The organism is Providencia sp. PROV272, from assembly GCF_049901975.1.
GTDB lineage: Bacteria > Pseudomonadota > Gammaproteobacteria > Enterobacterales > Enterobacteriaceae > Providencia > Providencia stuartii.
The window spans coordinates 403,700-634,385 of record NZ_CP096291.1 but is presented as its reverse complement, the minus strand read 5'-3'; the positions used below and the strand labels follow the sequence as shown (position 1 = coordinate 634,385).

Sequence of the window (230,686 nt, the reverse complement as noted above, 5' to 3'; positions counted from 1 at the left end):
TTCGGTAATTTTGCGACAAAGCGGCCTTTATTCGTCAAAGAAAAGCTCTCAGCCGCTTCAACAGTGACACAATCCCCTAACAGCGTTCCATCTGCTGGCGATACCGCCGCGCCTAATACATCAAACCCGACACTAACATTACCAATTGAAGCGGGCGCATAAACTTTAATCACTTATTAGACTCCCAATTTCCATGATAGAGTACGCAACATATCTGCAAATACGCCGGCTGCGGTAACATCATTACCTGCTCCATAGCCCCTGAGTACTAAAGGAATTGGCTGGTAATAGCGCGTATAGAAAGCCAATGCGTTTTCGCCATTTTTGACCTTGAAGAGCGGATCATTGCCATCAACCGCAACGATTTTCACTTGGCAGCGTCCTTCTTCTATCAATCCGACATAGCGTAACACTTTTTCTTCTGCTTCTGCTGCTTTTATACGCTCTGCAAACGGTTGATCAAGTTGCGGTAAGCGAGCCATAAATTCAGTCACATCGCCACTGCTATCAAACTCCGCAGGTAATACGGGTTCGATTTCAATATCTTCTAGCTCTAATTCATAACCGGCTTCACGCGCGAGGATCAACAGCTTACGTGCGACATCCATGCCTGACAAATCATCGCGAGGATCTGGCTCGGTAAACCCTTTCTCTTTAGCTAGAGCCGTCGCTTCAGATAAAGACATCCCTTCGTCGAGTTTGCCAAAAATAAAGGAGAGTGATCCAGAAAGAATACCGCTAAAGTGAACTAGCTCATCACCCGCATTCAGGAGATTCTGTAAGTTTTCAATCACAGGCAAACCCGCACCAACGTTAGTGTCATAAAGGAACTTACGTTTTGATACTTCACACGCGGAGCGTAATTGGCGGTAATACTCCATTGATAAGGTGTTAGCTTTTTTGTTAGGTGTCACAACGTTAAAGCCGTCTTTTAAGAAACTGACATACTGCTGGGCAATTTCTTGGTTAGAAGTACAATCGATGATCACTGGATTGAGGAAGTGATATTCACGCTCCAATCTGATCAAGCGGCTCAGGCTAAACGGCTCGGTCGCTTGCGCCAACTCTTCTTTCCAATTATCAAGAGAGATGCCTTGCATATTCGTCAACATTGCTCGTGAGTTGGCGATCCCACAAACGCGTAAATCGATATGCTTTTGTTTCAGCCATTGCTGTTGACGATGGATTTGCTCAATCAGTGCGTTTCCTACCCCACCCACACCGATAATGAAGGCTTCAATGACTTGCTCTGCATTGAATAGCATTTGATGGCATAAACGAACCGCCGTGGTTGCTGCTTCATTGGCAATGACTGCCGAAATTGAACGTTCAGACGAACCTTGGGCAATCGCCACGATATTGATATTACCGCGTGTTAATGCCGAGAAGAAACGCGCTGAAATCCCTTTTAGAGTACGCATGCCGTCGCCAACGACCGAAATAATGGCTAACTGCTCCATGACATCAAGAGGGTCTAAGACGCCATCTTTTAATTCTAAATAGAATTCTTCTTCCAAGGCAGCACGTGCACGTACTAATTCCCCTTGAGGCACACAGAAGCTAATGCTGTATTCCGATGATGACTGCGTAATAAGTACAACCGAGATCCCCTTACGTGACATCACAGAGAAGATACGTGCGGCCATACCAACCATTCCTTTCATGCCGGGGCCTGAAACGTTGATCATCGCCATGTTATTCAGGTTGGTGATCCCTTTAACAGGGGTGCTGTCATCTGTTTGTCCATCCCCGATCAATGTACCCGGAGCACTGAGGTTAGTGGTGTTTTTGATAAGGCAAGGAATTTGGAATTGTGCGATTGGTGCTATGGTGCGCGGGTGCAGTACTTTTGCACCAAAGTAGGATAACTCCATCGCCTCTTGATAGGACATCCCTTTTAATAGGCGTGCATCAGGCACTAAACGTGGGTCACAAGTATATACCCCATCCACATCGGTCCAAATTTCGCAGCATTCAGCACGTAAACAAGCCGCTAATACTGCCGCGGAATAATCGGAGCCGTTACGCCCTAATACGACCAATTCGCCTTTATCATTCCCCGCAGTAAAACCCGCCATTAATACAAAGTGGTCTTTAGGGATGTTTAATTCCTTAATACGTTTAGTTGACTCATTAATATCAACAGTGGACTCAAGATAATGACCGACGGCTAATAAATTTTCGACAGGATTAATCACCGTGACTTTGTGCCCGCGTGCTGTTAGCACAGACTCCATAATGGCAATAGAGAGTTTTTCACCACGGCAAATAATTGAGGCGTTAATGCTATCAGGGCATTGGCCTAGAAGAGTAATACCATGCAGTACTTGTTTGATCTGTGCGAATTCTTGTTCAGTGAGTTTTTTCAGTCTATCGTAATCAAAACCGGGTTGTTTTTCTTTTAATCCTTTTAATAAGTTCGCAAAAATCATTTCTGCATCATTCACATGCGTGATGACATCCTGACCTGCAACCGTTTTATCAATCATTGCGACCAAATGGTTAGTGATTTTTGCTGGTGCAGATAGCACCAACGCCACTTGCCCATCGGCCAATTTACTTTCAGCGATGTCAGCAACATTCAGTACTCGTTCGTCATTTGCAACCGAAGTACCGCCAAATTTAAGCACACGCATGGTATTTCTCTCCTGATTTAACACCAAAAAAAAGCCCACATCTGATTGGATGCGGGCTTTTTCGTTTTTTATTTTTTGGATGCGTCAGCCCGCCCCGTTTCCTGTGGTTACGGTGGTGGTAATAATAATCGTAGTCAGGCTGATGTTACGCATAGATTTCTGTCTGTCTCTTGATTCGTTACTTGCTCCCTATACGGTTAAAGCAATTGCCCAAAAATGTCAAATTTATTTGCAAAAAAAGCCCGTTATTCAAAGCGTGACCTATCAAAAATTATCCTATTTTCTCAACAAAATTTAATCACAAATGAATAGGCCTCACAATTTGCTAATTTAAAAAACCAAAAAATTAACAATTGTCAGATTAAAATATCCATAAACTTTTTTTTAGCGTTAGCTTGAATAGTTGGCCATTTTTCACCCAAACGCATCGTTTGAGTAAACAAAGAATAAAAAACTTTTACTCTTTATCTGATAGTTAAACAGCCATTGAATCGGTAAGATTTTCTTCCTAACAAATTTTGTTAACGTGCTACAATTGATTTTGATATGTATCAACAAAAGTTATTTTTTTAGGTGGTAAATGCAGTATTAGCTGTTATATTGCTGTTAACAGCCCAACGTTGGGAAGGTGCCTAAATTTTGATTCAATTTAGAATCTGATGACGATAGAGGCGACAAAATAACCTTGACTCGAAAACATATTTATAACCCATAGACGCGTCGTTCCAGTAAAATAAAATCAAAACCACCTAATTTGGAAGCGGCTTATGAGTTCACAATTTTATTTTAAAACTTTAGGTAGCAAATATGCAGACCCCACACATTTTAATTGTTGAAGATGAGATTGTCACACGCAATACGCTGAAAAGTATCTTTGAGGCTGAAGGCTATGTAGTTCACGAAGCCACTGATGGCGAAGAGATGCACAATGTTCTGTCCGAGCATGACATCAACCTCGTTATCATGGATATTAACCTACCCGGTAAAAACGGCCTTCTCCTTGCGCGTGAATTACGTGAGCAAGAAAGTATTGCACTGATGTTCCTAACAGGCCGTGATAATGAGGTGGATAAGATCCTTGGCCTAGAAATTGGTGCGGATGATTATATCACCAAGCCATTTAACCCTCGCGAGCTGACTATCCGTGCACGCAACCTACTATCTCGTACTATGAATTTAGCTGGTGGCACTGAAGAGCGCCGTTTAGTCGAAAGCTATAAATTTAATGGTTGGGAACTCGACATCAACAGTCGCTCACTGATCAGCCCTGCTGGCGAACACTACAAATTACCTCGTAGCGAATTCCGCGCTATGCTACATTTTTGTGAGAACCCGGGGAAAATCCAAACTCGCGCCGATTTGTTGAAGAAAATGACAGGCCGTGAGCTTAAGCCTCATGATAGAACGGTCGACGTCACTATCCGTCGTATTCGTAAACATTTCGAATCAACGCCTGATACCCCAGAAATCATCGCAACAATCCACGGTGAGGGTTATCGCTTTTGTGGTGATCTCGACGAATAATCCCGCCATCGTTCGATAAAGACCGATGAATAAATAACCCCCAATAATTCCATTATTGGGGGTTATTTTATGCGGGAAGAGCACCTGTAGACCCACTTAAAGACTTACCATGGCATAATAGGTACAGCGCTTAATGCATTCTTCGGTGAGCCATCAATCATCTTGTCTGAATAAGTCAAATAAACAAGCGCATTGCGTTTGGGATCATAAAAACGTACTACCTGCAACTTTTTGAATACTAATGAAGTCCGTTTTTGGAAAACAACGTGCGGTTTTTTCGGTGAACGTTTGATCCGTTCATTCAGTTCAATCGGACCAACTTGTTGGCAAGATATCGCCGCATCAGAAGTATCTTCTGCTAAACCAAGCCCACCTTTAATCCCCCCCGTCTTCGAACGGCTTAAGTAGCAGGTCACATTTTCAACATCGGGATCATCAAAAGCTTCAACAACAATTTTATGGTCAGGGCCAAATACTTTAAAAACGGTATCTACCGAGCCAATTTCTTCCGCAAACGTCGCAAAGGGTAATGCAGACAACAGTGATGCCAATACGATCTTTTTCAACTTGCAAAAATGCATACAAATTTCCTTTTCAACCAGAAGACTTAGCCTCTTTGTTATATACTTTTTAAACAATTCGAGTGACATTTCAGCCATTATTAACCATAAGGCAGCCTGAAATATGACAAGTATAAAAGAAGTTAATCATTTTCTTTACAACTAAATGGTAAATACAACTCTTTTACTATAAACGAAAAAGGTAACTTGATATAGAATAGGCGTTCCTTGATAACCTATATCTGTTTTTTAAGTCTTATTGACTAGGGATATACATGGATCAAACAAATATTATTCGTGACCTTCTTCGCTGGATCGATGATAACCTAGATAAACCTCTATCACTCGATAATGTTGCGGCAAAAGCTGGCTACTCCAAATGGCATTTACAACGGATGTTCAAAGAGGTGACTGACCAAGCAATTGGCGCCTATATTCGTGCTCGACGGCTATCTCGCGCTGCTGTAGCTTTACGACTGACCAGCCGCCCGATTCTTGATATCGCGTTACAATATCGCTTTGACTCACAGCAAACTTTTACCCGCGCGTTTAAGAAACAATTTAACATCACCCCTGCTTACTATCGTCGTAGCGATGAGTGGTGTGCCACGGGTATTTGTCCACCTATTATTTTAGATGAACATAAACATTTAGATTATGAGTTCGTCGAGATGCAGGAGCAGCCTTTAGTGGGGCTTGAGCAAAGCTGTTCTTATGCGCTAGAAGAGTGGTCAACCGCCTGTTCACAGATGCGCCAAACTTTCTGGCACTACTATTTAGAACATACAACCTCGATTGCCTCTGAGGTCTTCGGCTTACACCACGCGATTCATAACGCCGATAAAGAAGATGAGCAGACGGTGTTCTATACCACCGCAGTAAAACCTGAAGATGCAAGTTTTAACAATGCAGAATATAGCCATCTCACTATTCCCGCTGGAGAATATGTGAAGTTTAGCTTTAGCGGTGAAGCAACGCGCGCAGCAATGCAAGAGTTCTTATATCAGATTTATGGCGTCTATCTGCCTAAGCTCAATATCACGCGCCGACCTGGCTATGATATCGAACACTATAAACTCAAAAATGTTGAGTTACGTCATATAGACCATAAAAATGATGACCCGAAATCGCATGTTGCGGCCTTTGATTACTATGTGCCGATAAAACGTTAATAATTTGGAGTTTCAATGGCTCGTTATCTTTCCAAGCTGTGGCATCATGGACTGTCCTAGCTAGCCGAGTCACATATTATTTATGTTCCCGACTATCTCCGTTAGTCTCCTAGCTGCAACTCGAATAAGTTAGAATCTATCATTGTTGGAACTCCAAATTTACACGGTCTCAACTACGCTTGCTGTTCATCTAACGCAGGCTGAGTAAGGTGGGTAACCTCACCAGTACTTTCAACGATCCAACCATTTGCGAGCCAAGGGCTGTTTTGGTAATCCACGCGTGAAATTGAGCAATTACGTAAGCGCAAGCGGCGTTCTGAATAAGCAGGAACCCCTAAAATACGGCTAACTAGCGTACTCAATGCGATCCCGTGGCTGACTAAAAGTGGTCGACTCCCTTTTGGTAGATCGAGGCAACTGTTGAGAGCGGCATACATACGCTGATACAGCTCTTCCATCGATTCACCGTTTGGAATACGCCCGCCTTCTGTGCCATCAATAAGGCTTTTACGCCACTGCTCTTCTTGCTCTGTCAGGCTTTCTATTTCGCGCTGTTCCAGAACCCCCATATTTAATTCACGAAGACGAGGTTCTATGATAATTTCACAACGGCAAACATCCGCAATTATTTGTGCAGTTTCGCGTGTGCGTCCCATATCACTAGTGATAATATGAGTAATGCCTTCTGATTTCATCCTTTCGGCAACTTGCCTTGCTTGCAGACGTCCAGTGGCCGTGAGTGGGCTATCAGATTGGCCCTGTATACGACGTGCCACGTTCCATTCGGTTTCACCGTGGCGAACAAGATAAACCTGTAACATAGATGTGTTCCGTTATTACTTTGCGAAATATGTGTTCAAAGGAAAATAATTAATGTACCAAGTTATAGCTGCAACGACTAATCCTGCCAAAATTAAAGCGATTCATCTTGCTTTCGATGCTGTTTTTGGGCCAGGCACTTATCAAGTAGAAGATATTAACGTTGATAGCAGCGTTCCACAGCAACCTATCGGTAATAATGAAACCCGCACAGGCGCAAGGCAACGTGTAATGGCATCAAGGCAAGTTCGCCCAGAGGCCGATTTTTGGGTCGGGATTGAAGCTGGCATTGATGAAGATATGACCTTTGCATGGATTGTTATTGAACATAAACAGATCCGTGGTGAATCACGTTCAGCGAGTATCATGATCCCAGAAAAAATCCTTGCGGGTATCCGTGAAGGGCGTGAGCTTGGTGACGAAATGGCAGATTTAACTGGCATCGATAACATCAAACAACAAGGCGGTGCCATCGGCTTTTTTACTAACGGGGTACTAACACGCACCAGTGTCTACCAACAAGCACTGATACTGGCGCTGGTTCCCATTAAGCATGAAATTTATAAAGAGCTAAACCAGATAGAAGATTAATTATAACGAAAAAATAACAATAGGGGCAGTCTTTGCCCCTATTTGTCTATATTAATGACACAAATCACACAATTAACACTGACAACTCATCATCTTGAGTCAGTATGGACTGATGCTCAACTCGGCTCCCTGTCATGGAGTAACGTGTATAGAGTGCTCTGTGTTCAATGAATATGCAGTGGCTATTTTAGCAATTGCGCTTCTAACCACTCTTTTACAGGCTGAGGTGCCGATTTTAAACTATTTGAGCCGCGTGTGATGGTAGCGATACCCACCCCAAGTTCATTTTTTAATTCCCTTTGGCTCATTTCACCACGCATCAACTCTTGCACAATTCTGACTCGAGTCGCAAGCGCCGTTCGTTCATCGGGTGTCAGCAACAATTGTAATATGGGATGTTGTAAGTCTTGCTCAAACGCAAGCTGTAGCAATTTAACAAAGCGTTGCCAATCATCGTTCTCATCGGTAGTGAGTGCTGGGTCATTCAGGTGATTTGCAGTCATGTTATCCAACCATACTATTTAACTAGTACAAATGATAACACACTATTTGGCAAATCACCTGTAAAACCTACTAATACTTCATTAACCACTCGTTATCGGTCAATACAGGCCCATGTTGTCCCATAAAGTAACGGTAGAATACGTCATAAGAGAGCACATTTTTCACATAGCCTCGTGTTTCTGAAAAAGGAATACTCTCGACAAAGGCAACAGCATCAAGACGACCGCTACTATTACCTAACCAACGCGTGACCCTTGATGGCCCAGCGTTATAAGCCGCACTTGATAGGATACGGTTATTAGAGAACTGCTGATAAACATCATCTAAGTAAGCCGTACCGATTTCAATATTCTTAACTGGGTTCACCAATTGGCTGGTATTGACATAACCATCAATTCCTTGCTTCTGTACCGTATGCTTCGCCGTCGCTGGCATGAGCTGCATTAGCCCCGTCGCCCCAACAGGGGATTTGGCTTGTGGGTTCCATGCACTCTCTTGACGAGCAATCGCCATGGCATAACTTTTAGAAATCGTTTTACCTTTTGTGTAGTGTTCAAACTCTTTTTCCCACGCTAATGGAAAACGTTCTTCTAAATGATTCCACAACTTCGCTTGGATAGTTGCTTGCACACTTAAATCCGCCCAATTGTTATCAAACGCATAACGGGCAAGCTGCTCTTGCTGATTTGGTGGTAGTGAAGCGACTAAACTTACCCATTCGGTACGAGCAAGATTGTCCATTTCCCAATACATTAATTCACGTACACGCTGGATTTCTGCTAACTTATCTAGCTGTTGGCTATCCGGTTTTTCAGCCGTTTTAATATACAGAGGGTATTCCGTGTTTAATTTTTGTGCTGCCACCATTGGGTAGAAGCCTCTGCCCTCGATGAGTTTGCGTAGAATGGCTTCACCTTCTGCTTTTTTGCCTTCATTCATTAAGGTGATGGCCTGCCAATATTGCCACTCATCTTTATGCCGTGCATCAGCGGGAAGCTGTTTCAGCCATTTTGCTACTCCTGCTTTATCCCCAGCACCAAGTGCTAAGCGAATACGGCGCTCTTTTAGGGCTGTTGAATCCGTTTCACTGATCACCTCATCGCGCCAGTTTTCTTGCTCAGGTGTGACCGCCCCCATATATTGCCAAGCAACACTATCTTTTAATTTTTGAGTTTCGGCAAAATTCATTTTTTGCGCGTTACTGATCCCCTTTAACGCGGCTCGTGCCTGATCTGGCGATTGGCGCGCATAACGGCTAAATGCAGCTATCGTGGCTTGACGTGAAAAATCGGTCGGTGTCATCGTCTTAGCAAAAGTGGTAACCGATGCAGGATCATTTTGCAGCTTCACTAATGCATCACCAATCGTCCTATAACTTGGTGGCAGACGCTTCGCTAAATAGGTAGCCATTGAAGTATTACCTGCATCAATGGCAAGGTGGATCCGTTCAAGGATCATTTCCGGTGTTAAATGGCCGGCTTTTTCCCACTCATTAAACAATTTATCGCAAGCGGCAGGCATTGAACGCCCATTAAGCCAAGATTTCTCCGCCCCTTGCCAAGCGAGCGTTTTATTGCCTGTAGCCCAATTAGCATAGAAATAGTTACATTTCGCCTCCGCAGGCATAGGCTCTTTAGGGCTGAATGCCAGCAAAGATTGCCACTCTTGGCGACGAGCAAGTTCATTCACAAAGCGATTTTTTAACGTTTTTGCGACTGGTAATGTCGGGTGAGCGTCAATAAATGCTTGTACTTGACTCGGCGAAATAATATCGAGGTCTTGCGTTAACTCTCGATATTCTAAATAAGGGTACAATGGATACGTTTGTAATGTCGGCAATAAACGTTCAACTTCATCCATTTGCTTGGCATCCCAAGCTTGTTTGATGGCTTGATAACGCTCTCGTTGAGCCTGTAAAGAGTCTGCCCATACCGTCGTCGATACCAACATCATGGCAATCGGCACTGCCATCAAGAATTTTTTCATACTGACTATTTCCCTATTCCCGCGCTGCTCTAAATTTTTCGCTTCTATAACTATACTCGAAATTATTCGAGTTGCATGTAGGTGTTCAGTGAAGTTTTCCCAAAAGACCCCATCAACTCATCGGTTTGAGTCACTAAACACAACTTGTATTGATATGGCCTGAAATATAATGCGTATCAGGTGGATACAACTTTGTTAAACGATTTTTATCAATATAAAATCTTTAGGTTGAAAGCAACAGGAGTGTTCTTGAAATTAACGCCTTGATAGAGAGTAGCCTCTTTCTATACGTCAAAACACCTAGTAAAATAGTGGTTAATCCACCGAATAGACTACGCTGAATCACGTAAAATGATGGATTTGATAATCGTCGGCTTTATGGCACATCGTTGAATAACATGATGAGTTATCTATAAAAATGGTTGTTAAATAGATAAAAATCAGTGAGCCATGTTTATTAATAGGTATGAATGCTTAAATTACTCAATATTGATGTATTATTTTCAGTAAAAATAGACAAATCTTGATCTTTACTGTTAAATAATATCAGTGGATGTAAAAACTATTTAATTTTGTCAATATGATGAAGCTCATTTGGAATAATCTAAACTCCCTTTAAAATGAGATATGATATGGATTTCAAAAATTTATTTTTTTCTATTCTTGGGTGCGGATGGGCATATCTTTTAATATACACATTAACAGATATTCACTCTTCTCTTGTATCTCTGCCTTTCCTAATCATATTCTTCATTGTTTTTTATATACTCTCTACAAGGAATAAAAGGATGTTTGCGAAAAAAAGTAAAGATAAAGATAACGTTATCGAAGCGGCAAAAACGCATGAGTTAACGCCCGAAAAAGAAACGGTTGAAATTAAAGAAGAAAAAGTGCTTTCAACACCTTCAGCACGCAAGAGCACTTCTATTTCAAGTAGTTGCAACATTTCCGGTGACCTTGTTTTAGATGAAGACATCCAAATATTCGGTCATATAAAAGGGAGTGTTCGTAGCAATGACGGTATTGTCACAATCCAAAAAGAAGGGGTTGTTGAAGGCGAGATTTATGCTCAAACCATTTCAATCAACGGCATTATGAGAGGCTTATGTGTCTCTGAAAACTTGGATATTCTAGAAAATGGTCAGCTCGATGGGATCTGCCAAACTAAAAACCTAACCATTAAGAAAGGTGGGGTATTCACCGGAACCTCTGAAAGAACAGATAAAAAAATACAGGCCAGTGATGTACAAAGAGAGCTTAAACAGAAAAAACCTGATATCGTTAAGTTAGAATCAGCGCCTATTTCTAATCAATAAAATCTATTTATTTTCAGATTTTAATGATATTAAAAATTAATTCTATAGTGGTCATCGCTCTGCTATAGAATTAATATCATCTATAACATATTTAGATGTCGATTTATTATGCTAATAATTTACTAATAATCTATTTTAATCGCTATGTGATTTTTAATATTAATCGCTATTTAAATATTAATATCAAATAATAAGCTCTCAGTAATCTTCAAAACATAAAAACAGGAAAACCTATTTTATTGAACAGTCGCCGTTTGCTGCATCTTGCAAATGGTTAAGCGTCTGCTTTACACGCTGATTTTTGGGCTTTGATAGACATCTTTAGCTTATCGTCAAAATCATCTTCACAAAATTTAGATAACTCGGAAGAAAAAGTAATAGAGGTAAAAGTATTAACCCTAAATAATCTTTTTTATATCAGATTTATTAATGAAATATTAAATGGCATGTCACTCTACCATGATCCAATAAATACCTTCATCAAAGCTAAATGAAAATAAATTTCCATTAAGCCTTAAACTAAATTCACCCTAACAAGACTAATCGATATGTTTATCTATAAAACAAAACAGCCCCCGTATTAAAAAATAGCCAACACCCCCCGTTCCCCCCTGTTAATGATTATTTTTTGTTTACAATGTAAAAGGTCATTTACCCCATGATGAAACATGCGCGTTTTTACTTAATTTTGATCCCGTCTTAAGTGGGGGTTAATTCACAAGAAAGTATCGGAAACACACGCAACTATTGACTTAGAGTGAGGAACAATTAGAGTGAAGCTCAGAAAAATTTTAAGATAGAAAGTAACGTTTACAGCAGCAAAAGTCGCCTAAGGTATAATCGCGTGATAAGACGGTCATATGTCTGCTAAAAACACTATCAAATATTGAACTTTCGTTTATAAAACAATAGGTAAAAAAATTGGCTCAATATGTTTATTCTATGCTCCGAGTCGGAAAAATTGTTCCACCGAAGCGTCATATTTTGAAAAATATCTCTCTGAGCTTCTTTCCTGGGGCGAAGATTGGTGTTTTAGGTCTTAACGGTGCGGGTAAATCAACCTTATTACGCATCATGGCGGGTATCGATACGGAAATTGAGGGGGAAGCACGCCCTCAACCCGGTATCAAAATTGGCTATCTACCACAGGAGCCTAAGCTCAACCCTGAACACACTGTTCGTGAAGCGGTTGAAGAGGCAGTCTTTGAAGTTAAAAACGCATTAACGCGTTTAGATGAAGTTTATGCCGCTTATGCCGATCCTGATGCGGATTTCGATAAGTTAGCTAAAGAGCAAGGCGAGTTAGAAGCCATTATTGCTGCGCAAGATGGTCATAACTTGGATAACCAGCTAGAGCGTGCTGCCGATGCACTGCGTTTGCCACCTTGGGATGCTAAAATCGAAAACCTATCCGGTGGTGAGCGTCGCCGTGTTGCTATCTGCCGTCTTCTGTTAGAAAAACCGGACATGCTGCTCCTTGATGAGCCAACTAACCACTTGGATGCGGAATCCGTTGCTTGGTTAGAACGTTTCTTACATGACTATGAAGGCACTGTTGTGGCGATCACCCACGACCGTTACTTCCTTGATAACGTTGCAGGTTGGATCCTCGAACTTGACCGTGGTGAAGGTATTCCATGGGAAGGTAACTACTCTTCTTGGCTAGAACAAAAAGATGAGCGTTTAGCGCAAGAGGCTTCAACGGAAGCGGCAAGACGTAAATCGATTGAGAAAGAGTTAGAGTGGATCCGCCAAAATCCAAAAGGCCGTCAGGCGAAAGGTAAAGCACGTCTGGCTCGCTTTGAAGAACTTAACAGCGTTGAATACCAAAAACGTAATGAGACCAGTGAATTATTTATTCCACCAGGTCCACGTTTGGGTGATAAGGTTATTGAAGTTGAAAACCTCAGCAAATCTTACGGTGACCGTGTTCTTATCGACAACCTAAGTTTCTCCATTCCAAAAGGAGCCATTGTCGGTATCATCGGCCCTAACGGTGCGGGTAAATCAACCCTATTCCGTATGATCTCAGGCCAAGAGCAGCCAGATTCAGGCACCATCACCTTAGGTGATACGGTCAAGATTGCCTCTGTAGATCAGTTCCGTGACTCCATGGACGACAGCAAAACGGTTTGGGAAGAGATCTCGAACGGACAAGATATCATGCGTATTGGTAACTTTGAGATCCCAAGCCGCGCTTATGTGGGTCGCTTTAACTTTAAAGGCGTTGACCAAGGTAAACGTGTTGGCGAGTTGTCCGGTGGTGAGCGTGGACGTCTGCATTTAGCTAAGCTGCTACAAGTTGGCGGTAACGTACTGTTACTCGACGAACCCACGAACGACCTCGACGTTGAAACATTGCGTGCCTTAGAAAACGCCTTGTTAGAGTTCCCGGGCTGTGCAATGGTTATCTCGCATGACCGCTGGTTCCTTGACCGTATTGCAACTCATATTATTGATTATCAAGATGAAGGTAATATCACCTTCTTTGAAGGTAACTTCTCTGAGTATGAAGATTACAAAAAACGGACTATGGGTGCCGAAGCTCTACAACCTCATCGCATGAAATATAAGCGCATGAGCAAATAAGCCAAGCCTCCTACAAACACAAATACCTCATGATGAGGTATTTGTGTTATTCCAATCTCTCACTTTCAATAACCCATTATATTATTCGTCTAACATCAGCAATTGCTGTACTAACGAAATACAGGTGAGAAAACGGGTATCATAGTCAGGAGAATCAACATGAACAAATTCCACGTTGTTTTTCTTTAGCATTTCAATTAACAAAGATTGAAACTCTTGCCGGTCTTTTTCACTCCCCAAGCTACGTAAACCATCGGCTACCCATGGGGTATTATTTTCTAATAAGATCACCAGATCAAAACGATACTCATCAATCAAGGCCTGTACGAAAGGATGCTCTTTGCCCTCATAGCGCTTACAAAAAGCCTGAGTGGTAATAAAATCGGTATCAATAAAAGCGACCTTATTGGCATATTTAACCGCGAAATCAATATATTGAGCATGGCCTAATGCAATTTTATCGTAGTCAGAATATTGCAATGCCATTTCATCACCACCAAGATGAGAAAACACATAATCACGCCCAAACTCCCACGCACTGGTGGTATTAAAAATATTGGCCAGTTTGTTGACGAGTGTCGATTTTCCACTCGATTCACCACCGAGTATTGCCACTTTACGTACAAAGAAGGGCTTCACTTCTGTCGGAATATAATCCCAATATCGGAAAGGGGCCTGACGAATTTGATTACCACTGATATTCATGAAGGTCCGTTCAGGATCGATTAAGATAGTTTCTATCCCTAAGTACTTTTTATAGCGCGGTGCATCATTGGCTTCACCCGAATAGATAAAACTTGGGTGAATATTGTGCTTTTTCAAAAAGCCCTTCATTCCCTCACTCCACACTTCCCAACCGTGTGGATAAGGTTCGATACCTTGCTCATCGAATGAATGAATATGAATATTTTTTTGATATTTGAATGTTTGTAATAACCAACGTAGACGGTCACTGACTGTCGGCTGTTGTGACATGGAGCTATTCACGAATAGGTCTTTATCACGCGGCTCATCATGGCAAAGAATGACATGTAACTCATCAACTTGACTACAAGCACGCTGGATCAAGTAGATTTGACCTGTATGTAAGGGATAGAATTTCCCGAAAACGACCCCAATGCTTTTTTGTTTATTTGGGTATTCCAGCCCTAAAAAGCGATGAAGTGCCGCGATCTTTTGTGCGCTCGGGCTTTTAATTTTGTTGTTGATAAGCTGGCTGAGATACCCTTTGGTCATATCAGAGGCATCAGCAACTTGCTGTAATGTATAGCCAGCTTGCTTAATTGCATTCTTAAGATAGTCAAATTCAGCCATTTAGTTCCCTTATTTGCTCTCAATAATTCGAAATGTAGCGCTATCGAACGCCACGAAAGTGCGAAATATGACGAGACGATTAATCAAATTCATCCATTACGCTTAAAGCATCTGACAACTTTTTCACACCATACACTTTCATATCGGGAGGTGATTTTTTGGGCATGTTCGCATGGGGAACAATCGCCCGTTTAAAGCCATGTTTTGCCGCTTCTGAAATACGCTCTTGCCCACTCGGCACAGGGCGAATTTCACCAGCTAAGCCAACTTCACCAAATACCACAAGGTCTCGTGGTAAAGGACGATCCCGAAAACTGGAGACTAAAGAAAGCAATAACGCCAAGTCCGCACTCGTTTCAGTGACCTTAACGCCGCCAACCACATTCACAAAAACGTCTTGGTCTGACATTTGTAAGCCACCATGGCGATGCAAAACAGCCAATAAAATCGCAAGACGGTTTTGCTCAAGCCCTACCGCAACTCGACGAGGATTTGACATCATTGAATGGTCGACCAATGCCTGTATCTCCACCAGCAGTGGGCGTGTGCCTTCCCATACCACCATGACGGAACTACCCGATGTGATTTCATCACCACGACTTAAGAAAATAGCCGAAGGATTATTTACCTCTTTCAAACCCTGTTCCGTCATCGCAAACACACCTAGCTCATTAACCGCACCAAAACGGTTTTTATGGCTACGCAAAGTACGAAAACGGTTATCGGCATCCCCATCCAACATAATCGAACAGTCGATACAGTGCTCTAACACCTTAGGACCAGCTAAAGAGCCATCTTTCGTCACATGACCGACCATAATGATAGCGACACCGCGCGTCTTGGCGAAACGCGTCAAGTAAGCGGCGGTTTCACGCACCTGAGCCACACTGCCGGGGGAAGATTGGATATCAGCCATATGCATGACTTGGATTGAGTCGATCACCATTAATTTAGGTTGCTCTTGCTCTGCCGTTAAACAAATTTGCTCAATGCTGGTTTCAGATAGCATATTTAGCGAATCCGTCGGCAAACCAAGGCGATGTGCACGCATAGCAACCTGTTGCAGCGACTCTTCCCCTGTGACATACAGTGTTTTCATTTCGCGTGAAAGTAAGCACATGGTCTGTAGTAGTAATGTACTTTTCCCAGCCCCTGGGTTCCCGCCAATCAAAATCGCGCTCCCCGGTACGACGCCACCACCAAGTACGCGGTCAAACTCTTTAAATCCTGTGGTAAAACGCGGCAGCTCTTCAAGGCTAATTTCTGATAGCTTTTGCACACGGCTTACGCCAGCAGCATTTCCGGCATACCCCGTTAAGCGATCATGACGTGGCGATGATTGACTTGAGGCGAGGCGCACTTCTGTAATGGTATTCCATGCATGACAGGCACTGCATTGCCCTTGCCAGCGCGGATAATCCGCACCGCACTCATTACAGACAAACGCTCTTTTTGCACCTTTCGCCACAATATTGCTCCTATTAACCCTTTTTTAACTAACTGCCTTTAATTCAAAGTATATGCTATTCAATAATCCGCATAGTTGCTGCCCGTAATACTTAAAATACCCCGTCGCTTTACGGCTGCCCTGTATGATGAATATTACCGCTCTTCGTGCTTAAGCCCCCCGCTCAACACGCACATAACCCCCATTAAATCAGCATGACGGATAGCCACTTTGGCACGTGCGTAGACTTTTGGCTTCGCGTGATAAGCTATTCCTAACCCCGCCTTACGCAACATTTTCAAGTCATTTGCGCCATCGCCGATTGCCACGGTTTGTTCAATCGGTATTTCTAAACGCTCTGCTAACTTAACCAGCGTTTGTGCTTTAAATTTGGCATCAACAATTGGCCCTTTGACTTTACCGGTGAGCTTGCCGTCTTTGATTTCTAGCTGATTCGCAACAGCGGCGACCAATTTTAATTGTTGACGTAAGTTATCGGCAAAGAATGTAAATCCTCCTGATGCAATCGCCACATGCCAATCCATCGCTTGTAATTTACGAACAAGGCTGGTTAAGCCAGGCATCAATGGCAGCGTATCCATGACTTGCTGCAAAATCATCACATCGGCCCCTTTAAGTAACGCCACACGCGCTCTTAAGCTTTCCGTGAAATCTAACTCACCTTGCATGGCTCGTTCAGTCACTTCCGATACTTGCTCGCCCACGCCATACAAACGTGCAATTTCATCGATACATTCAATTTGAATTGCCGTAGAGTCCATATCCATTAACAGCAGGCCCGGTGAACGTAAACGGGGAATTTGCCCTAATGGAACAACATCTAATAAACTTTCATCGGCTAATTTTTTGATGCGAGGAGTAATGCTTCCCGCAATTCTGACCACTTGATAGTCATCGATTCGCCATGATGAAACGATCACTATCGCTATCCCCAAACGCTGCTGAAAATCGCTGATCCGTGCCTTATCTAACCCTCGTCCATATAATAACCAACCACTGTCGCCAGCGCGATAATCTAAAGGCATGACCTCTTCACCGCTCAATGACAGCGGTAACCCAGGCCACTTTTGAATTTCATCGGGTAAATAGCAATAGGTCAAACTCGTTGACATGAAAATTAGCTCCTGTAATCGACTCAACGTTTTATAATAAAAATATGCCCCAAAACTACCTTATCTGTACAAGCTCTGGCAACATGATGCCAGAGAATGGATAAAGAGCACTTAGTGATTTCTATGAAACTGACCTTTAAGCTTCACAAAACAGTGATAATTATTATCTGTGTCGCATTAATCGCCCTATTAATGCATGGCATAACCTATTTAGGTAACAGCCAAAACCAAAACAGAGTCGAACAATTTAAACAGCTAACTCGAGTTTTGGCCGAACAAGTGGCTTTCAGCTTATCCGATTATATCGTTTCCGGCAGCAAAGATTTTAATCGAGAACGCATTATCGCCAATTTAAACAATGTCACCAAAGACAAATACATTTTGGATGCCAGTATTTATTCGGCGGGAGGAACCTTAATTGCGAGTGCGGGAGAGTCAGTTCCGGTACGTGAACGCCTTGCCATTGATAGCAAACAATCAACACAACCTTTTCAATATCAACTGGTTGTACCTATTCCCGGAAAAGAAGAGCCAAAAGGTTATTTACGGCTTACCATTGATACTGAGCTACTAACCACAGAAATTCAGCAAGCTGATAACAGTACCAATGTATTACGTTTCTTTATTTTATTAGCGCTCTGTATTGGGATTGTGCTGGCAAATACCTTATTCCGCACCAAGAAAAAGAAAGGCAAAAATGTACCGCCTCAGCTCGTTGTTGATGAAGACAGCGGCAATGAAGATGATGAAAATATGGCACCAAACATTGCCAAAAAACCTCATTTTGACCGGAAAAGAAGCGAACATCGGCCTTATCGCCCTAAAAGACGTCGTGCTAAAAGCAAGCCGAATAAGCCCAAACCCCCTGAAAATTAAGCCACGAACTCACACTGCTGAGGATCTCCCCTCAGCAGTTCAATTACATGGAATAAGTATCAAAAACAATCGGTGCAACGAATTCGACTTTGCCATCCACTAATAGCGTTTCAGGAGGGGCTGGGAATGGCGCTGCGCGGTTTATGGTCGCAATCGCCTCTTTATCTAACAGTTTGGTTCCAGATGAATTAATCAAACTGGCACTAATCACCTCACCGTGACTGTCCACCATCACTTTGACCTGAGAGACACCGGTTGAACGAAAACGTAGCGCCGCCCTTGGATAACGTTTCGCTTTTGCTAAACGCTGATGAACCTCACTGTGCCAACCTTGATGACCACTCACCGCCACCGAGGCATTACTGGAGAAGTTCGCACTGCTACTTGCTTCACTCCCCGCTGCTGGTGCCGAAGTCACTGCTGACTCTTGCGTACTGAGAGGCGCCTCTTCAACGACTTTTTTGACTTGTGTAGGTTTCTTTTTAGGTGGGTGTTTCTTTTCGCTGACCTTGGTTAAGGTTCCATTATTAACTAACGGTGTTTCGGGTAGTTTTTCTGTTTTTTCAACTAATTCAGGTAAAACTTCCTCATGTGTCGCCATCTGCTGTTTCGCAGCATGATTCACTTCAGGCTCTGAATGCTGCTCAAGCTGATAAACGCCTAGTTGTAATGATATTGCGGGTGGCAATACCCCTGTTGTCGGTATTGACGCCGTAAACCAGCCAATAAATATCACTGCGAGTGTTCCGTGGAAAAGAAGACTTAAAAATAAACCGCCCAGTGGACGGAAAATCGGGCGCTCTAACTTACCCGCGATACTGCTCATATTCTGCCTCACGACTTTATTTTTTGCAGATTATAGGCATAATACAAACAAAAATGATATTCATTATTATTAATAACATTCTAAAGTTAAAATAACTATTTGAAATAAAACAATAAAGCGATTTGAGCAAATCTTTATCACGCCTAAGCGTGTAATTTAACTTTTAACACCAGCGAAAAATGACTATTGATAAATCCCTTGCCCGTAAAATTAGCGGCGCATATCAGTCAACGTATAGCCAACTTGTCCGCTTTTTCCGCAATCGGCTAGGTAATAGTAACGATGCTGATGATTTATCTCAGGATGTGTTTACACTATGGCTTAATCGAAAAGAGCAATCTCCGATTAAAGAGAGCCGTGCTTATTTGTTCAAAATCGCCAATCATGTGTTAATTGACCATTGGCGACGTCATCAACGCCAATCCACGTCTGAAACAAACATTGATGATGCTTTACTTGAACAGCAGCTCGAAGAGACACAAGCTGATCCCAGTGAAATACTGGAGCATCAACAACGTATCCAGTGGCTTAGTGAGGCGATCGAGTCGCTCCCTCCACGGCGTCGCGAAGCTTTTTTGCTCTACCGATTTGATGGTTTGTCACAAAGTGAGATTGCTGAACGAATGGAAATTTCCATTAGTATGGTCGAAAAGCATATAGCAGCAGCTTTGGTACATTGTAAAAAACACCTTGATAATCAGAGCAATAATAATTAATGACACGTACAACACACTCTGAGCCGGATACATTAGATTCTATTGATGAGCAAGCAGCGCTGTGGTTCACCCGCAAGCACAGTCAGCAGATGAGCGCTGAACAAGCAAAGCAATTTGATATCTGGTTACACGCATCTCCTGAGCATGCGAAAGCCTATGAAGCGATTGCAGGGGTTTGGCGCGAGTTCGATTCAATGCCACGGCCAGCGTCTATTGAACTCCCCCCGAAAAAACAGCTCTTTTTCCGGTTATGGCGCCCATTGGGAAATACCTTAGCAGCGCTATTTATTGCCGCTATTTTATTCTTACCCTATAGTCAGCTACCCTCAATGTTGTTCAACAATATGACTCTCGTCGCAACTAATATGCCAAAAGAGGTCACTCTATCAGATGGCTCTGCATTATTTCTCAATCGCCAGACACGCGTGCGGGTAGCCTATGAAACAGAGGTTCGGCGGATATATCTAGATGAAGGTAACGCTTATTTCAAAGTCAAATCCAATCCTTATCGGCCTTTTGTGATTTTAGCCGATGAAAGGCGCATTCAAGTCATTGGCACTGAGTTTGAAGTCGATAGACATCAGCAACAAGTCGCTGTCCGTGTTAGCAAAGGGATAGTGAGTCTGAAAACAGGGCAAGAGCAAGCAACGACTTACCTGTTTGCTGGGGATAGCGCGACTAGCTCTGCCATCAATAGCCCTGTCAAAATGAATAAAATTGCGCCTCTTGATGTGGCAAGGTGGCGTTTTGGTGAGTTGAGCTTTACTGATAAACCATTGGCTGAGGTGCTCTCTGAACTTAACGCTTACTCACCCGTCAACATTGAATTATCACCGCCTTCTTTAGCGCAAAGTAAAATCTCTGGTCGGATCAATTTACGTCAACCTGAGTCATTTTTCCAAGCACTTCCAATGCTTTTACCTGTACAAGTCGTTTATCAAGACAAAAATAACATATTGATTATTCAAAATAAAAAAAATAAATGAAAATTATTTCGATTTACGGGTGAGGATAATTCTCATTTCCCCCTCTACTTAAGCAGTTGTTATTTATTTTGCCATTTTTAGCACACTTTTTGTGCCGCTTAAGAATAAGGGATACTCATGTCTATTCGATTCACCCACAAACGGTTTAAGCCGCTTGCACTGTTCGTTGCCGTTAGTAGCGCAATAGTTTGCCAATCTGCTGCTGCGCAAGAAGTCGCTTTCTCACTTCCAGAACAAGCACTAGCCACTTCTGTGGCACAGATAACCCAGCAAGGAAATATCCAATTACTGTATGACAAGAGCCAACTCAATGGCCTACGCGCGCCTGCATTATCAGGTCACTACACCGCACAAACCGCATTACAAAAAATACTTATCGGTAGCGGATTAGAGTTAGTCAGTGATAATGGCATCTTCGTGATCCGTTCACAGAACCTTAATCAAGGCACATTAGTCCTCCCCGAAACACAGGTTTCTGGGGTCGTACAACAAAATCACCCAGCGACAGATGTTATGTCTGCGCCACAGTATGTGACATCGGAAGAGATCAGCCAACGTAACACGGGCGATGGCAATATTACGGATCTGATGAAAACCAACCCTGCCGTTCAATTTGCTAATAATGACAGCAACTCAATGAACCAAGGGGAAATAAAGCCTTCGCGTATTTCAATTCACGGCTCCAGCAGTTATCAAAATGCTTATCGTCTTGATGGCGTTAGCTTCAACAATGACTTTGACCCCGCAGATAATGGCCTTGGTGAAACAGCAACCCGCTTAAGCAGTAGCGATCAGGGGATCTATATCGATAGTCGTCTTATCGATAGTATGGCGGTCTATGACAATAATATTCCTGTCGAATTTGGTGGCTTTACGGGGGGAACCGTTGAGGTTAATAGCCGCCGTTGGCAAGGTGAAAACAGCGCACATGCCTATTATCGGTTAACCCGCTCCGGTTGGAACAATTTATTTCATGATTCCTCGCTTGGGATCGATACGACCAAGAATGACACCGCTAACCCTGCTCGTTTCCAAAATCGCTACGATAAAGATGATTTTGGTGGTTGGTTCGAATTAGGTGTCAGTGAAAATTCAGGTATCGTATTTTCAGCATCACGCCGCAGTTCCACGATACCAATGACGGTAACTGGCGGCGATTCCGTTATCTTTGATGAAAATAATCAAGTGGAAATGGTTAATTTCGCTTCAGGTGAAAAGAAGCAGCACCGTACATCGGATAACTACTTCCTGAAATATTCGCTCGACCTATCAGATAAAAGCACATTAGATCTCTCAGCTAACTATGCCTCTTACGATAGTCGTCTATTTTCTGCTTCAGTCATGAATTCAGGTTATGATTCAACCCATGATGGACTGGGTTTTACCGCGGTTTTTAAACATCAATTTGATATTGGCCAATTCGAGTTAACCGCTAACACCCAAACACTCAAAGATGATCGTACTGATGACCAAAAATATTCACTCACAGTCCGTGCTATTGACTATTCCACCTATCAAACCACGGAAAGTAGCAGCGGCGGTTTAGGCGATCTCACCTCAAAACAGAAAAATCATGGGTTAAAGGGGGTGATGCGTTTTAATACCATGGAAGATGGCATAGGCCTCACTCATAAACCCACTTTAGGCGCAGAGCTCAATTACACCAAAGGCACTTATCGACGAGATAAAGACTACTTCCGTTATACATACACAGGTAGCATAGATGACAGTGGCATGTATAACGGTTACCTCAGTAATGTCACTCGATTCCAAGCAGGAAGCCACGCTGCGGACTACACTAATTATGCTGTATTCCTTGATGACAATATTCAATACGGCAAGTTAACCATTCGTCCGGGGATCCGTTTAGATCGCGACGACTTCGTTAATCGTACCAATATAGCACCGCGTTTATCCGGTAACTACGACGTCTTTGGCGATGGCAAAACACAGATTATTGCAGGTGCGAACCGTTATTACGGTCGCTCAATGCTCACCTATGCCTTATATGGCGCACAAAATGATGGGATGCAATTATGCAATAGTTATGATGGCTGCTCCCTAGATCCTAATAAAAACGATTGGGATAACAAAAAAGATTATGAAGGACTTGATTCACTTAAAACCCCTTATAACGATGAGCTAACCCTTGCACTGCAACAGGAGATCTTATCAACCACATGGCGCCTACAATATGTCCACCGTGAAGGTTATGATGAGGTAAGAACGCGTACCAAATACGACACTCGTGATGCAAGTAAACGTAGCATTCGCACCTTTGATAATGGCGGTCGTAGTTCACATGACACCGTGACACTTTCCGTTAATAACAGCCAACCTTGGGAGTGGGCAGAAGCTTCTCATGTGATGACCGCTTCACTGACATGGCAGCAAAGTGAAAGTAATACGCCAAAAGATGCAGGCTATAACTCGTTTGATCCTGCCAATAAAGTGAACCTCAACAAGGTATGGTATGACGGTAAAGTCATTGATGCCTCGAAACTGCCATCCACCAGTTTCAACTCGCCATTCAAATTAAACTTAGAACTGACCAGTGTTTGGGATGATTACGACCTAACTTGGTATAACCGCCTGCAATGGTGGGGCGCACGCGACCAAGCTGTTCGCTATGACAATGCCTACGCATTTGATCCCGAGTATGGGCAAGTTCGTAAATACACCAAACAGCACTTCTCCAGTAAATACACATGGGATACCCGCCTTGGCTGGAAACCTGATTTTGCCTATGGCTTTGGTTTCTCTGTTGAAGTGAACAATATCTTGAATAACAAAAATATCGCAGACCGCTTTGTGTTCGAAGATAGGGTGCTGAAATCTTACGATCCAGTTCGCCAATTCTGGCTACAGGTCAATTACGACCTTTAAATCTTGTTAGCAATGTGAGCAATCTACAACAATACGAAGAACGTCATGAAGACACTGAAACAATTTTTCTATTTAGTTAAACCTTTTTGGGGGCAGCGCGCTGCCCTTTTCTGCTGGCTACTGCTTGCCGCCTCACTGGGGCTAACCCTGTCATCGGTCTGGTTCAATGTCAAAATGAACATGTGGAACGGTGATTTCTATAATGCGTTACAGAAACTGGATGGTCAGGCACTCTATGGCCTCTTGCAATATTTTGTGGTGTTAGTAAGCGGATTAATTTTCGTGGTCGTTATGGGGAACTATCTCAAGCAAATGCTGATCATTCGTTGGCGTAAAGGCATGACAGAGTTAGTGCTCAATCGCTGGCTTTCTCCAAACAGTAAACACTACATGCTACGATTAACCTCACAAGAGCCAGATAACCCTGATCAACGTATTGCAGAAGATATTCGATTACTGATTGAATCGACACTGAATCTGCTGGTCACCTTCCTGCACTCAATGTTAACACTGGTCTCCTTTGCCACTATTCTTTGGACACTGTCAGGTAGCCTCTCATTCAACTTGGTGGGTACTGATTGGTCTATCCCCGGTTATATGTTTTGGGCCTGTATTATTTACACCCTTATTGGTATCGCCTTAACGCAATGGATAGGTTTCCCTCTACGTCGCTTAAATATGGATAAGCAGCGCCGTGAAGCCGATTACCGTAGCGCCTTGATCAATTGCCGTCAGCATGGCGATGCAATAGCAGGGCAACGTGGTGAGACGCAAGATAGAAAAGAGCTCATGCAGCGCTTCGGTGAAATTATTCGTAATTGGAACCGCTTAATTCGTTGCGAACGGAACCTCTCTTTTTACACCGTTGGCTACCAACAAGTGACCGCTCTCGCCCCTGTATTATTGGCGCTGCCCAAATTCCTCGCCGGCGAAATTATGTTAGGCGGTTTGATGCAGTTACGCCAAGCCTTTAGCAGTGTTGCCACTTCATTAGGCTGGTTTATTTTCGCCTATAAAGAAATAGCGGCATGGCAGGCTACCGTCTCACGTCTATATAATTTTGTGATTTTATTGGAAAATGATAAAGCGGCTGAGGTAGAAATCACCGAAGAACCACATTTACTTGATGCCGCTGTTAAAGTGACTACCTCAGATAATCGCACTTTAATTGAGCATGTGCATGTCGTGGCTAAACAAGGGGAAGTCACTTTAATTTCTGGACGCTCCGGCATTGGTAAATCAACCCTATTACGTACTTTAAGTGGCCATTGGCCATTCTTTGAAGGTGCGATTAAACGTACAAACCACCTAATGTGGATCCCACAACGCCTTTATCTTCCTATCAGCCGTTTAGACAGCTTACTGGCATACCCTCAAGATGCTAAGCAATTTACAGAGGCTGATTTTAAACTCGCACTTAGCAAAGTGGGTCTAGAGAAACTGCACTATCAATTAAGTTTAGAGACAGACTGGCATAACCGATTATCAGGTGGTGAGCAACAACGCATTATGTTTGCTCGACTTCTTCTGAATCGCCCTAAATTATTACTTTTGGATGAAACCACTTCAGCACTTGATGAAAATAGCGCCCTTGAGTTAATTCAACTCATTAAACATGAACTACACGATAGCGCTATTGTGTTGGTTACCCATCAACGTTTCCTATCACAAGTTGCCGAACACACTCTTCCGCTTCAAGAAGCGCAAACTCGCGCCAATATAACCACAGGATTGCCTGAATATGCTTCGTAAAATATTACTCGCCGCTTTTATTGGCCTCAGCCTCACAGGCTGCGGGGTGTCTGCTTCATCCAGTACGATGGGGCAGAATTTATTGCCTATCCGTACTGATTTGCAACATTATCAATTAGATAATGGCCTAAACGTTTACCTATTACCGCGTTCTCAACCAGGTGTTGAGCTACGCTTATTAGTGAAAAGTGGCTCGTTGCAAGAAAACGAACAACAGCTAGGATTGGCCCATTTTACTGAACATATGGCCTTTAAAGGTACAAAACATTTTCCAGGCACAACAGGCTTTAAACAGTTAGAACAGCAAGGATTGAAGCTTGGCAGTCATGTCAACGCGATCACTAGCCTCAATTCAACCTTATATAAGCTATCACTCCCGAACGCCACACCAGCACAAGTCTCAACAGCCCTACAAGTGATGGCGGATTGGGCATCCAATATCTCATTTGATCAACAAGCGTTTGAAAAAGAGCGCCCAGTGATTATTGAAGAGTGGCGTTTGCGCCAAGGGATGGGCTATCGTGTTAATGATAGCCTTGAGCATTTACGCTACCACGGTAGCCGCTATGCAGAGCGTAACCCAATAGGGGAACTCGATATCGTTCGCCAAGCACCGATTGAACTGGCAAAAGAGTATTATGCGACATGGTATCAGCCACAACGTATGACCCTGCTGGTGATTGGGGATTTCAATCAATCTACAGTACGTGACGAAATCAATACGCTTTTCGCTATACCAAAGCCAGAAACCTTGTCTCAAGACAATCCAGAATGGAAGCAGTTTGCTCACTCTAATTTGCTGTTAGTTCAACCAGTGTTTGATAAAGAGCAAGGCGCTCGTTATGTTCAATTTGCTTTGCAAAAAGACATTATCGCCCCTCTCAACACACGAGAAGGGCAATACGAAGATTTAATGGATAGCTTATGGCTCGCCATTCTAAATCAACGTTTCTCTGTCTTAGTGGATAATGGCGTATTACCCGCCATTAGTATTAATGAGCAAGGCTCGATGTTAGATAACCAGCGCTTACAACAATTAATGATTATCCACCCTAAAGGAGATGATTATATTGGCGCCACTCAGGTTTTATTTACTGAGCTACAGCGATTAGCGACTGAGCCGGTAACACAAGAAGAGCTTGATAGCGCTCGTCAAAATCTATTGAAAAAACTCAGCCAGCAGGCCGCCGCTGAACAGCGCTATGGCAATGATTATTTGGCAGGTCAATTAACCACCGCGCTTGAATATGAGATGCCAATGTGGAATAAACGCCAACAATTGGATAAGAGCTACCAACTGATTGGAAAAGTTAAACCGCACGATTTACAGCAGCACGTTGCTAACTTTTTAAATGAAGCTTCACCACGCTTAGCCCTAATTGGTCCTGATACTGACGCAAATAAAGTCAATCATGCGGACTTTAGTGAGCAGTGGCAAAATACCCGCCTAAGTTCACCGGGGCCATTCACCTTACGCTCTCAAGCGATCACTCTGCAATTGCCTAAAGTGGCTAAAGGCACAATCACTGAGCAGACTGCACTTCCTGTCGCAAAAACCGAACGTTGGCTACTTAGCAATGGTATTCAGGTCATCGTCAAAGCTGATAAAAATCTTAAAGAAGATATTCAGTTTAATTTACAGCTACCCGGCGGCCGTTCACTTGAAACCATGCAAACTGCGGGGCTAACAGATTGGGCATTAAAGCTACCAGAAAGTAGCGGTTATGGTGAATATAGCGCACGTGATTTGGCATTATTAGCGAAACAAAATCAGATTTCGCTTCGCCCTTATAGTGAATTGCTCACTCATGGTTTCCGCGGTAAGGCCCCTGTTGATAACCTCGAAACCGCCCTGCAATTACTGCACTTAAAATTGACAGTTCCGCAATTTAGCGGTGAAAAATTAGAGCAGCAGAAACAGTCATTTGCGTTGAACCTTGCCAAAACACCTGTTGAGCGCACCTTCCTTGATAATATTAATAAGGAAAGCTACCAGCACGGTGAACTGTTAGTCATTAACCCACAAGGTGGCTGGAAAAATTTCACCGCTGGCCAATTACAGCAAGCTAACCGCCAGTTACTCACTTCGACGGCGAATATGACACTGGTAATTAGCGGAGCAGTGAATACCCGTGACTTAAAACCATTATTAGAACAGTGGGTTGCTTCTATCCCTGCCAGTCATCATCAGCTGGCATGGCGTGATCAGGGGATCATGCCTAAAATGGCGAGCTTCAATAAAAATTACCCGATCAGCAGTAGTGATAAAAGTATGGTCAGCATCCAATTTGCTGCCCCTGCACAATGGACACAGCAAGATCAGTTAGCAATGCAACTGCTAGATACCATTGTGAGCCAACGTCTACGCGGCGAACTCCGCGAAAAAGCCAGCGGTATCTATGCACTTGGTTTTTCACAAATGCTGGCGAAAAAACCGCAGCCTTACTATTTTGCACGCCTCAACTTTACCACCTCACCAGAACGTACTGAGGAGATGTCACAGATCGCCCAAAAGACAATTAATCAACTACGTCACTCAGGGGTAAATAGTAAAGAATTAACTGAAGCAAAAAATATTTGGCTTACGGAAAATGCACAAATAACCGACAGTTCAGGTTATTGGACCGAGGCGTTAGCTCAGGTCGCTGCCGATGACCAACAATATCAGCGTCTAAACCAAGAGCGTGCCATTATCCAGCAACTTACGGTCAATGATCTCAACCGTATCGCCAATCAATATCTGGGGCAAAACCCGAAAGTATTTACGATGACACCATAACCGTAGCTATTGAAGGGGGTTAATCCCCCCTTTTTATTCGCTTAAAATACGGGCTGATAAAACGCTGCCTCACGAAAATACGATCATTTAATTATTTGACGTTCACTAGGCTTATATGATTAATGATCGTGTTTTCAAATAAAAAAGAGAAATAGCATGATGAACGACATCGTTATCCGTAGAGCAACCTTAGACGATATTCCCGCCGTCACTCAAATGCATATTGATTATTCGGCATACGCTAATACATTACAGCTACCCTACCCATCGACAGAAACTTGGGAGGCACGTCTAGCTACCAATGATCCTCTCGTCACGCATTTTGTTGCTACTCTTGATAATACTGTCGTTGGGATCCTCACTCTCCATCAACCAAGTCAACAACGGCGTAAACATGCCGCGAGTTTTGGCATTACGGTCAGTCAAATGCACCAAGGAAAAGGTATTGGTTCGAAGCTTATGCAAGTGATGGTCGACTACTGTGATAACTGGTTAAACATCCGCCGTATTGAATTAGAAGTGTATGCCACTAATGACAATGGCTTGGGGCTCTATAAAAAGTTTGGTTTTGAACAAGAAGGTGTGATGCGTGATTACGCTTTCCGCGATGGCCAATATGTCGATGCGATTATGATGAGTAGGATTAATAAAAATCGAGGGTAATCAAACCCACTTGGGTGCCATGAGCTTCATTTTTCCCCAAATAAAAATGCCACGTGATGTACGTGGCATTACTCAATTAAAAATCATTTAATGATTATTTATCGCCTAATAGCACTGAATCCAATGCGATTTCAATCATTTCGTTGAACGTTGTTTGGCGCTCCGCTGAGGTTGTTTGCTCACCTGTTTTAATATGGTCAGAAACAGTACAAATGGTCAGCGCACGAGCACCGAACTCCGCAGCCACACCATAAATACCCGCAGCTTCCATCTCAACACCCAGAATGCCGTATTTTTCCATGACTTTGAACATGTCTGGATCAGGAGAATAGAACAGGTCAGCAGAGAATAAGTTACCGACACGAACATTAACATTTTTTGCCTTCGCAGCTTCTACCGCATTATGAACAAGTTCATAGTCAGCAATTGCCGCGAAATCGTGATCTTTAAAACGTTGACGGTTTACTTTCGAATCAGTACATGCCCCCATGCCGATCACAACATCGCGCAGTTTCACATCATCCATTACCGCACCGCATGAACCCACACGAATAATCACTTTTACACCAAAATCAGTGATCAACTCTTTTGCATAGATAGAGCAAGAAGGGATACCCATACCGTGACCCATCACGGAGATCTTACGACCTTTATAAGTACCAGTGAAACCTAGCATACCGCGAACATTATTCACCTGACGCACGTCTTCGAGGAAAGTTTCAGCGATATATTTTGCACGCAGCGGGTCACCTGGCATCAATACGACGTCAGCAAAATCACCCATTTCTGCATTAATATGAGGAGTTGCCATTATTATTATTCCTTATAAATCATTAAATTAAAGGGTTTAACATCATTACCTGATAATAGTAGCGACTGATAATACTCGCTGTCTACGGCAAATGACCCAATACTATCAACAATAAATAAGGCAGTTTCCTGCCTTATTTAGTTTTTATGTTAACCAATTACAGCATTGGCTTGCCGTATTCCATCGGTGATAGATCGAAATATTTAGCGACTGTCTGACCGATATCCGCGAATGTTTCGCGATGACCTAAAAAGCCTGGTTTGACTTTCGGACCATAAATCAGAACAGGAATGTGCTCACGGGTATGGTCAGTACCATGCCAAGTTGGGTCACAACCATGGTCTGCGGTTAAGATCAAAATATCATCTTCTTTGACCAGTTCCATCAGTTCCGGTAAACGGCGGTCAAAGAGTTCTAACGCTGCTGCATAGCCCGGTACGTCACGGCGGTGACCATAAGCGGAGTCGAAATCAACAAAGTTAGTAAATACAATAGTCTTATCACCAGCCAGTTTCATTTCTTTCACGGTTGCGTCGAACAGCGCATCAATCCCTGTTGCTTTGACTTTCTTAGTGATACCTACATGTGCGTAGATATCCGCAATTTTACCGATAGAAACCACTTCACCTTGTTTTTCTTCAACTAATTTTTGCAGCATCGTTGGTGATGGTGGCTCAACGGCTAAGTCATGACGGTTACCGGTACGCTCAAAGCTACCAGCTTTATCGCCAATAAATGGACGTGCGATAACACGACCAATGTTATAGCCGCCGTTTGTCAACTCTTCACGAGCGATTTCACATAGCTCATACAGTTTGTCTAAGCCATAAGTCTCTTCATGGCAGGCGATTTGGAATACGGAGTCAGCGGAGGTGTAGAAAATCGGTTTACCCGTTTTCATGTGTTCTTCACCCAGTTTATCCAAAATAACCGTACCTGAAGAGTGGCAGTTACCTAAGTAACCCGGCAAATTAGCACGTTTAACAATGATATCTAACAGCTCTTGTGGGAAGCTATTTTCTTCATCCGCGAAATACCCCCAATCAAAGAGCACAGGTACACCCGCAATTTCCCAGTGGCCTGATGGTGTATCTTTACCAGACGAGATTTCGCTCGCGTAAGCATAAGCACCGATAATTTCTGAATTGGGATCAAGGCCAGCAGGGAATTTACCGCAAGATGCTTCAGCCGCTTTACCTAAACCCAATTTGGTTAAGTTAGGTAAATGCAGTGGTCCTTGACGACCTTTGTCTGCATCACCACGTGCACAGGCCTCTGCAATATGACCTAATGTGTTTGAACCTTCATCATTAAATTTGTGCGCATCACCGGCTGCACCAATCCCAAAAGAATCCAACACCATAATAAATGTACGTTTCATAACTTCTCTCCTGCGTCATCTTTCCTAATTAGGAAGTGCCACTGATAAAACTGTTTGTCAATTATTCACTAATTTGGCGATAAACCATTGGCGTCGTTTCTGGTTTTTGATCACCAATAACCATGGCTGCACGCACCTCTTTTGCCGCTTCTTCCCACGATTTCTCGCTATTAGCATGAATAATTGCTAGTGGAGTTTGATTATCAACCGAAGTACCTAACGCGGCGATATCGCTCAAACCAACACTATAATCAATCGGATCCGTTGCCTTACGACGGCCACCACCTAATGTCACAACAGACATGCCGAGCGCACGTGTATCCATCGCGGTAATTATACCCGCTTTCTCTGCATACACCGCTTTGCTCAGTACAGCAGTAGGCAAATATTTGTTGTAGTTTTCAACAAAGTCACTTGGGCCTTTTTGAGCCGCAACCATACGACCAAAGACTTCCGCTGCCTTACCGTTATCTAAGACTGCTTGTAATTTTTGGCGAGCTTCTTCTCTATTTGCCGCCAATGAACCAGACACCAGCATTTCAACACACAGCGCCATCGTCACTTCATACAAACGAGGGTTACGGTATTCGCCCGTTAAGAACTGAACGGCTTCGCGTACTTCAACCGCATTACCGGCACTAGAAGCGAGTACTTCATTCATGTCGGTTAACAGTGCGGTTGTTTTACACCCCGCACCATTAGCGACTTTAACAATGGACTCGGCCAGTTGCTCTGATTTTTCGTAGGTTGGCATAAATGCACCTGAACCCACCTTAACATCCATGACTAGTGCATCAAGGCCCTCTGCCAATTTTTTACCTAAAATAGAGGCGGTAATCAGTGGAATAGAGTCAACCGTTGCAGTGATATCACGTGTTGCGTAAAAGCGTTTATCCGCAGGTGCGAGTGAACTCGTCTGCCCAATAATTGCAACACCAACGTCACGAATAATGTCACGAAAACGCTCATCATTAGGGAAAATATCGAAATTAGGGATCGCTTCAAGCTTATCCAGTGTGCCACCGGTATGGCCTAAACCACGCCCCGAAATCATCGGAACATAGCCGCCACATGCCGCTACCATTGGACCTAACATCAATGAGGTGACATCACCAACGCCACCCGTAGAGTGTTTATCGACGAGTGGGCCATTTAAGTTTAATGATTTCCAATTTAAAACAGTGCCTGAATCACGCATTGCTAACGTCAGGGCAACACGCTCAGCCATGGTCATATCATTAAAATAGATGGTCATTGCCAAAGCGGCTATTTGACCTTCAGAAACTGAATTATCGCGTACACCATTAATGAAGAAACGAATTTCTTCTTCGCTCAGTGGTTTACCATCACGTTTTTTACGGATAATTTCTTGTGCCAGAAACACGGTATGCTCCTTAATTCAAACAGAATCTAGGTAATCGCTTAAGCGCGGTCTAATTAATAACTACTGCTTGATTTTTTAGTTTCAAAACCAAGCGTATTCAGCAAATTAGCTAACAGGCTTGATGCACCAAAACGGAAATGGCGAGCATCAACCCAATCTTTACCTAAAATTCTATCTGCTAATGCTAAGTATTGAGCAGCTTCTTCAGCGGTACGCACACCACCAGCCGGTTTAAAACCCACTGTTTTTGCTACGCCCATATCATGGATCACTTGCATCATGATCTCAGCACTTTCAAGGGTGGCGTTAACAGGTACTTTACCTGTTGATGTTTTAATGAAATCTGCTCCTGCTTTAATTGAAATTTCAGAAGCCTTACGGATCAGAGCCGGATCTTTTAGCTCACCCGTTTCAATAATGACTTTCAAAAGTACATTTGCAGCAGCGCAAGCCTCTTTACAGGCTTTCACTAAATCAAAACCAATTTTTTCGTTCCCAGCCATTAATGCACGATACGGGAAAACCACGTCAACCTCATCTGCACCATAAGCGATTGCCGCACGCGTTTCAGCCAGTGCAATATCAATATCGTCATTACCGTGAGGGAAGTTAGTCACTGTTGCAATACGCACTTCTGGCGTACCTTGCTCACGTAGTGCTTTACGGGCAACAGGGATGAAACGAGGGTAGATACAGATGGCAGCCGTTTGCCCTGCAGGACTTTTCGCTTGATGACACAGTGCAATCACTTTCTCATCAGTATCGTCATCATTCAGGGTGGTTAAATCCATTAGATTTAGTGCGCGTTGCGCAGCTACAGTTAAATCAGTCATAAAAACTCTCCAACTTTGTGAATTCTGTCAGAACAACACGTTCTTTGTTGGCGAGCGGGCTTGGTTCCTTAAAGATGCTACTCGAAAACCCGAATGTAGCAGCTGAATTCCTTCTCACCGCACAATGCCCTAGAGTGTATGCACTCTGAGAACTAGCAGTCCATAGCAGCTAATTTATACCTATTTGACCATGGAACTCGGCTATTTTATGTGCCACAAATCACATTAATTGCCTGAAAGTTACATTGTTAAATACATATTTGTGAACAATGTCTCAATTATACGCTAATTAGTCTCAATTTTATTCTCTCAAATGGCTTTTTATGACTTTTTTTGTCACTTCACGCCATAAATACACTTGATTAAGCGTAGTTCAAAAATAGAAGGATGAAATAAAAAGTAAGAAAGAATATAGCTGAAAATAATGAAATAATAATGAAAGAGAAAGGGCATTTGCCCTTTCTCAAAGATTTGAGGTTATATAATTGCGAGTGTTAGGAAGAAACCAGCAATTGTTGCACTCATTAAGTTAGAGAGTGTACCCGCGAGAACCGCTTTCATACCTAAGCGTGCCACATCACCACGACGGTTTGGCGCCATGCCCCCAAGCCCCCCAAGTAAGATAGCCACAGAAGATAGGTTAGCGAACCCACACAGTGCAAATGAAATAATGGCTTTAGTGTGATCAGACAGAACTTGCTTACCGGCTGCAAGTACATCCGCATCGGCTTTCATGTATTCACCAAAGTTCATAAAGGCCACGAATTCGTTGACAACAATTTTCTGTCCAATAAATGAACCTGCAATTGTTGCTTCACTCCATGGCACACCGATCAAATAAGCAATCGGAGCAAACAACCAACCTAGAATTAATTCAAGAGACAGTTCAGGGTAATCGAACCAGCCACCAATACCACCTAAGATACCGTTAATTAGGGCGATTAAAGCGATAAATGCCAGTAACATCGCACCTACGTTCAAGGCCAATTGCATACCGGAAGCAGCACCTGAAGCGGCTGCATCGATAATATTTGCAGGGCGCTCATCTTCAGCAATCAGCTCTGTCGCATTGACATTATCATACGCTTTTTCCGTTTCTGGCACTAAGAGTTTAGCAAACAGTAATCCACCTGGCGCCGCCATGAATGATGCTGCAATCAAGTATTCCATTGGAACACCCATTTGAGCATAGCCTGCCAGTACAGACCCAGCAACAGAGGCCAAACCACCACACATTACCGCGAATAACTCAGAGTTGGTCATGGTAGAGATATAAGGACGTACAACTAATGGTGCTTCCGTTTGCCCAACAAAGATATTCGCTGTTGCAGATAGAGACTCCGTCCTTGATGTGCCAAGTACTTTTTGCAGGCCACCACCAAGAATCTTGATAACCAGCTGCATAATGCCAAGGTAGTAAAGAACGGCAATTAAAGAAGAGAAGAAGACAATAATTGGCAGTACACGTAGTGCGAAAATAAACCCGCCGCCGCCGAATAGTTCAAACATTTTGTCAGAAACAAGGCCGCCAAAAATAAAGTTCATCCCATCTTGGCCATAACTGATGACTTTAGAAACGCCATCAGACATCCCTTGTAATACGCTACGACCTGCTGGTACATAAAGCACGAATGCACCGATAACGATTTGGATAAGGAAAGCCCCGCCAACGGTACGGAGTTTAATCGCTCGACGATTGCTGGAAAATAGTACGGCAATACCAATCAGTACTGCCATCCCAACCAGACTCATAATGAGTTGCATGGAAGTATCCCTGTTCACTTAATGCTAGATTGATGTAGAAAGAGAACCCATAAGTTCCCTTGACTCTTTGTGCGATGATTATACCTAGTCCCTTCCAAGAACCCGCAACCTACGTCACAAATACGCAGTGTAAAAAGTAACAAAAATTCAGTTCTTGTGACCAAAATCACATTTAATTATCAGTTTAGTCTGGAAAGCATCGTAGAACACAAAAAATAGGTGAAAAATCGAACGAGATATGCCGATGGAGGAATATAAACCAACTGTTCACTTAAGTGAATTTTGATGGCCTTTATTTGAGCAGATTAAATAATGATAGGCTATTTATGTAAAGTTGCTGCGCAATTTCATCTGGACTTTCGTGGCGTAGTTCACATAACGACTGAAAAATCCATTGAATGCGCTCAGGGCGATTGGGTTCGCCTTGAAAACCAGAGACAGGCATATCTGGTGCATCCGTTTCAAACACCAGTGAAGTAAGAGGTAACTGAGCTATCGCTTGGCGAGTTTTATTAGCTCGTTCGTAGGTGATGGTGCCCCCTACTCCAATCGAATAACCCAATTTAATAAAGGCTTGAGCCTGAGATAAGCTCCCCGCAAACCCGTGAATAACCCCACATGCAGGAACAGGATAACGGCGCAATATTGCCGCTAATTGGTCATGGCTTTTTCGCGAATGTAAAATAACAGGTCGATCATATTGCTTCGCCAATTTTAGCTGTGCAATCAAGACACGTTGTTGTAAATCAAACAAGGGCTCTTGCATATAGAGATCAAGACCGATTTCCCCTACTGCAACACATTTTGGGCTATGTTGATGGAGATATTCAGCCAATGTTTCCAAGTGGTGTTCTTGAAAAACATTTAAATACAAAGGGTGCAAGCCGATAGCGGCATGCAGTTGTTGATGATCATGTGCTAACCCCCAAACACGCTCAAAATTATCGGCACTGACAGCAGGAATAATAATATCAGTGACCCCTGCCGCTTGAGCAGCCTCTAGGCTTTTATTGATATCACCAATAAAAGGTGGGAAATCAAAATGGCAATGTGTATCAATAAATCGGTTAGTCATTTTTCTCGTTGATCTGTTGCGCCGGCTCCTCATTGGCTGCCACAATTGCGCCCGTCATAATGGCTTGTGCTGTATCGGTCGCTTTTTTCGCTTTACGTTGAGCGACTAATTCACCATCATTCTGCGCATCAGATATCGCCTCTTCATAATCTTGGAGGATCTGCATCTCTTCATGGGCTGCACTTTCAAAACTAAAGCGATTGACGGCATCATTATTCATTGTAAAGCAGTGACCCAATGCGGCAATAAAATAGCGCCCACAACGACGACCGACATGATAATCCTGATTAAGTGCTGATAAGCGGCTTCCTAATGCACTACTTTTTAACGGTGTCGGTGGATAAATTTCAAAAATCTGTAAATCACCCGGTGGATTTTCAATAAACTCTTGAGTACGACGATAACTTTTCAGATGAACTTTTAGCATGGTTGCCATTCGTTGTAGACCATACTTTTCACCTTCTAGCCAGCGAGTCATTCTCTTGACCCATTCAGGGGTAAAGTACATTTGTGAAGGCACCGTACGGATGACGACAATCGTGTCAGCGCCCTGACGATATGCCTCTTCAACTGGTATCGCCGCACTGATCCCACCATCGTGATACAAAGTCCCTTCAAACTCAACCCCCATGCGGTAAAAACCGGGGATCGCACTGGATGCCCGAATGATATCGAGCCATGTATCCGCATTAGGCTTTAAAAATTCGGCTTCAAAATCATCGCTACGGCTTGCCCCCATATAAAACTCACGCCCCGCCTCCATTAACTCAATGCCAGAGGAGATATGCAGAGGAAACTCTTTCGAGGTGCTTTCCACTAACCAATCTAAATCGATTAAATGCCCCCCTCGAATAAAACGCAGTGGGTTGAAAAAGAGTGGGCTTGTCGTATAACGCGTGATCACTCGCCTAGCATAGCCATATTGACCACAGATATAAGCAGAGAGATTTTGTGCTCCCGCCGATGTGCCAATCATGATATCAAAGGGGTTAAAGCCTGTTTTTAAAAACTCATCCAAAACACCGGCCGTAAAAATACCGCGTTGCCCTCCACCTTCACAGATAAGCGCTGTTTTTCCTTTATTTAGCTCATCATAAAAAGCCAAAGGCTCAATACTGCCAAGTGTTACTGATACATGTTTTCCCATCTTCGTCCCCTGACAACCTTCTACACATAGCGATAGGATGCCTATGTATAAACACAGCCCCATAAAGTAAATTGTCACGAATCAACAATGTAAAAACTGAACCTCTCAGTGAGGTTCAGTTTTTAACTTTGAGCAAATTATTTTAGTCGCTCAACTCACCCAATATGTGCTGACTTGAGCTATTGTGCTGGCCGTTATCGATTAATTCGCCACAACTAAACCATTTTGTACTGATTTTACACCTTCAACCATCGAGACAACCTGAACAATTTTATCGACTTGGTTATTCGATTTCACAAACCCAGAGAGGTAAACAACGCCGTTGACTGTCTTCACCGAAATCGAATTACTGTCGATACCACTGGTTGTTAGCAGCTTACTTTTGACCTTAGCAGTGATGGAGGAATCATCCATATAGTTATCGACACTTTTCGCGCCACTGGATATCGCTTCGCTGGTATCTTTCCCTGCAATATCTGCTGTTTTAACTGCGCTATCCCAAGTTTCAGCAGCTTGCTCTTTCAATGGGGAGTTTGCCGATGAGCTACACGCAAATAAGGTCCCACTTAACCCAATAACAATTAAAGAACGTAAAAGTGCTGAATGTTTCATCGGTACCTTCCTTATCAACTACTGTTTTAAGTATTGAAATACCCACTGTATCGCCATAATCGACGTCATACGCCATATGCCTAAGCGCTGTCGCTATTTCAATTGATAACTATAGACTATGGGAAAAGCCCCTTGAAATAAAGTATTCAAACGCAAAAGACAGAGTAATCTGCAATATTTAGATAAAAAAACAGGAGAGTATTCGAAAATGGATGGTTAATTTGGGAAAACCCACTACAAAAAAGGCCTTTCTGTAGTGGGCTTAGCCTGAAAATAAAATTAGTGTTCGCGGGTTTTACGGAATTTGACTTCCGGATAACGCTCACTGGTCAAGTTTAGGTTAACCATGGTTGGAGCGATATAAGAAAGATTATCGCCGCCATCAAGTGCTAGGTTCTGCTCGTTCTTACGCTTAAATTCTTCGAATTTCTTCGCGTCATCACACTCAACCCAACGTGCCGTTGATACGTTAACCGCTTCATAAATGGCTTCAACGTTATATTCACTCTTCAAACGAGATACAACGACATCAAACTGCAACACCCCCACAGCACCAACAATCAAATCATTATTGGTCAGTGGACGGAAAACCTGTACAGCCCCTTCTTCTGACAACTGAACCAACCCTTTAAGCAATTGTTTTTGCTTTAATGGGTCGCGCAAACGAATACGACGGAACAGCTCAGGTGCAAAGTTAGGGATCCCCGTAAATTTCAGATCTTCCCCTTGTGTGAAGGTATCACCAATTTGGATCGTACCGTGGTTATGTAAACCAATAATGTCACCCGCATACGCATTTTCGACATGAGAGCGATCACCTGCCATAAAGGTCAGCGCATCAGAGATGACGACATCTTTTTTCGTACGCACCTGACGCAGCTTCATACCTTTTTCATAAGTTCCTGAAACAATACGCATGAAAGCAACACGGTCACGGTGTTTTGGATCCATATTCGCCTGAATTTTGAAGACGAAACCGGTAAATTTCTCTTCTGTAGCTTCAACTTCACGCACATCAGTTTGACGTGGCTGAGGCGATGGCGCCCACTGGACTAAACCATCTAACATATGATCCACACCAAAGTTACCAAGTGCAGTACCAAAGAAAACCGGAGTCAATTCGCCTTCAAGGAAAGCATCATGATCGAACTCATGAGAGGCCCCTTTTACCAACTCCAACTCATCACGTAGCTGAGCCGCTAATTCGTCACCGACTTCTTTATCTAAATCAGGGTTATCTAACCCTTTAATAATACGGACTTCTTGGATTGTATGACCTTGGCCTGTTTGATAAAGGATCGTTTCATCACGTAATAAGTGATAAACCCCTTTGAACAACTTACCGCAACCAATGGGCCACGTAATTGGGCAACATGCGATATTCAGCTCATTTTCAACTTCGTCCATTAACTCCATTGGGTCACGAATATCACGGTCAAGTTTATTCATAAAAGTCAAAATCGGCGTATCACGCAAGCGAGTGACTTCCATCAATTTGCGAGTTCTATCCTCAACCCCTTTACCGGAGTCGATGACCATCAAGCAGCAGTCAACCGCCGTTAAAGTACGATAAGTATCTTCAGAGAAGTCTTCGTGCCCCGGGGTATCCAACAAATTAACTAAACAATCATGATAAGGGAATTGCATCACCGATGTGGTAATTGAGATACCACGTTGCTTTTCCATCTCCATCCAGTCTGATTTTGCGTGTTGATTTGAACCGCGGCCTTTTACCGTTCCCGCACGCTGAATCGCTTGCCCAAATAGCAATACTTTTTCAGTAATGGTGGTTTTACCTGCGTCAGGGTGAGAGATGATCGCAAACGTCCTGCGCGCGTTGACTTCATGTAGAAAATTCTGATCTGCCATTTAACCGTTCTTTTTTGTTTGAATACAGATTTGTACATGCATTAGGAGAGGCAATAGGTGGCTCTTAGCTCAGCAAATCCGTCTTGTTAATCGAAATTGGCGGCTATTTTCTCAGATCTTAGGGTCATAAACAATCAAAGGTCACTTAATTGATAGCGATTGTTACCGAGAAAGAGACTCTTTTGTTACTGCCATTAAACTAATTAAAACAGAACGGACGACACGCCAAAGCCATCAAGGAGCCTCAGTAGGCTCCCCAAAAAGAGTGACTATTTGGCTAAAATCAGATCAGCAATGGCTTGCCCAAGTTGCTGTGTACTTGCATTTCCGCCCATATCGCGAGTCAAGTGATGGCGCTCTTTGATCACCGTTTCAACCGCATCCATAATGGTATCATGCATTGCTGGGCAGCCGAGATGCTGCATCATCATTGCGGCCGCCCAAATAGTGCCGATTGGGTTAGCAATATTTTGCCCCGCAATATCAGGCGCTGAACCATGTACTGGCTCAAACATAGATGGGAACTGTTTTTCAGGATTAATATTCGCAGAAGGTGCAATGGCAATGGTTCCGGTACAGGCAGGGCCTAAATCCGACAAAATATCACCAAACAAATTGGAGCCTACAATCACATCATAAAATTCAGGCATTCTGACCAAGTTAGCGGCGAAAATATCAATATGGAATTGATCCACTTTCACATCAGGGTAGTGTTTTGCCATTGCCGCAAAACGGCTATCCCAATAAGGCATTGAGTGAAAAAGGCCATTTGATTTCGTTGCCGAACTTAAATGTTTTTTCTCCCGTGATTGTGCCAATTCGAACGCATATTTTAATATTCGATCCGTACCTTTACGGGTAAAAATACTTTGCTGAGACACCACTTCATCTTCAGTACCTTCATACTGAATGCCGCCAATAGCCGAATACTCCCCTTCTACGTTTTCACGTACCACATAGAAATCAATATCACCGGGTTTTTTATCGGCTAAAGGGGATTTGATCCCTTCAAATAGGCGTACCGGACGCAAATTAACATATTGGTTGAAAGCACGGCGGATGGGTAACAACAGCCCCCAAAGTGAAATATGGTCAGGCACACCAGGGAACCCGACTGCGCCAAGGAAAATAGCATCAAATTTTTTTAACTGTTCTAAACCATCTTCAGGCATCATTCGCCCTGTACGATGGTAAGTTTCACAGGACCAATCAAAATGGGTAAAGTTAAGCTTTACCTGATGTTGACTTGCTGCGGCCTCTAAGACTTTTAATCCCTCAGGTATAACTTCTGTTCCTATACCATCACCTGGAATGACTGCGATATTAAATTGTGACATGTCACGGCACTCCCACAACAATAAATTTTATGAGTAAGTAAGATCTCCAGTTTATGGGTTGCTGTGATAAAGTATAGCGTCGAAGTGTAATCTTTGGGTTTACAAACTATGAACAAGCTACCCGCATTGGAAGACATTAGAGTATTTGTCACTGTTGCTCGCTTAATGAGTTTTTCACGAGCCGCGGAGCAACTGCTTGTTTCACCCGCCTATGTCTCCAAACGCATAAAATTACTTGAAGAAAATCTCGGACAGACGCTATTTCTGCGAGCATCCCGCTCAATTAATTTAACTCATGAAGGACGCATTGTTCTGAGCAGTGGTGAGCGGCTATTACACGAACTCGACAATATGCACAATGCGTTAAACGCCTGTCGAGAGGAGATCCGTGGTGAGTTAAGGGTCAGTTGCAGCACAGGCTTTGGTAGCGCCTATCTCAACCCCTTTATCCTAGCATTACGTGCTAACTATCCACTCTTAGGGATCGACCTTACTTTAACCGATCGTTCCATTGATATTATCAGCGAAAACATTGATCTCGATATTTATATTGGTGGCACAATCCCCGATCATTACATTGCGAAGCAAATCGCCAAAAATAAACGCATTCTCTGCGCTTCCCCTGCTTATTTAGAGCAGCATGGCAGCCCTAATCATCCTCAAGAGCTAGAAAAACAACATTTTTGCATTACGATTAAAGAGCGCAACCAAGCACCTGCACAATGGAAACTACAACATCAAACAGAAAGTATGACGGTGGCACCAAATAGTAAGCTCATGGTGAACAATGGTGATGTCGCTAAACAGTGGTGTATCGGCGGTGAAGGTATTTTGTTGCGTTCATTATGGAGTGTACTACCGGAGTTAGAGAGCGGGAAATTAATTCGCGTACTTCCACAATGGAGCCAACCTGCTGATGTGTATGCCGTTTATTCACGCACCGCCCGCAATAATGCAAACTTGCGCGTTTTTATTGAAAATTTAACAGAATACTTATCAAAACATTTACCGCATCAATTTCAGGATGAATAAACAAAAGGTGGACATGAGCCGATGAAAGACACGCAAACATTTGGACAACGTTTGCTGGCCTTATTGAAACAACAAAAAATGAGCCAGTTAAAAGCCGCTGAAGCACTTGGTGTTTCTCGGACTGCCGTCAACAAGTGGACAAAAGGCGGTATGATTGATGAAAACAACCTTGAGAAATTAGCACAATTACTGAATGTTGATAAAATATGGCTCAAATATGGTGAATACACCAATCACGCCTCTACCGCTTCACACCCAGCCATTGTTCGTAATATCAATGAAGTGCATCTTCAAGAGTCCACTGAGATCGTTACTTGGGAATGGGATTTACTCACGGGCGAACTGAACTATTCGGATAATGTTGAAGATGTTTACGGCATCAAAATCACCACTAATGATGATTTTTGGGCTTTAATGAACCAAGAATCGAAAGATAAATTAGTGAATGGTTACTCAAAGATCATTCGTGAAGGTGGCGCCCATGAAATGGATTTTAAAATTGCGTGGGATGATGGCTACCGATGGATCACCTCACGAGCAACCGGTGTTAAAGGCCCAAATGGTAAAGTGACTAAATTGGTGGGGATCAGCCTAGATAACACCGAACGTAAAAATACAGAACTACGGCTACGTAAAATTAAGTGCTACTTTGATGTCTTACTCGCTCACTTTAACCATTTAGTTGTGTTTACCGATAAAGCGGGGGAAATACTTGCCAGTAATCTCGAAAGCCAAACTGCGGATATCGATTATTTGGAATTACAGCGCTTACTCTATCAACTCGCTATCAATCATAAGCCGTGGTTAGAAGGGGTGTATAGTAAAGGTCACGGCCACATTCACTTCCAAGACCGTGAAATTAGTGCCTCTTATCATCTCAATGATGAGCAGCAGCCATTCCTCATGTTTCAGCTTAAATAACACAAAAGCCCCATTATCGGGGCTATCATACATTACAAATCTAACACTAACCGTTTAGTCTTAGCACGCGAAACACACAACATCATGGTCTTCTGCTCCGCACGCTCATCATCATCAAGGTAGTGATCGCGATGATCTGCCTCGCCTTCTAAAATTGCCGTTTCACAAGTGCCACACACGCCATTGCGGCACAAACATTCAACCTGAATACGTTTATCTGCTTCGATCGCCTGCAAAATGGAGACATCTTCGCTGATATTTAAGCTAAACCCTGAACGTTGGAAATAAACCTCAAAAGCCTCGCCTTCATTTGCTACTTCACCAAAGTTTTCAAAATGAACTTGAGATTCACCTAAATGTGCATTGCCATGTTCGATAACCGCATTAATTAATGATTCAGGGCCACACACATAAACATGGCTATTTTTGGGTTGCGCTTTAACCAACTGCTCGACAGATAGGCGCTGCGCTTTCGCATTATCATAAAGATATAATCGTTCCCCCAATCGCTCTTGAAGCTGTTCAACAAAAGCAGCCGTATTTTGATCGCGAAAACAGTAATGAAGCTCGAATTCCATACCCGTTTGCTCTAATTCATAAAGGTATGAGAGGAACGGGGTAATACCAATCCCTCCCGCAATCAAAATATGCTTACAAGAACTGTCATGTTTCAATGAAAAATAGTTTTGAGCAGGCGATAAATAAACTAAATCCCCTTCCGCTAACTGTTCATGCATATAAGCAGAGCCGCCTTTCGAGTTCTCATCGCGTAGCACAGAAATACGGTAACAATGGCAATCTTTAGGATCGCTAATTAACGAATAAGCCCGCTGTAATCCCAGCTCTTCGTTCATATGTACCGTAATATGGCTCCCCGCACTAAACGGTTCAAGCAAGGTCTCTTTTGCAACGAACTCGAACATTTTAATGGTTGGGCTAAGTTGCTCTATGCGGCTAACATTTACGGCTATTTTTTGTTGGCTCATCACAATTCCCTCTTTTACTGATTACTGGCTAAGCGATGTCAATACACAGATATTTCACGGTCAGGTAGTCCTCTATGCCATATCGGGAACCTTCTTTGCCTAGGCCCGATTGCTTAACACCACCAAATGGAGCAACTTCATTGGAGATCAGGCCTGTATTAATCCCAACCATGCCGCTTTGCAGTTTCTCTGCCACGCGATAAACACGACCAATATCTTTTGAAAAGAAATAGGCGGCTAAACCATAAATCGTATTATTCGCTCGCTTAATAACCTCATCTTCATCACGAAAACGAATAAGTACCGCAATAGGGCCAAAAATCTCTTCGTGTACGATATCCATTGAATCATCCACATCCACTAACACTTTTGGATTGATAAAATTACCTTGCTCAGTGATTTCACTCCCCAACGTTAGCTGCTTGGCACCTTTAGCAAGTGCATCTTTAACTAATAGATTCATATTATCGATGGCTCGAGATGTAATCATAGGCCCAATATCAGTATCCTCATCCAACCCATTTCCAACACGTAACTGGCTTACTTTCGCAGTGAATTTCTCGATAAATGGCGCATAGATGGACTCATGAATATAAAAACGATTCACACAAACACAGGTTTGCCCACCATTACGAAATTTTGCCTGTATTGCGCTGTTTACCGCTTTATCAATATCCGCATCATCAAACACAATAAAAGGGGCATTTCCCCCAAGCTCTAAAGCGCTTTTTTTGATCGTTGAGGCACACTGCTCATACAGTTGACGTCCAACTTGCGTAGAGCCAGTAAAAGAAAATTTACTGATCAATTCATGGCGTGTGAGTAATTCCCCTAAAACACGAGATTCCCCTGTCACAATGTTCAGCACCCCAGCAGGCACGCCAGCTTGTTGCGCCAACTCAGCAAGTGCGAGAGCCGTAAACGGTGTTTCACTGGCGGGTTTGATGATCATGCTACAGCCCGCTGCTAATGCGGGAGCGGCTTTGCGCGTGATCATTGCGGCGGGGAAGTTCCATGGCGTAATGGCACTACACACACCAATCGGTTGCTTGATGGTTAAAAGACGGTTGCTAGCTACGGTTTGCGGGATCGTCTCACCATAAACTCGCTTGCCTTCCTCTGCAAACCATTCGATAAACGAGGCGGCATAACGAATTTCCCCTTTAGCCTCATTCAACGGTTTGCCCTGCTCTAATGTCATCAGCAAACCTAAGTCATCCATATTGGCTTCAATCAATGTAAACCAGCGATGTAAAATCGTAGCACGTTGTTTTGCCGTGAACTGACGCCAAGCCTCCATCGCATGATGTGCCTTCACAATCGCATCATTCACCTGCTCTGGTGAAAGGCTGGGTACAGTACCCAGCACCGATTGATCCACAGGGTTCAATACTGAAATAGTCTTCGAACTATCCACCCATTGACCATTGATATAGCAAGACTGGCGGAATAGCGCTGGGTTATTTAACCTATTCATGTGCTATTTCTCCCGTCACTCAGTGTGTGCCGTTGCAATCAGCTTATGGAAGTGTGCGACGCCATGCTCACTGATCCCACTACGTTGCCTATCAGCCATGATCCGCCCTTGCCCTCGATAGCCACGGGAACGTAACCCTTTTTGAACACTCTCAACGAGGCGCAGATCTTCTGGGCGAAATACCGTCCGATACCACTCCACTAAATTCTTTTGGTACTCCGTCAATTCTTCGTTTAAGAAATAGATATCGTAATGCTGCAACGTTTCTCCCGCACTAACCGGAAACTCATAAATGACGGTCATAAAATCACCACCTGGCGGCATATTAAACATGGTGCTAGGCCAAATCCAAAAGCCGAAGAAACGTGGATTGACTACTGATTCATCAAATTGATATGACGACTCTGAAGGTTTGGCTTGACCAATCTGTACCGTCCAGTTTTCATTCAACTGGTGCTCATACACATTGACATCGACCGAGCTAGCAAAACTGACATGGTTTGTTGGACAGTGATAACATTCGATATAGTTATCAACAATCGTCTTCCAGTTAGCTGGCGTATGGCTGACAAAGCGTGCCGCTAATTTCAGATCACGGATCACTGAGCAAGCTTCTTCCATTTTTGCCGCTAATCCAGGCAGTTGCTCCTCGATAGGTTGAGGCTCCCCTTCTGTCAAATTAATATAAATAAACCCTGCGTGCTCAATCACATGAAAACTGCTCAATGACATGGCATCGGCTTCAAAGTTATTCACGTTTTCGCAGTTTGTCGCATGTGCCAATTGACCATCCAATTTGAATGCCCAAGCATGATAAGGGCAAGTGATGACATTTTTCATTTTACCGCTTTCACCACTGATCAACTGATGGCCTCGATGCGGGCAGACATTATAAAAGCCCCGCAAAACATCATCTCGCCCCCTAACGATAACAAGGCTTTCGCCAATCAACTGGCGAGTGATATAGGCATTTTTCTCTTTCACCTCACTACTGTGAGCAACACAAACCCAAGAGTTAGCAAAGATATTTTCTTTTTCGAACTCAAATACGTCATCTGACGTGTAATAGCGTGCAGGAATGGTCCACGCATTATCAATATCAAGGTGATCATTAATCGAAATGACTTTTTTTGCATTGCTCATCATTATTGCCTCACTTATGTAAACTTATAGTTAACATGTTTTTTGGGAATGTTAATCTAGATCTCAATAATGATCAAACGAAATATTAAACATTATTATAACAATAATAATTTACCTATTTAAAACATATAGATAATGACATATCGTGAAATACATTTGTTAATTGCAGGTTAATTAATTGTTGACCACGCAATATTTTCATGGATATTCTCTGTAAACCAAAAGTAGCATTCCCTGCAAACCAACTCTCATTAAAAGACATAAAAATAAGTGAGCAACTGGAGAAGAGGTATGATGAATAATAAGAAATCTGTATTTTACGTATCACTCGCCTTTAGTCTGGTATTAATCAGCTTAGGCGCCTTTATACCTGACAAACTCGAAGCATTTTCAAATTACTCTCTGGGTTTTATCTATAACAATTTAGGTTGGTTTATACTCGGAGCCGTTTTTATCTTTTTTAGTTTTTGTATGTATCTCGGTTTTTCAAAGTTTGGTCATATTCGGCTTGGAGAGGACAGTGATCGCCCCGAATATCGTACCGCAACATGGGTTGGAATGTTATTTAGTGCATCGATTGGGATTAGCCTCGTGTTTTGGGGAGTTGCCGAGCCTGTTTCTTACTATATCAGCCCTCCAGTTGGTACAGGCTATACCGAACAAGCAGCAAAAACCGCCATGCAATATGTCTATTTACATTGGGGGGTCTCAGCTTGGGCCTGCTATGCCTTAGTCGGTGTATCATTAGCCTTTTTCCAATTTAGAAAGAAATTACCTTCATCGCTGAGCTCTGTGTTTTACCCACTGATCGGTGAATGTATCAAAGGCTCGATAGGGAAATGGGTCGATGTATTAGTGGTATTGTCGATCGTTATTGGTATTGCGACCTCGCTAGGCTTTGGCACACTGCAAGTTAACAGTGGCATGAATTACTTATGGGGGATCCCTGTAAGTATCTGGATCCAAATTGCGATTATTGCAGTGGTCACCATCATTTATATCATGTCGACCATCTCTGGTTTACAAGGTGCGATTAAGCATTTATCTAACTTAAATATGCTATTAGCATTCGCCTTGATGGGTTTTATTCTCTTTGCTGGCCCGACACAAACGATCCTTAAAGTTCTTTTTCAAGGTATTGGTGACTATGTACAAAACTTTGTCAGTATGTCATTCCGTACTGAACCCTATAATGATGGTGCTTGGATTGCGAACTGGACTCTCTTTTACTTCGGCTGGTGGATTGCATGGGCGCCTTTAGTAGGGAGTTTCGTGGCGCGTATTTCCAAAGGGCGTACCATTAAAGAGTTTATGATTGGCGCTGTCTTTATTCCTGTGTTCGGCTCATTCGCTTGGTTTGCCGTGATGGGAGGCTCAGCCATCCATCTTATCCAAAACATGGGACAAAAAGCACTTGCAGAAGCGGTGAAATCAGATGTGACTTCTGCTTTCTTTAAATTCTTAGACTATTTCCCTGCAAGCACCTTCTTATGCGTATTGGCTATGGTTTTAGTGATGGTTTTCTTTATTACTTCAGCAAACTCAGCCGTATTCGTATTGGGAATGGTCAGTGAAAATGGTAACCCAAATCCAACCCATACGACGAAGACCATTTGGGGAGTGGTTATCGCGGCTATTGCTATCGTATTGATCATCACAGGTGGATTATCCGGTTTACAATCTGCTTTAGTTGCCACTGCTATCCCGCTTTCCATATTAATGCTATTGATGTGTTATTCGACATACAAAGGCCTTAATGAAGAGGTCCGCACAGAAAAAGCAGAAAAGAAGTACCGCAAAAAAAGCCAAGTTGTGATCAATCCCCCTATTCTACCTGCATCTGAAAAGCTATCTAAATAACCCTCTAAAAGCCTATTAGAATAAAACCACAGTTTGGATACTGTGGTTTTTCATGCCGTCAAATAAAAAGCATCCGATTATAAGATCAAACACTAATAGATTAAGAAATCGAAAAAAAATAATATTTGGCGGATTCAAGTCCGAAGTGCAACGCTAAGCCGCCTTTCTTAGCTCCGCAAACACCACCGAAGGTTGTCTGAACCCCAGACACTTGCGTGGCCTGCTGTTCAACGCTCCCTGATAGCGTTGTAAGTCTTCTTCTGTCACTGTCCGCAGGTCTGTTCCTTTCGGGATAAACTGTCTTAACAACCCATTCGTATTCTCGTTCAGCCCACGCTCATGCGAGGCATACGGATGGGCAAAGTACGTATCTGCGTTCAGTGCTTCTGCTATCGCCTTGTGCTCACTAAACTCTAGACCGTTATCGAACGTTATTGTGTGACATACATCCTGATACTCACTCAGCAGTGAGATAATGGCCTTACTGACTTCCACCGCATCCTTTGAAAACACCTTTTTTGTCAGGTAAATACGGCTTTTGCGTTCTGCCAGTGTCACGATAGCACCAGTGCCCTGTTTACCCTGCACCAAATCGGCCTCCCAGTCCCCCAGACGGCTACGGTCATCGACGACTGACGGCCGTAGCTCAATGGATACCGCATCAGGGATGCGCCCTCGTTTCTGCCCGTAGCCCTTACGATATCGCCGTTTGCCCTGCCTAAGATGCCTGTACAACTCGCCACCGCTACGCTTATCCGCATAGATATACTGGTAAATCCATTCATGGCTGACGCTAAGACCAATAATGCTGCCAATTGCACTTATTTGCTCAGGACTCCACTTCCACTCCAGAGCAAATATCACGAAATCTATGGTCTGCTGAGGAATTGTCCTTTTGGCAGATGACAGCCGCCTATCACAGCACTTCTGGTGTGCCTGTTGTGGGTTATAACCAGTATCTGAAGTGTTACGCCTCAGTTCACGGGAGACCGTGGACTTGCTTACACCGATACGGATACCTATCTCATGGCAGGATAAATTATCCTCACGCAGTATCGATATCTGGTATCGTTGTCCTTCGGTTAGTTGCTGATACTTCATACTTACTCGCTCATCTTTGGTCGGAAGAGCAGGATAGCTTATCAGTAGCTAACCGTCCTTCCATCTAACATGACCGAGCGTTGCACTTATTATCTGAATTCGCGTTTTTTTATTATTCCTTAATTAATGAATTAGTTTTTATTCATTAAAAATCGTTATCTAACAAATTGAATTATAGGAATAATAAAATTATGCCAGACAATAAAACCATTAATCACATTTTCCTCAGCAGTGAGATCGCCACGCTTTTACAGGAAAAGTCCTATCAATTCGCTTTAAATGGTGGGCCTCAAATATCAGGAAGTCAAAAATTAGCAGAGCAGGTTGCAACTCAGTTATACAACTTATTCAATGATGAAGATAAGAAACTACTGGATGACTATAGGAATGAAAAAATTCCTTATTTAGTTTTTGAAGGGTTTGTGGATACGGACGTTAATGGTGAACCGATTAACCTTCCGAATAAAAGCGCCTTACCGACCCTCCAAGAATTAGAAAGTGATATCGAAATTTTAAAATTGGCCTCACAAGAGCAAATTATTTTAGCATTATTAAATGAAACCACATTTGCTTATGATACTGAAAACCTAGGAAATATTATTAGAATTGTAGCTAACTTTAATGGCGGTGGTGCTGAAAAACGCCAAAATGAAGCCCCTGATGCCAGTTCCCATTCGGGCAAAGCGGTCGTACCATACACTGAAGACCCTTATTACTCCGCAATTAACATTATCGATGGGCACTCCCCTTCACCGTCATCGCTGATACTCACTGCAAGGTGGAACCCTTTATCAGAAACAACAAAAGTAGCCCCCATTAAGCGCATCATTGACCAATTATCACCTGAAGAAATCGTTGCTTTAACCACAGCCAGCTTTGATTTCCGTAAAGCGAAAACAGCCAGTGAAGGAAAAAGTATCGGTGGAAAATGTATTTCTATCCTTGAACTTGATAAGCATGGAAAATTGAATATGAATTATAATTCAGAGCGTTTTTCACTCAATCCCGCGGCTTCAGAATTCGTCCAAAAAACGTATAATAAATTTAATTCTATTGCCGAAAATATGGAATTTGATGCCGTCGATTTGCAGCCATATAGGATGATAGTGATTAATAATAAATTAAGCTTACATAGTCGGGATATTGTAAAAGATAACCGTCGCACACTGGTTCGGCTTTTTGGTTACCGAAAAGATGCTGAATATAATATGGTTAGCCAAGACCCACTCATTGTAAAAGGCTAATATGGCTTAAGTATTCGTATTAAATAATCGGCAGGCAAATTTACCACGACCCATATTCGGCCGTGGTTTAATAATCACATTATGCGTCATTAAACAGGGTTAATGCCAAAATAAGCGCATCTTCTCGCCCCTGCTTTGCAGGGTAATAATCTTTACGTACCGTCACTTGATGAAACCCTAATTTATCATACAGGTGCAGCGCCGGTGCATTCGATTCACGAACTTCAAGCCATAATGTCAAAATCCCTTTATCAACCAGATCCTTAATCAGTTGCTCCATTAACATACGCCCATACCCTTTTCCTTGATAATCGGGGTGCACGGCAATATTAAAGAGTGTTGCCTCATCAAGAACACACTGTGTTATAGCAAAACCAACGATCTGATTATTAAGAGTAATTTTGATGTTATGATACTTTTCCCCTTGGTTTCCATAAAAAACACGCTCAGTCCAAGGAAAATCATGACTTAACTTTTCGATTAAGAAAGCTGTCGCAAGATCAGACTGCTTTAGTGCTGAAATTTTCGTCATATTGATAAATCTGCTCCCAAAGTGCCCGTTTAGCGCTATTGCTGGCTGCCAGCTCATCTAATACAGGAGAAATAAAGGTTGTATTTAACCCTTCTGGATGAGATTGGCCGCCTAAGACCCAACAATTTATTGTTATTGGTGTTGGAAGCATTGCCAATTGCTCTGAATTAATACAAACCACATCCGTTGGATAAATTTTCATCGCCAGAAAAATATCTTTTAACAGACGGTTGTTTAAATCAAGGTTCTCATCAGTAATAATAATAAGCTTAGTCGAATCTGGAATTCTTACACCACGTTCACCACGTAATACAGCAGGGTTTCTCACTACCCATTGAGTGATACCCATTTGATTTAAAAGTCTGTCACGTCGTGCCATTCATTTCATTCCAGTCGCTATGTTAACAACGACATCTTATCAAAGCGGATCAATAGCGCCAACAGAGCAATGCTATTTCCCCATTTTCTGATAAAGTGTGCACAAAATAATTAGGCTTACATACATACCATAAACAATTTGCATTGTAGCTAGACGCTAAAACGCGATGGCTCGAAAGATTGAGGGTATTTTAGGAGATCAACAAAGTATGTCACTACTGACACCGGCTAGCGAAGTTATCCAACGCCACCTTGAGCATTTTACCGATCGCCATGTCATTTTAGCGGGTGACATCCAAGATGAATTAGCAGCAACCTTAGAAGCTGCGAGCGTACGTGTTCTCACTAATCAATACCATCGTTGGCAAAATTTGCACTCCTTAATGGGCGACAGTGTGAAATTTGCTGCGGTAGCAGATGCTGATTTTGTACGTCCTTGCAATACCCTGATCTATTTCTGGCCTAAAAATAAACAAGAAGCCTGCTTTCAACTGGATGATTTATGCACTCACCTGACCACAGGTAGCCAAATTTTTATTGTTGGCGAAAACCGTAGCGGTGTAAAAAGTGCCGAATCTATCATGGAAGGCATCGCGACATTGCAAAAAATTGACTCTGCAAGACGCTGTGGGCTGTATTATGGTGAGTTAGAACAACCTACGGATTTTGATATAACTCGTTGGTGGCGCCGCTATGAAGTAGAGAACGTACAGATCCAAGCCTTACCTGGCGTGTTTAGTCACAATGAATTAGATATTGGTAGTGAACTCCTACTTTCTACACTGAATGAGCCTATTACAGGTAATCTACTTGATATTGCTTGCGGTAATGGCGTTTTAGCTGCCGTCGTCGGAAGCCACAACCCTAATGTAACATTGACACTGAGTGATGTGAGCGCGGCTGCTATTGCCTCCTCTATCGCCACATTACAAGCCAATCAGTTAACTGGCAAAGTACTTGCAAGCGATGCCTACTCAGATATCAATGACACCTTTGATTGGATTATCTCTAACCCCCCTTTCCATGATGGGTTAAATACCAGCTACAGTGCGGCTGAAAATATGATTTTCCAAGCCCCGAAATACCTGAAAAAAGGTGGGCGACTCCGTATTGTGGCCAATGCTTTTTTACCTTATCCAGACATGCTTGATAAGGCATTTGGCAGCCATGAAGTATTAGCAAAAACAGGTAAATTTAAGGTTTATCAAGCAATTAAACGCTAATCCATAAACCTCCATGATTTCTATCGCGGCTAACCTAGAAATGGTTGGCCGTTTTTACATCAAATAATAAAAGCATAATAAAAAAATTATTGACGCGCGGCTAAATTAGCCTAAAATCCGCTGCGTACTATCGACACAAAATAGAGTCTGATATTGCGAGGGTGGCGGAATTGGTAGACGCGCTAGCTTCAGGTGTTAGTGTCCTTCGGACGTGGGGGTTCAAGTCCCCCCTTTCGCACCATACAGACTACAATTTTTAATCACCAAGTTAAAAATTAAATCGATAGCTTTCAATGAATTGACAGTACCTGCGAGGGTGGCGGAATTGGTAGACGCGCTAGCTTCAGGTGTTAGTGCCCTTCGGGCGTGGGGGTTCAAGTCCCCCCTTTCGCACCACTGTTAACTTCCTATCTCGATCAACGAACCCTTTCCCTATAACCCGAAGATTCGCTGTAGGCGTGTAAACTACGGTTATCTTATACGCTATGTTGTGAGACTAAAGCCATTAGACTGCATAACAGTGCTATCACGGCGGGGATAATCAATAAGCGCCGAGAGCCGCGGTTGAATAACATTGCGGCGGTGGTTAGCATAGTCACTATCGTGACAGCTTTAAGGCTATTTAGCCCCATATTGCTGAGTAGATAAATCACGCTCAACAAAATAACCGCGAAAACACCCCATAACCCTGCTGTAGAGCGACGTAGATAAGTGCTTTTTGTTACGCTAGTTGGCATAGCGACCTCAACAATCTAAATGATAATGATTATCAATCATATCTTGTTTTTGGCAAAATACAATATTTTTTATTGAGGAAACCATGCCGATTTAAGAAAAAATAAAAGCTATTTATTCATTAAATAAATAAACAAAATGAATATCTTCAGGCTCTAAGGCAAATAGCTCTGGGTCTGGCTTATCCAGCAGTTCACACCCCATATACTGATAAAAATGGACTGTATTTTCAGAAGGCGTTGCTGATACATATAAGCCAGCTGCCCCTTTCTCTTTGGCTAATTCACAGCACTGATTAAATAACATGCCCCCTAAGCCCTCACCCCGATAGCGGTGGCTAACATGTAAGAATGACAATTGAAGTAAATTACGCTCTTCACCACGCCATACATTATCTAAACTTGCAGCGGCGATTAGTGTGTCATGATCAAACACGCCAATAAATACCGCTCCGTTATCATAGCTTTCGAGTAAATGTGGCGTATATGCCTCAGGTTCACCTTCCGGCCAACCTTTCATATCAAAGCGTTGCGCGGATAACACTAATTTCCCATTTTGGTGAAGATATAAATTTTCGATTAATTCTGTTCTATCAATTGACCAAACCGAAGGAACTTCATCCCTTGTTAATTCACGTATTTTTCTCATTTTCTAAACTCAATTGTTCTTTACGGCTTTCTGCTACGCCTTCTAGCGCATGATAAGCAACGGCACAAAATAATGAATTCAACCGTTTCATATCGCCTAGCAGGCTAACATGTAAGTTACTAGTATCTAGACTTTGCATATTTTGTTTGTGTAACCTTTCAACGTGCGCATAAGCAAAGCGTTGGTTAATAAGACGAAAACGGTGTTTTGCACGCCGTAGACGTTTCGCATTATCAATATCGGCCGAAACAAAAACAGACATCCCTAGATTCAAATTCGTCTGTAATCGCTCAAGTAAAGAATGTAGCTCTTTATAACCTTCATTAGAGAAGGAACGGCGATTATCAATCGATTTTTTGACTAACTCAGAAGTCATTCGGTGGATGATAGTCGATGATTGCTGCAAATTAAAAGCAGTATCAATAATTTCAGCCCAACGCCTTGAATCTTCCTCACTGAGTTCGCTTTGATGTAACTGCGCTAAATAGAGTTTAATGCTGCTATGCAGCATATCGACCTCTTCATCCAAGCGGTTAATTTCCCTTTTCTGCTCTTTATTACCGTTAAGAACATCTGTAAAACGTTGAAGCATTAATTCAAGTAGATCCCCCATACGTAATGTTTCTCGTACGGCGTTAGCGATTGCCAGTGATGGCGTCTCTAATGCACTTTTATCCAAATAACGCGGGGCAACCTCTTGCTCCATCGAAGGAACAATAGGGATTAATTTATTACATAACCTCGCCATTGGCCCAACAAAAGGCAACATGACAAGACAACGAGCTAGGTTATAAAACACGTGAAAATAGATCACGATTTCGGCTTCATTAAAGCCGTAGCCCCCAATCCATTCTGCCAGTGGTTTCACCCAAGGTAATACGACAACACAGCCGATTAGTTTAAATAGCAAACTCCCCAGAACGACTTGTCGTGAAATTTCATTTTGCCCGCGGCTACTCATCATGGCGAGTAAGCCACTACCAATGTTAGAGCCAATAACGATACTCAAGCTAATATAAAGAGGCACCAAGCCTGTTGCGCTTAATGTGGCAGTCAATAACACCGCTGCTAAGCTTGAATAACTCACCATGGCAAACAGAGCACCCACCAGCAGTGCCAAGACAACATCCCCACTTAACGAGGTAAAAATTGCCTTCACCGCATCAGCATGGGTAATCGGCTCTGCCGATGCCACAATTAACTGTAACGCTAATAAAATAAGCCCAAGCCCGATACCGACACGACCAATTTGCCCTGTGCGATTTTTCTTTTGGCTTAAAAAGGTTGAAACACCCACAAGGATCAGCAGCGGTGATAACCAAGAGAGATCAAACGTTAACACCCTCGCCATCAACGCTGTCCCGACATCGGCACCAAGCATGATAACCATGGCAGGCGTTAATGAAATCAGCCCCTGAGAAACAAAAGAGATAACCAGTAATGCCGTTGCATTACTACTTTGCACGAGCGCAGTTACCCCTACGCCGGAAAGAAATGCGCTTGTTCTCTTATTAACACTCTTTCCTAAAATACGGCGTAGATCTGCACCAAAAACCCGCATAATACCAGTACGGACAATATGTGTGCCCCAAACTAGCAATGCGACAGATGATAAAAGATGTAAAAGTGCCAGCATTGAAACCCTATGACGTTATATTTGTTATATTTAAGACAATGGTGATAAAACTGTACGAGTGATTTCAAACGGAAGGAGACCGCCTTTTTCACTCTAGCTTGATGGATGAATTAATTAGATAACTTAAAACGTTGCCGAATTAAGTGAAATCATACAATCATACATTATTTTTATTATTATTCAAAAAGTTAACAATAAACCTTAATGCGGATGGTATGAATAAGCGATTAAACTCTCCCCACTATGCCACAATACGCATCAAGCAGGCTCAATCGTCTAATCATTTTTTATACCTGAATCGCTGAGTTAACGCAAAAAAGTTAATGTAAGAGAGCGTAAATAGCGGGAGGTTAAAAAGAGGGGGCAATAAAAAATCCTCCGCAATCTCCTATCGCAGAGGATTCCACTTACAGGTTGGTTTATTGTTTCAATCCCATGGCATCGCGCATGGTAAAGAACAAATCGGTTTGGTCAGTTAACCCCATGACGTTAGCGGCATGTGGGCCATACGCTGCAACGCGTAACTGTGCGCCGGTGTGCTCTTGTGAATCTTCTTCTTCAGAGTTACCGTAGTTAACCACCATGACGGAACCATCTTTTGTGATCAATGCTTGTGTTAACCCAGTAGACTTGGTTCCTTCAGGGATAATTTGGCTGGAGTGCGCGTGGTCAGCAGTGACAATCACCAATGTATCACCGTGTTTTTTCGCAAACTCTAAGCCAACTTGTACGGCCTCATCCAAAGCTACCGTCTCACCAATTTGGCCACATGGATTAGCCATATGATCTTGTTTATCAATCGAAGCACTTTCAACTTGCAAGAAGAAACCATTCGGGTTGACTTGCAACAGATCGATTGCTTTTTGTGTCATTTGAGCCAATGTCGGTGCATTTGGATCTAGCTTAGCGTTCGGTTTGCACTCAAGCGGTGGATTATTGATATTGCCATAATGCGTTGCTTTAGGACCTTCCCAAGCAACCGCCATATTGCCATCATGGAATAGGCCTAAAACAGGTTTATCTTGGTTTGCAACAGTAACCGCATCTAAGGATTTCGCATCACGCACGATATTGAAACCACGCTCCTTTGCTTGCTCCTCTAGCGTTTTACCTTTGTACTCACCGGCTTTCGCCACTTGTTTAAAGCTTTTCGCACCGCCACCTAATGTAACATCAGCACGGGTAACCAGCAGTTGCTCAGAGATTGAACCACGACCGCCATTCTCTAAGGCATTGCTCGCACATTTTGCGGAGGTTTCTTCTGGCCCATAACATTTACGCGCTGTGACATGGGAAAATTGCGCGGCTGGGGTCGCATCTTGAATTTCAGAGGTCGTCACGTTACCTGTCGCTTTACCATGGCGCTTAGCGATTTCAAGTAAGGTTTCATGGTCTTTATCAAACACATCAACACCTAAAGCACCGTTATAGGTTTTCACGCCAGAAGACCAAGCTGTCGCTGAAGCGGCTGAATCTGTTACGTAATCAGGTTTTTTCGTTTTTTTATCTAATGCGTAGTGAGTATATTGACCAGTAATAGGTAATGCGTCGATACCTTTAAAGAAACCGCCTGCCCCTTCTGCATAATTACGTGCTACCGTAATTTCAGAGTCGCCCATACCATCACCAATAAACAGAATGACGTTTTTCGCCTGCCCATTATGGAGCGCCGCTTTCATAATATCGGTTTGCTCTTGTGCTAGTCGACGAGCACCGCCAAATTTAGTGATATCACCTTGTGCTGCGCGATTTTGTGAAACCGCATCTGTCGGCGTTGCCGCATATACAGGGATAGCACTACCAAAAATCATTGTACTTACAGCAACAGCTAAAATCGATTTCATGCAATGACCTGTCATAACCATTTCCTTGCCAATAATAAAAAGAAATTAAATATGTAATTGCTTCAAATAATGACAGGCATGCTAATTGAGTCAGATGACAGTTGCATGACGCTTTTATGTCGAAAAAAAGATCATTGTCATTAAGAATAAAAAAAGCAGCCTAACAACACGGTGGCTGCTTCCATTATTGTTTTTCTTTGGGTCAATTAAATGACACTATTGTTTCGGTGGTTCCGCCATTAAGTAACGAGTTCCTGTATAGAGCGTTTCACACCAAGAGACATAATCATGTCCACTTGGTAGCTCAGTCGCTTCCACCTGATAACCTTTATGCTTCAATACATCCAATAATCGATAATGATTTTGAATGATACCGCCCCAACTACCACGTTGCTCAAATAGCCCCGCTTCAAGGTAAAAACGCAATGGTTTTTTCGACATCTGCTCTATTTCGCGGATCAGCCACTCAGGCTCTTTTCCTTTAGGCGCCCACCAATAAGAGCCTGACATACTAAGTACATTGCCGAATAATTCAGGATGTGAGAGGGCGTTCCAAGTCGCACCTAATCCTCCATAACTCGATCCGGCAATAATGGTTGACTGTGCAGGTGCTTGGATACCTTTTGTTGTTAAGACAGGCATCAGCTCTTTTGACAGCATCTTCGGAAAATCAGGATTTGGTGGTAACTCGACGTTGCGGCGCTCGGAGCTAATGCTATCAAGGAACACCACATACATTGGTGGTATTGCGCCCTCCGACATCCACTTATCAAAAAAGTCAGCCATTTTGTAAGTATGCAAGTAGGTTTGCCCATCTAATAATACCAACACCGATGGCTTACTCATTGCGACCGCAGGGCGATACAGATAAATCTGCCTATCATTATTTAACAGGTTACTGTGAAAATTAAATGATTCTAAGCGGCCTTTACGTTGGTGCCCCTCAATCTTGGCAAAGTCGCATTGACGTTTTTCTGGCGCTAATGACAATAATGAAAAGCGATTATAGCGATCCGTCGCAAATGACGGGATCCCATGCGCATTGAATGGATCGGCTTGTGCCGTCGCCAAAATCGCTTTGCGTTGTGCGAACCCACCTTCTGTCACTTTCGGCACATCAGGGGCGATTTTATATTGTGACAAAGTGTCTTTCGGAACGATAAAAGTGCGATACCAGATATCCGTATTCGGGATATGGGCCATGGTTTCATGATTCCCTGAAGGCGCACCTAAAATATAAGCATTAGCGGTTGCACCACGCCATAAAAAAGTGACCTTCTTTTGTCCTTTTTTATACTCTTCAACTAAGGGGGTTCCCTGTGCTTTTACCTCTCGCCAAAAAGCGTCTGTCGTTTTCTCTTGTTTATGTGCATCAAGTAAAGCTTGTAATTTAGGGCTATCAATTTTATGTTCCGCTTCAATCGCTAATGGTTGATAGTCAGTTAAATTAAATTTGAGATGCCAAGGCTGCTCCGGTGCACCTTGTAAATTGAGGTAATATTGCCCCTGCTTGGGCACAATATAAGAGACAGAATGCGGCTCTGTTTGTGGTAAATGTTGTACTAACACGCGAATGGGTTGCTTATCATTCCCTGAAAGCACAGCTTCTGAAATACCATCCCCCTCTTGGCGAATGTACTGTTTATTTGAGATTTCAACCAGCAAACAGCTATGACCTTCGCTATTATGAATCCCCTCAATAGAAAGAGATAATTCATCCAAGCGAATACAATCTGGAACGGCTGCCATAGCTGCCGATGAAAGTAAGATACAGCCTAATAACGGTAACGATTTCACATCCATTTCCATTGAGAAAGAGTTTCAATAGCAAACATTACTATCAAATTAACATTTCAAACTCAATGATTATCATAATGTTTTTCCATAAATTGCTGGAATAATTGCAATGCACTTAATAGGCGGTGCCTTTGTTCTGGAGTTAAACGTAAATAACGGCGGATTGCTGGCATTCGACACACCATCTCGGAAGCGGTAAAAGGCTCTATTTCACAATGCCAAACCCCATCTTTGATCACTAAGTGAAAATAATTAAAGTCTAACTCTTCAAGTGTTTGAGCAATAATGGGGTACTCTTTCAATAAATTAACGACGGCTTGCCCTTCTTCATCCTTCGAGATGAAATGAACATGTTTTTGCTTTAAGCTCCCGCGGGTTTTCACCGTAATTTTTGCATTGATAGCTGAACCACAGCGCCCTGTCACAGAAAAACGGCTAAATACAATAAACGCCATAAATAAGGTTTTAACACGTTCAGTCACTCGAATAGTCAATGACGCCTGCGGGTGTATTAGGAGCTCCCCTGGAGCTCCCCATTCACATTGATACGGTAAAATATCACGCTCTACCCTATTCAAGGTTAACCCTTGTTGATAACCTGCTGGCAACCGTTTTTTATTTAAACGCTGCCAAATGTTGCCCTTAGGCGAGGTTGCGTAGTGGCTCAATTTTCACCCCCTTCAACTCTTCCTCAGTAAAGGTGCTTGATAGCACTTGCTCAACTGGAACAGGTTTAAATGGATTTACTTTCTGCACAAAGACAGTCCAAATTAAAGCGTAACTTGCTGTCAGACTTAACATAATAATAAAAGGAATGTAGACATCAGACTTATTCATTCCCGGCGGCGTAATATAAATAATCGCCAAGATAATGCCGACACTAGAAATAATTTGTGGAAGCGGGAAAAACGGTGAACGATAAGCGCGATGTAAATCAGGACGACGAATACGTAATAGAATAACCGAGATAGTCACCAACAAATACGCCGTTCCCCAAGAACATACTGCCGCTAAAACTAATGGAATGATCCGGTCTAAATCACCTTGGATCGCGAAAGTATGTAGGCAAGGGATCATCACCGCCACAAAAATACCAAATACTGGTGTTTTAAAACGTGGATGCAGGTAAGCAAAGATGCGAGGTAATGCGCCATCAAGAGCCATACCATAAAGGATCCGTGGCACCGCCGCCATCAATGTGTTAATCGTTGCACCACCCGCTAATAACAGCGCAATACCAATCCAATATTTACCAATATCCCCAAACAATTGCCCCGCGAAAGCAGGGATCGCCATTGGTGTTTCTAACAAGCTAACATTGTTCGCAGGATCAACAATGATGTTTTCAACTTGGTGTGTCATTGAAGCACCAAATAAGAACATACAAAAAGCAACACCACACAACCCCGTTGCCATGGCGCGAGGAATAACTTTTGCTGAATTTTTAATTTCAGGGGCCATCGGTGTGACCAATTCACAACCGACAAACATAAACATCGCCATCCCCACAAAGCTTAACACGAGTGTTGGGTCTGAAATATTTAATCCAAGACCAAACCAGCCTTCAGCTGATGCATGGAATGGCATTAATAATCCGGCAATACCAAATATGACTAAAGTACTCCACATCGCAAACGTGAGCACCACTTCCACTTTACTGAAAGCTTCGATACCAAAGGCATTGAGTAGGCCGAATGTGATCACTAAGCCAACCCCAACCATCCAAGAAGTATTACTGGTTTCCATCACGGTATTGAGACTTTCAAAGTTTACCAATGCCATGATACCCGACAGAATTGTCTCCGCCGTTCCTGCAAACACATGCACAATCAAATAGGCTGATAATGCCCCCGTAATTGCCCAAAAACGCCCCATACCACATGAAATATAATCATAGACAGAACCTGATGTTGGCAAAATCGCCGCTGCTTCAGAGAATGTCGTCAACTGAGCTTGCATCATGATAAAACTCAGCAGTACGGCTAACGCAAAAGTATCACCGCCGATCCCGAAACCGCTTGTCACCGTCAAGATGACAGGGCTTGCCATAATTACACCCACAGAGCTAGCTAGGGTCGTTGGAAACCCTACTTTCCCCTTTTCAATATGTGAGGTTAATTTTGAGGATATATTCATTTTGCTTCCCTCTCTTTCTCAGAACACAGTCATGATTGTGAATTTTTTGTAAAAATAGAGTGACTGCATTGCCACTATAGAAATAAGCATAATCTTGCCGCTATCGTCCTAAAGGACGATACCCATAGGGGGAGGGAATAAAGGGGATAGCCGCGAAAAGTACCGGATAAATTGCAAAAAAAACAAATAATACATTAAAAATCAACAAATAACAGACAACCAGATTATTAATATGTTAATAAAGTAGTAACGAAAGATACAGATTGGCGAATTGAGTGAGTTGGCTTATCACCGATGAAGTTTAAATATTGTAATCAAGCTCACGTTATTAACATGTTTATTTTATGTTAACAGGAATTAGTTGCATGATAATGATTGGACCCACTACGGAAGGTAATATGATGAAGACACCCCCTTTGTGCTACCACCAGCGAACATTAATCAACTGTTGCTTGAACACAATTGCTCATATTATTCCTGTTTCGGCATCCGTTTATTACTTGGTGGATGATTTTTGGCAGCCTGATAACCATGTGCTCTATGGTATTAGCTCACGTATGCATCAAGATTATTTAAAGCATTTTTATCAGTTAGATCCGTTACACCCCGATAAATTCCGAGGTGATGATTTACGATTAGTCAGAATGGCACCTGACATGAAACAACAAAGCCAAGAGTTTTATAACGACTTTATGAGGCCAAATAATATTACAGATATGGCAGAGATTTTTATCCGTCGTAAAAACAAGATCATCGCAGGGATCTCCGTATTGCGGGATGCTCCCTTTCAACAACAAGAAGTTATGCGGCTTAACGCGATTTTACCTATTGCTGAATTAATGACTTTTGACATTTTGCCTGATTCTCTGGTTTCTTATACCCCGAAGGAGCAAGAGATCATTCACTTAGTCCGAGAAGGCGCAAGCAATAAACGTATCGCTTTGCAACTTGGGGTCTCACTGTCTACGGTGAAAACCCATTTACGCAATATTTTTACTAAGGCGAATGTCAGCAACCGCACAGAACTGGTTTCATCCGGTTTTATTATTCGCCAAGAAAAGATGCTGTGAGTGCTTAGACACAGCCCTTAATAAATTCATGGAAAAACCAATATATTTGATTCATTAACCATATAATTATTTGTTTATTTAATAATACAACTGGGAGTAAATGCATTGGCAACGCCCCTATTACATTGCTCTCCAAATAGGATTGAACACCAATGCATTTCATTCTTAAATAAATACGTTCACTATCACACTCAATGAAGTATTAGGCAAAGTCCTATTATTCAACTAACGCAATTACATTAAGGGAAGTACTTTTCAACTAAGGCATAAATGATCGCAACCGTCTCAACATCCGCAATACCATCATAGTTTTCTGGTCTAAAGTGAAGCTGAAAAGCTCGAATTAACATTTTATAGCCATTATCTGTATTCGCTTTTGAAACGTCATACCCATAGCGTTTTAACTTCTCTAAAATTTCTGCTTTTTCTGGTAATCCCCCGTTATATTTCTGCATATAACAAGATTTAGTCGCCTCATCATACCAAGCCCCAATTCCTGCATCATAAAGTTGTTTCCAAGGAAACGCTGCACCGGGATCACTTTTACGCCCATCAGGTGCAATATCCGCATGTCCGACAATATTGGTAGGAATAATATCAGGGTAACGTTCGATAATATTTAATGCTAATTGTTTGATTGCTTCAATTTGCACTTCATTATATGGCGGAAAAAGAAAATTCCCGTTGTTATCTTGAGCTTCATTGACAAGGCGGATTCAAGTCCGAAGTGCAACGCTAAGCCGCCTTTCTTAGCTCCGCAAACACCACCGAAGGTTGTCTGAACCCCAGACACTTGCGTGGCCTGCTGTTCAACGCTCCCTGATAGCGTTGTAAGTCTTCTTCTGTCACTGTCCGCAGGTCTGTTCCTTTCGGGATAAACTGTCTTAACAACCCATTCGTATTCTCGTTCAGCCCACGCTCATGCGAGGCATACGGATGGGCAAAGTACGTATCTGCGTTCAGTGCTTCTGCTATCGCCTTGTGCTCACTAAACTCTAGACCGTTATCGAACGTTATTGTGTGACATACATCCTGATACTCACTCAGCAGTGAGATAATGGCCTTACTGACTTCCACCGCATCCTTTGAAAACACCTTTTTTGTCAGGTAAATACGGCTTTTGCGTTCTGCCAGTGTCACGATAGCACCAGTGCCCTGTTTACCCTGCACCAAATCGGCCTCCCAGTCCCCCAGACGGCTACGGTCATCGACGACTGACGGCCGTAGCTCAATGGATACCGCATCAGGGATGCGCCCTCGTTTCTGCCCGTAGCCCTTACGATATCGCCGTTTGCCCTGCCTAAGATGCCTGTACAACTCGCCACCGCTACGCTTATCCGCATAGATATACTGGTAAATCCATTCATGGCTGACGCTAAGACCAATAATGCTGCCAATTGCACTTATTTGCTCAGGACTCCACTTCCACTCCAGAGCAAATATCACGAAATCTATGGTCTGCTGAGGAATTGTCCTTTTGGCAGATGACAGCCGCCTATCACAGCACTTCTGGTGTGCCTGTTGTGGGTTATAACCAGTATCTGAAGTGTTACGCCTCAGTTCACGGGAGACCGTGGACTTGCTTACACCGATACGGATACCTATCTCATGGCAGGATAAATTATCCTCACGCAGTATCGATATCTGGTATCGTTGTCCTTCGGTTAGTTGCTGATACTTCATACTTACTCGCTCATCTTTGGTCGGAAGAGCAGGATAGCTTATCAGTAGCTAACCGTCCTTCCATCTAACATGACCGAGCGTTGCACTTATTATCTGAATTCGCGCAATTTCAATACCTATCGAAGTATCGTTCAAGTTAGTTCTACCAGCCCATGCACTCACGCCTGCATGCCAAGCTCTTTCATTTTCATCAACTAAATTAAAGACTCTCATCCCCTTAAACCCAGCATCTGTATACATTTTATCTGTTGGATCGAGAACTAAATAATGAGCACTTACAGCGGCATTTCCTGATAATGCATTAACTGAACCTTGAAAATTCAAAGCAGTGTAATGCATGACTAAAAACCTTACTCTACGATTAAAACCTTTTATTGAACGGTACGCATTGTAATCGACTTTTAACATTATCATGCCCTCATTGATACTGAATTAGCCTAACAAGGATAAAATTAAAACTGATTATCATCCCCTATTGTCGTTGGGATAAAACCAATATTAATTTCGCTGGAAAAAATAGTTCAATCTATCAGTGATATTCAGATGATTCATCTCAATTTATCAAATAGCTTTTTGACCATCTCTGCATTATTTAATGTAAAAAAATGCAATCGCTTGTTTTCTTTTATATACTCTCCGATGAGAAATTGAGTAAGCTGAATACCAAATGCCCTATGGTTATTAATATTACTCGGTCTTATGTGTTTCTTTATCCATAATGGATAATCGATCGCATTATTTTTAAAAAACGATTCGATAAAACTAAAGTTAAGCATAGGCATCATTGATATTGTGATAGGAATATCATTCCCCAATTGCTTTTTCATATAAGAAAATGCATTTTTATTCAAACATAATTGACTAATAAGCTCTGTAACGCCTAATTGCAATTTTTTTCTTAGCCAATCAATTTCTATTTCAGGTGTGATACTCTCTTTGTGATAATCAGGATAAATACTGGATTTTATCATCACTTCAGGGTATCTCCTCCGAATAAAATCAATAAGTTCTATGCCATAATTAAATGGGAGTTCCTCATCAAAACGGTGTCTATCCCCCCTAATGACAAACAATTCTGTTATATCATTCTTCAAATACTCTTCAATAATAAAACATAACTCACATTCATCTTTATTATTAATCGCAATATGAGGAACCACATTTACATGAGTAAGGTTCTTTAATTCACAACACGTATTATAGGTATCTCGCCATTCAGTTTTACCTATCTCAGTATTCACTGTATAGAATAAGGGCGTTAGCTCTTCAGTATTTTTTAGCAAATGTTCTAATGTATTATCTATTTTAGACATAGCACTGATTTCAAAGCTCAAGGCTGTTTCCATATACATACCCTCGCTCTCTAACATTTCGCCACTAAAGCTTCACTCATTCATTAATCATAAGTAACAGCATCCCAAAAAACAAAACAATCGAACATTTAAAATAGAGGACATCTTATACCTTTAATCATTTTATTAAACGTTTATAGATGACTTGAAACACGGTTCCTCAACTCACTATTCTATAGAGAAAACACTGAATTATTTTAATTTTATATTCAATAACTTTATCCTTTTATTTAAATTATAGTTCATCATAGGAGAACAACTAAAATACTTCAACAAACAAAATACGCATAAAACGAGTGGTATTTTTCTATCAACTCAGTCATGGCGCATATTCACGAACTCATCGAACAGACAGAATCAATCAATATTTAATTGATTACGAGGTTGATATAGGAAATCAAACGATTAATTTCATTATTATTGATGCTTATTATTTTGAGAATTAAAAATGGTGATAGTGAACTCAGAAGATGAAGAGAATCATAAAACAAAGCATATATTAACACGTATAATGACTCATTATGCGTGTTAATATCAATAAAAAATGGTAAAAATCAATCCATTGATTTTCACCATCACCAAACGTAATTCAAATTAAATATACTCAAAAATTAATACACCACCACCACTCATATTACCTACCGATGCATTAGCCCTATTTTTTCCTAATGTCATACCAATATCTAATGTTTTATTTGTAATGCCTTGTAAAGTGGTAATTAACTGTTTTTTATTATCCACGGATAGCTCACCATACCAACCCGATGACGTGTTACCTAAATCTAAACTAGTACGAGTTGGATTAGCACTATCAATTGGTTTTGATGGTCGGTAAGTCACTTTAATATTGCCTGGATGAGTGCAACTAACCGTTATTGTTTTAGTCAAATTTTTACCTTCTGCTAATGACTGAGGTAATGTACCAAAATTAAAATCTAATTGAGTTTTATCGACTCGACACGTATTCACCACCGTGACATAAAAGTTTAACCTTGCTGAGTTTTTAGGCTGGATTAGCGCAACAGAACTTAACCATTTACTAGGTACCTCCGGATTCCTTACCCCAAACAAAGTTGTATCCACTTGAATAATATGCGGTGTACTTCTAATCGGTAAATTTGTATTACTAATTAAAGTTACTGCCGTTTGCCCACTAAAAGCCATCGGTGTATAAGGTACTGAATTGCACGTTGCACGCCCGACATTACCTGCACTTTGACCTATTTTTGCGTATTGAGCATTAGGATATCCCGAAATTGATCCCAAAGATTGAGGTAAAACAATTCTAAAATCAAATGCCTTCCGCGTTACAGGATCAACATATCTCACTGTATTTGGTACGATAACATACTGCACGTTAATTGAATTAGGAGAACCACCATAAGGAGCACAGGCACGAGTCCCCCAAGCATATTCTGTCATTCTCCCGCCAGAGCTACTTAAAATGGCATTCAACGTTAAGTTTACACCATTAAAATTAGCCCCTGTCCAAGTTGTATTTGCGGTAAACTGAGTGCCATTATATCCCATGACAGTCCAATCATCAGGGTCTCCAGCGGAGCTAATATTTGAAAAAGCAAATAATACGACCGGTAGTAAAGAAAAAAATTTTTTCATCATAAGACCTAATTCAGATTATAAATAACTCATCAAAATAGCCACCGTACTGTCAAAGCTACCTTCAGTTAATAGTGATTTATCAGGTGTAATTAAAGATGCACGAAGAATAAATGAGCCTTCTAGCTCATTACTCCCAAAAGGGATCCACTTATTTAAATCAAGATTAGTATTTTCTTTTGTCAACGAAATTCCTAATCCCTCCTTTGATGTGCGTAATACATTATTACCTACCTGTGTATAAATGCCATATTTTGTCGGATATAAATATAAGCTCATCACTTTGTTAGCGGGTACTGAACTACCAGCGCAGTTATATTTAAGTTGAATATCTTGATAAGCAGTTCCACTCTCTACGTCAGAAAAATCAATGTTATCAAAGTTCACAAACAAGGGTGATTGATTATTATTGCCTAAAACGGTACAGACCGGAGCAACAATCGTTGCACTAATATTTATTCTGACATCTGCACGACCGCTATTAAAATCAGCGGCAAGACTCCAATTGGATAGAAACAATAATAATAAGAGTAACTGTCTTGTCTTTATCATATTATTTCCTCTTATTAATTATAATTAACCATAACACTTGCTGTGCCATGAATAGTGCCAGGTTTAGCGAAATCACCTTTAGTTAAAAATGCATTTAAAACTAATTCTGCTTTACTATCATTAGTAACCTGTACTTCTAAAGGTTGATTAAATGATATAGGCTCCCCACTCATGCTTTCTAGGCCGACAATGAGACCGGTTCCACCTTGCGTTTTCAAATAATCAACGCCATTTCGCCTATATACATTAGTAGAGTCTAATGAAATTTTTATAATCTTATTCATCAGTGTTGGCGTACAATTTTGAAATTCAATTGCAAATGATTTTTTATCCGAGATATTGCCACCGATTTCAATATAGCCTAATGAATAAGGTATGAATTGAACTGTTATATCTGATTGTTTAATTTCACACTTTTTATCAACTAAATTACCATTAAAATTAATAACCAATTCACTGGCAAAAGCGGGAGATACCATCAAGCTAAGTAATATGACCAGTATTTTTTTAATCATAATCTAGCTCCATAATCACTGCTCTACCCTTAATGTTTTTAGTCTGTAGATAAACATTATTTCTACCTGAGAATAGCTTCTGAGATGCCATCACTTGCTGATTACCTTCAAACACTTTCGCTTTTGCCTGTAATGGAATTTTTATATTATTATCATTAAACAAGCATTTATCTAACTCAATAAAAAAGAAACTTCCAACATATTCATTAGCTAAAATGACACACGGAGAGTACATTAAACTTATTTTAAAATTCAGTTTTCCACTTAATTCATTCATCTTCATTGCAGATGTCACATCATTCGAAGGAAAATAATTATTTTCCTCATACTGAGTGGCCATGCTACTAAATGAAATAAATAAAGTGTAAAACACTAAATAAAAATACTTCATTGCACTCTCACTTTGTTAGCTCTGAAATTTATTGTTTATCTGCTTTACAGACGGATGCATCACAGTTAAATGAAACTGTTGGCCTTCCGCCATAGTCGTTAATATAAGTAAGATAAGGCTTTTGAAAATGAGCAGTCTTGACTTGATAAGAACCAAAAGGTTCGATCATAAACGAATCAAAGGCACCATTTTCTGACTTATTTCTATCACCGGCTAAGCCTATCACGGTCAAATAAAAAGGTGATGTATTTTTAACCACATAACCATTACTGACAGATTGTAATTCTAAATCTAAAGCCCAATTGGTTTTTGCCTTATCTAAAATCGCCTCTGGGCGATAGAATAATTTAATTCTTGACTGTAATGCGACCTGCATAACATTCGGTTTATCACTTTTAGGCGGGATCTCTCTTAAATTAAAGTAATAAACAGACTCTCTATCTTTCGGTAACTGAGATACATCCGTCGTCGAGATTCGAATCATACTTTTTACGTTTGGTTCCAAACGTTGAACCAATGGTGTTGCAATTAACGGCCCTGTTGTTAATTTATTACCATCTTTATCATCAATCCAAGCCTGAGCTAAATAGGGCAAAGTATCACTTTGATTCTCAATATTAATAATAACTGGATTAGAGCTCCCTTCTACTATCGCTCTTGTTCTATCAAGAGAAACCGCGGCCATGCTGTTATGTGCTATAAATAATAGTGGAATTAACAATAACTTATATTTCATAAAAACTCTCTATTTCTCACAAATTAAAATAATTTGATTTACATTATCTAAGGTTGGTAAGGTCGTACTGCATTGTATTTTATTAGACCAGTTGATATTTAACTTTTCTTCTGATTGAACCGCTGTTAACCAAACTAATCCATTATCGCTTACAATCCCGACCTCTCTCCCTTTTTCATTTAATACCTGAGAACCAAATGGTGGTGACCCTGAGTTATCAGACATTTTAATCGTTGCAAATAATTTAAAACCTTTATCTGCACTTATTTTTCTATATCCAATAGCGCCTTCTGTTAAGGCGATATCATAAATTGTATTTGATGATTCAATATTATCTGGTAATTTACTCATATCCACATTGTAACTATTTTTATAATAGTTAGTCATGTTAGGAATAACGCCAATACCTAATCCATTCGTCACGGTTGTACCATTATTTAAAGGAACATCCGCGATATTATTTGTGTCTATCATTAACCTTGAGGCAGAAGAATATGATGAACTGTGTAAAGCTACACCATGTTGCGTCAATGTCACCCCACCATTGAGTCCTAAGCCTAAACTACTATCCCCTTTATCCGAGATAGACATATTACTATTGATAGATGCATAGCGTGTCGGTAAATCATACATTCCAGCAAGTGTACTTTGTTTTTTGGCATCTTTACCGTAGCTTGTCGATGCACTTATATTATAGTAGTCATTATCATCTGTTAAATTAGACACTGAAACACGCGAATTATAAGTATCGTTATATTTCATTGTATCAAAAGTATAAAACTGCTTACCAAATGGCACAGAAAGCATTAAGCTAATTTGGTCATCATATTTATTTTGATAATAACTTCTATTTGCTGATAATGTAATGCTTCCTCCCTGTAGTTTTAAGTAAGGAAGATTGATACTTTTACCTATATTAAGACCATATTGATGAGTTTGACCTCTATCCCAATATTGTTGCAATTGATAATTTAAGTTTATATTAAACTCACCTAAGCGCTTAGAAAGCGTTATTTGATAACGTTCTTTTTCGCTATCAACAACCCTATCATCTCTTAAATCTAAATATTGGGATAATGTATAGTATTTTCTATCAGTAAATCGATACCCTGCAAAAGTTAAGTCCATATCGTAGTCATCGAATGTTTTCGAGTAATTAACACTGTATGAGTTACCTGAAGGACTATCATGATCTAATTGTGCGAACGAACGCGTAATGTTCACAGAAAGTGCACCAAACCGATTCATAAAACGACCAACACCTAATGAAACCTGTTGATAGCCTTGGCTAATATCTGTTGCACCGTTTAACGACCAATTGTTATTTAAACCGTGAGAAGCCTCTGCTCTAAAAAAGAACACACCACGATATACCGAATGATCCACTTTTGTCGGTTGCCCCGCAGATACGTTATATCGCGTGGTGCCCGGACGCGTTAAATACGGAACATTCGAACTACTCACTGTAAATTGTTGTTCAGTACCATCCTGCTCAATAATTTTTACGTTAAGCTCACCACGAGTTCCACTGTTTAATGATTGAATCTTAAATGGTCCAGCAGGTACATTTCCATCGTGCAATACACGTCCGAGTTGTGTAATGACAACTCGCGCATTCGTTTTAGCTATACCTGTTATCTCTGGTGCATATCCACGTAACCTTGGTGGTAACATGGAATCATTAGTGAATAATGATAATCCTGTAAATTTAATTGGCTCTAAAATTTGTGAGGGGGTTGTACTCTCACCAATCACTAATTTAGAATCTAGCGCTTTTATATTTCTATATAAATAAATGGCATTAAATAAAAAATTACGTATTGTCGATGTTTTACCATTGGAATTTTGTCTTTGATAATTACCATAGTATTCACTACGTAGGCGCCATGCTCCCATATTGGCGCCAAGATATCCACTAATGGAAGCAATCTGATTCTTTAAGCTATCCCGATCACTATATTGATAGTTTGCATTATAGTCTAATAACAACCCACTGATACCTTCATCCCACAATGATTTCGGTAACCAGTTATTATCCATATATTCGAGATATAATTGTGGTATATTTAGCGTCACAGTGCCTTCGGATAAATTAGGGACAACACTGACCCCTTTTAATGCCGAAAAATCAATACACGCCCCATCATTCCAATAGGTTAATTGGTCAATACGCGAATTCAGATAATAAGTGCAACGCTCGGTCATGTTAGATGGAAGGACGGTTAGCTACTGATAAGCTATCCTGCTCTTCCGACCAAAGATGAGCGAGTAAGTATGAAGTATCAGCAACTAACCGAAGGACAACGATACCAGATATCGATACTGCGTGAGGATAATTTATCCTGCCATGAGATAGGTATCCGTATCGGTGTAAGCAAGTCCACGGTCTCCCGTGAACTGAGGCGTAACACTTCAGATACTGGTTATAACCCACAACAGGCACACCAGAAGTGCTGTGATAGGCGGCTGTCATCTGCCAAAAGGACAATTCCTCAGCAGACCATAGATTTCGTGATATTTGCTCTGGAGTGGAAGTGGAGTCCTGAGCAAATAAGTGCAATTGGCAGCATTATTGGTCTTAGCGTCAGCCATGAATGGATTTACCAGTATATCTATGCGGATAAGCGTAGCGGTGGCGAGTTGTACAGGCATCTTAGGCAGGGCAAACGGCGATATCGTAAGGGCTACGGGCAGAAACGAGGGCGCATCCCTGATGCGGTATCCATTGAGCTACGGCCGTCAGTCGTCGATGACCGTAGCCGTCTGGGGGACTGGGAGGCCGATTTGGTGCAGGGTAAACAGGGCACTGGTGCTATCGTGACACTGGCAGAACGCAAAAGCCGTATTTACCTGACAAAAAAGGTGTTTTCAAAGGATGCGGTGGAAGTCAGTAAGGCCATTATCTCACTGCTGAGTGAGTATCAGGATGTATGTCACACAATAACGTTCGATAACGGTCTAGAGTTTAGTGAGCACAAGGCGATAGCAGAAGCACTGAACGCAGATACGTACTTTGCCCATCCGTATGCCTCGCATGAGCGTGGGCTGAACGAGAATACGAATGGGTTGTTAAGACAGTTTATCCCGAAAGGAACAGACCTGCGGACAGTGACAGAAGAAGACTTACAACGCTATCAGGGAGCGTTGAACAGCAGGCCACGCAAGTGTCTGGGGTTCAGACAACCTTCGGTGGTGTTTGCGGAGCTAAGAAAGGCGGCTTAGCGTTGCACTTCGGACTTGAATCCGCCATATACTTTTCTTTAATACCTAAGCTATTAATGTATGACTTATCAATGCACACATCACTGACAGAGGCATCTGTACTATCACCAATAATTTGAATAGGAACTGTAGACTGCGTCAATTGAGTACTATTTATAATGATGTTAAAGAAATAAGTTCCCGGTAGAATGAAATTAGGATTTTTAAATCTTGAGACGTCAATGTTAGCTTTATCTTCGCTATCAAGTATATCGGTATTAAACTCTACAGCGTAAGACACTTTAGTCAAACAAAGCATCGATACCATGAATATCGTTATTTTTTCTTTTGTTGATAACATCATAAATACTCATTAGATTAATAGTAATCGATATCAAATGTAATGATACTTGAGAATTCTCCTAATTGAGGCTTTAGCTTATCAACAACAATAACCTCAGATAAAAAGTCTAATTGCTGTTCATTAATCGATTTTGTTTTCCCAGATATTCTTTTTAATTTATAAATTGGGTAGTATTGATTAGGTTTAACAACATCGTTTCCACTTAATATATAAATAGCTAAACCATCGGCATCATTAAATTTAAAGCCATTAAAATTATTTGTTGCTGGACCTGTAAACTTTATTCGTACAGGCGATTTTTCATCATTGAAGTAAGAATTTGATAATTGGCAATTATTTAAAATTATTTTAAATGGTTTCTTTATCTTATTTTCTTCTAACTTGCTTAAGGCATAGGCACCAAAATCAATAATTTGGTCTTTACTCGTCAATTGAATTGAGCAACCAGAAGCGAGTACCTCTCCTTTTACTGTTGCCTGTCCCCAATTCATTGCAGCAAAGACTGGCATACTGAAAATAGGTGAGAATAACAGAGTAATAATCAGCAAGCTTTTCATAGTATTAATTTTTCAAATTATAGGCTCCTTCGCCTAATAGTGAAGGAGCCTGTATAACTTACTGGTATGCGATTTCGAAAGTAGAGATCGTTGAGAAATCACCTGCTGTTACAGCATTAGCACCCACCTTCTTAACGAAAGCAGAATAAGTCAATGTATTATCACCATCACGTAGGTTCAGTGCCGCAGGGGTTCCAAAAGTAATATCTTGGATACCAACTGCAACGTTTGCTGCGCTACCTGATGTTGCTAAAAGATTTTGACCTGCAATTTTGCTAACACCATCAAAAGTAATCGTTGCGGTCTTAGTAACTGTGACTGGGTTTTGTGGATCTGTATCGTCAATAGAAGTCAAAGAACAATTTTTCAGGTTCAATTCAAAATTTTTGTATTTTGAATCGCCCGCATTTAATTGGCTTAGAGATAGCTGACCAAAATCAACAACCGTTGCCGTACCGCCTTGACCCGCATCTAGGTTACAAGGAGTATCACGAACTTCACCTTTGAAAGTCACGGTGCCTGAGTTAACGTCTGCAAGTGAAGCGAAAGATGTGGTTAACATAGCCGCTGCTAATACAGCCATAGCTTTATTTAATTTCATACTATTTCCTATCAATGTTTTAAGTTTAATTATAAATTGAATAATAAAATTAAGACTATTTAATTACTCAACACAGATAAATATATCTGTATTAGAAAGCATTTTAGATAAAACACTTTCTAATACATAAAAATTCACGAAGTCCATCCCCATTAGCTATAAAGCTAAAAGGTTAATTTAATATATTAGAAAGACAATACAGCTAAAACTAGTTTAACTTTTATCTATACTATAAAGATTCTTTAAACAGAAATAGGTTATCATTTCATAACATGTAGTCTTTTGGCGTTATATGGCAATCATCAGACTTAAAGAATGACGAATATGAAACGCGAATTCAGATAATAAGTGCAACGCTCGGTCATGTTAGATGGAAGGACGGTTAGCTACTGATAAGCTATCCTGCTCTTCCGACCAAAGATGAGCGAGTAAGTATGAAGTATCAGCAACTAACCGAAGGACAACGATACCAGATATCGATACTGCGTGAGGATAATTTATCCTGCCATGAGATAGGTATCCGTATCGGTGTAAGCAAGTCCACGGTCTCCCGTGAACTGAGGCGTAACACTTCAGATACTGGTTATAACCCACAACAGGCACACCAGAAGTGCTGTGATAGGCGGCTGTCATCTGCCAAAAGGACAATTCCTCAGCAGACCATAGATTTCGTGATATTTGCTCTGGAGTGGAAGTGGAGTCCTGAGCAAATAAGTGCAATTGGCAGCATTATTGGTCTTAGCGTCAGCCATGAATGGATTTACCAGTATATCTATGCGGATAAGCGTAGCGGTGGCGAGTTGTACAGGCATCTTAGGCAGGGCAAACGGCGATATCGTAAGGGCTACGGGCAGAAACGAGGGCGCATCCCTGATGCGGTATCCATTGAGCTACGGCCGTCAGTCGTCGATGACCGTAGCCGTCTGGGGGACTGGGAGGCCGATTTGGTGCAGGGTAAACAGGGCACTGGTGCTATCGTGACACTGGCAGAACGCAAAAGCCGTATTTACCTGACAAAAAAGGTGTTTTCAAAGGATGCGGTGGAAGTCAGTAAGGCCATTATCTCACTGCTGAGTGAGTATCAGGATGTATGTCACACAATAACGTTCGATAACGGTCTAGAGTTTAGTGAGCACAAGGCGATAGCAGAAGCACTGAACGCAGATACGTACTTTGCCCATCCGTATGCCTCGCATGAGCGTGGGCTGAACGAGAATACGAATGGGTTGTTAAGACAGTTTATCCCGAAAGGAACAGACCTGCGGACAGTGACAGAAGAAGACTTACAACGCTATCAGGGAGCGTTGAACAGCAGGCCACGCAAGTGTCTGGGGTTCAGACAACCTTCGGTGGTGTTTGCGGAGCTAAGAAAGGCGGCTTAGCGTTGCACTTCGGACTTGAATCCGCCGTTTAAATTAATTATTAATAAATATCCATTACTGCAATTTAAGTAATTTATATTTAATTATATATAAATTTTATTTCTAATGAGTAATAAATTTATCTGTTATCAATCCCCCTCAGTTTATTTTTTATTAGCATTAATAAATTCTATAATAAAGAACTGAGGCTGATAACGTTTATTTAATTGGCTTACTGATTTTAATCTTAGCTCTATCTTTTAAAGGGCATAGAGTAATAAAAATGAATACAGATATAATATTTCCCTCATCATCTATCCGTACGTAACTGGGATTGATTGCCGCTAGCGTCAGGCTGAGTGGATATTGCATACCGCTGGGAATAGTCTAAGTGAGTAGTGATAAGGCATTTTTTAATATTCTCAGTACCTACAGAGCCGTCTAAGTAACAGGAGGGTTACTTTAATATCTTCAATAACCATAGAAACAGCCTAAGTAACAATAGGTTTGCTTTAGAACCTATCCCAAAAGGAATTGTCAGATAATACATAATGATAATTTATGAGGGCAACGTATGGTAGGTAATAAGTGGCAAATCAGTGATGAACTCTGGGAGAAAATGGCTCCTCTCATCCCGGAGCATAGAACTCAACACCCGCTGGGTACGCACCGCAAGCGGGTTGATAATCGCGCTGCAATGAACGCCATTTTCTTCGTACTCAGGACGGGTTGCCAGTGGAATGCGCTAAATGCCACCGGTATATGCTCGTCAAGCTCTGCTCATCGCCGATTTCAGGAGTGGCGGGATGCTGGCGTATTTGAACGCTTCTGGCAAAACGGGTTGCTTGCTTGCGAACAGTTGGACGCTATTGACTGGTCGTGGCTGTCGATGGATGGTTGTATGACCAAATCACCGCTGGCAGGCTCAAAAAAACAGGCAAGAACCCAACAGACCGAGGGAAACGGGGCGTAAAGCGCAGTCTGATGACTGACGGGAACGGGCTTCCGCTTGCACTGGTTGTCGCTGGAGCAAATACGCACGACATAAAGCTGGTTGCGGATACGCTCGATGCCCTCCAGACGGGCAGACCGGGCAAGAGGCTCCGGTTGTGCATGGACAAAGGGTATGAAGCGGAATGGTTGGGAGCGTATCTGAAAAGTCGTCGCTATGAACCTCATATCCAGTCACGGAAGGATGAATCAGAAGCCATCAAAAACACGGATTTTAAGGCCCACCGCTGGGTTGTAGAGAGAACACACAGTTGGATGAATCGCTACCGTCGTGTCCTGACTCGTTGGGAGAAGAAGGTCGAGAATTATGAGGCAATGCTGCATCTTGCCTGTGCCATCATTGTCTGGAATAAAATCCTATTGGGATAGGTTCTTAATATCCTCAATAACCATAGAAACAGCCTAAGTAACAAGAAGTTACTTTAATACATCAATAACCACAGAAACAGCCTAAGTAACAATGGGTTACTTTAATACCATCAATAACCACAGAAACAGCCTAAGTAACAAGGGAGTGCTTTAATATCCTCAATAACCATAGAAACAGCCTAAGTAACAAGAAGTTACTTTAATACATCAATAACCACAGAAACAGCTTAAGTAACAATGGGTTACTTTAACATCCTCAATAACCATAGAAACAGCTTAAGTAACAACGGGTTACTTTAACATCCTCAATAACACAAAAATAATCTAAATTATAAGATATGTATTACAGATCTTAGATACATTCAAAAGAATAAAAGCAGAACGTTACTCAAGCGCCTCGCTCATTAGTATAATTAAAGCTTAGTAATAAGGTTGATACTCTCAATACCGGACCACACAAACCTGTGAGCTGTTACTCACTACTTTATATCCACTCAAACTATTCACCTCATCAATATCCATCAAAAAAACAGTGAGTGATACTTTTTCATTAACACCATCTAATCCATTGAAATAGCTAATAATTAATAATAAATTTGACACTCTCAATACTGGAACACACAAACCTGTGAGCTGTTACTCACTACTTTATATCCACTCAATCTATTCACCTTATCAATACCCAGCAAAGAGATTAGTGAGTTATAAATCCCTTGCTAATAATTCATTAACTCATTGAAATAAATAGTTTAGCAACTAACTTGATATCCTGATTAATACCGGAACACACAAACCTGTGAGCTGTTACTTACTACTTTATATTTACCAAACCCATTCACCTTATCAATACCCAGCAAAGAGAGTAGTGAGTTATAAATCCCTTGCTAATAATTCATTAACTCATTGAAATAAATAGTTTAGCAACTAACTTGATATCCTGATTAATACCAAAACACACAAATCTGTGAGCTGTTACTTACTACTTTATATTTGCCAAACCTATTCACCTTATCAATGTCCATCAAAAGAAGCGGTAAGTGATAAGTTTTTTACTCATCTGCCCTAATCCATTGGGATAGATAATAATTAACAACATATTTGATACCCTCAATACCTGAACACACAAACCTGTGAGCTGTTACTCACTACTTTATATCCACTAAACCTATTCGCCCTATCAATACCCAGCAAAAAACAGTGAATGATACCTTTTTTATTAACCCCCTCTAACACATTGAAATAGCTAATAATTAGTAATAAATTTGACACTCTCAATACTGGAACACACAAACCTGTGAGCTGTTACTCACTACTTTATATTTACTCAATCTATTCAATGACCAAATAATTTTGTTTAAAGCAGGGCATTATCACTGAAGCTTTAATTCCCCCCTTTAATTAACGCATCAATCATCCTATCAATAACGGTTCATGTAGTGTGCCAAACTCGGTATAGCTGTGCTGTAGAGGGAGAATAACAACCATAATTATGGTTATAGCTAATCAGGGGGAGATATGCGCTGAGATAAAAAGTGGTTAATAAAGTATGAAATGGGGTTTGGGGTTTGGGGTTTGGGGTTTGGGGTTTGGGGTTTGGGGTTTGGGGTTTGGGGTTTGGGGTTTGGGGTTTGGGGTTTGGGGTTTGGGGTTTAATTTTATGATATCGATAATAACGACCATCAAAACAATGTATCAGCCACCATACCGTGTTTTATGGGATGCGGTGATTTAAATCGTGTGTGGCTACCTATTCTTGCTAGGCTAAACTTCCCCCCACTATACAAACAAAACTAAAAGTACAGGCGACTGAATTTGCCAAAATCAGTAAAACTGAAGGTGGGTCGTGGTGTTCGCAACGGCCTCTCACCGTGAGGCCACTACCACAAAAATAAGGGATTAAACTTTATCTCTCCCAAACGCAAAAAAGCCACCTATCGGGTGGCTTTCTCACTGATTTGATGTCTGGCAGTTCCCTACTCTCACATGGGGAGACCCCACACTACCATCGGCGCTACGGCGTTTCACTGCTGAGTTCGGCATGGGGTCAGGTGGGACCACCGCGCTATTGCCGCCAGACAAATTCGGTTTCGTTCTCGTTCGCGTCGACACCGCAAACCAGAACTGCAATCTTGAACAAGCTGATTTTTTCGCACCACTCTCTCGTGCGCTTCAACAATCGTCTCTCTAAAACACCTTCGGTGTTGTCAGGTTAAGCCTCACGGTTCATTAGTACTGGTTAGCTCAACGTATCGCTACGCTTACACACTCAGCCTATCAACGTCTTCGTCTTAAACGTTCCTTTAGGACCCTTAAAGAGTCAGGGAAGACTCATCTCAAGGCAAGTTTCCCGCTTAGATGCTTTCAGCGGTTATCTCTTCCGCACTTAGCTACCGGGCAGTGCCATTGGCATGACAACCCGAACACCAGCGGTGCGTCCACTCCGGTCCTCTCGTACTAGGAGCAGCCCCTTTCAATCTTCCAACGCCCACGGCAGATAGGGACCGAACTGTCTCACGACGTTCTAAACCCAGCTCGCGTACCACTTTAAATGGCGAACAGCCATACCCTTGGGACCTACTTCAGCCCCAGGATGTGATGAGCCGACATCGAGGTGCCAAACACCGCCGTCGATATGAACTCTTGGGCGGTATCAGCCTGTTATCCCCGGAGTACCTTTTATCCGTTGAGCGATGGCCCTTCCATTCAGAACCACCGGATCACTAAGACCTACTTTCGTACCTGCTCGAGCCGTCACTCTCGCAGTCAAGCTGGCTTATGCCTTTGCACTAACCGCATGATGTCCGACCATGCTTAGCCAACCTTCGTGCTCCTCCGTTACGCTTTGGGAGGAGACCGCCCCAGTCAAACTACCCACCAGACACTGTCCGCACCCCAGATTATGGGGCTACGTTAGAACATCAAACATTAAAGGGTGGTATTTCAAGGTTGGCTCCATGCAGACTGGCGTCCACACTTCAAAGCCTCCCACCTATCCTACACATCAAGGCTCAATGTTCAGTGTCAAGCTATAGTAAAGGTTCACGGGGTCTTTCCGTCTTGCCGCGGGTACACTGCATCTTCACAGCGAGTTCAATTTCACTGAGTCTCGGGTGGAGACAGCCTGGCCATCATTACGCCATTCGTGCAGGTCGGAACTTACCCGACAAGGAATTTCGCTACCTTAGGACCGTTATAGTTACGGCCGCCGTTTACTGGGGCTTCGATCAAGAGCTTCTCCTTACGGATAACCCCATCAATTAACCTTCCAGCACCGGGCAGGCGTCACACCGTATACGTCCACTTTCGTGTTTGCACAGTGCTGTGTTTTTAATAAACAGTTGCAGCCAGCTGGTATCTGCGACTGGCTTCAGCTCCATGGGTAAACCACTTCACCTAATGCCAGCGTGCCTTCTCCCGAAGTTACGGCACCATTTTGCCTAGTTCCTTCACCCGAGTTCTCTCAAGCGCCTGAGTATTCTCTACCTGACCACCTGTGTCGGTTTGGGGTACGATTAATGATAATCTAGAGCTTAGAGGCTTTTCCTGGAAGCGGGGCATGAGCTACTTCGCCACCGTAGTGACTCGTCATCAGACCTCAGTGTATAGCGAACCGGATTTGCCTAATTCGCCCACCTACATCCTTAAACCGGGACAACCGTCGCCCGGCCAGCCTAGCCTTCTCCGTCCCCCCATCGCAATTATCACCAGTACAGGAATATTAACCTGTTTCCCATCGACTACGCATTTCTGCCTCGCCTTAGGGGTCGACTCACCCTGCCCCGATTAACGTTGGACAGGAACCCTTGGTCTTCCGGCGTGCGGGTTTTTCACCCGCATTATCGTTACTTATGTCAGCATTCGCACTTCTGATACCTCCAGCATGCCTCGCAGCACACCTTCACAGGCTTACAGAACGCTCCCCTACCCAACAACATTTACATGTCGCTGCCGCAGCTTCGGTGCATGGTTTAGCCCCGTTACATCTTCCGCGCAGGCCGACTCGACCAGTGAGCTATTACGCTTTCTTTAAATGATGGCTGCTTCTAAGCCAACATCCTGGCTGTCTGAGCCTTCCCACTTCGTTTCCCACTTAACCATGACTTTGGGACCTTAGCTGGCGGTCTGGGTTGTTTCCCTCTTCACGACGAACGTTAGCACCCGCCGTGTGTCTCCCGTGATAACATTCTTCGGTATTCGTAGTTTGCATCGGGTTGGTAAGTCGGGATGACCCCCTAGCCGAAACAGTGCTCTACCCCCGAAGATGAGTTCACGAGGCGCTACCTAAATAGCTTTCGGGGAGAACCAGCTATCTCCCGGTTTGATTGGCCTTTCACCCCCAGCCACAAGTCATCCGCTAATTTTTCAACATTAGTCGGTTCGGTCCTCCAGTTAGTGTTACCCAACCTTCAACCTGCCCATGGCTAGATCACCGGGTTTCGGGTCTATACCCTGCAACTCATTCGCCCAGTTAAGACTCGGTTTCCCTACGGCTCCCCTATTCGGTTAACCTTGCTACAGAATATAAGTCGCTGACCCATTATACAAAAGGTACGCAGTCACCCTGATAAATCAAGGCTCCCACTGCTTGTACGTACACGGTTTCAGGTTCTATTTCACTCCCCTCGCCGGGGTTCTTTTCGCCTTTCCCTCACGGTACTGGTTCACTATCGGTCAATCAGGAGTATTTAGCCTTGGAGGATGGTCCCCCCATATTCAGACAGGATAACACGTGTCCCGCCCTACTCGTCGAGTTCACAACACCAACACCTTCGGATACGGGGCTATCACCCTTTATTGCCGGCCTTTCCAGACCGTTCTCCTGATGCTGATGCTGATTAAGACTCTGGGCTGCTCCCCGTTCGCTCGCCGCTACTAGGGGAATCTCGGTTGATTTCTTTTCCTCGGGGTACTGAGATGTTTCAGTTCCCCCGGTTCGCCTCGTTTGACTATGGATTCATCAAACGATAGTGCAACGAATTGCACTGGGTTTCCCCATTCGGACATCGTCGGTTAAACGGTTCATATCACCTTACCGACGCTTTTCGCAGATTAGCACGTCCTTCATCGCCTCTGATTGCCTAGGCATCCACCGTGTACGCTTAGTCGCTTAACCTCACAACCCGAAATTGTTTCAACGATCACCTGACTGTCATGGCTGTGCGTGGTGAACTTCTGCGTTGGGCAGTGCTCGCAATGCTCACGTACTCCTGTACGCTGCGCTTGCTGCGCGCTGTCCGCCTTGAATTTCACCTGCTCGCTCATGCCACTCGTTTGAATGACCGAAAATTTCAGGTTTGAAATTTTGAGAGACTCTCACATTGTTTAAGCGATAAACAATGTGCGTTGTTTCAATTTTCAGCTTGTTCCAGATTGTTAAAGAGCATAATTGTTAAGCTAACTCACTGAATTAGCTTAATCATTATTGAGGACATCGTCTTTCACTCGATATCGGCGCAATTGGCGTCCCCTAGGGGATTCGAACCCCTGTTACCGCCGTGAAAGGGCGGTGTCCTAGGCCTCTAGACGAAGGGGACATAAAATATTGCACAACACCGTTGTGGCCCATTTCATGTAAGCCCTATTCTTTTGAATAAGTCTCCCACGTATAGCCTATTGCTCTACTTTTCATCAGACAATCTGTGTGAACACTTCACAAAACACTTCAACGGTAAGGAGGTGATCCAACCGCAGGTTCCCCTACGGTTACCTTGTTACGACTTCACCCCAGTCATGGATCACAAAGTGGTAAGCGCCCTCCCGAAGGTTAAGCTACCTACTTCTTTTGCAACCCACTCCCATGGTGTGACGGGCGGTGTGTACAAGGCCCGGGAACGTATTCACCGTAGCATTCTGATCTACGATTACTAGCGATTCCGACTTCATGGAGTCGAGTTGCAGACTCCAATCCGGACTACGACGTACTTTATGAGTTCCGCTTGCTCTCGCGAGGTCGCTTCTCTTTGTATACGCCATTGTAGCACGTGTGTAGCCCTACTCGTAAGGGCCATGATGACTTGACGTCATCCCCACCTTCCTCCGGTTTATCACCGGCAGTCTCCTTTGAGTTCCCGACCGAATCGCTGGCAACAAAGGATAAGGGTTGCGCTCGTTGCGGGACTTAACCCAACATTTCACAACACGAGCTGACGACAGCCATGCAGCACCTGTCTCAGAGTTCCCGAAGGCACTTAAGCATCTCTGCTAAATTCTCTGGATGTCAAGAGTAGGTAAGGTTCTTCGCGTTGCATCGAATTAAACCACATGCTCCACCGCTTGTGCGGGCCCCCGTCAATTCATTTGAGTTTTAACCTTGCGGCCGTACTCCCCAGGCGGTCGATTTAACGCGTTAGCTCCGGAAGCCACTCCTCTAGGGAACAACCTCCAAATCGACATCGTTTACAGCGTGGACTACCAGGGTATCTAATCCTGTTTGCTCCCCACGCTTTCGCACCTGAGCGTCAGTCTTTGTCCAGGGGCCGCCTTCGCCACCGGTATTCCTCCACATCTCTACGCATTTCACCGCTACACATGGAATTCTACCCCCTCTACAAGACTCTAGCTAACCAGTCTTAGATGCCATTCCCAGGTTAAGCCCGGGGATTTCACATCTAACTTAATTAACCGCCTGCGTGCGCTTTACGCCCAGTAATTCCGATTAACGCTTGCACCCTCCGTATTACCGCGGCTGCTGGCACGGAGTTAGCCGGTGCTTCTTCTGTCGGTAACGTCAATCGTTGATGGTATTAACATCAACGCCTTCCTCCCGACTGAAAGTACTTTACAACCCTAGGGCCTTCTTCATACACGCGGCATGGCTGCATCAGGCTTGCGCCCATTGTGCAATATTCCCCACTGCTGCCTCCCGTAGGAGTCTGGGCCGTGTCTCAGTCCCAGTGTGGCTGATCATCCTCTCAGACCAGCTAGGGATCGTCGCCTAGGTAAGCCATTACCTTACCTACTAGCTAATCCCATATGGGTTCATCCGACAGCGCAAGGCCCGAAGGTCCCCTGCTTTGCTCCTAAGAGATTATGCGGTATTAGCCACCGTTTCCAGTAGTTATCCCCCTCTATCGGGCAGATCCCCATACATTACTCACCCGTCCGCCGCTCGTCAGCGAGAAGCAAGCTTCCCCTGTTACCGCTCGACTTGCATGTGTTAGGCCTGCCGCCAGCGTTCAATCTGAGCCATGATCAAACTCTTCAATTAAAAGCGTTTGATGCTCAAAGAATTAAACTGACTACATTCTTTCATATATGAATTAACGTGTTAGTCACTCTTCAAGACTTTAAAATCAAATATTTTTTTGATAGTGTCCTGTGAGTGCCCACACAGATTGTCTGATAAATTGTTAAAGAGCGTTGCGACTTTATCTTTCGATATTAACCAGTTAGGTCGTTGTCGCGAGGTGATGTATACTACGTTTTTTCGTGAGAAAGTCAAGCGATTATTTTCAACTTTTCTTTCTTTTTTCACCTCTCATTGCCACCGGTTCCTTTTCTAACCTGACCACCGAAGCGGTTTGTCGTGACAACGGATGCGCATTATAGGGAGTCAGAAAATTCTAGCAAGTGTTTTTTAAACTTTTTAACTCAACCGATGAAACATTAAACAAATCGTTTAAAAACACCACTTATAGTTAAAGATATGAGCTATAAACAGTCAAATTCCTGTGTAAACTTGCTCACTTTTTCCCAGTCCGTATATTCTATCTCTGTATTTGGGTCGGTTGGCCCATCTGTCATTTTCATAATAAGTCGAATCATCGTCTTATCGAACCAACCATAACGTGGATAGAACAATGCGCCAGCAAATACTGAGCTTAGTGTTGGTTGCCAAGGGCTTTTCTCCAGAAACTTGCGCGTATAGGCATTCGTTTCAGGAGTATCTTTGCCTTCTTTGCGCGCAGTTAAGTTCACACCAAAGAAAGCGGTTTTCATTGTATTTAATTGGCTTTGATGAATCGTTGCGAACCGCATCAGCGCTTTATTGAAGTGACCATAACGAATAGACGCTCCAACTAACACCTTTTCATACGATGTAATATTGATATTTTTTTCGCTATTTAAATCTCGAATATCACATTGGCGCCCTACACTTCGTAGTTGCTCCGCCATTTTCAAAACAATTTTTTTAGTTTGTCCATCTGTGCTCGAATGCAAAAGTAAGTAACTCATTCTTGATCCTATCTTATTAATCGCGCCAGAAGGTTGGCGTGAATAACACTAATAATGTAAAGACTTCAAGACGACCGAACAGCATAGTCACTACCAGTATCCATTTCCCTGCTGGGTTCATCGATGTAAAGTTATCAGCGACAGTGCCAAGGCCTGGCCCTAGGTTATTTAACGTTGTTGCGATAGCTGAAAAAGCAGAAAATTCATCGACACCCGTTGCAATTAATAGAAGTAAACTGACGATAAAAACGAGCGCATATGCTGAAAAGAAGCCCCATACCGCTTCGATGATCCTTTCAGGTAAAGCTCTTTGCCCTAACTTTATGGTGTAAACGGCATTTGGGTGAACAAGCCTTTTTAATTCCCGAGATCCTTGCAAAAACAATAGCAAGATACGGATAACTTTTAATCCGCCTCCTGTTGAACCAGCACAACCGCCAACAAATGCGGCACATAGAAGAAGCATCGGCAGGAACAAAGGCCATCCGGCAAAACTATCTGTTGTAAAACCTGCAGTTGTTGCCATTGAGACAACTTGGAAAAATGCCTGATCTAATGTTTGCCCAAAAGAGCCATACACTGAGTGATAAAGTAAAACCAGTGTACAGATAATGACGAGGGCTAACTGGAAGCTAATGAATGTTTTAAATTCAGGATCGCGCCAATAGATACCTAAGCTACGCCCAGTAAGCACGGCAAAGTGCAGACCAAAATTACAACCTGAGATAATTAAGAAAACCGCAATAATGGTATTTATCGCTGGGCTATTGAAATACCCCACACTCGCGTCATGCGTTGAAAAACCACCAATCGCTATTGTAGAAAAACTATGAGAGATGGCATCAAACACATCCATACCTGCTATCCACAGCGCAATCGCACATACAATCGTCAGCAATACATAGATGAGCCAAAGGGTTTTTGCCGTTTCTGCAATACGCGGTCGCATTTTATTATCTTTAAGCGGCCCAGGCATTTCAGCACGATAAAGCTGCATTCCCCCAACACCGAGTAATGGCAGGATCGCCACAGCAAGTACGATGATCCCCATCCCACCTAACCACTGTAGCATTTGCCTATAAAATAAGATGGCTTTCGGAAGCGTATCGAGCCCAGTTAACGTTGTCGCTCCTGTTGTGGTTAACCCAGAAAAGGATTCAAAAAAAGCATCGGTTATGGAAAGGTTTGGCTTTTCAGAAAAGATAAAAGGTAATGCCCCCACACTTCCTAACACGGTCCAAAACAAGACGACAATAAGAAACCCTTCTTTTGCTTTAAGCTCATGCTTGCTGTTGCGCGTTGGGATCCATAACAGTAATCCGAGCACTAAAGCCGTAACAAACGTTTGACTAAATGCTCGACCTGCTCCATCACGATAAATAAGCGCAACAATACCCGGCACAACCATGGTAAAAGAGAAGATAATAACGAGCAGCCCGACAATACGGGTTATTGCACGAAAATGCATTCGGCAGGTTCCTTGCTAACCAATTGACTATTCAGATTCAGGTATGAGTTCTAAAGCCCCGCGACTCATATCGCGTAATTTATCATTGACTTCTTGCTCTAAGGTAGCAGGAATTGCAATTCGTAGGGAAACAGATTCGTTATATTCACTGTGTAAAATCATCCCGTTGACCTGCGTAACTAGCTGCTCAACCGTATTAATAAATGCATAATCACAAACTAGCTGGAAAAATTTTTGCGGTACTTTTGTTTGTGTTGGTAATAACTTAAGTGCTTGCTGAGCACCATTACCATAAGCTTTAACTAAACCGCCTGTCCCTAGTTTGATACCACCAAAATAACGTACAACAACACAGGTGATCTCCCCAAGATTGCTGCCGAGCAATTGTGCCATTATTGGCTTTCCGGCCGTTCCTGTTGGCTCACCATCGTCGGAAAAACCTAACTGCTGAGAATCATCCGGGCGTCCTGCAACAAATGCCCAGCAATGGTGCCGAGCATCTGGGTATTGAGCTTTAATGGATTGAATATACTCCTTTGCGGCATCAATACCTTCTGTATGTGCAAGATAGGTAATAAAACGGCTTTTTTTAATTTCTTCTGTATAACAGATAGATTCAGCCGGTATTAAATAAGGTTTCATTACGGTAGTTGCAAATCTCGCGTCATATTTTCAATCCGATTATGATGAATGATGATGTTATCTTCAATACGAATACCCCCATAAGGTTTGAACTGCTCAATTTTTTCCCAATTAAAGTGTTGAGCAAATTCGCCTGAGCGCCAAGATGACAGTAACGATTCGATAAAATAAAGGCCGGGTTCAATAGTCAGCACCATTCTTGGTTCCAGTACGCGAGTGCAGCGAAGGAAAGGATACATTTTCGGTGCAGCAAGCAGTGTGCCATCTTCATCCTGCATAAAACCAGCAGCATCATGAACTTGTAAACCTAGAGGATGGCCTAACCCATGGGGTAGGAATGGCGTGGTTAGCCCTTGCTCCACCATAGTTTCTTCGCTAATTCCCTTAATGATTGAGTGTTTTTTCAATAGCTTAGCAATTCGATGGTGCATATCGACATGGTAATCGGTATAGCGTACACCTGCTTTGATGGTATCAATCAAGGCCAACTGTTCTTTATTCATATCGGCAACAAGAGCAGCAAACTCACTTTTGCCTTTTGCGGCATAAGTACGAGTTATATCAGCAGCATAGCCGTTATACTCAGCCCCTGCATCAATCAGAAAGCTTCTTATTTCATTCGGTGCTTGTTGCTGTAATTTAGTGTAATGCAATACGGCTGCATTTTCATTGAGTGCAACAATATTCCCATAAGGCACATCTGTATCGCGATGCCCTGTCGCTTGTAAGTAACTGATGTTGATATCAAACTCACTCATGCCTGCTTGGAAAGCCTCGAATGCCGATAAATGACCATTTACCGCCATTTTTTGCGCTTCACGCATGCAATACATTTCATAATCTGTTTTATAAGAACGATGGAAATGATAGAAATCAACGACAGGTTTTGGGTTAATATTTTGTAGGCGAATACCCAGTGATTCCGCTCTAGCTTTAGCTGAACCAATATAGGCAATATTTTCTTTAGGTATATTCGCTAAAAACTCACTAATATCATCTGCATTTTTTAAATGAATAAGCTCAACTTCTTTGGTCCAAAAGCTATTTGGTAATGGCTCAACGCTGTGCCAATAATCAACGGGAGAATAGAACCAAAGTTTAGGTTTATTCACACCATCCACTAATAACCAAGAATGTGGAACATCGGTGACAGGCACCCATGCTTTAAAGTGAGGATTCACTTTGAAAGGATAGTCGCTGTCATCAAGAAAAATACGTTGAGGTTCACCCGAATGAATCAGTATGGCGTCTAGCTTGCTGCGTTGTAAGACCTGCTGAGTTGTTGTTTGCAAAGTTTTAATATGGTCAGCGTAGAGTGCAGTCAGTTTTTCCATTTCATTCAACCTTTCAGTTTTATTAGAAAATCCAAGCTTAGCACGTTCTTGAATTGACTGGTATGCAATCTGAGGGGAAATCCACTTAATCAACTGATTATTAAATAGAATACTATTTTCCCTCTCCTATATTTCACTTATTTGCTGTGATCAACGTTCCAGTTTTGTTATCAATTATTTGCATTCCTTTAACATTCTAGTCACACTCAACTCTATCTGGTCGTACCAGATGATAAAATCATCATAAGGAGAACGGCATGCTTTATCAAAGTGAAACAATCTATGTTCAATGGTTGAAAACAGGTATTGCAGAACTCGTTTTTAACTCGCCTGGGCCAATAAATAAATTGGATACTCATACCGTTGCTTCACTTGATGAAGCAGTTGCTGTACTTGAACAGCAATCAGGCCTATTAGGCGTTATTCTAAGATCTGACAAGCCTGCATTTATTGTTGGGGCAGATATCAAAGAGTTTCTTTCACTTTTTGAAGCACCAGCAGAGACCCTAAGCGAGTGGTTAGGCTACGCAAATGGTATTTTTAATCGTATCGAAGACTTACCTGTTCCTACTCTTAGCGCCATTAATGGGTATGCGCTAGGTGGAGGCTGTGAATGTATTCTTTCTACTGACTTACGTATTGCGACTCCAGATGCGCGTATTGGGTTACCTGAAACGAAACTCGGTATTATGCCGGGCTTTGGCGGCTCTGTTCGTTTACCTCGATTAATCGGTTTAGATAGCGCCCTAGAAATTATTACCGCAGGCAAAGACATTAGTGCCGCAGAATCACTCAAATTCGGCTTGGTTGATGCCGTTGTTGAGACGGACAAACTTGTAGAATCAGCCCTTGCCCTCATTGAATCAGCAATCGCAGGAGCGATTAATTGGCAGCAAAGACGTCAACCTAAGTTACAACCATTACAACTTAGCCCTATTGAACAGAGCATGAGCTTTAATGTTGCAAAAGGTATGGTGTATAAGGTTGCAGGAAAACACTATCCCGCCCCTATGACGGCAGTCAATACCATTGAAAAAGCAGCCAACTGTGCTCGTACTGAAGCCCTAAAACATGAAACAGCAGCTTTTGTTCCACTTGCTCATAGCGATGTTGCTCGCTCATTAGTTAGTATTTTCTTAAATGATCAGCAAGTTAAATCAACAAGCAAACAGCTTTCTCGTCACGTTGAAGCGCCTCAACATGCCGCAGTACTAGGAGCAGGAATTATGGGAGGTGGAATAGCCTACCAGTCCGCAAGTAAAGGCGTTCCTGTGCTCATGAAGGATATTAATGAAAAATCTTTAGATTTAGGCATCGAAGAGGCTCATAAACTATTAAATGGTCAATTTGAGCGCGGGAAAATCAATGCCTCAAAAATGGCGAAAACACTCGCATCGATTCATCCTTCGCTTTCTTACGCGGGTATCGAAAATTCACAAGTGATCGTGGAAGCGGTCGTTGAAAACCCCAAAATTAAAGCCGCTGTGCTGACGGAAGTTGAAGCATTAGTTAGCCCAGAAACAATTTTAGCGTCTAATACGTCGACCATACCGATTACTGAGCTAGCGAAGTCGTTAAAACGTCCCGAAAATTTTTGTGGTATGCACTTCTTCAACCCTGTGCATCGCATGCCGCTTGTTGAGGTTATTCGTGGTCAAAAAACCTCAGAGGATACCATCGCCAAAGTCGTCGCTTACGCCAACAAAATGGGTAAAACCCCCATTGTCGTTAATGACTGCCCTGGTTTCTTCGTCAATAGGGTTCTTTTCCCTTACTTTGCAGGTTTTAACTTACTGCTACAAGATGGTGCAGATTTCAGAGAAATCGATAAAGTCATGGAAAAAGAATTTGGCTGGCCGATGGGACCTGCATATCTTCTTGATGTAGTTGGTATTGATACCGCATCCCATGCAGAGCATGTAATGGCATTAGGGTTCCCTGAGCGCATGAGTAAAACAGGCAAAAATGCTATTGATGTTATGTTTGAAGAAAAACGGTTTGGGCAAAAAAATGGTAAAGGCTTTTATCAATATGAAAAAGATAAAAAAGGAAAGCCAAAGAAAGTTGATGACCCCGCCACAGATGCATTACTCGCCTCAATCAGTCAAGGCAAGCGCTCATTTACAAAAGAAGAGATCATTGCACGTATGATGATCCCGATGATCAATGAGGTCGTTCGTTGTTTAGAAGAGGGCATCATTCAAAGCCCTGCCGATGCAGACATCGCTTTAGTTTACGGCCTTGGGTTCCCTCCTTTCCGAGGAGGCGTCTTCCGCTACTTAGATACCGTTGGCACACAATCTTATGCTAAGACAGCGGAGACCTATGCTCAGTTAAGCCCTCTGTATCAAATTCCTGCGGGTCTCAAAGAAAAATCTCAGGCCAATTCCAGTTATTATGCGAAGCCACCTGTAGTGGCAATTGATATTAAAAAAGTTGCGAGAGGCTAATAGTATGGAAAATGTCGTTATTATCGATGGAATACGTACACCAATGGGGCGTTCAAAGGGCGGTGTATTTCGCCATGTCCGAGCGGAAGACCTCTCAGCACACCTGATGAATGTGATTTTTGAACGCAACCCTAACGCAAGCAAAAAAGAACTCAATGATATTATTTGGGGCTGTGTGCAACAGACCCTTGAACAAGGGTTTAATATCGCTAAAAACGCTGCGTTACTGACTGATATCCCACATACAGTTCCTGCGGTCACAGTTAACCGTTTGTGTGGCTCTTCAATGCAAGCTCTGCATGATGCTAGCCGACTTATTATGACAGGCGATGCAAACTCAGTCTTAATTGGTGGTGTGGAGCACATGGGTCATGTTCCCATGACACATGGTATTGATTTCAACCCTAAATTAACGTTACGTGTCGCAAAAGCGGCTGGTGCAATGGGCCTAACCGCAGAAATGCTGGCTAAAATGTACAAAATTAGCCGTGAGGAGCAAGATGCGTTTGCCCTTAGATCGCACCAACGTGCTGCCCAAGCCACTAAAAATGGTCAATTTAAACATGAAATAGCGCCCGTAGCTGGGCATGACAGCCAAGGCAATCTCTTTGCCGTGGATTATGATGAAGTTATCCGTTTTGATGCAAGCCTCGAAAGCCTAGCATCATTGCGCCCCGCCTTTGACCCCGTAAGTGGTACCGTCACGGCAGGTAACTCTTCTGCCCTTTCAGATGGGGCGTCAGCAATGCTCATCACAGGCGAAAGCTACGCTAAAGAACGAGGGCTCAAGCCACGTGCCAAAGTTCGCTCAATGGCCGTTGTTGGCTGTGATCCTTCAATCATGGGCTTTGGGCCAGTTCCTGCTACAGAGCTAGCGCTAAAACGCGCGGGGTTATCATTAGCGGATATCGATATTATTGAATTAAATGAAGCATTTGCCGCTCAATCCATTGCCTGCTTAAAAGGGCTGAAACTGCCAGAAAGCCTTATTGATGAAAAAGTCAACCTTAATGGCGGTGCTATTGCATTGGGCCACCCTCTGGGTTGTTCTGGAGCAAGGATTACAACGGCATTGCTCAATCAGTTAGAGCTGAAGGATAAACAATTTGGCCTAGCAACAATGTGTATCGGATTTGGGCAAGGCATTGCCACGATCATTGAGCGTGTATAGTGTGTCTATACCCTAAGTCGTTCAAGCGCATGTTTGCCAAAAGGATAAGCTCAAAAACGGTATTATCTGAGCAATGCCAAACAGCTAAACCTGCGCCAATTGAAATATAAAGGGTATAGCCGCGAGTTGCCGTAGTGTTGTTGTATGTTGTCAACATTCCCGCCTAGTCAGGGGCGGGCTTTTTCTTTTTTGCCACTTGGTTTATCCATTTGGGCAAAGTTTAACTGACAAGTTACTGTCTAAAACAACAAATCAATGTCATCTCCAACGAGGAAAGTGGCACATATATGCTCAATCATGCCACAGGCCATCGATTCAAATATTCAGTAAATTATCATTTAAATAAACTCGTAGGCATCACCAAATAATTGTTCAGGCTTTGCATTACGCTCTGCACAAAAACGTTCTCTGGCGATTTTTGCCATTTCAAAACGCCCTGCTATGTAAATATCATAGGAGGACAAATCACCAAAATCTTCCAATACCCCACTTAAAACCGTTCCTGAGCGCCCTCTCCATTGTTCATCCGGTTGTTCAACGATAGGTATCACTTTTAGATTAGGATAACGTTCACTAAGCGCTTGCAGCTCTCCTAAGTCGTAAAGGTGCTCTAGCTGACGCCCCCCCCAGTAGAAGGTAATATCCCTAGAAGGGTTTTCCATGAGAGCCGCGAGTAGGATAGAATGCGTGTAAGAAAACCCCGTGCCCCCTGCAACTAAGATCATTGGGTTTTGGCTATTTTCTCTAAACCATGCCTTGCCATGTGGGATATCAATATCGATACGGCGTTGATCTAAAATTCGATCCATCACCGCCATGGCATAAAGATTGATTTCTGAAGCGCCAATATGTAATTCAATTGTTTCGTTATTAGCAGGTGTAGATGCCATTGAGAATGGGCGCTTATCACGCTCATCCATGATCACCATAAGGTACTGACCTGCTTTAAAATGAAAAGGACCATCCGGCAACAAAATAACCCGATATACTGTGTCAGTTATGGACTCAACAGATGTGACTTTACAGCTCAAAGTTGCCATGGCTCCCCTCTTATTTTTCAAAAATATTCAATTGATCCCAAATATCATCAATTCGCGACTTCACTTGTTCATCCATAACAATTGGCCTACCCCATTCCCTGTTTGTCTCACCGGGCCATTTATTTGTTGCATCTAGCCCCATTTTTGACCCTAGACCAGAGACTGGTGATGCAAAATCAAGATAATCGATAGGTGTATTTTCCATCATAACAGTATCGCGAGCAGGATCCATACGAGTGGTTATCGCCCAGATCACATCTTTCCAGTCACGCGCATTGATATCATCGTCACACACAATAACAAATTTTGTGTACATAAATTGACGGAGGTAAGACCAAACACCCATCATGACGCGTTTTGCATGGCCTGCGTATTGTTTTTTCATCGTAACAACAGCAAGACGATATGAGCACCCTTCTGGAGGAAGGTAAAAATCGACGATTTCTGGAAACTGCTTTTGTAAAATAGGTACTAGGACTTCATTTAGGGCTTCACCCAGTACGGCAGGCTCATCGGGTGGCCGGCCTGTATAGGTAGAATGGTAAATCGCATCACGGCGTTGAGTAACATGGGTTACCGTAAAGACAGGGAAACTATCTATCTCATTATAATAACCAGTATGATCACCATAAGGCCCTTCCGGCGCGAGCTCACCAGGTTCAATGTAGCCTTCTAAGATAATCTCAGCGCCCGCAGGTACTTCAAGATCATTCGAGATACATTTAACGACTTCCGTTTTATTACCACGTAATAAACCGGCGAACGCATATTCAGACAGCGTATCAGGAACTGGAGTCACCGCACCTAGGATAGTTGCAGGATCCGCACCAAGCGCTACTGCGACAGGGAATTTTTCCCCCGGATGCTGTTGGCACCACTCTTGAAAATCCAGCGCACCACCGCGGTGAGAGAGCCAACGCATGATCACTTTATTTTTCCCCAACACCTGTTGGCGGTAAATACCCAAGTTTTGACGCTCTTTATTAGGGCCTCTTGTTACCGTTAATCCCCATGTAATCAGCGGCGCAGCATCTTCAGGCCAGCAGTGCATAACAGGGATTTTGGTTAAATCGACGTCATCCCCCGCCCAAATTTGCTCTTGGCAAGGGGCTGAGCTTAGCCGTTTTGCTGGCATGTTGAGTACCTGTTTGAACTTAGGTAATTTATCAAACAGGTCACGAAAACCTTTCGGTGGATCCGGCTCTTTTAGAAAAGCAAGCAGCTTACCAACATCGTGTAGTGCCTTGATATCTTCCTGCCCCATTCCCATCGCAACACGTTTGGTTGTGCCAAATAGGTTGCACAAAACGGGCATATCATAGCCTTTAGGGTTTTCAAATAATAAGGCAGGGCCCCCTGCTCTAAGCGTGCGATCAGCTATTTCCGTCATTTCGAGGTAAGGGTCGACTTCCATCGTAATACGTTTTAGTTCGCCTTGCTTTTCAAGCTGGGCAATGAAGTCTCTTAGGTCACGGTATTTCATTGTCATCTTTTACTATTACAGAGGGAGTCTCATTATAAGACGTCCGGCCAAGGTTACAAGTTACCCACAAAAACTATTCATAATCAATATGGTTATAGTCAAAAACATCTTATTTTACTGGCAATCGAATGGAACCAATGCTTTTAATGATAAAGTATCAAACTGTTCAGGGAATGATTGGTTGTGCTGAAAGAGTTTAAAACCTTCATTTTTACCACTGAAATAAGTCAATGTGTTGCCTTTAATCTGTAATCCACTACCTTCTCTCAGTGCAACCACGACTTCATGAGGGTTGATGACACAAAACTCTTGTAATCGCTCATCTCGCGTTTCCCCCATATGACCTGAGATATGAGAATCGATATAGTGGGGATTTATCTGTACGGGAAACAACCCCAAAGACGGCATAATCACCGCATTACTCACAGGCATATCATTGGTCGTACGAATACTTGGTGTAGCCACATTACAACCCGCACTCCAACCAATATAGGGAACATCACGCTCTTTAACCGCGCGCTGGATCGCAACAATCAACCCATTTTCATGCAGGCATTTATTTAACCACCATGTATTGCCCCCACTTACAAGGATACATTCTGCTTGTTCAATCGCTTCGACAGGGCTGGAAAAATGTTCAATTGACGTAACTTTAATACCTAAAGCTTCGCTTAATTGCTCTGCTCGCTCATCATGAGGATCCCGTAATATCGCATAAGGCACCAATACCGCTGATGTAATGTTCCTACGCGCGATCATTTCATGGATACGAGGTAAGGCATAACTTAGCCATACTGGATTGTTTGGAAGCTTACCGTTACTCAATAAAAAAATTTCCATGCTGTCTCCTAGATAACCTGTTATTACATTATCACTAACTATAATTTATTGATTTTTAGTTAGTATATATTTCTGATTCTAAATGCTATTCTTACTTTGTCGATTAGTCACATTTTTATACTTTAATTTGTTATGATGAGCATAATTTTGTTGTATTGGGTTTAAGAAATGGAAAAATGGCATCTGCTATATTGTAAACGTGGCCAAATTGATAGGGCCATAGAGCACCTAAATAGGCAAAATGTGATCTGCATGACTCCCATGACAGAAATAGAAAAAGTGGTTAGAGGAAAGCGAACAAAAGTACAAGAGCCGCTATTCCCTAATTATCTGTTCGTGAAGTTCGATCATAACGAAATCCATACCACTACAATACAATCCACTCGCGGTGTCAGCCATTTTGTCCGTTTTGGCCTACACCCCGCCATTGTACCAGACGAAATTATCGAACTTTTGCAACAAGCGCCCCTTGGGCATCTCGTCGATCCCGAAACACCAACTCATGGTGATAATGTCTTGATTACCGAAGGCATTTTTGCAGGTATTCAGGCAATTTATGATGAGCCTAATGGTGAATCACGCTCAATCTTATTACTGAATATTTTAAATAAAAATGTGTCTAAAGTACTCGATAATACTCAGTTTAAAAAGCTATCTTAACCCACATAAAAAAACTGCACCTTAATTGGGTTGGCTACCAACCTGTTGAGTGCAGTTATAAATCGAGTTTTTATAGACTGAATAACGATAAATTAAGACTCTTCTTTCTCTTCATCGTCTTCTTCATTATTTTCCCGATCTCGCCGACCTTTACTCACATAAAAGTTAGATAAAAGCACACCGAGCTCAAACAACAGATACATTGGCACGGCAAGTAACGTTTGAGAAAGTACATCTGGTGGCGTTAAAAACATCCCCACAATAAATGCACCGACTAAAATATAAGGCCGTTTGCGTTTTAGTGATTCAGGGGTTGTGACGCCGGTCCAACACAACAGAATAATAGCAATCGGTACTTCAAAGGCCGCACCAAATGCCATAAATAACGTCATTACAAAACTGAGATATTTACTAATATCAGGAATGAAATTGACGCTATCCGGTGTTGTTTTGACAAAGAAACCAAAGGCTAATGGGAAGACAACAAAGTAAGCAAAAGCCATCCCTAAATAGAAAAGGAAGCTACTAGAGACCAATAAAGGCAGCATCAGCCGACGTTCGTGCTTATATAACGCTGGCGCAATAAAGGCCCAAATTTGGTATAGGATCACCGGTATCGAAATAAATACCGATACCATCATGGTCAGTTTAATTGGAGTGAAAAAGGTTGATGCCACATCTGTCGCACTCATTTGAGAACCAACAGGAAGCTTATCAATCAAAGGTGCGGCGACTAGCCGATATATATCATTTGAAAAGTAAGCTAAGGCAGCGAACACAATCAAAACCGTAATCAAACAGTTTAACAGCCGCTTCCTGAGTTCAATGAGGTGGCTAATAAGTGGTTGTGTATCATTTACAGCCATGTTCTATTTTTCGCTTTCTGTCTGATTAGGATTTTTTTTCTCTGTAACGCCATTTTGCTGGTCGCTGTCATTGTTTAGCGATGGCTTTGTCGGCTCATCGACGACAGCTGCCATTTTTGCTGCATATTCAGGATCAGGATCCGATTCAGACTCTGGTGGTTGCGAAGCTTTATTTTGAGCATCTTTAACTGCATTGTCGTAGTTATCAGTTAACTCTTTTGCTTTTTGTAGCTCACTTGCAACGCTCTCTGTTGTCGAGTGATATCCTGTTTTTAATGATTGTGCAGCTTGGCGAAGCTCATCCATAGATTGTTTCAGTTCAGGGGAAAGCGTTTCCATACCCGCTTTTTCCTGAACTTTTTTCAACGTGTCTTGTAACTCTTGCAATTTGAGTTCTTGTGACAATTCATTTTGCACATTGGAGGCTAATGAACGCATCGCACGGATCCAACCAGCAACAGTTCTCACTGCTACTGGTAGGCGCTCAGGGCCTAAGACGACAAGACCAATAACTGCAACAAGCAGCAGTTCACTGAAACCTATGTCAAACACGGTTTAACCCTGCTCTTTATTTTTGCTCTCAACTGGGCTGTCTTTCTTGTCAGCAGCCTGTTGCTGTTCTGTAATATTTTTAGGTGCAAAGTCAGCATCTTGTTTTTCTTGCTCTTCTTTTGCAGCCTTAGCAGCTTCATCATCGTTCATCGCTTTTTTAAAGCCTTTCAATGATTCACCTAAATCCGACCCCAGAGAACGTAATTTTTTGGTGCCGAAAATTAAAATAATAAGTAGAGCAATAATAATAAGTTGCCAAGGGCTACCAAAAGCGGCCGTTGCAATAGTTGATTCCATTGTTTATACCTCTGTAAAAGTGGGATCAATAGTTATTTATCCCATTATATACAACCTGCTCACAATACGGAAATATTCACAGGCTTATAAACTTGTCGCAAAACAAGGTTTACTTAACTTTTCCCCGATTTATACCAGCCTATAATCCATGATAACGCGCCAGCAGACATAAATGCTATAGCCATTCTATTTGAAGCGGAAATAAAGAATAAACTCCCGCAAAGAATCAGTGTTGCACCAATTCCTAATAGGTATTGAGACTTACGCTGTTTATTACGTTGCTGTTTTAATTGTTCTGACAATTGTTCGATATTGGACTGTAAGAACTTATGTTGACGCAAAGCACCATAAATTAAGTCTGGAATTTCAGGCATTTTCTCGGCCCAGTAAGGGGCTTTCTCTTTTAACGCTTGGGTAATTGCAGGAATACCGACTTGACTGTGTACCCAATCTTCTAAAAATGGTTTCGCCGTTTTCCATAGATCCAATTGAGGATAAAGCTGACGGCCTAAGCCTTCAATATAGAGTAAGGTTTTCTGTAGCAGTACAAGTTGGGGCTGCACTTCCATATTGAAACGGCGCGCAGTATTAAATAAGTTTAATAGCACATGCCCAAATGAAATTTCAGCTAACGGTTTTTCGAAAATAGGTTCACAAACGGTTCTGATAGCAAACTCAAAATCTTCAACGTTAGTATCTGCTGGCACCCAACCTGAGTCGACATGCAGTTCAGCGACCTTACGGTAATCACGATTAAAGAAAGCAATAAAGTTCTCTGCAAGATAGCGCTTATCTTCTTTATTCAGTGAACCAACAATACCACAATCGATGCCGATATATAGCGGATCTTCAGGGTGCTCATAGCTGACAAAAATATTGCCGGGGTGCATATCTGCATGGAAAAAGCTGTCACGAAAAACTTGAGTAAAGAAGACTTTCACGCCCCTTTCCGCCAAGATTTTCATGTTTGTTCCTTGCGCTTTTAAAGCCGCAATATCGGAAACAGGAATACCATAGATACGCTCCATGACCATAACGTTTTCGCGACAATAATCGGCATAAACCTCTGGTACATATAGCATTGAGCTATTCTCAAAATTACGACGAAGCTGGATAGCATTAGCCGATTCACGTAAGAGATTTAGCTCATCGATCAAGGTTTTTTCATATTCACGAACCACTTCTTTAGGGCGTAGACGGCGACCATCAGGCAGTAAAGGCACCCAATTAGCGATACGATACATGAGTTTTACATCCGCTTTGATAACCGGCAGGATATCAGGACGGATAACTTTTAAAACGACTTCCTTACCATTCTCTTTGAGTTTTGCGGTATGTACTTGAGCAATCGAAGCTGACGCTAGTGCCTTTTCATCGAAATCATCAAACCACTGTTCGAGTGGGCCGCCTAATGATTCTTCAATGTAACGACGAGCCAGTTTGCCGTCAAAGCTAGCGACCTTATCTTGCAGCAAAGAGAGTTGGTCAGCGATAGCGGGTGGAAACAGATCGCGTCGGGTAGATAGCATCTGCCCAAACTTGATCCAGACAGGCCCCAATTCTTGTAAAGCTAAACGTAAACGCTCACCAAGCTCTTTGCCCTTATGCTGGTTTTTAATCCAAAAGAAACCAAAACGACCAATACGCAGCGGTAACGTCAGCTTTACTTTTGGGATGAGCTCATCCAAACCATACGAAAGGAATACCCGAATAATAAAGTAGAGACGTTTTATTTCACCGGGCGTCATTATACTCCTCCAACTGGCTCAATCGTTTTTCTAGCTCACTTAGTGAATCAGAAACTTGTTCTACTTCATCACTAAAATAAGCCAGTTCGAGTGGGTTTGGAGCCATTTTCCACTCTTCAAGCAGTGTGTCTTTGATATAGTTTTTTTGCCTGCATGCTAAATGTGAAGCTAAACTCGCGCCCTTGCGTAGTACTTGGCTAATACCTTGTGCCGCGACATCGCCTAAGTAAGGGGATAGATAGTGTGCAGGATCCCAAATTGCCATATCTAATAATGACGACCAATGCTGTACAACCTGCATATCACCTTCAATAACAATTTCACCACTATTGATTAGCTGTGATAACTGTTGTTTGTCTTTTAGCTTAATTAGCGTAAAGAGGGATGTTTTGATTGTACAATCAGCAGGCTCATGCCATTGGCTTAAAACATCGACATGGTTATCACTGAAAATCAACGTCAATGTTTTATTCAGCTCTTTCAAATCGATAGACATGACTTTACCCGCTAAGCGCGCTCTAGCGGGTTTTAAGACCGATTCTTTAAATAACATATGATTCAAACATGTTTCCATGAATGCCGTCATTAAAGAATATAACACTGTATTTTGGCTTTCAGCCTGTGCTGATGTGGCTTCCATCTTAGAATTTAAACCCTTTATGCAATGCGACAATACCACCTGTCATATTGGTATAGGAGACTTGTTCAAAGCCTGCATTTTCCATCATTGATTTCAGTGTTTCTTGGTCTGGGTGCATACGGATAGATTCTGCAAGATAACGATAGCTATCAGGATCCCCAACCACAGCTTGACCAATACGAGGTAGAACATGGAATGAATACGCGTCATAAGCCTTATTAAGCGGCTCAATAACAGGCTTAGAGAATTCAAGTACTAGCAGACGACCACCTGGCTTTAACACTCTGAACATTGAGCGTAAAGCTTTGTCTTTATCGGTCACATTACGTAGCCCAAAAGAGATGGTGATACAATCAAAATAGTTATCAGGGAATGGCAGTTCTTCTGCGTTGGCTTGAACATAGCTAACATTACCAACAATACCAAGATCACGTAATTTTTCACGTCCCATTTTTAACATAGAGTCGTTAATATCAGCGAGGATCACCTCACCTTTTTCACCGACAAGACGAGAAAACTTCGCGGTTAAATCACCAGTACCACCAGCAAGATCTAAAACACGTTGGTTACGACGTACACCACTGGCTTCTATCGTAAAACGTTTCCAGACACGATGAATGCCGAAAGACATTAAATCATTCATCAAGTCATATTTTGATGCTACAGAGTGAAAAACATTAGCCACAAGGCCAACTTTATCTTCTTTGCCTACGGTACGGAAACCAAAATCAATAGTTTCTTTTGATGGTTCTGTCATTTCTATTATGCCTGTTTATAATTCAAACTTTTGTAGGAAGTGTAACAGTCTTTGAGGTAAAACCCTATCAAGAAGTCTAAGATTCCGCACAATATGGCTTATCTGACTTTTCAACGAGCTGTGGTGAAATAGGCTGTTTTACCTCAACCCCCATTTCTTTAAAGCTTTCTGCCTGACTAATTAAATTACCACGCCCCTCAGCCAACCTTTTCATTGCGGATTGGTAAGCATTATCCGCTTTATCAAGGCTTGCCCCTAAAAGTTGCATGTCATCAACAAAAAGGCGTAATTTGTCGTACATTTTTGCGGCTTTTGCGGCAATTTCTTGCGCATTTTGCCCTTGGCGTTCATAGCGCCACAAATTGTTAATTGTTCGCACCGCCACTAATAATGTGGAAGGGCAAACTAACATGATATTCTGTTTTATACCTTCATCAAGTAGCTCAGGCGATTCTTTTAAAGCCAATAAGTAAGCCGGTTCAATTGGAATAAACATCAATACATAATCTAAAGAGCGTATCCCCGGTAGTTGATGATAGTCCTTATGACTTAGCATACGCATGTGATTACGAATTGAAGCTACATGGTTTTTGATAGCCTGAGTTTGTTCGTCAGGGTCTTCACTATTGAAATATCTTTCATAAGCGACCAGTGACATTTTTGCATCAACAATCACGTCTTTACCTTCAGGCAAGCGGATAATCACATCAGGCTGATAACGGCTGTTATAGCTGGTATTAATACTGACTTGTGTTTCAAACTCACTCCCTTTGCGTAAACCAGAAGCTTCCAAGATCCGCGTCAGAATGGTTTCTCCCCAGTTTCCTTGGATCTTGTTATCCCCTTTAAGGGCTCGAGTCAGGTTAACCGTTTCTTTGGTCATTTGAGTATTTAGCTGCTGTAACTGACGGATTTCATACGCCAGTGTATGCCGCTCTTTGGCTTCTTCACCAAAGCTTTGCTGTACCTGTTGGCGGAACCCTTCAAGCTGTTCACGAAATGGGGATAACATGGCAATCAAGCTTTTTTGCTGCTGCTCTGATGCCCTACGCTCATTCTGCTCAAAAATCCGGTTGGCTAAATTTTCAAATTGAATCGTTAACCGCTGCTCACTGTTTTGCAGCAGGCGCTGTTTCTCTTCATTGGCTAGCTGGCTTTGCTCAAAACGCGTTGTGATTTCTCGTAATTCAGCTTCTTGCTCACGATTAATATCTCTGAGTGTTCGCAACTCTTGATCGAGACGTTCATATTCCATTTTCCACTCAGAAAGATGGATGTTTTTTTCATCACTGGCCGCAAGTTGACGATTAATGTGTTGGAGTTCTTGCTCTTTTTGATTAAGTTTTTGCGCAATAAACAGCCAAACGGCTAAGCCGCCAATTAATATACCGCCAAGGGCGCCAATAACCCCATATAAAAGAGAGGTATCCACTGTTAAATCCTTACATGACGAGATCTAGGGTAAGGTAATCGGATACTGTATATCAGTCCAGAAGTAATTTAAAACAAGCCCTAAATTGCGAGACGATTCGCAGCTTAGCCCATCCACTGAGCTAGCCAACGTAATCCAAATGCGCCTGGCGCTAATATACCAAATGCCCAAATCATCGCAGACACTAAGTTTGCCGCCTGAAAATAGCGTTTAGGCATTTTACAAATCCCAGCCACTAAAGGTACGACGGCTCTGAATGGGCCGAAGAAACGCCCTAAAAAGACACTCCATATGCCCCAACGATTGAAAAAGTGCTGCCCTCTATCAATCATTTGAGGTTTGCGAGAAATCGGCCACATTTTACGGACGTTATCTTTATAGTGAAAACCAAACCAATAAGAGAGCCAATCACCAAAAAATGCCCCTAACGTTGCCGCAAGCCATACAGGCCAGAATGTAATACCACTTTCGCCGATGAGGGCACCTAAACCTAACAGGATGACAGTTGCAGGCAACAGCAAAGATAAAAAGGCTAAAGATTCACCAAATGCTAGAAAGAAGATGATTGGCAGCGCCCATATTTCATGTTCACGGGTAAATTCGGTCACTGTATGGACGATTTCATTCAACGTCACAGCCTTTCTCCCTTATAATGGATTGGTTTAATACATTAACTAATATGTAATAAACCAATCTTAAACTAATTATTCGAGGAAATAACTTTGAAGTAAGCTTCTGCCAGCATTATCCAGTCCAAAATCACTCTCCAGCCATTTATCAATACTACCATAATGTGTTTTTATGCTATTTATGGCTGTCATAAGAAATTCTTCACGCACAGAATAGACATACTCAAACTTTTTCACCACACTGTCACTCATCCTTTGTGCATGCTCTTCCAATAAATGCTTACGGAATGGCGCGAGGGTTTCATTTGTCAGTAGGTAATCTTCCATGACGGTATCTAAGTCTGCACCCAGCGCAAATAGTACCAAAGCGGCGCCAACACCAGTACGATCTTTACCGACCGCACAATGCTGAACGATCCCCCCTTTTTCAGGCTGCTTTAACATACTCACAAGTTGATGGTAAGCAGGATTATTTAAAGGCAATAGCTCGTAAAGGCGCCCCATAAATATTTTAGGGTCAAACTGTTCAAGTGACTCTGGTGTCAGTTGACCTAAGTCGGCACTGACCTCCTTTGCCATAGGGTTCGCTGGGGCATTAACATAATGAGCACCATCCCAAATCATATCTGGTTTTGCTTTTGTTTCCGCCACATCACGGTAATCCAATATTTGATAAAGGTTTTGTGATTGTAAAACGGCCAAATCCTCTGTCGTTAAATGGTTCAAAGCTCCTGAACGAAATAGCACGCCTGATTTTATTTTGTTGCCATTGGCTAATTTTTTTCCGCCGAGGTCACGGAAGTTAATTCCACCTTTTAACGGTAATACTGAAGGGTGTAAATAAGGTGTTTTTGTCATAATTATCGCTACCTATGATATTGATTATGACTAAAACCATAACAGATTATGACCGGAAAAAAATCAGAAAAAATACCCGCCGTTAAGCAGGTATTCATAAAAGAGTGCATTGAAATGTAATCAATATCGAAAAAGAGAAAGAAAACTGGGCTCGTCTACGGTTTATTCACAACCGAGCGAACATCAAAGTAAACGAGCCAGTAATAGGAGAAATTAAAGTAGACGACGCGCAGCTTCAACAACAATGCTTAATACATTGCTTTCTGTTTTCTTCAACAGTGCTTCGTCTGGAATTTCTTGTTGAGTACGGTTAACAATCACACCTGCAACCATACCCGCACGTAGGCCTTGGCTTGAGCACATGGTCAGCAACGTCGCTGATTCCATCTCATAGTTCATCACGCCCATATCTTGCCATTCTTTCATTGAACCTCTGAAATGGCGCATCACACGACCAGTATAGGTGTCATAACGCTCTTGGCCTGGATAGAAGGTATCCGATGAAGCAGTCACACCCACATGGACTGTTGCACCCGCTTCTTTCGCTGCATCATAGAGTGCATTCGTACAAGTAAAGTTAGCAACGGCTGGGTATTCCAATGGCGCAAAATGTTGGCTCGCACCGTCTAATCTTACGGCTGCGGTTGTCACTAACACATCACCAACATTAATATTTTCTTGAATAGCCCCTGTAGTACCAATACGCAAGAAAGTACGAATACCTAGCTGCGCAAGTTCTTCTACAGCAATAGAGGTTGAAGGACCACCAATTCCCGTTGAACAAATAATGACTGCTTTACCATCAAGCTCACCACGCCAAGAGGTGAACTCACGTAAAGAAGCGAGATGTACCGGATTATCCATCAGGCGTGCGATTTTCTCGACACGATTTGGATCACCGGGAACAATTGCAACGGTTGCACCCTGTAAGTCACTCTTTTTTAGCCCTAAGTGGAATACGTCAGACATATCAAACTCCTTTACACAATGGCATCATTGAATTTATACGTTGTGATTAATATAGCGGTAAACCCATGTCAATTTAGTGACCATAGTCACTTTTAATGGAAATGATTTTATCTAGATTTCATTAAATGGTGATTTAGATCACAAATTAATTGTTTTAAATACAAATATGCAATCAGTATAGACGATATGAAAGAAAGTCACGAAAAAGCGCCCGAAGGCGCTTTGAATTATTGGCAGAAATAAAAGATAGTTTATCTATCAGAGAACTACATCAAGGATCAGAACGCCTACTAGACCAATGGCCCAAGCTATCGTTGTTGGGATAGACCAAACCATCATCTGTTGTCTAACGTCCTTAATACCCATCATTCGGTTAACAACCCAGTAGAGGCTGTCGTTGAAATAACCAAAGAACAGTGACCCCATTGTCGCAGCTTGAGCCGCAACAAGCAGATTGATATCAGGGATCTGGCTAATAATGGGAGCAGAAATCGATGCCGCTGTGATCATCGCGACGGTGCCCGAACCCTGAATTAAACGTACCAATGTGGCGATAATAAATGGGATCAACACTGGAGTGATTGGTAAACTCGCCACATGCTCCGCTAAAATATTCCCCGTACCACTGTCACGTAAAACCGCACCTAACGCACCACCCGCACCTGTTACCAGTAAGATGATCCCGGCTGACTGTAAGCCTTCTTCCATGCGGTCGATGACTTCTTCTTTCGTCGCTTTTGGCATCAGCGTATAAACGGCAATCAACACACTGATAGACAGAGCGATTATTGGCGCACCAAGGAATTCAAAGGTCTGGAAATACCAATTATTCTCCATCCCTTGAAAGGCGTCGGTTTTTAGCAATAACCCGTTGACCGCATTGATAAAGATCAACAAGATCGGTGTTACGATAGGTAATACAGATAAGAAGAGGCTTGGTAACGGCTTGTTCGCCTTTTCTTCCATATAGCGGTCGTGAATTTCTTTCAGATCTGCGTTGTTGCTTTCATCGGGCATAAACTCAGGGTATTTAACAGCTAACCACTTCGCGTAAAATACGATCCCAATAACGCAAGGGATAGCAAGGGTCATCCCCGTTAAGATCATGGCACCAATATCCACACCGAAGATCCCAGCAACCCCTAAAGGACCCGGAGTCGGCGGCACTGTGTGGTGAGTAACCACTAAGCCACCAGCTAATGCGACACCAAGTGTCAGCAGACTACGCTTACCATTTTTCGCTAATGCCTTCGCTAATGGGTAGAGGATCACGAATGCGGAGTCAACGAAAATTGGAATACTGACGATATAACCTGTGATAGCCAGCGCCCATTCTTCGCGTTTTTTCCCTAACCAACGAATAAAGCTATACGCTATTTGTTCAGCGGCACCAGAAACTTCTAGTACCCTTCCCATCATTACCCCGAGACCGATAACAATACCGATACCACCGAGTGTGCTACCAAAACCTTTTGTAATTACAGAGACGGTTTCTGCGGCGGTTAACCCACCTGAGATACCTGCAATAGCTGCTGCAATCAACATGGCAAGTAACGCATGAATACGCGTTCGCAATACCAAGAAGATCAGGACAAATATGGCCACCGCGAGGCCAATAATAGGAATATAGGACATAGCTTATCCCCTATTGCTGTGAGCCGTGGTGAGTGATGAATGAACGAATTGCATCAGCAAACGAACCATCTGCACGGAAACCAAGGCCTAAAGCACGGCTAATATCGAATTTACCCGGCCAACTTGCGACAATACGGTTAATGGCTTCATCCGGCTCAAAACGGATCAGATCAACCGTTTTTTGGCCTGCGACATCACGTAGAGCATCAATCATCCCTTGAACTGTCACAGTGATCCCCGGTAAGTTAACCGTACGAGACAAGCCAAATTGCTCTGCTGAAATGGTTGCAGCATGAATGAAATTACTGACAACCGTTTCTGGACTCGAGAGCCACAACGCAAGTTCAGGTGAAACAGGGCAAACACTCTCAACCCCATTTAATGGCTCACGAATGATGCCACTGGCAAATGAAGAAGCGGCTTTGTTCGGAACGCCAGGGCGCACACTGATTGTTGGTAGGCGTAACACACGTCCATCAACATAGCCTTTACGTGAATAGTCATTAACCATCAATTCGCACATCGCTTTTTGTGCACCATACGATGATTGCGGGTTAACCACACAAAGGTCGGTGATAACGTCAGGTAGTTCACCGCCAAATACTGCTAATGAACTGGTAAAGATAAACTTCATTGCAGGGTTTTTAGCACGAGCCACTTCCAATAATTGGCGAGTCGCTTCGAAATTTACTTTCATGCCTAAATCAAAATCGCTTTCAGCATGACTACTCACAATAGCAGCGAGGTGATAAACGATGTCGGTTTGCGCATCAATCAGCTTATCAGCGGCACCCAGCTGAGTTAAATCTGTTGCAACACAACTCACTCTAGCGTCTTCAATTGGCGATGTAGGGCACTGAATATCCGCTAAAACGAGTTGGTCAAATTTAAAACCCTGGCTGTTTTTAAGTAAAGCAGCGGCTAGCTGCTGACCCAAAAAGCCAGCGCCGCCTGTAATGATAACTTTCATTGTTATTCTCCTTGAATAGCCCTAATTTGAGCTATTCATCATTAGGTAAGATTATTTATGTCTTTATTAAATGAAGTTTTATATTTTGTTCTGTTATCCGCTGCACAGCATCGTTTGGTAGCTGATCATCACAAATAATGTCGTGCAATTGATTTAGTGGGCAAACACGGAACATGCCATATTTACCAAATTTGCTACTGTCAGAAACCAGCACACAGCGCCGAGCAACATCCAGTAATGTTTGTTTTATTTGTACTTTTTCTTCATGAGGCGTGGAAACCCCATGCAGTAAATCCCAAGAGCTAGTGCTAATAAATGCCACATCAACATTTAGGGTTTTCAGCATCATTGCGGCGGTATTGCCAACACACGAATGGTTACGTTTATCCACTTGCCCCCCCGTGTGATACAGATTGAGTTGTGATTTGTTCATCAAATACTGCATGATAGAAAAATCATTAGTCACAATCGTCAAATTAAACCGTTCACCCAGCACACGGGCTATCTCAAATGTCGTTGTTCCCGCATCGAGATAAACCACTTGCCCATCTTCAACGAGCGATGAGGCAAATTTACCTATTTCACGTTTGCTTCGGTGATGTAAACGCGCTTTCTCACTCCAAGGAAGCTCTTGGCGTAACGCATCGTTTAACCGAACACCACCGCTTATTGCAACGACTTTCCCTTCCTCTTCTAGCATGCGGATATCACGTCTTACCGTCATATGCGACACATTCATTAGCTCCACCAAGTCGTTAATCGACACGGTTTGGTACTCATGGACGTAACGGTAAATAAAATCACGACGCTCTGAAGGGATCATAGGCTCTCCTGTTTAAGACTGTGCTTGCTTCAGCCAACCTAAACCGTCTTCGGTACGACCTGCGGGGTGATATTCACATCCAAGCCAACCTTGATATCCCATTTCATCTAATTGTTTGAAAATCCATGGGTAATTGACTTCACCGCTATCAGGCTCATGACGATAAGGAACTGAAGCTATCTGAATATGACTAAATTTACCCCATAAACGCTCAATTGTTTTCAATAAATCACCTTCCATGATTTGGCAGTGATAGAGATCCAATTGAATAAACACATTTTCACGTGCGATCTTTGGTAGCAATGCCTCAGCTTGCTTTTGCGTAGTCAAAAAGTAACCCGGCATATCACGCGTATTGATAGGCTCAATTAATACACGAATGCCATGCTCAGCCATAATATCTGCGGCATATTGAATATTTTTAATAAAACACGCTTGCTGCTGTTCAGGGGTAAATCGGGCATCCAATTTACCTGCCATCGCATGCACCTGCTTACAACCCAACGCCTTGGCATATTTCAGTGCCGTCTGTACGCCTTGTGCGAACTCATCTTCACGACCCGGAATAGATGCCATGCCGCGTTCACCCGCCGCCCAATCGCCCGCTGGCATGTTGAACAGCGCTTGAGTTAAACCATATTTTTCCAACTGTTCAGCTATCGCTTCAGGTTGTTCTTCATAGGGGAAAAGATATTCAACGCCAGTAAAGCCCGCTTGTGCAGCGCGTTCAAAGCGCTGAATAAAAGGAACTTCGTTAAACATCATACTGAGGTTTGCTGCAAATTTAGCCATATCAGGTGCCTCATTTCTTTGGATAACGGCTTTCTAGCTCGTTAACTTGCTCTTCAGTGAGTGTTGTAAAACCTTGCTGGCGTAATGTGATATATAAACGCGCCGTATCTTCCAACTCTTCAGCATTGAAGAAAGCTTGCCTTAAGGTTTTACCGCCAACTACGGGTCCATGATTCGATAGCAGTACTGCGTTATGGTTAGGAGCCAATTTTTCAATTTCTTCACCAATACGGTCATCCCCCGGTGGCAAGTATTGAATTAATGGCAATTTGCCGACTCGCATCACGTAATAAGGCGTGATTGGCGGCAAGCAATTGCTGCTATCAAGCCCTGATAAACACGACAGTGCGGTTAGCCAAGGGGAGTGTAAGTGAACCACCGCTCGGCAATCAGGACGCTGTCGATACATCGCCATATGCATAGAGACTTCTTTAGTGGGCTTATCGCCATCGATCCAGTTCCCTTCTGCATCCAACTTACTTAGTCTTTCAGGATCTAAATCCCCAAAGCTGGAGTTAGTTGGCGTGACGATAATGTTCCCATCCGGAAGTTTGGCACTGATGTTTCCAGCTCCGCCGCTACTATAGCCACGGTTAAACATCGATTTAGCCCAATCAGCCAGCTCTTGGCGTAGTGCCTTTTCTTCACTCATTAAACATCTCCTGTGCGTACTGGAAGAAATTCTCTTGGCCGAAATTACCCGATTTGAGTGCCAACCAGTGACCGCTTGTTAAATCTTGAACCCATGGAACGCCCGGTGCGATTGGCGCACCAATGCTTAATTGCTCGGTTCCTAGGCTTTGAACGACTTTGCCGGATGTTTCGCCACCCGCAATAATAAAGGTGTTATAACCTTGTGCTTGTAAAAGTTTTACCACTTCCCCAAACACATTTTCCACTGCGCTACTCGCTATATCTGCCCCATACGTCTCTTGAATTTTTCTCAGAATTTCAGGTGGTTGGGTCGCATATAATAGTGGTGCGAGTCCTGTTAATTTTTGCTCTTGAACCCACGTTGCTAATTGTTGGGCATAGAGAGGGTTATCAATACACTCCCCGACATCCACGACTTTAGCTGGTGCAATTTGTTGGTAGTTTTGCACTTGTTTGTTGGTCATTGCTGAGCAACTGCCAGATAAAATCACGGTCTGACGGCCTTGGCGGCTAGGCGTTTCACCACGGCTACCACCTGCCCCCCATTCACATCCGGTATCCACATTGGCTAATGCCGCCCCAAGCCCAGAGCCGCCTGTCAGTAAAGGCATCTCTTTTACCGCTTTGGCGATCGGTAACAAATCATTCATTGTTAATGAATCAACAACGATGTAACTCGCACCTTGCTCGGCTAAGGTTGCTAAACGCTGTTTAATTAGCGTGCTGCCTTGCTGAATATCAGATAATGGGATCAGTCCAGCTTTACCTTCTGATTGCTTTTCCATCACCCTCATCAAGTTAGCATCCTTCATTGGCGTCACGGGGTGATGCTGCATACCACTTTCATTGAGCAGCTGACCATTGACAAATAAATGCCCGTGAACCACGGTTCTGCCATTAATGGGCAGTGCAGGACAAATCAGTGCAACTTGAGTATCAAGCTGCTTCATCAACGCGTCAGTCACTGGGCCAATATTGCCTTTGTCAGTGGAATCAAATGTGGAGCAATATTTAAAGAAAATTTGTTGGCAGTGTGCTTGTTGCTTTAACCAACGACATGCGTTTAACGATGCGTTAATTGCTTCATCTACAGGACAAGAACGGCTTTTTAGGCTGATAACAATCGCATCAACATCGTGTGGTACGACTGTATTGTCATCTGGTTCATTCAGTAATTGAACGACTCGCCAGCCGTTCTGGACCATAAATCCTGCGATGTCGGTTGCACCAGTAAAATCATCGGCAATCACACCTAATTTCACAGTCATACTTTTTTCTCCGGTAAAGCAATGCCTTTGAAAGTTTTGATCACTGCACTGTCATCTTGAAGGCCAAAACCTTCGTTACTTGCAGAGATAAACATTTGATGAGCAGTGGCCGCGATAGGTAATGGGAAGTTCAAGGCTTTCCCTGTTTCCATGACCAACCCTAAGTCTTTCACAAAAATATCAACGGACGATTTGGGCGTATAATCACCATCAAGAACATGCTGCATACGGTTCTCAAACATCCACGAGTTACCCGCTGCATGTGTCACGATGTCATACATCATATTCAGGTCGATACCCGCTTTAGCGGCTAATGCCATGCTTTCGGCAGCAACCGCAATATGAACCCCAGCAAGTAGTTGATGGATGGTTTTTACTGTCGACCCCAACCCCACCTCATCACCGACACGATATAAACGCTCAGCTATCGCCTCAAAAACTTCGTTAAGCTGTTCAAACAAGATCGGAGCGCCAGATGCCATCACCGTTAGTTTGCCTTCTGCCGCTTTCAGCGCGCCGCCTGAAATAGGTGCATCCATCAGTGGTAACTGATATTGCGCCAAACGCTGAGCAATCTGTTTTGTTTGCTCAGCAGATAGCGTACTATGCAACATAATAATAGTGCCTGGCTGCAACTGCTCTACCAGAGGCTTATCGCCACCAAATAGGATTGCCTCGACTTGGCGACCATTGACGACAACTAACAGTAAAGCTTGCAGATGTTGAGCGTACTCCGCCGCATTTTGGCCTACTGCGACAGCACCGGCTTGCTTTAAGGTTTGGCAGGCATCTTGGTTTAGGTCAAAGCCATAGGTAGGAATATTATTTTTTATTAGGGATTTAGCGATCCCCATACCCATTGAGCCTAAGCCAATAACACCGACGTTCTTAACGAAATTTCCCATAACAACCCCTGATGTTGTTAATCTTTGTTATTGATGTGAATTCTCACATAACAAAATTCACAAACACATGATGGATATCACATTATGAATAATATAAAAAATCACCAATATTATTTTAATTTATTGTTTTTAATGCATTTTTAATTTTTGGTAATTCACAAAACAATTCACATCGCAATGTGATAAAAAATGTGATGAGAGCGTGGTTTATACCTATCAAGTGTAAAAAATAAAACTTTTCCGCTTTTCCGTTCAGTTAAATCGCAATAGCATCATTTTTGATTGACGCCTCGCTGAAATTGACCAAAATAGCCGATTACTTAATTTTTAGGGATCCTTTAACGCACTGAACACGCTGTTGAAGCCCACAGTTTGAGAAATAATGAGGAGTATTAAATGGGTTTGTTCGATCAACTGATCACCATGGTTGCCGGTGATAAAATGAGCCAGTTTCAATCCGTAATTGAATGGATTGATAAACAAGGTGGGTTAGCAGGGGTTGTTGATAAATTTAACCAACAAGGCTTAGGTGACATTATTCAATCATGGATCAGTAACTCTGAGAACCTACCTGTGAGCGTTAACCAATTAATTCAAGTTTTTGGTAACTTAGATATCCAACAATTAGCTCAAAAAGTGGGTATTGACCCGCAAGAAACGACAGAATTGATCGCCAAATATCTCCCAAAACTCGTTAATCAAGCTACACCAGAAGGTGTTCTGCCAGAACACGTTGATTTGTCTGCAGTTGGCATGAATATGCTGAAAGAAAAGTTGTTTGGTTAATACTGCCTCATCAAAGCAAAAGTGGTAGGTTAACCAACATGCTAACCTACCACTCACCAATATTTAGCTTAGTATTCGCTTCTTAACCTTTTAGCAGCTTCCACCATGTTAGCCAATGATTGACGTGTCTCTGTCCAACCACGGGTTTTCAAGCCACAGTCAGGGTTCACCCACAGACGTTCAACCGGAACACGTTTAGCAGCTTTTCTCAGTAGCGCCACAATCCACTCAACATTTGGCACGTTTGGTGAGTGAATATCATATACACCTGGGCCAATTTCATTGGGATAATGGAAGTCTTCGAAAGCATCCAACAATTCCATGTCAGAGCGCGAAGTCTCAATCGTGATCACATCAGCATCCAGCGCAGCAATCGAATCCATGATGTCATTGAACTCGCAATAACACATATGGGTGTGGATCTGAGTGTCATCATCGGCAATTGCCGCACTGAGTTTAAATGCTTCTACTGCCCAATTTAAATATTCAGCCCACTCATCCTTACGTAATGGCAAGCCTTCGCGAAGTGCAGGCTCATCGATTTGAATAATGCCAATCCCCGCTTTTTGTAGATCATCCACTTCATCGCGTAGCGCCAAAGCAATTTGTTTGGCAATTGTTTCACGACTAATGTCTTCACGCGGGAATGACCAACATAGGATAGTCACAGGCCCCGTTAACATCCCTTTGACTGGCTTTTCAGTCAGCGATTGTGCGTATTTCGCCCACTCTACCGTGATAGCTTCTGGTCGGCTAATATCTCCAATAATGACGGGAGGTTTCACACAGCGCGAACCATAGCTTTGTACCCAGCCATTTTGTGTAAAGACATAACCGTCAAAATGCTCACCAAAGTATTCAACCATGTCGTTACGTTCGGCTTCACCATGCACTAACACATCAATATCAAGCAGTTCTTGCTCTTTAATCGCCTGCTTAATGTGTTCACTGATACTGGTACGATAGTGCATTTTATCTAAGTTACCTTTTTTGAAATCAAGGCGCAGTGTTCTAATTTCACTCGTTTGTGGAAACGAACCAATTGTTGTGGTTGGCCATAATGGCAAATTAAAGCGTTCACGTTGACGTTGAGCGCGTATTTCATATGGGCTATTACGTTCAGCATCCCCTTTACGGATCCCTTGCAAACGCTGATTGACCGCCGCATTATTGACACGAGTTGATGTCTTACGAGCACGAACCGGAGCGCTGTATTGTTCTAATCCAGCAAGATGCTCTGCCGTTGGCTCATTTAACGCTTGGCTTAGTAATGCTAATTCCGCACATTTTTGTAGCGCAAAAGCAAACCAACTTTTAACTTCTTCATCTAAGCGAGTCTCATCGTTGAGATCGATAGGGCTATGGAGTAGTGAACACGATGAGCCGACCCACAAATTACGTTGGCCTAACAACGGCTTAATACGTGCAAACTTTTCACCTAAGTCAGCTTTCCATACGTTACGACCATTGATAATGCCTAATGAGAGCACCCAATCTTGTGGTAGCGCTTGGTGTAATTTTTCGATGTCATCTTGCCCAGCGACAACATCAACATGCAATCCCTGTACTGGTAGCTGTTTAATCAGATCCAGATGGTGACTGATGCCATCAAAATAGGTTGTCAGCAACAGTTTGGTTTTCCCAGCTAACGCTTGATAAGCCGTTTGATACGCCTGCTGCCACTCTGTTGGTAAATCTAACACCAGTGCTGGCTCATCAATTTGTACCCACTCAATTCCTTTTTGCGCTAAACGTGCAAGAATTTCTTGATAGACAGGTAGCAGATCATTCAATAATGATAAACGATCGAATGATTCACCTTTTACTTTGCCTAACCATAGGTAAGTCAACGGACCAATTACAACAGGTTTGATAGTATGGCCTAGTGCTAACGCTTCATCGACTTCCTCAAACAGTTGTGTCCATGATAAGCTGAATTTCTGCCCTTTTTGGAACTCAGGTACGATGTAGTGGTAATTGGTATTAAACCACTTAGTCATCTCGCCTGCCGCTGCTGGCTTTCCTGTTGGCGCGCGGCCACGAGCCACTCTAAATAGTGTATCTAAATCAATTGAGCCATCTTCGTTTTGATGACGTGGAGGTACATTCCCCAGCAATAAGCTCGTCGTTAATACTTGGTCATACCAAGCAAAATCACCGACTGGTAATAGTTGCACACCGGCATCTTTTTGTTGTTGCCAGTGACGAGCACGTAATTCACGACCCGTTGCTAAAAGCGCTGCTTGGTCAATTTTTCCAGCCCAATAATCTTCTTGTGCGCGTTTTAGCTCCCTTTTCAGACCGACACGAGGAAATCCAAGTGTATGATTTATAACAGACATATTGACCCCTTAAAATTTTTAGCCGTCTAGATGTTTACACATCTATAATCAACAGGTACTGTATAAAGCACAAGCGCAAATTATTCATTGTCATCTTGAAGGTTTCTCATGATCGAATTAAAACATCTAAAAACATTGCATGCGCTCAGCCAACATGGCTCATTGGCAGCGGCTGCAACTTACCTGCACCAGACTCAGTCAGCATTGTCACATCAATTTAGTGACTTAGAACATCGTTTGGGCTTTAAGCTATTTATTCGTAAAAGCCAGCCATTACGATTTACACCGCAAGGGGAAGTGCTATTGCAACTGGCACACCAAGTATTACCAATGGTGAAAGATGCTATTCGTATTTGTAATGAACCGGGCGTGTCGACGCTACGTATCGCTATCGAATGCCATAGCTGCATTCAATGGCTAACACCTGCATTACAGCAATTTAGGCAAACATGGCCGCAAGTTTCAGTGGATTTTAAATCGGGAGTGACTTTTGACCCGCAGCCCGAATTACTTTCACGAGAGCTGGATATTGTACTGACTTCAGATATCTTGGCTGATAAAGAGATCCACTACACGCCGCTGTTTGATTATGAAGTAAAATTAATTGTGGCTAATGATCACCCTTTAGCAAAAAAACCGATTATCGAGCCTCATGATCTCGCCGATGAGACCTTACTAATTTACCCAGTACAACGTCATCGCTTTGATGTTTGGCGCCATTTCTTACAGCCAGCCGGGGTTTCACCAAAGGTGAAAGCCGTTGATAATACATTGATTTTAATACAGATGGTGGCAGCTAAAATGGGGATCGCCGCATTACCACATTGGGCGGTGGATTCGTTTGAAAAACAGGGGTTAATTAGTATAAAAACATTAGGGAGTGGTTTGTGGAGCCGGTTGTACGCTGCATGCCGTGAAGGAGAGCAACGCCAACCCGCTATTGAAGCTTTTACCAAAACGGCCACTAATCATGCCGTTGAGAATCTGTCTTACGTGAAACCGGTGAAAGTATCCAACGCCTATGTACCCACAGAGACGCGACAATCAGGCTCGCTCCAATGGTAAAACTCAACCAATCTGGATGCTGTTGCCAGATGGCAAAATTAACCAGTAGCCCCGCTGGAACCATCATATTATTCATGATAGCAAGGGTTCCGGCGTCTACTTTTGTGGCGCCATAATTCCACATAAAGTAACCGATGCCAGAAGCCACAACACCTAACCACAGTAAAACCCACCATTGAACATGTGTGGTTGGCACTAGCGATTTATCCCCAAATAGCCCCCATCCGAACAGTGCGACCAGCGTTGCACCGATATAAAACCATGAAAAAGCTTGATGCTGAGGGATAGGATATATTTCCATCAAACGCTTATATCCCACCTGACCGACAGCAAAGAAGATATTAGCTAATTGCACAAATATCAGACCTACCCAGAAAGATTCACTAAGATGGTCATAACGAATGATGGCTGCACCAATAACGGCAAGTAGCGAGCTAAACAAATAGCCCATCCGTAAACGTTGGCGCTCCAATAGATCATAAATGAGCGTCACATACAGAGGGGTGAGTACCGTAAATAACAAAAATTCCGCGACGGTGAGATGGCGATACGCTTGGAACACAAAGAAATACATAATACCGAGTTGGCATGCACCAACAATCATGTACAGCACAATCACTTTGAATCCCAGCCCTCGCCAGCGTAAAAATGGCAAGAAGACCAATGCCGCTAAAGAAACACGTATTAGGACGGATAGCCAGCTATCCACTTGCCCAGCGAGATATTCACCAATAAGACTAAAAGACGCTGCCCAAAGCAGCGTCGTAATCACAAGTAACCACATTATTGTATTGTTCTCAATTAATGCTCTTTTTCAATCAATACAGCTTCCAACAAATCGAGATCCGTCAGTAAGGATTGCAGCGTTTCATTGCTAATTTTACGCGTTGCACGCAGGTGATATAACTCACCACGTTCAGCACGTAATGCGGTTAGCCTAAAGCGCCGCTCTAAATCTTCAATCTGTAAGTTATGTTCGATTTCATCTTGGCTAGCGGTACGTCGGCGCAAATGCCCCGTAACCCTTGAGGCCACTTCACTAATATCCTCAGGGTCTAATTTTTCATCAACATCCGCCGATAAACGCTCTTCCATCTTGTTTAAACTCACAATGGCGACTTCAGCCATTGCGGCTTTCGCCATACGAATTTCGTTAATATCCGCTTCTTTATCACCGACTTTAAAGTTGCGCAGCAACAGCGGTAACGCGATGACGCCCGCGAATATTGAGAATAAAATCACCCCTGCCGCAATAAAGACTAATTGATAACGCGCTGGGAAAGGTGAACCATCACTTAAAAAGAGGGGTACTGAAAGCACACCGGCTAAGGTAATCGCCCCACGAACTCCCGCAAAAGAAGCTAGCCACAGCTCACGTACCGTATAGTTAGCAAATTGCAGTGGCCTTTTTTTCAGGAACAGGCGGCTAAACCTTTTCATGAGCCATAACCAACAAAAACGCAAAATTAGCAAGGCAAAGTAGATAATGGCGACTGCCGCAAACAACATCCACGTTTCTACGCTAGGATCCAGTTCCGCTTGCAGTACTGATGTTTCCCAAATCCCCGGCAATTGTAAGCCAAGCATGATAAACACCAAACCGTTAAATACGAATTCTAACATTGACCATACGCTGTCAGCACGCAGTCTCATCGCTAATGGCGCATTACGGATCACCCCAGATTTGGTGATTGTCATCCCCGCAGCCACCGCAGCCAAAATGCCTGAGAAACCAATATGCTCCGCAATCATATAAGAGGCAAAAGGCAGCAATAACATAAAGACAATTTGGGTTGCAGGATCATCGCCACTCCAGCGACTCATTAAGCGCAATGACTTGCTGTAAACCCAAGTCACAATGATACCGGATAGCAAACCACCTATCGCCACTTTAAAAAATTCAATCGTGACGCCAGACACTGAGAACATCATGGTTTCCATTGCAATCGCAACCGCAAATTTTAATGCAACCAGACCTGAAGCGTCATTCATCAATGCTTCGCCTTCCAACACGCTCATCATACGCTTAGGTATACGACCTTTACCGACAATCGAAGAGAGCGCTACCGCATCCGTTGGCGAAAGGACAGCAGCAAGTGCAAATGCAGCAATCAAAGGAATACCCGGCATTAACCAGTAAATGAGATAACCGATACCCACAACGGTTACCAATACCAGTACTAATACTAGGATGAAAATCTCACGACCATTTTGGAAAAATTCACGTGTTGGCGTTTTCCAGCCATCAACGAATAGCAATGGCGGGATCAATAGAACCATAAAGAGTTCAGGGTCAAACGTGACATGTAATCCAAACTGAGGCCATGCAAGCAATGCACCAATCGCGATTTGAATTAAGGGTAATGGAACGCGAACAGGGATGACTTTTGTCACCACACCTGAAACAGAAACTGCCAAAATTAAGATGAGAATAGTAAAGAAAATTTCCATGTTGCCCTTACTGATTAACGAAATGAACCAAACCCAAATATGACCCGTCGCAGCAGAATATTAGGTAGCTCGTCAGGCCATGAAATTTTTCAGTAAAGCCAGCAACTCGTGAAAACCCGCGGATTTCACATGTTTCACCGCCTTTTGTCTATTCTATCCTTAACTAACTACTAGGCGGGAAAATAATTCAAACTTTAAGATTAATCGCGATAATACATTAGGGGGCAGCCGATGCGCCAGCCCCCACAGAACAACGAATCTTAAATCGCTAAATCAGCAGCATAAAATGCCACTAATAGAACAGCAATAACCACGGTTCCAATATTCAGCTTACGCCACTCACCTGCAAAGATACGTCCAATCACCAATGCGGCGAAACCTAACATAATGCCAGTAACAATGTTACAGGTCAGAACAATAAACACAGCACATAATAAACCGGACATCGAATCGACAAAGTCATCAAAGTTCAGTTTAGAAACATTACTCAACATCAACAGACCGACATACATCAAAGCTGGTGCCGTCGCATACGCAGGTACTAAATAAGACAGAGGTGATAAAAATAGAATCAATAAGAACAACAGGCCAACGACCACCGCAGTAAGCCCCGTACGACCACCAGCAGCAGTACCAGCAGCAGATTCGATATAAACCGCAGCAGGAGAAGCCCCAATCGCTCCAGCAAAGATACTGCTTACCGAGTCCGCAGTTAATGCTTTACCACCATTAATAATTTGCCCATCTTTATCCAGCAAGTTAGCTTGACCAGCAACCGCACGGATGGTTCCTGTCGCATCAAAGACTGCGGTCATGACCAATGCTAATAAGCTTGGTAACACGATAGGTTGCAAGGCTCCCATAATGTCCATGCTCATGATCAGTGATAAACCATCTTCACCTAATGAAGGAAGCTTAAAGAAACCTTGGTACTTAACGGCAGGGTCAAAAATTAACCCTATGATTGAAATAGCAATAATCACCAACAGAACACCACCGGGCACGCGACGCTTCTCTAAGCCAAAAATAACCGCTAAACCCGCTAATGCCATTAATACAGGGAAAGAGGTAAAATCGCCAAGTGCAACAGGTAGCCCTTCATTTGGGTTTTTAACGACCAACCCGACACCATTTGCGGCTATCAGTAATAAAAATAACCCAATACCAATCCCAGTACCGTGCGCAATCCCCATAGGCATATTACGCAGGATCCAGCTACGAATTCCTGTCACCGAAATAATAGTAAACAGGCACCCCATAAGAAACACGGCCCCTAAAGCAACAGGGATACTGATTTTCTGGCCTAACACCAAGCTAAAAGCCGTAAATGCGGTAAGTGAAATCGCACAACCAATCGCCATTGGCAGGTTAGCCCACAGCCCCATCAATAGTGAGCCAAAACCCGCCACTAAACAGGTCGCAATAAAGACAGCTGTAGGAGGGAACCCTGCCTGCCCTAACATTCCCGGAACGACAATGACGGAATACACCATCGCCAAAAATGTCGTTAACCCTGCAATAATTTCACGGCGAACCGAAGAGCCACGCGCAGAAATTTTAAAATATTTATCCAATTTGCAATTGGTTGAAGCCTGTTGGCCAGACATGGAAATACCCCTGCTAAATATGACAAAAAGCGCCTAATCTCACTGACGAAAACGATTACGTTTTTAGAAAAAACTGATTGAGCGAGTGATTTACTCACCCCCCACTCTCACGCAATCGTTTGGCTTTAACAATAGAGATGGCAGACTATGAAGCGGGCAATTATCAATCGAAATCGACGTATTGATCAAGTGTTTTCAAGTTACATGGGGCAATCGCACACAACAAAGCAAACTTAACATAAATTTTTAGATTTTATCCCTAGCACAGTGAGGAGGTTTTACCGAATTTGGCATCCTTACTATCCGACTTATTAACCCTCTCTATTGTGAATGGATTTTCTTTTCGTTTAGCTACAGTTAATACGCGAATTCAGATAATAAGTGCAACGCTCGGTCATGTTAGATGGAAGGACGGTTAGCTACTGATAAGCTATCCTGCTCTTCCGACCAAAGATGAGCGAGTAAGTATGAAGTATCAGCAACTAACCGAAGGACAACGATACCAGATATCGATACTGCGTGAGGATAATTTATCCTGCCATGAGATAGGTATCCGTATCGGTGTAAGCAAGTCCACGGTCTCCCGTGAACTGAGGCGTAACACTTCAGATACTGGTTATAACCCACAACAGGCACACCAGAAGTGCTGTGATAGGCGGCTGTCATCTGCCAAAAGGACAATTCCTCAGCAGACCATAGATTTCGTGATATTTGCTCTGGAGTGGAAGTGGAGTCCTGAGCAAATAAGTGCAATTGGCAGCATTATTGGTCTTAGCGTCAGCCATGAATGGATTTACCAGTATATCTATGCGGATAAGCGTAGCGGTGGCGAGTTGTACAGGCATCTTAGGCAGGGCAAACGGCGATATCGTAAGGGCTACGGGCAGAAACGAGGGCGCATCCCTGATGCGGTATCCATTGAGCTACGGCCGTCAGTCGTCGATGACCGTAGCCGTCTGGGGGACTGGGAGGCCGATTTGGTGCAGGGTAAACAGGGCACTGGTGCTATCGTGACACTGGCAGAACGCAAAAGCCGTATTTACCTGACAAAAAAGGTGTTTTCAAAGGATGCGGTGGAAGTCAGTAAGGCCATTATCTCACTGCTGAGTGAGTATCAGGATGTATGTCACACAATAACGTTCGATAACGGTCTAGAGTTTAGTGAGCACAAGGCGATAGCAGAAGCACTGAACGCAGATACGTACTTTGCCCATCCGTATGCCTCGCATGAGCGTGGGCTGAACGAGAATACGAATGGGTTGTTAAGACAGTTTATCCCGAAAGGAACAGACCTGCGGACAGTGACAGAAGAAGACTTACAACGCTATCAGGGAGCGTTGAACAGCAGGCCACGCAAGTGTCTGGGGTTCAGACAACCTTCGGTGGTGTTTGCGGAGCTAAGAAAGGCGGCTTAGCGTTGCACTTCGGACTTGAATCCGCCATAAATATTTTGTTAGAGTTAAGTGTTGCTTCGCTAAATAATAGTGAGGGGTATTAGCGAGAGGATGACAAATAACTTATTTTTTAAATCGCATTTATTACATAGAATATAATGCTGCAAAAATATAATCTGACAACGAGAATTTAAATAAAAATCAACTTTAATTTCATCATGTTAACAATTTTTATGTGTAAACATTAATTATATTTGATCTCGTTAAAATTAAATATCACATAAAATTATTAATTACTGACATATATTCACTGCAAGAACAATGCAAAAAAAATTAACACCTAATCAAAAGTCATTAATTTTATTTATTGGCTTTCTCGCCATCTATCTTTTACCTGGTATTTACGGGCACACTCCGTGGAAGCAAGATGAAAACTATAGCTTTGGTATTATCCAAACTATGTTCGAAACAGGTAATTGGCTCGTACCAACGAATGCTGGCGAACCGTTTATGGAGAAGCCACCACTGTACTATTGGGTCGCCACCATCAGTGCCCATTTGCTATCTGGCTTTATGCCGCTTTATGATGCGGCGCGCAGTGCGACATTGTTATTTTCAGTGATTAACTTTTCATTTTTTATTCTACTTGCTCGCCGTGCCTTCAATACAGACCATATTAGTGATAAACGCATTTGGATTGCATTCGCACTCTACCTTTGCGCCCCCGGCATTTTAAGGCATAGCCATGATATGTTTACGGATGTTGCACTCATTACAGGTGCTACTATCGGTTTGTACGGCATTCTTGGGCTAATACGCCAGGAAAAGGTTGCGATGTCCGCATTATGGCTAATGTTTGGCACAGTGATCACCATGCTATCAAAAGGGGTGTTTATTCCGGGTGTGTTATGGTTAAGCTTACTGCTAGCCCCGATTTTTCTACCACACTGCCGCCAAAAGCTTTTTTGGCTACCTGCAATCATCGCCGGTCTCACTGCTCTTATCTTGATTTTACCTTGGCCTATTTTACTCTATCGCCAACATCCCGATCTGTTTATGACTTGGTTTTGGGAAAATAATATCGGTCGTTTTCTAGGCTTCTCTGTTGAAAAATTAGGTGCCAAAGCGAACTTAACACGTGTTCCAGCATCCGTGCTGCTATTTGCACTGCCAGCAGGCATACTGGCTACCCTCTATTTTATTAGAAATCCGTTAAAACGATTACGTAGCCGTAACGAGTACTTAGTCACCATTTTCCCGCTACTTGGGATTGTATTTTTACAAATTTCAGCAACAGGTAGAGCGCTCTATTTGCTCCCTTTCATCGCCCCACTTGCAATCTTAGGGACCCAAACCGTGCTTGCGCTTCCTGAAAAAGTGCTACGCGGTTTCTCATGCTTTGCGGCTACGCTATGGTCACTACTTATTATTTTCCTGTGGGTTTGCTATTTTATCGCCCTTTCGGGTCAGACGCAGGTGTGGCTTACACCTTTTAGTAAATGGCTACCGATGAGTTACCAAATGCCATTTTCGATAGTTGCTTTGCTAGTCGCGACAATCCTCACCGCCATCTGGTTTTTACGCGGAGCGTTATTGAGCCGACAGATTACCTTACGTGCCATGCAAAACTGGACGCTAGGCATGTGTATCGTATGGGGGATCACATTCAGCTTATTTTTAGGCTGGATAGACTATACCAAAGGGTTTAAAGATGTCTTTGTCGATTTAGAACAACATCTAAAAGGCCATTATCATACCAATGACTGTATGGCATCCGATAATATCGGTGAATCCGAAGCCCCTATGCTGTACTACTACACAAAGATCTTACATCAACGGCAAGATCGCTTTGAAAAACCAGAGCAGTGCCGCTGGTTAATTGTGTTATCAAAACAGATCAAGCCAGCTCCCGCAGGTATGACGCTATTTTGGAGCAACCACCGCCCCGATGAATTCACCGAAAACTTAGTTGTTTATAAAAGCATTGAGTAGAGAAATGAAAAATCTGTGCCAGTTTATCACCACTGGCACACTATTTTTTAGTTAAGCTTGTTGCGTGCTTTGGGCGCTATATTTTTCACGCGTAAACCACAAAAATGCTGTAGCAATAAAAATGAGTAATACGGGTAACCCCGCCAGCGAAAGAGATGTCGCGACGCCAGCTAATAACGGCCCGGACAAATTACCAATTCCCCATAACATAGCCGCAGCGGCATTCGCAATAATTAGGTCATTGCCTTTAAAATATTGACCAATTTGCACAAGCGCAATGGTGTAAATAGCACCGGCTGTTGCCCCCAAAACAAATAACAAGACCCAAATTAAATAATGGTGAGTTATCAAGAAAGGTAATAAACAACTCGCTCCTAATGTGACAACGCCGCAAATCCGATACAGTTTTTCACGGTTCATATGGTCCGCTAACCATCCAAATGGCATTTGCATCACCGCATCCCCCGCTAAAATTGCACTGATCATCATCGCGGCAATCGCCTCAGTATGCCCCATTCCCATACCATAAATAGGGAACATCGATAAAATCGTGCCATCAAAAAAGGCGAAAAATAGAATACCAGCACAAATGCCCGGAGCGACTTTAACAAACTGAATAATTGAAAAACGTGATTCACTGGCTGTCGCGGAAATACGGTCACCCACCTTTTGTTCCATAATTAAAAATAGTGCTATAGATATCAGGTGAAGTAAGGTGCAAATCAATAATGGAGATTTATCTTCTACGCCATAGTAAGCAATAAAAGAGGGGCCGAGTAGTTGGCTCACGGTAAAAACGGTGGTGTAGATGGCGAGGATACGGCCTCGCTTGCTTTCCGGGCTAAGTTCATTAATCCATGTTTCCCCTAAACAAATCAGTACACCGCTGGCTAACCCTGTAATCAAACGTAATGGAAAGAGCAGCCACAATGGTAACGAACTCAGTAACGGTAGCAAACTTATTGCAGAAATAATGGTTGCGATAAGCATTGCTTGTCGTTTCCCACACCAACGAACAATCCGTTGCACCATAGGGGCAATTAAAAACATCCCTAAAGCAGGTGCAGCTGAAATAATGCCAATATAGAGTTCGCTAACACCATAGTTATTTAATCGCAAAGCGACCATTGGGATACTTAAACCAATAACGATACCAATGACAGCAATACTGGTTGTAATGGTAAAAATAGCGAACGAAGGGGTACGACGAAAATGCTGTAAACGCTGATTATCAGAGCTCATTTTGATATTAATCTGCTTTCATTAATGAAAGCTTCCATTTTAAATTCTATTTATTAACGTTAAACACAATATAAAAACCCTTCATCATCTGGAATTACCGAAGATGACGAAAGGTAATTGTATCATGCTTTATATTTTATACTGATAAATCTTTAACAGTGACGTGAGTTACAAAATAAAAAAATAACGATATAGCAAGGCAATACCTGAAATTAAAATAATAATATTGATAATTTTCAGGAAAGATTCTCGCGATATTTTCAAGGTAATATGGCGCCCAGCCCAAATACCAATCAACATTGCGGGTGAGAACGCTAATGCCATCAGCAGAATATCGACATTCACATAGACACCCATCACTAAAAAGATTGTGACACGCGTTAACGTGCTAAAGCCTATTAATGTCATTTGGGTGATGCGAAAGCGCTGTTTATCGGCTATGCGGCTTGATAAGTACATAGCATAAATAAAGCCACCGCTACCAAATAACGCACTAAAAATACCGCCGATCAAGCTGAAAGGAACAACTAATATCTTAGAAAAATGCGATTGGCCTTTCTTTGAAAAAAAGGCGTTCATAACATAAAAAATCACAAATATACCAAGTAATAAAATCAGAATATCTGGGCGTGTTTTTAGTAAGATAGCCGCACCAATTAAACTCCCCACAACCATGAGTGGAATAATCCATTTTATTTCTTGATAATCCGCGTTTTTACCATCTTTTACTAGATTGATCAGCGCCGCCGTTAAATCAATCAGTGCTAATATAGGCACGATCATATTTAAAGGAAGATACATTGCTAATACAGGCGTGGCTATCAAAGCGGATCCAAACCCAGCCATCCCAAAAACTAAATAAGCGCACAGTAGTGTAAAAAAACAGATCGCCATTTCTAGCGAGAAAAAATCAAACGGCATAATTAGCCCTTACAGGGAGTATTTTTGTTCACTATAATTTTTTCTGAATAAATAAAAAAGCCCTGTTTTTATTACCTAAGTGAACGGATTGATTATTAAATCAGGTTGCCATCTTCATTTTCTTCCATTGTCGAAATATTATGCCTTTATCAGTACGTTTCTGACATAACGTTGTTATGATGGTAGAATTAGCAGCATAATTTAACTTTCAAGGAAGACACAGGGTGGATAAAAAAATCAACATTAAAATTGGTCAAAAAGTACGCTTACTCCGGCAAGCAAGGAACCTCTCCTTGAATGAACTAGCACGTTTATCAGGGATCTCAAAAGCGGCTCTTTCTAAACTGGAGTCTGGCGATTCAAACCCAAGAGTTGATACCTTAGAAGCCATCGCCATCGCATTACGCTTCCCATTGAGTGATCTATTTACATTACAGCATGAAGCCTACCCCTACTTTGTGAAGTCAGCTCCTCAGCAAGGGGATTATTCACAACAATTTAAATTTCGTATCAATATGGGCAATATTTCTGAAATATGGCAGTTGAATATGAAACGAGGCGCCATCATTAATAGCCCCGCACATATGAGCGGAACTCATGAACATATCATGCTGCATACTGGTTCATTGATGTTACGCTTAAAAGATGAACAAACCGTGTTATTAGAAGAAGGGGATTTTTATGCCTTTAGTTGTGATTTTCCCCACTCCTATCTCTGCATGGAGGGGGAATTAAATGCAACAGTCGTGATGACGTACTCGCATCTTAGTGACAGTATCTAAACTTCGACATGCTTCGCATCATAACTGATCCGCAAGATCCCTTTTTTATATTTCATCGACTTAATCACAAACTGGCAAATTTTACCGAGTGAATCAACATGAGTGCCGCCACAAGGCACCTCATCACCTTCAGAAACGCGACAAAGGCGTAACTCTCCTCGTTGTTCAACAGATACAGGATAGTCACTGTGCAAGCGTTGATTGACTAAAGCTTCTATTTCCCTTTCATCTAGTTGTTCAATGGGGGTGGGGTTATCACTAATTGCACTAAACTCTACTCGTGACTCATTCGGAAAATGGTGCCCTTTTTGCCCCTTCCATCCAAAACAAGCCATTTCCCAACTTAATAAGTGCCCCGTCGTATGCAAAGCCGCATGATATTGGCGCTGTGCCTTATCAATTTTCGCACTGACAGCATCACCAACATTCAAATTCTGATCCGGCGCTAAATAAGCAATTATCCAGCCATTTGGGTGTTTCTTAATACGAACAGGCTGATCATTGATCCACCCGGCATCGGCTGGTTGACCTCCGCCTTGTGGATGAAAAATATTATCCCTTAGCGCAACCCATTGCCCCTCATCATCTTGGCCTTTTTCAAGTACAGTTGTTTGAATTTCATAGCGATAAGTATCAGTCAGATAAATATTATTCTGCATAAAATGCCCCACTTATTTGTTGATGCTTTACAGCGTAATGCTGAGTTTGTTATACCACCATTGTTCACTTTAAGAAACAATAGAACATTAAAACAAACAAATGTGCTTAAATTGTGCGTTCAAACCAAATAAAAAATTCAACCTACAGGATAAATGTAGGTTGAATATAGAGAGCCAGTGGCGATGCAATGTTATTGCAAATAGTTTTGCATTGTCTCAAATAGTCTTAGGTCATCACTAAAACGGACTTCCCTAACATCTTCTAGTTTTTCAACTTGATTCACCATTTGTGACAAGCGCTCATCTTTTTGTACTAATAGCCAAATTCGGCTTTCATCTTTATCTTTTATTGGCATACATAAAATGCCGTCCACATTAAAAGCACGACGCGCAAACAGTCCACAAATATGCGACATAACACCAGGATGGTTGCGGACAATAAGTTCTAATGCAATTGGGTGATGTTCAAAAACCATAATTACGCTCCGATCATATCAATATTTGCTGCACCCGGTGGAACCATTGGATAAACCTTTTGATTCACATCGATCAGGGCATGAATTAAGCAAGGACCTTTCGTGTTCATAATCGCTTCTAATGCCATTTCAGGATCCGCTTCCGTATTTAAATCACAGGTTTTCAAACCAAACCCCGCCGCAATTTTAATAAAATCTGTTTGATATGGATAAGCTGCGGCATATATGCGGTTATCAAAAAACAGCTCTTGTTGCTGATACACCATCCCCAATGCTTGGTTATTCATCAGAACAATTTTGATATTTAATTGGTGCTCAACTGCGGTGGCAAGCTCTTGAATATTCATCATCAAGCTGCCGTCACCAGAGAAACATACGATGGTTTGCTCTGGGTTCGCCAATGCCGCACCAATCGCGGCAGGAAGGCCAAAGCCCATCGTGCCTAAACCGCCAGATGTTAACCACTGGCGAGGACGTGATAGCGGATAAACCTGTGCCGCCCACATTTGATGCTGCCCAACGTCAGTGGTCACTATCGCTTCTTCGCCCGCGGCTCTTGCAGCAGCAAGCACTAAGCCGTAATGGCTTAATGGATTATCGGCTTCGCTTAAATTTAATGGGTAGTCCTGCTTTAATTGATTAACTCTTGTCATCCACTCTTCACGTTGATTTTTTTCAACTAACGGCAGTAATAACTCGAGAATTTGCCCTGCATCTGCATTGATAGCAATATCAGGTCGTTTAATTTTACTGATCTCTGCTTTATCAATATCTACATGAATAATTTTGGCATTAGGACAGAATTTTTCTGCACGACCTATCGCTCGGTCATCAAAGCGAGCACCGATAACAATTAGCAAATCAGCTTCTTCCATCACCATATTCGTGCTACGCGCCGCATGCATTCCTAACATTCCCAAGTAGAGCGGGTGGCGCATAGGAATAGTCCCTAATGCCATCAGTGTCATCGTCGTTGGTAATGTCGCTTTCTCTGCAAACGCAATCGCCGTTTCTGTGGAGCCTGAACTAATCACGCCGCCCCCAAAATAAAGTACAGGACGTTTCGACTGATTAATCATTTCCGCCGCTTGGATCACTTTTTCCATCTCAAAGTTCGGCGCCTTATCTTTTGGCTGAATATCTGGCAATGCGTCTAATTCGATCGTTGCCGTCTGCACATCTTTAGGAATATCAATCCATACTGGGCCGGGACGACCGGACTCTGCGATTCGGAAGGCGTCACAAATTACTTGCGGTAATTCATTGATGTTACGAACTAAATAGTTGTGTTTTGTGACAGGAATAGAAATCCCATAAGTATCAACTTCCTGAAAAGCATCGGTGCCAATCATTGAAGAAGGAACTTGGCCTGTAATACAAACCAGTGGAATAGAGTCAAGCTTAGCGTCCGCAATGGCCGTGACTAAATTCGTTGCCCCTGGGCCACTCGATGAAATACACACTGCCGCTTTTCCGGTTGTACGCGCAATACCTTGTGCAATAAAGCCAGCACCTTGCTCATGACGCGCCAAAATATGGCGGATTTGCTTACTTTTACCTAAAGCATCATAAAAAGGGAGGGCTGCACCGCCAGGGATCCCTGAAACAATGGTAATGCCATGTTTTTCTAACAAATGGACTATCAGTTCTGCACCTGTGTAGCAGGTTTTATCTGATGATGTTGTACCCGATTCGCTCATAATCTTATCCTTCACACTAGCCGGTGAGATTCGAGCGGCGATTCATAAAAAAACCCCGCTCGGTTTGCGCCGGCGGGGTTTTTAATCTGCGTTGATTGTTCCCGTTACGGCGCTAAGCCCACGACCACCACCACACGCACGACCACCGCGGCACGTGGCGCGGTTAGTAGTAGGTTTGAATGATGAAGAGTCATGTTCACGGGTTATTCCTGTCTGTCGATATTAATTTGGTTTAAATTATTAATCATTATTTTGTGTAAGTGCATTTAAGAAAACACATCTTGTTCACAATGACAATCATTTTTTCCATTTTTATTCATCTCACATTTAAAACGCGATCAATATCACACTACTAACTTACCAGAGCATTTAACTGGCAATTAGTTATTTTTTGGTTTTATCCACTCGTTAAACCGAGATAACAACCAGGCTCTTAAATTGACTGATATTCCCTCTTGACTTCAAGTTGACTTGAAGTTGTAAGCTGCACATTTCCTGTATTTCACAACAATAAACTGGCAAAGCAAACTCAGCTTAACTGATTATTTCTATTAGTTTATTTGATTTTTAGAGGGTATTATGCCTAAAAATGTTTGGTGGTTAGCTATCGCATTAGCACTGTTTACAACGGGGAATGCTATTGTACTTTCAGTGGCAGTCGTGATCGGCGAGAAACTTGCCGTAGATCCGACTTACTCTACGGTTCCACTCCTGAGCCAATATATTGGTTTAATTATGGCAACCATTCCTATTGCATATTTAATGCAGAAATACTCAAGAAAACTCGGCTTTATACTGGGGAGTTTTTCTGGGATGATCGGAGCCATTCTATCCATTGTTGGTATTATTTATTACAACTTAACCTATTTCTCAATTGGCCTATTCTTTACAGGAATTGCCATTGGTACAGCACAACAATTTCGTTTTGCAGCGCTCGAAGAAGCTCCTAAAGCTTTACATGCTAAAGCGGTTGGGTTAGTGATGAGTGGAGGAATTGCAGCCGCCTTAATCGGCCCAACGTTGGCCGTTATGACACAGCGCTTTTTCACTGAATACCCTTTTGCTGGCCCCTTTAGTGCATTAACGCTCATCTATGTTATCGCTTTTATTTTATTATTAAGAGTGCCTTTGAAAAAAGTCGAACAACAAAGGCAAAACCATAGCAAAGCGAAACGTAGTTATAAACAACTGTATTCACAACCGATATTAAAATTAATTACTATCGTAAGTGCGGTTGGCTATGCGTTAGTGGTATTGACTTTCGCTTCCATTCCACTCTCTATGAAACAACACAATTTCCCCTTCTCTTTAATAGCTCTTGTATTCCAGTGCCATGTACTCGGTATGTTCGCACCCTCTTTTTTTACAGGGCACCTTATTCATCGTATTGGAACAAAAAAGATCATCGTTATCGGTATTTTGTTGCTGTTTCTCTCTGCCACAATAAACCTGCTGGGAAGCCAATTTTATCACTATCTACTATCAGGCATATTCGTTGGTGTCGCGTGGAATTTTATTTTAATCAGTACCACCCAACTATTGCCTCTCGGCTATGAAGATCACGAAAGAGCAAAAGTGCAAGGTATGACAGATTTTCTTATTTATTCTTTTGGTGCTTTAGGTAGCCTTGCAGCCGGTGTGTTATTTTTCTCGCTCGGTTGGCAATTGATGAATGTCCTGTCAATGGTCATTTCAATTTTCATTCTTGTTTTTTGTATTGTTTTAAAAAAACATATTACGCAATGAATTAAACAATAAGATAGGTATTTAATTTTATATATACAGGTGTAATCGTCGTCTGCCATAGTGGAATACACTGTATTATAACCTGTTTAAGTTTTATTTATTCAAAAGCTATCCGATGAGTAATATGCTTATAATCTAACAAATAGGAAATGTATTATGTATAATAAATTACCCATTTCATATAGCAGAAAACATACTCAATTTCAGTCCTCTATTATCTCTGAAATCCTAGTTTGGATAGAAGGAAACCTTACTAATCGATTATCATTAGATGATATTGCACAACATTCTGGATATACCAAATGGCACTTGCAACGGGTATTTCGTAAAATTGTCGGTATGCCTTTAGGGGAATATATACGCCGTCGACGGATCTGTGAAGCGGCGAAAGAGCTACAAACCACAAACCTTCAAGTAATTGATATTGCATTGAAATACCAATTTGACTCCCAACAATCCTTTGCCAAAAGGTTTAAAGCTTATTTAGGTATTTCACCTTCTTTATATCGTCTTTCCGACACTGGTTATAATGACCTCTTGTTACTAGAGCCTAAGGTCGCTTAACCATTGAATATGAAAAGACATCGAAATTTGACGCATTACTGTATTACTGACTAATATGCTCCTAGTAATAATACTTACTGGAGCTTTATTTTTATTTAAATCCATTTGTTATCCTTTTTCCTTTTGATTGAATATTAAGAAACCCTTAATGTTCATCCTCGATAAATATTTTATAATTGATATAAAAAGACAAATTTTCATTATTAGGTTAAATAAAAAACCATACTAATTAGAAACTTTTTATATTTAGGTGTTTTTCTAGACCTATTGCATACGGTGATAATATTAGTGTCATTTTCTACATTCAAATCACAATAATATGATACTCAGTATTAATTTCCTATATTGTAATAGCTTCCCCCATTGGATCATCGGCATATTAAGCGATATTGTTTATCAATGCTATAAATCCCTAAAACCCCCTTACTCTGCCATCACTCGTTCAATTGTTACCAATTAAGTAAAACATCCTTGTTCCACTACGTGGTATTTAGCCCTGCTCTTTCTCAATTACCGCTTGATAACGGACTGGCCGTTTGAGTTTTTTTACTAAGCCATCTTTTTCTGCGCGCTTCAACCACTCATTTAATTGTGATTTGTGTAATTCTGTCTTTGCAATAAGTTCATCAAGTGAAATTGGTTCTTTAGCCAACCCTTGAAGCTCCATTGTGAATAATTGATAAAAATCTACAGGGGTTGAACGCAGCTCCTCAATCTCTATAGACTGCTTTGAAACGGCCAAACTGTCTGTTTGCTCCACAACACTTGATACATTGCTCTCTATCTCTGGCAGGTTGGCTTCTAATATTGGATTAGGCTCTGCAAATAATTCTGGTTGTTCAGGAACGGTAGATGAAAAAAGATCAGGCTGTTCTTCTTTTACCTGCTCAACACTATTGACGTCATTTCTAATAAGTTCTGCAATATTAGAATGTTGCACATCATCCGTTAACCAGCGCGCGCCTTTAGCGACCAAATCAGCATTAGCAGCACTTTTGTCAATTGTCGGCTTGACCCATAGAGGCACCCACATTTTTTTTAGATTTTCTTCAGCACCACTTAACGTGCCCCCTTTTTTACCTGAATGGATCACAAGAGCGCTATCTGCTAAACAGTAAATATACTTATTGCGAGCCATCGCATTACCGGTGCTAAAACCCGCTTCTGGATAAAAAGGTGATACTAATACCGCATGCCCCTCCATTAGCCCTTTACGCCATTTACTACTCGTTGCGGCTTTTAGTAAATTATCCGCCACCACACCAATAATTACGCCACCTTGCCGCATAGCGCCTAACATTGCCGTTTCATCGACACCACGTGCTGCCCCTGAAATAATCGCGACATTATCGGATGCTGCTTTAGCACCAATTTGGTCTGTATAAGTGAGATCAGACACACTTGCATTACGTGAACCAATAACGGCTAATCCCCCCATATTCAATAACGCTTTATTCCCACAACCAAATAACACGGGGGGAGAATCTGTTTTTAACCGCTGTTTTAAACGTTTTGGGTATTCAGGATCAGAACGCGTAACCACCCACAAACCCGCCCGTTGCCATTTCTCTATGGCAAGAGCAAGGCTATGCCCACGGTTCAATAGCTCCACAATCCGTTCTGTACTAATACGAGCATCGTGCCACCCACTGAGTAGTGCCTTCGGATCAGAGACTAAAAGGTCTGCTGGTGTCGTTGATTTTTCTTTCAACCATAACGCAAACCGCCCCCACTCCGTATTAGTGAGCGGCTTGACGGCTTCACTACTTGCCTTGGAAAAATAGCTAGTTAGTAATAAAGTCGCTTGCGCTGTTGGTGACAATGAGCTAGATACATTCATGAGTCTTTTACCGAAGAAGAGGCAAGTGCAACTGGATATACCATACCACTACCTGCCTGCTGTAATAATGCCGCGATGACTGTTAGCGTCCAGCCGGAGTCCACAATGTCATCGACCAAAAGTACGGGCTGCCCACATAATAATTCTGTAATAGCAAATGCGCCATCCAAATTCTGGCACTGGTGGAAACGATTTTGCTGACTTTTTTGTGGCTGGTTATCTTTAATTTTGCTCACAGAATTCACAAATGGCAAGCCTAGTCGCGAGGCTAAACGGCGAGCAAAACTTGGTACTAATTCTGGATGGTTTCGCGATGGTACACAACAGACCCATTGTGGTGCAGGGGTTGGTTTCCAGCGGTTTTGGATCATTTCTGCCATCGCTTCGACTAATTCATCACTAAAATACCCAGCATATTTGTTGTTTGCAACTAAACGCCCCCAACCAGCATCCCCCCAACGTGATAAAACCCGTCCTTCTTGAGCACGGAGATTTTGTGGCAGACTACCTTTAAAGCCATACTCCAAGAAAGCATTAGCGGCAACCTGTGCTTTAGGTTTAATCGCCATCTCGGCGTGCTTAAGAAAAGTTCCCGCCCGATGAACCAAAGCGGGGTCGATGGCTTGGTTGACAACTGGGCGTGCTATACAGGATGCACACTTACCGCAAGGAGTCGGGTCATGATCGTCTAGAGCTTTGCGCAGAAAGGTCATCTTGCATCCACTGTCTTTCAAATAGGCCTGTACTTCTTGCCACTCTTGAACACGCTGTCCTGTTAAATGTTCAATACGCGCATGATCCATTTGGTAATGTACAGGCGTCCTTACCCAGCGGCTGCCATTTTTAATGACGGGCGCCGGGTTTTCCACGCTCAATAATTTAAGTACCTTCTCAATCTGCCCGTAGCGCAGGTTAGTTTTCTCCTCGATATTACGTATTGATAAACCATCACCCTGTTCTAGCGCCTGTAAAACCTCATTGACTTGCATTTCAGATGGAAACGCTGAGCCCCAGAAAAATTCATGAATGTCTCGATCCTCTACACCAGACATTAATACGCCTACTGCATGGTCAATACCACGGCCAGCACGCCCTACTTGCTGATAATAAGCGACAATAGACCCCGGAGCTTGATAGTGAATAACGAAACTTAGGTCGGGTTTATCATAACCCATGCCTAACGCGGTCGTCGCCACCAACACCTTTAATTGATTATTAAATAGTAATTCCTCTAAATGTTGACGGTAAACATTACTATTTTCAAAATCATCACTTTCAACGCTGCTATGATAAGCCTTCGCATCGATACCGTTACGATTTAGCCATTCAGCAACTTGTTCAGCATCACGTACTGTTAATGTGTAAACGATGCCTGTACCCGGCAAATTGGGAATTACCTGAGCTAGCCATGCTAGACGAGAACTTTGATCGGGCAGAACCATGGTTTGCAATGCAAGGCTCTCTCGGATCAATGAACCACGCTGGATCCGGATATGACCAAGTAAGGCCTGAATATCATCGACAACACGATTATTAGCCGTCGCAGTGGTGCCTAATACTGGGGTGTTTGCAGGTAACTGACGCAAAATATTCACAATGCGACGGTAGTCAGGGCGGAAATCATGCCCCCAATCGGAAATACAATGAGTTTCATCAATCACCATCAAAGCGATACGATCTGCAATAGGCTGAAGTACTGTTTCAATAAAACTATCATTAGCTAATCGTTCAGGTGAAATCAACAAACAATCAATTTGATTATTGTGAATACGCTGCGTAACACTTTGCCAATCATCTTGGTTAGTTGAGTTCATCGTCTCAGCCACAATCCCCAAACGTTCCGCTGATTCAATTTGGTTGCGCATCAAGGCCAACAATGGCGATACAATAATCGTTGGCCCCATACCTCTATCGCGGAAAATCTTCGTACTGATAAAATAAACCGAACTCTTCCCCCAACCTGTTCGCTGTACAACGAGTAACTTCTGTCGATGATTTACTAGTGTATCAATCGCTTCCCACTGACCATCTCGAAATTCGGCAGTAGGGCTAGCTAGAGCGGTTCTTAGTAGTTGTAGGGCTTCGGCACGGTTCATTATTACTCCTTAATTTATTCGGTAAGTTCACCGTTGATAAGTTTGGGTAGCAACAAGTCGTGAAATTGCATAATGTTCGCTATATTCAAACAGCCTGATAATTTAGAGCATCGATTTTCAACCTGAATATCACGTGTATTCATTCAAGCTAATAGGAAACAAAAAATATCAACTGCATTAATATTATTTATATTTAAAGGCAATAGCACGACTTCCATTATTATTTTCTCGCTTCATGAACTGCATAATAAAGCCACATTTTACCTTTTCCAGCCGGAGGTAAAAAACTGCGAACGTTCTCAAATTTCTGTTCAATTTATTGATATTAAAATGCTTCTGAAACAATAAATTCATTTGGTAAAAGCACAAACACTCTTTCCGTATTGTTAGCCATTACATATAGCTTCTTTTAGGGAATTATCTTTCAGTCTAATGGAATGATTCTGATTGGTGAAAAGAGAGGGAACGACCACTATTTACCTAAATAAAAATAATATTTCTAGTATTTATTCAACACCCAACATTTGTCTAAAACAAAAAACCTTCTAAATGTTCTCACACTTAGAAGGCTGAAGTTTGTTTTCTGCACTTTGTAAATCAGACGGCTAAAAAAACCTCAGATCTACTTTAATTCGAATTTTTATTCCAATCAGAACGGAATATCGTCATCGAAGTCCATTGGTGGTTCGCTGCTTTGTGGCGCAGGTGCTGGTGAACGCGCTGGGGCGCCGCCACCACTGAATTGCTGAGCCGCTGGTTGCTGAGGCTGACCCCAACCGCTTTGACCACCTTGGCTTTGGCCTGATGATTCGCCACCACGACCGCCTAACATTTGCATTGAGCCACCGATGTTAACCACAACTTCAGTGGTGTAACGGTCTTGACCACTTTGGTCTTGCCATTTGCGAGTCTGCAAAGAACCTTCAATATAGACTTGAGAACCTTTTTTCAGATATTCACCAGCAACTTCAGCTAATTTGCCGAAAATCACGACACGATGCCATTCTGTTTTCTCACGCATTTCACCAGTTTGCTTATCGCGCCAGCTTTCAGAAGTTGCCAGAGTCAGGTTTGCAACAGCACCACCGTTAGGCATGTAACGGATTTCAGGATCTTGCCCTAAGTTACCGATAAGAATTACTTTATTTACGCCTCTGCTGGCCATTTAAACACTCCTGATCCATTAAATTTAATCTCTGTATTAGTCGTGAAGTTTAGCACGACCAACCCATAATGCATACGAATTGCATACTAAAATAGATGTAGCTTGCTCAAGTTGCGAGCAGCTTTGAAAATTTAAATTGTATCGTTCTTGAAGGTTCACAAACTGACAACCTGAATAATTTACTGTGCAGCTACGCGATACATTAATAATTCGACAATGCAAACACCAGCCTTGTTCAGTGCGAATGAATATAATCAACAACGCGACAACTCAAGATCACATGATTATAATCTGTTTTTTAATAAAACACTGTATATTCATTCAGTCTGAATTGTGCGATAATGATTCACTTATGATTGTTCACTATCAAATCATCCGGGAAGTGGTAAATGGATAATATCGAAGTACGCGGTGCCCGCACTCATAATCTGAAAAACATCAATCTCATCATCCCCCGAGACAAACTGATAGTTATTACGGGGTTGTCAGGTTCAGGGAAATCATCATTAGCTTTTGACACACTCTATGCAGAAGGTCAACGGCGCTATGTAGAGTCCTTATCCGCCTATGCAAGGCAATTTCTCTCATTGATGGAGAAACCCGATGTTGATCATATAGAAGGGTTATCACCCGCTATTTCGATTGAACAAAAATCCACCTCTCATAACCCAAGGTCAACGGTGGGCACAATCACCGAAATCCATGACTACTTACGTTTATTATTTGCCCGTGTAGGTGAACCACGCTGCCCAGATCACGATATTCCGCTAGCGGCTCAAACCGTGAGTCAAATGGTCGATAACGTGCTAGCACAGCCTGTTGATCGTCGCATGATGTTATTAGCCCCTGTCGTGAAAGACCGCAAAGGTGAACATGTCAAATTGTTAGATAACTTGGCCTCTCAGGGCTATATTCGTGCACGTATCGACGGTGAAGTGTGTGATCTGTCCGATCCTCCAACGTTGGAGTTACAAAAGAAGCATACCATTGAAGTTGTGGTTGACCGCTTTAAGATCCGTGATGATATCGCACAGCGCCTCGCTGAATCTTTCGAAACCGCTCTTGAGCTATCCGGCGGTACCGCGATTGTTGCCGATATGGATGATCCCGACGCAGAAGAGTTAGTGTTTTCAGCCAATTTTGCCTGCTCGGTATGCGGCTATAGCATGGTGGAATTAGAGCCTCGCTTATTCTCCTTTAATAACCCCGCCGGGGCATGTCCGAGCTGTGATGGCCTTGGTGTTCAACAATTTTTTGATCCTGAAAGGGTGATCCAAAATACCGAGATATCACTCGCAGGTGGGGCTATTCGTGGCTGGGATCGCCGGAACTTCTACTACTTCCAAATGCTGCAATCCCTTGCTGAGCATTATAAATTTGATGTTGAAGCCCCTTATGATTCTCTGAGTCCTTCCATTCAGAAAATTATTCTGTACGGCTCAGGTAAAGAGACGATTGAGTTCAAATATCGTAATGATCGCGGCGATATTACGGTTCGTCACCACCCTTTTGAAGGGGTGCTCAATAACATGGAACGCCGCTATAAAGAAACGGAATCAACGGCGGTACGGGAAGAACTCGCCAAATACATTAGCAATCGCCCTTGTGTGACATGTCACGGAACACGTTTACGTAAAGAGGCGCGTTTTGTTTTTGTCGAAAATACCACGTTGCCTGAAATTGCTGACTACAGTATTGGTCATGCGATGGCGTTTTTCCAAAATCTTAAACTCAGCGGGCAACGGGCAAAAATTGCAGAAAAAGTCCTTAAAGAAATTAGTGACCGATTAAAATTTTTGGTGAATGTTGGTCTTAATTACTTAACGCTTTCTCGTTCGGCAGATACTTTATCGGGCGGTGAGGCGCAACGTATCCGTCTCGCTAGCCAAATTGGTGCAGGCCTTGTCGGGGTCATGTATGTTCTGGATGAACCGTCGATCGGTCTCCATCAACGCGATAATGATCGCTTGTTGGAAACCCTCATTCATCTACGCAATCTAGGTAATACCGTTATTGTGGTAGAGCACGATGAAGATGCTATTCGCGCCGCAGATCATATCATTGATATTGGTCCGGGGGCTGGCGTCCATGGTGGTCAAATCGTTGCACAAGGTACCTTAGAAGATATTGTCGCCAATACAGACTCTTTAACAGGCAAGTTCCTAAGTGGCGAGCGGCGCATTGATATCCCTAAAAAACGGGTTCCCGTCAATAAAGACAAGATGCTCAAACTGTTTGGCGCTAAAGGGAATAACCTGAAAAATGTGACCTTAAAGCTTCCTGTTGGCCTATTTACCTGTATCACTGGGGTATCGGGTTCAGGGAAATCCACATTGATCAACGATACCTTATTCCCTATCGCACAACGTCAATTGAATGGTGCCACCACAATTACACCAGCACCTTATCTTGATGTTGAAGGGCTTGAACACTTTGACAAAGTCATCGATATCGACCAAAGCCCTATCGGGCGAACGCCTCGCTCAAATCCAGCGACTTATACAGGGGTGTTTACACCGATTCGTGAGTTATTTGCTGGTGTACCGGAATCTCGTACTCGTGGCTACAATCCAGGTCGTTTTAGCTTTAACGTTAAAGGGGGGCGCTGTGAAGCCTGCCAAGGTGATGGTGTTATCAAAGTTGAAATGCACTTCTTACCTGACGTTTATGTGCCCTGTGATCAATGTAAAGGTAAGCGCTATAACCGCGAAACATTAGAGATAAAATATAAAGGCAAAAGTATCCACGAAGTGCTTGATATGACTATCGAAGAGGCTCGTGATTTCTTTGATGCTGTGCCAGCACTGGCTCGTAAGCTGCAAACCTTGATGGATGTGGGGTTATCCTATATCCGCTTAGGCCAATCAGCGACGACCTTATCCGGTGGTGAAGCACAACGTGTGAAACTGGCTCGTGAGCTATCGAAACGCGGTACTGGGCAAACCATCTATATCCTTGATGAGCCAACCACTGGGCTGCATTTTGCCGATATTCAGCAGCTCTTGACGGTACTACATCAATTACGTGACCAAGGCAATACGATTGTCGTCATTGAACATAACTTAGATGTGATCAAAACCGCTGATTGGATTGTTGATTTAGGCCCTGAAGGGGGAAGTGGTGGCGGTGAAATCTTGATTTCTGGTACACCTGAAGAAGTGGCTGAATGTGAAAAATCGCATACTGCTCGTTTCTTAAAACCCATCTTAGCACGGGGCTACTAACCACAAGCGTGACAGCGCCTTATTTTGAAATCGAAAAACGCGGGCAAAACCCTAATGCCGATCAGTCAGTTAAGAACTCAATAATAGGTTGAACGATCCTACAGTGCTGTAAAAATCCGTAATCATCCCAAGATTACGGATTTTTTTATGTTACTTAGTCAAGCTCTCAAGACTGTTCAGGCTTTCTCGCCAAAATAATTTACAGCCCTTTCTGAGCTCCTTTCCGCTGAACTCATTGACGAATGTCTCGTGGATACTGGGGCTGTTACAATAAGAAAACGCCGTCTTCCGATGGGAATGATGGTATGGGCTGTAATGGAAATCTCTCTTTTTCGTTCTCTTTCCATGGCTCAAGTCTAAGCCTACTTTCCGCAGTAGCTCCGGGGAAAATACCGAAATTCATCAATGAGATATTGGCTATGGTTGGAAGTTTTGTACTACCTAGTAGACGACAAAGGCATTACCCTCGAGCAGTAAAGAAAAAGCCGCAACGGTATCCGTTACGGCGATATTAATGACTTAACTGACAAGCATTACGGGCTAACCCCGGCTTTCTTTAATAAGGGGGTTCCAATGAAAGGCCAAGCAAAGAAAGGAGGGGAATTAGGCGTCAATGGCGAGTATTACAAAGGTGGTCAATTTATGCCGAGGAGTGCCAGTACCGTTAAAGGCGAGCACTGTTCAACGAGTCGTAAAACGGGAAAGAAACGACGTGTGCTGATCGAACCTGGCATTCTCGTCGAAGTTAACCATGACGAAAACGCCATTTTTGCACGTATCAGTGCATTCGTTGCTGTTGAGAACGGTTTTATGCGCCAGACCGCCAGTGCGCATACGGTCGCCTATTATGGTTTGGAAACGTCCTTGCCAGATCTTATCCGCCGTTATAATGCAGGTGAACGGTATTGTTGATTGTTCGATATTGATAAAAATAAGAACGGGTTTATACTAATAGTTAATAATAGTTGGTAACTAGTAGGGATTTTAACCATGTCAACGAGTGTAGCTTTAAGCCCTTACTTTGAGGAATTTATCCAAAGTCAGATTAAGAGCGGGCGATATAATAATACAAGTGAAGTGATCCGTGCAGGACTTCGCGCTTTAGAAGAGCAGGAAAATCAATTAAAACTTGCCGCACTTCAAACGGCAATAGTTGACGGTATTAATAGCGGTGAAAGTAAAGATGCGAGCGCGGTATTTAGCCGTTTATCAAGTAAGTATGCCACATTGGCTGAGGATAACGGTAGCAAATGAAATTGGGTATATCACCGCTGGCAGTACAGGATTTAGAATCGATCGGTGACTGGATAGCAAAGGATAATCCCATTAGGGCCCTGAGTTTTATTGAAGAGCTGTATCAAAAATGTCTTCTTATTGCAGACTCTCCGACCCTCTATGCTGAACGCCCAGAAATTTTGCCAGGCTTGAGAAGCTGTGCTTATGGCCGATACCTGTTATTTTTCCGCGTACTGGAAGCTGAAGTACGCATAGAGCGCATACTCCACGGCTCCAGAGATATTCCTGCGCATTTCAGTTAACGATATACGCGGAACAGTGGCTTTTCTCGTTGTGGAAAATGGGATAATGGGGAAGACTGCAAGTGAAAAGGCCATTGCCTATCATGGGCTTACTGAGTCGTTACCGGACCTGATCAAACGGTTCAATGCGGTCGAACGATACCGATGAGGGTGACCCCTCACCAAAGCTGTCATGACAGTTGCTATCTTATCTTTTTATGAATGAAAAATAACAATATTAGCAAAATAGGAGTGCCAAAAATAACATAAGCCATTGCAGTGTCATGATTCATTCGCAAACTCTCTACGAAAGCGCGCCAAACGGTAACTGGATCATCATTACCTATCACTGTGTAGTTGTATGTAAAGCTTGAACTAAACCCGAATTCAAAAATGCCCAAGCCTAAATAAAATAATAAAACCAACAAAATAGTCAAAAACCATCTTAAAAACGTTCTATTTATCATAAGTGCTACCCAAGACATCGCCACCCATTTCACCACCATCAAAACTTGTTGCCTCTCCGCCTATTTTCGCTGACGATGTGGCAAATTCAAAAAATAGAATCATAGTCCCTTTATCTGATGGCGTGAGATTGTCGATATTTGGATACTGTTTATGGAAATCACTTGTGACTTCAATGACATCAAACTTATTAAAATTATCCTTCTTACCATCCAAATAATTCAGGAATGAAACAGGCACCGTGAACGCCTCTTCTCGTTCGATCGGATACTGCGTTCTCATTGGTGTATAACTCTCTTCAAATATCCCTGTGCCAGATTGCTTTAACCCTTTTACACCCCAAGCACGCAAAAAGTGGGCTAACTCCCCAATAACATTGAGAGCCCGATTGATAACAAAAAATATCAATGGAAAGGGTGTTCAGATATTAACATCAATGAGTGAGCCACTTCGATACCCCAAAGCCGATATTGCAGACCTTTATAGGCATCGTTGGGAAATAGAGCATGGCTTCAGGGAAATGAAGCAGCATATGTTGAATAATGAACTCACATTGAGGAGCAAAAAGCCAGCATTGGTAAATCAAGAATTATGGGGAATAGTACTCGCGTATAACTTACTGCGATTTATGATGGCACAGATGGCATACAGCCTGAAAGATACAGAACCGTATCAGATGGGATTTAAACAAACTGCGCTATACCTGAGTGCTCAACTAAGCCTACTTTCCGCAGTAGCTCCGGGGAAAATACCGAAATTCATCAATGATGATATTGGCTATGGCTGGAAGTTTTGTACTACCTAGTAGGCGACAAAGGCATTACCCCGAGCAGTAAAGAAAAAGCCGCAACGGTATCCGTTACGGCGATATTAATGACTTAACTGACAAGCATTAGGGCAAAACCCGCGTTTTTTAATCAATAATTCACGAATTATTTGCTTACAGCAGCGAACGCTTCAACAATACGTTGAACATTATGACGGTTTACACCAGCCATACAAACACGCCCCGTACCCACTAAGTAGACAGCAAACTCATCTTTCAAACGCGCAACCTGCTCTTTCGAGAAGCCTGTGTAACTAAACATACCGCGTTGTTTTAACAGATGGTCAAAGTTTTTTTCTGGTAGTGCTTTTTTCAGTTCATCCACCAGAACAGTACGCATTTCTAAAATACGTACGCGCATCTCTTCAACTTCCTTCAACCATTGTGCTTTCTGTTCACTGTTTGTGAGAACTTGCGCCACAATTTTAGCCCCATTTGACGGTGGGCTTGAGTATAGGCGACGTACCCCTGCTTTTAATTGGCCTAATACGCGGTCACGTTCTTCTTGGCTTTCACAAATAACTGACAAACCACCAGCACGTTCACCATAGATACCAAAAATTTTAGAGAATGAATTACTCACAAACACAGGCAAGCCTGCTTTTACCATCGCACGAATAGCATAAGCATCTTCTTCAATACCTTCCGCAAATCCTTGATATGCAATATCCAAGAATGGGATCAGTTTTTGTGCCTTAGCCACTTTAGTCACTTCATCCCACTGCTCTGGCGTGAGATCTGAACCGGTTGGGTTATGGCAGCAAGGGTGCATTAAAATGATGCTATTTTCTGGTAATGTCTTAAATGTTGCCAGCATTTCAGCAAATTTTACCCCTTTGCTCTTTTCATCAAAGTAAGGGTAATAGTGAACTTTAGTGCCTGCTCCAGAGAAAATTGATGCATGGTTTTCCCATGTAGGGTCACTGCACCACACCTCTGATTTAGGGAAGTAATGGTTGAGGAAATCCGCACCCAATTTTAGTGCCCCTGAACCACCGATAGTTTGTACTGTCGCGATACGTTCTTGCGCAATAAGAGGACAATCAGCACCGAAGAGTAATTTTTGGATCTCTAGGCGATAATCTTTGAGACCTTCCATCGGTAAATACAGTGACGCGCTTGCTGGTAACTTGTTTAATTCCGCTTTCGCATGACCAACAGTTTTCAGCTCAGGTGTTTTACCTTCCCCATCATAGTATAAGCCGATACTCAGGTTGATCTTGTTTTCACGAGTATCTTTATTAAATTCATCCATCAGCGATAAGATCGGATCGCCCGGGTAAGAATCAACATGTTGGTACACAGTACATCTCCATAATCAGATAAAAATAATATTTTTTTGTTTCGTCTTTTGAAAATAACCCTTTGTTTGCTATTCGTCTACATATTCCATGACAACTCTTGAGGTTAATTTAGTCAGTAACTCATAATTGATAATGCCTGTTTGTGCGGCGATTTCTTCAACTGGCAGAGATTTCCCCCATAAAATCACCTCATCACCCACTTTATCATTGGCATTTGGCCCAAGATCAACGGTGATCATATCCATTGAAACTCGTCCTACAATAGGCACTTTTCGCCCATTTACCAAAACTGGCGTACCTGAAGGCGCGCTTCGGGGATAACCATCACCATAACCTATCGCAACAACGCCCAACCGAGTGTCACGCTGGCTACACCATGTTGCACCATAACCCACACATTGCCCAGCAGCATGCTCCCTAACAGCAATCAATGTTGATTTTAGTGTCATCACACTTTGTAAGCCAAAATGCTCGGCGGATGTGCCTTCTTGAGGGGAGGCACCATACATGATGATCCCCGGCCTAACCCAGTCATAATGGGCATCTGGCCATAATAAGATCCCTGCCGATGCCGCAATCGATTTTTCTCCGGCCTTATTGGCAACAAACTGTTTAAAGCAGTGAATTTGATTTGCTGTTGTCGGTAATTCAGGCTCATCAGCCTGACAGAAATGGCTGATAATATTGATGGGGTGTTTGACGTTTTTACACGCTTGCAAGCGCTGATAGAATGCTTCCGCATCTTGAGGCAACACGCCTAAGCGGTGCATGCCTGTGTCGAGTTTCATCCAAACTTTAATCGGGTTCGCCAATTCGGTTGCTTCCAGCATTGCAAGCTGTTCAACACAGTGGATAACCGTATCGATTTGATGTTCCACTAACAAGGGGAGATCAGAATGTTCGAAAAAACCTTAAAGTAATACAATAGGAGCCGTTATCCCTCGTTCCCTCAGTGCCAAAGCTTCTTTAAGTCGGGCGACACCAAAACCATCAACGAGATCTTCAAGGGTGGTGCTGACTTCGGTTAATCCATGGCCATAAGCATTTGCTTTAACAATGGCAATTAAACGGCTGTGTGGTGCGAGTTCTCTAACTCGTTGCAGATTATGTCGCAGAGCGCGGCGGTTAATTAAAGCGGTTGCCGCTTTCATTATGTCCTCTTTTTACTTTCTTATAAATCATCCAAGATGCAGCTCAGCGCCAAAGATAGATAAGCCGCTTGCTGCATACATACGCATCTGACTAGCCCACATGAGCCTAGCCAACAACACTGCCGCTTTTAGTATGACAGCTCACTCATCGTCATAGGCAGGCCCCGCATAGTTATCAAAGCGAGACCATTGACCATTGAACGTTAATCGAACCGTACCAATCGGACCGTTACGCTGTTTACCGATAATGATTTCCGCCACCCCTTTCAAGTCACTGTTATCGTGATAAACCTCATCACGATAGATAAACATAATAAGGTCAGCATCCTGCTCAATAGAGCCTGACTCACGTAAGTCTGAGTTGACTGGACGCTTATCCGCGCGTTGTTCCAAGCTCCGGTTAAGCTGTGATAGCGCCACAACAGGCACATTAAGTTCTTTAGCTAATGCCTTCAGTGACCGAGAAATTTCAGCAATTTCAAGTGTACGGTTATCCGATAATGCAGGGACTCTCATTAACTGTAAATAGTCAATCATAATCAGACTTAAACCACCATGCTCTCGATAGATACGACGCGCACGGGAACGTACTTCTGTTGGTGTTAAGCCAGAGGAGTCATCGATGTACATGTTGCGCTTTTCTGACAAAATCCCCATGGTGCTAGAAATACGCGCCCAATCCTCGTCGTCAAGCTGGCCTGTACGAATACGTGTTTGATCAACACGCGATAAGGAGGCCAACATACGCATCATGATCTGGCTACCGGGCATCTCCAAACTGAAGATCAACACGGGTTTTTCTTCCGTCATCGCTGCATTTTCACACAAGTTCATCGCAAAAGTGGTTTTCCCCATTGATGGACGAGCTGCAACAATAATAAGGTCAGAGCCTTGTAGACCCGCCGTTTTCTTATCGAGATCTTGGTAACCTGTCGACACCCCTGTCACACCATCGTGAGGTTGCTGATACAGTTTTTCTATTTTTTCAATGGTTTCAGCCAAAATTGCTTCAATATCTTTTGGCCCTTCGTCCTTATTCGCTCTCGACTCTGCAATTTGGAACACCTTCGTTTCGGCAAAGTCGAGTAAATCTTCACTGCTACGCCCCTGTGGGTCGTAACCCGCATCGGCGATATCATTCGCGACTTTGATCATGTCACGCACAACAGCACGTTCGCGGACGATGTCGGCGTAAGCATTGATATTCGCGGCACTTGGGGTATTTTTTGATAACTCGGCAAGGTAAGCAAACCCCCCGACATCATCCAATTTACCTTCCTGTTCAAGGGATTCGGATAATGTGATCAAATCGATGGGTTTACCCTGCTCAAGCAGAGTTTGCATTTGAGCAAAAATGGTACGATGCGGATGACTGTAAAAGTCTGCATGGGTGACACGCTCGGAAACAGTATCCCAACGGTCATTATCCAGCATCAACCCTCCCAATACAGACTGCTCGGCTTCGATAGAGTGTGGTGGAAGTTTTAAGCCTTCCATTTGCTGATCGCGCGGCGCACTGTACTTGTTTTCTGAAGGGTATTTCTTAGCCATACTTTCTTATCCACATCCATAATTAACTAGCACATTAGTATACGCCAAACTTGTTACTGACGTTGGCTTTCTTTGTGTTTTTCTAACGGGTATTGTGCCTTTCGTCGCTGTGGCACTAACCAATAATTCTATCATCAAACCATAGCGTTATTATTGCGCGATTGATATGGTAGGCAAATCAAACGCGAAATCATTTGTGTTGTTTGTTGAAGGCAAGAAATTATCCCTATTGAGCCAGCGATGAGAAAATGGGCGTTGTCTGCCCATCATCCAGCCGGTAATTTGATTATACGACAAGTACAAGCAGACTGTTCCTATCGGAGATGATCATGGTAAAACGTATTGAATTTGCACAACATGGTGGCCCAGAAGTTCTCAGCTATTCCGATTTCGACCTAAAAGAGCCTGCCGATAACGAAATTCAGATAGAAAATCATGCAATCGGCATCAACTATATTGATACTTATGTCCGTAGTGGGTTATACCCCGTCGCGAGTTTACCATCGGGACTTGGTACTGAAGCTGCGGGCATTGTGGTAAAAACCGGCTCCCAAGTGACAGGTTTTCGCCCAGGTGACCGAGTGATGTATGCTCAAGGCCCGCTAGGTGCTTATAGTGAAGTTCATAATGTTCCTGAACATGCCGTTGCCCATCTTCCTGATGGAATTTCATTTCAACAGGCTGCCGCCTGTGGCCTGAAAGGTATGACTGTCTATTATCTGCTGAATCAAACCTATCAAATCAAACGAGATGAAATCTTTTTATTCCATGCGGCTGCGGGTGGTGTAGGCCTGATTGCTTGCCAATGGGCAAAAGCGCTTGGCGCTAAAATGATTGGTACCGTTGGCAGCGCTGAAAAAGCCGAGCGCGCTAAAGCGGCGGGGGCATGGGAAGTCATCAATTATCAAACAGAAGATATCGCGGCACGAGTCAAAGAGATCACTCAAGGTGAAAAGGTGAATGTCGTGTACGACTCAGTGGGCCAATCAACTTGGATTGCCTCATTAGATTCACTAAAACGCCGAGGTTTAATGGTGAGCTTTGGTAACGCATCCGGCCCTGTGACCGGCGTGAACTTAGGGATTTTAAACCAAAAAGGCGGTTTATACGTCACTCGCCCATCATTAGGGGTCTATGTCACTAATCGGGCGGAGTTAGATCAGGCAAGCCATGCGCTGTTTGATATGATCTTAAGTGGCAAATTGAATGTGGATGTCCCTGAAAAACAGATCTTTGCCTTGAAAGATGTGCAAACGGCCCACCGCACATTAGAGTCGAGAAAAACCCAAGGCTCTAGCCTGCTAATCCCATAATTTTGAGTGAGATGCCAACGACGGTTGGCACCTCACACTACATTATTGGTCGCGGGTGACGAATGCAAGAGCCTGCTCGACCACCGCCAGATCAGCCCCTTTCTTATGGGCATTTTCACTCAAATAGCGCCGCCATTGGCGAGCACCGGGTATTCCTTGAAATATCCCTAACATATGACGAGTGATATGACCAAGATAAGTGCCTTGTGATAACTCTTTTTCGATATACGGGAACATTTGGCGAACAGCATCCACCGCATTCACTACAGGTAATTGGCTATCGAATAATTGGTTATCTACCGCGGTCAAAATAGAAGGATTTTGATAGGCTTCACGCCCTACCATCACGCCATCAAGGTGACGTAAATGCTCTTTTGCCTCTTCCAGTGTTTTTATTCCCCCGTTAATCGCCATGGTTAAGTGGGGAAAATCCCGTTTTAGCTGATAAACGCGCGGATAGTCCAATGGAGGAATTTCACGGTTTTCTTTCGGACTTAGGCCGGATAACCACGCCTTACGCGCATGGATGATAAACATTTCACAACCGCCTTTAGTTGAGACGGTATCAATAAAATCACACAGGAATTCGTAGCTATCTTGCTCATCAATGCCAATGCGTGTTTTCACTGTGACAGGTATCGACACAACATCCTGCATCGCTTTCACGCAATCAGCCACAAGCTGAGCATCCGCCATTAGGCAAGCGCCAAAACGACCATTTTGTACGCGGTCTGAAGGGCAACCAACATTGAGGTTGATTTCATCATAACCACGCTCTTGCGCCAACTTTGCACATTGCGCTAATGCCTCAGGGTCGCTCCCCCCCAGCTGTAATGCTACTGGCTGCTCTTCTTCACTAAATGCCAGATAATCGCCCTTACCATGAATAATGGCACCTGTTGTAACCATTTCAGTATAGAGCAACGTATTTTTACTCAATAAGCGATGAAAATATCGGCAATGGCGGTCAGTCCAGTCGAGCATAGGAGCAACGGAAAATCGATTTATGTTTTTATAGCCTGTCATACCTTGAAAAACCTTGTTTTCAGTCATTTTTATATTTGACGTGTTTCGGTGTATCTTAACCTATTTAATCTGTTTTTGCTGTATTGGAAACACGACTAAGGACACCATGGCTTTGGTGTCCTCAACAAATGACGGCTCCCCGCCGTAAAACTGATTTGCTGCCATAAAGCACGCCGATTTTTTTAGAGTAGAAACTTTCATTACCTACGGTCGAGTTTACCCTATTTACGGGTTCATTAACTTAACCAGTTGATCGGCAAGTTCAGGCGTTGAAGCACTCAATAGGCTGCCACTAAACATGACGTTATCGCGTTCACCACTTAACGAACACACATCACCCCCCGCTTCACGAATACATGGTATCAATGCTGCGCTATCCCACGGTTTCATAATCGTATCAATGGCCCCATGTAGACGCCCTGTTGCCACCATGGCATGCTGGTAAGCATCGTTGGCAAAAATAAAGTCGCGAGCGCAACTGACAACACGGTCAAGATGGTAAATCGTTGTACCTTCTCGTTGATTGTAAGTGCTACTGTGGATCCCCGATGCGGAAATGACGGCATTAGCGACCTCTTTAGGCGCATCAGTACCTAATGTTAGCCGCCGAGATAAACCGTTATGTGTTTCCAAGTAGCAACCTTGCCCTTTTGCTGCGTAAACTACCGTTGAAATGGCAGGGAAGCTGATCACCCCAACGATAGGCTCCCCCTTTTCAACATAAGCAATCAAAGTGCTAAAGAGTGGAATGCCATAAATAAAGGCGCGCGTGCCATCAATCGGGTCAATCACCCATCCAGATTCGAAAACAGTATCGCCTTCAAGGCCAAATTCTTCACCAAGGATCGGAACATCCGGTGTGTGTTGGGCAAAGTGCTCACGCAATGCCGACTCAACACGTAAATCTGTTTCCGTGACCACTGAACGGTCGGGCTTATAGTCAAAACTGCCCGCACCTTGAAATGCTTCTACGGTCATCGCTCTGACTGATTTTGCCGCTTCAAGCGCAATCGCCAGCATACTGTGGGCTCCTATTTAAAATATAACATTATGGCAATCATAACCCATGATTATGCTTGGGTTTTATGCAGTTTGACCTCACCAAAGGTCATAAAAATCAATGTGCTTCCTGCGACCCCACGATAAGCCCCTTGTTGCTGATTCAATTCGCAAGCGAGTGCCGTAAATAGCCATGCTTCATTTTCCGAGATGTCACACATCGCATCGGTAAGCTGCTCATAACCTTTGCGTTCAGCAAATTCTTGTACAGCCAATGCGTCTTGTAACAATGGCTCCTCAATCGAGCTATTTGCCCATCCCCACATCCAACTCCCTTGGTTTTGATCATAAGTACCAATGATTTGCACGGGAGCAACAGCAACGAGACCGTCTGGAGCATGAAAAACAATTGTGCCCTCTTCTTGATCGACTGACCAACTTGCCTGATCAAGATGCCAAGTATCACAGTGGAATTGGCTTTTATGCTGTAGAGCATTCATACTTCGCTCGATTAACGTATCGTAAGGTAAATCTTCAAGTTCTTGATTCATTTATATATTCCTTAAACTACAGCGTGATTATCGAACGTCAGTTTTTTATCTTATTTATCCTATAAACTGTCTTATTCACTAACCAATATTTTTTAATGCATCGACAACCAATTGCCAAAACTTAGCATGATCGAGTTTGACGGCAACCTGAGTATGGCAATCTTCAGGAGCCGGATGGCGGAAATCGGCCACAGTCATTCCAAGGGTGAGAGTTCCTGTCAGTTCAATATCTACAGGTACGCGCTGTGTCGTCATGACGGAAGGGTCGATAACATAGGCAACGGCACAGGGATCATGCACTGGTGGAGCATCAAATCCTTGTGCTTGTTTATACATTTTGCCAAAGAAATCGAGTAATTCGACGACAAATTTCGCGCAGGGTGTTCCCACGTCAGCAATGTTAGCAACGATATCTGTGGTGGCAAGCGCTTGATGGGTGAGATCTAAACCAACCATCGTTAGTGGCCATTTTTCATTAAAAACAATATGTGCCGCTTCTGGATCAATTTTGATATTAAACTCAGCCACAGGACTCCAATTTCCTACATGGTAGCCTCCGCCCATCAGCACGACTTCTTTGACGCGTTCGACGATACGTGGCTCCAACCTTGCGGCTAATGCGATATTAGTTAGCGCCCCAGTAGGCACTAAAGTGATTGTTTTGGGTGGGTGCGACATGATCAATTTAATGATCAATTCTACCGCATGGCAGTTTTCCAAAGTCAACGATGGCTCAGGTAGTTGAGGACCATCTAACCCAGAGTCACCATGAATATCGGGGGCAATTTCAACTTCACGTACCAGTGGTCGTGAGGAGCCGGCTGCAAAAGGAATACCACGAATTTTTGCCATTTCAGCAACGGCTAAGGCATTGCGAGTCACTTTTTCAAGCGTTTGGTTACCAGCAACGGTCGTCACTGCCAGTAAGTCAATTTCAGGGTTGCCATAAGCTAATAGCATCGCAATTGCATCGTCATGTCCGGGGTCGCAATCAAGGATGATTTTCTTTGCCATACACCTTACCTTATTGAATTAAAAGGGAGCCTTTTATTAAAGCTCCCAATGTAACCAGCTAACAAAGTAAAATCTATGAGCTTTCGCCGATTTAAAAAATGTTTACTTCAAAACATGCGCATAGACACGTTTTTGTCCATCTTCTGTTTTCGGGATATATACCCCTTGTAGCTCAGGCGCAAATCCCGGAAGCAAGTTGATCCCCGCCTCCAAAGCTTGGAAGTAACGCAAGACAGGCCCTTCCCAAACTTCACCGGGCACCACACACAGTACGCCCGGAGGATAAGGCAGCGCCCCCTCAGCAGCAATACGCCCTTCTAGCTCACATAGAGGAAGCAGCTCCACGTTGCCGCGAATAAACTCAAGGTGCGCTTGTTGTGGGTTCATTTTCACTGTCGGAAAATGCTGCTTACGGAACATCTCTTTTTGCAATTGCTTAATATTGTACTGAACACTCAACTGGTGCATTTCTTGGCACAAACGACGTAATGTGTAGCCTTGATAATGCTCTTGGTAGCGTTGATAAACGGACGGTAACACTTCTTCCAGTGAAGCATCTTCATCCAGTAATTGTTCAAAACGAACCAAATGGGTAACTAGTAGCTCTAATTTCTCTTTACTCTCTGCGGGGGTGAGTAAAAATAGGATGGAATTTAAGTCACATTTCTCGGGGATCACACCATGTTCACGTAAGAAATGCGCCAATATAGTCGCCGGAACGCCAAAGGATTCGTATTCACCACTTTGAGCATCGATACCCGGCGTTGTTAGCATCAACTTACAAGGGTCAACAAAATATTGATTTTCCGCATACCCTTCAAACGCATGCCAACGTTCATTAGGAATAAAATTAAAGAAGCGCTGTTCAGAAGCAATTTGCGCCGTTGGGTACTCTTGCCATGGTTTTCCGTCGACAAATTCAGGCACAAAGGGTCTAAAATAATGGCAGTGGTTGATAATGGCTTTTCTAACCTCAATGCCAAGTCTTACGCACTCCATCCACATCATTTCCCCTGCATCCCCTTGATGCATACGCGCATTGACATCTAACGAGGCAAACAGCGGGTAAAATGGACTGGTAGACGCGTGCATCATAAAAGCGTTATTCAGCTTTTTATGCGAGACAAAGCGCTCTTGCCCTTTAATATGGTTATCTTTTTTATGGATTTGCGACGCTTGCGAGAACCCTGCCAATTGTTTATGCACCGATTGAGTCACCATAATACCAGGATCATTTTCATTTAATTCAAGTAATAGTGGCGAACATTGGCGCATCATAGGGATAAATTGTTCGTAGCCAACCCACGCAGAATCGAACAAAATATACTCACATAAATGACCAATTTTATCGACAACCTGCCTTGCATTGTAAACCGTGCCGTCATAAGTACCGAGCTGGATCACCGCTAAGCGGAATGGACGTTCACGCGTATTTTTTTCAGGCATGACGTCATTAATCAATGAACGCAAGTAGTCCTCTTCAAAACAATGCGCATCGATTCCCCCGATAAAACCAAATGGGTTACGTGCCGTTTCAAGGTAAACCGGTGTTGCGCCCGCTTGGATCAGGGCGCCATGGTGGTTTGATTTATGATTATTGCGATCGAATAAAACCAAGTCTCCCGGTGTTAGCAAGGCATTTAACACGACTTTATTGGAAGAAGAGGTGCCGTTTAGTACAAAATAGGTTTTATCTGCATTAAATACGCGAGCTGCAAATTTCTGTGCTTCTTTCGCAGCCCCTTCATGGATCAGCAGGTCTCCCATCGCGACATCAGCATTACACAAGTCGGTACGAAATAGGTTTTCGCCATAAAATTGGTAAAACTGTTCGCCAGTTGGATGGCGGCGAAAAAATTGTCCACCTTGATGACCCGGACAAGCAAAAGTGACATTATGCCCCGCAGCATAATCCATCATTCGCGCAAAAAATGGCGGTAATAGCTGCTCAAGATAGTGATTTGCCGCCGCAAATAATTGACGACTATTTTCACTACGCTCAGCCGGTGCAGGCGGCAAAATTCCCGTTAAATAAGGAGGATGAGGGATATCATCTGGAAGCTGTTTATCACTAATGATAAACAGCGGAATACTGAGTTTACTCTCTGCAACCCTTTTCCACAGCCCTTGATTGGCATCCAACTCGGATAGCACAACAGCAGCAATATTGTTTAACTGTGCATCGCGAATATCTACCCATTGGAATTCTCCCGTAAAGTAGATAGCGACCCCCTGGCTACATGCCACATTGATTTTTTTCATAACAGTCTGGCTCTTAGTTAGCTGAGGAAAAGAGGCCGACAATATACTTGATAGGAAATCAGATTGGAATTGCCATAAAGTGCGGGAATAATTCTAATTTTTCGGGAGGAGATAATATTTGATAACCTACTGTTTAATAGCATAAAAAATTTCTATGCCATTTTTAAGTTATCAGCATTAAACAAGGAAAAATGGGTGCGAAATTCATTAACCGACTAACATTAAGCCTATTAGCAGAATATTAGTCGGCCAATTTCTCTAAACTGGGAGCTTAGTTGTTTTTTTCCATATACAGTGTCTGTGTAGGATAAGCGAAGTCCGCACCATGCTGTTTGACGATGGCAATTATTTTTAAATAGACTTCTTGTTGTGCGGCTAACCATTCGGCCCACACGGTAGTTTTCGTAAAACAATACACCATAATATTCAGTGACGAATCCGCAAACTCATCAAAATAGACTAATAATGTTTGCCCAGTATCAATACTTGGCTCTTGTTGCAACATAGTCCGAATATCACTCACAATAGCGCCGATTTTATCGGCATCTTCATAGCGCAGACCTAATGACGTTTTGATTCGGCGGTTAGTCATACGCCCAGGGTTTTCAACGCTTATCGACGAAAAGAGTGAGTTAGGGATATACAAGGGTCGATGGTCAAAGGTGATAATTTTAGTAATTCGCCAACCAATCTCAACCACCGTACCTTCAATGTTTCTGTCGGGTGAGCTAACCCAATCGCCGATATTAAAAGGCCTATCAAAGTAAAGCATGATCCCTGAGAAGAAGTTACTCAGAATATCTTTACCGGCCATACCGATAGCAATGCCGCCAATCCCGCCGAAGGCCATCAACCCCGATAGGCTCATGCCGAAATGTTCGCCAAATAGTAAAACCATTACGACAAAAATGGTGGTTTTAAAGACTCGAGCGATAATACGTGCAGAGGTTGGATCACTTCCTCTTTTTATTTGCGTTTTTTCAAGTCTATTGACGAGCTGAAACAGCTTACGCACGAGAATGATCGCAATGATGGCAACAGTGATGAAATTAATCAGCGGAGTTGAAATAAAGGTTAAATTAAAATCCGTTGCCGCCATATCCAAATATTGAGCGGCAACCATCACCATACTACACAGCACAGCGGTCTGAATAACATGAATAAAAATACTTTTATTCTTATGCTTATGCCTACGTTTTTTACTTATCATCTCGAAAATAATAGCCACGGCTAAACACACCGCAACGATAGTAACGCCAATGGCATATTTTTCGAGTAATGAATCAATCATATCTCACCGCTCCAAGCTGCCCATTTTACTTTTTAATAAAACTTATATGTCTACTACGCTATTTTCGATAAACTCTTGATGGATCAAACGCAGCAATAAAAAAACCTCACTAAGATAGCAACTTTAAACGTGATTTTCTCAACAATTATCAACTGTTTTTTTAGACTATCTAATATGGATATAACGCATAATGTTTACCCCTGATCCCAAAGAAATTGATACTGTACTTCGATTAAATCTACAACAAAAATACCGCTATTTTGTCAGTAAAGTTGCCGATTGGGAGGAAGTTTGGGTAATTTTCTGCCAAGAGGAGCTTGTTACCATGCGAGATAATAATAGACGCTTATTATTACCTGTTTGGCCTGCTCAAGCCTATGCACAGCGTAATCTTAATGGTCAATGGGCCAAGTGTACGGCAACCAAGCTAACACTGACCCACTTTATGACAGAAATATTGCCAGATATGGATGGCGCAAATATGACAGTTGCCATGATGGTAGACAGTCAATGCCAAACTTATGTGATTGCCGAAGCGAAGTCGCTATTACAAGATTTAATTGAAGCGTGTAAGCACCGCAGCTCATCGATTTAGGCTGATAATTAACCATAAGGAATAAAACTTTCTCACATGAGTCAGCCTTATGAGCTTATCAGCCTAATTGCCACTCTCGCTCTTAGCGATTCACGATTTAAGCTGCACGAATTCAGCAAACTCTTCAATACTTGGATAAGAGGATTGCGTTCCTTTACCTGTCACACTAAATGCAGAAAACATGACAGCCTTTTTCAAAGCTTCCGCGATATTGCCTGTATGCACATAATAATGAGAGAAACAGCCAATAAAAGCATCTCCTGCACCACTGGTATCCACCGCATTCACTTTAATGGCAGGGATCAACAACTCGTTATCGCGAGTCATCCAGAGTGCACCTTTATCACCCAACGTGACGATAAGATTTTTCAACCCTTTATCGAGCAAAGACTTGGCTGCACGGCGGATGTTTTCCATCGAATCAACAGGCATATTGGTGAGGATCTCAAGCTCAGTTTCATTCGGCACAAAGAAATCACAACGACAAGCAAAATCAAGATCTAACGTACGCTGTGCTGGTGCAGGATTCAGCAATACAGGAATGTTATGTTTGTTACCAAAAGCAATCGCGTGATAAACCGTTTCTAATTGAACCTCAAGCTGCAATACGATCAATTTGCATTTTTTCAAATCGTCAGCCGCACGCTCAATATCTTCAGGGGATAAAAATTTATTTGCTCCTTTCACAATGAGAATGCGATTAGCAGAATTCGGATTAACAAAAATCGGTGCTACACCGCTAGAAGTACATGGCACTTTTTCCACATAACGGGTGTTAATACCATAAGACTCAAGATTACGAATGGTGTTATCAGCAAAAATATCATCACCGACTTTTGTTAACATAATCACTTTTGAATTAAGTTTTGCCGCAGCAACCGCTTGATTGGCACCTTTACCACCACAGCCGATTTTAAATGCAGGCGCCTCCAAGGTCTCACCCTCTTTTGGCATCTGATCCGTATAAGTGATCAGATCGACCATATTTGAACCTATAACTGCTATATCCATAACGCCTCTCATGTTAAATAAATCACATTATGATACTATATTAACATTATCATGTTGCATAAATATCATTCGTGATTAAGATCGCGAATAACGAATGAGCAAGTGTCATATCCGCCACATTTTTTCATTCCTTATTATTGACTCTCTCTATTCTCAATAGGAAAAATTTACATGAAAAATATAGCACAATATATCGATCATACTCTGTTGGCCGCCAATGCAACCGTCAATGACATCAAACAGCTTTGTGCCGAAGCCGCAGAGCACCACTTTGCTTCTGTCTGCGTGAACACAGGTTATGTTCCTTTAGCCAGCGAATGTCTGAAAAACAGCGATGTTATGGTCTGTTGTGTGGTAGGCTTTCCGCTCGGTGCATGCTTAACTGAGGCCAAAGCATTTGAAGCCGCAGAAGCCGTACGCCGTGGTGCTAATGAAGTTGATATGGTGATTAACGTTGGTATGCTAAAAAGTGGTGACCTTGAGTTCGTTCGCCAAGATATTGCCGCCGTTTTAGCGGCTTGTGGTGAGGCAACTTTAAAAGTTATTTTGGAAACTTGCCTATTAACCGATGATGAAATCACCCAAGTTTGTGAAATTTGCCGCACATTAAACGTTGGTTTTGTGAAAACTTCAACAGGTTTCAGTACAATGGGCGCTACAGAGCACCATGTCGCGTTAATGCGTAAAGTCGTTGGTGATAAAATCGGCGTTAAAGCATCAGGTGGTGTGCGTGATCGCGAAACCGCAGAAAAAATGATCAAAGCCGGAGCTAATCGCGTTGGGGCAAGTGCCAGTGTAGCGATTGTTTCGGGAAACAGTGTAGCCTCTAATGGCTACTAAATGTTGGGGCGCGGTTAGCCCGCGCCAATAAAGAAAGGATTGCTCGGTGATAGAAACGAAACAAAAAGAACGCCTTCGTCGTTTGAGTGAATGTATTAAACGCTCAGGAAGAATTCACCTTAAAGATGCCGCAAGAATACTTGAAGTCTCTGAAATGACGATCCGCCGTGATCTGAATGCCGAGACCGAAGGGCCTATTCCAATGTCTCTGCTTGGTGGTTATATCGTTTCTGTCACCCAACCTTCCTCACTGGCACAAAATGATCCTCAAGCCGACATCTTTACCCCCGATCAAACCGAAGAGCTACATATCCCCAATTTAGCGGCGAGTATGGTGTCAGAAGACGATGTGATCTTTTTCGATAATGGGATCGAAATGGCTACCTTAATCGCCTTGATCCCAGAAGAGATAAGCTTTACAGGGATTTGTTATTCACATAACGTTTTTTTGGCTCTAAGCCAGAAAAAAAATGCCACCGCATTACTCTGTGGGGGGGAATATCGCCCTAAAAGCGACTCATTTTATAACCCGACCCAACCTTCTCTCCTTGATTCGATTAACCCGAAAAAAGCCTTTATCTCGGCTGCCGGTATTCATAGTCACTATGGCGTCACATGCTATAACTTAGACGATTTAGCAATGAAGAAAAAAGCGATGGAAAAATCAATCCGCAAAATTTTGCTCGCCAAATACAACCTGTTTGATGAAGTCGCCACGGCCAATATGGGGGAACTTTCGCAATTTGATGTCATTATTACCAATCGGCAACTCGCTGATGAATATGAAACCTATTGCCGCAATGGGTTTGTGAAAGTCATTTACTGACAGCAGTGATACCCAATTTACTGCCTATTTTTTCGACACGCATGATAACGTGCCGAGTTCATCTATTAGCGAACAAGAGGCCATGCCATCGCTCTAAATTTTAATGGTTAAATAGTCGCTCGCTATCTCGGTATTAGGGAAAATGGCTTGGCACTCCGCCAGCAGCATCGGCATATCTTCAGCGCTATAACGACCACTGATATGCGTCGCAATAAAACGTTTCACACCCGCGTCTCGCGCTAACTGCGCCGCTTGCCCTGTGGTACTGTGCCCCCGATCATTGGCTTTTTCATGATACGCATTTTCCAGCGTCGTTTCATGCACCATAACATCCGCATTCTTTGCCAAGAAAAGAGCCTGTTCCGTTGGTTTGGTATCCCCAAAAATCGCAATGACTTTGCCAGGCTTTGGCTTACCTAAATAATCAGCACCATTAACACGGCGACCGTCGGCTAACATAATAGTTTCACCGGCCTTTAACGCTTGCATCCACGGGCCGCGTGGAATGTTATCTTGCGCTAATTTATCAACATCTAATGAACCTCGTTTAGGATGTTCTTCAATACGGTAACCATAGCATTCAACGCGATGGTCAAGCGGGTAGGCTGTCACGATTAACTCACCATCATCAAACAACTGCCCTGGCTCTATTTCGATCATTTCAAGAGGATAAGTCATATAAGAGCTGCTCAGGGTCAGTACTGTTTCGACATACTGTTTTAAACCTTTTGGACCATATAACGTTAATGGATCAGTTGATCCCCCCATTGAGCGGCTACATAACAGCCCCGGTAATCCAAAAATATGATCTCCATGTAGATGGGTAATAAAAATTTTTTCAATTCTTGGCGCCTTAAATACGCTATTTAAAATGCGATGTTGAGTTCCTTCACCACAATCAAACATCCAGTATGTTTTACGTATGCCTGTTAGGTTTAATAGCATACTGGTGACGTTACGCTCTTTGGTCGGCACACCGGCACTCGTTCCTAAAAAGGTTAACTCCATCTTTTCACACTCCATACTTAACTGTTTTTATTATTTTTATAATAAATAAACTTAATGTTTCTAATAGATTACTGAGTATCTTATCAATTTCGCCAAGCACTAAGCCTTTTTCACCTTATCCCAATCTAATCCAAAACGCGCCAAATACTTACGTAACCTATCTGCATCATTCGGCTGCTTTTTCTGCTGTCTTGAAACAGCAAACAGTACTCTACCCGCTTCTGAGAGACTTGATGAGCGACGGCATACATCTAATACTGTGGCTAATTGTTGCTGCTCAAATAGGTCAATTTCGCCAACTTCTGGCGGCAAGGTGTCTTTTGCTTTTGTGACCCACTGTGATTGCAATCTCATGATCTCTTCATCAACGACCGCTTTTGTCACACGACCACGTTCAGCAAAGGTTGCCATGCGGCTGATTGATGCTCCGAGTTCACGGAAGTTACCCCGCCACAACGCTTGCGCTGAACAGGCAAACGTTAAGTAAGCTTGGCGAGCTTCACTATCAAAGCGGATTTGGCTTTGTGCATCCTGACTAAATTTAGCCAACTCATAATCGATATTAGGCTCAATATCCTCACGTCTTTCCGCCAGCCCAGGTAAGGTGAAAGTCCACATATTGATACGCGCAAATAAATCTTCGCGAAATTTACCCTCTTCAACCCATTGCGCCAAATTACGATGTGTACCCGCTATCAATTGAAAGTCACTTTGCACTTCCTCATCGGAACCGTACGGAAAAAAACTTTTTTCTTCAATGGCTTTTAGTAGCATGGCTTGTTCGTCCAGCCCTAATTCAGCAATTTCATCTAAAAATAAGATACCACCGTCAGCCTCTTTAAGCAGGCCACGACGTGGGTTAATCGCGCCTGTAAACGCGCCTTTAATATGCCCAAATAGCGTTGACATCGCGTTATCACCGCGTAACGTGGCACAGTTAACCTCAACAAAGCGCCCTTTAATATGATGGCGACTTTCTCGCAATTGATAAATTCTGCGCGCCAAAAAGGATTTACCCGCCCCTGTAGGGCCATTTAATAAGATAGGCGCTTTTGAACGTAAAGCGACTCGTTCGATCCGCTCAATCATCGCGTTAAAATTCGCGTTACGAGTTGCGATACCTGATTTCAAAAAAGACACTTGAGCCTGTTGCTCTTTTTGAAAACGGCTCGTGATGTGCGTATAGCGACTGAGGTCGAGATCAATCACCGTATAGATACCCGCGGGATCTTTTTCTCTTCCCGCTTCTGTCGGTGAGGTTTGCAATAATTTAGCGGGTAAATAGTGTGCTTCTGTTAACAAGAACCAGCAGATTTGCACCACGTGAGTACCCGTCGTGATATGAACCAAATACTCTTCATTCTCAGTATCAAAAGGGTAATTTGAAGAAAAATCCAGTAACGAGGTATAAACCTCTTCAAAATCCCACGGATCAGCAATATCCACCTCGCGTAATATGACCTCCGTCTGTGGTGAGACTTGCTCAATATCCTCTTTCACATGATGAGCCATATTATAATTATTTACCTGATGGATTAATTCAAAGCGATGAATATCCAGATCAGGTTGCTGACATAGCCCAACTGAAGGGCGCCATTTCGTCCACCGATTCGTTCTTTTTCCACGTCGATCCAGTGCCGTACCTAATACGCCAATAACAACCTTACGCTTCTTATTCATTTTATATAAATTTATAAATCACGATAATTAAAGATAAAAAATAGCATAGGTTATTTTTTATCTGAATCATACCAGAATAATTCCAAAAAAATTAAGTTATTACATATCAATAAGATAAATATTTTTTTGTTATTTTAAACAAAGTTGGCACGCTTATCGCAATATTAAAATCATCCACTGCCGGATATTGTCAGAACTTCGGTTCTACCGGTGCAGACATGGTGGCGAAATGATGTCACTACATGGTCTGTATTCCGCCGTCAGTAAGATAATAACTTAATGATAGTTAATCTGTTCCTTCCAGAACAAAAAACTTGATATAACAACGGGTTATAAAAATTAGGCAACACACCACCCTCCGAGATCTTTATCGGGTCATGGGCAGAACCTTAGACAGCCAGTTTGACGGCACTCTAACTTTCCCCCCATCACTCCATACTTTTCTTCGATGGTGGCTCATAATAATAAAGGAATAAATAATGAAAAAAATAATTGTGGCACAAGGACAAATTGCGCTGACCGAGAAAAACGGTAATTTTCAGCATCTTTTGCTAGCAGGTGAACACCGTATCAATGATTGGTTTAATAAACTCACCGTTAGCCTGTTCACACTTAATCATGAACCTATTGATGCAAAGTTGGCTGATCATTTGCGCCAATATCACCCTGATTGGGTGGAAGCGCATTGTATAGATATTAATTTATCGGATAACGAGATCGCTTTTTTATATCTTCATAATAATTTGACTGAAATTTTAGCGCCGGCAACGCGACGCCTGTATTGGAAAATTGCAGAAACATTACGTGTAGATATTCAACAAACTGGTGATATTGCTATCCCACAAACATTAGTCAACCGCCTAAATAGCAAAAAATGGATTAAGGGTCGAGATATCAGCTTAGTGGTCCAAGTTCCAGCGTGGCATGTTGGGGTATTAAAGGTTGATGGTGAAGTCAAAACATTATTGCAACCCGGAAATTATGGTTACTGGTGTATTGAACACCAGCCTCAGGTAGACGTTATTGATACCCGTTTACTGGCGATTGAGGTCAGTGGTCAAGAGATCCTAACCAAAGACAAAGTGACATTGCGTATCAATTTGTCAGCCAACTGGCGCTACCGTGATATTTTGTTGGCCTTCTCAAAGTTGAGCCAACCCGTCGATTATCTCTACCGTGAGCTACAGTTTGCCTTACGAGAAATTATCGGCACACGCTCATTAGATGAGTTACTGGAAAACAAGCAACTCATTGATGAATTGATGCTAGAACAAATTACCCAATGTGTCGCTGAATTTGGCTTGGATGTCGATAGCATTGGCGTAAAAGACATTATTTTGCCGGGTGATATGCGAACTATTTTATCGCAAGTGGTAGAAGCGGAAAAGGCCGCCCAAGCAAACGTGATCCGCCGTCGAGAAGAAACCGCGGCAACACGCTCATTATTAAACACGGCAAAAGTCATGGAAAACAACCCCATTGCTTTACGTTTAAAAGAGCTGGAAACACTAGAAAGCATTGCGCATCGAATCGACCAAATATCCGTTTATGGTGGATTGGATCAAGTATTAAACGGACTGGTAAAAATTAAGGAATAAAGAATGAACAATAACGCTGTTAACGAACTTATTTTGGAAAATAGCGCACCTGTAAAAATGTGGACTAACGGTGTACCGGTTGATCCTAAAGCCGTAGTACAACTGCAAAACACCGCTAAAATGCCTTTTATTTTTAAACATTTAGCAGTAATGCCTGATGTACATGTCGGTAAAGGTTCCACTATTGGTAGTGTGATCCCAACCAAAGGCGCCATTATTCCGGCTGCCGTTGGCGTTGATATCGGTTGTGGGATGATAGCAGTGCGAACTTCACTAACCGCCTCTGATTTACCGGATAGCCTGCAAAATATCCGTTTTGCAATTGAAGCGGCTGTTCCACATGGACGTACAACTCAACGCCATGGTCGTGATAAAGGAGCCTGGCATCGAGCACCCGAAATTGTTGATCAGCATTGGGCGCATTTAGATGAAGAATTTAAACGTATTTGTGATAAATACCCAAAACTACGTGGAACAAACCACTACAACCATTTAGGAACATTAGGAACAGGTAACCACTTTATTGAACTGTGTTTAGATGAACAAGATCGTGTATGGGTGATGCTACATAGTGGTTCTCGCGGTGTCGGTAACGCGATTGGTAACTTATTTATTTCATTAGCACATAAAGATATGCAACAGCATATTGCCAATCTGCCTGATCGCGATTTGGCGTACTTTGAAGAAGGGAGCCAACACTTTAATGATTACATGGAAGCCGTAGGTTGGGCACAAGATTTCGCTCGCCATAACCGTGAAGTCATGATGCACCGAGTACTAGAAGCACTATCAAAAACGATCACGAAGCCATTCACCACACAACAAGAAGCGGTGAATTGCCACCATAATTATGTACAAAAAGAGCACCATTTTGGTGAAGAGATACTGGTAACCCGTAAAGGAGCCGTATCTGCGAGAAAAGGGCAAATGGGGATCATTCCCGGCTCTATGGGGGCTAAAAGCTTTATCGTACGCGGTTTAGGGAATGAAGAAAGTTTCTGCTCTTGCAGCCATGGTGCAGGCCGTGTGATGAGTCGAACAGAAGCGAAAAAGCGCTATTCTGTGGCAGATCAAAAACTAGCAACAGCCCATGTAGAGTGTCGAAAAGATAGTGACGTCATTGATGAGATCCCAATGGCATACAAAGATATTGATGCCGTGATGGCCGCACAATCGTCATTAGTAGAAATCGTACATACACTGCGTCAGGTCGTGTGTGTGAAAGGATAGGAGAATGGCATGGAGAGTGAAAGCATAACGCCATTAATGCGAGAGCGCATACAAAAAACATTAGCTGAAATAGAAACAACCCATCGGGTAAAAATCCTGTTTGCGTGCGAGTCTGGAAGCCGCGGTTGGGGTTTTGCTTCTTGTGATAGCGATTATGATGTGAGGTTTATTTATGTTCATCAATTAGATTGGTATTTAACACTCGATAGAAAACGCGATGTGATTGAAAAACCCATTGATAATGAACTGGATGTTTCCGGTTGGGAATTATCAAAAGCTTTAAAATTGATGCGTAATTCTAACCCTGCGTTAATTGAATGGCTGCATTCGCCAATTGTTTACCACAAGGATGCGTCATTTATTCAACAATTTGAATTATTAGCGTCAAAATTCTATTCACCGCTAAAGGCGCGTTATCACTATTTATCCATAGCAAAACGTAACTTGCGGGAAGATTTTAAAGGGGAAACAGTACGCCTAAAAAAATATTTTTATATCTTAAGGGCAATACTGGCGTTGCGTTGGATTGAACACTCAAAAATCATGCCACCAATGGCTTTTTCACAATTGGTCAGTGCAACAGTCACCGATCACGCCGTTTTGGCGGAAATCAATGAACTGTTAGTGATCAAACAAAATGTAGATGAAAGCGAATATGGTTCACGGCGCCCTGCTATCGACAGGTTGATTATTGAGACGATTGAAAAATCAGAAAAACTCAATCTTCCAGAGCCTTATTGCCGTGATAGCGCTTTATTAGATAAGTTTTTGCAAAAAGCTATCTTAGCAAACGATAGATAGCCACCATCAATCCAGTCATTTTTAATTAGCGGTGAGGCCATTCTCGCCGCTATTTTTTATTCTCGCCTTAAGCACCAATGTTATAATACGATTTCCAGCCAACGCACAGAGTAACCAATGACCCGCACTCAACGTTTATTGACTTTATTACAGATATTAAAAGAAAGTCGCTATCCCATTACGGCAGAGTCTCTCGCATCACAATTGCACATCAGTATTCGGTCTGTTTACCGTGATATTGATGAACTACGCTGCCAAGGTGCCGAAATTACAGGTGAAGCAGGTATCGGCTATCAGCTAAAATCCGGTTTGTTACTTCCCCCTTTAATGTTCGATGACAACGAACTCGAAGCGCTGATCTTAGGTTTACGCTGGGTACAAAGTAATGCCGATGAAGAGCTGAAATTATCCGCCATGCGCGCAATCAATAAAATCAATGCGGTTGTCAAACAGGGGTCACAAAACCTTACCAATCAAACGACATTATTTGCACCTAGCACACAAATTGCACCGATTAATAATGTGATTGCGAAAAACCTAAGACTGAGTTTACGAAAAGAAATAAAAGCTAAAATTGACTATCAAGATGAAAGTGGGAAATTTAGCAGTAGAGTTATCTGGCCAATCGCAATTGGCTATATGAAAGATACCCAAGTCTTAGCCGCTTGGTGCGAACTCAGAGAAAGTTATCGCCATTTTCGCTTAGATCGGATCCAATCCTATATTGCTCTGGAGGATAAATTACCCTATCCCAAACATTATTTATTTGAGCAATGGCGAAAAGAGACTTTATGTGTGACTACTGACAGAATCTGACACACCGCTACCTTATGATAGCGACTCAACTTAATCATAAGGAAAAGGCGATGAGCTCACTTACCCTATATACAAATTCGATGTCACGCGGCAATACGGTCGACCTGCTATTTAAACTGTTAGATGTACCTTATCAGCGAATTGAGCTTGAATATGGCGAGCAAATGCATACTGCCGAATATCTTGCTATTAATCCGATGGGAAAAGTTCCCGCTTTAGTCGATGGTGAACATATTATCACTGAAACTGCGGCTATCTGTGTCTATTTAGCCGATAAATTTATAGAAAAAGGGTTAGCGCCGGCGTTTAATTCCCCACAACGAGCAGCCTATTATCGCTGGTTCTTTTTTACCGCAGGCCCTATTGAAGCGGCATTTACAACGCATGCAATGGGCTTACAGTTAGATGAAGCACAGCAAAAAATGTCAGGTTTTGGCTCATTTAAACGCGTTATGGATTGTCTAGAAACAGGACTTAGTAACGCTGCACCTTATATTTGCGGCCAACAACTAACCGCAATCGATGTGTATGTCGGGGCTTTTCTTCTATTTATGGAAAAGATAAATTTTATCGAAAACTCCGCGGTCATTAATCATTATCTCGACACATTAAAATCTCATCCAAAGTTCGCCAAAAGCATTGCATCATAAGCTTTTAAGGATACAGGCCACCATTTATGATGGCCTGATATTCATCGTATTGAGCCTTAACGCCACGTTGCACTCTTCATAACAGAAAAGCGCCCTGCTCCCATTAACGCAAGTGCAATTGATCCCACAAAGAAATAAACAATACTTTCAATTGCCCATGCCCCCGTTTTATCCAATAAAAACGTTTTATCAAGCCCTACCATTAACCAAGCAATAAACATGGTAAAAGCGACAAGCAGCGCGGCTGGCCGAGTGAGTATCCCTAATATAATGAAAATCGGTGCGACAACTTCCCCCAAAATAGTTCCATAAGCAATAAATTCGGGTAAACCATATGCAGCAAGCATAGCTTTAATGCCACTAGCGCCTGTTAACAATTTACTCATGCCATGGAATAACATTAATCCGCCAATAGTAATACGTAATAACAATTTTCCAGCATCGTCATGTGCCAATAACCGATTTACTGTGCCTATCATTGTGTGCTTCTCCAAGAAAAATATACTGCAACCTATGACGCGTTTACGACCAATACAATAAGAGTGACTTTTATTTATTATTGTTATAGCAGCATTGTAGTTATTTAATAGCTTTTACTCTTACTTTGGTGACACCAATAGCATTTATTCATAAAACTAAGGTATGAACTAAAAAATAAAAGGTCAATCAACAACAATTAAGTCAAATTTAAAAAAAACAAAAAATACTAAATAAGAGCATTCTAAAAAGAGCGTTAATGAATTAAGATAATTGATGTTCAAAATAATTGTTATTTATTTAAGATTTCAATCAAAAATAAAGAATATAACGATATATTTATATCATCAATATAAAATAATAATGATATAAATTCATTGCTATTTTGTTACTAACATGTAATTTTGTCATATCAAAGAATGTGCGGTTAATGAATTCAAGCAAAATAGCATCTCATTAATACGAGGCATAAAAATGAAACCTGAAACTAACGCCCATCATTCATATAACTCTTATATACATCAGCTAAAAATATCCGAGATCATGAGTTATTTACAGTCACTGGATATTCCTTTTTCATATAGATCAAAAATTTTATATAATAAATTTAAATTACTAAAATTAACAGAAGTTGCCCCCATACAAGCTTATAACGAGTTTCTACGTTTAATTGCTCATGAAACAAAAGATCAGCATTGGTGTGCGAAAGCGGGTATCGCAGCCCCCTATCATAGTTACTCACCGATCAGTGAAATTTTTATGTCGGCAAAAACATTACATGCCGCTTTAATCGAACTCAACCAATATACCGATCTATTTCAAGGCAAAACACACACTAATATTGTCATAGAAAACAAAAAGGTTTTAATCAATTATGAAGTGAGTATATTTAAGCCTGAATACTATAAGTTTGACATTGAGTACAGTTTATTTAGGTTAGTGAGTCAAATAAGAGAGCGACTTGGTAAAGATTGGATACCTGATTCATTTTATTTCCAATATGCGTTAAGTCGAAAAGATAAAGATAATTTGAAAAAAATCATTCCAACTCACTATGAAGACAATGCTAAATTCAATGGTATTTCATTTGATGAAGAGTGGCTAAATGCTGGTATTAATAAAAAAGAGCATGATGAAACGTTCATTTTTTTCTTAAAAAATCATCTAAATAAACTTAAACACTCAAGTTGTATGCCCGAATCCATGAGTATGAAAGTGCAAGATATTATGTACCAACATATTTTATCACAAAAAGACATTTCATTATCTTGGGTAGCGGCAAAGCTGTATATCTCACCAAGGACATTACAACGTAAATTAGCAAAAGAAAATATTAATTATTCAGATATTCTGGATAAAATTCGCTGTGATATTTCTATCGATAAACTCGTTGAAGAGAAGATTAGAATAGATAGCCTAGCTGAACTACTAGGCTATACGGACAGCGCCGCTTTTTCAAAAGCATTTAAACGCTGGACTGGCTCACCGCCACTTCAATACATCAAAAAACAGGGCTATCATAAAGCGTGAAAATTGTGCTCTTCAAGCCGTTTATTAATCCGCTTCATATAGGCTCCAATAGGGATGCTAAACCATTGCTCATCCGTATAGCCAACGGCAAACCCGGTGTTGCGCATTGACTTTAAGTCTAAGAGCAAAATAATCGCGACATCGACCGCTAACTCTCTAAAACCAAGTAAATACACATCATCTTTAATTTTTAGGTAAGTTGCTTGGTCACAATCACATTCACCATGTCTTACCCCTCCATAAATATGATACGCATACCATTGGCTATTAATATAAATATGTTCAACGGCGGTACTTTCACTGTATTCATTCAGAATATGTAAGCCAATAAGATCTCGCGTTTCTGCGGGGAGAAGCGTATTATCGTTATCGCCAATAATCTTTCCAACATGATAATGCTGTTCGAATCTCGGCGTCGTTTTCTTACTTGGCTGGTATTGAGAGCTAAACAGGACAACATGGCTATTATTGAGGTCTAGTACTAAAATTGAGTGAGCAAAATCAATGCTCCCTTTTGATAATTCAATTAAAAATACTTTATCCGCAACTTCGGTCATATCGCTGATTTTTCTTTTTTTCTTATCAAAATAAGAGCTTAAAAAAACACTATTCGTTATAATATGGTCATGTTCATCAATACGAAAATAAAAACTTTCATTGTTTAAATAAAGATTAAATTCAATATTAATAATGTCATAACTTCTCTTTATTCGATTCTTTTTTAACTCATTCGTAAACATATCAAATGATGTATCAGAAATTATTTGCTCTGTCATGTTATCACCTGTGATATAAATTAAAATGAATGAATGCTTATTTCTAAAAATGACTTGTTATTCATGAGTTTTTTGACTGGCAATGTCTCTACAATATAATTTTCTACATGGGCGCTTGTTAACTTCGTCATTAGCTCATCATGTATAATATCAATATAAGCCTCACTACTATTTTTACTCTTAACATATTTTATTGTGACTCTAATACTGGATGAAAAATTATTTTCCAATATATTATCTATATGTTTTTTTGCATGTATAAAGCTATCATATAAATCTAGGTTAAGTTGAAAGCAAGCATAGTGAATAGGTGCAGCCAACTGTGATAATGGGCTTTTTACAAAACCGTCTATTTCTATTAAAAATTCATCAACGGCCATCCCATCACAATAGGTGACATTGAGTTCACAATTAATAGCTTGAATATTTCCAGTATATTTAGCAATCTCGTCTTTTATCAGATCTATTACTGGCTGATATGCGACATCACTACGAAGATAAACATTTAATAAAATAAGATCATCCATTGAGTAATCTAACTCAATTATTGAACGATTAATTTTATCAAAAATCACCGCAACTTGCTCTTCAAGGGTATCATTGATGTAATAAGCATGGCTATTATCATCGGAAACAATCAAAGCTTCCGTGCCTGTAATATAAAGTAGCTCCTCATAAATTAAAGAGCGGCTAACGTCCATTTCCGTATTATAGAAAGGTAAGCATTGAACCGCCTTGTTATGACGAGGAAAAATAAACTCAATGGCTACCAGAGCATTATCATTGCTAAAATTCGGAAGCCGAATAATTGTTCCAACAGGCTTTTTATTACCGTAGCCTTGTGCTATTTCGTGGCTAACTTTATGAAATTGATTAATCGCATAGATGGGATCAACTTTATCACTTTTAATCGCTATTGTATGTTTTAGCATATCCGCATAACTAATACCCATTTTTATTAATGCATTATTTACTTCAGAGATAATTATTGCTAATTGAGTATCAAAATCGCCTCCCGAAAAAGAAGAGTGCCACCCAACAATGACATTATCATTGGTTTTTAATATATTCATTATGTCTCACCCAATTAATAGATCAATTTAATGTGTAACGCTTGCTCTAATAGAATATTGTTACAAACCCAATTTAATCGCTTGGTGATTTATTAAATTTTCTTGTAACTCTTTGAGTGCTTGAGGAATCGTTTGTTGTTGGATAAAAGAAATAAAAGGGTCGACAACCTGAGTATTTATGCCACTTAACCCTTCTAGTAGTGCTAATGCACAAAAGGGAACATAATGCTCAGAATAGCCTCCTTCATGTATGACAACCACTTTTCCATGGCAAACGTCCTGAGCGACCGCGACAATACTTTCTATCATTTCTCGATAACTCTGGCTATGGAGTTGCATATGTCCTAGAGGGTCAAAGGTACTTGCATCATAACCACTGCCAATAATAATGAGATCCGGTTTGTAGGTCCTAAGAGCAGGGATTGCTATTGTTCTTAATGCATATAAATATTCATCATGGCCACATCCCGGTAATAACGGAATATTAATATTGAATCCTAAACCTTCTCGGTTACCTTGTTCTTCGATACCTCCTGAGTTAATTGGGAAGCAGTTATCTTGATGCATAGAGATGGTAAGCACTTTATTATCGTTATAAAAAATAGCTTGAGTTCCATTTCCATGATGAACATCCCAATCCAATATAGCGACTTTTTTTGCCCCTAAATTCTCAAGGGCATATTTAGCGGCAATACTGCTGTTCGCTAAATAGGTCGCCCCCATCGCTTTATCTGGCAAAGCATGATGGCCTGCTGGCACACATACGGCATAAGCCCTATTTAAAGAACCGTCCATCACTTGATGAACAGCGGCTTTTGCTTGGCCTGCGGATAATAGCGCTATTTGATACCCCCCCGGTCCAAATGGTGCCTGTAAACCTAATTCCCCCCCTTCATTTTTACTCAGTTCAATAAAATCATTTAAATACTCTTGGGTATGAACACGCGCCGCATCATTATAAGTAATGGGGGGGGCACTGTATGAAAATAAAAATTCATTCATGCCACTCACATCAATTAAGGATTTAAAACGACGTACGCAACTTGCAGAGCTAGCCCCAAATTCATTATTCGCGAAAGGTTGCATCCAATTCATTTGATTATAAGCTAGCGGTGATGATTTATAACTCCGCCCCCATAAACAATATTCATGATAAAAAAGACCAGTTTTAATCGTGGAGTCTTTCATGCTGCAAAACATATTATTCCCCTAAGTAGATAATCTGGTGTAGCTTCAATAATCGCGAGCACATCTGATATTCCATTACCGTTGATACACAACTTTTCCATTACAAATGGTCATAATGACATTGGTTTTCCCTATTTGCTCAGCCGGAATAGTAAATAGGTCATGACTTAATATTTGTAAGTCAGCCAATTTCCCTACTTCTATCGAACCTCTTTCATGTTCAAGATGTTCCTGAATGGCACCATTAATGGTGTACATGCGAATGGCATCCTCAATCTTACAACCTAGGTCAGATTGATAAATTTGATTGTTTTTAGCTTTTCTAGTCAGCGTAAATTCAAGTCCTTTTAACCAATTAAATGGGAAGCAACAGGCATCAGAGCCAGCAGCAACCACAACGCCTTCATTAATATAAGACTGCCAGTCAAATAACTTAGCGTTGTACTCATCGGGTATAATCTGCTTAATATCATTGATCATGCTATAGCCTGCGATTGGTTGGCAGGATAGCAAAATATTATTTTTTGCCATTGTTTTCGCATTCTCAATCGTGAGATCATCACCATGAATAATAAAATGGCGTAAGTCTTTATTTGGCATGATCTTTTCTGCATAAGAAAAGGCATCTATTGCTGCATCAATCGTTTTTCCACCAATTGCATGAATACCAACCTGCCAACCTAAGCGGTGTAATTCAACAATGGTTTTATTAAGTTCGGCAATTTGTTCTTCAACACTATGACCAGCAAAGGTTAGCTCTCCTTGATAACCATTGCATGATCTTCGAATACAAGGTGAACTATCACCAAATAACTTTATCGTATCGACTTTTAACCATGATTTATCGGTATGAAGTGGATATGAAAACGCTTCGGCACCAGAAATAATATTTTTAAAACTGTGCACACCTTCTTTTGCCGCAAATAAATTAACACTAACCCGAGTTAATAACTTATTTTCATCATAAAGCGCCTTATAGAGCTTTATGACTCTGCTACTCCAAGCACCATGAAATAGATTATCGCCTCCTGGCCCTAAAATATCGGTGTAACTTGTGATGCCATTTTGTAGTAAATGATATTGGATAAGTAAAATATAGCTTTTAAGTTCTTCATCAGATAGCTGAGGTAAATATTTCCCAACAAGGTTCATGGCTCCCCATTCAGAAATAATACCGTTAGGCTCACCTTGCTGATCAATACCTATTCGTCCGACCTCTTTCGGTAGCTCTATGGATTTAGAATTTAACCCTGATAATTCTATAACCTCCTGATTAACAATTAGGTTATGTAAACTAAAATCACTAAAGCTTGCTAATTTCCCATTCGTTTTTTGGGATAAGTAAGCTTGGTTAACCGCGATTTTTTCGTTGTTATCATCAAGGAGTTCAAAGGGGCATCCAATGCCGTAGATCCAGTCCCTGTTTTTTTTAGCGGTTAAATGAGTCTCCAACTGACTTTCAAACTCATTTTTTAATTTACTCTCAAACAAATTTAGGAAATCACCAGAAATCAGCATGCCCGTGTGTGTCGCATGGATATGCGCATCATGTGCAGCAGGTAACACAAGCTTATTTTTTGCATCAATTATCTGAGTATGAAAACCTATTTTTTTAAAAATATCATCATTATCACCAACAGCAATAATTCTCTCTTTTGCAATCGCTATCGCCTCATAGAAAGAGAAGTTTTTATCTACCGTTGCAACCTTGGCATTAATAATGACTAAATCAGCATCTTGACTCATTATAAACACCTTATGTTGGAATATAATTTAATGGGTAATTTAATGAGTTAAGAGAAATAATATTTGCACCGGCTGGAATATTAATCATTTTATTCACTTCTGACAGATTTCCCCAGCCTTTCCCTGTTGTCGTCTTATTCTCCAAGTCATAAACAAAAACAAAGGATAGGTCGATTAATAGCTCTCGCCAAGTCACCACATAAGTAGAATCGTCAAACTTATAATAACTCACTTGATCGCATCCCCCATCACCTTTTCTGATACCATTAATGACGTTATAGCAATACCAATGTGAATTGATATAAATATGCTCATACACTGTCGATGGTAAATTCGAATAACAATATAACGCCCGACTGCCAATCAAATCACTCGTAATAAAAGGATACCGGCATTCATTAACTTTATGGTTTCCAGTCAGTATTATTGCTGGTGTAAAATATTGCTGATAATTAGACGCTAACTTTAATGGTATTGGCTTGCTGTGATCAGGCAAACTTTTAGGTTGATATTGTGTAAGAATAAATAGCGCTTTATTTGTGGTAAAATCGAGTGCAATAGATAGCGTAATTTCCGTATGCTCTGGAAATAAAAGATCCACAAAAAACAGATTATTTCTCACCTCAACCGCTTCATAATTTGCCTCTTTCGGGATAAAAATACCTTGTTGGTGATAACCTTCTATCGTGCAGCTCTTTTGATCGAAAAAGATCTCAATCACTGCGTTTTCTGTTTTAAATTCTATCCCTGTCAGGCTAATTTTTTTGCTTTGAGGTAAACGATTATGGGCCAACTCCCCATAACTCACTTCAGATTTCAGTTTGGCGTATTCTGTGAATGTTTCATTCACCATTTCTTCCGAGAGGTGCCATAATTTTTGACCGAAAGCGACATCCAGTACCCATGGAATAACCCCCGTTCCCTGCCGTGTATCCTCATTAATTTGAGAATAACTGCAATGTTCTAAAAAAATTCCCCCTTTATCCGCAAATTCAGGGTGACACAATGCCATAATCTGTGTTGCAACACCGGCTGATAATGATTTTACAGGTACTTTATTGGTGTCCTGTTTCTCTGCTAACTCTTTAAAATCATCGTGCTGCAAATGCAGATGTAGGTTTGTATCAAGAACAATGCCGGGAGCTACCGCAAAAGCTCGAATATTATAATCTTTCCAGCGCCTATCAAACTCAAATGCAAATAATACATTTGCTGATTTAGATTGTCCGTACGCAGTCCAACGGCTGTATGGTCGATGATTGAAATTTGGATCATCTAAATCGACATTACTTAAGCGATGCGCCCCCGATGTCATCATAACAACCCTTGCACCTTTTAATAAGCAAGGTGTCAGTTTGTTAATTAATAGAAAATGCCCTAAATGATTAATGCCAAACTGCTGTTCAAATCCATCGACGGTTAATTTAAAATCAGTGGCCATTACCCCGGCATTAGCCAATATCCCATCAAGTTTCACATCTTCTAGAATAATTTGCTTTACGAAACGCCGAATATCATTTAACGATGACAAATCAAGCAATTTAATTTCAAATAAAGCATCATCAAATTGTGAAGAAAGCTCCGTATAAAGTTGTTGTTTTTTTTCCTCTGTCCTGACGGTAAGAACAACATATCCTTCATGGCTTAATATTGCCTTAGCAGACTCTTTGCCTAATCCAATATTAGCGCCTGTGATTAGATACTTTTTATTCTTCAACGATATTCCGTCTAGTACTTCATTCCACGTAGTATGCACATGATAATGATTTAAATTTTTTGTCATTATTAAGCCTTATCTTTATTATTTTTAAAAATTATTTTCATAATGATTACCATGGAGGCAACAAGTAATAATAAATTGAATAAAAACATTGCAGAAAAACTAACACGCTCAATTAACATTCCGCTAAACATCGGCCCTAACGCGATACCCAGCCCCAATGTAAGTGATGTAAGGTTCATAACATTTCCATCGACTTCATATTCAGCAGCAATACTCATCGTAAATGGTAATATTAGTGTCCATATATATTTAAAAGCGTAACAACTGATAATCACAAGCATGATGCTAGTATTTAAGTACATTGCTAGCACAGATGCGATTAAAAATATAAAGCAAGTAACAAAAACTAAATTTACTTTTTTACTAAATAGAATTGAAGTTCCCGCGCCCAATATACCGACCATACTTGCCGAACCTAAAATGTTATACACGACTGAAAGATCGACTTGTAACGCGCTAAGATAACTTCCAATAAATGTCCAAACACCAGCAACCACGACATTAAATAAGAAGATACCTGCTAAGCATAGATACATCTCATTTTTTACCGTACGATTTTTTACCGCTCCTTGGGCTTGTTCTTTAAAAATATTTTCCTCTTTCATTCGCCAAATAGCATCTATACCTTTAGTTAGCGGTAAAACACAAACTAACAGTATGGACACGAAAACATAAACTGAAAATATGCCATAACTTTCAAGGAATAACGGTAAAATAAACAGCCCTAAACTCCCTAATATAATTTGGCTAAATAGGGAGATACTGAACGCTCGATATGAGTTTGGCAATAACGCCATACACGAATTGGTTATGATAAAAATAGTCGATCCTGATATTGCAGAGAGGATTCTGATAGCAATATAAAGATTAAAATGATCTTTAATTAAAAAACCTGAGATAATGTTTAATACCGCGGTAAGTAGGATCATAGCCACATAAATATGATACCAGTTTATCTTTGTTTTTAACCAAAAGAAGGCAATAACGTTTGCTAACATCCCGGTTAAAATTTCTATCATATAGATAAAACCTACTTTTTCTGGCGAAAAACCAAGTTCCTTATCCATTTGAATAGTAATTAACGGTGCCCACAAGAACATCATCGGAATAAATATTCCACCTATAATAGGTGAAAGATAAACTCGCCATGTTGATAACTGCATTTTTTGAGACTTCATAGATCCGACTGATTCACTCATATCAAACCCTCTTATTTTCCATTTTTCATAATATAAATATAAATTTAAAAAACTTTTAATAGCTAAAGGTGACATTTTTTTGTTTTTATACGTCACATAATAAAATACTGGATAATGCATTAAAGGTTTTCACTTTTAAAAACAGCATTTAGAAATCCAACTCCGCAATTTAATCCAAAAAAAACAAGATCACTCAGTATAAAAACCCAACCTTACATAATATCTCGAAATCAACAGCTACCATGGTCCCTATTGGCAAATGACATTCTCTTAAATTCATAAAACCCTACTTTTCAGATTGCTTAATATTAATCACAAAATATAAATGTTATTGGCTTAGTGTTTTATTTATCACTTTGCCCTTCATTATTTATAAAAAATAAAAATCAATTAATTAATTCAATCAATAATGAGGAATAAAGAATGGCTAATTCCATGATTAAGCATACTAAAAAACTATTAGCATTAGAGATATTTTCTATATTAACCGCAAGTTGTTATATTCCTAAAATCAATGCTCAACCATTTTTTGATGATGCAACATTAAAAGGTGGTATCTATTATTGGCAAAGGGATAGATCAAGAAAAGAATTAACACCCGGCAGTGATAAATATGGTCAATATACAGATAATCTTAAACACTCATCATTAAATATAGCTCTCGACTTTTCTTCTGGTTATATTCAAGATTTTATTGGCGGCGGATTCAAGTCCGAAGTGCAACGCTAAGCCGCCTTTCTTAGCTCCGCAAACACCACCGAAGGTTGTCTGAACCCCAGACACTTGCGTGGCCTGCTGTTCAACGCTCCCTGATAGCGTTGTAAGTCTTCTTCTGTCACTGTCCGCAGGTCTGTTCCTTTCGGGATAAACTGTCTTAACAACCCATTCGTATTCTCGTTCAGCCCACGCTCATGCGAGGCATACGGATGGGCAAAGTACGTATCTGCGTTCAGTGCTTCTGCTATCGCCTTGTGCTCACTAAACTCTAGACCGTTATCGAACGTTATTGTGTGACATACATCCTGATACTCACTCAGCAGTGAGATAATGGCCTTACTGACTTCCACCGCATCCTTTGAAAACACCTTTTTTGTCAGGTAAATACGGCTTTTGCGTTCTGCCAGTGTCACGATAGCACCAGTGCCCTGTTTACCCTGCACCAAATCGGCCTCCCAGTCCCCCAGACGGCTACGGTCATCGACGACTGACGGCCGTAGCTCAATGGATACCGCATCAGGGATGCGCCCTCGTTTCTGCCCGTAGCCCTTACGATATCGCCGTTTGCCCTGCCTAAGATGCCTGTACAACTCGCCACCGCTACGCTTATCCGCATAGATATACTGGTAAATCCATTCATGGCTGACGCTAAGACCAATAATGCTGCCAATTGCACTTATTTGCTCAGGACTCCACTTCCACTCCAGAGCAAATATCACGAAATCTATGGTCTGCTGAGGAATTGTCCTTTTGGCAGATGACAGCCGCCTATCACAGCACTTCTGGTGTGCCTGTTGTGGGTTATAACCAGTATCTGAAGTGTTACGCCTCAGTTCACGGGAGACCGTGGACTTGCTTACACCGATACGGATACCTATCTCATGGCAGGATAAATTATCCTCACGCAGTATCGATATCTGGTATCGTTGTCCTTCGGTTAGTTGCTGATACTTCATACTTACTCGCTCATCTTTGGTCGGAAGAGCAGGATAGCTTATCAGTAGCTAACCGTCCTTCCATCTAACATGACCGAGCGTTGCACTTATTATCTGAATTCGCGGGCTTTGATTTTGCCGGGTATACTGCTGTCGAATTATCAAACGGCGGCCCTGCCGCACCGAATGAAATTGGCTTTAGTGATGCCAAAAATGTTTGGGATGAGAAAGGTACAGGCGACCGTAATGGGTTTACCTTCACGACCGCTGCAACAAAATTAAAATTAGGGCCATTTTGGGGTAAAGCAGGCTATATACAACCAAGTGGTCAAACTTTGTTAGCCACTAACTGGAGCTTTTTACCCGGTACTTACCGTGGTGCCGAAGTGGGGGCTGAATTTGATACCGAGGACAGTGGGAAATTTAATATTTCCTATATGTGGACGGATCAATATAAAGCGCCATGGTATCGTGAAATGTATGAATTCCGCGAAGCCGACTCAACAACCACGATTGATTATTTACACTCACTGGGTGTGAAATATGATGCCAAAAACAAGCTGGTGCTAGAGGGTGCAGTTGGTCAAGCTGAAGGTTATATGGATCAATATCTTGCCAAGATCTCTTACGCATTCCCGCTTGCTGGACGTGATTTAAGAGTATCGTATCAATTCTACGGCGCACAAGATAAAGACAATAGTGGTGGTGTTAATGATGTCTATGATGGATTAGCTTGGTTACAGGCGTTCACTTTAGGCTATACCTACGATGCTTTAGACTTCCAAGTTGAAGGAACGATGGTGCACTCTCCTGGTCAACAAGGTTACTTTTTACAGCGCATGACCTCGGCTTACGGCACTTCAAATGGTCGTATAGATGTTTGGTGGGATGCCCGTTCAGATTTCAACTCCGACAATGAAAAAGCGCTATTTGCTGGTGTGACCTATGATTTATCCAGTTGGGATCTCGCAGGTTGGAAAATCGGCACCTCTTATGTTTATGCTTGGGATGCAAAACCGAGTAATAATCCAATTTATGACCAAAGCCAACGCGTCAGAGAAAGTGCATGGAATTTTGATATTCTCTACACCATTCAAACTGGTAAAGCTAAGGATACTACCTTTAAATTACATTACACTCGTTTTGATAACCACAGCGATATCCCAAGCTGGGGTGGAGGATTTAATAACATTTTCCAAGATGAAAAAGATATCAAATTTATTGTGACTGCCCCATTTACGATTTTTTAATTAACACAATAATTTATTAAATTTATTTTTCTTGGATGCTTAGGTTTTTTAATAGCAAATGATCGTTATCTTTTCATTTATGCCGGTCATAATTATGACCGGTATTTCACTCATAACCACGGATAGCCCCTATCCATTATCGTTAAAAATGGCAATAGCAAACAAACAAGGCTAGCCAAGCTGCCAAAAATAGAAATGATATTTCCATCTGAGTTAATGCGAGCCATTATGCGAAATATCCCTCTAAATCGCGTCGATAGCATAAAACGCGATGTGTGGGTGCATTCTCGACCATGTTTAAAAAATGGTTGAGCAAAACACCTTCAAACTTTATTCAGCGTATTCATCAATAACAGAGGGTGGGTTGAGCCGCCATTTTCCTCCTAGTGCAATAAATGAAGCCAGCGAGATGATTATCTAACAAAACAGACCAAGGCACGCTTCCCAAACCTGTTTCAAGATAACTGGCTCTTACGGCTCAACCGAATAGCTTATTGTCAGCAAGACAAGTTAATCATAAGTCGCAATCAACCACGCAGATCCTCGATAATCCCCCGCAGCTGCATTTTGCCCTTGAATGCGACTGGTAATGCTGATGGTATCGAGTTGATGGATCTCAAGGTTTAAACTTTGCCCCGTTTGCCCTGTCGCTTCATCGGTCATTGTTAATTCACTATAAATGACATCGTGATGGTTTAACTGGCTTTTTAATGGCAAGCGCTTTTGAGGGTCATCATCTTTGGTGTAATCCAAACGTAATCGGATGTTAGTCGATGATTTAAACTTACAACTGTAAGTGACTTTTTCTACCACTGTACTATCGTAATTCACACTACTGAGTTTGCCATGACGTAGGCTGACGGTTTCTGCTTGCCCTGTGCTAGTCATGGTCGTGCACAGAGAGCCAATATGAATTTGTGAAGCAGCCAGCCGTAATGGAACCGTTGTCTCATTGATAGGCCAACTGTCGTAAGGCGGTACCGTTTTCTTGGCGGTATAAGCGCGAACATAGCCACCTAAATCCATAGCATTTATCACTAATTGCCCATCAATAATTCGCTCATTAATATAGAAGGTTAATTTGATTGGAAATTGGCTATAGAACTGCCCCGAAGGAAAAATGTCTCCATCAAAGCCATTAGAACAAACCGCAGCGTCAATATTGACCCAACTCATCAAGTTTGTTTCAACCGTCATGACTAAATTACTGTTGATTTGATAGGCAGGTCTCCCTTCAATATAGACACCAGCCATTGGCGCATACATAAATAAGCGATGAAATGCGTTTTCCGATGGGATGCCTACACTGCTCTCTCCCCATTGCCGACCTAAGCATTTAACATAACCGGATACACTCACATCTTTACTGGCACTATCAATTAGCATCGTATTGCCAATGCGGTAATAATTTTTTCCATTAGAGCCAACAAGTGGCGTCGCCACTAATTCACTGTTACGCTCTAATTTGATCACATACCCTGTGTTGGGGTCGACAATTTGAGCTGCGTAATCAGCCGTTGCATCTAAGCTATTTATCATTAAAGATAAACCTATCATCCACGCATAATTTTTAGCTGTCATATACCTACGACCATCATCTTTAAAATCACACATCGCTTTAGCCCTTATTAGTCATACGCGACTAAAATTGTCATAGCAGAAGTGAACTTGCCCGCCGCTAATTGTTCAGCAGGAATGCGATTAACAAGGCGCGCCTGTAAATCAGTTTGGTATTCGGTAGCGCTAAGCCGTTGTGGGTTAATTCGTTGCAGCTTGTTCATCGCCAAAGGACGGATGCCCCCGTCGATGACTTCATTGAAAGAGATCCCTAATCCAGAAATTGAGGTCGCTAATACTGTTTGCCCATTATGAATGAATGTATTGTTCCCTTTCGGCGCCAGCATAATCGCTAAATCTTTATTAAAGTCACACCCTGAAAGTTGAATCGCAAACGCTCTATGGTGCGAAGCGCTATTTAATTCATCAAACTTTACCGTACCGAAATCTATTTTTAACGTAGAGCCATGATGTTCACTGTGAATATTGCAACTAGGCGCCACCATAGTTGCACTGACCTCCACTAAAACATCTGCGTGAACTAACGAGCCAAATAGCATTAACACGGTGATCAGTGTCTTGTGTTGTTTCATTATTCGTACTCCACCACAAATGTCGCCGTGCCTTTAAAATCCCCCGTTTTGATTTCACCGCTTGCAGGTTTACGAACAAATACCCCAAAGTTTAATTGTTGGCGATTATCTACGACTGACACGACACCAACCTTAATGGGTTGATTCCAAATAACAGGCTGCTTGTCTTTATCCATTTCTATCAATCCAAGTAACGCCCCGCTTGCGCCTTGCGTCGTTAGATAATGGTTACCATCAATGTCGATTAATTGATGGCTTTGCCATGTTAGACGGATTATTTTATTCAGATCAGATGGGCTACATTTATTAATTTCAATAAAAAAGGGAAACACGTCGCTGACGCTATGTTCATTAAGATATTGTTTACGCGAATTCAGATAATAAGTGCAACGCTCGGTCATGTTAGATGGAAGGACGGTTAGCTACTGATAAGCTATCCTGCTCTTCCGACCAAAGATGAGCGAGTAAGTATGAAGTATCAGCAACTAACCGAAGGACAACGATACCAGATATCGATACTGCGTGAGGATAATTTATCCTGCCATGAGATAGGTATCCGTATCGGTGTAAGCAAGTCCACGGTCTCCCGTGAACTGAGGCGTAACACTTCAGATACTGGTTATAACCCACAACAGGCACACCAGAAGTGCTGTGATAGGCGGCTGTCATCTGCCAAAAGGACAATTCCTCAGCAGACCATAGATTTCGTGATATTTGCTCTGGAGTGGAAGTGGAGTCCTGAGCAAATAAGTGCAATTGGCAGCATTATTGGTCTTAGCGTCAGCCATGAATGGATTTACCAGTATATCTATGCGGATAAGCGTAGCGGTGGCGAGTTGTACAGGCATCTTAGGCAGGGCAAACGGCGATATCGTAAGGGCTACGGGCAGAAACGAGGGCGCATCCCTGATGCGGTATCCATTGAGCTACGGCCGTCAGTCGTCGATGACCGTAGCCGTCTGGGGGACTGGGAGGCCGATTTGGTGCAGGGTAAACAGGGCACTGGTGCTATCGTGACACTGGCAGAACGCAAAAGCCGTATTTACCTGACAAAAAAGGTGTTTTCAAAGGATGCGGTGGAAGTCAGTAAGGCCATTATCTCACTGCTGAGTGAGTATCAGGATGTATGTCACACAATAACGTTCGATAACGGTCTAGAGTTTAGTGAGCACAAGGCGATAGCAGAAGCACTGAACGCAGATACGTACTTTGCCCATCCGTATGCCTCGCATGAGCGTGGGCTGAACGAGAATACGAATGGGTTGTTAAGACAGTTTATCCCGAAAGGAACAGACCTGCGGACAGTGACAGAAGAAGACTTACAACGCTATCAGGGAGCGTTGAACAGCAGGCCACGCAAGTGTCTGGGGTTCAGACAACCTTCGGTGGTGTTTGCGGAGCTAAGAAAGGCGGCTTAGCGTTGCACTTCGGACTTGAATCCGCCTTACGCAAATAACCTAATTGAATTTGTTTATTAATAGATCCCGCTGCAATTTGGCAATCGTGATGAATAAGTTCACTTTTAAATTCAACATTTAAATGATTTTTACCCAACGCATGTAATGGGCTGAAAGAGCATATGGCAATTAAGATAAATGCTTTATTCATAACTCACCTCTAGCCCCACTCTATTTTGATTTTTATTGAGTTCAGGAAGCGGTATTGGGTTATTGCCATTATCTAAGCTCATCTCAAAATATTCCAATACAACGCCTTGCCGCATATCAATAAATTGTACTTTGACAGGCGTTTTCGCAGCCCCTTTCAAAAGGGCACTGTCACGAAATAGCCCACCACTTCCACATCCTGTCAAAATAGCCTCAGTGTGGCTGATTAAATTACAAGGAGCATGAAATAAAACAGCATTAACCCTTACCCATCCTTGTAATAGCTGCCCATCATTGTCTCCCGTTATCAATGTATTGGATATCAATGGCGCGGCTTTTGCCCAATTACCTATAGCGCCAATCAGAGCAAGTAGACATAGCAATACAATTTTTGAATTCATTATTTCCTTCCTTTTTATTGTTTGCTGCCAAGATGGCTATCACAGCTCCTCTCTCACGGTGCAAATCGCATCAATACAACGAAATGCCAGAGTTGGCTTGCCACCGTAGTCGTTAATGTAAGTAAGATAAGGAGTTGATAATGAAGGTGATATAATGTCGTGCGTTGATTTAGGTGGAACCATAACAACATCAAAGCGACTTTGTTCAGATTGAGATTTGCTGTTACCTAAGCCAATAACAGTTAAATGAAAAGGCGTATGATTATTCAGTTGATAACCTTTTGCCGTTCTCGCCAGTGTGATCTTATGTGCCCATTGTGTCTGCGACTCTGACAAAATATTCTTAGGGCGATAAAACAACTTAACGCGAGACTGCAACGCAATTTGTAATGTATTTCCTTCTGTCGATTTAGGAGGTACTTCCCGTAAATTAAAATAAAATACCGATTCTCTATCTTGCGGCAATTGTTCCAGCAGCGGTGTCACACTTAATCGCACTAAACTATCGCTATTGGGTTCAATTCGCTGCAAAGGTGGTGTCGCTAAAATCGCCCCTTTGGTTAATTTATTTCCTTGTAAATCTTCTATCCAGCTTTGTGCCAAATAAGCTTCTTCAGGATTATCATTCGTGATCCTGATATTGATCGCGCGTTCATCTCCGGGAAAAACGATCCGAGTTCTATCTAATGTGACGGCACTATGCGCATATAGCGTGGTTAGCAACAGAAATAAACAACAACCGACAAACAGCCCATGACGTAAATATAAATTCAACATACCTAACCTCATAAACCTAATTTAATTATTTTTTACCTAGATGATGAATGAAACTACAACTTCCCCCGTAGGCATGGCAGTAACAACATGTCCGACGACACAACAAACGTCTCTGGCAATTTGATCCCGCATTGCTTTTGGTTATCCCAATAAACAAATAACGACTCTTGTGCCGAAACGCCCACTAACCAAGTCACTCCATCTTCCCCGACAATACCTAATTCACGATTATCAGCATTGCGTACACTGGCACCAAAAGGCGGTTTCTTGCCGTTCTCTAATGACAAAATGGCAAAGAGTTTTTCTCCCTTCATCACCGTTAAATGGCGATAACCAATCGCTCCTTTAGTGAGCGTAATATCGGTTGTCGACGTTAACGTCTCTAAATTATCGGGTAATTTGCTGGTATTAATGGATGCAGTAGACTTACGATAGCTATTCACATTTGGGATCACCGCTAACCCAAAAGCGTTGGTTTTGATCACGCCATTATCTAAAGGCACGCCGCTGATCCCCGACGTATCTATCATTAATCGCGTGTCACCATTTGCTGAACGATGTAATGCAACACCTTTAGCGGTCGCGGTTATTCCACTGTTTATGGAGGCTCCCACACTACGATATTCATGCGGTACATAGCTGGCATTTGCTGAGATATTCGCTTGCGATAAGTCTCGAGAATAGAAACCACTAAGGCTGGTTTGGTTATCCATGTTTTGGCCATGGTGATAACCCATATTTAAGCTGTAATTATCGGTCGTGTTGTAGCCGCTATAACCCACGTTGTGATTGAATTGATTATGACCGGATGAGCGAGAGTAAAGCTCTGAAAACGTTAAGCTATGCCCTGTATAAAGAGGAACCGTTAGGTATAGATTAATTGCATCATCTTCAAAACCATTATCCCGCTCTGTTCGCGTAGCAGACAGCGATAAACTCGCCCCATGTTGAGATAAGGCTGGCAAGTTGAGATGGGTACTTGCATACATCCCATATTGTGTTTGAGGATCGTTTTGCCAATAAGTACTGTATTGATAATTTAAGGAAATATTAAAGTTTTCAAAGTACTTATTCAGGTAAATTTGATAATTCGTTTTCGGCGCATAGGGGGTAATACCTGTACGCGCCTCATCAGAAAATTGTGTCAACGTCCGGTAGTCTTTATCGGCAAAACGGTAGCCTGCAAATGTAATATCCGTACGCAAATCATCAAAGGATTTAGCATAGTTGACTCGATAAGAGCGCCCTCGTCGCTTCTTATCTTCAAGATCAGCAAAGGACTGAGTGATATCAACGGAAATAGCGCCAATGGAAAAAAGATCACGCCCTAAACCTACCGCTAGCGCCTGATAATAACCATTTAACTGAGAGCCTCCGTACAATGACCAAGCATTAGAGACGCCATAGGAAAACTCGCCACCAATAACGGGCTTACCTGTAAGATGATGGCTATCATAACGCGTTTTTCCACCGACTAACTTATAAATAAGGCGTCCCGGCCGCGTTAAATAAGGCAGTGACGCTGTGCTAACCGTAAATGTCTTCTCTTCACCATTTTCTTCTCTCACGGTGACATCCAATATACCGCGTATCCCACTCTCTAATGTTTGAATACGAAAAGGCCCTGGTGGAACAAGCGTTTCAGAGATAACCCTATCTTGGCTACGGACGATCACCGTCGCATTGGTATTGGCTACGCCGATAATTTCAGGTGCATAACCAACCAGCTTGGGAGGGAGCATTCTATCGTCACTTTCTAATGACACCCCGCTATATTGCCAAGCGTCAAAAATATCAGAATAAAAATAATTCTCGCCTAACGTCAAAATAGCGGCTGACTCTGTTAATGAAGTGAATGCATATAACCGGCTGAAATCAAACTGATGTGTTTCTTGTGGCGAGTATCCTCCACGCTGTTTTTGGTAGCTTCCATTATAATCCCCGCGAAAGCGCCAAGCGCCGGTATTTATCCCCATCGTTCCATTGGTTGATAAATAAACTCGTTTAGTGCCGCCTTTTTCTTTTGTTGCTGACGCGTTCGCATTGAAATCCATAAATCCCCCGTTTACACCTTCCTCCCATAATGCTGGCGGTATCCAGTAGGGATCTCTGTACTCCATCCACATTTGAGGGATAGTTATTTTTAATGATAATGTCGATAGCTCAACTTGAGTTTGAGCCCCGGATAACAATGATAAATCTAGGCATCGCCCTTCGTTTAACGTGGTTAATTTGCGCTTTGCAGAATGCGTCAATCCTATTAATTGCAGCATATCTGTTGGTATACAAACAAATGGAGAGCGTTGCTCGGCAGAAGGGCTTTTCTCATATACGGAAATATCACGTGGGGCGCCTAAGCGCAGCCCATTAACCCACACAGTTAAAACATAATCTCCCGGCGGTACATATCCGGCGACAGAGAATCGGCTTATATCGATATTTTGCAGATCTTCTGCATCCAGCACATCAGTATTGAATTCAGCAGCACTCGCGCCCCATGTCGTCAGGCCAAACGCCAATAAAATAACCCGCCGTAGTTTGCTATGTTTAAACACCATGCTCTGTTCCATCCCTAATACGACAAAGAAGCACCTCAAAAATAAGTGATGAGACCCTTATTTCTGTTTCTTATTGATAGTCGATGAAAAAACGAACCAAACCTTGATAGCTACCTGCTTGAATCGGTTGCCCTGTCAGCTCTAGTTGTAAGAAGTAACGTAAAAAAAGAGTCTCCCCAGATTTGTCTTGCCGTAACACGTGGTTAGACAAAAAATAGCGCTGCTCAGGAACCAATCTTTTTCGTTGTTCATCCAATACGGAAATGCCTAAGCCGTGTGAAGGCCCCTGTAATACAAAGGCATTTATATTTTGAGTTGTATGTCCGGAAAAACGTATTGACCATGTTTTACTGTCGATTGTCGAGAGCATGCTGCCGCAACCATGTAGCTCAATGATAAAGGGTTGGCTATAGCGCTCACGACCGCTGGCTGTGGATAATAGCGTTAAGGTCAACGGGGAAAAATTGATTGTTTGGTAACGATCAGTCATAGCTATTGAACAGGGAGTGGCAATCACTGTTCCTACTATTCGGGTCATTCCATTGAAAGAATGGCGCTGTGTATCAATCGCAGCATACACGGTAGCGTGACCAAGTACCCACAGCATCATGAATTGTATAATGTGGCGACTAAAATGTTTGTAAGCACTCACAGCACCCTCCGCATGCCTTGATGGTTCCGCCAGCAAAAGGCTGGCGGACGGCTATCCTGTTTACTGGTAAGTAATTCGGAAGTTGGAGGTTGCATTGAACTGCCCTTCAACAACATCTTTTGTTGTGTCTACGGCTTTCGCAAATGCTTTGAATTTTAATGTATTATCTCCTTTTTTGTTCGCTATCCGCGATAAAACATCCTTCGCTTTACCGAACTCAAAACCCTCAATACCAACACCGACATTATTCGTGTTGCCCACCGATGTTGAGAGTAATGTGCTTGCAGCGTCAGCATAGCTTTTACCTGTAAACACCAATTCCATGGTTTTCACTGCCATTGGCTTTCCTTCTGCATCTTTATCGAAGTCCGTAAAATCACATCCCGTGAATTCAATATTAAAATCCACCTCGGCAACCCTACCATTCTCAAGTGCACGACGAGAAAGCTGTCCGAAATCAATGGTTTGTTTTAATGATGATTGGGCGATATTACAGGGGGTACTGACGACTGTACCGATAAAATCCACTGTACCTAAGTTATCCGCAGTCGTGTTGAAAGAGGCAACAGATGTAGCAACAACAACCACTTGCGTGAATTTTACTAGTTTCATGTGTTTTTCCTTTCAATATAAAATAAGACTTAAATTGCTATAAATTCATCATAAGGCATTGATATGATGGAATTTACTAATTGATTCTTAATAGGTAACAATAAAAAAATCATCCCTGATCAAACCGCTTTCGTCTCCTTGCATACGCAATGGCGCTTCGCGTATAAATTACCGTCGTTAAATTCTGCTACTGGAGGCTATCTGTAGAGTTTTAATTCCGCTATTTCAGCCGAATAATTTGCCATCACTTTGAAAAAAAAGTCTGACCAATCCATATCTAATCCTTTTAATAAAACATCTAATGTTTCAATGCTGATACTTGTTTCTCCTCGTTCGTAACGGGAAATTTGTTGTTGGCTAATATGCAACATTTTTCCAAGTTGAAGACCAGTTAAAGATTTACCTCTTCTCGCTGCTCTTAAAAAATCACCAATATCTTGTCTTAATAAAATTCTATTTTTGCTCATATTAAAAAACCAATCGTCAGATATTTAAGTTTCATAATAAAGTCACTATTTTTAAATAGCCTTCTCTTATTACTAATAATTAAATTAGCAAATGGATTCACTGATAATAAATAAAAATATAATTTTATTAAAATATAGATTTATCAATTAAATGTGTAAATACGTTTATATCGATCAAACACCCAATTATCAATAGCTAAATCCTATCAAAAATAAGCAAATCGATCGTTTATCACGATGGGATAATAATATAAAATCATTATTATCAAATAGTTAAAAAATACACTTCAATATTGAATAATGTTTTTTGCAATTAATTTTCTTGCTATTTCAATAAAAATAGCGAAAATAAACAGATAAAAATACACTTATCTAAAGTAATTATTTAAATCAAAACTATAGGATATAAAACAGTATATTAAAGCTAAGAAAAGTAATAATCCCACTCAAGAAAACTAAATAAAAAACACTTACAACATAAGAAATTGAAATTACACCATTATAGAGTAAGGCCAGGATAGAAAAACATTAAATAAAAATAGAATAATTAAAATAAAACTATCGTTAATTTAAAATACACCATTATTATTAAGATATATTTTTATATAGAAACTAATTATTTAATTATATTTTAACCATGGCATTATCCATTTTATATCAAATAATTTTTAATAAAGAACCATAGTATGACTATGCTCTATTTAAACTTTTATTTTACTACTGAAAACCAAAACCAATCATAATCTGACTGAAATTAACTGTTGCGCTTTTCTATTTTAAGCATATAACATGAATTTCAATTTAAGCACGCCCTATTTATCGAAGAAATTCCATAATGTTATTCCACCATGTTCACTTCACTCCGTATGACCATTCATGGGCTTCCTTCTTTAATACAACAAAAAAACCCGCTTTATCTGGCGGGCGATGAGTGCAACTTATTCCTACCACTCAGAGATGGTACAAGCTGCAACGTTTAGCATATCTAGCCGATACCAACTAACCGCTTAAATAGAGTCTATGAAACGACGAGTGCTATATGTCAAAAAAAGAAAATGGAGCCGAGAAAGCGGCACTAAAAGAAGCGCCAATAAAATCAAAACCAAACTGTAAGGCATTAACGCTTAAGCAAGCTGTATCCCACACTGTCCACCCTTCTTCATCTTTATTCATCTCATTTTGCAACGTCAACAGAAGTTGTAAGTTAATGGGGAGTACGCCGAGTTTTTTATCTGCGCCTTTATTGGAAATGTCATCAACTAACACCGCGGCCCAACCATATGGGCTATTTTGCTCACCATAGTTCTTATGACCAACCCACTGACCAAAAATATCTACTCGAAACCCTTTTTGCTCATTATCCGCGGAGTGTTTTACTGCCATTTGCCATAATTGGTTAATCCGCTCAGCACTGATACTTTCTATTGGTAGCATTTTTAAACGATATTTCGGCTCAGAAGGCTGACCTAACTTGTCAACGACCTTCCAATGCACGGGGGTATAATCATTAAGCTGATTGGTACCTTGGCTGTGCTCTATTTTTATTGGAAACCAACCATATTCACTTTTCCGATTGCCATATTCATGACGACAGATCCAGTTTCCCTGTTCATCCTTGCGGAAGCCTTTTCCTTCATTATCACGGGAAATAAATAACGCTTTTTTCCATAGCTCATCTAATTCTTGATCTGAAAATTGCTTATTTTCCATGCCTTATTCCCTCCTATTGGACATTAAAAAAAACGGCTAGAATCGAAACTCTAGCCGCTATTTTAATTAGTGTTTTTTGCTTTTATGATGATTGAGCGTTTCTTCTTTAAGATCTAATTCATCACGTAAGCGATGATATACGCGCTCACTGATATTCTTACCTTTACGCATGAGATACAAGGCATCGCGTTTCGCTTGTAAAGCTGAGCGAGACATTTCTCGTTCCATATCAATCATTTTGTGTAGGTCATAGACATCAGACTCAGTTTCATCAGTATTATCTAAGCGTCTGCCATAGATTTCCAATAATTGAGAGCCTACTTCGGTGCGCATTGCAATTTCATCAACATCTTCTGAAGGATGGTTCATCAATTCACGTAAATGTGCCATTGCAGCCTCATTGAGAGCCATACGAGCACGGATCTCATCATTATCATACGGTAAATCCTGTACCAACCCTTTCGTCAAAATAGGCAATGCAACGCTAGCGATTAACAATGAACACAAAATCACCCCCATTGCCAAGAAGATAGCCACATCACGATTTGGGAATAGGCTATTATCCGGCATCAGCAGTGGTAATGTTAGGATACCCGCCAAAGTAATCGCACCACGAACCCCCGCCGTTGCCATTACCGCCATCATGCGAATGTGTAAAACATCCGCTTCTTTACCACGACGACGGTTGTTAAATACGGTTAAGGTCATTGAGATCCAAACCCAAGCAAAGCGTAAAATCGCTAATGCGACGGTGATAACAATCACATACACAAATAGCATCCAAGGGTGGCTTGCTCCCGCCGCTTCCGCGACTTGCGGCATGTTATTCCACATACCTGGTAATTGTTCCCCTAATAAGATAAAGATCATCCCATTAAGTGCCGTTTGCACCGTGTCCCATACCGCTTTACTTTGCATACGAGTTGCCGCCTGCATGCGCCCTGCAATTTTTTCATAGTGCATAGCGATACCCGCAACCACTGCGGCTAGGATCCCAGAGACATGAAGATGTTCAGCCAATAAGTAAGCACTAAATGGCATCAATAAGCTGATCATGATTTGGATTGCCGGCTCTTCACCGGTACGTTTCACCAAAAATTGGTTTAACCAGCCAATAACCCAAGCCACTAATAAACCAATTAAGATCCCGCCAAACGCGACAAGGGCAAATTCTCCTGTTGCGGATGTTAAAGAGAAGGTACCTGTTAATGCTGCCGCTACAGCGAATTTAAAACACACCAAGCCTGTCGCATCATTGAGCAGAGATTCACCTTCAAGAATATGTGCCATACGTGAAGGGAGTGGTGAATTGACTGTCATTGCAGAAACAGACACGGGGTCGGTTGGTGACAAAATTGCCGCCAGCGCAAAAGCAACGGCTAATGAAATTGCAGGGATCAACCAATGAATAAAGAAGCCCATCCCAACCACTGTCACCACCACAAGACCTATCGCCAATGACATAATTGGCTTAATCTCTTGGAATAACGCTTCCTTAGGAATACGCCAGCCATCCAAGAACAGTAATGGAGGAATAAACAAAAACAAGAAGAGATGCGGTTCAAATTCAACCACAAAACCAAAAGCTGACAACGCTGCACCTAGCGCTATCTGAATAATAGGTAAAGGAATAATATCCTTAAGTAGCCGAGAGACAAATACGCTCACAATAACGGCCAATAAAAAAACTAACACAAGGGTCACAACTGACATGGATTTGCTCCAGTATTAAGCTAAGCAGAAGTTATCAGTAGTGAAGTAAATAGATAAATTGAATCAATGTAAAGTATCTATTTACTAGAAAATAAAAAAACAGAATTTTCAGAAAACTATCAGTACAATCATTCTGTTACAGGATATTACAAACTTTATCGAGCCGAGCTTAATAAAATCCTATTATGATGATAATTAAATAGTTATAACGATTATTCGTGATAAATTATCAATAACTCGTTGGTTTTATCTGTTTTGCTATTTTTCTTATACCATCTTGTGTTCACTTACATCTGTCGTAATCGCCTAAGGCTATATTTAAGTCATATAAAAGGGTACTGACGTGATGAACGCCAATACCCTTTACTCTGCTATCGTTGATCTATTTCTTTTTCACTAATAAAGGCAATAACAGTACTGCCGATAAAAGCGTCGCAATTATCATTGTTATAAAGAAGCCATTCCAACCCGCTGTTTCAATGACTTTCGCAAGTGGATAACCTGATAAGGCGGCACCTAAATAACCAAACAAACCAACAAACCCTGTTGCGGCACCTGCTGAATCTTTATGAGAAGCTTCGGCAGCAGCCATACCAATTAACATTTGTGGACCAAAGATAAAAAAGCCTACAAAAAAGAAGCAGACAGATATCAACATGTATCCCATTTCAGGGAATAGCCATAAAAAGGCAGCGACTACGCCAATTCCGACCATAAAGATAATATTCATTGGTGTCCGGTTTCCTTTAAAAAAGAAGTCGGACCCCCAACCTGCCACTAATGTACCTATAAACCCACCCACTTCTAAGAATGATAATGCTGAGTTAGCTTTAATTAAATCATAGCCATACTCTTCAACTAGATATAAATTAGTCCAATCATTCAATCCGATACGTACTATATAAACAAGGATGTAAGATACGGCTAATAGCCAAACATATTTATTGGTAAAGATATATTGAACTAATATCGGCCAAAGTTTTAATTTACGGCTAGACGCTTCTTGTTGTAATTCAAGCTCATCATTACGCCAATGTCCTACTGTCGGTAATCCCATCGTAGAAGGCTTATCCCTTAAACGTAAACAGACGAATAGCCCAACAATAATCGCGATAATACCGGGTATATACATACCATAACGCCAGCCATAATGAACCGCTAATCCTCCTGCTAAAAGTGGGATTATCGCTCCACCAACATTATGAGATGTATTACAAATCGACCACCATAGACCTCGTTCATTGCGTGAATACCATGAAGTTAATGATTTAGAACATGGTGGCCATCCCCAGCCTTGGAAAAAAGCATTTAACACCCAGAAGAAGGTAAATAACCACAAACTTGAGCTCATCCCAAAAAAATGTTGATAAACCCTGTTATGATTAATCCAACTCCCATAAAAAAACGGGGATTAGAGGCATCGCTCATTATGCCAGAAGCAAAACGAGAAAAGCCATAAACTAAATAAAAAGCAGTCGTTAATATACCAACATCAGCAATACTAATCCCCAAGTCTTTAATCATTTCAGGCATCACATAATTAAAGCTTTTACGGGTAAAATAATAGGTTGCATATCCGGCATATAGGGCGATCATAATATGAATACGCCAATAACGATACAGCCTATCTATTTCCTGTTTATCAGTGATGGGGGGTTGGTCGGGTAACGTTTTTATCCATCGGAACATAACATTCTCCTCAATAACCATTATTTTTATTGTTAGCTATAAAAACTGGTGTAATACATCTAATGCTTGTTGATGAAGTTCTGTTGTTCCTGCCGCAACCACTGTTTTTCCTGAATGCATAGTCAACGGCTTTCCTTCCCAATCGGTAATTTTCCCACCAGCTCCCTCAATAACAGGAACTAATGCACAATAATCCACTTCCCGCATACCACCACTATCAATACTTAAATCAATACGCCCTGTTGCAAGGCATGCATAGGAGTAGCAAGCCGCGCCATAGACCCGCCACTTTGTTTTTGGAATAATCTGTTCATAACCTGCACGATGTTCAGGTAAAACAGGCTCTGTATTACTGGAAGACATGAGAGCTAACTCTAGCTGAGTGCAATTGCGCGTTTGAATTGGGCGACCATTTAAAGTGGAAGGATGACCTTTAACCCCTACCCAACGCTCAGATACGGCAGGGTGCTCGATAATACCAATAACAGGTACTCCGTGGTGACAAAGTGAAATTAATGTTCCATAGATCGGAATACCTGCAATAAATTGGCGTGTACCATCAATCGGGTCGATAACCCACGTAAATTCTGACTCACCAAGCTGGAAGCCATATTCTTCACCTAAAATATTATGTTCGGGATGAAACGTTTGAATAATTTGTCTTATTTCCCGTTCAACATACTGATCAATTTCAGTTACTGGGCTTTCATCATCCTTAGTATCGAAATAAATATGTTCATAAAGTTTATTTTTTCTATGTTCAGTGAGAATATAACGTGCCCTGTCAGCCGCAACATGTGCAGCTTGTAAAAAAATACGATAATCCATAGTGACCTCTCTTTATGTTTATAATTTCTATAACCATCGTCTTTAATGATTAGATAACTAGCTGTTTTTTTATTTATTTTTATATTTATCAACGAATGCCTATCGAGCGAAAAACTTACCCTTACTGCTATTCATGTTGCACAACACAATAACCTAACCAATGGCTATGTGAATTTTTTGTTGCATTTATGTTTCAATTTATAGACTGAGGGATTTTAAGAAGATGGTCTTGATGAGTTTCAATAGAAATGGTGCGTAATTCGGCATAACAGCCGAAATTTCGTTTATAAAAAGAGAGGTAAGCAAATGACAGGAGATAAACGAGTCTTTAGGTAACTCACTTAATCAAATATTTTTACTGTTTCGTCTTTCACCCACACGATGCAAAAGAGTGACAAACTCAATATTATTTAGTGCTATTTTTCAGTGACTCTTTCCCTGACCCGCAAAGCGGGTTGACTGGTCAAGTCGATAACATTTCACTTCACCAGTCATCACGCCACTTGTTATGGACGTTCTAAAATTCGAGCCCCCGGCCCTTTACGCCCTAAAATATCATCAGGGTTACGCAGTGGACATTCACTCAGAGATAAACAGCCACAACCAATACAATGGTCTAACTCATTACGTAAGCGAGTCAGTTGCCGGATCCGCCTATCCAACGAGGTTTTCCACTCCGTCGACATCTCTTTCCACTGCTCTGAAGTCAGTTTACTGTTGGCCGGAAACTTACCTAACGCATCTTGGATCTCTTTTAAAGGTATCCCTGTGCTCTGTGCCACTTTGATAATCGCAATATAACGTAATACCACCGACGGAAAACGTCGTTGGTTGCCTTGTGTTCTCGTACTTTGGATCAATCCTTTTGACTCGTAAAAATGCACGGTAGAAACGGGAACGCCAGAGCGTTTAGCAACCTCTCCGACAGTCAATGCCCTTGTAAAATCAATCTTATGCTCACCGTCTCCACGCCTTTTTGTCGTTTTCGTGTTTTTCTCAGCCATTTTTGACTACCTGCTCTTGACCTCAACTTAACTTAAGGTTTTATAGTTCTAGCCACTGAATTTGTCAATTCAGATTATTCCATTCTATTTTCTGCATGAGGTGGTGACAGCGCTTATTTTGTGACATGCAGGCTAACTTGATTTTAAAGGGGATAGGCTATGCCATCGGTAATTGCCAAAATTTTAGAAAGTAACACATTATGGATTATCGCTCGCTTGCTGATATTAATTCTGTTTATTTCATCTGGCTTAGCAAAGGTTTTTGACTATGAAAATAGCCTAGCAGAAATGCGCGCAGCAGGTTTACATCCAGACTGGTTCTTCAACATCGCCTCTGCATTTGTGCTGCTAGTAGGCTCGCTATTAGTACTCTTTAACCGCCTACTTTGGCTTGGAACTGGCGCTCTCGCCGTATTTTTATTCCTGACCATCGTGATTGTTCATACTTTTTGGAGCTATACCGGTGAAGAAGCCAAACTCGCGATGTTTTGGGCTATTGAGCACACCTCTGTCATTGGGGGATTAATGGCTGTCGCCATCGCAGGTCATTTCCGTGATCTTTATTTCGCTGTTAAGGCACAGAAATAGTAGGTATTTATAATGAATAAAAAAACAATTGTCACGCTGTGCTCACTGCTGATTGTTGCTGGTGGTGGCGCAGCGATTTACACCTCCTACGCCCAAGACGGAAAAGACGAACAGGCGGCTTACCAATATCCACCGGTGAAAGTCGCATTAGCACCAGTGACTCAAGACAATGCACCACGCACTTTTTATGGTGTCGGTGAATTAGAGGCTGGCAGCCAAGTCTTTGTTGCGGCGGAAACCAGTGGCCGCATTACCAAAATCAATTTTGAATCGGGTCAACAAGTGAAAAAAGGCCAGCTTCTGGTTCAACTCAACGATGCAGTTGAACAAGCTGACTTAGCTCGCTATCAGGCTCAGTTGCGCAATGCGGCACGTTTGTACGACAGAACCCGTACCTTGGCTGCTAAACATCTCGTTGCAGAAGCACAGGTCGATAGCACTCGTGCGGAACGTGATATCGCGCAAGGTTTGATCCGGCAAACACAAGCGTTGATTGCACAAAAGGCGATCCGTGCTCCATTTGACGGCACTATCGGTATTCGTCAGGTTCACGAGGGTCAATACCTCAGCCCCGGCGAAGCCATTGCAAGCCTCGTCGATACCAAAACATTAAAACTTAATTTTTCCCTTGATGAGCAAGCTGCGCCAGAGTTACATGTTGGCCAAATTGTTGATATTCATGTCGATGCTTATCCAGGTAAAACCTTCCCTGCACGTATCAGTGCCATCGACCCATTAGTGGGTAAATCGCGTACCATCCAATTACAAGCCACGCTTGAAAATAGTGACGGTGAGTTAAAGGCGGGTATGTATGCCAATGTGAATGTCGTACGCCAAGCAAACAGTGAGGTACTAACAATACCTGAAACGGCAGTGACTTATACGGCCTATGGTGACACAGTTTTCATCGCTGAAGGCAGCGGCGAAAAAATGACGGCAAAACAAGTCTCTGTGAAAACAGGCCAACGCTGGGATGGCAAAATCGAAATTGAGCAAGGGCTAAAATTGGGTGACAAAGTGATCACCTCAGGGCAATTACGTCTTAACAATGGCTCCGCCATCACCCCTGTCGCACAAGATACATTAGCAGAATCACCGGTTAAGACCGCTCAGGATTCATAAGGAAGGCGCAATGAAATTTACTGATGTTTTTGTGCGCCGACCCGTTTTGGCGCTGGTTGTGAGTTCATTGATTGTATTGATAGGGTTGTTTGCATTAAGTAAATTGCCTATTCGCCAGTATCCACAATTGGAAAGTTCTACCATTACTATCACTACACAATACCCCGGCGCATCCGCTAAGTTGATGCAGGGCTTTGTGACTCAGCCTATTGCGCAAGCTGTCTCTTCTGTCGAAGGGGTCGATTACTTATCCTCTTCCTCTGTACAGGGCAGTAGCTTAGTGACCGTACGAATGGAGCTTAACCGTGATTCAACGCAAGCACTTGCACAAGTCATGGCGAAAGTTAATCAGGTTCGCTACAAGCTTCCAAAAGAAGCTTATGACCCAGTTATAGAGCTGTCTTCCGGTGAATCTACCGCTGTTGCATATATCGGTTTTTCCAGTACAACCCTTTCTATTCCGGCACTGACGGACTATTTATCTCGGGTTGTTGAGCCGATGTACTCCTCCATCGAAGGTGTAGCAAAAGTACAAGTGTTTGGTGGTCAACAGTTAGCCATGCGTTTATGGTTAGATGCCGATAAACTTGCGGGTCGAGGATTATCTGCCGCAGATGTTGCGCAAGCGGTTCGCCAAAATAACTACCAAGCGGCGCCCGGTAAAGTGAAAGGCGAGTATGTGATTTCTAACGTCTATGTGAATACAGATCTGACTAACGTCTCTGAATTCCAAGACTTAGTCATACGCAACGATGGTAATGGGTTAGTTCGTTTACGTGATGTTGGTACTATAGAGCTAGGTGCCGCAGCCACTGAAACCAGTGGTTTGATGAATGGAGAGCCTGCAATTTATTTAGGCCTATTTGCAACCCCAACCGGGAACCCGTTGGTGATTGTCGATGGTATGAATAAATTGATGCCTGATATCATTAAAACGTTACCACCGAACGTTAAAGTAGAGATGGCATTTGAAACTTCTCGCTTTATCAAAGCCTCAATCGATCAGGTATTCCATACGTTGGTTGAAGCATTATTGATTGTTATTGCTGTTATTTATTTATGCTTAGGCTCTATTCGCAGCGTTATTATTCCTATATTGGCGATCCCATTGTCAATGTTAGGGGCCGCCGCACTAATGATGGCATTTGGCTTTAGTATCAACTTATTAACGTTACTTGCCATGGTGCTTGCCATCGGATTGGTGGTGGATGATGCCATTGTTGTCGTGGAAAACGTCCATCGTCATATTGAGGAAGGTAAATCGCCAGTTCTCGCTGCACTGATAGGCGCTCGTGAAGTGGCAGGGCCTGTGATTGCCATGACCATCACATTAGCAGCGGTGTATGCACCGATTGGCTTGATGTCTGGTCTAACAGGGGCGTTGTTTAAAGAGTTTGCCTTGACGCTCGCAGGCTCCGTGATTGTTTCAGGTATTGTGGCCTTAACTTTATCACCTGTGATGAGTTCGTTTATGTTGAACTCAAAACAGAATGAAGGCCGCATGGCACATATGGCGGAAAAGTTCTTCGCTTTCCTCGCTCATTACTATACCAAAGGGCTGAATTTCTCACTGAGGCATCGTTGGATCACCAGCATTATCGCGGTATTTGTCTTCATCAGCTTACCTCTCCTGTACCAATCAGCCCCCCGTGAACTCGCGCCGGTTGAGGACCAGTCTGCCGTATTGACGGCAATTAAGTCACCCCAACACGCTAACTTAGAGTATGTAGAGCGTTTTTCTCATAAACTGCATGATGTGATGATGGAATTGCCTGAGACGGAAAGTACTTGGATCATCAATGGCACAGACGGTATCTCATCAAGCTTTGGGGGAACTAACCTCACCTCATGGGAGAAACGAGATCGCCCTGCTTCTGCCATTCAATCAGACTTACAAGCTAAAGTAGGTGACGTTGAAGGTAACAGTATCTTTGTCTTCCAGTTACCGGCTCTACCTGGCTCTACAGGCGGTTTGCCAGTACAAATGGTGCTGCGTAGCCCACAAGGTTACCCCGTTTTGTATAAAACCATGGAAGAGATCAAGCAACAAGCTCGTGAAAGTGGATTGTTTATGGTCGTAGACAGTGATCTTGACTACAACAACCCTGTGGTTGAAGTCAAAATTAACCGTTCCAAAGCCAATAGTCTTGGTATCAGCATGCAAGATATCGGTGAATCACTCACATTATTGGTTGGTGAAAACTATATTAACCGCTTTGGTATGGACGGACGTTCATATGATGTGATCCCTCAAAGTGTACGCAGCCAACGATTAACACCCGATGCGCTTGCTCGTCACTATGTCAAAGCACAAGATGGCACAATGATCCCGCTATCAACAGTTGTTGAGATCAATACGCAAATTGAACCGAACAAGTTAACTCAGTTCAATCAGCAAAATGCGGCGATTTTCCAAGCTATCCCTGCACCGGGCGTCACATTAGGACAAGCCGTTTCTTACTTAGAGAGTATTGCTAGTGCACTACCCGCAGGTTTCAGCCATGACTGGCAATCTGATTCGCGCCAATATAAGCAAGAAGGCAATACCCTCGCCTTTGCGTTTATGGCGGCGCTCATCATCATTTATCTGGTTCTTGCTGCACAGTATGAAAGCTTAGTCGACCCACTGATTATTTTAATCACCGTACCGTTGTCAATTTGTGGGGCATTAATTCCTCTCGCCTTGGGATATGCCACCCTCAATATTTATACCCAGATTGGCTTGGTGACGCTCATTGGCCTCATCAGTAAACACGGTATTTTGATGGTGGAGTTTGCTAACGAATTACAAGCTCACGAGAGCCTCGACAAGCGCCAAGCTATTTTGAAAGCCGCTCAAATTCGTTTACGCCCCATTTTGATGACAACTGCCGCGATGGTGATTGGCTTAGTTCCCCTGTTATTTGCGACAGGTGCGGGCGCAAACAGCCGTTTCGGTCTGGGCTTAGTGATTGTCACAGGTATGTTAGTTGGAACCCTGTTCACACTGTTCGTTTTACCAACCATTTACTCATTGCTTGCACGTAATCACAGTGCAACCGCATTAACACCAAGGCGTTATGAGCTTGCCGAAGCGAACCGCCTGCTAAAAGAAGATGAGGAGAAAGCGTCATGAACCACAGCATAACGAATCGTCATTCGAAAAATAGTCGAGGTATCAGTGGCAACGAAATGAGTACGATGAACAATAGCTTTGCTATGCTAATGATTTATCATGGGCTAACAAGTAGCGAAGCTAAATCCTCGCATGAAAAAGAGGTACCAACCTTCTATAAGGCCACGAGATAGCCTAAATACATAATCAGCCGCATAGTCACTATGCGGCTTTTTTGTTGAGCATGCGATTATTTTCGGCCCTCATAGAGGACTAAAACTAAATTCCCCTCTCGAATAATAATCGGTTTCCCCGGTAACGAATTTAATATCCTATCTTGCGTGCCTTCAACAACGACCGCAACATCCTGATAATTATGTTGCTCTAACAAGGTAGGTAACTGATCTAACCGATAGAAGCGGTTTGCTGCATCTGGGTATTTCAACCCATAACTCAGTTCACCACTTTGGTGGAGCATCGTAATATCACTACGCTTTAAAACCCATGCGAGTGCCGTACCTAACCCCACATTATTCGTCAATAAATAGGTTTTATTCGATAGCTGAGGGCGATATTTTTCGATGAGCTTTTGTGGCGTATTATTGCTGGCGATATGATTTGGGATCACATACCCCACACTGAGGCTCAATACCAAAGTACATGCCGCTGCCCACGCCCAAAAACGTCTGCGATATGAAATGATGCCAATCACGCCCCAAAATAAAAATGCGCTTGCTGCAAGTAACCGCTTATTATCTTCATCTGCCGCATAAATATCGAGTTGCCCAAAGTAAGGTAAAAAGAAGATTGCCGCTGCCGTAAATAAGCCAATACAAATATTGATAATGGCATTCAGGCGGATGACGCCAGTCTGTTGTTGTTGCTGTATCTTATCAATATACGCGGCCATTAAGATCGCAACGGGGGCAATACAAGGCAAAATATAGGTCAGTAACTTCCCTTTCGTAATACTAAAAAAGATGAAAGGAACTAAGAACCACAGCAAGAAATAGAGATGTAGCCCTTTTTGGCGAACACTGTTTATCAGTGAAGCAAAAAAATAGCCCAGCCAAGGTAATACTGCTGCAAGCATTATTGGAATATAAAACCAGAAAGGTGAACGGTTTTGGGCGTTCTCTGACATAAAGCGCTGCACATGTTCCACCCAAAAGAAATAGCGCCAATAATCTGGCTCGCGACTAGCAATCATGATGGCCCAAGGCAAGCAGACAATAAACATGCTGCACAAAGCCACAAAGGCAAAGCAGAAAACTTCCTTAAACTGTTTATAGTAAATTGACGTTAAAAAAATCACTAAGCCTGGGATGACTAAAACCAAAAAGCCTTTTGTCATCAGCCCCAATCCACCTGCGATACCTAATAAGATAAAGGCGGTTAGCTTTTGTGAAAAAACCTGTGTTGTTAGCCCCCACTGATAAAAGAAAATCGCCATTGTGATAAACGCGGTCAATATCGGGTCAAGGATATTGTATGTTCCCATCGCGAGTATCATGAGCATTGAGAGGTAAATCAGTGTGGCATTAAATGCAAGATCGGCTTTTTGCCATGCCCTTTTTGCACTGAGATAAACAAACAATGCACTGATTAAGGTGCTAAAAACAACACCAAGCCTAACGGAAACGTTGTTCTCACCAAACAGCATTTGAAAAAATGCGTTTACCCTATACCCAAAAATGGGCTTTTCAAAATAACGAATATTGAGAAGTTCAGGTACGCTCCAGTTATAACTTAGAATCAATTCTCGACTTATTTCAGCATAACGTAACTCATCAGGTTGCCAAAGAAGCCGCCCCGGAAGAGGAATAAAATAAGTGAATAATACAAACCCAAATAGCAGGCACCACTTAAGGTAGGCAACCTTATTATTTGCCATAATCATGTTTCTCAACCATTCTTTCGATAAATGTTTAATAATAATTAGATATAAACCTGAATATTATTGTTCACCTTAAAGTGACATAACATCGGGCTATTATTTAGCTTTAATCAGGTTAATCACACTATTATCATCAGTGTGAGTAAACCTCATATAAACAAATAAAAAATTAATTTGCCGTTCTTAAACAATCAATAAATGAATATAAAATAAAGTGTTAACGCACATTTCAAGCTTTTCGGTAATGTAAGACTGGAGTGGTTTAAAATAGTTCAACGTTAAAACATTATTCCATAAAATATTTAAGACATAATCATTCGTTTAATTACTTTCTTAATTCGATAACATCAATTAACGATGACAAATACCCATCAATGGAGTAATAGACTTAAATAAAATAAAGCGATACAAAAAAGCGATTATCGATAAATATTGTATTATCAATAATCGCACATATTAAGTAGCTTGATTCAGTAGATGGCTTTATTGCGCAGCATGCAGCGCTTGTTCAAGATCCGCCAAAATATCATCAATATGTTCAATACCAATAGAAAGGCGGATCATGTCACGTGAAACACCCGCTTTCGCTAATTCAGCATCGTTAAGCTGGCGGTGGGTCGTTGAAGCCGGATGGCACGCCAATGATTTAGCATCACCAATATTGACCAGCCTGACGATTAATTTTAAAGCATCAATAAAACGCGCCCCAGCGTCCTGCCCACCTTTAATACCGAACGACATAATACTGGCAGGCTTGCCATTCATATATTTTTGCGCCAACGCATGCTCAGGGTGGCTAGGCAGCCCCGCGTATTTCACCCAAGCCACTTGAGGGTGTTTTTCCAAAAACTGTGCGACTTTCAACGCATTCTCTGTATGGCGCTCCATACGTAAAGCCAACGTTTCTAGCCCTTGTAAAATCAAAAAGGCATTAAATGGAGAAAGCGCGGCACCCGTTCCGCGTAATGGTGCTACGCGGCAGCGAGCAATAAAAGCTGCCGCACCAAAATGCTCAGTATAGCTAACTCCATGGTATGCAATATCTGGCTCAATCAATAACGAAAAACGATCTGCATGCTCAGTCCAAGGGAACTTACCTGAGTCTACGACCATTCCGCCAATAGAAGTGCCATGACCGCCAATATATTTAGTCAAGGAATGCACGACAATATCAGCACCATGTTCAAATGGACGGCATAAATAAGGCGTTGCCACCGTGTTATCCACAATTAGAGGCACACCATGGCGATGAGCCACTTCCGCTAATGCCGCAATATCGACAATAAACCCAGCAGGGTTAGTGATAGATTCGCAAAATACGGCTTTGGTTTTATCATCAATCAGAGCTTCCAAAGCGGCTAAATCATCATGTTCTGCAAAACGCGTTTCGATACCAAAACGAGGTAGTGCATGCGCCATTAAGTTATAAGTACCACCGTACAATTTGGCAACCGAAACAATATTATCGCCCGCTTGTGCGATAGTTTGGATAGCATATGTAATTGCCGCCATCCCAGATGCTACAGCCAGCCCAGCAATCCCGCCTTCTAAGGCGGCAACGCGTTGCTCTAAAACATCATTGGTAGGGTTCATAATACGGGTATAAATATTTCCTGCGACTTTCAAGTCAAACAGATCTGCGCCATGTTGTGTATCATCAAAAGCGTAAGACGTTGTTTGATAGATAGGGACAGCAACCGCTTTGGTGGTTGGATCGGGTGAGTAGCCGGCATGAATCGATAATGTTTCTAATTTCATTTGTTATCCTTATTATGCCGCAGTAAACAATATGACCTGATATAGCATATCTGTATTTACTACGTATCTGTTATATCAATAGATATTATCTAATTGTATTAAGCAGACAACCCATCTCAATGTGAAATTATTTCACATAGCTGAATATCCTATTGATTAACAAGGGCGAAGGAGTAACGCCGTGTCATTCGTGATTTATTAAGTGCTTAATCATAACTTTAAAATATAAAAAGCCTCTTTTAATTTGTTAAAACAGCCGCGACCTAGCAATCACAAAGATTAAAAAAGAAATCAAAAAGGCTCCTAATGGAGAACGCGAAAAGCTTAGCGTTTACTAGATGGAAGTGTGAATATCCTATTATTTTTCACCGAAATGCAGAAGGCACACATTCGACAGAATATCTGAAAGAAAAGTGAACGCTTTGGCAATTTAAATATCGCTATAGCGCATTTTGATGTAGAGGGAACGCTGTCGATATGGTGAGTAAGAATACGAGACGCATCTTTGCGTAGTGAACGCTCCTCTATCTGAAGGCCCGTTTACGGGCCTAAATATCAGAGCGTTATGTACCTATTAGGGTGAGCCCCCTCATACAGGAGGGGAGTTGTTAGAGTAATTGTTGCAATAGACCATAAAGGACGGAAGTGATAGCCGCTAAACCACAAATAATGGTGAAGATCTGCGCAACAATTGATGTGCTGAATTTTTTCATCGCCGGCACAATACGCATCGCAACGACTGGCAGAATAAACAAAATAGCAGCTATCATTGGCGCACCCAGCGTCTCAATCATATAGATAATATTTGGGTTTTTGATAGCGACAATCCATGTTGTGAGAACAATAAACAGCATGGATACCGTTTGAATTTTTCTCACTGAGAAAGAAGTACGAGATTTAATTAACCCAACTAAGCCTTCATGTGCCCCTAAGAAGTGTCCAAAGTAACTTGATACGATAGCGGTAAAAGAAACAATCGGCCCGAGGTAAGAGATAATCGACGATGAGTCAATATTCGCCATATGAGATAACACACTAATGTTTTTGTCATTTGCGGTTTTAAGCTCAGCAGGACTTAATGACAAGACCACCGAAAAAACAAAAAACATCACAAATCCAGTGAGCATCAATGCTGCGCCGCCTGTGATCATATCCGTTTTAATGACCGCATTATCACCGAATTGCTGACGCTGATCTTTTGTAAACTGGCTGATAATCGGGCTATGGTTGAATGAGAACACGATAAGCGGGATCGCCATCCAGATAACGACTGGCATTGCGGCCCAATCGGGGCTCACTTCTAGCATAGAGGTATTCCATCTAGGGATAAAGTAGATGGACAAAGCTAACAAAATAAAAACTAAAGGATAAACCATCACGGAAGTCAGGCGTAACATCAAGTCACGCCCAAACAACACACCCGCCGTCATCGCACCAATTAATATCCCAGACAGTAGCCAACGTGGCATCTGCTCCATGTGTAACTGGTGAACTAAAAAGGAGTCAACCGTGTTAGTGATACCCACACCGTAAATCAGAACGATTGGGTAAATTGCGAAAAAGTAGGCAAACGTGATAATGTTCGCCCCCGTTTTACCAAAATGCTCTTCTACCGTATCCGTAATATCTGAATTGGGATTTTTCGCGGATAAAACAAAACGAGCCAATCCTTTATGTGCTAACCAAATCATTGGCGTCGCAATCAATGCAAGTATTACCAGCGGCCAAAAACCGCCACTGCCTGCTTTAATCGGTAGAAATAACACCCCCGCACCAACCGCGGTGCCGAATAAAGATAAGACCCATGTAAAATCTTTATAAGTCCATTTGTTAACTGGTTTGTCTGTCGTCTTCATAGCATTATCATTAATTGTTCATATAAAAAAGATGTGCGGATTTTGCATCAATTACTATTGAGTACCTAGCTTATTTTCCGGCTTTTGTTTGTCTTTTTGGTGCAGATCTCAAAAAAGGCGCTTAATAGGGAAAAATGGGGGAGAATAAAAAATAAAAAACCTTATTTTATTTAAAGAAACACACTAAAAATTAACAAATTTTCGATTACTAGCGTGATTAACTATCCGCCTTCAAATAAAAAAGCGGCTGAAAAAAGATCGCTTCAGCCGCTTTTCCAATCACAACACTAAAAAGTGATCAGCGATATACTGGAACCAAAATTTCCGTTGCAATAATCACCACCAAAAGGCCCACTAATACAGGAACGGAGGTTCTTTTGACCACTTCAAATGGTGATATTTTTGCCATACCGGATACCGCGACGACAACGCCAGAAACGGGTGATAATGTTCGTCCTAGGTTAGAAGCCTGCAACATAGGGATCACTAAATAGGCTGGATTCACTCCCATCTGTTTTGCTAAATGAGGAATAAGTTCAACAAAGGCATAGAAAGGCGCGTTCCCTGAGCCTGTTGTCATCGCCGCTAACATGGTGATAATGACCAGTACAATCATCATCACTATTGCACCAGAGCCGAAGGATTGCGCTAAACCAATTAGCCCCTTGATAAAGCCAACACTACTTAAGCCTTGTGCAAAGACCCCAGCGGCCACCAACAGCATCACCACACTGGCAAATGCATCAGCCATACCTTTATAACAGGCATCTAACCCCGAATAGACCTGTTTGGCATTGAAACTACGTAAAAATTCAATAACTGCTGCCAAAATAATACAAGCAACAATAATTGTGATGATGTGTAATTCAGGCGCCCACTTACCATCAAAGATCAGCACACCAATAATCGGGGTGAACGGTAAGATGGCATAAAAAGTCGGAGCATGAGTTTTAATTTCACTCACATCCAACATTTCTGTGTTGACCTGCTCTTTTTTATCGAGGAAACGCTGCCAGAAGAAGTGAGCGATAGACATGGCTACGATCGCAATAATTGAAATGGGTAACGTCGTTTTAAAAGCAAAATCAATGAGCGGCATTTCGGCAGCTTCTGCCGCTAAAATCACATCGCCAGAAGTTGGCGCTAAAATAATGGCCGCTGGTGAAGCACAGATAGCGGCTGCGGCGCCACGACTAATCCCCACATTTACCATGACAGGGAACAAGGTCGCCATTAATAATACCCCTAGCCCCGTCGCCGAAGAAACGGCTAATGACATTAAACAAGCGACAATATAAGCGGCAACCATCAACATATAAGGTGAGTTGATCATCTTTAATGGTTTTGACGCAATTTTGACAACAACATCATTTGCGCCAATGTGGGTCATATAAGAGGCAAACCCACACAACACCATGATCATCATCCCTAAGTTGCCACCACGATCCATCAATAAGTATTTTATATACTCAATAATGTCGGTCGCACGCCATCCCGTAGGTTTTACTGCTTCTGGTAAAATACTTTTCCCCATAAGCACGGTAATGATCAGGAGTAAAATACCGCCTGTCATCAACACACCCGTTGCTGAATAGCCTTTGATAATATAGCGCCCAACGCCTATCGCGACGATGACGCCAATTAACAACTCAATCATATACTTCCCCTGCCTGTTTCATTTTTTATTTGATGGTACTTTGCCCAAGATATGAACGGGATTTACTGACGCGGATCATGTCAATATCAGATAATTATGACAAATAAACACATTAGCAATACATTAAATGGTAAATAATTTTATAAGGATGGAAAAAGAAAGACTAGCCCACTGCCGAGCGGAGAAACCATTATCTCGATACGCCACGTGCAGCGCCGTTTGTAGCTCATCAAACAGCACAGAATTTGCTTCACCGTAGACAGCTATTTCCTGATCGCGATGGATAAACTGGAGGGAAAAATTTGCGTTTAAAGGGGACGTACTGGTGTTGATATTGGCAGGGATCAGTCTGTTTCTCACGTATTGGAGCGTGAGCGAGTATCAGAACCTGACCGAGTGAAAACGGTCAGCCAAAAGATATCAGACGCAGAGCCACAATATCGAATTGACCAACTGCACCATGGACGACAAGCGTAAGAGCGCGTTATCTCAGCGTGTCGGGGAATTCGCGACACAGGACAGTCAGTTAGCCATGCAATACAGGGAAATCAGTCAACGGTTAGAAAACGCTAGTTTAGGGTGTCTTAATTAATGGGGAGTGGACAGGTATTACCACAATGAAACAGGATCTCCATTAGAGGCCTATTTTGAGCAAGGGGATTTTGCTTTTGATGTGGGTAAAAATGATCTAGGCACAACCATTTGGCACTTAGTACGTCAAGGAAAACGAAGTGATTAGGCACAAAGAAGAAAATGCGCTGCACCATTGATAACCGTAAAGTGATTCAAAAAGGAGATACCACATCAACGGGCGGTACTGTATTAGAAGGAAGCGATGTTGCTAGTCGGAAAGATATCGATATCGCTACAGAGGGTATGAAAGTCTTTTGTCCGGCGTGTAAAAAAACAGGCACCATCAAGGCCGTAATAATGCCTCCTAGGGTAAAAACTATTCACGTCGTATTGCAAATAGCACTTATCTGGAATTGGAGAAAACCGATTAGCCGCACCAAACTAGTTGTTTTGAGGGGTCGTGTACGCGTAGGCATGTGATTAAAAAATTAAATGATGGGTTATCGAAACTGTTCAAAAATCATATCACCTGAAAAACCTCGATACTGTAAATAACGGACTTGCTTGCTTTTTTCTTTAAAGTCGCGAGGAATTTCATCGCCGAATTTTTTACAACGCACATCCGTCGCAAGCTCAAACCAATCCACATCAAGCTGCTCAAACTGCTGTTCAATTAAAGTCGCAGTAAAACCTTTTTGGCGTAATTCCTGCTTGATCCGTAATGGTCCATAACCTTTACGAATATAACTACGTAACTGTAGCTCTATGACGCGAGTATCATTCAGGAAATGCTGTTCACCTAAACGTTCAATTACCCGCTCAATCAACGGCTCGTCAATAATACCGTCATTTTTTTCATACATACGCCGTTTCATGCGTGCTGATAATTCCGCCGTTCCGTAATCACGGCGAGACAGCATAAATAACGCATATTGATATAATTCAGTTTCATTCATATACGACACTCTGTAATAAAAATGGGTACTCAAAGTACCCATTCTATACGCTAAATTATCCGAGTGCAGCTAAGCAGAGATTTAATGCACTTGAGACCCAGACAGTAATTTATAAATGGTATCCGGAGTATAATTACCGTCTTGGTAATAGATGGTCCAGTCGGTGATATCATCACGAGTCAAAGGATATACTTCCCCTTCCTGCATCGTCTTCACATAGAAAGGATGATTGATCAAGCGCCCCTCAAACTGATCACCGTTCCATGAAACGGGTTCAAACCACATATGCTCATGGCCATCGTAGTCATCTTCCTCGTCACGATAACCGATGCCACATTTCACCAAGAAACGCCATTCGCTCTCTTCTTCGGTGTCTGATTTTCCAAGTAGCTTAGAAAAGAAGCCTTTTTTCTGTACTACAGGTTTCGGACCATAGTTATCCAGCATATGGGTGAAGTATTCCCAACGCAATTTAGCCTTACGAGACATATCCGCCGTTTCTTCGTCGGTACGCATAAACATCATGGCGTTTTGATCTTCAAAACCTTTAAAAAAGCTTTCTAAAACTGGTTCTTCTTGTGTCACTCTAAAGAGCATCACAGACGGATGTTGATGAGACTCATCACGATCCTGCCAATCCCCCATAAAACGGTTGGAATCAGCATCGCCAAATTCATAATTCATCTCTTCGAGTGGTTTCAAATTATCAATTGGCGTTGATTGCCCAACATGTTTTAAGCCTTCTTCAAACGGTAGCGCCACTAAATACTCATAACCACTTTCTGTTTGTCCGATAAAAATTGGTTCATTAAACTCAATTTTGCCATGTGTAATGCTGTTATTAACAAAGCTCCAAAATAGCTCTGGAATACCGTAATAAGAAGCAATCGGATGTGGAATAATGATTTCCGCTTCGGATAAGCCACAACGTGCAAGGCCATGCGTGTGGAACCAATACATGGTTGGGCCACGCTCCTCGTTCTCTTGCTCTTCACTTTCGTCATGATCATAAATAGCGTGAACAACATATAAAGAATCGATACTTGGCATTAAGTCATCGATAAGTTGGAAATTTAACCATTCACGAGTAAAGACTTTCCCTGCCGCCGATAAATCAAGCCCCAACAATAAATCAGGGACTAATATTTGAATAAGTTTTAGTTGCTGTAGATAGCTAACCAATGGCTGGTCTCGAAATAGACACTCAACAATCACCGCTTGCGGTGCAGCGCTTGCCTCTGCATACAATTCCGGGCTGATTGGATCGGTTGAAAAATAGGGATTAATGACGTACTCAGGATCACTATCCACTAATGAGACATAAAAACGCAGTTCTTCTTCTCCGCGTTTACATGAAAAGAAAAAATCACTTTCACTTTCAGGTAAATAATCAATTTCACCTTCAGTAAAATAGTCTTGCTCTTCTAAACGTAGCTCTAAGAGAGATAACGTTAATTCAGAGGCAGGGATTGCCACCATCATAGATGCTTCTTTTTCACCTTTACCGGCGGCAATATCGAGGTATTGTTGTTTATTATTCATTATATAAGCCTATAATTTATTTACTCGGCAAAGGATAGCAGCTTAGTCTATCGTTTTATATTGTGAATAATCTTAACGAATTCATATTAAAATGATTATCTGTATATTTAGAAATAGTCATTATTCGACAACAACTTATTCTACTTTTCAATCCGAAGTCACTCAGGCACAATAACCTTAATTCAACTATCCTCTTGGATACTCTCTTTTATGACATTTAAATATGGGCTTTAGATATGGCAGAACTCACCAAAGAGCAAAAACAGTACGTTGATCAGCTCGCGATGGAGCGTGTTTTTGATATGAACAATGATGATGTTTTAATCAATGCATTAGAGCAAAAAGTACACCAAATGGAAGATCATTTAAAAGCCTACTTCCATGAGCGTGTGCATTTTCATCAAAACAAACAGAAATAATCAGACGATCGTCAATAAAAGAAGCTCCCCCGCTTCTTTTATTGTTTGTGAACACTTCCTTCTCAATCTAATAGACTATAAAAAGTAATTGACCAAGCTCAAGTTTTCTTCAAACACAGCATTTAACGCCATCTATTAATTCCCCTATTATGCTAAACTTATCACTCGTCTTTTATAGACTTGTTTTCCCTTGTTTATTTCAATGTTGAGCCTATTTATGACACGCATTCAACTTAGCAAAGCGTTGCTACTCTCTTGTTGTTTTTCTATTCCTGTCAGCTTTGCTGATAGTGATCGCCCACTTTTTTCAATCACCATGAGTGAGTCTGGCGTTCCACAAAATAACAGCGAAGGTGGTATTACGCGCTCATCCTCAAGCGAATCTCGTGTATTACCAATTTGGGGCGATGAAGCACGCGCCCGCGGTTACGATATCCCAGAGCCTTTTGGTGTGAGCTACGGCTATATGAACCTGCGTCAAGATGTTGTCGTGGATAAAATCGGTTTTATTTCTAATTCAAATATGGACTTAGAGAAATTACTCCATATCGAAACTGGGCATACACGTAGTAAAAATGAGTCACATGTCTTAAAGCTTGATGCTTGGGTGTTCCCTTTTATGAATGTGTATGGGCTCTATGGAAAAACAAAAGGAACATCAAAAACAAATCTAAATAACGTAGAAGCCCGAATGAAATTACCTTGGGGCACAGATTGGATTATCCCTATCGGGAAGAATTTACCTTTCGAATTAGAGTATGAAGGGAAAACATACGGCGGTGGTGTCACTTTTGCTGGCGGGTACAACCAATTCTTTACAACCTTAGATGCTAACTATACTAGAACAAATCTAGATATTTTAGACGGCGATATCTCAGCCTTAGTTATTACCCCACGTGTGGGTTATGAGTTTATTTTTGATCCTCTGATTAGCGGTCAAGGAAATACAAAAATTCAAGTTTGGACTGGTGCTATGTACCAAGATATTACCCAACGTTTTAAAGGGGATATCAGTAAGCTTGATCTACCTCCTGATTTAAGCAAATGGATGATATTTGCACCCGGTGACACAAAATTCGATGTTAAACAACATCTTGCCCATAAATGGAATAACATTGTCGGCGCACGCGTTGAACTGACTCGCAATTTTAATGTTCTGACCGAAGTTGGCTTTAATAACCGCAATAGTTTTTATATCTCAGGTGAGTTTCGTTTTTAATGCTGCAGCAACAACACTCTTCTTTATTAAGGCTGACACTGCTCAGCCTTTTTATTGCCCTCCCCACGCAAGCAGAACTGCTACCTGATCGGCAAAAAATTGATGGCTGGTTAAATGATCTTGGTGGTACAAACCATTTCGATGAGAGTAAAACCATTGATTGGGGGTTATTGCCCGGCCCTTTCTACACCCCCGAAATGGGGATTGGTATAGGTACTGCATTAGTGGGGTTATACCGCATTGATAAAAATGATAAAGAGACTCAACCGTCTTCAATAGGTTTAAGTGGCTTTGCCTCTTCTACAGGCGCATTTGGCGTTAACTTTACCAACTATAACTTTATTGACCATGACCAATGGCGGTTATTTGTTTCTGGTACGTTAAACAATATTCCAACCTACTATTGGGGGAAAGGTTACGCCGCCGGTAAGAATGACCATAATAAAGAAAAATATCACTCTCAAGAATTTGAAATTACGCCTCGTGCACTCTATCGTCTCACCGACGCTACTTATATTGGGCTCGGCTGGAACTTTTCTTCTATTAATGCTAACGACCCTGATGATGGTGCTAAACATTATTTTCAACAATCAATTGGCGGGCAGTCTGTTATTAATTCAGGCATGAGTGCCTACTTTAGTTATGATACACGCGACTTTTTGCCAAATGCGCATCACGGGCAGGCTTTCGAAGCGGTCTACACTTATTTTTCGCCGAGCTTTGGCAGCGATACACGTTTTCAAAGTACCCAATTACAATACGCCTATTACCACGAGCTCACTGAAAACACAGTCATAGCACTCGATAACTATGCACGATTTACCACGGGTGAAGTACCATGGGATCAGCTGTCATTATTAGGTAACGCCAATCGTATGCGAGGCTACTATGAAGGTCGCTATCGCGATAATAATATTTTTACGACACAATTAGAGTTACGGCATAAACTCGATTGGCGTCATGGTATCGTCGGCTGGGTAGGTACAGGCACGATGAGCGATAAAACGGCTGAATTAGGTGAAGGTCATTGGTTGCCTACCACGGGTGTCGGTTATCGTTTTGAATTCAAACCACGTATGAATGTACGGCTCGATTTTGGGGTTGGTCGCAATAGCACTGGTTTTTATTTTCAAGTAGGGGAAGCTTTTTAATGTTACAGCGATTAATCATGCTTATATTCACTTTATTATTAGCAGCATGCCAAAGCACTACCCCCTACAAGCTACCCAACGTTCTTCCTGAGCTGAGTAGTGATACTCACGAATCAGCGACTCAGACATGGCCAGTATTATCCCCTCTAGCACCGCCTCAAGGCCTAAGAGCCTGTTGCGCTTTTGGCTATGATCTGCACGCACAACTTTGGGGTATCCCAGTTCCTTTCTATACGATTGATAATATCGTCGAAGCCGATAAGTTAGGTGAACATCATTACAATGATAGCTTTTTCGGGGCCACCGCCGCTTTAATGGGCGTGAGTAAGGAAAAAGTTGGCCTGTTATATAGCGAGAAAGGCGGGTTTATCGATATTTCCCATGTCAGGGACACGGCTGACTATACCCTCTTTTTGTTTAGTCAAATTTACCCAAAACTGGGGGAAGGCTGGACGCTCAAATTAAGTGATGAACTGGCTAGCCGACAAATCGTCTTCCACTCATTTGCGCCCCCGACTTCCGCTCAGGAGCGTTATACACTTAGCGCTTATTTAGCAGCAAAATTGGCATTCCAGCTAGCAGCTTGGCATGAAATTGCCCAATGGTATGGTTACCAATCTGTTCCCGGCTTTTCCGAGGGGATCTCAGCTTTTTCACCAGAAGACCTCTATTCCAACCTACTTGGCGCCCGTTTAGCCATGACATTAATTTTACAGGGGAGAGCGCAATCATTGCCGATGTTCTCTCAATCTCTGGAAAACACCCTGCCTATCGCATTGGAGCAGCTAGGTGCGAATAGTAAATCACAAACTCGGAAGATGTTCGACCGCGTCGATGGCTTATGGTGGAATAGCTACCAACGAGTTCCTGAAAAATTCCTTGTGTTAACCCGTGACTACGATACCTCAGATAATCGTTATCCTTTAATACCTTTGCAAATGATACCCACTGAGCACTTACGTTTAAGTTTGCCTAACGAGTATCGAGGCTATGTTTTACACCAGCTTGCGCAACTTAGGTTATTACCGACAAAAAAGATGGCCCAATTGCCTATTCCGCAAACCTATTGGACCGTCGCTGATTTTCCAGCTTTATCCACCAAAGCGCAAAAACAGGATCAACAGCAGCAGCGATTGTCGTTTTAAAACAACCTAAACGAAAATAGGTGGAGATTGCTCACTTAGGCTAAATTTCCACCGATTTTTCACCCCCTCCCCCGCATTTTTTAGCTCATTTTTTCACCCGAAAACTGCTCACATTAATATCATCACCCTTTGATAAAAACACAAATTACCAATTCTGTATAAAAAACAGGCTATCGATCGCTTAATAAATAAGCAAAATAACCTTATAATAATGAGGTGAACTGTATGTTATTTACCCATATTTGAGTTAAGTTAACTTGTTTTTTGCATCAATACATCATTAATATTTATTAGTTTTAAGTGTAATATTAACACAAGAAATATAAAAACATTATTAAACAAGGATAAGTTAAACAAAAAATAAATCACAATGTGAAAATGCAGTAATTTAGCTAAAGTCAGCCGGATAAAAGTAGCTACCCAAAAATTATTCTGTTACTATTCGCTCGATTTTTGTTCAGAGAAATTAGGAGAAGCAAATGCCCTCTCGAACGATGAGGACAAACGCCGTCTTCGCTTTCTTACTGTTATTTTTATTTTCGGGGTTGAGTTTTGGCTCAACAAGTACCAGTACCACACTCAAGAAAGAGTATTCTCACAAGGCCGTGCAGAGCTCAAATCAGGCTCATACACCTCTGCCTGATTTGCGAAAATACCCATCCGGTACACCACGTAAGAAAGCGTTTTTAAAAACGATTGTCCCTGTGATTGAAAAAGTCAATCAAGAAATCATGGCTGAGCGTAAATGGTTACTTTCTGTACGCAAAAACAAAAAGTGGAGCGCACAAGAACTTCGCCGTCTAGCTCAAATATGTAATAGCTATGGTATGACCTGTACCAGCCCAAATAGAGTCAATTGGGATAAGCTGTTAAGCCGTGTTGATATCATGCCAACCCATTTGGTTGCGACCCAAGCAGCCACTGAGTCAGGTTGGGGAACGTCACAGCTAGCACAGCAAAACGGTAATTTATTTGGTATGAGATGCGGCAGAGGTTGCCAAGTCAATCAGGGGAAAATTAAAGGCTATTCCGCCTATAACTCTGTTGAAGAGACCGTGTCTGCCTATATGAAGAATATGAATACTCACAATGCCTACGAGTCACTACGATCGTCTAGAGCAAAACAACGTTTATCAAAAGATGAGCTAGATACAACCAAGCTTATCAATGATATGAAAGGGTATTCACAACTAGGTTCCTCTTATAACCGTTATTTGCAAGAGATGTACGTGAGCAATGAAGAACTGATTACACAAGCTCAAAAAACGGCATCGACTCGAATTTAATTTGTATCACCAGGTACAAGTACTCATCTAAAATCCACTTTTTTATAAAGTGGATTTTTTCTTATTGCAACCAGGCCGATTATTAATATGATGTGAATACACATTTATACTTCAAATAATTCGAGATGCCGTTAAGCGATACAGAAACACACACTAAGTAGATCCCCCTATTTTGTGGCACGTGTGAATAAATGTAGTCGGTAGCGCAGCTAACTTGATGTATGACGAGTATGCAACAATAATTAACAATCTGAGTCTTATATGAATTTTTTCTCATTCGAGTTTCTTGGCTCTTTTTTGGTATTTTTCCTTATTTACTGGAGCTGCCAGCCTAGTGCGAAGCTTCAAAATGGGCTACTAATAACCGCAAGTTATTTTTTTGTTTATTCCTTTAATCCCGATTTTGCTTATATCTTATTCGGCTATACCCTATTTATTTATTTTCTTACTAATTGGGTTTCAAATTGGCTTTCCAATAAATGGGTATTTACATTACTCGCGATAGGAATAATCAGTTGCTTTACTGCATTTAAATACTACTCATTTTTTCAAGAAACACTCCAGCAAACCTTCGATAAATTGGGGCTTAATGTAGGTTTACCTATTATTGAATTATTAGCGCCGCTTGGACTCTCTTTTTATGCTTTCCATTCCGTCAGCTATACACTTTCAGTTTGCCGCAAAGAGATCCCCAAAGCCGATTTCTTCGATGTCGTGCTATACCTTAGCTTTTTTCCGAGTATTGTCGCTGGTCCAATTAACCGAGCAAAGAATTTTATTCCACAAATTCAAGCAGAAAGCCGCGAAATACTGGATGCGCGAAAAGCAATCCTACTTATTTCATTAGCGCTGGTTAAACTGTTTCTATTTAGTGCCTATTTATCGGAAAACTTTGTGAACCCTGTCTTTGATGCGCCAGCAGGCTTCAGTGCAGGGGAAATACTCGTCGCAACCTATGCCTATGCATGGAATATTTATTTTAACTTCTCAGGTTATACCAACTTAGTAACTGGTATTGCCTTACTCTTAGGTTTTCGAGTTCCTGTTAACTTTAATGCGCCTTATATGGCGGCCAACTTAAAGGAATTTTGGGCGCGTTGGCACATTAGCCTCTCGACATTTATCCGTGACTATATCTATATCCCACTAGGAGGCAACCGAAAAGGCTTTAGTCGGATGAATACGAATGTCTTTTTGGCAATGGTGATTTCTGGATTATGGCACGGTGCGGCAATGACCTTTGTTATTTGGGGAGCCATTCATGGCCTAGGGATTGTCTTACTCAACCTTAAGAATCTATGGATGGAAAAATTAGGTTGGGCCAATAATCGATTTAATCACACCGCGACCACACTTATATCGCGCATTGTGACATTCCATTTTGTCTGCTTTGCTTGGATATTCTTCCGCAGCCAAACCTTTGATGACGCACTCATGATGATCTCACAGTTTGGGGCGCCTGGATTTATTGCATCGATAGGCTCTAGCCTCGGCCTATTAATCGCATTTTGGGCATTATTGCTGTTGTACCCTTATTTTGTACAGTCATATCACTATATTGCGAAAAAGTACCAAAATATAGCTTGGTACTATTACCCTATTCCACTCGCGCTTATTTTGACTGTTATGTTTATGCTTTCACCTTCAGGAATGCCGGGATTTATTTATGCTAACTTCTGAGTTTAAAAGAAATCTAATAAAAACCGGACAAGTCTTTTTTATTGTTTTGGTCGTAGGGCTATTATTAATTTGGCTCAATCAAGGTTCATTAGAGCGTTTTTGGCAGCAAAAATATCACCGCGATCCCCCTTGGGCGTCTCTGTCTGGAAACCCTGTTTGGGATTATGGTGCTTATTTAAATGAGGGTTCACTCGCTGCGGGTAGTACTTTCCTCTATCATGTGTCAGGACAGCATGCTCAAGATACTAAAGACGCAGAAGCACTTGCCATCGCAAATGAAAATAGCAAACGCACCTTTCCTGAAGGCTATCAAGTTGGGCTACATTTTATTAATGGCTATCTCTATCCGGCAGAATCTCTCTCTGTCACCTTCCCTGAATTACTCAAACGCCAACAAGCGCGGGCGACATTAAAGGGCAACAAACTCGGTCCAGTAAAAGTCGCTCATACCGGGCCTATTGAGCCTAAAACGGTGGCGAAATTAGAGAAAGGTGATCAGGTTCTGTTTGCGGGTGATTCGATGATGCAAGGTGTCGCACCACATGTGAAGAATATGCTATTGAAACACTATAATATCGATAGCATTAACCTGAGTAAGCAAAGCACGGGGCTTGCTTATCCACGCTTTTTTAATTGGCCGCAAACCATTTCTAAAGCGTTGAATGATAACCCTAAAATTAAAGTGCTGGTGGTTTTCCTTGGCCCTAATGACCCATGGGATATGCCACCAGATACGGGCTATAAATATGTGAAGTTTAAAAGCGAAATATGGGAGCAGGTGTATCGTTCTCGCATTAATGATATATTAACGACTGCGCGCCAACATAATGTCGATGTTATCTGGGTTGGCCCTCCCAATATGCGCAAATCAACTCTATCAGAAGGTATGAGGTTCCTAAGGAGTCTCTATCAATCCGAAGTCGAAAACAGTGGTGAAATTTATTTTTCCGTGAATGATGTCTTTAAATACAAAGACCTCACTTACTCCGATTATTTCGGCGACGATAGCAGCAAAATTAAGCTCAGAAGTGGTGATGGGATCCATTTCAGCCCCAAAGGGCAACAAGCGATAGCTGAAAAAGTATTTTCATTAATTCATTTTGAAGAGGAAAAAGAGATACCTCATGAAGCAGAACAAACTGCGTCAAGCCAAATCCAAGTTAGCGGCAGCTAGCGTCATCGCTTTGCTGTCGCTAAGCTTGTTGTCCTGTCAACAAGATGCCGAGCGGACGAGTCAAGGTTCAACACGAGGTGGTACACTCACAAATGTGAATGTACGTGGGCAGCTCATCAATAACGCTGAGCCAAACCTCAGCCACTTTGCGAGCAAACTAAAGCAAGGTCATCAACAGGTCCATATTGTTCAAATTGGGGATTCTCATACTGCTGCCGATTTCTTTAGCGGTAATTTAAGAACATTGTTCCAACAACGCTATGGTGATGCGGGGCCAGGTTTTGTACCTGCAATTTCCATTCCGGGGCAGCGTACTGCGACAATTAACCGTAGAAGCGATAAACAGCAATGGGAACTGTTTAGTAGCCGTAAGGATGAGCGTTTCGATTACCCTCTTGGTGGGCTTATCGCGTTACCAATGACATCGGCGAGCACTGTACAACTGATGCCATTGCAAGCGGCAAATGGGGTTTATCAACTGCAAGCTCTTTACCAAAACACAGCGGGCAGTCAGATGAGTGTCTCCCCTGCGGCTTCATCACCCGTTGCATTACCCGCAACAGGCAATTATTGGCGCTTCTCTTCTCCTGTGAATACTCAGTTACCGGCTGAAGTTACTGTAAGTAATGACAATAACCTCAAGCTAGGAGGGTGGCTGTTGCGCTCAAATCGTCCGGGCGTTATGTTATCGGCGATCGGCATTAATGGCGCGACAATCAATATGATTGATAAATGGCAGCCACAATGGGTTGAAACATTGGCACAGATGTCACCCGATATGGTGATCTTAGCTTATGGCACTAACGAAGCATTCAACGACAAGTTAGATTTAATTGCGTACCAGCAAAGCTTGCGTGAGAAAATTCGTCAAATCCGCCAATATATGCCCAAAAGTGTCATCGTTTTAGTCGGTCCTAATGACTCAATTAAATTTAACGATGCCACAAGCTGCGATGCCAAAATGCCTGTGCATTTAAAGAATGTTATCAAGGTTCAAAAAGCGATAGCAGCACAAGAAAATACCCTATTCTGGGATTGGCAGGATTTTATGGGTGGGCCTTGCTCGATTCGTTCATGGGCCGCACAGGATCTCGCACGACCTGATAATGTTCACTTATCTGCCGAAGGCTATAAAAGAAGTGCGCAAGGCTTTTATCAACAGCTTAGCCAGTTATTAAACTAATCTAAAAAGCAAATGGCGAGATACGCTCTCGCCATTCTTTTTAGCAGCAAATACATTCATCGCATTATCTGCCACTCTTATTACCATCGCCACCTATAAACAACAATATTCGTATGGTACGCATCCTATCGAGTGGTCATACAAAATTCGCTTATTGAATCTCTTTGGAATTGCCCTATTTTGCTCTTCCCCGAACGCGATTGGCTTTCGGGGAGTCGTTAAATTACAAGAAAGCGAAGAAGATCATACCGACTATTGCCCCTGTAGTACCGAGGATAGTTTCCATAATGGTCCACGTTTTCAATGTCTGAGCTTCCGTTGCCCCCGTAAACTTACCAAACAACCAGAAACCGGAGTCATTCACATGGCTTAAAATGAGTGAGCCACCAGAAATACAAGTCGCTAATGCCGCCAATTGTGCCCCTGAATAACCTAACTCACCAACTACAGGCAAGACTAACCCAACCGTTGTTAAACAGGCTACCGTTGCCGAGCCTTGGATCACACGGACAGCGCCAGCAAGGACAAAACACGCAACGGCAATAGGCAAGCCTGCACCGATTAATGAATCACCTAATGCGGGGCCAACACCGGAATCAACAAGTACTTGCTTAAAGACACCACCAGCACCCGTTACCAATAAAATGATCCCCGCAGGTTGGATTGCCGCAGAGCAAACCTCCATGACTTTTTCTTTATTCATGCCATAGCGGAAACCTAAACCGTAAACAGCTAGCAGACACGCTAATAATAAAGCCGTAAATGGATGACCAATAAACTCAAGCCAATGCTCAAGCGTAGAGCCTTTTTCAACCAAGTGTGTTCCGATGGTTTTCAGGCCTACTAATACCAATGGGAACAAGACTAAAGATAGGCTAAACCCGAAACTTGGCATTTTGCCGTGATCCATCGTTGGTGCTTGGTAATCCGCTGGGATATCAATACTGACGTGTTTACTAATAAAACTGCCAAAGAGTGGACCTGCCAATAACATACCGGGTATTGCCGCACACAGACCAATTAAGATCATCCAGCCATAGTCGGCGCCCATTTGTGAAGCGACCAACATTGGTGTAGGCCCTGGGAGTAAGAACGCAGCCGCAGCTGCTACCCCTGCAAACAACGGAATAGCCATGCGAACAACATTATGACCTGTGCGGTTTGCTACAGCGAATACCACCCCAATCAACAGCACGATCGCAACATCAAAAAATAGTGGTAATGCACAGATTAAACCGGCGATCCCTACAGCATAATGCGCTCTTTTCTCCCCAAATAATTGGAGTAGTTTTGTCGCAACCTGATCGAGCGCGCCTGTTTCGTGTAAAATTTTCCCAAACATGGCGCCAAGTGCGACAACGATAGCCAAGAAACCGAGTGTTCCTGCCATCCCTTTTTGCATCGTTTCTGTGATGTCTTGCACTGGCATACCTGAAAATAATCCAGCGCCGATAGAGACAATCATCAATGCAACAAAAGCATGTAAACGGGCGTACATGACAAGAAACAGTAATAAAACCACAGAGCCGACCGCAGTCAGAACGAGTGTCAGTGTGCTTAATGCTTCAACTGGGGTGTTCATGAATTGCCTCCAGAAACAATTTGATGAATAGCCGTACGTGTATTTTCAATCACTTCATCAAGTGATGGGCGAATATCGACAACATGAACATCCTGTTCTTCTGATGTAGGCTCTTGCAGTGCCTGAAATTGTGATACCAACATTTCAGGCTTAAAGAAGTGCCCTTTACGTGCTTTGAGGCGATTTTCAATGAGCTCAGCATCCCCTTTCAGGTAGATAAAATAGAGATTCTTATTACCTTCTCTTAACTTATCGCGATAACTTTTTTTCAATGCAGAGCATACAACCAAAGAAATAGGGTTGGTTCGCTGCATTGCAAAAATGGCATCATTTAATGCTGCAAGCCAAGGTTGGCGATCTTCATCATTCAGTGCGTGGCCCAAAGCCATTTTTTGAATATTTGCTCTCGGATGCAGAAAATCACCATCTAAAAAAGCCGCATTTGTTTTTTGAGCGACACCGCTTGCGACAGCCGATTTACCGCTACCCGATACCCCCATAAAAACAAATGTATAATTTTGTGCTTGGGTATCACTCATGGGAAACTCCTCAGGTGTTAAATAAAAAAGGTACGCTTATTTTTTGTTTACCGATGATAGAAACCGAATTGTTACCGGTAACAGTTACCAGTAACATTATCAGCAGTGCGGCTATTTTTAGCAATTATCTTGATAGGGAAATAAAGAGATCTGTGATGCCTCTCTCACTAATATGCTGCATCACTTTTTAATTTCAAATACTTTCACCGGGCAGTAACTCAAAACCAACATCAAATAACGTTTGTGGTAACTTTTTACCATTAATGCGCGCAAGCAGTACTTCGGCGGCCTTACGCCCCATACTATCCCGAGGGGTTAAAACACTGGCTAATTTCGGCGTCATGACTTGCCCAACATCATGACCGTGAAACCCTGATATTGCCAAATCTTCAGGAACTTTAATGCCAAGACGCTGGCACTCAAAAATAGCACCGATGGCAAGGTCGTCGTTGGTGCAAAATAAACCATCTGCCTCGGGGTATTTTTCTTTGCACTCATGAAGTAACTGAGCGCCTAATGAATAAGAAGAGCTTGCTTGCGTCATCACATTACGAGGCTCCAACCCCGCATCACGCATCGCTTGCTCATAGCCTTGTAGCCGAATAAAGGTCCGTTCATCATATCGAGCGCCAAGATACACCACATGTTGGCAGCCACGCGCTAACATAGCTGCTGTCATCTGCCGTGAGGCTTCAAAGTTATCAATACCGACAGCAACATCTAAACACGGAGAGACGCTATCCATGATCTCAACCACAGGGATCCCCGCGGTCTTCAACATTCTAAGCGTGCGATCAGTATGGGTACGCTCTGCTAAGATCACACCGTCAATATTGTAAGAAAGTAGAAAAGTTAAACGCTCCTCTTCTTTTTCAGGAAGGTAACCATAGTGTGCTAGCATGGTTTGATAACCATAATGGTCAGTCACTGTTTCAATACCGCGGATCACTTCAGCAAAAACTTGGTTGGTCAGCGACGGCAACAGAACACCAATCGCATGGCTGGTTGCATTAGACAGCAAATCGGGGGCCTTATTGGGAATATACCCTAACGCTTCCACCGCTTGAGCAATTTTACCGCGTAACACTTCAGAAACCTGCTCTGGGTTTCGCAAAAAGCGACTAACTGTCATTTTCGTGACACCGACTCTGTCGGCAACATCCTGTAGTGAGGGTCTTTTTTTCTTCATATATTCCGTGTTTCTAACTTACGCAAGTGCGAGTGACTATGTTCAGCGATCTTTGTATGGATAGCAATGTTTGTTACTGATTTACATCACAGAATAGCGGAGTTTTCCGACTAATGTCTCTTTTGTTATTGACTCCTTAGTATGACTCCGTTAACTTCCGCGCTATATATCAATAAATATAACGAAATTTCTTTTTAGCACTATGGGAATCAATCGTAGACTCTTTATTCAATCCTGCGCGGCGTTAGCGGCACTCGCTTATTTGCCTGCTTATGGGCGCATTGAACAAGCGTTGTTTGGTGTATTACCACAACCAAACAAAATCCAGCGTGTAATGAGTTCTGGTCCACCTGCAGATTTACTGCTATTTGCTTTAGCCCCTGAAAAAATGGTTGGATTCTCATCCATTCATTTGCAAAAAGAGCATGACGAACTATTTGCTCAACAATGGCGAGATTTGCCTATTTATGGTCGCCTAGCAGGTCGAGGAAGTACGCTATCTTTGGAAAAGCTGCTCGATTATAACCCACAGTTAATAATTGATACTGGAAATATTGATGACACTTATCGCTCTCAGGCGGCGAAACTTGCCAAACAAACAGGCATTGCTTATTTACTGATAGCCGGAGGGCTACAAGATTCACCACAGCAATTACTTCAACTCGGTGAGACCTTAAATGTACCGCAGCAAGCTCAAACGCTCAGCACACTTGCCAAACACTATTTGCAAGACGCGAAACAATTCGCCATACAACACCATGCGAATGCCCCCAGTTTCTACCTAGCTAGAGGCGCCAAAGGTTTACAAACAGGCACCCGAGGCTCTATTCATACTGAAGCCATAGAAATATTAGGTTTCCGTAATGTCGCCGATATTCCTAATTTTAGGGGGCTAACAGAGGTTTCAATGGAACAACTGTATGATTGGAACCCCGATATTATTATTACTCAATATCAAGAAGCTGAGGAATTTATTCGCCAATCCGCGTTATGGAAAGGGTTAACGGCGGTTGCCACTAACCAATTACTGACCTTTGGAGGAATGCCATTTGGTTGGCTTGATGGCCCCCCAGGAATTAACCGCCTCTTAGGCATGCGCCGGTTACAAAGCCATTTTGATCAACAAATCGAATCCACCATACGCGATGACATCAAACAATTTTTCCATCTGTTTTATCACTCATCGGTGACTGATACGCAAATTGATAGATTGATGGAATTATCATGAGTCGCACAATCAAACCGTTACTTCTTGTTATCGTTTTTATCGGCGCCCTGATCATTGCATTAATTAGTGGTAAGTATTCACTTACGCTTAATCAGCTCATTGATTTAGTTGTGTCTGAATTTACCTCACAAACTCTCGCCGATGACCCACGCAATGCCACTGTTTTTTGGCAAATACGTTTTCCTCGCACACTCGCCGCGATGGTGATTGGAGGAGGACTGGCGATTGCAGGAGCGGCTTATCAGGGAATGTTTCGAAATCCATTAGTATCACCCGATATACTTGGGGTTTCAGCGGGGGCTGGGGTAGGTGCTGTTATTGGTATATTTTTAGGTCAATCGCTGCTCTACATTCAACTAGCCGCCTTTGTTGGTGGGCTATTGGCAGTATCTTTAGTGTGCCTAATTGCCCGAATGGCGCGCCAGCATGACCCCATTTTATCTCTCGTCTTAGTTGGTGTTGCGATCAGCGCCTTATGTGGTGCAGCCATCTCTTTAATAAAAATTCTTGCAGACCCTTATACCCAATTGCCTTCTATCACCTTCTGGCTATTAGGCGGGCTTTCATCCATCACCCAAAGCGACCTACTGTCTGTGTTGCCCATTATGTTGGTTGGCATTATGCCACTGTTACTGTTGCGCTGGCGCATGAATTTACTGAGTCTATCTGATGAAGAAGCGAAAAGTTTGGGTATCAATGTCAGCTTAATGCGAACAATATTTATTATTTCAGCAACATTGATTACCGCCAGTGCGGTATCCATTGCAGGGATCATCGGTTGGATTGGCTTAATCGTTCCGCATATCACCCGAATGATAGTGGGCGCTAACTTCCGCTATCAACTCCCTGCCTCAATGGCTATTGGAGCCATTATGTTACTCATTACCGATACACTCGCTCGCACTATTGCTTCCATTGAGCTTCCACTCGGCATATTAACTTCAGCGGTCGGTGCCCCTTTCTTTTTGGCAATCCTTTTACAAACACGGAGTGCCAAATGAACCTAATCAGACTGGAAAATGTAGCGATTGGCTATCATCATCAAGCCATTATGACAAAAATTAATTTCGCGTTACAAGCTGGCGCGATGACCTGCCTTCTCGGTGCGAATGGGTGCGGCAAAACAACGCTAATGAAAACTTTATTAGGGCTTCTTCCTGCTCTTGAAGGTCACATTTTATTAAAAGAAAAGTCACTCACCTCTTATAAACCGGCTGATATAGCGAAAGTAATTGCTTACGTACCTCAAGCTCATGATACCCCGTTCACCTTTACTGCCATAGATATGGTCATGATGGGGCTGACGCCTCACCTCTCACTCTTTTCTGTTCCCGGCGCCAAAGAACGCGTACTCGGGCTAGAACAACTAAAAAAGCTGGGGATTGAGCATCTTGCCTCGCGTTTATACAGCACCCTCAGTGGGGGAGAAAAACAGTTAGTATTGATAGCCCGAGCCTTAATCCAAAAACCAATCATGTTAATTATGGATGAGCCCGCCGCGAGTTTAGACTTTGGTAACCAGATCCGTTTATTGAAGCAAATTGAACAATTAAAAGCAGATGGGATCACTGTTCTCATGTCGACTCATCACCCACAGCATGCTGCCGCCATTGCAGATAATGTTATCTTACTGGATAAACATGCTGGCGTAAGACAAGGCTCTGCCGAAAGTATGTTAACACTTACCAACCTAGCAAGACTCTATTCTATTGATGAAGAGAGTATTGCCGCTCATTTTCAGCTTCCAGCTCATTTTACTCGCTAAGGTGAAAGTTATGCTTATTGACCAATTAGATTTTGCTCAGATGTACCAACAACATATGCAACAAGCCCAGCGTTCACGCAAAGAGCCTGAGCATTGGGATAAAAAAGCGCAAAAAATGGCACAAACCTGTGCAAACCCACAAGATCCCTACTTAATTCGTTTTCGTGAACTCATGGATTTTACTGGTGCAAAAACCTTATTGGATGTCGGATGTGGGCCGGGCTCTGTCTGTTTGGCACTGGCAAAGCATTTCACCACCGTCATTGGTATTGATTACAGCCAAGGTATGCTTGATGCTGCCCAAGAGCGTGCGAAAGCAATGGATATCAATAATGTTCAATTTGAACAATTAGCATGGGAAGATAACTGGGCGCAATTGCCTAAAGTCGATATCGCCGTCGCTTCACGGTCCACTTTAGTCGATGACCTTAAAACAGCCTTATTGAAGCTCAATCGCCAAGCAAACTTACGTGTTTACACCACGCATACTGTAAACCCAACCTTTATTGATGAAAATATCATCCAATTTATTGGTCGGGAAGTCGTTCGCTTACCGACTTACATCTATGCGGTGAATATTTTGCATCAAATGGGAATAAATGCGCGAGTCGATTTTATTAACAGCCCAGATAAAGGCGGATTTGAACAAGTTGAAGATTTTGTCGAAAGCGTCAATTGGTCACTCAAAAATCTCTCTGATGAAGAGATTGCAAAATTACACCAATATTACGACCTGCAACTCGCGTCAGGAAAGCGCATTCCCTATCCTGCACGCAACTGGGCCATGGTGTCATGGGATGTTGTTGATGAAATGAGTCTAACATTATGATTTATTTACCCGATAGTTTTATCGACCAGCTACTTCTTGATGATATTCAATATGGCGATTTAACAACACGCTCTTTAGGCCTGCATACTCAAGCAGGTACAATGACATTGGTTTCGAAACAGGGTGGGTGTATCAGTGGTATTGATGTTGCCTCACGCATGCTAAATAAACTCGGTATTGATTTTCAAGCTAATTATCGTGATGGCGACGTGGTTCCAGAAAATAGCTGCTTAATAAAAGCCTCTGGAACAGTAGAAGCCCTTCATCAAGCATGGAAAGCCGTACAAAACGTCCTTGAATGGTGCTGCGGTGTTAGTCACTACACCCACCAAATGGTCAGTCTCTTAAAGCGTTATCAACCTGATGCCCAACTTGCCTGTACAAGAAAAACGGTGCCGGGAACAAAGTTACTTGCATTGACCGCTATTATTGCTGGCGGCGCTATTATTCACCGAGCAGGGAGTGCGGAAAGCATTCTATTGTTCACCAACCATCGTCGTTGTCTTGCCGACCCCGATGATTGGCACTCGCATATTCATACACTTAGGGAAGCCGCCCCTGAAAAACAGATTATTGTTGAGGCAGATAATAGACAACAAGCGACACTCGCCATTGAGGCTGGCGCCGATATTGTTCAATTAGATAAATTCAGCCCAGCACAAATCCGCCAATTGCATCAACAAATACAAACACAAAATCGTTTATGTCGGCTATCTGCGGCTGGAGGGATCAACTTACAAACAATAGAGGCGTATGCGCAAACAGGCATTACATTGTTTGTCACATCGGCTCCTTATTACGCTCCCCCCAGAGATATCAAAGTAAACATTTTCACAGGATAGATCTAATTTAAACGCACCCTATGTTGCAAAGGGTTCGTTTTCTCAATAAACGACGCACATCGTTATATAAAAAACAACATATCGATTTAGGCAAATTGGAATTTTATGATGAAAATAAAACAGATCACTTATTTAGTTGGGATGGCACTATTTACTACACACAGCTTTGCAGCCACCTCTGAAAAATTAGCTAATCGTGATGTGATGAGTGTTTGGAGTACACCACTCGCAGCCGATGAAAACATCATGACTCAAGCGCAAATGAAGCAGCTGAATAAAACAAATGTTGCTCAAGCGCTTAGTACAATGCCTGGTGTAGTGATCCAAAAATCAGGTAATCGTAATGAAACTCAAGTGAATGTCCGTGGTTTTGATAGTCGCCAAGTACCTGTGTTTTTTGATGGTATCCCAACTTATGTTCCTTATGATGGAACATTAGATCTTGGGCGTTTTATGACCAGCGAACTCGCTAGTGTTGAGTTGTCGACAGGCTATACGTCATTGTTACAAGGCCCCAACTTGATGGGTGGCGCCATAAACTTAACGACCGCCACACCTAAAAAACCTTTAGAGGCCAATATCAATCTAAATCAAGGCTTTGCTCGCGGCGCTGATAATGCGCGCAATATCAGCGCTCGTTTAGGCGGTCGTAACGATCTTGGCTTTATTCAGCTCAGTGGTAGTCAATACAAACAGCGTTTTATGGGGTTGCCTGATTCGGCTGATAATAACCCATTAGCCGGTAGTCACGGTCGTCGAACTAATTCAGCCACAGACGATAAGCGTTTAATGTTAAAGATGGGCTGGACGCCACGCGACGCTGATGAGTATGTGGTCACTTATTTAAAACAAGATGGCGATAAAAATAGCGCCCCCAGTGCTGATAATAAAAAACAGCAAATTTGGCAGTGGCCAGAGTATAACAAAGAGAGTATTTACTTTAATGGTACGACCCAAGTTACCAATGATATTGCGCTGCAAAGTCGGCTCTATCACGACAAATTCAAAAATACGCTCCATCAATACAAATCAGTTCAGGATTATCGAGCAGGCAAATACAATTACAGCCACTATGACGATTACAGTAATGGTGTCGATATGCGTATCGATTTTACCCTTCGTGAAATAGACATGCTGTCGTTCGCTGCCCACTGGAAAGAAGATATCCACCGCGCACGTAGTAATAAAATCGTTCCTTATGATCGTTATAAAGATCAAACTTGGTCAATCGCCACTGAATACCAATGGGTTGCAACCGATCAGCTTGATATTATTGGTGGGCTTGGCTACGACTGGCGCAATAGTGATGATGGGAAGCGTTATTTATACAATAAACAAAATGTCGTTACTGGGATTGAAAGCTATGAAGATAACCGCCAACGTGCCTTCAATTGGGAACTTATGGCCCGTTATCATCGAGCAAACAATGATACGGTACAATTTTCAGTGTCAGATAGAAGCCGTTTCCCAACCCAAAAAGAGCGCTACACTAAAAATAAGATGAAAAACAATGATAGTTTTATCATCAACCCGCATCTTGATGCAGAGCGTGCTTTAACATTTGATCTCACTTATAAAGGCTACATCACCGCCGATTGGTCCTACAATGCTAGCGCTTATTATAATCATGTCTCTGATGCCATCATGGCACACTACATACATTATGACCCCGCCGCGGGCAGCGACGTTTATCAAAACCGTAATAGCGGTAAGGTTAATTATGCTGGGATTGATTTAGGCAGTCATGGCCAAATTACTGACTGGATGGCTGCGGGTTTAAGTTATAGTTATATTCATGCTGACCCAAAACACGATAGCGTAAAACATGTTGCAGAATTACCAACACATAAAGCGTTCGTTTGGATTAAGTTTATGCCTAATGAACCATTTAGCATTACAGTCACAGAAGAAGCAAGAAGTTGGGCATTTAATTATATTGATAGTAATGAGAAAGTTAGGGGTTTTGCAAAAACGGACATTCGCTTTAATTATGATCTAGGTCATGGAATTTCTATAAATTCGTCAGTGAATAATTTATTTGATAAGTCATATCAATATACCTCTGGATATATTGAAGAGGGTCGTAATTACTGGTTGGGATTTGAATATAACTATTAACCATCAATTAATTTAGGTAAGAGGTTCATCTCTTACCTAATAATTAAATAGATAATAAGACTTATATTAAATCACTATTTTCAAATAAAATTTAATAATATAGGTGCTTGTACTTAGGATTCGTCTTAATAATATTTAATCTCTTAAGCCCATTATCATAGCCAAACCTATATTTTAGTGATATATGGTTTTTTACACATATTTAATGCTATATACAGATATATAATGCTAACCTTACATAATTATACACTACACAACTCTGTTTTATCAGCTATATCTATATATTTAAGTCTAAACTCATCAAAGTCTCATAGCGCAATACTTGAAGTTAATTGATTCCGTATTTAGACTATAGGAATTATAAATATTCATAAAAATATACTTTTACTAATACTTTTAGATTTTAGAAAATTATTCAGTTTTTATCATGATTTCGCCGTCTTAGGGTTAGAAATTAGAGAGAGCAACCGTGTTCATGAAAAATAGCAAAGACTATCTCATAAATAATAAATTTATTTTTGAGACAGGTAAGAACTTCATTTTTATAAAGAATGAAGTTGATAAGTTCGTTGAGTTATCAAAGCCTGCATCACGACTATTGAATGAAATCATCATACTTAACCAAAAATCCAAAATTGCTACAAGAGAAGAGCTAC

General features: G+C 42.1%; 193 protein-coding genes, 3 tRNA genes, 3 rRNA genes, 7 pseudogenes and 1 other annotated feature (2 of these 207 cut by a window edge). Of the genes and pseudogenes, 73 read left to right on the top strand and 133 right to left on the bottom strand.

The features are described 5' to 3' along the window. From thrB to thrL, 3 genes are all read right to left on the bottom strand, one after another. On the bottom strand, positions 1 to 173 hold the beginning of the coding sequence (gene thrB / locus M1E93_RS02760; protein WP_004926720.1) for a homoserine kinase. 757 nt of this gene lie to the left of the window's left edge; the window shows 173 of its 930 coding nt (coding positions 1-173); its start codon is at positions 171 to 173; its stop codon lies beyond the left edge, outside the window. Positions 174 to 176: 3 nt separating this feature from the next. Beyond that, positions 177 to 2,636, bottom strand: a complete 2,460-nt coding sequence (gene thrA / locus M1E93_RS02755) for a bifunctional aspartate kinase/homoserine dehydrogenase I (RefSeq protein ID WP_014656818.1) — start codon at positions 2,634 to 2,636, stop codon at positions 177 to 179. A gap of 24 nt (positions 2,637 to 2,660) precedes the next feature. After that, positions 2,661 to 2,782: a sequence feature (Thr leader region), on the bottom strand. Next, a complete protein-coding gene (gene thrL, locus M1E93_RS02750) occupies positions 2,721 to 2,789 on the bottom strand; it encodes a thr operon leader peptide (protein WP_071599685.1) in 69 nt (22 codons plus the stop codon). It overlaps the preceding feature by 62 nt. A 654-nt stretch (positions 2,790 to 3,443) precedes the next feature. Between thrL and arcA the strand changes: the two genes are divergently transcribed. Then, positions 3,444 to 4,160: a two-component system response regulator ArcA gene (arcA, locus tag M1E93_RS02745; RefSeq protein ID WP_004926714.1), complete on the top strand. Its 717-nt coding sequence runs from the start codon at positions 3,444 to 3,446 to the stop codon at positions 4,158 to 4,160. Positions 4,161 to 4,264: 104 nt separating this feature from the next. On the opposite strand, the gene creA is transcribed toward arcA, so the two are convergent. Beyond that, positions 4,265 to 4,741, bottom strand: coding sequence for a protein CreA (gene creA / locus M1E93_RS02740; RefSeq protein WP_014656819.1), 477 nt, complete (start codon positions 4,739 to 4,741; stop codon positions 4,265 to 4,267). Between the two features lie 254 nt (positions 4,742 to 4,995). Between creA and robA the strand changes: the two genes are divergently transcribed. Beyond that, positions 4,996 to 5,892 carry an MDR efflux pump AcrAB transcriptional activator RobA gene (gene robA, locus M1E93_RS02735; RefSeq protein ID WP_004926707.1) on the top strand — a complete coding sequence of 299 codons (897 nt, stop codon included), beginning with the start codon at positions 4,996 to 4,998 and terminating at the stop codon, positions 5,890 to 5,892. 173 nt (positions 5,893 to 6,065) lie between these two features. Here robA and gpmB read toward each other — a convergent pair whose 3' ends face one another. Next, entirely contained in the window at positions 6,066 to 6,713 is a 648-nt protein-coding gene (gpmB, locus tag M1E93_RS02730; protein WP_004926704.1) for a 2,3-diphosphoglycerate-dependent phosphoglycerate mutase GpmB, read from the bottom strand. Between the two features lie 52 nt (positions 6,714 to 6,765). On the opposite strand from gpmB, the gene yjjX reads away from it, so the two are divergent. Then, positions 6,766 to 7,302, top strand: coding sequence for an inosine/xanthosine triphosphatase (yjjX, locus tag M1E93_RS02725; protein WP_004926699.1), 537 nt, complete (start codon positions 6,766 to 6,768; stop codon positions 7,300 to 7,302). A gap of 182 nt (positions 7,303 to 7,484) precedes the next feature. Here yjjX and trpR read toward each other — a convergent pair whose 3' ends face one another. Both trpR and sltY read right to left on the bottom strand, forming a co-directional pair. Continuing rightward, the gene (gene trpR / locus M1E93_RS02720) at positions 7,485 to 7,805 is read right to left on the bottom strand and encodes a trp operon repressor (protein ID WP_004926695.1); all 321 of its coding nucleotides are present in this window, start codon (positions 7,803 to 7,805) and stop codon (positions 7,485 to 7,487) included. Between the two features lie 70 nt (positions 7,806 to 7,875). Continuing rightward, positions 7,876 to 9,792, bottom strand: coding sequence for a murein transglycosylase (sltY, locus tag M1E93_RS02715; protein WP_036941904.1), 1,917 nt, complete (start codon positions 9,790 to 9,792; stop codon positions 7,876 to 7,878). Positions 9,793 to 10,580: 788 nt separating this feature from the next. Between sltY and M1E93_RS02710 the strand changes: the two genes are divergently transcribed. After that, a complete protein-coding gene (locus M1E93_RS02710; protein ID WP_014656822.1) occupies positions 10,581 to 11,108 on the top strand; it encodes a bactofilin family protein in 528 nt (175 codons plus the stop codon). A gap of 921 nt (positions 11,109 to 12,029) precedes the next feature. Beyond that, positions 12,030 to 13,697 carry an energy-dependent translational throttle protein EttA gene (gene ettA, locus M1E93_RS02705; RefSeq protein ID WP_014656823.1) on the top strand — a complete coding sequence of 556 codons (1,668 nt, stop codon included), beginning with the start codon at positions 12,030 to 12,032 and terminating at the stop codon, positions 13,695 to 13,697. Positions 13,698 to 13,778: 81 nt separating this feature from the next. Here the strand turns inward: ettA and nadR are convergent, their stop codons facing one another. From nadR to serB, 3 genes are all read right to left on the bottom strand, one after another. After that, positions 13,779 to 15,011, bottom strand: coding sequence for a multifunctional transcriptional regulator/nicotinamide-nucleotide adenylyltransferase/ribosylnicotinamide kinase NadR (nadR, locus tag M1E93_RS02700; RefSeq protein ID WP_104873007.1), 1,233 nt, complete (start codon positions 15,009 to 15,011; stop codon positions 13,779 to 13,781). 79 nt (positions 15,012 to 15,090) lie between these two features. Then, positions 15,091 to 16,479, bottom strand: coding sequence for a DNA repair protein RadA (gene radA / locus M1E93_RS02695; RefSeq protein ID WP_004926679.1), 1,389 nt, complete (start codon positions 16,477 to 16,479; stop codon positions 15,091 to 15,093). A gap of 134 nt (positions 16,480 to 16,613) precedes the next feature. Beyond that, positions 16,614 to 17,591, bottom strand: coding sequence for a phosphoserine phosphatase (gene serB / locus M1E93_RS02690; RefSeq protein WP_004926677.1), 978 nt, complete (start codon positions 17,589 to 17,591; stop codon positions 16,614 to 16,616). Between the two features lie 96 nt (positions 17,592 to 17,687). Between serB and M1E93_RS02685 the strand changes: the two genes are divergently transcribed. After that, positions 17,688 to 18,467 (top strand): AhpA/YtjB family protein, encoded by a 780-nt coding sequence (locus M1E93_RS02685; RefSeq protein WP_004926675.1) that lies wholly within the window; start codon positions 17,688 to 17,690, stop codon positions 18,465 to 18,467. Between the two features lie 43 nt (positions 18,468 to 18,510). Here the strand turns inward: M1E93_RS02685 and M1E93_RS02680 are convergent, their stop codons facing one another. Beyond that, the gene (locus tag M1E93_RS02680) at positions 18,511 to 19,293 is read right to left on the bottom strand and encodes an energy transducer TonB (RefSeq protein WP_004926672.1); all 783 of its coding nucleotides are present in this window, start codon (positions 19,291 to 19,293) and stop codon (positions 18,511 to 18,513) included. A gap of 179 nt (positions 19,294 to 19,472) precedes the next feature. On the opposite strand from M1E93_RS02680, the gene M1E93_RS02675 reads away from it, so the two are divergent. From M1E93_RS02675 to M1E93_RS02650, 6 genes are all read left to right on the top strand, one after another. Further along, positions 19,473 to 20,009: an RNA polymerase sigma factor gene (locus M1E93_RS02675; protein ID WP_014656824.1), complete on the top strand. Its 537-nt coding sequence runs from the start codon at positions 19,473 to 19,475 to the stop codon at positions 20,007 to 20,009. Beyond that, the gene (locus M1E93_RS02670) at positions 20,009 to 20,995 is read left to right on the top strand and encodes a FecR family protein (RefSeq protein ID WP_004926667.1); all 987 of its coding nucleotides are present in this window, start codon (positions 20,009 to 20,011) and stop codon (positions 20,993 to 20,995) included. Before M1E93_RS02675 ends, M1E93_RS02670 begins: the two co-directional genes overlap by 1 nt. A gap of 117 nt (positions 20,996 to 21,112) precedes the next feature. Continuing rightward, positions 21,113 to 23,881 carry a secretin and TonB N-terminal domain-containing protein gene (locus M1E93_RS02665; RefSeq protein WP_426207080.1) on the top strand — a complete coding sequence of 923 codons (2,769 nt, stop codon included), beginning with the start codon at positions 21,113 to 21,115 and terminating at the stop codon, positions 23,879 to 23,881. A gap of 45 nt (positions 23,882 to 23,926) precedes the next feature. Then, positions 23,927 to 25,633: an ABC transporter ATP-binding protein/permease gene (locus M1E93_RS02660; protein ID WP_104873009.1), complete on the top strand. Its 1,707-nt coding sequence runs from the start codon at positions 23,927 to 23,929 to the stop codon at positions 25,631 to 25,633. Further along, positions 25,623 to 28,412, top strand: coding sequence for a M16 family metallopeptidase (locus M1E93_RS02655; RefSeq protein ID WP_060560952.1), 2,790 nt, complete (start codon positions 25,623 to 25,625; stop codon positions 28,410 to 28,412). Before M1E93_RS02660 ends, M1E93_RS02655 begins: the two co-directional genes overlap by 11 nt. A 159-nt stretch (positions 28,413 to 28,571) precedes the next feature. Next, a complete protein-coding gene (locus M1E93_RS02650; protein WP_169342152.1) occupies positions 28,572 to 29,075 on the top strand; it encodes a GNAT family N-acetyltransferase in 504 nt (167 codons plus the stop codon). Positions 29,076 to 29,169: 94 nt separating this feature from the next. On the opposite strand, the gene deoD is transcribed toward M1E93_RS02650, so the two are convergent. The 10 genes from deoD to M1E93_RS02600 all read right to left on the bottom strand — a co-directional run bounded on the left by deoD (position 29,170) and on the right by M1E93_RS02600 (position 41,288). Next, positions 29,170 to 29,886 carry a purine-nucleoside phosphorylase gene (gene deoD / locus M1E93_RS02645; protein ID WP_004926652.1) on the bottom strand — a complete coding sequence of 239 codons (717 nt, stop codon included), beginning with the start codon at positions 29,884 to 29,886 and terminating at the stop codon, positions 29,170 to 29,172. 157 nt (positions 29,887 to 30,043) lie between these two features. After that, positions 30,044 to 31,267, bottom strand: a complete 1,224-nt coding sequence (deoB, locus tag M1E93_RS02640) for a phosphopentomutase (RefSeq protein WP_014656829.1) — start codon at positions 31,265 to 31,267, stop codon at positions 30,044 to 30,046. A gap of 61 nt (positions 31,268 to 31,328) precedes the next feature. Continuing rightward, entirely contained in the window at positions 31,329 to 32,651 is a 1,323-nt protein-coding gene (deoA, locus tag M1E93_RS02635) for a thymidine phosphorylase (RefSeq protein ID WP_004926646.1), read from the bottom strand. 53 nt (positions 32,652 to 32,704) lie between these two features. After that, positions 32,705 to 33,484: a deoxyribose-phosphate aldolase gene (deoC, locus tag M1E93_RS02630; protein ID WP_004926644.1), complete on the bottom strand. Its 780-nt coding sequence runs from the start codon at positions 33,482 to 33,484 to the stop codon at positions 32,705 to 32,707. Between the two features lie 477 nt (positions 33,485 to 33,961). Next, positions 33,962 to 35,236, bottom strand: a complete 1,275-nt coding sequence (locus M1E93_RS02625) for a NupC/NupG family nucleoside CNT transporter (protein WP_169342151.1) — start codon at positions 35,234 to 35,236, stop codon at positions 33,962 to 33,964. A gap of 304 nt (positions 35,237 to 35,540) precedes the next feature. Next, a complete protein-coding gene (locus tag M1E93_RS02620; RefSeq protein WP_004926638.1) occupies positions 35,541 to 36,323 on the bottom strand; it encodes a metal-dependent hydrolase in 783 nt (260 codons plus the stop codon). Then, complete coding sequence (locus M1E93_RS02615) at positions 36,316 to 37,470, bottom strand: patatin-like phospholipase family protein (RefSeq protein WP_053110836.1); 1,155 nt, start codon at positions 37,468 to 37,470, stop codon at positions 36,316 to 36,318. The genes M1E93_RS02620 and M1E93_RS02615 overlap by 8 nt, the downstream gene beginning before the upstream one ends. Positions 37,471 to 37,671: 201 nt before the next feature. Next, entirely contained in the window at positions 37,672 to 38,082 is a 411-nt protein-coding gene (locus M1E93_RS02610) for a BON domain-containing protein (protein ID WP_004926633.1), read from the bottom strand. Between the two features lie 279 nt (positions 38,083 to 38,361). Further along, entirely contained in the window at positions 38,362 to 39,951 is a 1,590-nt protein-coding gene (gene prfC, locus M1E93_RS02605; RefSeq protein ID WP_004926630.1) for a peptide chain release factor 3, read from the bottom strand. Between the two features lie 269 nt (positions 39,952 to 40,220). Then, positions 40,221 to 41,288, bottom strand: coding sequence for a tartrate dehydrogenase (locus M1E93_RS02600; RefSeq protein ID WP_004926627.1), 1,068 nt, complete (start codon positions 41,286 to 41,288; stop codon positions 40,221 to 40,223). A 108-nt stretch (positions 41,289 to 41,396) separates the two neighbouring features. Here M1E93_RS02600 and M1E93_RS02595 point away from each other — a divergent pair, with 108 nt between their 5' ends. Together M1E93_RS02595 and M1E93_RS02590 are read left to right on the top strand one after the other, a co-directional pair. Further along, on the top strand, positions 41,397 to 42,320 hold the full coding sequence (locus tag M1E93_RS02595) for a LysR substrate-binding domain-containing protein (protein ID WP_004926625.1): 924 nt from the start codon (positions 41,397 to 41,399) through the stop codon (positions 42,318 to 42,320). Between the two features lie 21 nt (positions 42,321 to 42,341). Beyond that, positions 42,342 to 43,241, top strand: a complete 900-nt coding sequence (locus M1E93_RS02590; protein WP_004926622.1) for a helix-turn-helix domain-containing protein — start codon at positions 42,342 to 42,344, stop codon at positions 43,239 to 43,241. 32 nt (positions 43,242 to 43,273) lie between these two features. Here M1E93_RS02590 and M1E93_RS02585 read toward each other — a convergent pair whose 3' ends face one another. The 3 genes from M1E93_RS02585 to M1E93_RS02575 are packed head-to-tail and all read right to left on the bottom strand — an operon-like array spanning position 43,274 to position 46,847. After that, positions 43,274 to 44,227, bottom strand: coding sequence for a PDR/VanB family oxidoreductase (locus tag M1E93_RS02585; RefSeq protein ID WP_004926619.1), 954 nt, complete (start codon positions 44,225 to 44,227; stop codon positions 43,274 to 43,276). A gap of 28 nt (positions 44,228 to 44,255) precedes the next feature. Further along, positions 44,256 to 45,704, bottom strand: a complete 1,449-nt coding sequence (locus M1E93_RS02580; protein WP_426207079.1) for an NAD-dependent succinate-semialdehyde dehydrogenase — start codon at positions 45,702 to 45,704, stop codon at positions 44,256 to 44,258. 15 nt (positions 45,705 to 45,719) lie between these two features. Continuing rightward, the gene (locus M1E93_RS02575; RefSeq protein WP_014656833.1) at positions 45,720 to 46,847 is read right to left on the bottom strand and encodes an aromatic ring-hydroxylating oxygenase subunit alpha; all 1,128 of its coding nucleotides are present in this window, start codon (positions 46,845 to 46,847) and stop codon (positions 45,720 to 45,722) included. A gap of 291 nt (positions 46,848 to 47,138) precedes the next feature. Here M1E93_RS02575 and M1E93_RS02570 point away from each other — a divergent pair, with 291 nt between their 5' ends. Continuing rightward, positions 47,139 to 48,707 (top strand): BCCT family transporter, encoded by a 1,569-nt coding sequence (locus tag M1E93_RS02570; protein ID WP_426207078.1) that lies wholly within the window; start codon positions 47,139 to 47,141, stop codon positions 48,705 to 48,707. 153 nt (positions 48,708 to 48,860) lie between these two features. On the opposite strand, the gene M1E93_RS02565 is transcribed toward M1E93_RS02570, so the two are convergent. Further along, positions 48,861 to 49,808 carry an IS30 family transposase gene (locus M1E93_RS02565; protein ID WP_140035165.1) on the bottom strand — a complete coding sequence of 316 codons (948 nt, stop codon included), beginning with the start codon at positions 49,806 to 49,808 and terminating at the stop codon, positions 48,861 to 48,863. 191 nt (positions 49,809 to 49,999) lie between these two features. Between M1E93_RS02565 and M1E93_RS02560 the strand changes: the two genes are divergently transcribed. Further along, positions 50,000 to 51,052 carry a hypothetical protein gene (locus M1E93_RS02560; RefSeq protein WP_426207077.1) on the top strand — a complete coding sequence of 351 codons (1,053 nt, stop codon included), beginning with the start codon at positions 50,000 to 50,002 and terminating at the stop codon, positions 51,050 to 51,052. 79 nt (positions 51,053 to 51,131) lie between these two features. Here M1E93_RS02560 and rimI read toward each other — a convergent pair whose 3' ends face one another. Further along, complete coding sequence (gene rimI / locus M1E93_RS02555; RefSeq protein WP_004926602.1) at positions 51,132 to 51,584, bottom strand: ribosomal protein S18-alanine N-acetyltransferase; 453 nt, start codon at positions 51,582 to 51,584, stop codon at positions 51,132 to 51,134. Beyond that, on the bottom strand, positions 51,553 to 51,963 hold the full coding sequence (locus M1E93_RS02550) for a DNA polymerase III subunit psi (protein ID WP_004926599.1): 411 nt from the start codon (positions 51,961 to 51,963) through the stop codon (positions 51,553 to 51,555). Before M1E93_RS02550 ends, rimI begins: the two co-directional genes overlap by 32 nt. Positions 51,964 to 52,171: 208 nt before the next feature. On the opposite strand from M1E93_RS02550, the gene rsmC reads away from it, so the two are divergent. From rsmC to M1E93_RS02535, 3 genes are all read left to right on the top strand, one after another. Next, positions 52,172 to 53,185 (top strand): 16S rRNA (guanine(1207)-N(2))-methyltransferase RsmC, encoded by a 1,014-nt coding sequence (gene rsmC / locus M1E93_RS02545; protein ID WP_072502539.1) that lies wholly within the window; start codon positions 52,172 to 52,174, stop codon positions 53,183 to 53,185. 155 nt (positions 53,186 to 53,340) lie between these two features. Beyond that, a tRNA-Leu gene (locus tag M1E93_RS02540) sits at positions 53,341 to 53,426 on the top strand. A gap of 69 nt (positions 53,427 to 53,495) precedes the next feature. Next, a tRNA-Leu gene (locus M1E93_RS02535) sits at positions 53,496 to 53,581 on the top strand. Positions 53,582 to 53,661: 80 nt separating this feature from the next. Here the strand turns inward: M1E93_RS02535 and M1E93_RS02530 are convergent. The 7 genes from M1E93_RS02530 to M1E93_RS02500 form a co-directional block, all read right to left on the bottom strand. Further along, positions 53,662 to 53,922 carry a DUF1435 family protein gene (locus M1E93_RS02530; RefSeq protein WP_004926595.1) on the bottom strand — a complete coding sequence of 87 codons (261 nt, stop codon included), beginning with the start codon at positions 53,920 to 53,922 and terminating at the stop codon, positions 53,662 to 53,664. A gap of 112 nt (positions 53,923 to 54,034) precedes the next feature. Then, positions 54,035 to 54,568, bottom strand: coding sequence for a GNAT family N-acetyltransferase (locus M1E93_RS02525; protein WP_036941931.1), 534 nt, complete (start codon positions 54,566 to 54,568; stop codon positions 54,035 to 54,037). Beyond that, complete coding sequence (locus M1E93_RS02520; RefSeq protein ID WP_004926590.1) at positions 54,552 to 56,204, bottom strand: Na/Pi cotransporter family protein; 1,653 nt, start codon at positions 56,202 to 56,204, stop codon at positions 54,552 to 54,554. Before M1E93_RS02520 ends, M1E93_RS02525 begins: the two co-directional genes overlap by 17 nt. A 419-nt stretch (positions 56,205 to 56,623) precedes the next feature. Further along, complete coding sequence (gene phoA, locus M1E93_RS02515) at positions 56,624 to 58,063, bottom strand: alkaline phosphatase (protein WP_061064676.1); 1,440 nt, start codon at positions 58,061 to 58,063, stop codon at positions 56,624 to 56,626. A gap of 201 nt (positions 58,064 to 58,264) precedes the next feature. Continuing rightward, the gene (locus tag M1E93_RS02510) at positions 58,265 to 59,851 is read right to left on the bottom strand and encodes an alpha/beta hydrolase-fold protein (RefSeq protein ID WP_426207076.1); all 1,587 of its coding nucleotides are present in this window, start codon (positions 59,849 to 59,851) and stop codon (positions 58,265 to 58,267) included. Between the two features lie 56 nt (positions 59,852 to 59,907). Continuing rightward, positions 59,908 to 60,513, bottom strand: a complete 606-nt coding sequence (locus M1E93_RS02505; RefSeq protein WP_169342126.1) for a DUF3156 family protein — start codon at positions 60,511 to 60,513, stop codon at positions 59,908 to 59,910. Then, positions 60,488 to 61,981, bottom strand: a complete 1,494-nt coding sequence (locus tag M1E93_RS02500) for an APC family permease (protein WP_426207075.1) — start codon at positions 61,979 to 61,981, stop codon at positions 60,488 to 60,490. The genes M1E93_RS02505 and M1E93_RS02500 overlap by 26 nt, the downstream gene beginning before the upstream one ends. A 398-nt stretch (positions 61,982 to 62,379) precedes the next feature. Here M1E93_RS02500 and M1E93_RS02495 point away from each other — a divergent pair, with 398 nt between their 5' ends. Then, entirely contained in the window at positions 62,380 to 63,051 is a 672-nt protein-coding gene (locus M1E93_RS02495) for a LuxR C-terminal-related transcriptional regulator (protein WP_014656840.1), read from the top strand. A gap of 239 nt (positions 63,052 to 63,290) precedes the next feature. On the opposite strand, the pseudogene M1E93_RS02490 reads toward M1E93_RS02495, so the two are convergent. The 10 genes and pseudogenes from M1E93_RS02490 to M1E93_RS02445 all read right to left on the bottom strand — a co-directional run. Continuing rightward, a pseudogene (locus M1E93_RS02490) lies at positions 63,291 to 63,767 on the bottom strand (N-acetylmuramoyl-L-alanine amidase); the annotation flags it as partial. Positions 63,768 to 63,786: 19 nt separating this feature from the next. Continuing rightward, complete coding sequence (locus tag M1E93_RS02485; RefSeq protein WP_140035165.1) at positions 63,787 to 64,734, bottom strand: IS30 family transposase; 948 nt, start codon at positions 64,732 to 64,734, stop codon at positions 63,787 to 63,789. Between the two features lie 96 nt (positions 64,735 to 64,830). After that, a pseudogene (locus M1E93_RS02480) lies at positions 64,831 to 65,142 on the bottom strand (N-acetylmuramoyl-L-alanine amidase); the annotation flags it as partial. A 140-nt stretch (positions 65,143 to 65,282) separates the two neighbouring features. Beyond that, positions 65,283 to 66,080, bottom strand: a complete 798-nt coding sequence (locus tag M1E93_RS02475) for a methylenetetrahydrofolate reductase (RefSeq protein ID WP_036941938.1) — start codon at positions 66,078 to 66,080, stop codon at positions 65,283 to 65,285. Between the two features lie 600 nt (positions 66,081 to 66,680). Next, a complete protein-coding gene (locus M1E93_RS02470) occupies positions 66,681 to 67,703 on the bottom strand; it encodes a PapG chaperone-binding domain-containing protein (RefSeq protein ID WP_101495259.1) in 1,023 nt (340 codons plus the stop codon). Positions 67,704 to 67,721: 18 nt separating this feature from the next. After that, positions 67,722 to 68,255: a fimbrial protein gene (locus tag M1E93_RS02465; RefSeq protein WP_004926558.1), complete on the bottom strand. Its 534-nt coding sequence runs from the start codon at positions 68,253 to 68,255 to the stop codon at positions 67,722 to 67,724. 14 nt (positions 68,256 to 68,269) lie between these two features. Further along, positions 68,270 to 68,770, bottom strand: a complete 501-nt coding sequence (locus M1E93_RS02460; RefSeq protein ID WP_004926555.1) for a fimbrial protein — start codon at positions 68,768 to 68,770, stop codon at positions 68,270 to 68,272. After that, positions 68,763 to 69,161, bottom strand: coding sequence for a hypothetical protein (locus M1E93_RS02455; RefSeq protein ID WP_036941941.1), 399 nt, complete (start codon positions 69,159 to 69,161; stop codon positions 68,763 to 68,765). Before M1E93_RS02455 ends, M1E93_RS02460 begins: the two co-directional genes overlap by 8 nt. Positions 69,162 to 69,189: 28 nt before the next feature. Then, on the bottom strand, positions 69,190 to 69,897 hold the full coding sequence (locus M1E93_RS02450) for a fimbrial biogenesis chaperone (RefSeq protein ID WP_004926549.1): 708 nt from the start codon (positions 69,895 to 69,897) through the stop codon (positions 69,190 to 69,192). A 9-nt stretch (positions 69,898 to 69,906) separates the two neighbouring features. Then, a complete protein-coding gene (locus tag M1E93_RS02445; protein ID WP_426207074.1) occupies positions 69,907 to 72,102 on the bottom strand; it encodes a fimbria/pilus outer membrane usher protein in 2,196 nt (731 codons plus the stop codon). A 69-nt stretch (positions 72,103 to 72,171) separates the two neighbouring features. On the opposite strand from M1E93_RS02445, the gene M1E93_RS02440 reads away from it, so the two are divergent. Next, entirely contained in the window at positions 72,172 to 73,119 is a 948-nt protein-coding gene (locus M1E93_RS02440; protein ID WP_140035165.1) for an IS30 family transposase, read from the top strand. Here the strand turns inward: M1E93_RS02440 and M1E93_RS02435 are convergent. Genes M1E93_RS02435 through M1E93_RS02425 form a run of 3 tightly spaced genes read right to left on the bottom strand, consistent with a single transcriptional unit; the run spans position 73,073 to position 74,620 of the window. Then, complete coding sequence (locus M1E93_RS02435) at positions 73,073 to 73,462, bottom strand: FimD/PapC N-terminal domain-containing protein (protein WP_426207073.1); 390 nt, start codon at positions 73,460 to 73,462, stop codon at positions 73,073 to 73,075. The genes M1E93_RS02440 and M1E93_RS02435 overlap by 47 nt on opposite strands. A 14-nt stretch (positions 73,463 to 73,476) precedes the next feature. Next, a complete protein-coding gene (locus tag M1E93_RS02430) occupies positions 73,477 to 74,019 on the bottom strand; it encodes a fimbrial protein (RefSeq protein ID WP_004926542.1) in 543 nt (180 codons plus the stop codon). 58 nt (positions 74,020 to 74,077) lie between these two features. Continuing rightward, a complete protein-coding gene (locus tag M1E93_RS02425) occupies positions 74,078 to 74,620 on the bottom strand; it encodes a fimbrial protein (RefSeq protein WP_004926539.1) in 543 nt (180 codons plus the stop codon). A gap of 434 nt (positions 74,621 to 75,054) precedes the next feature. On the opposite strand from M1E93_RS02425, the gene M1E93_RS02420 reads away from it, so the two are divergent. From M1E93_RS02420 to M1E93_RS02410, 3 genes and pseudogenes are all read left to right on the top strand, one after another. Next, entirely contained in the window at positions 75,055 to 76,002 is a 948-nt protein-coding gene (locus M1E93_RS02420; protein WP_140035165.1) for an IS30 family transposase, read from the top strand. Between the two features lie 553 nt (positions 76,003 to 76,555). After that, positions 76,556 to 77,361, top strand: a pseudogene (locus tag M1E93_RS02415) (IS5 family transposase). 1,546 nt (positions 77,362 to 78,907) lie between these two features. Beyond that, positions 78,908 to 79,093: a hypothetical protein gene (locus tag M1E93_RS02410; RefSeq protein WP_426207072.1), complete on the top strand. Its 186-nt coding sequence runs from the start codon at positions 78,908 to 78,910 to the stop codon at positions 79,091 to 79,093. A gap of 228 nt (positions 79,094 to 79,321) precedes the next feature. Here M1E93_RS02410 and rrf read toward each other — a convergent pair. From rrf to pepQ, 8 genes are all read right to left on the bottom strand, one after another. Next, positions 79,322 to 79,437, bottom strand: a 5S ribosomal RNA gene (rrf, locus tag M1E93_RS02405). A 129-nt stretch (positions 79,438 to 79,566) separates the two neighbouring features. Next, positions 79,567 to 82,474: ribosomal RNA gene (locus tag M1E93_RS02400) — 23S ribosomal RNA — on the bottom strand. Positions 82,475 to 82,819: 345 nt separating this feature from the next. Continuing rightward, a tRNA-Glu gene (locus tag M1E93_RS02395) sits at positions 82,820 to 82,895 on the bottom strand. A 135-nt stretch (positions 82,896 to 83,030) separates the two neighbouring features. After that, positions 83,031 to 84,568 (bottom strand): 16S ribosomal RNA (locus tag M1E93_RS02390). The 16S, 23S and 5S rRNA genes sit together here with 1 tRNA gene alongside, the layout of an rRNA operon. Positions 84,569 to 85,011: 443 nt before the next feature. Further along, on the bottom strand, positions 85,012 to 85,536 hold the full coding sequence (hemG, locus tag M1E93_RS02385; RefSeq protein ID WP_004924740.1) for a menaquinone-dependent protoporphyrinogen IX dehydrogenase: 525 nt from the start codon (positions 85,534 to 85,536) through the stop codon (positions 85,012 to 85,014). Between the two features lie 16 nt (positions 85,537 to 85,552). Then, entirely contained in the window at positions 85,553 to 87,004 is a 1,452-nt protein-coding gene (trkH, locus tag M1E93_RS02380; protein WP_004924738.1) for a Trk system potassium transporter TrkH, read from the bottom strand. Positions 87,005 to 87,031: 27 nt separating this feature from the next. After that, positions 87,032 to 87,646: an IMPACT family protein gene (locus tag M1E93_RS02375; protein WP_004924737.1), complete on the bottom strand. Its 615-nt coding sequence runs from the start codon at positions 87,644 to 87,646 to the stop codon at positions 87,032 to 87,034. Then, positions 87,646 to 88,980 (bottom strand): Xaa-Pro dipeptidase, encoded by a 1,335-nt coding sequence (gene pepQ, locus M1E93_RS02370; RefSeq protein WP_014656855.1) that lies wholly within the window; start codon positions 88,978 to 88,980, stop codon positions 87,646 to 87,648. The genes M1E93_RS02375 and pepQ overlap by 1 nt, the downstream gene beginning before the upstream one ends. Positions 88,981 to 89,237: 257 nt before the next feature. Here pepQ and fadB point away from each other — a divergent pair, with 257 nt between their 5' ends. Continuing rightward, entirely contained in the window at positions 89,238 to 91,430 is a 2,193-nt protein-coding gene (gene fadB / locus M1E93_RS02365; RefSeq protein WP_004924732.1) for a fatty acid oxidation complex subunit alpha FadB, read from the top strand. Between the two features lie 4 nt (positions 91,431 to 91,434). Next, positions 91,435 to 92,601: an acetyl-CoA C-acyltransferase FadA gene (gene fadA / locus M1E93_RS02360; RefSeq protein ID WP_014656857.1), complete on the top strand. Its 1,167-nt coding sequence runs from the start codon at positions 91,435 to 91,437 to the stop codon at positions 92,599 to 92,601. A 338-nt stretch (positions 92,602 to 92,939) separates the two neighbouring features. Here fadA and fre read toward each other — a convergent pair whose 3' ends face one another. The 3 genes from fre to pepE form a co-directional block, all read right to left on the bottom strand. Continuing rightward, positions 92,940 to 93,641: an NAD(P)H-flavin reductase gene (gene fre, locus M1E93_RS02355; RefSeq protein ID WP_014656858.1), complete on the bottom strand. Its 702-nt coding sequence runs from the start codon at positions 93,639 to 93,641 to the stop codon at positions 92,940 to 92,942. Positions 93,642 to 93,651: 10 nt separating this feature from the next. After that, a complete protein-coding gene (ubiD, locus tag M1E93_RS02350) occupies positions 93,652 to 95,124 on the bottom strand; it encodes a 4-hydroxy-3-polyprenylbenzoate decarboxylase (protein WP_036941968.1) in 1,473 nt (490 codons plus the stop codon). 114 nt (positions 95,125 to 95,238) lie between these two features. After that, positions 95,239 to 95,964, bottom strand: a complete 726-nt coding sequence (gene pepE / locus M1E93_RS02345) for a dipeptidase PepE (protein WP_004924726.1) — start codon at positions 95,962 to 95,964, stop codon at positions 95,239 to 95,241. 168 nt (positions 95,965 to 96,132) lie between these two features. On the opposite strand from pepE, the gene rfaH reads away from it, so the two are divergent. Beyond that, on the top strand, positions 96,133 to 96,624 hold the full coding sequence (gene rfaH / locus M1E93_RS02340) for a transcription/translation regulatory transformer protein RfaH (RefSeq protein ID WP_004924724.1): 492 nt from the start codon (positions 96,133 to 96,135) through the stop codon (positions 96,622 to 96,624). 92 nt (positions 96,625 to 96,716) lie between these two features. On the opposite strand, the gene tatC is transcribed toward rfaH, so the two are convergent. The 17 genes from tatC to ltnD form a co-directional block, all read right to left on the bottom strand. Next, positions 96,717 to 97,490: a Sec-independent protein translocase subunit TatC gene (tatC, locus tag M1E93_RS02335; RefSeq protein WP_426207071.1), complete on the bottom strand. Its 774-nt coding sequence runs from the start codon at positions 97,488 to 97,490 to the stop codon at positions 96,717 to 96,719. A gap of 3 nt (positions 97,491 to 97,493) precedes the next feature. Beyond that, a complete protein-coding gene (gene tatB / locus M1E93_RS02330) occupies positions 97,494 to 98,042 on the bottom strand; it encodes a Sec-independent protein translocase protein TatB (protein WP_014656861.1) in 549 nt (182 codons plus the stop codon). A gap of 3 nt (positions 98,043 to 98,045) precedes the next feature. After that, positions 98,046 to 98,339, bottom strand: a complete 294-nt coding sequence (tatA, locus tag M1E93_RS02325; RefSeq protein ID WP_004924718.1) for a twin-arginine translocase TatA/TatE family subunit — start codon at positions 98,337 to 98,339, stop codon at positions 98,046 to 98,048. A gap of 113 nt (positions 98,340 to 98,452) precedes the next feature. Beyond that, the gene (gene ubiB / locus M1E93_RS02320) at positions 98,453 to 100,087 is read right to left on the bottom strand and encodes a ubiquinone biosynthesis regulatory protein kinase UbiB (RefSeq protein WP_004924714.1); all 1,635 of its coding nucleotides are present in this window, start codon (positions 100,085 to 100,087) and stop codon (positions 98,453 to 98,455) included. Continuing rightward, positions 100,074 to 100,727, bottom strand: a complete 654-nt coding sequence (locus M1E93_RS02315) for a ubiquinone biosynthesis accessory factor UbiJ (RefSeq protein WP_004924712.1) — start codon at positions 100,725 to 100,727, stop codon at positions 100,074 to 100,076. Before M1E93_RS02315 ends, ubiB begins: the two co-directional genes overlap by 14 nt. 1 nt (position 100,728) lies before the next feature. Then, complete coding sequence (ubiE, locus tag M1E93_RS02310; RefSeq protein ID WP_004924710.1) at positions 100,729 to 101,484, bottom strand: bifunctional demethylmenaquinone methyltransferase/2-methoxy-6-polyprenyl-1,4-benzoquinol methylase UbiE; 756 nt, start codon at positions 101,482 to 101,484, stop codon at positions 100,729 to 100,731. Positions 101,485 to 101,560: 76 nt separating this feature from the next. Next, positions 101,561 to 102,916, bottom strand: a complete 1,356-nt coding sequence (gene rmuC / locus M1E93_RS02305; protein WP_102780989.1) for a DNA recombination protein RmuC — start codon at positions 102,914 to 102,916, stop codon at positions 101,561 to 101,563. Positions 102,917 to 103,020: 104 nt separating this feature from the next. Then, positions 103,021 to 103,551 (bottom strand): DedA family protein, encoded by a 531-nt coding sequence (locus M1E93_RS02300; protein WP_004924706.1) that lies wholly within the window; start codon positions 103,549 to 103,551, stop codon positions 103,021 to 103,023. A 69-nt stretch (positions 103,552 to 103,620) separates the two neighbouring features. Beyond that, positions 103,621 to 104,403 carry a tyrosine-protein phosphatase gene (locus M1E93_RS02295; protein WP_004924704.1) on the bottom strand — a complete coding sequence of 261 codons (783 nt, stop codon included), beginning with the start codon at positions 104,401 to 104,403 and terminating at the stop codon, positions 103,621 to 103,623. A 213-nt stretch (positions 104,404 to 104,616) separates the two neighbouring features. After that, a complete protein-coding gene (gene udp / locus M1E93_RS02290; protein ID WP_004924702.1) occupies positions 104,617 to 105,372 on the bottom strand; it encodes a uridine phosphorylase in 756 nt (251 codons plus the stop codon). A 258-nt stretch (positions 105,373 to 105,630) separates the two neighbouring features. Continuing rightward, positions 105,631 to 107,007 carry a GntP family permease gene (locus tag M1E93_RS02285; RefSeq protein ID WP_004924699.1) on the bottom strand — a complete coding sequence of 459 codons (1,377 nt, stop codon included), beginning with the start codon at positions 107,005 to 107,007 and terminating at the stop codon, positions 105,631 to 105,633. A 10-nt stretch (positions 107,008 to 107,017) separates the two neighbouring features. Beyond that, complete coding sequence (gene denD, locus M1E93_RS02280) at positions 107,018 to 107,977, bottom strand: D-erythronate dehydrogenase (RefSeq protein WP_104873015.1); 960 nt, start codon at positions 107,975 to 107,977, stop codon at positions 107,018 to 107,020. 55 nt (positions 107,978 to 108,032) lie between these two features. Then, positions 108,033 to 108,800 (bottom strand): DeoR/GlpR family DNA-binding transcription regulator, encoded by a 768-nt coding sequence (locus M1E93_RS02275; RefSeq protein ID WP_004924695.1) that lies wholly within the window; start codon positions 108,798 to 108,800, stop codon positions 108,033 to 108,035. A gap of 12 nt (positions 108,801 to 108,812) precedes the next feature. Then, a complete protein-coding gene (gene otnI / locus M1E93_RS02270) occupies positions 108,813 to 109,592 on the bottom strand; it encodes a 2-oxo-tetronate isomerase (protein WP_004924693.1) in 780 nt (259 codons plus the stop codon). Positions 109,593 to 109,602: 10 nt separating this feature from the next. Continuing rightward, complete coding sequence (locus tag M1E93_RS02265) at positions 109,603 to 110,244, bottom strand: aldolase (RefSeq protein WP_004924692.1); 642 nt, start codon at positions 110,242 to 110,244, stop codon at positions 109,603 to 109,605. Continuing rightward, a complete protein-coding gene (gene otnK / locus M1E93_RS02260) occupies positions 110,237 to 111,514 on the bottom strand; it encodes a 3-oxo-tetronate kinase (RefSeq protein WP_004924691.1) in 1,278 nt (425 codons plus the stop codon). The genes M1E93_RS02265 and otnK overlap by 8 nt, the downstream gene beginning before the upstream one ends. After that, positions 111,511 to 112,419, bottom strand: a complete 909-nt coding sequence (ltnD, locus tag M1E93_RS02255) for an L-threonate dehydrogenase (RefSeq protein ID WP_004924688.1) — start codon at positions 112,417 to 112,419, stop codon at positions 111,511 to 111,513. Before ltnD ends, otnK begins: the two co-directional genes overlap by 4 nt. Before the next feature lie 396 nt (positions 112,420 to 112,815). Between ltnD and M1E93_RS02250 the strand changes: the two genes are divergently transcribed. Continuing rightward, the gene (locus tag M1E93_RS02250) at positions 112,816 to 113,205 is read left to right on the top strand and encodes a YidB family protein (protein WP_004924685.1); all 390 of its coding nucleotides are present in this window, start codon (positions 112,816 to 112,818) and stop codon (positions 113,203 to 113,205) included. 68 nt (positions 113,206 to 113,273) lie between these two features. Here the strand turns inward: M1E93_RS02250 and metE are convergent, their stop codons facing one another. Then, positions 113,274 to 115,547 (bottom strand): 5-methyltetrahydropteroyltriglutamate--homocysteine S-methyltransferase, encoded by a 2,274-nt coding sequence (gene metE, locus M1E93_RS02245; protein WP_104873017.1) that lies wholly within the window; start codon positions 115,545 to 115,547, stop codon positions 113,274 to 113,276. Positions 115,548 to 115,655: 108 nt separating this feature from the next. On the opposite strand from metE, the gene metR reads away from it, so the two are divergent. Then, entirely contained in the window at positions 115,656 to 116,612 is a 957-nt protein-coding gene (gene metR, locus M1E93_RS02240) for an HTH-type transcriptional regulator MetR (protein WP_004924682.1), read from the top strand. Here the strand turns inward: metR and M1E93_RS02235 are convergent. From M1E93_RS02235 to M1E93_RS02225, 3 genes are all read right to left on the bottom strand, one after another. Beyond that, a complete protein-coding gene (locus M1E93_RS02235) occupies positions 116,512 to 117,396 on the bottom strand; it encodes a carboxylate/amino acid/amine transporter (RefSeq protein ID WP_014656864.1) in 885 nt (294 codons plus the stop codon). The genes metR and M1E93_RS02235 overlap by 101 nt on opposite strands. A 17-nt stretch (positions 117,397 to 117,413) precedes the next feature. After that, positions 117,414 to 119,063: a Na+/H+ antiporter gene (locus tag M1E93_RS02230; protein ID WP_004924681.1), complete on the bottom strand. Its 1,650-nt coding sequence runs from the start codon at positions 119,061 to 119,063 to the stop codon at positions 117,414 to 117,416. A 260-nt stretch (positions 119,064 to 119,323) separates the two neighbouring features. Then, entirely contained in the window at positions 119,324 to 120,670 is a 1,347-nt protein-coding gene (locus tag M1E93_RS02225; protein WP_004924678.1) for an NCS2 family permease, read from the bottom strand. 467 nt (positions 120,671 to 121,137) lie between these two features. Here M1E93_RS02225 and M1E93_RS02220 point away from each other — a divergent pair, with 467 nt between their 5' ends. Further along, complete coding sequence (locus M1E93_RS02220; protein ID WP_140035165.1) at positions 121,138 to 122,085, top strand: IS30 family transposase; 948 nt, start codon at positions 121,138 to 121,140, stop codon at positions 122,083 to 122,085. A gap of 300 nt (positions 122,086 to 122,385) precedes the next feature. Beyond that, on the top strand, positions 122,386 to 124,056 hold the full coding sequence (locus tag M1E93_RS02215) for an ArnT family glycosyltransferase (protein ID WP_102780984.1): 1,671 nt from the start codon (positions 122,386 to 122,388) through the stop codon (positions 124,054 to 124,056). Positions 124,057 to 124,107: 51 nt separating this feature from the next. Here M1E93_RS02215 and M1E93_RS02210 read toward each other — a convergent pair whose 3' ends face one another. After that, complete coding sequence (locus tag M1E93_RS02210; protein ID WP_004924464.1) at positions 124,108 to 125,298, bottom strand: MFS transporter; 1,191 nt, start codon at positions 125,296 to 125,298, stop codon at positions 124,108 to 124,110. 168 nt (positions 125,299 to 125,466) lie between these two features. Continuing rightward, positions 125,467 to 126,219, bottom strand: coding sequence for a sulfite exporter TauE/SafE family protein (locus M1E93_RS02205; RefSeq protein WP_014656867.1), 753 nt, complete (start codon positions 126,217 to 126,219; stop codon positions 125,467 to 125,469). A 224-nt stretch (positions 126,220 to 126,443) separates the two neighbouring features. On the opposite strand from M1E93_RS02205, the gene M1E93_RS02200 reads away from it, so the two are divergent. Then, the gene (locus M1E93_RS02200) at positions 126,444 to 127,001 is read left to right on the top strand and encodes a helix-turn-helix domain-containing protein (RefSeq protein WP_004924471.1); all 558 of its coding nucleotides are present in this window, start codon (positions 126,444 to 126,446) and stop codon (positions 126,999 to 127,001) included. Here the strand turns inward: M1E93_RS02200 and M1E93_RS02195 are convergent. From M1E93_RS02195 to ivbL, 4 genes are all read right to left on the bottom strand, one after another. After that, entirely contained in the window at positions 126,998 to 127,660 is a 663-nt protein-coding gene (locus tag M1E93_RS02195) for a hypothetical protein (protein WP_060560926.1), read from the bottom strand. The two genes, M1E93_RS02200 and M1E93_RS02195, sit on opposite strands and share 4 nt — an antisense overlap. 191 nt (positions 127,661 to 127,851) lie before the next feature. After that, on the bottom strand, positions 127,852 to 128,136 hold the full coding sequence (gene ilvN / locus M1E93_RS02190) for an acetolactate synthase small subunit (RefSeq protein WP_004924476.1): 285 nt from the start codon (positions 128,134 to 128,136) through the stop codon (positions 127,852 to 127,854). Positions 128,137 to 128,138: 2 nt separating this feature from the next. Further along, on the bottom strand, positions 128,139 to 129,836 hold the full coding sequence (gene ilvB, locus M1E93_RS02185; protein WP_014656869.1) for an acetolactate synthase large subunit: 1,698 nt from the start codon (positions 129,834 to 129,836) through the stop codon (positions 128,139 to 128,141). Between the two features lie 104 nt (positions 129,837 to 129,940). Further along, the gene (gene ivbL, locus M1E93_RS02180) at positions 129,941 to 130,030 is read right to left on the bottom strand and encodes an ilvB operon leader peptide IvbL (protein WP_154598840.1); all 90 of its coding nucleotides are present in this window, start codon (positions 130,028 to 130,030) and stop codon (positions 129,941 to 129,943) included. A gap of 385 nt (positions 130,031 to 130,415) precedes the next feature. On the opposite strand from ivbL, the gene M1E93_RS02175 reads away from it, so the two are divergent. Beyond that, complete coding sequence (locus M1E93_RS02175; protein WP_104873019.1) at positions 130,416 to 131,582, top strand: MFS transporter; 1,167 nt, start codon at positions 130,416 to 130,418, stop codon at positions 131,580 to 131,582. A 156-nt stretch (positions 131,583 to 131,738) separates the two neighbouring features. After that, on the top strand, positions 131,739 to 132,146 hold the full coding sequence (aarP, locus tag M1E93_RS02170; RefSeq protein WP_004924490.1) for an HTH-type transcriptional activator AarP: 408 nt from the start codon (positions 131,739 to 131,741) through the stop codon (positions 132,144 to 132,146). 490 nt (positions 132,147 to 132,636) lie between these two features. On the opposite strand, the gene M1E93_RS02165 is transcribed toward aarP, so the two are convergent. The 3 genes from M1E93_RS02165 to M1E93_RS02155 all read right to left on the bottom strand — a co-directional run bounded on the left by M1E93_RS02165 (position 132,637) and on the right by M1E93_RS02155 (position 137,247). Beyond that, on the bottom strand, positions 132,637 to 133,986 hold the full coding sequence (locus M1E93_RS02165; RefSeq protein WP_104873020.1) for a DNA-processing protein DprA: 1,350 nt from the start codon (positions 133,984 to 133,986) through the stop codon (positions 132,637 to 132,639). Continuing rightward, a complete protein-coding gene (locus M1E93_RS02160; RefSeq protein WP_004924500.1) occupies positions 133,983 to 136,082 on the bottom strand; it encodes a RecQ family ATP-dependent DNA helicase in 2,100 nt (699 codons plus the stop codon). The genes M1E93_RS02165 and M1E93_RS02160 overlap by 4 nt, the downstream gene beginning before the upstream one ends. A 649-nt stretch (positions 136,083 to 136,731) precedes the next feature. Next, a complete protein-coding gene (locus M1E93_RS02155) occupies positions 136,732 to 137,247 on the bottom strand; it encodes a single-stranded DNA-binding protein (RefSeq protein ID WP_004924506.1) in 516 nt (171 codons plus the stop codon). Between the two features lie 389 nt (positions 137,248 to 137,636). On the opposite strand from M1E93_RS02155, the gene uvrA reads away from it, so the two are divergent. The 5 genes from uvrA to M1E93_RS02130 all read left to right on the top strand — a co-directional run bounded on the left by uvrA (position 137,637) and on the right by M1E93_RS02130 (position 142,009). Then, positions 137,637 to 140,471: an excinuclease ABC subunit UvrA gene (gene uvrA, locus M1E93_RS02150; protein ID WP_014656873.1), complete on the top strand. Its 2,835-nt coding sequence runs from the start codon at positions 137,637 to 137,639 to the stop codon at positions 140,469 to 140,471. Between the two features lie 249 nt (positions 140,472 to 140,720). Then, on the top strand, positions 140,721 to 140,831 hold the full coding sequence (locus M1E93_RS02145) for a transposase domain-containing protein (protein ID WP_350244674.1): 111 nt from the start codon (positions 140,721 to 140,723) through the stop codon (positions 140,829 to 140,831). Positions 140,832 to 141,113: 282 nt separating this feature from the next. Beyond that, complete coding sequence (locus tag M1E93_RS02140) at positions 141,114 to 141,383, top strand: hypothetical protein (protein ID WP_241017371.1); 270 nt, start codon at positions 141,114 to 141,116, stop codon at positions 141,381 to 141,383. Positions 141,384 to 141,461: 78 nt separating this feature from the next. Next, on the top strand, positions 141,462 to 141,725 hold the full coding sequence (locus M1E93_RS02135; protein WP_004924521.1) for a type II toxin-antitoxin system ParD family antitoxin: 264 nt from the start codon (positions 141,462 to 141,464) through the stop codon (positions 141,723 to 141,725). Next, positions 141,722 to 142,009, top strand: a complete 288-nt coding sequence (locus M1E93_RS02130; RefSeq protein ID WP_014656874.1) for a type II toxin-antitoxin system RelE/ParE family toxin — start codon at positions 141,722 to 141,724, stop codon at positions 142,007 to 142,009. The genes M1E93_RS02135 and M1E93_RS02130 overlap by 4 nt, the downstream gene beginning before the upstream one ends. A gap of 182 nt (positions 142,010 to 142,191) precedes the next feature. Here M1E93_RS02130 and M1E93_RS02125 read toward each other — a convergent pair whose 3' ends face one another. After that, positions 142,192 to 142,473 (bottom strand): hypothetical protein, encoded by a 282-nt coding sequence (locus tag M1E93_RS02125; protein ID WP_179078408.1) that lies wholly within the window; start codon positions 142,471 to 142,473, stop codon positions 142,192 to 142,194. Beyond that, positions 142,445 to 142,804: a hypothetical protein gene (locus tag M1E93_RS02120; protein ID WP_060560920.1), complete on the bottom strand. Its 360-nt coding sequence runs from the start codon at positions 142,802 to 142,804 to the stop codon at positions 142,445 to 142,447. The genes M1E93_RS02125 and M1E93_RS02120 overlap by 29 nt, the downstream gene beginning before the upstream one ends. Here M1E93_RS02120 and M1E93_RS02115 point away from each other — a divergent pair. Further along, positions 142,788 to 143,327: pseudogene (locus M1E93_RS02115) on the top strand (transposase); the annotation flags it as partial. The gene M1E93_RS02120 and the pseudogene M1E93_RS02115 overlap by 17 nt on opposite strands. A gap of 58 nt (positions 143,328 to 143,385) precedes the next feature. Here the strand turns inward: M1E93_RS02115 and M1E93_RS02110 are convergent. From M1E93_RS02110 to dnaB, 3 genes and pseudogenes are all read right to left on the bottom strand, one after another. Next, the gene (locus M1E93_RS02110; protein WP_014656877.1) at positions 143,386 to 144,582 is read right to left on the bottom strand and encodes an aromatic amino acid transaminase; all 1,197 of its coding nucleotides are present in this window, start codon (positions 144,580 to 144,582) and stop codon (positions 143,386 to 143,388) included. Positions 144,583 to 144,651: 69 nt separating this feature from the next. Beyond that, positions 144,652 to 145,734, bottom strand: a pseudogene (gene alr / locus M1E93_RS02105) (alanine racemase). 141 nt (positions 145,735 to 145,875) lie between these two features. Beyond that, positions 145,876 to 147,285 carry a replicative DNA helicase gene (dnaB, locus tag M1E93_RS02100; RefSeq protein WP_004924545.1) on the bottom strand — a complete coding sequence of 470 codons (1,410 nt, stop codon included), beginning with the start codon at positions 147,283 to 147,285 and terminating at the stop codon, positions 145,876 to 145,878. Between the two features lie 329 nt (positions 147,286 to 147,614). On the opposite strand from dnaB, the gene M1E93_RS02095 reads away from it, so the two are divergent. Then, positions 147,615 to 148,598, top strand: a complete 984-nt coding sequence (locus tag M1E93_RS02095; RefSeq protein ID WP_036942008.1) for an NADPH:quinone reductase — start codon at positions 147,615 to 147,617, stop codon at positions 148,596 to 148,598. A 42-nt stretch (positions 148,599 to 148,640) separates the two neighbouring features. On the opposite strand, the gene dusA is transcribed toward M1E93_RS02095, so the two are convergent. The 6 genes from dusA to M1E93_RS02065 form a co-directional block, all read right to left on the bottom strand. Then, a complete protein-coding gene (gene dusA, locus M1E93_RS02090) occupies positions 148,641 to 149,651 on the bottom strand; it encodes a tRNA dihydrouridine(20/20a) synthase DusA (RefSeq protein WP_004924554.1) in 1,011 nt (336 codons plus the stop codon). A gap of 198 nt (positions 149,652 to 149,849) precedes the next feature. After that, positions 149,850 to 150,644, bottom strand: coding sequence for an inositol monophosphatase family protein (locus M1E93_RS02085; RefSeq protein WP_014656881.1), 795 nt, complete (start codon positions 150,642 to 150,644; stop codon positions 149,850 to 149,852). A 50-nt stretch (positions 150,645 to 150,694) separates the two neighbouring features. Next, positions 150,695 to 151,174 (bottom strand): DUF6882 domain-containing protein, encoded by a 480-nt coding sequence (locus tag M1E93_RS02080; protein ID WP_036942011.1) that lies wholly within the window; start codon positions 151,172 to 151,174, stop codon positions 150,695 to 150,697. 78 nt (positions 151,175 to 151,252) lie between these two features. After that, positions 151,253 to 152,188 carry a nucleoside hydrolase gene (locus M1E93_RS02075; RefSeq protein ID WP_004926079.1) on the bottom strand — a complete coding sequence of 312 codons (936 nt, stop codon included), beginning with the start codon at positions 152,186 to 152,188 and terminating at the stop codon, positions 151,253 to 151,255. Positions 152,189 to 152,290: 102 nt separating this feature from the next. Further along, positions 152,291 to 154,450 (bottom strand): ornithine decarboxylase, encoded by a 2,160-nt coding sequence (locus M1E93_RS02070; RefSeq protein WP_014656883.1) that lies wholly within the window; start codon positions 154,448 to 154,450, stop codon positions 152,291 to 152,293. A gap of 271 nt (positions 154,451 to 154,721) precedes the next feature. Continuing rightward, positions 154,722 to 155,741, bottom strand: coding sequence for a mechanosensitive ion channel family protein (locus M1E93_RS02065; protein WP_004926073.1), 1,020 nt, complete (start codon positions 155,739 to 155,741; stop codon positions 154,722 to 154,724). 190 nt (positions 155,742 to 155,931) lie between these two features. Here M1E93_RS02065 and M1E93_RS02060 point away from each other — a divergent pair, with 190 nt between their 5' ends. Further along, positions 155,932 to 156,336: a DUF2750 domain-containing protein gene (locus tag M1E93_RS02060; protein WP_088498935.1), complete on the top strand. Its 405-nt coding sequence runs from the start codon at positions 155,932 to 155,934 to the stop codon at positions 156,334 to 156,336. Between the two features lie 90 nt (positions 156,337 to 156,426). Here M1E93_RS02060 and rbsK read toward each other — a convergent pair whose 3' ends face one another. Beyond that, a complete protein-coding gene (gene rbsK, locus M1E93_RS02055) occupies positions 156,427 to 157,347 on the bottom strand; it encodes a ribokinase (RefSeq protein WP_036942016.1) in 921 nt (306 codons plus the stop codon). 171 nt (positions 157,348 to 157,518) lie between these two features. On the opposite strand from rbsK, the gene deoC (M1E93_RS02050) reads away from it, so the two are divergent. Together deoC (M1E93_RS02050) and deoR are read left to right on the top strand one after the other, a co-directional pair. Continuing rightward, entirely contained in the window at positions 157,519 to 158,187 is a 669-nt protein-coding gene (deoC, locus tag M1E93_RS02050) for a deoxyribose-phosphate aldolase (RefSeq protein ID WP_004926069.1), read from the top strand. Positions 158,188 to 158,233: 46 nt separating this feature from the next. Continuing rightward, entirely contained in the window at positions 158,234 to 159,013 is a 780-nt protein-coding gene (gene deoR, locus M1E93_RS02045; protein WP_014656887.1) for a DNA-binding transcriptional repressor DeoR, read from the top strand. Between the two features lie 93 nt (positions 159,014 to 159,106). On the opposite strand, the gene rnz is transcribed toward deoR, so the two are convergent. After that, complete coding sequence (gene rnz / locus M1E93_RS02040; RefSeq protein WP_040132740.1) at positions 159,107 to 160,021, bottom strand: ribonuclease Z; 915 nt, start codon at positions 160,019 to 160,021, stop codon at positions 159,107 to 159,109. Positions 160,022 to 160,120: 99 nt separating this feature from the next. Continuing rightward, positions 160,121 to 161,701 (bottom strand): RNA repair transcriptional activator RtcR, encoded by a 1,581-nt coding sequence (rtcR, locus tag M1E93_RS02035; protein WP_004926065.1) that lies wholly within the window; start codon positions 161,699 to 161,701, stop codon positions 160,121 to 160,123. A 476-nt stretch (positions 161,702 to 162,177) separates the two neighbouring features. On the opposite strand from rtcR, the gene M1E93_RS02030 reads away from it, so the two are divergent. From M1E93_RS02030 to M1E93_RS02010, 5 genes are all read left to right on the top strand, one after another. Beyond that, positions 162,178 to 163,299 carry a slipin family protein gene (locus tag M1E93_RS02030; RefSeq protein WP_169342296.1) on the top strand — a complete coding sequence of 374 codons (1,122 nt, stop codon included), beginning with the start codon at positions 162,178 to 162,180 and terminating at the stop codon, positions 163,297 to 163,299. A gap of 3 nt (positions 163,300 to 163,302) precedes the next feature. After that, the gene (locus M1E93_RS02025; RefSeq protein WP_004926062.1) at positions 163,303 to 164,529 is read left to right on the top strand and encodes an RtcB family protein; all 1,227 of its coding nucleotides are present in this window, start codon (positions 163,303 to 163,305) and stop codon (positions 164,527 to 164,529) included. Between the two features lie 9 nt (positions 164,530 to 164,538). Then, positions 164,539 to 165,330 carry a nucleotidyltransferase domain-containing protein gene (locus M1E93_RS02020; RefSeq protein WP_036942019.1) on the top strand — a complete coding sequence of 264 codons (792 nt, stop codon included), beginning with the start codon at positions 164,539 to 164,541 and terminating at the stop codon, positions 165,328 to 165,330. A gap of 117 nt (positions 165,331 to 165,447) precedes the next feature. Beyond that, on the top strand, positions 165,448 to 166,146 hold the full coding sequence (locus M1E93_RS02015; protein WP_104873022.1) for a helix-turn-helix transcriptional regulator: 699 nt from the start codon (positions 165,448 to 165,450) through the stop codon (positions 166,144 to 166,146). Between the two features lie 50 nt (positions 166,147 to 166,196). After that, complete coding sequence (locus M1E93_RS02010; RefSeq protein WP_014656891.1) at positions 166,197 to 166,796, top strand: glutathione S-transferase family protein; 600 nt, start codon at positions 166,197 to 166,199, stop codon at positions 166,794 to 166,796. A gap of 56 nt (positions 166,797 to 166,852) precedes the next feature. Here the strand turns inward: M1E93_RS02010 and M1E93_RS02005 are convergent, their stop codons facing one another. Next, complete coding sequence (locus tag M1E93_RS02005) at positions 166,853 to 167,275, bottom strand: DoxX family protein (RefSeq protein ID WP_014656892.1); 423 nt, start codon at positions 167,273 to 167,275, stop codon at positions 166,853 to 166,855. 472 nt (positions 167,276 to 167,747) lie between these two features. Between M1E93_RS02005 and M1E93_RS02000 the strand changes: the two genes are divergently transcribed. After that, the gene (locus tag M1E93_RS02000) at positions 167,748 to 168,803 is read left to right on the top strand and encodes an AraC family transcriptional regulator (RefSeq protein ID WP_076914689.1); all 1,056 of its coding nucleotides are present in this window, start codon (positions 167,748 to 167,750) and stop codon (positions 168,801 to 168,803) included. Here M1E93_RS02000 and M1E93_RS01995 read toward each other — a convergent pair. From M1E93_RS01995 to M1E93_RS01970, 6 genes are all read right to left on the bottom strand, one after another. After that, the gene (locus M1E93_RS01995; RefSeq protein WP_004926053.1) at positions 168,791 to 169,579 is read right to left on the bottom strand and encodes a MoaF C-terminal domain-containing protein; all 789 of its coding nucleotides are present in this window, start codon (positions 169,577 to 169,579) and stop codon (positions 168,791 to 168,793) included. The two genes, M1E93_RS02000 and M1E93_RS01995, sit on opposite strands and share 13 nt — an antisense overlap. A gap of 20 nt (positions 169,580 to 169,599) precedes the next feature. Beyond that, entirely contained in the window at positions 169,600 to 170,652 is a 1,053-nt protein-coding gene (locus M1E93_RS01990) for a RidA family protein (protein WP_104873023.1), read from the bottom strand. A gap of 60 nt (positions 170,653 to 170,712) precedes the next feature. Continuing rightward, entirely contained in the window at positions 170,713 to 171,852 is a 1,140-nt protein-coding gene (locus tag M1E93_RS01985; RefSeq protein ID WP_014656896.1) for a class II histone deacetylase, read from the bottom strand. Between the two features lie 63 nt (positions 171,853 to 171,915). Beyond that, positions 171,916 to 173,586, bottom strand: coding sequence for an amidohydrolase (locus M1E93_RS01980; RefSeq protein ID WP_104873025.1), 1,671 nt, complete (start codon positions 173,584 to 173,586; stop codon positions 171,916 to 171,918). 10 nt (positions 173,587 to 173,596) lie between these two features. After that, positions 173,597 to 175,369, bottom strand: a complete 1,773-nt coding sequence (locus tag M1E93_RS01975) for an SDR family NAD(P)-dependent oxidoreductase (RefSeq protein WP_061064661.1) — start codon at positions 175,367 to 175,369, stop codon at positions 173,597 to 173,599. A gap of 2 nt (positions 175,370 to 175,371) precedes the next feature. Continuing rightward, positions 175,372 to 176,688, bottom strand: a complete 1,317-nt coding sequence (locus M1E93_RS01970; protein WP_426207070.1) for an MFS transporter — start codon at positions 176,686 to 176,688, stop codon at positions 175,372 to 175,374. A gap of 303 nt (positions 176,689 to 176,991) precedes the next feature. Between M1E93_RS01970 and M1E93_RS01965 the strand changes: the two genes are divergently transcribed. Beyond that, the gene (locus M1E93_RS01965; protein ID WP_426207069.1) at positions 176,992 to 177,297 is read left to right on the top strand and encodes a hypothetical protein; all 306 of its coding nucleotides are present in this window, start codon (positions 176,992 to 176,994) and stop codon (positions 177,295 to 177,297) included. Here M1E93_RS01965 and M1E93_RS01960 read toward each other — a convergent pair. Continuing rightward, positions 177,294 to 178,241 (bottom strand): IS30 family transposase, encoded by a 948-nt coding sequence (locus tag M1E93_RS01960; protein ID WP_140035165.1) that lies wholly within the window; start codon positions 178,239 to 178,241, stop codon positions 177,294 to 177,296. The two genes, M1E93_RS01965 and M1E93_RS01960, sit on opposite strands and share 4 nt — an antisense overlap. Positions 178,242 to 178,330: 89 nt before the next feature. Between M1E93_RS01960 and M1E93_RS01955 the strand changes: the two are divergent. Continuing rightward, positions 178,331 to 179,470: pseudogene (locus M1E93_RS01955) on the top strand (OprD family outer membrane porin); the annotation flags it as partial. Between the two features lie 510 nt (positions 179,471 to 179,980). On the opposite strand, the gene M1E93_RS01950 reads toward M1E93_RS01955, so the two are convergent. From M1E93_RS01950 to M1E93_RS01940, 3 genes are read right to left on the bottom strand one after another with little or no spacing between them, the layout of a single operon-like run. Continuing rightward, entirely contained in the window at positions 179,981 to 181,051 is a 1,071-nt protein-coding gene (locus M1E93_RS01950) for an adhesin (protein ID WP_230084741.1), read from the bottom strand. Positions 181,052 to 181,098: 47 nt separating this feature from the next. Then, complete coding sequence (locus tag M1E93_RS01945) at positions 181,099 to 181,620, bottom strand: fimbrial protein (RefSeq protein WP_004926037.1); 522 nt, start codon at positions 181,618 to 181,620, stop codon at positions 181,099 to 181,101. After that, positions 181,620 to 182,021 (bottom strand): fimbrial protein, encoded by a 402-nt coding sequence (locus tag M1E93_RS01940; RefSeq protein WP_426207068.1) that lies wholly within the window; start codon positions 182,019 to 182,021, stop codon positions 181,620 to 181,622. Before M1E93_RS01940 ends, M1E93_RS01945 begins: the two co-directional genes overlap by 1 nt. Before the next feature lie 69 nt (positions 182,022 to 182,090). Between M1E93_RS01940 and M1E93_RS01935 the strand changes: the two genes are divergently transcribed. Then, positions 182,091 to 183,038, top strand: a complete 948-nt coding sequence (locus M1E93_RS01935) for an IS30 family transposase (protein WP_140035165.1) — start codon at positions 182,091 to 182,093, stop codon at positions 183,036 to 183,038. 182 nt (positions 183,039 to 183,220) lie between these two features. Here M1E93_RS01935 and M1E93_RS01930 read toward each other — a convergent pair whose 3' ends face one another. The 11 genes and pseudogenes from M1E93_RS01930 to soxR form a co-directional block, all read right to left on the bottom strand. Continuing rightward, on the bottom strand, positions 183,221 to 183,628 hold the full coding sequence (locus tag M1E93_RS01930) for a fimbrial protein (protein WP_104873026.1): 408 nt from the start codon (positions 183,626 to 183,628) through the stop codon (positions 183,221 to 183,223). Between the two features lie 39 nt (positions 183,629 to 183,667). Continuing rightward, positions 183,668 to 184,405: a fimbrial biogenesis chaperone gene (locus M1E93_RS01925; RefSeq protein ID WP_036942049.1), complete on the bottom strand. Its 738-nt coding sequence runs from the start codon at positions 184,403 to 184,405 to the stop codon at positions 183,668 to 183,670. Positions 184,406 to 184,458: 53 nt separating this feature from the next. Then, positions 184,459 to 186,975, bottom strand: coding sequence for a fimbria/pilus outer membrane usher protein (locus tag M1E93_RS01920; protein ID WP_104873027.1), 2,517 nt, complete (start codon positions 186,973 to 186,975; stop codon positions 184,459 to 184,461). Positions 186,976 to 187,033: 58 nt separating this feature from the next. Beyond that, positions 187,034 to 187,615, bottom strand: a complete 582-nt coding sequence (locus M1E93_RS01915) for a fimbrial protein (RefSeq protein ID WP_104873028.1) — start codon at positions 187,613 to 187,615, stop codon at positions 187,034 to 187,036. A gap of 60 nt (positions 187,616 to 187,675) precedes the next feature. Further along, complete coding sequence (locus M1E93_RS01910; RefSeq protein ID WP_004926028.1) at positions 187,676 to 188,227, bottom strand: fimbrial protein; 552 nt, start codon at positions 188,225 to 188,227, stop codon at positions 187,676 to 187,678. A 197-nt stretch (positions 188,228 to 188,424) separates the two neighbouring features. Further along, positions 188,425 to 188,694: a helix-turn-helix domain-containing protein gene (locus tag M1E93_RS01905; protein ID WP_004926025.1), complete on the bottom strand. Its 270-nt coding sequence runs from the start codon at positions 188,692 to 188,694 to the stop codon at positions 188,425 to 188,427. A 1,035-nt stretch (positions 188,695 to 189,729) separates the two neighbouring features. Further along, positions 189,730 to 190,404 (bottom strand): hypothetical protein, encoded by a 675-nt coding sequence (locus tag M1E93_RS01900; RefSeq protein WP_061064655.1) that lies wholly within the window; start codon positions 190,402 to 190,404, stop codon positions 189,730 to 189,732. A gap of 66 nt (positions 190,405 to 190,470) precedes the next feature. Beyond that, a complete protein-coding gene (locus tag M1E93_RS01895) occupies positions 190,471 to 192,117 on the bottom strand; it encodes a Na+/H+ antiporter (protein ID WP_004926020.1) in 1,647 nt (548 codons plus the stop codon). A gap of 382 nt (positions 192,118 to 192,499) precedes the next feature. Beyond that, positions 192,500 to 193,806 (bottom strand): annotated as a pseudogene (uhpC, locus tag M1E93_RS01890) (MFS transporter family glucose-6-phosphate receptor UhpC). A 36-nt stretch (positions 193,807 to 193,842) separates the two neighbouring features. Next, a complete protein-coding gene (locus M1E93_RS01885) occupies positions 193,843 to 194,634 on the bottom strand; it encodes an inositol monophosphatase family protein (protein ID WP_004926017.1) in 792 nt (263 codons plus the stop codon). Positions 194,635 to 195,140: 506 nt separating this feature from the next. Beyond that, a complete protein-coding gene (gene soxR, locus M1E93_RS01880) occupies positions 195,141 to 195,638 on the bottom strand; it encodes a redox-sensitive transcriptional activator SoxR (RefSeq protein ID WP_004926014.1) in 498 nt (165 codons plus the stop codon). 159 nt (positions 195,639 to 195,797) lie between these two features. Here soxR and M1E93_RS01875 point away from each other — a divergent pair, with 159 nt between their 5' ends. The 4 genes from M1E93_RS01875 to M1E93_RS01860 are packed head-to-tail and all read left to right on the top strand — an operon-like array spanning position 195,798 to position 200,636. Further along, positions 195,798 to 196,226, top strand: a complete 429-nt coding sequence (locus M1E93_RS01875) for a DoxX family protein (RefSeq protein ID WP_004926011.1) — start codon at positions 195,798 to 195,800, stop codon at positions 196,224 to 196,226. A 12-nt stretch (positions 196,227 to 196,238) separates the two neighbouring features. Beyond that, positions 196,239 to 197,348: an efflux RND transporter periplasmic adaptor subunit gene (locus M1E93_RS01870; RefSeq protein WP_004926007.1), complete on the top strand. Its 1,110-nt coding sequence runs from the start codon at positions 196,239 to 196,241 to the stop codon at positions 197,346 to 197,348. Positions 197,349 to 197,358: 10 nt separating this feature from the next. Next, complete coding sequence (locus M1E93_RS01865) at positions 197,359 to 200,463, top strand: MexW/MexI family multidrug efflux RND transporter permease subunit (protein ID WP_163761903.1); 3,105 nt, start codon at positions 197,359 to 197,361, stop codon at positions 200,461 to 200,463. Next, on the top strand, positions 200,460 to 200,636 hold the full coding sequence (locus tag M1E93_RS01860; RefSeq protein ID WP_004926002.1) for a hypothetical protein: 177 nt from the start codon (positions 200,460 to 200,462) through the stop codon (positions 200,634 to 200,636). Before M1E93_RS01865 ends, M1E93_RS01860 begins: the two co-directional genes overlap by 4 nt. Positions 200,637 to 200,692: 56 nt before the next feature. Here M1E93_RS01860 and arnT read toward each other — a convergent pair whose 3' ends face one another. The 4 genes from arnT to dcuC all read right to left on the bottom strand — a co-directional run bounded on the left by arnT (position 200,693) and on the right by dcuC (position 207,610). Further along, on the bottom strand, positions 200,693 to 202,342 hold the full coding sequence (arnT, locus tag M1E93_RS01855; protein WP_426207067.1) for a lipid IV(A) 4-amino-4-deoxy-L-arabinosyltransferase: 1,650 nt from the start codon (positions 202,340 to 202,342) through the stop codon (positions 200,693 to 200,695). A gap of 480 nt (positions 202,343 to 202,822) precedes the next feature. After that, entirely contained in the window at positions 202,823 to 204,097 is a 1,275-nt protein-coding gene (locus M1E93_RS01850) for a bifunctional O-acetylhomoserine aminocarboxypropyltransferase/cysteine synthase (RefSeq protein ID WP_004925996.1), read from the bottom strand. A 608-nt stretch (positions 204,098 to 204,705) separates the two neighbouring features. Then, the gene (locus tag M1E93_RS01845; RefSeq protein ID WP_004925994.1) at positions 204,706 to 205,953 is read right to left on the bottom strand and encodes an aromatic amino acid transport family protein; all 1,248 of its coding nucleotides are present in this window, start codon (positions 205,951 to 205,953) and stop codon (positions 204,706 to 204,708) included. Between the two features lie 298 nt (positions 205,954 to 206,251). Next, positions 206,252 to 207,610: an anaerobic C4-dicarboxylate transporter DcuC gene (gene dcuC, locus M1E93_RS01840; protein WP_004925992.1), complete on the bottom strand. Its 1,359-nt coding sequence runs from the start codon at positions 207,608 to 207,610 to the stop codon at positions 206,252 to 206,254. Between the two features lie 753 nt (positions 207,611 to 208,363). Here dcuC and M1E93_RS01835 point away from each other — a divergent pair. After that, on the top strand, positions 208,364 to 208,663 hold the full coding sequence (locus M1E93_RS01835) for a PAAR domain-containing protein (protein ID WP_104873032.1): 300 nt from the start codon (positions 208,364 to 208,366) through the stop codon (positions 208,661 to 208,663). 20 nt (positions 208,664 to 208,683) lie between these two features. On the opposite strand, the gene M1E93_RS01830 is transcribed toward M1E93_RS01835, so the two are convergent. Together M1E93_RS01830 and M1E93_RS01825 are read right to left on the bottom strand one after the other, a co-directional pair. Then, positions 208,684 to 209,139, bottom strand: coding sequence for a regulatory protein RecX (locus M1E93_RS01830; protein WP_014656910.1), 456 nt, complete (start codon positions 209,137 to 209,139; stop codon positions 208,684 to 208,686). An 81-nt stretch (positions 209,140 to 209,220) separates the two neighbouring features. Next, the gene (locus M1E93_RS01825) at positions 209,221 to 210,681 is read right to left on the bottom strand and encodes a DUF4026 domain-containing protein (protein ID WP_004925984.1); all 1,461 of its coding nucleotides are present in this window, start codon (positions 210,679 to 210,681) and stop codon (positions 209,221 to 209,223) included. A gap of 236 nt (positions 210,682 to 210,917) precedes the next feature. Between M1E93_RS01825 and M1E93_RS01820 the strand changes: the two genes are divergently transcribed. The 8 genes from M1E93_RS01820 to M1E93_RS01785 all read left to right on the top strand — a co-directional run bounded on the left by M1E93_RS01820 (position 210,918) and on the right by M1E93_RS01785 (position 219,938). Further along, positions 210,918 to 211,100 carry a hypothetical protein gene (locus tag M1E93_RS01820; RefSeq protein ID WP_004925981.1) on the top strand — a complete coding sequence of 61 codons (183 nt, stop codon included), beginning with the start codon at positions 210,918 to 210,920 and terminating at the stop codon, positions 211,098 to 211,100. Between the two features lie 217 nt (positions 211,101 to 211,317). After that, positions 211,318 to 212,319 carry a hypothetical protein gene (locus tag M1E93_RS01815; RefSeq protein ID WP_014656912.1) on the top strand — a complete coding sequence of 334 codons (1,002 nt, stop codon included), beginning with the start codon at positions 211,318 to 211,320 and terminating at the stop codon, positions 212,317 to 212,319. After that, a complete protein-coding gene (locus M1E93_RS01810; protein ID WP_104873033.1) occupies positions 212,319 to 213,470 on the top strand; it encodes a BamA/TamA family outer membrane protein in 1,152 nt (383 codons plus the stop codon). The genes M1E93_RS01815 and M1E93_RS01810 overlap by 1 nt, the downstream gene beginning before the upstream one ends. Further along, on the top strand, positions 213,470 to 214,615 hold the full coding sequence (locus M1E93_RS01805) for a DUF4056 domain-containing protein (RefSeq protein ID WP_014656914.1): 1,146 nt from the start codon (positions 213,470 to 213,472) through the stop codon (positions 214,613 to 214,615). The genes M1E93_RS01810 and M1E93_RS01805 overlap by 1 nt, the downstream gene beginning before the upstream one ends. 479 nt (positions 214,616 to 215,094) lie before the next feature. Continuing rightward, complete coding sequence (locus M1E93_RS01800) at positions 215,095 to 215,901, top strand: protein bax (RefSeq protein ID WP_014656915.1); 807 nt, start codon at positions 215,095 to 215,097, stop codon at positions 215,899 to 215,901. A gap of 261 nt (positions 215,902 to 216,162) precedes the next feature. Continuing rightward, positions 216,163 to 217,581: an MBOAT family O-acyltransferase gene (locus M1E93_RS01795; protein WP_036944032.1), complete on the top strand. Its 1,419-nt coding sequence runs from the start codon at positions 216,163 to 216,165 to the stop codon at positions 217,579 to 217,581. After that, the gene (locus M1E93_RS01790) at positions 217,568 to 218,755 is read left to right on the top strand and encodes an SGNH/GDSL hydrolase family protein (protein WP_041705094.1); all 1,188 of its coding nucleotides are present in this window, start codon (positions 217,568 to 217,570) and stop codon (positions 218,753 to 218,755) included. The genes M1E93_RS01795 and M1E93_RS01790 overlap by 14 nt, the downstream gene beginning before the upstream one ends. Continuing rightward, a complete protein-coding gene (locus M1E93_RS01785) occupies positions 218,706 to 219,938 on the top strand; it encodes an SGNH/GDSL hydrolase family protein (protein WP_040132721.1) in 1,233 nt (410 codons plus the stop codon). The genes M1E93_RS01790 and M1E93_RS01785 overlap by 50 nt, the downstream gene beginning before the upstream one ends. A gap of 223 nt (positions 219,939 to 220,161) precedes the next feature. Here the strand turns inward: M1E93_RS01785 and gntU are convergent, their stop codons facing one another. From gntU to gntR, 3 genes are all read right to left on the bottom strand, one after another. Continuing rightward, entirely contained in the window at positions 220,162 to 221,520 is a 1,359-nt protein-coding gene (gntU, locus tag M1E93_RS01780; RefSeq protein ID WP_004925967.1) for a gluconate transporter, read from the bottom strand. Beyond that, entirely contained in the window at positions 221,517 to 222,059 is a 543-nt protein-coding gene (gntK, locus tag M1E93_RS01775) for a gluconokinase (RefSeq protein WP_004925965.1), read from the bottom strand. Before gntK ends, gntU begins: the two co-directional genes overlap by 4 nt. Before the next feature lie 193 nt (positions 222,060 to 222,252). After that, positions 222,253 to 223,248, bottom strand: a complete 996-nt coding sequence (gene gntR, locus M1E93_RS01770; protein WP_004926113.1) for a gluconate operon transcriptional repressor GntR — start codon at positions 223,246 to 223,248, stop codon at positions 222,253 to 222,255. A gap of 202 nt (positions 223,249 to 223,450) precedes the next feature. Here gntR and M1E93_RS01765 point away from each other — a divergent pair, with 202 nt between their 5' ends. The 7 genes from M1E93_RS01765 to M1E93_RS01735 all read left to right on the top strand — a co-directional run. Next, a complete protein-coding gene (locus tag M1E93_RS01765) occupies positions 223,451 to 224,476 on the top strand; it encodes an ABC transporter substrate-binding protein (protein WP_076914675.1) in 1,026 nt (341 codons plus the stop codon). After that, positions 224,473 to 225,477: a FecCD family ABC transporter permease gene (locus tag M1E93_RS01760; protein WP_014656919.1), complete on the top strand. Its 1,005-nt coding sequence runs from the start codon at positions 224,473 to 224,475 to the stop codon at positions 225,475 to 225,477. The genes M1E93_RS01765 and M1E93_RS01760 overlap by 4 nt, the downstream gene beginning before the upstream one ends. Further along, positions 225,474 to 226,241 carry an ABC transporter ATP-binding protein gene (locus tag M1E93_RS01755; protein ID WP_004925950.1) on the top strand — a complete coding sequence of 256 codons (768 nt, stop codon included), beginning with the start codon at positions 225,474 to 225,476 and terminating at the stop codon, positions 226,239 to 226,241. The genes M1E93_RS01760 and M1E93_RS01755 overlap by 4 nt, the downstream gene beginning before the upstream one ends. A 10-nt stretch (positions 226,242 to 226,251) precedes the next feature. Beyond that, positions 226,252 to 227,070, top strand: coding sequence for a class I SAM-dependent methyltransferase (locus M1E93_RS01750; RefSeq protein ID WP_014656920.1), 819 nt, complete (start codon positions 226,252 to 226,254; stop codon positions 227,068 to 227,070). After that, entirely contained in the window at positions 227,067 to 227,912 is an 846-nt protein-coding gene (gene modD / locus M1E93_RS01745) for a ModD protein (protein WP_072502573.1), read from the top strand. Before M1E93_RS01750 ends, modD begins: the two co-directional genes overlap by 4 nt. 108 nt (positions 227,913 to 228,020) lie before the next feature. After that, complete coding sequence (locus M1E93_RS01740) at positions 228,021 to 230,030, top strand: TonB-dependent receptor plug domain-containing protein (RefSeq protein ID WP_104873034.1); 2,010 nt, start codon at positions 228,021 to 228,023, stop codon at positions 230,028 to 230,030. 475 nt (positions 230,031 to 230,505) lie between these two features. After that, positions 230,506 to 230,686, top strand: partial view of a winged helix-turn-helix domain-containing protein gene (locus M1E93_RS01735; RefSeq protein ID WP_040132718.1) — the 5' end (the start) only. It continues 809 nt past the right edge of the window; only the first 181 of its 990 coding nucleotides appear in the window; its start codon is at positions 230,506 to 230,508; the stop codon falls past the right edge of the window.

Bases quoted from the DNA above. Each gene is read 5' to 3' on its own strand.
- M1E93_RS02525 (WP_036941931.1), bottom strand. From the start codon at position 54,568: ATGAGAAAAATACGTGAATTAACAAGGGATGAAGTTCCTTCGGTTTGG.
- M1E93_RS01910 (WP_004926028.1), bottom strand. From the start codon at position 188,227: ATGAAACTAGTAAAATTCACGCAAGTGGTTGTTGTTGCTACATCTGTT.
- M1E93_RS02075 (WP_004926079.1), bottom strand. From the start codon at position 152,188: ATGGCAAAGAAAATCATCCTTGATTGCGACCCCGGACATGACGATGCA.
- M1E93_RS02295 (WP_004924704.1), bottom strand. From the start codon at position 104,403: ATGACAAAAACACCTTATTTACACCCTTCAGTATTACCGTTAAAAGGT.
- otnK (WP_004924691.1), bottom strand. From the start codon at position 111,514: ATGACTGTGAAATTAGGTGTGATTGCCGATGATTTTACTGGTGCAACC.
- M1E93_RS02250 (WP_004924685.1), top strand. From the start codon at position 112,816: ATGGGTTTGTTCGATCAACTGATCACCATGGTTGCCGGTGATAAAATG.
- ubiB (WP_004924714.1), bottom strand. From the start codon at position 100,087: ATGACGCCCGGTGAAATAAAACGTCTCTACTTTATTATTCGGGTATTC.
- M1E93_RS01980 (WP_104873025.1), bottom strand. From the start codon at position 173,586: ATGAGTCAAGATGCTGATTTAGTCATTATTAATGCCAAGGTTGCAACG.
- M1E93_RS02235 (WP_014656864.1), bottom strand. From the start codon at position 117,396: ATGTGGTTACTTGTGATTACGACGCTGCTTTGGGCAGCGTCTTTTAGT.
- deoB (WP_014656829.1), bottom strand. From the start codon at position 31,267: ATGAAACGTACATTTATTATGGTGTTGGATTCTTTTGGGATTGGTGCA.
- M1E93_RS02425 (WP_004926539.1), bottom strand. From the start codon at position 74,620: ATGAAATTAAATAAAGCTATGGCTGTATTAGCAGCGGCTATGTTAACC.
- nadR (WP_104873007.1), bottom strand. From the start codon at position 15,011: ATGGCTGAATTTGACTATCTTAAGAATGCAATTAAGCAAGCTGGCTAT.
- M1E93_RS02450 (WP_004926549.1), bottom strand. From the start codon at position 69,897: ATGAAATATAAGTTATTGTTAATTCCACTATTATTTATAGCACATAAC.
- M1E93_RS01785 (WP_040132721.1), top strand. From the start codon at position 218,706: ATGAAGCAGAACAAACTGCGTCAAGCCAAATCCAAGTTAGCGGCAGCT.
- M1E93_RS01800 (WP_014656915.1), top strand. From the start codon at position 215,095: ATGCCCTCTCGAACGATGAGGACAAACGCCGTCTTCGCTTTCTTACTG.
- M1E93_RS01990 (WP_104873023.1), bottom strand. From the start codon at position 170,652: ATGAATATATTAAAAACCAATGATAATGTCATTGTTGGGTGGCACTCT.
- M1E93_RS01835 (WP_104873032.1), top strand. From the start codon at position 208,364: ATGCGCTGCACCATTGATAACCGTAAAGTGATTCAAAAAGGAGATACC.
- aarP (WP_004924490.1), top strand. From the start codon at position 131,739: ATGTATAATAAATTACCCATTTCATATAGCAGAAAACATACTCAATTT.
- M1E93_RS02600 (WP_004926627.1), bottom strand. From the start codon at position 41,288: ATGTCACAATTTAATATCGCAGTCATTCCAGGTGATGGTATAGGAACA.
- gntU (WP_004925967.1), bottom strand. From the start codon at position 221,520: ATGAACACCCCAGTTGAAGCATTAAGCACACTGACACTCGTTCTGACT.
- M1E93_RS02175 (WP_104873019.1), top strand. From the start codon at position 130,416: ATGCCTAAAAATGTTTGGTGGTTAGCTATCGCATTAGCACTGTTTACA.
- fadB (WP_004924732.1), top strand. From the start codon at position 89,238: ATGCTTTATCAAAGTGAAACAATCTATGTTCAATGGTTGAAAACAGGT.
- modD (WP_072502573.1), top strand. From the start codon at position 227,067: ATGATTTATTTACCCGATAGTTTTATCGACCAGCTACTTCTTGATGAT.
- dnaB (WP_004924545.1), bottom strand. From the start codon at position 147,285: ATGGCTAAGAAATACCCTTCAGAAAACAAGTACAGTGCGCCGCGCGAT.
- gpmB (WP_004926704.1), bottom strand. From the start codon at position 6,713: ATGTTACAGGTTTATCTTGTTCGCCACGGTGAAACCGAATGGAACGTG.
- dusA (WP_004924554.1), bottom strand. From the start codon at position 149,651: ATGACTGAAAACAAGGTTTTTCAAGGTATGACAGGCTATAAAAACATA.
- M1E93_RS02225 (WP_004924678.1), bottom strand. From the start codon at position 120,670: ATGTCTGGCCAACAGGCTTCAACCAATTGCAAATTGGATAAATATTTT.
- M1E93_RS02440 (WP_140035165.1), top strand. From the start codon at position 72,172: ATGAAGTATCAGCAACTAACCGAAGGACAACGATACCAGATATCGATA.
- metR (WP_004924682.1), top strand. From the start codon at position 115,656: ATGATCGAATTAAAACATCTAAAAACATTGCATGCGCTCAGCCAACAT.
- M1E93_RS02000 (WP_076914689.1), top strand. From the start codon at position 167,748: ATGAAACCTGAAACTAACGCCCATCATTCATATAACTCTTATATACAT.
- rtcR (WP_004926065.1), bottom strand. From the start codon at position 161,701: ATGAATAAGAAGCGTAAGGTTGTTATTGGCGTATTAGGTACGGCACTG.
- M1E93_RS02215 (WP_102780984.1), top strand. From the start codon at position 122,386: ATGCAAAAAAAATTAACACCTAATCAAAAGTCATTAATTTTATTTATT.
- M1E93_RS02675 (WP_014656824.1), top strand. From the start codon at position 19,473: ATGACTATTGATAAATCCCTTGCCCGTAAAATTAGCGGCGCATATCAG.
- yjjX (WP_004926699.1), top strand. From the start codon at position 6,766: ATGTACCAAGTTATAGCTGCAACGACTAATCCTGCCAAAATTAAAGCG.
- M1E93_RS01975 (WP_061064661.1), bottom strand. From the start codon at position 175,369: ATGACAAAAAATTTAAATCATTATCATGTGCATACTACGTGGAATGAA.
- M1E93_RS02470 (WP_101495259.1), bottom strand. From the start codon at position 67,703: ATGAAAAAATTTTTTTCTTTACTACCGGTCGTATTATTTGCTTTTTCA.
- M1E93_RS02710 (WP_014656822.1), top strand. From the start codon at position 10,581: ATGTTTGCGAAAAAAAGTAAAGATAAAGATAACGTTATCGAAGCGGCA.
- M1E93_RS02070 (WP_014656883.1), bottom strand. From the start codon at position 154,450: ATGAAAAAAATCAATGTGGCATGTAGCCAGGGGGTCGCTATCTACTTT.
- M1E93_RS02625 (WP_169342151.1), bottom strand. From the start codon at position 35,236: ATGAGTCTGGTTGGGATGGCAGTACTGATTGGTATTGCCGTACTATTT.
- M1E93_RS01810 (WP_104873033.1), top strand. From the start codon at position 212,319: ATGCTGCAGCAACAACACTCTTCTTTATTAAGGCTGACACTGCTCAGC.
- M1E93_RS02610 (WP_004926633.1), bottom strand. From the start codon at position 38,082: ATGAAACATTCAGCACTTTTACGTTCTTTAATTGTTATTGGGTTAAGT.
- M1E93_RS01845 (WP_004925994.1), bottom strand. From the start codon at position 205,953: ATGAAGACGACAGACAAACCAGTTAACAAATGGACTTATAAAGATTTT.
- M1E93_RS01850 (WP_004925996.1), bottom strand. From the start codon at position 204,097: ATGAAATTAGAAACATTATCGATTCATGCCGGCTACTCACCCGATCCA.
- M1E93_RS01900 (WP_061064655.1), bottom strand. From the start codon at position 190,404: ATGGAAAATAAGCAATTTTCAGATCAAGAATTAGATGAGCTATGGAAA.
- M1E93_RS02020 (WP_036942019.1), top strand. From the start codon at position 164,539: ATGGAGAGTGAAAGCATAACGCCATTAATGCGAGAGCGCATACAAAAA.
- M1E93_RS02230 (WP_004924681.1), bottom strand. From the start codon at position 119,063: ATGGAAATTTTCTTTACTATTCTCATCTTAATTTTGGCAGTTTCTGTT.
- M1E93_RS02580 (WP_426207079.1), bottom strand. From the start codon at position 45,704: ATGAATAGGTTAAATAACCCAGCGCTATTCCGCCAGTCTTGCTATATC.
- M1E93_RS02025 (WP_004926062.1), top strand. From the start codon at position 163,303: ATGAACAATAACGCTGTTAACGAACTTATTTTGGAAAATAGCGCACCT.
- M1E93_RS02015 (WP_104873022.1), top strand. From the start codon at position 165,448: ATGACCCGCACTCAACGTTTATTGACTTTATTACAGATATTAAAAGAA.
- M1E93_RS02560 (WP_426207077.1), top strand. From the start codon at position 50,000: ATGCCAGACAATAAAACCATTAATCACATTTTCCTCAGCAGTGAGATC.
- M1E93_RS02565 (WP_140035165.1), bottom strand. From the start codon at position 49,808: ATGAAGTATCAGCAACTAACCGAAGGACAACGATACCAGATATCGATA.
- M1E93_RS02520 (WP_004926590.1), bottom strand. From the start codon at position 56,204: ATGCTGGCACTTTTACATCTTTTATCATCTGTCGCATTGCTAGTTTGG.
- M1E93_RS01960 (WP_140035165.1), bottom strand. From the start codon at position 178,241: ATGAAGTATCAGCAACTAACCGAAGGACAACGATACCAGATATCGATA.
- M1E93_RS01905 (WP_004926025.1), bottom strand. From the start codon at position 188,694: ATGAGCAAAAATAGAATTTTATTAAGACAAGATATTGGTGATTTTTTA.
- tatC (WP_426207071.1), bottom strand. From the start codon at position 97,490: ATGGCTGTAAATGATACACAACCACTTATTAGCCACCTCATTGAACTC.
- fre (WP_014656858.1), bottom strand. From the start codon at position 93,641: ATGGCAACTTTGAGCTGTAAAGTCACATCTGTTGAGTCCATAACTGAC.
- M1E93_RS01965 (WP_426207069.1), top strand. From the start codon at position 176,992: ATGGCTAATTCCATGATTAAGCATACTAAAAAACTATTAGCATTAGAG.
- robA (WP_004926707.1), top strand. From the start codon at position 4,996: ATGGATCAAACAAATATTATTCGTGACCTTCTTCGCTGGATCGATGAT.
- trpR (WP_004926695.1), bottom strand. From the start codon at position 7,805: ATGACTGCAAATCACCTGAATGACCCAGCACTCACTACCGATGAGAAC.
- M1E93_RS02080 (WP_036942011.1), bottom strand. From the start codon at position 151,174: ATGAATCAAGAACTTGAAGATTTACCTTACGATACGTTAATCGAGCGA.
- deoD (WP_004926652.1), bottom strand. From the start codon at position 29,886: ATGGCAACTCCTCATATTAATGCAGAAATGGGTGATTTTGCTGACGTC.
- arnT (WP_426207067.1), bottom strand. From the start codon at position 202,342: ATGATTATGGCAAATAATAAGGTTGCCTACCTTAAGTGGTGCCTGCTA.
- M1E93_RS01945 (WP_004926037.1), bottom strand. From the start codon at position 181,620: ATGAAACAACACAAGACACTGATCACCGTGTTAATGCTATTTGGCTCG.
- M1E93_RS02095 (WP_036942008.1), top strand. From the start codon at position 147,615: ATGGTAAAACGTATTGAATTTGCACAACATGGTGGCCCAGAAGTTCTC.
- prfC (WP_004926630.1), bottom strand. From the start codon at position 39,951: ATGGCAGATCAGAATTTTCTACATGAAGTCAACGCGCGCAGGACGTTT.
- tatA (WP_004924718.1), bottom strand. From the start codon at position 98,339: ATGGAATCAACTATTGCAACGGCCGCTTTTGGTAGCCCTTGGCAACTT.
- M1E93_RS01830 (WP_014656910.1), bottom strand. From the start codon at position 209,139: ATGAATGAAACTGAATTATATCAATATGCGTTATTTATGCTGTCTCGC.
- soxR (WP_004926014.1), bottom strand. From the start codon at position 195,638: ATGGCTGAGAAAAACACGAAAACGACAAAAAGGCGTGGAGACGGTGAG.
- M1E93_RS01815 (WP_014656912.1), top strand. From the start codon at position 211,318: ATGACACGCATTCAACTTAGCAAAGCGTTGCTACTCTCTTGTTGTTTT.
- otnI (WP_004924693.1), bottom strand. From the start codon at position 109,592: ATGGCTAAATTTGCAGCAAACCTCAGTATGATGTTTAACGAAGTTCCT.
- M1E93_RS02060 (WP_088498935.1), top strand. From the start codon at position 155,932: ATGTTTACCCCTGATCCCAAAGAAATTGATACTGTACTTCGATTAAAT.
- rsmC (WP_072502539.1), top strand. From the start codon at position 52,172: ATGTCACTACTGACACCGGCTAGCGAAGTTATCCAACGCCACCTTGAG.
- ivbL (WP_154598840.1), bottom strand. From the start codon at position 130,030: ATGACTCTTCATCATTCAAACCTACTACTAACCGCGCCACGTGCCGCG.
- M1E93_RS02460 (WP_004926555.1), bottom strand. From the start codon at position 68,770: ATGATTAAAAAAATACTGGTCATATTACTTAGCTTGATGGTATCTCCC.
- metE (WP_104873017.1), bottom strand. From the start codon at position 115,547: ATGTCTGTTATAAATCATACACTTGGATTTCCTCGTGTCGGTCTGAAA.
- M1E93_RS02585 (WP_004926619.1), bottom strand. From the start codon at position 44,227: ATGAGCCAACAAAAAATAGCCGTAAATGTTAGCCGCATAGAGCAACTT.
- M1E93_RS02420 (WP_140035165.1), top strand. From the start codon at position 75,055: ATGAAGTATCAGCAACTAACCGAAGGACAACGATACCAGATATCGATA.
- M1E93_RS02550 (WP_004926599.1), bottom strand. From the start codon at position 51,963: ATGGCACGACGTGACAGACTTTTAAATCAAATGGGTATCACTCAATGG.
- ilvN (WP_004924476.1), bottom strand. From the start codon at position 128,136: ATGGTTTTTGAACATCACCCAATTGCATTAGAACTTATTGTCCGCAAC.
- M1E93_RS02455 (WP_036941941.1), bottom strand. From the start codon at position 69,161: ATGAAGTATTTTTATTTAGTGTTTTACACTTTATTTATTTCATTTAGT.
- M1E93_RS02445 (WP_426207074.1), bottom strand. From the start codon at position 72,102: ATGACCGAGCGTTGCACTTATTATCTGAATTCGCGTATTGACCAATTA.
- M1E93_RS02620 (WP_004926638.1), bottom strand. From the start codon at position 36,323: ATGACTAACCGATTTATTGATACACATTGCCATTTTGATTTCCCACCT.
- M1E93_RS01930 (WP_104873026.1), bottom strand. From the start codon at position 183,628: ATGAATTCAAAAATTGTATTGCTATGTCTACTTGCTCTGATTGGCGCT.
- rnz (WP_040132740.1), bottom strand. From the start codon at position 160,021: ATGGAGTTAACCTTTTTAGGAACGAGTGCCGGTGTGCCGACCAAAGAG.
- M1E93_RS02220 (WP_140035165.1), top strand. From the start codon at position 121,138: ATGAAGTATCAGCAACTAACCGAAGGACAACGATACCAGATATCGATA.
- M1E93_RS01805 (WP_014656914.1), top strand. From the start codon at position 213,470: ATGTTACAGCGATTAATCATGCTTATATTCACTTTATTATTAGCAGCA.
- fadA (WP_014656857.1), top strand. From the start codon at position 91,435: ATGGAAAATGTCGTTATTATCGATGGAATACGTACACCAATGGGGCGT.
- M1E93_RS01870 (WP_004926007.1), top strand. From the start codon at position 196,239: ATGAATAAAAAAACAATTGTCACGCTGTGCTCACTGCTGATTGTTGCT.
- M1E93_RS01950 (WP_230084741.1), bottom strand. From the start codon at position 181,051: ATGACAGCTAAAAATTATGCGTGGATGATAGGTTTATCTTTAATGATA.
- M1E93_RS02475 (WP_036941938.1), bottom strand. From the start codon at position 66,080: ATGGAAACAGCCTTGAGCTTTGAAATCAGTGCTATGTCTAAAATAGAT.
- M1E93_RS02650 (WP_169342152.1), top strand. From the start codon at position 28,572: ATGAACGACATCGTTATCCGTAGAGCAACCTTAGACGATATTCCCGCC.
- M1E93_RS01875 (WP_004926011.1), top strand. From the start codon at position 195,798: ATGCCATCGGTAATTGCCAAAATTTTAGAAAGTAACACATTATGGATT.
- M1E93_RS02165 (WP_104873020.1), bottom strand. From the start codon at position 133,986: ATGAATGTATCTAGCTCATTGTCACCAACAGCGCAAGCGACTTTATTA.
- phoA (WP_061064676.1), bottom strand. From the start codon at position 58,063: ATGACAGGTCATTGCATGAAATCGATTTTAGCTGTTGCTGTAAGTACA.
- ltnD (WP_004924688.1), bottom strand. From the start codon at position 112,419: ATGGGAAATTTCGTTAAGAACGTCGGTGTTATTGGCTTAGGCTCAATG.
- M1E93_RS01985 (WP_014656896.1), bottom strand. From the start codon at position 171,852: ATGTTTTGCAGCATGAAAGACTCCACGATTAAAACTGGTCTTTTTTAT.
- M1E93_RS01765 (WP_076914675.1), top strand. From the start codon at position 223,451: ATGGGAATCAATCGTAGACTCTTTATTCAATCCTGCGCGGCGTTAGCG.
- M1E93_RS01820 (WP_004925981.1), top strand. From the start codon at position 210,918: ATGGCAGAACTCACCAAAGAGCAAAAACAGTACGTTGATCAGCTCGCG.
- M1E93_RS02375 (WP_004924737.1), bottom strand. From the start codon at position 87,646: ATGAAACCTTATTTAATACCGGCTGAATCTATCTGTTATACAGAAGAA.
- M1E93_RS02485 (WP_140035165.1), bottom strand. From the start codon at position 64,734: ATGAAGTATCAGCAACTAACCGAAGGACAACGATACCAGATATCGATA.
- ilvB (WP_014656869.1), bottom strand. From the start codon at position 129,836: ATGAGCGAATCGGGTACAACATCATCAGATAAAACCTGCTACACAGGT.
- M1E93_RS02315 (WP_004924712.1), bottom strand. From the start codon at position 100,727: ATGGAAGCCACATCAGCACAGGCTGAAAGCCAAAATACAGTGTTATAT.
- creA (WP_014656819.1), bottom strand. From the start codon at position 4,741: ATGCATTTTTGCAAGTTGAAAAAGATCGTATTGGCATCACTGTTGTCT.
- M1E93_RS02510 (WP_426207076.1), bottom strand. From the start codon at position 59,851: ATGGATGTGAAATCGTTACCGTTATTAGGCTGTATCTTACTTTCATCG.
- M1E93_RS02530 (WP_004926595.1), bottom strand. From the start codon at position 53,922: ATGCCAACTAGCGTAACAAAAAGCACTTATCTACGTCGCTCTACAGCA.
- M1E93_RS02160 (WP_004924500.1), bottom strand. From the start codon at position 136,082: ATGAACCGTGCCGAAGCCCTACAACTACTAAGAACCGCTCTAGCTAGC.
- M1E93_RS01995 (WP_004926053.1), bottom strand. From the start codon at position 169,579: ATGACAGAGCAAATAATTTCTGATACATCATTTGATATGTTTACGAAT.
- M1E93_RS02125 (WP_179078408.1), bottom strand. From the start codon at position 142,473: ATGTCTTGGGTAGCACTTATGATAAATAGAACGTTTTTAAGATGGTTT.
- M1E93_RS02275 (WP_004924695.1), bottom strand. From the start codon at position 108,800: ATGATCCCTTCAGAGCGTCGTGATTTTATTTACCGTTACGTCCATGAG.
- arcA (WP_004926714.1), top strand. From the start codon at position 3,444: ATGCAGACCCCACACATTTTAATTGTTGAAGATGAGATTGTCACACGC.
- M1E93_RS01970 (WP_426207070.1), bottom strand. From the start codon at position 176,688: ATGCATTATCCAGTATTTTATTATGTGACGTATAAAAACAAAAAAATG.
- deoC (WP_004926644.1), bottom strand. From the start codon at position 33,484: ATGACTGATTTAACTGTAGCTGCGCAACGCGCACTAAATCTAATGGAT.
- M1E93_RS01860 (WP_004926002.1), top strand. From the start codon at position 200,460: ATGAACCACAGCATAACGAATCGTCATTCGAAAAATAGTCGAGGTATC.
- M1E93_RS02590 (WP_004926622.1), top strand. From the start codon at position 42,342: ATGAAAGACACGCAAACATTTGGACAACGTTTGCTGGCCTTATTGAAA.
- ubiD (WP_036941968.1), bottom strand. From the start codon at position 95,124: ATGAAATACCGTGACCTAAGAGACTTCATTGCCCAGCTTGAAAAGCAA.
- M1E93_RS01925 (WP_036942049.1), bottom strand. From the start codon at position 184,405: ATGTTGAATTTATATTTACGTCATGGGCTGTTTGTCGGTTGTTGTTTA.
- M1E93_RS01895 (WP_004926020.1), bottom strand. From the start codon at position 192,117: ATGTCAGTTGTGACCCTTGTGTTAGTTTTTTTATTGGCCGTTATTGTG.
- gntR (WP_004926113.1), bottom strand. From the start codon at position 223,248: ATGAAGAAAAAAAGACCCTCACTACAGGATGTTGCCGACAGAGTCGGT.
- M1E93_RS01790 (WP_041705094.1), top strand. From the start codon at position 217,568: ATGCTAACTTCTGAGTTTAAAAGAAATCTAATAAAAACCGGACAAGTC.
- M1E93_RS02465 (WP_004926558.1), bottom strand. From the start codon at position 68,255: ATGATAAAGACAAGACAGTTACTCTTATTATTATTGTTTCTATCCAAT.
- M1E93_RS01920 (WP_104873027.1), bottom strand. From the start codon at position 186,975: ATGGAACAGAGCATGGTGTTTAAACATAGCAAACTACGGCGGGTTATT.
- M1E93_RS01865 (WP_163761903.1), top strand. From the start codon at position 197,359: ATGAAATTTACTGATGTTTTTGTGCGCCGACCCGTTTTGGCGCTGGTT.
- M1E93_RS02665 (WP_426207080.1), top strand. From the start codon at position 21,113: ATGTCTATTCGATTCACCCACAAACGGTTTAAGCCGCTTGCACTGTTC.
- M1E93_RS02670 (WP_004926667.1), top strand. From the start codon at position 20,009: ATGACACGTACAACACACTCTGAGCCGGATACATTAGATTCTATTGAT.
- M1E93_RS02410 (WP_426207072.1), top strand. From the start codon at position 78,908: ATGAAATGGGGTTTGGGGTTTGGGGTTTGGGGTTTGGGGTTTGGGGTT.
- hemG (WP_004924740.1), bottom strand. From the start codon at position 85,536: ATGAGTTACTTACTTTTGCATTCGAGCACAGATGGACAAACTAAAAAA.
- M1E93_RS01760 (WP_014656919.1), top strand. From the start codon at position 224,473: ATGAGTCGCACAATCAAACCGTTACTTCTTGTTATCGTTTTTATCGGC.
- M1E93_RS02570 (WP_426207078.1), top strand. From the start codon at position 47,139: ATGATGAATAATAAGAAATCTGTATTTTACGTATCACTCGCCTTTAGT.
- sltY (WP_036941904.1), bottom strand. From the start codon at position 9,792: ATGAAAAAATTCTTGATGGCAGTGCCGATTGCCATGATGTTGGTATCG.
- rfaH (WP_004924724.1), top strand. From the start codon at position 96,133: ATGGAAAAATGGCATCTGCTATATTGTAAACGTGGCCAAATTGATAGG.
- M1E93_RS01935 (WP_140035165.1), top strand. From the start codon at position 182,091: ATGAAGTATCAGCAACTAACCGAAGGACAACGATACCAGATATCGATA.
- M1E93_RS02435 (WP_426207073.1), bottom strand. From the start codon at position 73,462: ATGATGTTATCAACAAAAGAAAAAATAACGATATTCATGGTATCGATG.
- M1E93_RS02265 (WP_004924692.1), bottom strand. From the start codon at position 110,244: ATGAGTGAAGAAAAGGCACTACGCCAAGAGCTGGCTGATTGGGCTAAA.
- M1E93_RS01795 (WP_036944032.1), top strand. From the start codon at position 216,163: ATGAATTTTTTCTCATTCGAGTTTCTTGGCTCTTTTTTGGTATTTTTC.
- M1E93_RS02155 (WP_004924506.1), bottom strand. From the start codon at position 137,247: ATGGCCAGCAGAGGCGTAAATAAAGTAATTCTTATCGGTAACTTAGGG.
- M1E93_RS02210 (WP_004924464.1), bottom strand. From the start codon at position 125,298: ATGAGCTCTGATAATCAGCGTTTACAGCATTTTCGTCGTACCCCTTCG.
- trkH (WP_004924738.1), bottom strand. From the start codon at position 87,004: ATGCATTTTCGTGCAATAACCCGTATTGTCGGGCTGCTCGTTATTATC.
- udp (WP_004924702.1), bottom strand. From the start codon at position 105,372: ATGTCTGACGTATTCCACTTAGGGCTAAAAAAGAGTGACTTACAGGGT.
- M1E93_RS02615 (WP_053110836.1), bottom strand. From the start codon at position 37,470: ATGGGAAAACATGTATCAGTAACACTTGGCAGTATTGAGCCTTTGGCT.
- ubiE (WP_004924710.1), bottom strand. From the start codon at position 101,484: ATGACAGAACCATCAAAAGAAACTATTGATTTTGGTTTCCGTACCGTA.
- M1E93_RS02085 (WP_014656881.1), bottom strand. From the start codon at position 150,644: ATGCTGGCGATTGCGCTTGAAGCGGCAAAATCAGTCAGAGCGATGACC.
- M1E93_RS02205 (WP_014656867.1), bottom strand. From the start codon at position 126,219: ATGCCGTTTGATTTTTTCTCGCTAGAAATGGCGATCTGTTTTTTTACA.
- gntK (WP_004925965.1), bottom strand. From the start codon at position 222,059: ATGAGTGATACCCAAGCACAAAATTATACATTTGTTTTTATGGGGGTA.
- uvrA (WP_014656873.1), top strand. From the start codon at position 137,637: ATGGATAATATCGAAGTACGCGGTGCCCGCACTCATAATCTGAAAAAC.
- M1E93_RS01740 (WP_104873034.1), top strand. From the start codon at position 228,021: ATGAAAATAAAACAGATCACTTATTTAGTTGGGATGGCACTATTTACT.
- dcuC (WP_004925992.1), bottom strand. From the start codon at position 207,610: ATGATTGAGTTGTTAATTGGCGTCATCGTCGCGATAGGCGTTGGGCGC.
- M1E93_RS02655 (WP_060560952.1), top strand. From the start codon at position 25,623: ATGCTTCGTAAAATATTACTCGCCGCTTTTATTGGCCTCAGCCTCACA.
- M1E93_RS02005 (WP_014656892.1), bottom strand. From the start codon at position 167,275: ATGATAGGCACAGTAAATCGGTTATTGGCACATGACGATGCTGGAAAA.
- M1E93_RS02130 (WP_014656874.1), top strand. From the start codon at position 141,722: ATGAAATTGGGTATATCACCGCTGGCAGTACAGGATTTAGAATCGATC.
- M1E93_RS01885 (WP_004926017.1), bottom strand. From the start codon at position 194,634: ATGGATTATCGTATTTTTTTACAAGCTGCACATGTTGCGGCTGACAGG.
- pepE (WP_004924726.1), bottom strand. From the start codon at position 95,964: ATGGAAATTTTTTTATTGAGTAACGGTAAGCTTCCAAACAATCCAGTA.
- rimI (WP_004926602.1), bottom strand. From the start codon at position 51,584: ATGACGAAAATTTCAGCACTAAAGCAGTCTGATCTTGCGACAGCTTTC.
- M1E93_RS01940 (WP_426207068.1), bottom strand. From the start codon at position 182,021: ATGACCGAGCGTTGCACTTATTATCTGAATTCGCGTAAACAATATCTT.
- M1E93_RS02660 (WP_104873009.1), top strand. From the start codon at position 23,927: ATGAAGACACTGAAACAATTTTTCTATTTAGTTAAACCTTTTTGGGGG.
- M1E93_RS02495 (WP_014656840.1), top strand. From the start codon at position 62,380: ATGATGAAGACACCCCCTTTGTGCTACCACCAGCGAACATTAATCAAC.
- M1E93_RS01750 (WP_014656920.1), top strand. From the start codon at position 226,252: ATGCTTATTGACCAATTAGATTTTGCTCAGATGTACCAACAACATATG.
- serB (WP_004926677.1), bottom strand. From the start codon at position 17,591: ATGTCAACGAGTTTGACCTATTGCTATTTACCCGATGAAATTCAAAAG.
- pepQ (WP_014656855.1), bottom strand. From the start codon at position 88,980: ATGGAAAAACTGACTGCACTCTACGCTGACCATATTAAAACTTTGCAA.
- rbsK (WP_036942016.1), bottom strand. From the start codon at position 157,347: ATGGATATAGCAGTTATAGGTTCAAATATGGTCGATCTGATCACTTAT.
- M1E93_RS02595 (WP_004926625.1), top strand. From the start codon at position 41,397: ATGAACAAGCTACCCGCATTGGAAGACATTAGAGTATTTGTCACTGTT.
- M1E93_RS02685 (WP_004926675.1), top strand. From the start codon at position 17,688: ATGGATAAAGAGCACTTAGTGATTTCTATGAAACTGACCTTTAAGCTT.
- M1E93_RS01755 (WP_004925950.1), top strand. From the start codon at position 225,474: ATGAACCTAATCAGACTGGAAAATGTAGCGATTGGCTATCATCATCAA.
- deoC (WP_004926069.1), top strand. From the start codon at position 157,519: ATGAAAAATATAGCACAATATATCGATCATACTCTGTTGGCCGCCAAT.
- M1E93_RS02680 (WP_004926672.1), bottom strand. From the start codon at position 19,293: ATGAGCAGTATCGCGGGTAAGTTAGAGCGCCCGATTTTCCGTCCACTG.
- M1E93_RS02010 (WP_014656891.1), top strand. From the start codon at position 166,197: ATGAGCTCACTTACCCTATATACAAATTCGATGTCACGCGGCAATACG.
- M1E93_RS02195 (WP_060560926.1), bottom strand. From the start codon at position 127,660: ATGCAGAATAATATTTATCTGACTGATACTTATCGCTATGAAATTCAA.
- denD (WP_104873015.1), bottom strand. From the start codon at position 107,977: ATGAAAGTTATCATTACAGGCGGCGCTGGCTTTTTGGGTCAGCAGCTA.
- M1E93_RS02135 (WP_004924521.1), top strand. From the start codon at position 141,462: ATGTCAACGAGTGTAGCTTTAAGCCCTTACTTTGAGGAATTTATCCAA.
- M1E93_RS02065 (WP_004926073.1), bottom strand. From the start codon at position 155,741: ATGATTGATTCATTACTCGAAAAATATGCCATTGGCGTTACTATCGTT.
- M1E93_RS02285 (WP_004924699.1), bottom strand. From the start codon at position 107,007: ATGTCCTATATTCCTATTATTGGCCTCGCGGTGGCCATATTTGTCCTG.
- M1E93_RS02575 (WP_014656833.1), bottom strand. From the start codon at position 46,847: ATGAGCAATGCAAAAAAAGTCATTTCGATTAATGATCACCTTGATATT.
- M1E93_RS02140 (WP_241017371.1), top strand. From the start codon at position 141,114: ATGCCGAGGAGTGCCAGTACCGTTAAAGGCGAGCACTGTTCAACGAGT.
- M1E93_RS02430 (WP_004926542.1), bottom strand. From the start codon at position 74,019: ATGAAAAGCTTGCTGATTATTACTCTGTTATTCTCACCTATTTTCAGT.
- M1E93_RS02500 (WP_426207075.1), bottom strand. From the start codon at position 61,981: ATGAATATATCCTCAAAATTAACCTCACATATTGAAAAGGGGAAAGTA.
- M1E93_RS01825 (WP_004925984.1), bottom strand. From the start codon at position 210,681: ATGAATAATAAACAACAATACCTCGATATTGCCGCCGGTAAAGGTGAA.
- thrA (WP_014656818.1), bottom strand. From the start codon at position 2,636: ATGCGTGTGCTTAAATTTGGCGGTACTTCGGTTGCAAATGACGAACGA.